This is a genomic window from Microbacterium sp. HSID17254, assembly GCF_003989315.1.
In the GTDB taxonomy this organism is placed as follows: domain Bacteria; phylum Actinomycetota; class Actinomycetes; order Actinomycetales; family Microbacteriaceae; genus Microbacterium.
In genome coordinates this window covers 1-162,265 of the sequence record NZ_RBLT01000007.1, presented here as the reverse complement: position 1 = coordinate 162,265, position 162,265 = coordinate 1, and the positions used below count along the sequence as shown (strand labels likewise).

Annotated in this window: 206 protein-coding genes, 6 tRNA genes and 1 pseudogene; 141 read left to right on the top strand and 72 right to left on the bottom strand. The window is 69.8% G+C overall.

Going from position 1 to position 162,265, the window contains the following annotated elements:
- The 8 genes from D8M34_RS06200 to D8M34_RS06165 form a co-directional block, all read left to right on the top strand.
- Nucleotides 1–364, top strand: a 364-nt coding sequence (locus tag D8M34_RS06200; protein ID WP_238695606.1) for an Rv3654c family TadE-like protein, incomplete at its 5' end; no start/stop codon positions are given.
- A 39-nt stretch (nt 365–403) separates the two neighbouring features.
- On the top strand, nt 404–3,310 hold the full coding sequence (gene topA, locus D8M34_RS06195; RefSeq protein WP_126893464.1) for a type I DNA topoisomerase: 2,907 nt from the start codon (nt 404–406) through the stop codon (nt 3,308–3,310).
- Nucleotides 3,307–3,936, top strand: a complete 630-nt coding sequence (tmk, locus tag D8M34_RS06190; protein ID WP_025104276.1) for a dTMP kinase — start codon at nt 3,307–3,309, stop codon at nt 3,934–3,936. Before topA ends, tmk begins: the two co-directional genes overlap by 4 nt.
- An 87-nt stretch (nt 3,937–4,023) precedes the next feature.
- Nucleotides 4,024–5,181 (top strand): DNA polymerase III subunit delta', encoded by a 1,158-nt coding sequence (locus D8M34_RS06185; RefSeq protein ID WP_126893463.1) that lies wholly within the window; start codon nt 4,024–4,026, stop codon nt 5,179–5,181.
- The gene (locus D8M34_RS06180) at nt 5,178–6,731 is read left to right on the top strand and encodes an alpha/beta hydrolase (protein ID WP_126893462.1); all 1,554 of its coding nucleotides are present in this window, start codon (nt 5,178–5,180) and stop codon (nt 6,729–6,731) included. Before D8M34_RS06185 ends, D8M34_RS06180 begins: the two co-directional genes overlap by 4 nt.
- A 69-nt stretch (nt 6,732–6,800) precedes the next feature.
- A tRNA-Thr gene (locus D8M34_RS06175) sits at nt 6,801–6,876 on the top strand.
- Between the two features lie 126 nt (nt 6,877–7,002).
- Nucleotides 7,003–8,277 (top strand): tyrosine-type recombinase/integrase, encoded by a 1,275-nt coding sequence (locus D8M34_RS06170; protein WP_126893461.1) that lies wholly within the window; start codon nt 7,003–7,005, stop codon nt 8,275–8,277.
- Nucleotides 8,278–8,286: 9 nt separating this feature from the next.
- Nucleotides 8,287–8,721, top strand: coding sequence for a DUF2510 domain-containing protein (locus D8M34_RS06165; protein WP_126893460.1), 435 nt, complete (start codon nt 8,287–8,289; stop codon nt 8,719–8,721).
- A gap of 15 nt (nt 8,722–8,736) precedes the next feature.
- Here D8M34_RS06165 and D8M34_RS06160 read toward each other — a convergent pair whose 3' ends face one another.
- Together D8M34_RS06160 and D8M34_RS06155 are read right to left on the bottom strand one after the other, a co-directional pair.
- Nucleotides 8,737–9,180, bottom strand: coding sequence for an ImmA/IrrE family metallo-endopeptidase (locus D8M34_RS06160; protein WP_126893459.1), 444 nt, complete (start codon nt 9,178–9,180; stop codon nt 8,737–8,739).
- On the bottom strand, nt 9,177–9,608 hold the full coding sequence (locus D8M34_RS06155) for a helix-turn-helix domain-containing protein (RefSeq protein WP_126893458.1): 432 nt from the start codon (nt 9,606–9,608) through the stop codon (nt 9,177–9,179). The genes D8M34_RS06160 and D8M34_RS06155 overlap by 4 nt, the downstream gene beginning before the upstream one ends.
- Nucleotides 9,609–9,776: 168 nt before the next feature.
- Between D8M34_RS06155 and D8M34_RS06150 the strand changes: the two genes are divergently transcribed.
- The 32 genes from D8M34_RS06150 (at nt 9,777) to D8M34_RS06025 (ending at nt 24,762) form a co-directional block, all read left to right on the top strand.
- Entirely contained in the window at nt 9,777–10,034 is a 258-nt protein-coding gene (locus D8M34_RS06150) for a helix-turn-helix domain-containing protein (RefSeq protein WP_126893457.1), read from the top strand.
- Nucleotides 10,035–10,042: 8 nt separating this feature from the next.
- Entirely contained in the window at nt 10,043–10,246 is a 204-nt protein-coding gene (locus tag D8M34_RS06145) for a DNA-binding protein (protein ID WP_126893456.1), read from the top strand.
- Nucleotides 10,246–10,404 carry a hypothetical protein gene (locus tag D8M34_RS18805; RefSeq protein ID WP_153244987.1) on the top strand — a complete coding sequence of 53 codons (159 nt, stop codon included), beginning with the start codon at nt 10,246–10,248 and terminating at the stop codon, nt 10,402–10,404. The genes D8M34_RS06145 and D8M34_RS18805 overlap by 1 nt, the downstream gene beginning before the upstream one ends.
- A 508-nt stretch (nt 10,405–10,912) precedes the next feature.
- Nucleotides 10,913–11,071, top strand: coding sequence for a hypothetical protein (locus D8M34_RS18800; RefSeq protein WP_153244986.1), 159 nt, complete (start codon nt 10,913–10,915; stop codon nt 11,069–11,071).
- A gap of 4 nt (nt 11,072–11,075) precedes the next feature.
- On the top strand, nt 11,076–11,600 hold the full coding sequence (locus D8M34_RS06140; RefSeq protein WP_126893455.1) for a hypothetical protein: 525 nt from the start codon (nt 11,076–11,078) through the stop codon (nt 11,598–11,600).
- A gap of 384 nt (nt 11,601–11,984) precedes the next feature.
- A complete protein-coding gene (locus tag D8M34_RS06135) occupies nt 11,985–12,344 on the top strand; it encodes a hypothetical protein (protein WP_126893454.1) in 360 nt (119 codons plus the stop codon).
- Nucleotides 12,341–12,565, top strand: a complete 225-nt coding sequence (locus tag D8M34_RS06130) for a hypothetical protein (RefSeq protein ID WP_126893453.1) — start codon at nt 12,341–12,343, stop codon at nt 12,563–12,565. Before D8M34_RS06135 ends, D8M34_RS06130 begins: the two co-directional genes overlap by 4 nt.
- Nucleotides 12,562–12,780, top strand: a complete 219-nt coding sequence (locus D8M34_RS06125) for a hypothetical protein (RefSeq protein WP_126893452.1) — start codon at nt 12,562–12,564, stop codon at nt 12,778–12,780. The genes D8M34_RS06130 and D8M34_RS06125 overlap by 4 nt, the downstream gene beginning before the upstream one ends.
- The gene (locus D8M34_RS06120) at nt 12,777–12,959 is read left to right on the top strand and encodes a hypothetical protein (protein ID WP_126893451.1); all 183 of its coding nucleotides are present in this window, start codon (nt 12,777–12,779) and stop codon (nt 12,957–12,959) included. Before D8M34_RS06125 ends, D8M34_RS06120 begins: the two co-directional genes overlap by 4 nt.
- Nucleotides 12,956–13,180 carry a hypothetical protein gene (locus tag D8M34_RS18950; RefSeq protein WP_161973039.1) on the top strand — a complete coding sequence of 75 codons (225 nt, stop codon included), beginning with the start codon at nt 12,956–12,958 and terminating at the stop codon, nt 13,178–13,180. The genes D8M34_RS06120 and D8M34_RS18950 overlap by 4 nt, the downstream gene beginning before the upstream one ends.
- The gene (locus D8M34_RS19740) at nt 13,177–13,308 is read left to right on the top strand and encodes a hypothetical protein (protein WP_274543249.1); all 132 of its coding nucleotides are present in this window, start codon (nt 13,177–13,179) and stop codon (nt 13,306–13,308) included. The genes D8M34_RS18950 and D8M34_RS19740 overlap by 4 nt, the downstream gene beginning before the upstream one ends.
- On the top strand, nt 13,305–14,204 hold the full coding sequence (locus D8M34_RS06115; protein WP_161973038.1) for a PD-(D/E)XK nuclease-like domain-containing protein: 900 nt from the start codon (nt 13,305–13,307) through the stop codon (nt 14,202–14,204). The genes D8M34_RS19740 and D8M34_RS06115 overlap by 4 nt, the downstream gene beginning before the upstream one ends.
- Nucleotides 14,201–14,833 carry a helix-turn-helix domain-containing protein gene (locus D8M34_RS06110; RefSeq protein ID WP_126893449.1) on the top strand — a complete coding sequence of 211 codons (633 nt, stop codon included), beginning with the start codon at nt 14,201–14,203 and terminating at the stop codon, nt 14,831–14,833. Before D8M34_RS06115 ends, D8M34_RS06110 begins: the two co-directional genes overlap by 4 nt.
- Nucleotides 14,830–14,988, top strand: a complete 159-nt coding sequence (locus tag D8M34_RS18795) for a hypothetical protein (RefSeq protein ID WP_153244985.1) — start codon at nt 14,830–14,832, stop codon at nt 14,986–14,988. Before D8M34_RS06110 ends, D8M34_RS18795 begins: the two co-directional genes overlap by 4 nt.
- A complete protein-coding gene (locus D8M34_RS06105; protein WP_126893448.1) occupies nt 14,985–15,359 on the top strand; it encodes a hypothetical protein in 375 nt (124 codons plus the stop codon). Before D8M34_RS18795 ends, D8M34_RS06105 begins: the two co-directional genes overlap by 4 nt.
- A gap of 34 nt (nt 15,360–15,393) precedes the next feature.
- The gene (locus D8M34_RS06100) at nt 15,394–16,047 is read left to right on the top strand and encodes a hypothetical protein (RefSeq protein ID WP_126893447.1); all 654 of its coding nucleotides are present in this window, start codon (nt 15,394–15,396) and stop codon (nt 16,045–16,047) included.
- Nucleotides 16,047–16,580, top strand: coding sequence for a hypothetical protein (locus D8M34_RS19190; protein ID WP_126893446.1), 534 nt, complete (start codon nt 16,047–16,049; stop codon nt 16,578–16,580). Before D8M34_RS06100 ends, D8M34_RS19190 begins: the two co-directional genes overlap by 1 nt.
- Nucleotides 16,580–16,786 (top strand): hypothetical protein, encoded by a 207-nt coding sequence (locus tag D8M34_RS06090; RefSeq protein WP_126893445.1) that lies wholly within the window; start codon nt 16,580–16,582, stop codon nt 16,784–16,786. The genes D8M34_RS19190 and D8M34_RS06090 overlap by 1 nt, the downstream gene beginning before the upstream one ends.
- 13 nt (nt 16,787–16,799) lie before the next feature.
- Nucleotides 16,800–17,027 carry a hypothetical protein gene (locus D8M34_RS06085; protein WP_126893444.1) on the top strand — a complete coding sequence of 76 codons (228 nt, stop codon included), beginning with the start codon at nt 16,800–16,802 and terminating at the stop codon, nt 17,025–17,027.
- Nucleotides 17,028–17,046: 19 nt separating this feature from the next.
- Complete coding sequence (locus D8M34_RS06080) at nt 17,047–17,406, top strand: hypothetical protein (protein WP_126893443.1); 360 nt, start codon at nt 17,047–17,049, stop codon at nt 17,404–17,406.
- Nucleotides 17,403–18,095 carry a hypothetical protein gene (locus D8M34_RS06075; RefSeq protein WP_126893442.1) on the top strand — a complete coding sequence of 231 codons (693 nt, stop codon included), beginning with the start codon at nt 17,403–17,405 and terminating at the stop codon, nt 18,093–18,095. Before D8M34_RS06080 ends, D8M34_RS06075 begins: the two co-directional genes overlap by 4 nt.
- A 30-nt stretch (nt 18,096–18,125) precedes the next feature.
- Complete coding sequence (locus D8M34_RS18790; protein ID WP_153244984.1) at nt 18,126–18,299, top strand: hypothetical protein; 174 nt, start codon at nt 18,126–18,128, stop codon at nt 18,297–18,299.
- Nucleotides 18,296–18,811, top strand: coding sequence for a hypothetical protein (locus D8M34_RS06070; RefSeq protein ID WP_126893441.1), 516 nt, complete (start codon nt 18,296–18,298; stop codon nt 18,809–18,811). Before D8M34_RS18790 ends, D8M34_RS06070 begins: the two co-directional genes overlap by 4 nt.
- Nucleotides 18,812–18,818: 7 nt before the next feature.
- Entirely contained in the window at nt 18,819–20,702 is a 1,884-nt protein-coding gene (locus D8M34_RS06065; RefSeq protein WP_238695605.1) for a DNA cytosine methyltransferase, read from the top strand.
- Nucleotides 20,699–21,313 (top strand): hypothetical protein, encoded by a 615-nt coding sequence (locus tag D8M34_RS06060; RefSeq protein ID WP_126893440.1) that lies wholly within the window; start codon nt 20,699–20,701, stop codon nt 21,311–21,313. Before D8M34_RS06065 ends, D8M34_RS06060 begins: the two co-directional genes overlap by 4 nt.
- Entirely contained in the window at nt 21,310–21,843 is a 534-nt protein-coding gene (locus tag D8M34_RS06055; RefSeq protein WP_126893439.1) for a hypothetical protein, read from the top strand. Before D8M34_RS06060 ends, D8M34_RS06055 begins: the two co-directional genes overlap by 4 nt.
- On the top strand, nt 21,840–22,700 hold the full coding sequence (locus D8M34_RS06050; protein WP_126893438.1) for a hypothetical protein: 861 nt from the start codon (nt 21,840–21,842) through the stop codon (nt 22,698–22,700). The genes D8M34_RS06055 and D8M34_RS06050 overlap by 4 nt, the downstream gene beginning before the upstream one ends.
- Nucleotides 22,697–23,020 carry a hypothetical protein gene (locus tag D8M34_RS06045; protein ID WP_126893437.1) on the top strand — a complete coding sequence of 108 codons (324 nt, stop codon included), beginning with the start codon at nt 22,697–22,699 and terminating at the stop codon, nt 23,018–23,020. The genes D8M34_RS06050 and D8M34_RS06045 overlap by 4 nt, the downstream gene beginning before the upstream one ends.
- Complete coding sequence (locus tag D8M34_RS06040; protein WP_126893436.1) at nt 23,017–23,220, top strand: hypothetical protein; 204 nt, start codon at nt 23,017–23,019, stop codon at nt 23,218–23,220. Before D8M34_RS06045 ends, D8M34_RS06040 begins: the two co-directional genes overlap by 4 nt.
- Nucleotides 23,213–23,995, top strand: coding sequence for a hypothetical protein (locus D8M34_RS06035; protein ID WP_126893435.1), 783 nt, complete (start codon nt 23,213–23,215; stop codon nt 23,993–23,995). Before D8M34_RS06040 ends, D8M34_RS06035 begins: the two co-directional genes overlap by 8 nt.
- Nucleotides 23,988–24,494, top strand: a complete 507-nt coding sequence (locus D8M34_RS06030; protein WP_126893434.1) for a hypothetical protein — start codon at nt 23,988–23,990, stop codon at nt 24,492–24,494. Before D8M34_RS06035 ends, D8M34_RS06030 begins: the two co-directional genes overlap by 8 nt.
- Nucleotides 24,487–24,762 (top strand): DUF4326 domain-containing protein, encoded by a 276-nt coding sequence (locus tag D8M34_RS06025; RefSeq protein WP_126893433.1) that lies wholly within the window; start codon nt 24,487–24,489, stop codon nt 24,760–24,762. The genes D8M34_RS06030 and D8M34_RS06025 overlap by 8 nt, the downstream gene beginning before the upstream one ends.
- On the opposite strand, the gene D8M34_RS06020 is transcribed toward D8M34_RS06025, so the two are convergent.
- Nucleotides 24,759–25,637 carry a hypothetical protein gene (locus D8M34_RS06020; protein ID WP_126893432.1) on the bottom strand — a complete coding sequence of 293 codons (879 nt, stop codon included), beginning with the start codon at nt 25,635–25,637 and terminating at the stop codon, nt 24,759–24,761. The genes D8M34_RS06025 and D8M34_RS06020 overlap by 4 nt on opposite strands.
- Nucleotides 25,638–25,669: 32 nt before the next feature.
- Here D8M34_RS06020 and D8M34_RS18785 point away from each other — a divergent pair, with 32 nt between their 5' ends.
- The 6 genes from D8M34_RS18785 (at nt 25,670) to D8M34_RS05995 (ending at nt 27,739) form a co-directional block, all read left to right on the top strand.
- Nucleotides 25,670–25,816: a hypothetical protein gene (locus tag D8M34_RS18785; protein ID WP_153244983.1), complete on the top strand. Its 147-nt coding sequence runs from the start codon at nt 25,670–25,672 to the stop codon at nt 25,814–25,816.
- A complete protein-coding gene (locus tag D8M34_RS06015; RefSeq protein ID WP_126893431.1) occupies nt 25,813–26,217 on the top strand; it encodes a hypothetical protein in 405 nt (134 codons plus the stop codon). Before D8M34_RS18785 ends, D8M34_RS06015 begins: the two co-directional genes overlap by 4 nt.
- Nucleotides 26,214–26,588, top strand: coding sequence for a hypothetical protein (locus tag D8M34_RS06010; RefSeq protein WP_126893430.1), 375 nt, complete (start codon nt 26,214–26,216; stop codon nt 26,586–26,588). Before D8M34_RS06015 ends, D8M34_RS06010 begins: the two co-directional genes overlap by 4 nt.
- A gap of 311 nt (nt 26,589–26,899) precedes the next feature.
- Nucleotides 26,900–27,088 carry a hypothetical protein gene (locus D8M34_RS06005; RefSeq protein ID WP_126893429.1) on the top strand — a complete coding sequence of 63 codons (189 nt, stop codon included), beginning with the start codon at nt 26,900–26,902 and terminating at the stop codon, nt 27,086–27,088.
- Entirely contained in the window at nt 27,085–27,432 is a 348-nt protein-coding gene (locus tag D8M34_RS06000; protein ID WP_126893428.1) for a hypothetical protein, read from the top strand. The genes D8M34_RS06005 and D8M34_RS06000 overlap by 4 nt, the downstream gene beginning before the upstream one ends.
- The gene (locus D8M34_RS05995) at nt 27,416–27,739 is read left to right on the top strand and encodes a hypothetical protein (protein WP_126893427.1); all 324 of its coding nucleotides are present in this window, start codon (nt 27,416–27,418) and stop codon (nt 27,737–27,739) included. The genes D8M34_RS06000 and D8M34_RS05995 overlap by 17 nt, the downstream gene beginning before the upstream one ends.
- A gap of 54 nt (nt 27,740–27,793) precedes the next feature.
- On the opposite strand, the gene D8M34_RS18780 is transcribed toward D8M34_RS05995, so the two are convergent.
- Nucleotides 27,794–27,940 (bottom strand): hypothetical protein, encoded by a 147-nt coding sequence (locus tag D8M34_RS18780; protein WP_153244982.1) that lies wholly within the window; start codon nt 27,938–27,940, stop codon nt 27,794–27,796.
- 10 nt (nt 27,941–27,950) lie between these two features.
- On the bottom strand, nt 27,951–28,412 hold the full coding sequence (locus tag D8M34_RS05990; protein ID WP_126893426.1) for a hypothetical protein: 462 nt from the start codon (nt 28,410–28,412) through the stop codon (nt 27,951–27,953).
- A gap of 37 nt (nt 28,413–28,449) precedes the next feature.
- Between D8M34_RS05990 and D8M34_RS05985 the strand changes: the two genes are divergently transcribed.
- The 6 genes from D8M34_RS05985 to D8M34_RS18765 all read left to right on the top strand — a co-directional run bounded on the left by D8M34_RS05985 (nt 28,450) and on the right by D8M34_RS18765 (nt 29,795).
- Nucleotides 28,450–28,668: a DUF3039 domain-containing protein gene (locus D8M34_RS05985; RefSeq protein WP_126893425.1), complete on the top strand. Its 219-nt coding sequence runs from the start codon at nt 28,450–28,452 to the stop codon at nt 28,666–28,668.
- Nucleotides 28,665–28,922, top strand: a complete 258-nt coding sequence (locus D8M34_RS05980; RefSeq protein WP_126893424.1) for a hypothetical protein — start codon at nt 28,665–28,667, stop codon at nt 28,920–28,922. The genes D8M34_RS05985 and D8M34_RS05980 overlap by 4 nt, the downstream gene beginning before the upstream one ends.
- A 215-nt stretch (nt 28,923–29,137) precedes the next feature.
- Nucleotides 29,138–29,210 (top strand) — tRNA-Asn (locus tag D8M34_RS05975).
- A gap of 119 nt (nt 29,211–29,329) precedes the next feature.
- Complete coding sequence (locus tag D8M34_RS18775; RefSeq protein ID WP_153244981.1) at nt 29,330–29,506, top strand: hypothetical protein; 177 nt, start codon at nt 29,330–29,332, stop codon at nt 29,504–29,506.
- Nucleotides 29,503–29,658, top strand: coding sequence for a hypothetical protein (locus D8M34_RS18770; protein WP_153244980.1), 156 nt, complete (start codon nt 29,503–29,505; stop codon nt 29,656–29,658). The genes D8M34_RS18775 and D8M34_RS18770 overlap by 4 nt, the downstream gene beginning before the upstream one ends.
- On the top strand, nt 29,655–29,795 hold the full coding sequence (locus tag D8M34_RS18765) for a hypothetical protein (protein WP_153244979.1): 141 nt from the start codon (nt 29,655–29,657) through the stop codon (nt 29,793–29,795). The genes D8M34_RS18770 and D8M34_RS18765 overlap by 4 nt, the downstream gene beginning before the upstream one ends.
- A gap of 321 nt (nt 29,796–30,116) precedes the next feature.
- On the opposite strand, the gene D8M34_RS05965 is transcribed toward D8M34_RS18765, so the two are convergent.
- The 7 genes from D8M34_RS05965 to D8M34_RS05935 all read right to left on the bottom strand — a co-directional run bounded on the left by D8M34_RS05965 (nt 30,117) and on the right by D8M34_RS05935 (nt 33,180).
- Nucleotides 30,117–30,323 (bottom strand): helix-turn-helix transcriptional regulator, encoded by a 207-nt coding sequence (locus D8M34_RS05965; RefSeq protein WP_126893422.1) that lies wholly within the window; start codon nt 30,321–30,323, stop codon nt 30,117–30,119.
- 115 nt (nt 30,324–30,438) lie between these two features.
- Nucleotides 30,439–30,663: a hypothetical protein gene (locus D8M34_RS05960; RefSeq protein WP_126893421.1), complete on the bottom strand. Its 225-nt coding sequence runs from the start codon at nt 30,661–30,663 to the stop codon at nt 30,439–30,441.
- Between the two features lie 266 nt (nt 30,664–30,929).
- Nucleotides 30,930–31,505 carry a hypothetical protein gene (locus D8M34_RS05955; RefSeq protein WP_126893420.1) on the bottom strand — a complete coding sequence of 192 codons (576 nt, stop codon included), beginning with the start codon at nt 31,503–31,505 and terminating at the stop codon, nt 30,930–30,932.
- Nucleotides 31,506–31,568: 63 nt separating this feature from the next.
- A complete protein-coding gene (locus tag D8M34_RS05950; RefSeq protein WP_126893419.1) occupies nt 31,569–31,835 on the bottom strand; it encodes a hypothetical protein in 267 nt (88 codons plus the stop codon).
- 98 nt (nt 31,836–31,933) lie between these two features.
- Entirely contained in the window at nt 31,934–32,386 is a 453-nt protein-coding gene (locus tag D8M34_RS05945) for a hypothetical protein (RefSeq protein WP_126893418.1), read from the bottom strand.
- Between the two features lie 2 nt (nt 32,387–32,388).
- Nucleotides 32,389–32,718 carry a hypothetical protein gene (locus tag D8M34_RS05940; protein WP_126893417.1) on the bottom strand — a complete coding sequence of 110 codons (330 nt, stop codon included), beginning with the start codon at nt 32,716–32,718 and terminating at the stop codon, nt 32,389–32,391.
- Between the two features lie 93 nt (nt 32,719–32,811).
- On the bottom strand, nt 32,812–33,180 hold the full coding sequence (locus tag D8M34_RS05935) for a hypothetical protein (protein WP_126893416.1): 369 nt from the start codon (nt 33,178–33,180) through the stop codon (nt 32,812–32,814).
- 444 nt (nt 33,181–33,624) lie between these two features.
- Between D8M34_RS05935 and D8M34_RS05930 the strand changes: the two genes are divergently transcribed.
- Both D8M34_RS05930 and D8M34_RS05925 read left to right on the top strand, forming a co-directional pair.
- Nucleotides 33,625–34,224, top strand: a complete 600-nt coding sequence (locus D8M34_RS05930; protein WP_126893415.1) for a hypothetical protein — start codon at nt 33,625–33,627, stop codon at nt 34,222–34,224.
- Between the two features lie 83 nt (nt 34,225–34,307).
- Complete coding sequence (locus D8M34_RS05925) at nt 34,308–34,901, top strand: hypothetical protein (protein WP_126893414.1); 594 nt, start codon at nt 34,308–34,310, stop codon at nt 34,899–34,901.
- Nucleotides 34,902–34,903: 2 nt separating this feature from the next.
- Here D8M34_RS05925 and D8M34_RS05920 read toward each other — a convergent pair whose 3' ends face one another.
- Nucleotides 34,904–35,356, bottom strand: a complete 453-nt coding sequence (locus D8M34_RS05920; RefSeq protein ID WP_126893413.1) for a hypothetical protein — start codon at nt 35,354–35,356, stop codon at nt 34,904–34,906.
- A gap of 84 nt (nt 35,357–35,440) precedes the next feature.
- Here D8M34_RS05920 and D8M34_RS05915 point away from each other — a divergent pair, with 84 nt between their 5' ends.
- From D8M34_RS05915 to D8M34_RS05805, 23 genes are all read left to right on the top strand, one after another.
- On the top strand, nt 35,441–35,938 hold the full coding sequence (locus D8M34_RS05915; RefSeq protein WP_126893412.1) for a phage terminase small subunit: 498 nt from the start codon (nt 35,441–35,443) through the stop codon (nt 35,936–35,938).
- Nucleotides 35,939–35,941: 3 nt separating this feature from the next.
- Nucleotides 35,942–37,696 (top strand): terminase large subunit domain-containing protein, encoded by a 1,755-nt coding sequence (locus D8M34_RS05910; RefSeq protein WP_126893411.1) that lies wholly within the window; start codon nt 35,942–35,944, stop codon nt 37,694–37,696.
- A 22-nt stretch (nt 37,697–37,718) separates the two neighbouring features.
- Nucleotides 37,719–39,149: a hypothetical protein gene (locus tag D8M34_RS05905; protein ID WP_126893410.1), complete on the top strand. Its 1,431-nt coding sequence runs from the start codon at nt 37,719–37,721 to the stop codon at nt 39,147–39,149.
- The gene (locus D8M34_RS05900; protein ID WP_126893409.1) at nt 39,139–40,224 is read left to right on the top strand and encodes a hypothetical protein; all 1,086 of its coding nucleotides are present in this window, start codon (nt 39,139–39,141) and stop codon (nt 40,222–40,224) included. The genes D8M34_RS05905 and D8M34_RS05900 overlap by 11 nt, the downstream gene beginning before the upstream one ends.
- A 61-nt stretch (nt 40,225–40,285) precedes the next feature.
- Nucleotides 40,286–41,050 (top strand): hypothetical protein, encoded by a 765-nt coding sequence (locus D8M34_RS05895; RefSeq protein WP_126893408.1) that lies wholly within the window; start codon nt 40,286–40,288, stop codon nt 41,048–41,050.
- Nucleotides 41,051–41,060: 10 nt separating this feature from the next.
- On the top strand, nt 41,061–41,501 hold the full coding sequence (locus D8M34_RS05890; protein ID WP_126893407.1) for a head decoration protein: 441 nt from the start codon (nt 41,061–41,063) through the stop codon (nt 41,499–41,501).
- Nucleotides 41,502–41,504: 3 nt separating this feature from the next.
- Nucleotides 41,505–42,500: a major capsid protein gene (locus tag D8M34_RS05885; protein ID WP_126893406.1), complete on the top strand. Its 996-nt coding sequence runs from the start codon at nt 41,505–41,507 to the stop codon at nt 42,498–42,500.
- A 68-nt stretch (nt 42,501–42,568) separates the two neighbouring features.
- Nucleotides 42,569–43,042 (top strand): hypothetical protein, encoded by a 474-nt coding sequence (locus tag D8M34_RS05880; protein ID WP_126893405.1) that lies wholly within the window; start codon nt 42,569–42,571, stop codon nt 43,040–43,042.
- 4 nt (nt 43,043–43,046) lie between these two features.
- Complete coding sequence (locus tag D8M34_RS05875) at nt 43,047–43,451, top strand: hypothetical protein (protein WP_126893404.1); 405 nt, start codon at nt 43,047–43,049, stop codon at nt 43,449–43,451.
- 53 nt (nt 43,452–43,504) lie between these two features.
- On the top strand, nt 43,505–43,798 hold the full coding sequence (locus tag D8M34_RS05870) for a hypothetical protein (protein ID WP_126893403.1): 294 nt from the start codon (nt 43,505–43,507) through the stop codon (nt 43,796–43,798).
- 9 nt (nt 43,799–43,807) lie between these two features.
- Nucleotides 43,808–44,146, top strand: coding sequence for a DUF5403 family protein (locus tag D8M34_RS05865; RefSeq protein WP_126893402.1), 339 nt, complete (start codon nt 43,808–43,810; stop codon nt 44,144–44,146).
- Entirely contained in the window at nt 44,146–44,562 is a 417-nt protein-coding gene (locus D8M34_RS05860; RefSeq protein WP_126893401.1) for a hypothetical protein, read from the top strand. Before D8M34_RS05865 ends, D8M34_RS05860 begins: the two co-directional genes overlap by 1 nt.
- 52 nt (nt 44,563–44,614) lie before the next feature.
- Complete coding sequence (locus D8M34_RS05855) at nt 44,615–45,208, top strand: phage tail tube protein (protein ID WP_126893400.1); 594 nt, start codon at nt 44,615–44,617, stop codon at nt 45,206–45,208.
- A 91-nt stretch (nt 45,209–45,299) separates the two neighbouring features.
- Nucleotides 45,300–45,752: a hypothetical protein gene (locus tag D8M34_RS05850; RefSeq protein ID WP_126893399.1), complete on the top strand. Its 453-nt coding sequence runs from the start codon at nt 45,300–45,302 to the stop codon at nt 45,750–45,752.
- A 74-nt stretch (nt 45,753–45,826) separates the two neighbouring features.
- On the top strand, nt 45,827–46,132 hold the full coding sequence (locus tag D8M34_RS05845) for a hypothetical protein (protein WP_126893398.1): 306 nt from the start codon (nt 45,827–45,829) through the stop codon (nt 46,130–46,132).
- An 11-nt stretch (nt 46,133–46,143) separates the two neighbouring features.
- Complete coding sequence (locus D8M34_RS05840; protein ID WP_126893397.1) at nt 46,144–49,839, top strand: hypothetical protein; 3,696 nt, start codon at nt 46,144–46,146, stop codon at nt 49,837–49,839.
- Nucleotides 49,840–49,844: 5 nt separating this feature from the next.
- A complete protein-coding gene (locus tag D8M34_RS05835; RefSeq protein WP_126893396.1) occupies nt 49,845–50,624 on the top strand; it encodes a hypothetical protein in 780 nt (259 codons plus the stop codon).
- A 13-nt stretch (nt 50,625–50,637) separates the two neighbouring features.
- A complete protein-coding gene (locus D8M34_RS05830; protein ID WP_126893395.1) occupies nt 50,638–53,304 on the top strand; it encodes a hypothetical protein in 2,667 nt (888 codons plus the stop codon).
- A gap of 87 nt (nt 53,305–53,391) precedes the next feature.
- Complete coding sequence (locus tag D8M34_RS05825; RefSeq protein WP_126893394.1) at nt 53,392–55,347, top strand: DUF859 family phage minor structural protein; 1,956 nt, start codon at nt 53,392–53,394, stop codon at nt 55,345–55,347.
- 15 nt (nt 55,348–55,362) lie between these two features.
- Complete coding sequence (locus tag D8M34_RS05820) at nt 55,363–55,671, top strand: hypothetical protein (RefSeq protein ID WP_126893393.1); 309 nt, start codon at nt 55,363–55,365, stop codon at nt 55,669–55,671.
- 21 nt (nt 55,672–55,692) lie between these two features.
- Complete coding sequence (locus tag D8M34_RS05815) at nt 55,693–56,508, top strand: hypothetical protein (protein ID WP_126893392.1); 816 nt, start codon at nt 55,693–55,695, stop codon at nt 56,506–56,508.
- Nucleotides 56,508–57,011 carry a hypothetical protein gene (locus D8M34_RS05810; protein WP_126893391.1) on the top strand — a complete coding sequence of 168 codons (504 nt, stop codon included), beginning with the start codon at nt 56,508–56,510 and terminating at the stop codon, nt 57,009–57,011. Before D8M34_RS05815 ends, D8M34_RS05810 begins: the two co-directional genes overlap by 1 nt.
- On the top strand, nt 57,008–57,394 hold the full coding sequence (locus tag D8M34_RS05805) for a hypothetical protein (protein ID WP_126893390.1): 387 nt from the start codon (nt 57,008–57,010) through the stop codon (nt 57,392–57,394). The genes D8M34_RS05810 and D8M34_RS05805 overlap by 4 nt, the downstream gene beginning before the upstream one ends.
- A gap of 57 nt (nt 57,395–57,451) precedes the next feature.
- Here the strand turns inward: D8M34_RS05805 and D8M34_RS05800 are convergent, their stop codons facing one another.
- From D8M34_RS05800 to D8M34_RS05785, 4 genes are all read right to left on the bottom strand, one after another.
- Nucleotides 57,452–58,144, bottom strand: coding sequence for a hypothetical protein (locus tag D8M34_RS05800; RefSeq protein WP_126893389.1), 693 nt, complete (start codon nt 58,142–58,144; stop codon nt 57,452–57,454).
- Nucleotides 58,145–58,329: 185 nt separating this feature from the next.
- Nucleotides 58,330–58,542 carry a hypothetical protein gene (locus D8M34_RS05795; RefSeq protein ID WP_126893388.1) on the bottom strand — a complete coding sequence of 71 codons (213 nt, stop codon included), beginning with the start codon at nt 58,540–58,542 and terminating at the stop codon, nt 58,330–58,332.
- Nucleotides 58,543–58,578: 36 nt separating this feature from the next.
- Nucleotides 58,579–58,854, bottom strand: coding sequence for a hypothetical protein (locus D8M34_RS05790; protein ID WP_126893387.1), 276 nt, complete (start codon nt 58,852–58,854; stop codon nt 58,579–58,581).
- A gap of 327 nt (nt 58,855–59,181) precedes the next feature.
- Entirely contained in the window at nt 59,182–59,523 is a 342-nt protein-coding gene (locus D8M34_RS05785) for a DUF7882 family protein (RefSeq protein WP_126893386.1), read from the bottom strand.
- A 152-nt stretch (nt 59,524–59,675) separates the two neighbouring features.
- Here D8M34_RS05785 and D8M34_RS05780 point away from each other — a divergent pair, with 152 nt between their 5' ends.
- Nucleotides 59,676–60,017, top strand: a complete 342-nt coding sequence (locus D8M34_RS05780) for a DUF7882 family protein (RefSeq protein WP_126893385.1) — start codon at nt 59,676–59,678, stop codon at nt 60,015–60,017.
- A gap of 17 nt (nt 60,018–60,034) precedes the next feature.
- On the opposite strand, the gene D8M34_RS05775 is transcribed toward D8M34_RS05780, so the two are convergent.
- Both D8M34_RS05775 and D8M34_RS05770 read right to left on the bottom strand, forming a co-directional pair.
- The gene (locus tag D8M34_RS05775) at nt 60,035–60,460 is read right to left on the bottom strand and encodes a hypothetical protein (protein WP_126893384.1); all 426 of its coding nucleotides are present in this window, start codon (nt 60,458–60,460) and stop codon (nt 60,035–60,037) included.
- Nucleotides 60,461–60,495: 35 nt separating this feature from the next.
- On the bottom strand, nt 60,496–61,077 hold the full coding sequence (locus D8M34_RS05770) for a hypothetical protein (RefSeq protein WP_126893383.1): 582 nt from the start codon (nt 61,075–61,077) through the stop codon (nt 60,496–60,498).
- A 19-nt stretch (nt 61,078–61,096) separates the two neighbouring features.
- Here D8M34_RS05770 and D8M34_RS19840 point away from each other — a divergent pair, with 19 nt between their 5' ends.
- From D8M34_RS19840 to D8M34_RS05755, 4 genes are all read left to right on the top strand, one after another.
- A complete protein-coding gene (locus D8M34_RS19840) occupies nt 61,097–61,378 on the top strand; it encodes a DUF3263 domain-containing protein (RefSeq protein ID WP_126893382.1) in 282 nt (93 codons plus the stop codon).
- Nucleotides 61,379–61,394: 16 nt separating this feature from the next.
- Nucleotides 61,395–61,468: transfer RNA gene (locus tag D8M34_RS18760), tRNA-Thr, on the top strand.
- Nucleotides 61,469–61,549: 81 nt separating this feature from the next.
- Nucleotides 61,550–62,131: an isochorismatase family protein gene (locus tag D8M34_RS05760; RefSeq protein WP_126893381.1), complete on the top strand. Its 582-nt coding sequence runs from the start codon at nt 61,550–61,552 to the stop codon at nt 62,129–62,131.
- A complete protein-coding gene (locus D8M34_RS05755) occupies nt 62,128–62,661 on the top strand; it encodes a DUF1697 domain-containing protein (protein ID WP_085606239.1) in 534 nt (177 codons plus the stop codon). The genes D8M34_RS05760 and D8M34_RS05755 overlap by 4 nt, the downstream gene beginning before the upstream one ends.
- Here D8M34_RS05755 and D8M34_RS05750 read toward each other — a convergent pair.
- Nucleotides 62,642–62,860, bottom strand: a complete 219-nt coding sequence (locus D8M34_RS05750; protein ID WP_025104281.1) for a hypothetical protein — start codon at nt 62,858–62,860, stop codon at nt 62,642–62,644. The genes D8M34_RS05755 and D8M34_RS05750 overlap by 20 nt on opposite strands.
- Nucleotides 62,861–62,885: 25 nt before the next feature.
- Between D8M34_RS05750 and D8M34_RS05745 the strand changes: the two genes are divergently transcribed.
- The gene (locus tag D8M34_RS05745) at nt 62,886–63,404 is read left to right on the top strand and encodes a CGNR zinc finger domain-containing protein (protein WP_085606238.1); all 519 of its coding nucleotides are present in this window, start codon (nt 62,886–62,888) and stop codon (nt 63,402–63,404) included.
- 3 nt (nt 63,405–63,407) lie between these two features.
- On the opposite strand, the gene D8M34_RS05740 is transcribed toward D8M34_RS05745, so the two are convergent.
- Nucleotides 63,408–63,953 (bottom strand): type 1 glutamine amidotransferase domain-containing protein, encoded by a 546-nt coding sequence (locus D8M34_RS05740; RefSeq protein ID WP_025104283.1) that lies wholly within the window; start codon nt 63,951–63,953, stop codon nt 63,408–63,410.
- 158 nt (nt 63,954–64,111) lie between these two features.
- Between D8M34_RS05740 and D8M34_RS05735 the strand changes: the two genes are divergently transcribed.
- Nucleotides 64,112–64,576 carry a hypothetical protein gene (locus D8M34_RS05735; RefSeq protein WP_126893380.1) on the top strand — a complete coding sequence of 155 codons (465 nt, stop codon included), beginning with the start codon at nt 64,112–64,114 and terminating at the stop codon, nt 64,574–64,576.
- Between the two features lie 8 nt (nt 64,577–64,584).
- Here D8M34_RS05735 and D8M34_RS05730 read toward each other — a convergent pair.
- Both D8M34_RS05730 and D8M34_RS05725 read right to left on the bottom strand, forming a co-directional pair.
- Nucleotides 64,585–64,657: transfer RNA gene (locus D8M34_RS05730), tRNA-Lys, on the bottom strand.
- Nucleotides 64,658–64,792: 135 nt separating this feature from the next.
- Nucleotides 64,793–65,452, bottom strand: a complete 660-nt coding sequence (locus D8M34_RS05725) for a fasciclin domain-containing protein (protein WP_025104285.1) — start codon at nt 65,450–65,452, stop codon at nt 64,793–64,795.
- 167 nt (nt 65,453–65,619) lie between these two features.
- On the opposite strand from D8M34_RS05725, the gene D8M34_RS05720 reads away from it, so the two are divergent.
- The 5 genes from D8M34_RS05720 to D8M34_RS05700 all read left to right on the top strand — a co-directional run bounded on the left by D8M34_RS05720 (nt 65,620) and on the right by D8M34_RS05700 (nt 70,457).
- A complete protein-coding gene (locus D8M34_RS05720; RefSeq protein WP_126893379.1) occupies nt 65,620–67,332 on the top strand; it encodes a cytochrome c biogenesis protein DipZ in 1,713 nt (570 codons plus the stop codon).
- 31 nt (nt 67,333–67,363) lie between these two features.
- Nucleotides 67,364–67,966, top strand: a complete 603-nt coding sequence (gene sigK / locus D8M34_RS05715; protein WP_172400107.1) for an ECF RNA polymerase sigma factor SigK — start codon at nt 67,364–67,366, stop codon at nt 67,964–67,966.
- Nucleotides 67,963–68,742 (top strand): anti-sigma factor, encoded by a 780-nt coding sequence (locus tag D8M34_RS05710; RefSeq protein WP_126893378.1) that lies wholly within the window; start codon nt 67,963–67,965, stop codon nt 68,740–68,742. Before sigK ends, D8M34_RS05710 begins: the two co-directional genes overlap by 4 nt.
- A gap of 29 nt (nt 68,743–68,771) precedes the next feature.
- Nucleotides 68,772–69,401 carry a hypothetical protein gene (locus tag D8M34_RS05705; RefSeq protein WP_060923078.1) on the top strand — a complete coding sequence of 210 codons (630 nt, stop codon included), beginning with the start codon at nt 68,772–68,774 and terminating at the stop codon, nt 69,399–69,401.
- A gap of 171 nt (nt 69,402–69,572) precedes the next feature.
- Nucleotides 69,573–70,457, top strand: a complete 885-nt coding sequence (locus D8M34_RS05700; protein WP_126893377.1) for an aminodeoxychorismate lyase — start codon at nt 69,573–69,575, stop codon at nt 70,455–70,457.
- 79 nt (nt 70,458–70,536) lie between these two features.
- On the opposite strand, the gene pstB is transcribed toward D8M34_RS05700, so the two are convergent.
- The 7 genes from pstB to D8M34_RS05665 form a co-directional block, all read right to left on the bottom strand.
- The gene (gene pstB / locus D8M34_RS05695; protein WP_062636281.1) at nt 70,537–71,316 is read right to left on the bottom strand and encodes a phosphate ABC transporter ATP-binding protein PstB; all 780 of its coding nucleotides are present in this window, start codon (nt 71,314–71,316) and stop codon (nt 70,537–70,539) included.
- Between the two features lie 29 nt (nt 71,317–71,345).
- A complete protein-coding gene (gene pstA / locus D8M34_RS05690; protein ID WP_126893376.1) occupies nt 71,346–72,443 on the bottom strand; it encodes a phosphate ABC transporter permease PstA in 1,098 nt (365 codons plus the stop codon).
- A 1-nt stretch (nt 72,444) separates the two neighbouring features.
- Nucleotides 72,445–73,428 (bottom strand): phosphate ABC transporter permease subunit PstC, encoded by a 984-nt coding sequence (gene pstC, locus D8M34_RS05685; RefSeq protein WP_060923075.1) that lies wholly within the window; start codon nt 73,426–73,428, stop codon nt 72,445–72,447.
- A 106-nt stretch (nt 73,429–73,534) separates the two neighbouring features.
- Nucleotides 73,535–74,638: a phosphate ABC transporter substrate-binding protein PstS gene (locus tag D8M34_RS05680; RefSeq protein WP_085606224.1), complete on the bottom strand. Its 1,104-nt coding sequence runs from the start codon at nt 74,636–74,638 to the stop codon at nt 73,535–73,537.
- 225 nt (nt 74,639–74,863) lie between these two features.
- Nucleotides 74,864–75,850, bottom strand: coding sequence for an NUDIX hydrolase (locus D8M34_RS05675; protein ID WP_126893375.1), 987 nt, complete (start codon nt 75,848–75,850; stop codon nt 74,864–74,866).
- On the bottom strand, nt 75,847–78,015 hold the full coding sequence (locus D8M34_RS05670; RefSeq protein WP_126893374.1) for an RNA degradosome polyphosphate kinase: 2,169 nt from the start codon (nt 78,013–78,015) through the stop codon (nt 75,847–75,849). Before D8M34_RS05670 ends, D8M34_RS05675 begins: the two co-directional genes overlap by 4 nt.
- Before the next feature lie 45 nt (nt 78,016–78,060).
- Nucleotides 78,061–78,744, bottom strand: a complete 684-nt coding sequence (locus tag D8M34_RS05665) for a winged helix-turn-helix transcriptional regulator (protein WP_025104297.1) — start codon at nt 78,742–78,744, stop codon at nt 78,061–78,063.
- Nucleotides 78,745–78,817: 73 nt separating this feature from the next.
- Here D8M34_RS05665 and D8M34_RS05660 point away from each other — a divergent pair, with 73 nt between their 5' ends.
- From D8M34_RS05660 to ygfZ, 3 genes are all read left to right on the top strand, one after another.
- Nucleotides 78,818–79,108: a hypothetical protein gene (locus tag D8M34_RS05660; RefSeq protein WP_062636289.1), complete on the top strand. Its 291-nt coding sequence runs from the start codon at nt 78,818–78,820 to the stop codon at nt 79,106–79,108.
- Between the two features lie 147 nt (nt 79,109–79,255).
- Nucleotides 79,256–79,858 carry an FABP family protein gene (locus D8M34_RS05655; protein WP_025104300.1) on the top strand — a complete coding sequence of 201 codons (603 nt, stop codon included), beginning with the start codon at nt 79,256–79,258 and terminating at the stop codon, nt 79,856–79,858.
- A 12-nt stretch (nt 79,859–79,870) separates the two neighbouring features.
- A complete protein-coding gene (ygfZ, locus tag D8M34_RS05650; protein WP_126893373.1) occupies nt 79,871–80,986 on the top strand; it encodes a CAF17-like 4Fe-4S cluster assembly/insertion protein YgfZ in 1,116 nt (371 codons plus the stop codon).
- Nucleotides 80,987–81,001: 15 nt separating this feature from the next.
- On the opposite strand, the gene D8M34_RS05645 is transcribed toward ygfZ, so the two are convergent.
- A complete protein-coding gene (locus D8M34_RS05645; protein ID WP_126893372.1) occupies nt 81,002–81,823 on the bottom strand; it encodes a class I SAM-dependent methyltransferase in 822 nt (273 codons plus the stop codon).
- Nucleotides 81,824–81,882: 59 nt separating this feature from the next.
- Between D8M34_RS05645 and D8M34_RS05640 the strand changes: the two genes are divergently transcribed.
- Nucleotides 81,883–82,632: a phosphoglyceromutase gene (locus D8M34_RS05640; protein ID WP_126893371.1), complete on the top strand. Its 750-nt coding sequence runs from the start codon at nt 81,883–81,885 to the stop codon at nt 82,630–82,632.
- Between the two features lie 79 nt (nt 82,633–82,711).
- Here D8M34_RS05640 and phoU read toward each other — a convergent pair whose 3' ends face one another.
- Complete coding sequence (gene phoU / locus D8M34_RS05635; protein WP_025104304.1) at nt 82,712–83,410, bottom strand: phosphate signaling complex protein PhoU; 699 nt, start codon at nt 83,408–83,410, stop codon at nt 82,712–82,714.
- A gap of 214 nt (nt 83,411–83,624) precedes the next feature.
- On the opposite strand from phoU, the gene D8M34_RS05630 reads away from it, so the two are divergent.
- Together D8M34_RS05630 and D8M34_RS05625 are read left to right on the top strand one after the other, a co-directional pair.
- Nucleotides 83,625–84,848: a sensor histidine kinase gene (locus D8M34_RS05630; protein WP_025104305.1), complete on the top strand. Its 1,224-nt coding sequence runs from the start codon at nt 83,625–83,627 to the stop codon at nt 84,846–84,848.
- Nucleotides 84,845–85,528, top strand: coding sequence for a response regulator transcription factor (locus D8M34_RS05625; RefSeq protein WP_025104306.1), 684 nt, complete (start codon nt 84,845–84,847; stop codon nt 85,526–85,528). The genes D8M34_RS05630 and D8M34_RS05625 overlap by 4 nt, the downstream gene beginning before the upstream one ends.
- A 58-nt stretch (nt 85,529–85,586) precedes the next feature.
- On the opposite strand, the gene D8M34_RS05620 is transcribed toward D8M34_RS05625, so the two are convergent.
- The gene (locus tag D8M34_RS05620) at nt 85,587–86,057 is read right to left on the bottom strand and encodes a hypothetical protein (protein WP_025104307.1); all 471 of its coding nucleotides are present in this window, start codon (nt 86,055–86,057) and stop codon (nt 85,587–85,589) included.
- 134 nt (nt 86,058–86,191) lie between these two features.
- Between D8M34_RS05620 and D8M34_RS05615 the strand changes: the two genes are divergently transcribed.
- The 5 genes from D8M34_RS05615 (at nt 86,192) to D8M34_RS05595 (ending at nt 91,060) form a co-directional block, all read left to right on the top strand.
- Nucleotides 86,192–86,674 (top strand): CarD family transcriptional regulator, encoded by a 483-nt coding sequence (locus D8M34_RS05615; RefSeq protein WP_025104308.1) that lies wholly within the window; start codon nt 86,192–86,194, stop codon nt 86,672–86,674.
- A gap of 68 nt (nt 86,675–86,742) precedes the next feature.
- Nucleotides 86,743–87,990 carry a 2-C-methyl-D-erythritol 4-phosphate cytidylyltransferase gene (gene ispD / locus D8M34_RS05610; protein ID WP_126893370.1) on the top strand — a complete coding sequence of 416 codons (1,248 nt, stop codon included), beginning with the start codon at nt 86,743–86,745 and terminating at the stop codon, nt 87,988–87,990.
- Between the two features lie 9 nt (nt 87,991–87,999).
- Nucleotides 88,000–89,406, top strand: coding sequence for a cysteine--tRNA ligase (cysS, locus tag D8M34_RS05605; protein ID WP_126893369.1), 1,407 nt, complete (start codon nt 88,000–88,002; stop codon nt 89,404–89,406).
- Entirely contained in the window at nt 89,399–90,403 is a 1,005-nt protein-coding gene (rlmB, locus tag D8M34_RS05600) for a 23S rRNA (guanosine(2251)-2'-O)-methyltransferase RlmB (protein WP_025104311.1), read from the top strand. The genes cysS and rlmB overlap by 8 nt, the downstream gene beginning before the upstream one ends.
- Nucleotides 90,404–90,418: 15 nt before the next feature.
- Nucleotides 90,419–91,060 carry an NAD(P)-dependent oxidoreductase gene (locus tag D8M34_RS05595; protein ID WP_060921926.1) on the top strand — a complete coding sequence of 214 codons (642 nt, stop codon included), beginning with the start codon at nt 90,419–90,421 and terminating at the stop codon, nt 91,058–91,060.
- Between the two features lie 36 nt (nt 91,061–91,096).
- On the opposite strand, the gene D8M34_RS05590 is transcribed toward D8M34_RS05595, so the two are convergent.
- Nucleotides 91,097–92,398: a DUF4032 domain-containing protein gene (locus D8M34_RS05590; protein WP_025104313.1), complete on the bottom strand. Its 1,302-nt coding sequence runs from the start codon at nt 92,396–92,398 to the stop codon at nt 91,097–91,099.
- A gap of 77 nt (nt 92,399–92,475) precedes the next feature.
- Nucleotides 92,476–93,579 carry an ABC transporter ATP-binding protein gene (locus D8M34_RS05585; RefSeq protein ID WP_025104314.1) on the bottom strand — a complete coding sequence of 368 codons (1,104 nt, stop codon included), beginning with the start codon at nt 93,577–93,579 and terminating at the stop codon, nt 92,476–92,478.
- A gap of 228 nt (nt 93,580–93,807) precedes the next feature.
- Between D8M34_RS05585 and D8M34_RS05580 the strand changes: the two genes are divergently transcribed.
- The 3 genes from D8M34_RS05580 (at nt 93,808) to D8M34_RS05570 (ending at nt 96,018) form a co-directional block, all read left to right on the top strand.
- Nucleotides 93,808–94,758, top strand: coding sequence for a DsbA family protein (locus D8M34_RS05580; RefSeq protein WP_025104315.1), 951 nt, complete (start codon nt 93,808–93,810; stop codon nt 94,756–94,758).
- A 42-nt stretch (nt 94,759–94,800) separates the two neighbouring features.
- A tRNA-Thr gene (locus D8M34_RS05575) sits at nt 94,801–94,873 on the top strand.
- A 191-nt stretch (nt 94,874–95,064) separates the two neighbouring features.
- Nucleotides 95,065–96,018 carry an aldo/keto reductase gene (locus tag D8M34_RS05570; protein ID WP_025105516.1) on the top strand — a complete coding sequence of 318 codons (954 nt, stop codon included), beginning with the start codon at nt 95,065–95,067 and terminating at the stop codon, nt 96,016–96,018.
- Between the two features lie 7 nt (nt 96,019–96,025).
- Here D8M34_RS05570 and D8M34_RS05565 read toward each other — a convergent pair whose 3' ends face one another.
- Genes D8M34_RS05565 through D8M34_RS05550 form a run of 4 tightly spaced genes read right to left on the bottom strand, consistent with a single transcriptional unit; the run spans nt 96,026 to nt 99,670 of the window.
- Entirely contained in the window at nt 96,026–96,694 is a 669-nt protein-coding gene (locus D8M34_RS05565) for a response regulator (protein ID WP_126893368.1), read from the bottom strand.
- Nucleotides 96,691–97,929: a sensor histidine kinase gene (locus D8M34_RS05560; protein ID WP_238695604.1), complete on the bottom strand. Its 1,239-nt coding sequence runs from the start codon at nt 97,927–97,929 to the stop codon at nt 96,691–96,693. Before D8M34_RS05560 ends, D8M34_RS05565 begins: the two co-directional genes overlap by 4 nt.
- An 8-nt stretch (nt 97,930–97,937) precedes the next feature.
- On the bottom strand, nt 97,938–98,762 hold the full coding sequence (locus D8M34_RS05555) for an ABC transporter permease (protein WP_025105519.1): 825 nt from the start codon (nt 98,760–98,762) through the stop codon (nt 97,938–97,940).
- Nucleotides 98,759–99,670, bottom strand: coding sequence for an ABC transporter ATP-binding protein (locus tag D8M34_RS05550; RefSeq protein ID WP_025105520.1), 912 nt, complete (start codon nt 99,668–99,670; stop codon nt 98,759–98,761). The genes D8M34_RS05555 and D8M34_RS05550 overlap by 4 nt, the downstream gene beginning before the upstream one ends.
- Before the next feature lie 164 nt (nt 99,671–99,834).
- On the opposite strand from D8M34_RS05550, the gene D8M34_RS05545 reads away from it, so the two are divergent.
- Entirely contained in the window at nt 99,835–100,749 is a 915-nt protein-coding gene (locus D8M34_RS05545; RefSeq protein ID WP_036293476.1) for a DMT family transporter, read from the top strand.
- 74 nt (nt 100,750–100,823) lie between these two features.
- Here the strand turns inward: D8M34_RS05545 and D8M34_RS05540 are convergent.
- Together D8M34_RS05540 and msrB are read right to left on the bottom strand one after the other, a co-directional pair.
- Nucleotides 100,824–101,426, bottom strand: a pseudogene (locus D8M34_RS05540) (nitroreductase family protein); the annotation flags it as partial.
- Nucleotides 101,423–101,827 (bottom strand): peptide-methionine (R)-S-oxide reductase MsrB, encoded by a 405-nt coding sequence (gene msrB / locus D8M34_RS05535; protein WP_025105523.1) that lies wholly within the window; start codon nt 101,825–101,827, stop codon nt 101,423–101,425. The pseudogene D8M34_RS05540 and the gene msrB, both read right to left, overlap by 4 nt.
- A gap of 71 nt (nt 101,828–101,898) precedes the next feature.
- Here msrB and D8M34_RS05530 point away from each other — a divergent pair, with 71 nt between their 5' ends.
- From D8M34_RS05530 to groL, 4 genes are all read left to right on the top strand, one after another.
- A complete protein-coding gene (locus tag D8M34_RS05530) occupies nt 101,899–102,891 on the top strand; it encodes a DUF2332 domain-containing protein (RefSeq protein WP_126893366.1) in 993 nt (330 codons plus the stop codon).
- A gap of 9 nt (nt 102,892–102,900) precedes the next feature.
- The gene (locus D8M34_RS05525) at nt 102,901–103,161 is read left to right on the top strand and encodes a DUF3263 domain-containing protein (RefSeq protein WP_085606204.1); all 261 of its coding nucleotides are present in this window, start codon (nt 102,901–102,903) and stop codon (nt 103,159–103,161) included.
- Between the two features lie 71 nt (nt 103,162–103,232).
- The gene (locus D8M34_RS05520) at nt 103,233–103,799 is read left to right on the top strand and encodes a LytR C-terminal domain-containing protein (RefSeq protein WP_238695603.1); all 567 of its coding nucleotides are present in this window, start codon (nt 103,233–103,235) and stop codon (nt 103,797–103,799) included.
- Between the two features lie 124 nt (nt 103,800–103,923).
- Nucleotides 103,924–105,543 carry a chaperonin GroEL gene (groL, locus tag D8M34_RS05515; RefSeq protein WP_025105526.1) on the top strand — a complete coding sequence of 540 codons (1,620 nt, stop codon included), beginning with the start codon at nt 103,924–103,926 and terminating at the stop codon, nt 105,541–105,543.
- A gap of 72 nt (nt 105,544–105,615) precedes the next feature.
- On the opposite strand, the gene D8M34_RS05510 is transcribed toward groL, so the two are convergent.
- The 3 genes from D8M34_RS05510 to D8M34_RS05500 form a co-directional block, all read right to left on the bottom strand.
- On the bottom strand, nt 105,616–105,903 hold the full coding sequence (locus tag D8M34_RS05510) for a WXG100 family type VII secretion target (protein ID WP_085606201.1): 288 nt from the start codon (nt 105,901–105,903) through the stop codon (nt 105,616–105,618).
- A 127-nt stretch (nt 105,904–106,030) separates the two neighbouring features.
- Nucleotides 106,031–107,722, bottom strand: a complete 1,692-nt coding sequence (locus tag D8M34_RS05505) for a sensor histidine kinase (RefSeq protein ID WP_085606199.1) — start codon at nt 107,720–107,722, stop codon at nt 106,031–106,033.
- Between the two features lie 61 nt (nt 107,723–107,783).
- Nucleotides 107,784–108,476, bottom strand: a complete 693-nt coding sequence (locus D8M34_RS05500) for a response regulator transcription factor (RefSeq protein ID WP_025105529.1) — start codon at nt 108,474–108,476, stop codon at nt 107,784–107,786.
- A gap of 119 nt (nt 108,477–108,595) precedes the next feature.
- Between D8M34_RS05500 and D8M34_RS05495 the strand changes: the two genes are divergently transcribed.
- Nucleotides 108,596–109,603: a CPBP family intramembrane glutamic endopeptidase gene (locus tag D8M34_RS05495; protein WP_161973036.1), complete on the top strand. Its 1,008-nt coding sequence runs from the start codon at nt 108,596–108,598 to the stop codon at nt 109,601–109,603.
- 15 nt (nt 109,604–109,618) lie between these two features.
- Here D8M34_RS05495 and D8M34_RS05490 read toward each other — a convergent pair whose 3' ends face one another.
- Genes D8M34_RS05490 through D8M34_RS05480 form a run of 3 tightly spaced genes read right to left on the bottom strand, consistent with a single transcriptional unit; the run spans nt 109,619 to nt 113,285 of the window.
- The gene (locus D8M34_RS05490; protein ID WP_025105530.1) at nt 109,619–111,259 is read right to left on the bottom strand and encodes a DNA repair helicase XPB; all 1,641 of its coding nucleotides are present in this window, start codon (nt 111,257–111,259) and stop codon (nt 109,619–109,621) included.
- A 36-nt stretch (nt 111,260–111,295) separates the two neighbouring features.
- Entirely contained in the window at nt 111,296–112,999 is a 1,704-nt protein-coding gene (locus D8M34_RS05485) for a helicase-associated domain-containing protein (RefSeq protein WP_126893364.1), read from the bottom strand.
- Nucleotides 113,000–113,009: 10 nt separating this feature from the next.
- Nucleotides 113,010–113,285: a multidrug ABC transporter ATPase gene (locus tag D8M34_RS05480; RefSeq protein ID WP_126893363.1), complete on the bottom strand. Its 276-nt coding sequence runs from the start codon at nt 113,283–113,285 to the stop codon at nt 113,010–113,012.
- Nucleotides 113,286–113,401: 116 nt separating this feature from the next.
- Here D8M34_RS05480 and D8M34_RS05475 point away from each other — a divergent pair, with 116 nt between their 5' ends.
- Together D8M34_RS05475 and D8M34_RS05470 are read left to right on the top strand one after the other, a co-directional pair.
- Complete coding sequence (locus D8M34_RS05475; protein WP_025105533.1) at nt 113,402–113,782, top strand: cold-shock protein; 381 nt, start codon at nt 113,402–113,404, stop codon at nt 113,780–113,782.
- Nucleotides 113,766–114,389: a DUF3027 domain-containing protein gene (locus D8M34_RS05470; RefSeq protein WP_025105534.1), complete on the top strand. Its 624-nt coding sequence runs from the start codon at nt 113,766–113,768 to the stop codon at nt 114,387–114,389. The genes D8M34_RS05475 and D8M34_RS05470 overlap by 17 nt, the downstream gene beginning before the upstream one ends.
- Nucleotides 114,390–114,398: 9 nt before the next feature.
- On the opposite strand, the gene serC is transcribed toward D8M34_RS05470, so the two are convergent.
- Nucleotides 114,399–115,511, bottom strand: coding sequence for a phosphoserine transaminase (serC, locus tag D8M34_RS05465; RefSeq protein WP_126893362.1), 1,113 nt, complete (start codon nt 115,509–115,511; stop codon nt 114,399–114,401).
- Between the two features lie 101 nt (nt 115,512–115,612).
- Between serC and D8M34_RS05460 the strand changes: the two genes are divergently transcribed.
- From D8M34_RS05460 to D8M34_RS05445, 4 genes are all read left to right on the top strand, one after another.
- Nucleotides 115,613–116,314, top strand: coding sequence for a metal-dependent transcriptional regulator (locus D8M34_RS05460; RefSeq protein ID WP_025105536.1), 702 nt, complete (start codon nt 115,613–115,615; stop codon nt 116,312–116,314).
- A gap of 236 nt (nt 116,315–116,550) precedes the next feature.
- Nucleotides 116,551–117,378, top strand: a complete 828-nt coding sequence (locus D8M34_RS05455; protein WP_025105537.1) for a M23 family metallopeptidase — start codon at nt 116,551–116,553, stop codon at nt 117,376–117,378.
- 307 nt (nt 117,379–117,685) lie between these two features.
- Nucleotides 117,686–118,183: an HNH endonuclease gene (locus D8M34_RS05450; RefSeq protein WP_025105538.1), complete on the top strand. Its 498-nt coding sequence runs from the start codon at nt 117,686–117,688 to the stop codon at nt 118,181–118,183.
- Between the two features lie 48 nt (nt 118,184–118,231).
- Nucleotides 118,232–118,305: transfer RNA gene (locus tag D8M34_RS05445), tRNA-Arg, on the top strand.
- An 18-nt stretch (nt 118,306–118,323) separates the two neighbouring features.
- Here the strand turns inward: D8M34_RS05445 and D8M34_RS05440 are convergent.
- The 8 genes from D8M34_RS05440 to idi are packed head-to-tail and all read right to left on the bottom strand — an operon-like array spanning nt 118,324 to nt 126,228.
- Nucleotides 118,324–120,510: an MMPL family transporter gene (locus tag D8M34_RS05440; RefSeq protein WP_126893361.1), complete on the bottom strand. Its 2,187-nt coding sequence runs from the start codon at nt 120,508–120,510 to the stop codon at nt 118,324–118,326.
- Between the two features lie 44 nt (nt 120,511–120,554).
- The gene (locus tag D8M34_RS05435; protein ID WP_126893360.1) at nt 120,555–121,448 is read right to left on the bottom strand and encodes a prenyltransferase; all 894 of its coding nucleotides are present in this window, start codon (nt 121,446–121,448) and stop codon (nt 120,555–120,557) included.
- Complete coding sequence (locus D8M34_RS05430; protein WP_126893359.1) at nt 121,445–121,783, bottom strand: lycopene cyclase domain-containing protein; 339 nt, start codon at nt 121,781–121,783, stop codon at nt 121,445–121,447. Before D8M34_RS05430 ends, D8M34_RS05435 begins: the two co-directional genes overlap by 4 nt.
- Nucleotides 121,780–122,127, bottom strand: coding sequence for a lycopene cyclase domain-containing protein (locus D8M34_RS05425; RefSeq protein ID WP_202976250.1), 348 nt, complete (start codon nt 122,125–122,127; stop codon nt 121,780–121,782). The genes D8M34_RS05430 and D8M34_RS05425 overlap by 4 nt, the downstream gene beginning before the upstream one ends.
- Nucleotides 122,127–123,719 carry a phytoene desaturase family protein gene (crtI, locus tag D8M34_RS05420; RefSeq protein WP_126893358.1) on the bottom strand — a complete coding sequence of 531 codons (1,593 nt, stop codon included), beginning with the start codon at nt 123,717–123,719 and terminating at the stop codon, nt 122,127–122,129. Before crtI ends, D8M34_RS05425 begins: the two co-directional genes overlap by 1 nt.
- The gene (locus D8M34_RS05415; RefSeq protein ID WP_126893357.1) at nt 123,716–124,624 is read right to left on the bottom strand and encodes a phytoene/squalene synthase family protein; all 909 of its coding nucleotides are present in this window, start codon (nt 124,622–124,624) and stop codon (nt 123,716–123,718) included. Before D8M34_RS05415 ends, crtI begins: the two co-directional genes overlap by 4 nt.
- Entirely contained in the window at nt 124,621–125,703 is a 1,083-nt protein-coding gene (locus tag D8M34_RS05410) for a polyprenyl synthetase family protein (protein WP_126893356.1), read from the bottom strand. Before D8M34_RS05410 ends, D8M34_RS05415 begins: the two co-directional genes overlap by 4 nt.
- Nucleotides 125,704–125,706: 3 nt before the next feature.
- Nucleotides 125,707–126,228: an isopentenyl-diphosphate Delta-isomerase gene (gene idi, locus D8M34_RS05405; RefSeq protein ID WP_025105546.1), complete on the bottom strand. Its 522-nt coding sequence runs from the start codon at nt 126,226–126,228 to the stop codon at nt 125,707–125,709.
- Between the two features lie 75 nt (nt 126,229–126,303).
- Between idi and D8M34_RS05400 the strand changes: the two genes are divergently transcribed.
- The gene (locus D8M34_RS05400; RefSeq protein WP_025105547.1) at nt 126,304–126,936 is read left to right on the top strand and encodes a MarR family winged helix-turn-helix transcriptional regulator; all 633 of its coding nucleotides are present in this window, start codon (nt 126,304–126,306) and stop codon (nt 126,934–126,936) included.
- Between the two features lie 17 nt (nt 126,937–126,953).
- Here D8M34_RS05400 and D8M34_RS05395 read toward each other — a convergent pair whose 3' ends face one another.
- Both D8M34_RS05395 and D8M34_RS05390 read right to left on the bottom strand, forming a co-directional pair.
- Nucleotides 126,954–127,316 carry a histone-like nucleoid-structuring protein Lsr2 gene (locus D8M34_RS05395; protein WP_025105548.1) on the bottom strand — a complete coding sequence of 121 codons (363 nt, stop codon included), beginning with the start codon at nt 127,314–127,316 and terminating at the stop codon, nt 126,954–126,956.
- Between the two features lie 90 nt (nt 127,317–127,406).
- On the bottom strand, nt 127,407–128,264 hold the full coding sequence (locus tag D8M34_RS05390) for a LuxR C-terminal-related transcriptional regulator (RefSeq protein WP_025105549.1): 858 nt from the start codon (nt 128,262–128,264) through the stop codon (nt 127,407–127,409).
- 109 nt (nt 128,265–128,373) lie between these two features.
- Here D8M34_RS05390 and D8M34_RS05385 point away from each other — a divergent pair, with 109 nt between their 5' ends.
- Nucleotides 128,374–128,721: a DUF485 domain-containing protein gene (locus D8M34_RS05385; protein WP_126893355.1), complete on the top strand. Its 348-nt coding sequence runs from the start codon at nt 128,374–128,376 to the stop codon at nt 128,719–128,721.
- Complete coding sequence (locus tag D8M34_RS05380) at nt 128,718–130,355, top strand: solute symporter family protein (protein WP_126893354.1); 1,638 nt, start codon at nt 128,718–128,720, stop codon at nt 130,353–130,355. Before D8M34_RS05385 ends, D8M34_RS05380 begins: the two co-directional genes overlap by 4 nt.
- A gap of 63 nt (nt 130,356–130,418) precedes the next feature.
- On the opposite strand, the gene D8M34_RS05375 is transcribed toward D8M34_RS05380, so the two are convergent.
- Nucleotides 130,419–130,931: a methylated-DNA--[protein]-cysteine S-methyltransferase gene (locus D8M34_RS05375; protein WP_025105552.1), complete on the bottom strand. Its 513-nt coding sequence runs from the start codon at nt 130,929–130,931 to the stop codon at nt 130,419–130,421.
- A gap of 227 nt (nt 130,932–131,158) precedes the next feature.
- Here D8M34_RS05375 and D8M34_RS05370 point away from each other — a divergent pair, with 227 nt between their 5' ends.
- Nucleotides 131,159–134,839 carry an AAA family ATPase gene (locus D8M34_RS05370; protein WP_238695602.1) on the top strand — a complete coding sequence of 1,227 codons (3,681 nt, stop codon included), beginning with the start codon at nt 131,159–131,161 and terminating at the stop codon, nt 134,837–134,839.
- Nucleotides 134,832–135,029 (top strand): hypothetical protein, encoded by a 198-nt coding sequence (locus tag D8M34_RS05365; protein WP_025105554.1) that lies wholly within the window; start codon nt 134,832–134,834, stop codon nt 135,027–135,029. Before D8M34_RS05370 ends, D8M34_RS05365 begins: the two co-directional genes overlap by 8 nt.
- Before the next feature lie 71 nt (nt 135,030–135,100).
- On the opposite strand, the gene mscL is transcribed toward D8M34_RS05365, so the two are convergent.
- The 3 genes from mscL to D8M34_RS05350 are packed head-to-tail and all read right to left on the bottom strand — an operon-like array spanning nt 135,101 to nt 136,441.
- Nucleotides 135,101–135,532: a large conductance mechanosensitive channel protein MscL gene (gene mscL, locus D8M34_RS05360; RefSeq protein WP_025105555.1), complete on the bottom strand. Its 432-nt coding sequence runs from the start codon at nt 135,530–135,532 to the stop codon at nt 135,101–135,103.
- A gap of 24 nt (nt 135,533–135,556) precedes the next feature.
- The gene (locus D8M34_RS05355; RefSeq protein ID WP_025105556.1) at nt 135,557–135,829 is read right to left on the bottom strand and encodes an FmdB family zinc ribbon protein; all 273 of its coding nucleotides are present in this window, start codon (nt 135,827–135,829) and stop codon (nt 135,557–135,559) included.
- A 15-nt stretch (nt 135,830–135,844) separates the two neighbouring features.
- Nucleotides 135,845–136,441, bottom strand: coding sequence for a 5-formyltetrahydrofolate cyclo-ligase (locus D8M34_RS05350; RefSeq protein WP_025105557.1), 597 nt, complete (start codon nt 136,439–136,441; stop codon nt 135,845–135,847).
- Nucleotides 136,442–136,481: 40 nt separating this feature from the next.
- Between D8M34_RS05350 and galU the strand changes: the two genes are divergently transcribed.
- From galU to D8M34_RS05330, 4 genes are all read left to right on the top strand, one after another.
- Complete coding sequence (gene galU / locus D8M34_RS05345; protein ID WP_060921777.1) at nt 136,482–137,369, top strand: UTP--glucose-1-phosphate uridylyltransferase GalU; 888 nt, start codon at nt 136,482–136,484, stop codon at nt 137,367–137,369.
- 45 nt (nt 137,370–137,414) lie between these two features.
- Entirely contained in the window at nt 137,415–138,026 is a 612-nt protein-coding gene (locus D8M34_RS05340) for a GNAT family N-acetyltransferase (RefSeq protein ID WP_060921801.1), read from the top strand.
- Between the two features lie 82 nt (nt 138,027–138,108).
- Nucleotides 138,109–138,972: a hypothetical protein gene (locus D8M34_RS05335; protein WP_126893353.1), complete on the top strand. Its 864-nt coding sequence runs from the start codon at nt 138,109–138,111 to the stop codon at nt 138,970–138,972.
- Between the two features lie 149 nt (nt 138,973–139,121).
- Nucleotides 139,122–139,433 carry a DUF7882 family protein gene (locus D8M34_RS05330; protein WP_025105561.1) on the top strand — a complete coding sequence of 104 codons (312 nt, stop codon included), beginning with the start codon at nt 139,122–139,124 and terminating at the stop codon, nt 139,431–139,433.
- A gap of 9 nt (nt 139,434–139,442) precedes the next feature.
- Here D8M34_RS05330 and D8M34_RS05325 read toward each other — a convergent pair whose 3' ends face one another.
- A complete protein-coding gene (locus D8M34_RS05325) occupies nt 139,443–140,054 on the bottom strand; it encodes a flavodoxin family protein (protein ID WP_126893352.1) in 612 nt (203 codons plus the stop codon).
- An 88-nt stretch (nt 140,055–140,142) separates the two neighbouring features.
- Here D8M34_RS05325 and D8M34_RS05320 point away from each other — a divergent pair, with 88 nt between their 5' ends.
- Nucleotides 140,143–140,349, top strand: a complete 207-nt coding sequence (locus D8M34_RS05320) for a hypothetical protein (protein WP_025105563.1) — start codon at nt 140,143–140,145, stop codon at nt 140,347–140,349.
- Nucleotides 140,350–140,373: 24 nt separating this feature from the next.
- On the opposite strand, the gene D8M34_RS05315 is transcribed toward D8M34_RS05320, so the two are convergent.
- From D8M34_RS05315 to D8M34_RS05305, 3 genes are read right to left on the bottom strand one after another with little or no spacing between them, the layout of a single operon-like run.
- Nucleotides 140,374–140,976, bottom strand: a complete 603-nt coding sequence (locus D8M34_RS05315) for a GNAT family N-acetyltransferase (RefSeq protein WP_126893351.1) — start codon at nt 140,974–140,976, stop codon at nt 140,374–140,376.
- 38 nt (nt 140,977–141,014) lie between these two features.
- Nucleotides 141,015–141,407 carry an ImmA/IrrE family metallo-endopeptidase gene (locus D8M34_RS05310; RefSeq protein WP_126893350.1) on the bottom strand — a complete coding sequence of 131 codons (393 nt, stop codon included), beginning with the start codon at nt 141,405–141,407 and terminating at the stop codon, nt 141,015–141,017.
- Nucleotides 141,408–141,431: 24 nt separating this feature from the next.
- The gene (locus D8M34_RS05305) at nt 141,432–141,803 is read right to left on the bottom strand and encodes a helix-turn-helix domain-containing protein (RefSeq protein ID WP_231729480.1); all 372 of its coding nucleotides are present in this window, start codon (nt 141,801–141,803) and stop codon (nt 141,432–141,434) included.
- Between the two features lie 94 nt (nt 141,804–141,897).
- Here D8M34_RS05305 and D8M34_RS05300 point away from each other — a divergent pair, with 94 nt between their 5' ends.
- The 6 genes from D8M34_RS05300 to D8M34_RS05275 are packed head-to-tail and all read left to right on the top strand — an operon-like array spanning nt 141,898 to nt 145,873.
- Nucleotides 141,898–142,116, top strand: a complete 219-nt coding sequence (locus D8M34_RS05300; protein WP_238695601.1) for a helix-turn-helix domain-containing protein — start codon at nt 141,898–141,900, stop codon at nt 142,114–142,116.
- Nucleotides 142,117–142,170: 54 nt separating this feature from the next.
- Nucleotides 142,171–143,100 carry an aldo/keto reductase gene (locus tag D8M34_RS05295; protein WP_085606164.1) on the top strand — a complete coding sequence of 310 codons (930 nt, stop codon included), beginning with the start codon at nt 142,171–142,173 and terminating at the stop codon, nt 143,098–143,100.
- Between the two features lie 39 nt (nt 143,101–143,139).
- Nucleotides 143,140–143,526 (top strand): PLDc N-terminal domain-containing protein, encoded by a 387-nt coding sequence (locus D8M34_RS05290; protein ID WP_025105568.1) that lies wholly within the window; start codon nt 143,140–143,142, stop codon nt 143,524–143,526.
- 33 nt (nt 143,527–143,559) lie between these two features.
- Nucleotides 143,560–144,504, top strand: coding sequence for a DUF1214 domain-containing protein (locus D8M34_RS05285; protein ID WP_126893349.1), 945 nt, complete (start codon nt 143,560–143,562; stop codon nt 144,502–144,504).
- Nucleotides 144,505–144,537: 33 nt separating this feature from the next.
- Nucleotides 144,538–145,080 (top strand): VOC family protein, encoded by a 543-nt coding sequence (locus D8M34_RS05280; protein ID WP_126893348.1) that lies wholly within the window; start codon nt 144,538–144,540, stop codon nt 145,078–145,080.
- Nucleotides 145,070–145,873: a MerR family transcriptional regulator gene (locus D8M34_RS05275; RefSeq protein WP_126893347.1), complete on the top strand. Its 804-nt coding sequence runs from the start codon at nt 145,070–145,072 to the stop codon at nt 145,871–145,873. Before D8M34_RS05280 ends, D8M34_RS05275 begins: the two co-directional genes overlap by 11 nt.
- A 19-nt stretch (nt 145,874–145,892) precedes the next feature.
- Here D8M34_RS05275 and D8M34_RS05270 read toward each other — a convergent pair whose 3' ends face one another.
- From D8M34_RS05270 to D8M34_RS05260, 3 genes are read right to left on the bottom strand one after another with little or no spacing between them, the layout of a single operon-like run.
- A complete protein-coding gene (locus D8M34_RS05270; RefSeq protein ID WP_126893346.1) occupies nt 145,893–146,879 on the bottom strand; it encodes an epimerase in 987 nt (328 codons plus the stop codon).
- Nucleotides 146,876–147,508, bottom strand: a complete 633-nt coding sequence (locus D8M34_RS05265; RefSeq protein WP_126893345.1) for a DUF4166 domain-containing protein — start codon at nt 147,506–147,508, stop codon at nt 146,876–146,878. The genes D8M34_RS05270 and D8M34_RS05265 overlap by 4 nt, the downstream gene beginning before the upstream one ends.
- Nucleotides 147,509–147,517: 9 nt before the next feature.
- On the bottom strand, nt 147,518–148,159 hold the full coding sequence (locus D8M34_RS05260) for a TetR/AcrR family transcriptional regulator (protein ID WP_126893344.1): 642 nt from the start codon (nt 148,157–148,159) through the stop codon (nt 147,518–147,520).
- A gap of 106 nt (nt 148,160–148,265) precedes the next feature.
- On the opposite strand from D8M34_RS05260, the gene D8M34_RS05255 reads away from it, so the two are divergent.
- The gene (locus D8M34_RS05255; protein ID WP_126893343.1) at nt 148,266–149,072 is read left to right on the top strand and encodes a sugar phosphate isomerase/epimerase family protein; all 807 of its coding nucleotides are present in this window, start codon (nt 148,266–148,268) and stop codon (nt 149,070–149,072) included.
- A complete protein-coding gene (locus D8M34_RS05250; protein ID WP_126893342.1) occupies nt 149,072–150,208 on the top strand; it encodes a Gfo/Idh/MocA family protein in 1,137 nt (378 codons plus the stop codon). The genes D8M34_RS05255 and D8M34_RS05250 overlap by 1 nt, the downstream gene beginning before the upstream one ends.
- Here D8M34_RS05250 and D8M34_RS05245 read toward each other — a convergent pair.
- Nucleotides 150,160–151,377, bottom strand: a complete 1,218-nt coding sequence (locus D8M34_RS05245; protein WP_238695600.1) for an ROK family transcriptional regulator — start codon at nt 151,375–151,377, stop codon at nt 150,160–150,162. The genes D8M34_RS05250 and D8M34_RS05245 overlap by 49 nt on opposite strands.
- Before the next feature lie 115 nt (nt 151,378–151,492).
- Here D8M34_RS05245 and D8M34_RS05240 point away from each other — a divergent pair, with 115 nt between their 5' ends.
- The 7 genes from D8M34_RS05240 to D8M34_RS05210 all read left to right on the top strand — a co-directional run bounded on the left by D8M34_RS05240 (nt 151,493) and on the right by D8M34_RS05210 (nt 159,490).
- Entirely contained in the window at nt 151,493–152,602 is a 1,110-nt protein-coding gene (locus D8M34_RS05240) for a Gfo/Idh/MocA family protein (RefSeq protein ID WP_025105578.1), read from the top strand.
- Nucleotides 152,599–154,119, top strand: coding sequence for a sugar ABC transporter ATP-binding protein (locus D8M34_RS05235; protein ID WP_126893341.1), 1,521 nt, complete (start codon nt 152,599–152,601; stop codon nt 154,117–154,119). Before D8M34_RS05240 ends, D8M34_RS05235 begins: the two co-directional genes overlap by 4 nt.
- Nucleotides 154,116–155,252, top strand: coding sequence for an ABC transporter permease (locus D8M34_RS05230; RefSeq protein ID WP_126893340.1), 1,137 nt, complete (start codon nt 154,116–154,118; stop codon nt 155,250–155,252). The genes D8M34_RS05235 and D8M34_RS05230 overlap by 4 nt, the downstream gene beginning before the upstream one ends.
- Entirely contained in the window at nt 155,249–156,298 is a 1,050-nt protein-coding gene (locus D8M34_RS05225; protein WP_025105581.1) for an ABC transporter permease, read from the top strand. Before D8M34_RS05230 ends, D8M34_RS05225 begins: the two co-directional genes overlap by 4 nt.
- A 2-nt stretch (nt 156,299–156,300) precedes the next feature.
- Nucleotides 156,301–157,509, top strand: coding sequence for a substrate-binding domain-containing protein (locus D8M34_RS05220; RefSeq protein ID WP_126893339.1), 1,209 nt, complete (start codon nt 156,301–156,303; stop codon nt 157,507–157,509).
- 78 nt (nt 157,510–157,587) lie between these two features.
- The gene (locus D8M34_RS05215; RefSeq protein ID WP_126893338.1) at nt 157,588–158,439 is read left to right on the top strand and encodes a sugar phosphate isomerase/epimerase family protein; all 852 of its coding nucleotides are present in this window, start codon (nt 157,588–157,590) and stop codon (nt 158,437–158,439) included.
- A 43-nt stretch (nt 158,440–158,482) separates the two neighbouring features.
- On the top strand, nt 158,483–159,490 hold the full coding sequence (locus D8M34_RS05210; RefSeq protein WP_126893337.1) for a sugar phosphate isomerase/epimerase family protein: 1,008 nt from the start codon (nt 158,483–158,485) through the stop codon (nt 159,488–159,490).
- Between the two features lie 25 nt (nt 159,491–159,515).
- On the opposite strand, the gene D8M34_RS05205 is transcribed toward D8M34_RS05210, so the two are convergent.
- Both D8M34_RS05205 and D8M34_RS05200 read right to left on the bottom strand, forming a co-directional pair.
- Nucleotides 159,516–160,496 (bottom strand): NYN domain-containing protein, encoded by a 981-nt coding sequence (locus tag D8M34_RS05205; RefSeq protein WP_126893336.1) that lies wholly within the window; start codon nt 160,494–160,496, stop codon nt 159,516–159,518.
- A complete protein-coding gene (locus D8M34_RS05200; protein ID WP_126893335.1) occupies nt 160,489–161,484 on the bottom strand; it encodes a Gfo/Idh/MocA family protein in 996 nt (331 codons plus the stop codon). Before D8M34_RS05200 ends, D8M34_RS05205 begins: the two co-directional genes overlap by 8 nt.
- Before the next feature lie 103 nt (nt 161,485–161,587).
- Here D8M34_RS05200 and D8M34_RS05195 point away from each other — a divergent pair.
- Nucleotides 161,588–162,265 (top strand): LLM class flavin-dependent oxidoreductase (locus D8M34_RS05195; protein WP_126893334.1); only part of this gene is annotated, 678 nt, incomplete at its 3' end.

Genomic DNA, 162,265 nt, shown 5'->3' with positions numbered 1-162,265 from the left:
GGGGTCGGCGCTCGCGGCCGCGCTCCTCGTGGTGAGCGCCACGCTGTCCGTCGGTCTCGCGGCGGTGGGCGGTGCGGCGGTCACGGCACAGCGTGCGGCGGGCGCGGCCGACGCCGCCGCGCTCGCCGCCGCCGATGCCGCGAGCGGCGCGGTGCCGACGGCGGACGAGCCCTGTGCGTTGGCCGCCAGGGTCGCCGCGGCGAGCGGGGCGGCCCTGACGAGCTGTTCGCTGGAAGGGTATGTGGCGACCGTGTCGGTGGAGGCGGCGTACGCTGGACTCGCTGCCGTCTCCCGCGCTCGTGCCGGGCCACCCGAGGAACCATGGCGGCGGCTCTACCCCTCGCCCGCTGTGAACGACCCCTGATAGCGGTGTGTATGGTGTGCTTCGAAGAAAGGACGCCCCTTGGCTGAAGGCAAGAAGCTCGTCATCGTCGAGTCCCCGACGAAGATGCGGTCTATTCAGGGATACCTCGGCGACGGTTACGAGGTGCTCAGCTCCGTCGGCCACATCCGCGATCTCGCCGACAAGAAGGACATCCCGGCCGAGGACAAGAAGGCGTACGGCAAGTACTCCATCGACATCGACAACGGCTTCGACCCCTACTACGTGGTGTCGGACCGCAAGACCAAGACGGTCGCCGAGCTCAAGCGCGCGCTCAAGCACGCCGACGAGGTCCTGCTCGCCACTGATGAGGACCGCGAGGGCGAGGCCATCGCCTGGCACCTGCTGGAGACGCTCAAGCCCAAGGTGCCGGTCAAGCGCATGGTCTTCCACGAGATCACCAAGGACGCGATCCAGGCCGCTGTCGGCAACACCCGTGAACTCGACCACGCCCTCGTCGATGCGCAGGAGACCCGCCGCATCCTCGACCGCCTCTACGGGTGGGACGTCTCGCCCGTGCTCTGGTACAAGGTCAAGACCGGGATCTCGGCCGGCCGCGTGCAGTCCGCCGCGACCCGCCTGATCGTCGACCGCGAGCGCGAGCGCATGGCCTTCGTCTCCGCGGAGTACTGGGACGTCGACGCCGATGCGGCCGCGACCGGCACGTCGTTCCGCATCCGCCTGGTGCGCGTGGACGGCGGCCAGCTCGCCCGCGGCTCCGACTTCGACGACACCGGGAAGCTCAAGAAGGCGGTCGTGGTCCTCGACGAGGCGAAGGCGGCGACCCTTGCGCGCGCCGTCGACGCCGCCGGGGCGGGAACCGTCACCAAGGTCGAGGCCAAGCCGGGAACCCGCAGCCCCTACGCGCCCTTCACGACCTCCACCATGCAGCAGGAGGCGGGCCGCAAGCTCTCGATGAGCGCGAAGCAGGCGATGAGCGTCGCCCAGCGCCTCTACGAGAAGGGGTACATCACCTATATGCGTACCGACTCCACGGCGCTGAGCACCCAGGCGGTGCAGGCGGCCCGGAGTCAGGCCGTGGCTCTCTACGGCGACAACGCGGTGCCGCTCAAGCCGCGCGTCTACAAGTCGAAGAGCAAGAACGCCCAGGAGGCGCACGAGGCGATCCGCCCGTCGGGGGAGAACTTCCGCACGCCGTCCTCGCTGTCCGGCGAGCTCGACCGCGAGGAGCAGCGGCTGTACGACCTGATCTGGAAGCGCACCGTCGCGAGCCAGATGTCGGACGCCAAGTACGAGACGACGACCGTCACCATCGCGGTCGAGGCGGACGGCCAGACGGCGGAGTTCACCGCCTCCGGCACGGTCTACACGTTCAAGGGTTTCCTCGAGGCGTACGAGGAGGGTCGCGACGAGAAGCGCAGCGACGCCGACGCCGCGGAGAACCAGTCCCTGCCCGCCGTCTCCGTCGGCGACGAGCTGGCCGTGTCCGCCGCGGAGGCGAAGGGTCACCGCACCACGCCGAAGCCGCGCTACACCGAGGCCTCGCTGGTGAAGGTGCTCGAGGAGAAGGGCATCGGCCGACCCTCGACCTTCGCCACGATCCCGGAGACCATCCTCGATCGCGGGTACGCGGTCAAGCGCGGCCAGGCCCTCGTGCCGACGTGGCTCGCGTTCAGCGTGGTGCGTCTGCTCGAGGAGCACTTCGCCGAGCTCGTCGACTACGACTTCACCGCGGCGCTCGAGGACGACCTCGACACCATCGCCCGCGGCGAGCAGAACCGTGTCGAGTGGCTGAAGTCGTTCTACTTCGGCTCCGACTCGCACGTGGGTCTGCGCCAGGTCGTCGACAACCTCGGCGAGATCGACGCCCGCGCGCTGAACTCGACGCGGATCACCGACACCGCGACGCTGCGCTTCGGCAAGTACGGCCCCTACCTCGAGGTGACGGACCCGAAGGATCCGGAGGCCAAGCCGCGCATCGTCAACGTCCCCGAAGATCTCGCGCCCGACGAGCTCACGGCGGAGAAGGCCCAGGAGCTCATCGACGCGCCGGTCGCCGGCGACCGTGTCCTCGGGGTGAACCCGGAGAACGGCAAGGTCGTCGTCGTCAAGGACGGACGCTTCGGCCCCTACGTGCAGGAGAACGATCCGGTCTCCGACGACGCCGTCGTCGATGAGGCCACCGGCGAGGTCGTCGACCTTCGACAGGCTCAGGCACCCAGCGCGAAGGGGAAGCGCGGTGCGAAGAAGGAAGCGGCGCCCAAGCCCCGCACCGCCTCGCTGTTCCGCTCGATGTCGGTCGACACGATCGACCTCGACACCGCGCTGCAGCTGCTGAGCCTGCCGCGCGTGGTCGGCGTCGACCCGGAGTCGGGCGACGAGATCACCGCGCAGAACGGCCGCTTCGGTCCGTACCTGAAGAAGGGTGCCGACTCCCGGTCGCTGGAGAGCGAGTCGCAGATCTTCGACGTCACGCTGGAACAGGCGCTGGAGATCTACCAGCAGCCCAAGTACGGCGCCCGCCGGGCGTCGAGCGCGCTGGCGGAGTTCGACGCCGACCCGGTGAGCGGCAAGCCCATCCGCGTGCGCGACGGCCGCTTCGGCCCGTACGTCACCGACGGTGAGACGAACGTCACCATCCCGCGCGGACAGACCCCGGACGACATCACGTTCGAGATCGCCGTGCAGATGCTCGCGGACAAGCGCGCCAAGGGTCCGGCACCCAAGCGGGGCGCGGCGAAGAAGGCTCCGGCGAAGAAGGCTCCGGCCAAGAAGGCTCCGGCCAAGAAGGCTCCGGCCAAGAAGGCGCCGGCGAAGAAGACGTCGGCGAAGGCCTCCACGGCGAAGAAGTCCACGGCGGCGAAGACGTCGACCACGTCGGCAGCCCGCTCGGCGGCGGCCAAGAAGGCGGCGGCGACCCGGGCCGCGAACGCGGCGGCGAAGGCGGCAGAGAAGGCGGACTCGTGACCGCAGGCCCCGGCCTCTGGATCACGCTGGAGGGCGGGGACGGCTCCGGGAAGACGACCCAGTCGAACCTCCTCGCCACCTGGCTCGAGCAGAGCGGTCGGACGGTCGTGCGCACCCGGGAGCCGGGCGGCTCCGAGGTCGGGCAGCTCATCCGCGACATCGTGCTCCACCACCGCGGTGACATCGCGCCGCGCGCGGAGGCGCTGCTCTACGCCGCCGACCGCGCGCACCACGTCGCGACGGTGGTGCGCCCCGCGCTCGCTCGCGGCGAGATCGTGCTGCAGGACCGCTATCTCGACTCCTCGGTGGCGTACCAGGGCGCCGGACGCGTCCTCGACGCCACGGAGATCCGCGACCTCTCACTGTGGGCCGCGGAGGGTGCTCTTCCGGATCTCACCGTGCTCCTCGATCTCGATCCGGCCACGGCGCGCACGCGCCTCGATTCGGCCGACAAGCCGTTCGATCGGCTGGAGGCCGAGAAGGAGGCCTTCCACGCCCGTGTGCGCGACGCCTACCTCGAACTGGCCCGTGCGGAGCCCGCCCGGTTCCTCGTGATCGACGCCGCGGCGTCGCCCGAGCGCATCGCCGATCGGATCCGCGCCCGCGTCTCGGCGCTCTTCGACTGATCCTCCACAGAGACGGCTTCGTCCGACGGGACGCACGGTCCGTCAGCGGGTGGTGGGAGCGTCGGCGGTCCCGATTAGGCTGAGTGCATGCCCTCGACCCTCGCCCCGCCGTTTCCCTGGGCCGATGTCTGGGGGCAGGAGGCCGCCGTCGAGACGTTGCGCGCCGCCTCGGCCGATCCGGCCGCGCTCTCGCACGCCTGGTTGATCACGGGCCCTCCGGGATCCGGACGCTCGACGCTCGCCTATGCCTTCGCCGCAGCGCTCATCGCCGAGGGGCCGGACGACGAGGCCACGATGCGCCAGGTCCTCGCCGGCACCCACCCCGATGTGACGGCGCTGCGCACCGACAAGGTGATCATCACCATCGCCGAAGCACGGGCCCTCGTCGAGCGCTCCTACTTCGCCCCGTCCGCCGGTCGCTACCGGGTCATCGTCGTCGAAGACGCCGACCGGATGGTGGAGCGCACCTCGAACGTGCTGCTCAAGGCGCTGGAGGAGCCGCCGGAGCAGACCGTCTGGATCCTCTGCGCGCCGAGTGAGGCCGACCTCCTCCCGACCATCCGGTCACGCGTGCGGTCGCTCCGACTCCGCGAACCCGACGTGGCGGACGTGTCCCGCCTCATCAGCCTCCGCACGGGGGTGGACGAGGCCGTCGCCGAGCAGGCCGCCCGACACGCGCAGCGTCACATCGGCATGGCCCAGCGACTCGCCACCGACGGCGCCGCCCGGCGACGCCGCGACGAGACGCTCCGCGCCGTGATGGGCGTGCGTGGGGTCAACGACGCGGTCGAGGTCGCCGGGCGCATCATCCAGGCGGCGACGGAAGACGCCAAGGCGCTCACGGCCGAGCGGGATGCGGCGGAACGCGCCGCGCTCCTGCGCACCGTCGGTGTCGCCGAGGGACAGGCCGTGCCTCCGGCGCTGCGGGCCCAGGTGTCCGCGCTGGAGGACGAACAGAAGAAGCGGGCGACGCGGAGTCTGCGGGACGGTATTGACCGCGTCCTCACGGATCTGCAGTCGCTCTTCCGCGATGTCGTGATGCTGCAGTACGGCCGCGGTGACGATCTCATCAATCGCGAGCTGCACGCCGAGCTGGCCGCCCTCGCCGCCGCCTGGAGCGTCGAGCGTACGCTCGTCGTGCTCGACCACCTGGCTGAGACCCGAGAGGCGCTGGAGCGCAACGTCGCCCCGCTGCTCGCACTCGAGAGTTTGCTCGTGACCGTCACGAGCGGGAGGAAACCGTGAAGACTCGATCCCTGCCCCGCCTCCGTCGCTCCGCGGCGCTCATCGCCGGTCTGGCCGCCGCCTCGGTCGTGCTCTCCGGGTGCCTCTACGCCATGATCCCGGAGCAGTCCTCGAAGCCGGCCGTGGAGAAGACCCCGGATACCGAGGGTGTCGCGGAAGATCTGCTTCCCTTCTACTCCCAGGGGCTGGACTGGACCGAGTGCGGTCCGGGCTTCGACTGCACGACCGTCACCGCGCCGCTCGACTGGGAAGACCCCGGAGCGGGAGAGATCGAGCTCGCCGTCGTGCGGCATCGGGCCGAGGGCGAGGCGATCGGCTCGCTGCTCACGAACCCCGGTGGCCCCGGTTCCAGCGGCGTCGACCTCATCCAGGGAAGCCTCGACTACGCGGTGGGTCCGGCGCTCATCGAGAACTACGACGTCATCGGCTTCGACCCACGCGGGGTCGGCGCCTCCACCGCCGTCACCTGCTATGACACGAAGGAGATGGACGAGTACCTCTACGGCATCCCTTCGGCGCCGCGGGGCACCCCGGAGTGGGAGACCGAGCTGCTCGATTCCGCCCGCGGCTTCGGAGAGGCGTGCGACGCCAACAGCGGGGGCATCCTCCCGTACATCACCACGGTCAACGCCGCCCGCGACATGGACCTCCTCCGCGCCGTCCTCGGCGACAAGGAGCTCAACTACCTCGGGTACTCGTACGGCACGTTCCTCGGCGCGACCTACGCCAAGCTCTACCCGGAGAAGGCCGGGCGGCTCGTGCTCGACGGGGCGATCGATCCCTCCGTCCCCGGTCTCGAGGTCGGTGCCACGCAGGCGCTCGGCTTCGAGTCGGCCCTGCGGGCCTACATGCAGAACTGCCTCGACTCCGGCTCGTGCCCCTTCAGCGGGACGGTCGACGAGGCGATGGCCGATCTCGGCGCCCTGCTCGCGAGCGCGGATCGCACGCCGTTGAAGAACGGTGACGGCCGGCTCATGGGCGCCGACGCCCTGATGACGGCGATCATCGCGGCGCTGTACTCGGAGGACAGCTGGGAGATCCTCACCCAGGCCCTGGACGAGGCGCTGCAGGGTGACCCGTCGACGGCCTTCCGCCTCGCCGACTTCTACAACGGCCGGGAGAACGGCACCTACATCGACAACTCGACCGAGGCCTTCCGCGCGTACAACTGCATGGACTACCCGGTCGAGGACGACCCTGCGGCCGAGGCGGCCACGGAGAAGAAGATCGCGGACGGGGCGCCGACCATCGCGCCGTACTGGTCGGGACCGGACCCGTGCGAGGTGTGGCCGTATCCGCCCACCGGCACCCGCGAGAAGATCACCGCGGAAGGCGCGGGTCCCATCGTCGTCGTCGGCACGACCAACGATCCCGCGACCCCGTACGAGTGGTCGGAGTCGCTCGCCGACCAGCTCTCCGAGGGCGTCCTCATCACCCGCGTGGGTGAGGGCCACACCGGCTACAACAAGGGCAACGTCTGCGTCGACGAGGCGGTGGAGGCGTTCCTCCTCGAAGACGTGGTGCCGGAAGACGGCCTGCGCTGCGAGTGAGAGAGCCTCGATTCGCGAGCGAGCGCGAGACAGGGTAATATCGGTGATCGCGCCGCTCACGCGTCGCACGCCGCTTTAGCTCAGTCGGCAGAGCATTTCACTCGTAATGAAAAGGTCGTCAGTTCGATTCTGACAAGCGGCTCCATCAAACCCCCGGAATCCCCCGTGATTCCGGGGGTTTCGTCGTTTATGTCGGTAGCACCTGCAAACGTAGCGATTGCGAGTGCATGTGTGCACCTATGTGTGCACTGCTCCGATGAGAGGAACGACGATGCCCAAGAAGCGCAGCCACGGCGACGGCGGACTGTTCTACGTGAAGAGCCGCGGGCTCTGGCGAGGCGTGATCGACGACGGCTTCCACCCTGATGGCAGGCGGCGCCAGCGGACGGTAACCGGGAAGACGAGAATGATCGCACGCGACAAGCTCGTCGCGTTGAGGAAGGAGATCGACGCCCACGGCGCGCCGCTCGACAAGGCCGTAACCGTCGAAGCGTGGGCCGAGCACTGGCTCCGCACCGTGTGCGAGCCTTCGATGAAGCCGGCCGCTCTCGCCGGCTACGAGTCCGCAGTCCGGAAGTGGATTCTCCCCGTGCTCCGGAAGAAGCGAGTCTCAGCGCTCAAGCCCTCCGACGTGCGCACGGTCACCCAGTCGGTCACTGCCGCAGGCCGCGCCGTCTCGTCCGCGCAGAAGGTGCACGCTGTGCTGTCGTCCATGCTCGAAGCTGCACGCATGGACGGCGTGTGTGCGAAGAACGTCGCACAGGACGTGACCCCTCCCGGCCGAGGTGAAGGCGGCCGTGGCGCGCTCGACACGGACGTCGCGCTCCGAGTCCTGCAGGCCGCACTCAACCGCCCAGACGGGTCGCGCTGGTGGTTCGCCATCCTCACCGGCATGCGCCAGGGGGAGCGGCTGGGGGCGACCCTCGACAGCGCCGACCTCGCCCGCCACGAGTTCACCGTGCAGTGGTCCCTCACCGAGGTGCGCTTCCGGCACGGATGCAACGACACCTGCGGGAAGACCCGAGCGGGGGCCTGCCTGCAACGCCGACTCATCGTCGCGCCAGGCATGACGCACCGACAGCTCGACGGACGCCTGTGTCTCGTCCGGCCGAAGTCCGGCAACGCGCGTACCTTCCCCCTTATCCCGGCCCTCGAGGACGTGCTCACGACCTACCTCGCCGGCGATACCCGGCCGAACCCGCACGGCCTCATCTGGCGCAACGACGACGGCTCCCCGATCACGCCTGAGCAAGACCAGGCTGAGTGGCGATCCCTCCTCCTCGAAGCAGGGGTCATCACCCCGGAACAGGCGCTCCCGCCGCGGGACCGACCGGCTGGCACTCCGGAGACTCCCACGACCCACTTCGCGCGCCACACGACGGCAACCGTGCTCATGGAGCTCGGCGTCGACGCGAAGGTCATCGGCGAGATCGTCGGCCACATGGACGTGCGCACCACGCGCGGGTACCAGCACGTCTCATCTGCTGAGGCGCGCCGCGCGCTCGAAGCGCTTGGTGCCCACTTCGCCGGCGCGCTGGCCAGATAGGATCACGCCATGGGAAGACGACAGCGAGTCCTCACCGGCTGCGCCGACTGCTCGAAGTGCACCACCAGCCGCGTCGGAGTGGGCGTGCGTAATACGGGCCGCGTCGGCGCGGCCGTCGCGACGGCCGGCGTCTCCGAGGTGGCGATGGCCTTCTCCGGCACCTGCAACACGTGCGGCCACCAGATGTCGCTCCACGACCGTCCAGGTTCCCAGAGCCTCGCAGGCAGGCTCATCGGCGCCGCGGTGGCGCCGCACGATGGCAGCGACGGGCGCCCCTTCCCGCCATCCTTCTACGAAGGCCACCAAGCTCAGGCGGCGCCGGCGCCGACTCAGCCGGCGCCGATCGCAGGCTCTGGCCCGGATGCCGGATGGTACTCGGACCCGGACGGCACGCCGAACCTGCGCTGGTGGAACGGCCAGACGTGGACGGACCACCGGAAGTAGCTGCAGCGCAGCGTCTCAGACGAGCACCTTCGCAGCCCACTGACCTTCGCCCATGTGGGGGTCCACGTAGACGGTGTCGCCGATGCGAGCGAGCACCCGCTGGAACGCGGTGATGATCTTCGTCGTGACGCCGAGGTCGTACGCCATGGCGCCCGTGTGCCCATCCCACCGTTCTTCCGCGGCGCGGTAGCGCTCGGGCGTGATGAGGATCAGCGCGGCCCACTCGTCGGCTCGGCGCTCCTGCTTGGCGTTCACGGGGCCAAACTTCGATGGCACGTCGCCCCACACGGCGTGTGCAAGCTCGTGTGCGAGAGCGCACGTCTCCTTGCGAAGCGTCATGCCGACGCGAAGCCTGATCCGCTTCAAGTCGTGGCGGTACTCGCCGTCACGGGTCACCAGCTCGGCGTACTCGATCGTGACCCCGAGAGCATCAGCGATGTCCTCGAGCTTCCCCCTCATTCGTACCCCTCGTCCGTCTCGTCATCATCGGTCCGTTCCGATGCGACCGCTAGAAGGTCATCCTGCCCGGCCCCTCGGACGTTGATCGGAATAGGCAGGTCGCCGGTGAGATCCTCGCTCGCCGTGGCGTTCTCGATTCGGACCACGATCTCTCGCGCCAACTCCAGGTCGGAGAACGCTGACAGGGCCACGCGCGCCCCAAGACGGTCAGCCTCCTCCTCGGTGATGTACCCGGCCGCGACGAATGCATCTGCCAGGTCGAGATCAAACGCTCGACAGATCGTCACAACGGTCTCTACCGCGAGGGTGGTGGCCCCGGTGAGCTGCCTGTTCAGCGTGGACGGCTCTAGGCCAGCCCTCAACGCGATGGCGCGCACGCTGCGTGCGCCAGTGGCGCGCTGAAAGTAGTCGCTGAGGTTGTCTGCCATGCCCTCAGTTTGATGCACTTTTGCATCACGCGCAAGCCCCTGACGCGCGGAATGATGCGAACACGCTTCACAACTTCGACACGCTGAGGCGGATCTGTCTTGATTCCTCGATTTTCTGTGGCAGAGTTGCCTCATCACAAGGCAGAGTTGCTACACGAAGGGAGCGAGATGTCAGTCTCCATCCGACTCAAGCCGGGTCTCGTTGACCGGCTCCGTGAAACCCGAAACCTCAACTCCGAAGAGGCCGTCGCGCGGCTTGTCGGCTCCGACCGCACCACGCTCCGGCGAATCATCCGCGGCGCACAGCCGTCTGGGGCGTTCATCGCGAGCTTCTGCGACGCGTTCGGTCTCGGGCTCGGGGAAGCGTTCGAGATCGTCCGCGACATCCCGGTGTCCCAGGCGCCGGTGACGGGGGCGGCCGCGTGAGTGCCGGCGTGGTCCAGAGGATCGAGTTTCCGCCCGCGCTCTTCACCCGCGAGCTCTCGGCCTACTACCTCTCGAAGTCGCTCCGCGAGATCGACGACCTCCGCGCGAAGGGGGAGCTGATCCCGGTGGGAGACGGGAAGAGGGTGATGTTCACCAAGGGCGAGCTCGACCGGTACGTCGACGGCCTTCCGGAGCGAGAGCGGGAGAAGTGATGCACGACTCGCTGCCGTTGTGGTTCTGGCTCCCCACCGCGATCTTCCTCTGGACCGCCCTCCTCATCGCCTGCTGCCGGTCCCGCATCCGTGACCCGCACCGAGACCTCTCGCGTCTCGACCGTCTCGACGGCATCACCGACCGCCCGCGTCGCTAAACCGGGCCGCCGCGTTCCCTGCCGCATGCGACAGGGCCGGTACTCAGTGCGCTCTCCGCGAGGGGTTCCGCACGCGTTCCATCTCAATTCCACAGCGACCAATCCCGCACAGGGATACGAGGGGCCAGTCGAAGCCACGATGCTGCGACCCCTCATGCACCCGCGTCGGCGGGCCGTGGCAGGCCCGAGACGACACGGAGGACGACTGTGCGGGGGAGACAGCGCGCCGAAGGTCAAGCCGAGAAGGCGCGCTCGAACGGGGATGGCGCTATGTCGCGCCGTGGCCCCGTAGCGAACGTGACGCACACCAGTGCTGAACAACCGCGGGTGACTCATCGAAGGGAAGCCCACTGATTTTCGACCGGCGACGAGATATCGCCGGCGCCCGAACCAGGCAGTACACCGTGGGCCAGTCCACGGCGGGCACGCGGGACGACTCGCAACCGAAGGAACAGCGAGCCCGGGCGAGGTGAAACCGCCCGGGCTCGCTCAGCCGAAAGGAGCGCTCATGCGCACATGGAAGGTCAGCAAGACCCGCAGCGGAAAGCCGAAGGTGAGGCTGTACGAGAACGGGCGCGTGCTGCTCGAACGCCCCGTCGGCTCCGTCGTCCGGGGCAACGAGCTCGGGCGCGCGTGGTGCGTCAGCGACGGGGACGCCGATGCGTAGCGACATGCTGCGGCAGCCCGCGAAGTGCCTCGACCGCGAGTTCCGGGCGCTCGGCGCGACGCGCATCGCGAAGAACTCGGACGGTGTCAGCTACCGCTTCCCCGACGGCGGCACATTCGTCGTGCGGCCCGGCCTCACGCCGGGGAAGGGCATGAAGATGCTCGAGGCCGTGCAGCGTCGCTACGGCATGCCGCGGGAGCGCTCGAAGTCCAATCCCCTCCGGAGCGCTGTCTCGCGTGAGGGGCACCCGGAGATCAACGCGGAGCGTCTGGTGATGTCGCACCACGCCACCGGCCGGCTGCACCTGATGAGGCAGCAGGCACGCCTCGACCCGATCGAGGTGAGCGACGCGCTCCGCTTCCCCGAACGCATCCTCTTCTCACCCATCCACGAATCGTGGCTCTGGGTCAGAGGCCGCGTCATCATCGCGGCCGCCGCGACCGAGGACGGCATGACGCTCGTCCGCACGATCCTGTGGGCCACCGAAGACCTGTGGGAGCAGAACCCCCGACCCAAGGAGACACCGTGACCTTCTGCTCGTACTGCCTCCGACTCGGAAAATGCGGACCGCAGCGACGCTGCACCAGCCCGCGACACCCCGACAACATCACGCGTACCCGTCGAGAGGCGCGCGCCCGACGCCGCACGGCCATGGCGCAGGACATCGCCGCCCGCCACTTCCCATTCGACGGGTCGGACCCCGCCACCGTCATCGAATGCAGGCGCCGCACCACCGCCGCGATCCTCGAAGCCCTGGACCGAGCATGAGCGATCGCTGGAACCCACGCGTCCGCGACGCGTGCCCCACCTGCCGAGGGTGGGGCTTCCACTCCATCTCGAAAGACCCGGACGAAGAGGCCGACTGCCTCGACTGCGGCGGGACAGGAACCCGCCGCGAGGAAGGAACAGGACGATGAAGACCAACGCCCTCGCGCACACCGGAGACCCCGACGTCTCCCACATCGCGGCGATCAGCCTCTCCGGCACCAACACCGAGAAGGTCATGCACGCGATCGTCGACCTGCTCGAAGAGCTCGGCCCGCAGACGCCCGCCGAACTCGAGCACGTCTACCTGCACCGCCGCATGGTGAACGACTGGCCCATGATCGCGTTCTACAGCGTCCACAAGCGGGTGTCGCAGATGAAGAAGCACATCGGCGTGATCCGCGGCACCGGCGTCCGCTTGGGCGGCGCGGAACGCGTCGACCTCGCGACCGAACCGCTCAAGGCGCACGCCCGGGTCACCGCCCACATGCAGGGCGACGACTCGTGAGCCGCGCGCGCAGCGGGTGGGTAGGCGAACACAGCCGACCGCAGCCGGCCGTCGGCGACCGGCTGCGGTCAGTGCTCCACGACAGCAGCGGCACGACCTTCCAGCGTGCCGAGCGCATCACCCGAATCGACCACAACGACGGCGCGACGACCTACACCCTCGCCTGCGCCGCCACCATCATCGCGCCCGAGGGCGCCCGCATCTTCTGGGAAGACCAATGACCCCTCTCGACCTCATGATCTGGGCGCTCGCCGCGCTCGTCGCCGTCGCCTGCTTCGTCCTCGTCGTCATGCTGCTCAACGCATTGGTGCGTAGCGTCTTTCGGAAGCGACCTCCGCAGAAGAGCGGACACGCGATCGTCCTCGATGGCTCGCGTTCGACTGACTCCGTCGTGAACGCCCATGAGATCCCGAGTCGCCGCGGAGAGCAGCGGTGACCGGCGACGCCATGGAGTTCCCTCCGCCCGTCCCTGCTCCGCGGACCGGCAGCATGCCCCTGCCCATGCGCCGGCCGCGGATGACGAAGGCGAACCTGATCGCCAACCTCGCCGCGGACGCCGTCTGCCTCATCATCGCCGCCGGCGGTGCCTACTACGTGATGGCGGGGATGCCGTGAAGACCGACCTCACCAAGCTCACCACCGCCGAGCTGCGCGCCGTGCGCGACGACCGCTCCGTCGTCACCGACGAGGTCTACCGGATCATCGATCAGCCGCTCAACGGATTCGAGCTGCGGATCAAGGTCTACGCCTTCCTGTCCGGGATCACCGCGGACGCATTCACGGAGACCCTCAACCGGCTCCCATCCACCACCACCACCGAGGAGACGAGCCCGTGATCGAGTACCGCGACAACGAAGCGGGGGAGTGGAAGGCGAGCCGGTTCCCCTGGCTCCCCGACGACATCGACTGGCTCAACTCCCTCGTGGGGTGGCCCATGTACCGACAGAACGGAGAAGAGGCTTGAGTGGCTCGAACTACGCAGGTCTCGTCCACGGTCTCGACGAGACGGTCTATCACGCGCTCCCCGGGCTCAGCTCCACGGGCGCGAAGAAACTGCTCCGGTCGCCGGCGCACTTCCAGCACTACATCAGCCAGCCGCACGAGCCCAAACCCGAGTTCGACCTCGGGTCTGCGGTGCACTCGCGGGTGCTCGGCGTAGGCGCGCAGATCGCGATCTACCCCGACGGCGCCGGCGAGGAAACGTTCGAGTTCGAGGGTGAAGAGCTCACCACCGTCCTGTCGAAGGTCGGCGCGCTCGGCACGAAGGCGGCCAAGGCGTTCGAGGCCGACGCGCGTGCCAAGGGCCTGATCCCCGTGAAGCGGGAGAAGGGTGCCCAGGTGCAGCGGATGGCGGAATCGGTCCTCGCCGATCCAACAGTGCGGAAGCTGCTCGAGACCGGCGACCCCGAGGTCTCCATGTTCGCGGACGACCCGGAGACCGGGTTGCCGATGCGCGGCCGGCTCGACTGGCTCGGACGCCGCATCGCGGACCTCAAGACGACGTCCGGCGACGCGTCGGAGGAGGTCTTCGAGAAGGACGCGTTTCGGCTCGGCTATGACGTCCAGTTCGGGCACTACGAGTGGCTCTACAACCTCATCACCGGCGACACGCTCCCGTACCTGTTCATCGTGGTCGAGACCGCGGCGCCGTACCTCACGGGCGTCTTCCGGCTCGGCGACGACGAGATCCTCATGGCCCGCCGGCGGGCCATGGAAGCACGCATCCGGTACGCGCGGGGCATCGAGACGGGGGAGTGGCCGGGGTACAAGACCCGCGGCGGCGGTCCGATCGGCATCCTCCGGGCGCCGGTGTGGAACGTGAACCAGTACATCGACGAGTTCGAAGGATCGACAGCATGACCACCACCGCCGACGACATCGACATGCCCGAGGACACCCGCCGGTCGCGACTGCAGCGGCCGCCGAAGTCGGAGAACGTCGACGACTTCACCAGCGCGGCACAGCGCATCGAGGCGTTCTGGGAGAAGCACCCGAACGGCAGCATCCTCCCCGAGGTGGAATCGCGGGAGCTGCGCACCGCAGAGGGCGTCCCGTACATGGTTCACACCGTCCGCGCCTACGTGCGGAAGGACGCCTCGTCGGAGCAGCCCGACGCCGTCGCACACGCCACCCGCGGGGAGAACGACCCCGACGAGGTCACCCGCCAGTTCGCGCAGGAGGTCGCCGAGACATCGGCGATCTCGCGTGCGATCAGGAACCTCGGCATCCTCGCGACGCCCCAGGTGCCGGCGGCGCCCGCGCGGCCGCGTGTCGGCCTCCCGCAGAGCGACGTGGAGATCGGGTCCGCGGTGACCGCGGCGCGCGAGCGCGCAGAGCTCTCCCAGGCGGGCCTCGCCGCCGCGATGTCGGAGCGCGGCGTCAACTGGGCGCAGAGCACCGTCTACTCGATCGAGAAGGGGAAGCGGCCGCTGCGGTACAACGAGGGCCAGCACCTCGCCGAGCTGATCCGGTTCGGAGGAGACGCGTGAACCCGTTCGTGCGGCGCGGCCCCGACGGGTACTGGTACGTGGACGCCTCCCGGGACCACGCGGCGACCTACCGAGGCACCGCGTGGGCCGGCTACGACACCTGGCGGGAGGCATGGGACGCCGCGCTCGTCGCGCGCCTCCACGCGCCGACGTGAGCAGCGCATTCACACCGAGGGTCCGCTGGATCATCATCGGCCGCGACAGCGACGAGCACGGCACCCCGCGGTGCCAGTGGTGCGGCGGCCCAGTTCGCATCGCGCCCGGCGAGTACAGCATCCAGCACGTCCGCGCTCGCGGCATGGGCGGCTCCCGGCTCGCCGACACCGGCCAGCCGCAGAACGGCACCCTCGTGCACGGCACCGGCACCACCGGGTGCCACGGCTACATCGAGTCCCACCCGGTCGAAGCGGCCGAGCGCGGCTTCCGCATCCGACAGACGCAGAACCCCGCAACGACCCCGATGACCCTCTGGGACGGGCGCCGCGTCATCAGAAACCCGGACGGCACCCTCACGCCGGCCGCATGACCACCCGGGGATGCCCGGAGAAGGGCATCCCCACATGGTCGACATCAAACGCACCCTGCAGGCGAAGGAGTTGCGCGAGGCCGTGTTTAGCGATCCGGATCTCCCGGAACCGCTGAGGCTGTTCGCGCTCGCCGGCATCCACCTCTGGGAGACGGCTCCTGACCGGCAGGCCGTGAAGGAGTTCCGTCGAGAGAGTTGGCACTACCGGGCGCTTCGGCTCATGGGGCGCACGGGCACGGTCGAGGAGCTCACCCCGGGGCTGCGTCGATTGCTGTACGACGACATCCCGAAGTACCGCCCCGACATGAAGGTCCAGGCGAAGTGCCTCGGCACGATGCTCCGCCCGGCGGGTGCGCCGTGTGCCCGCGAACCACGGATGCGGACGATGCTCGTGAACCCGATGACCGGCGAACGCACTCCGGTCGGCGCGTGCAAGGACCAGCGCCACCAGGCGCAGGCGAACGCGATCCTCCGCGCCGCGAGACAGGCGTGGGAAGACAACGGGTCACCTGAGCCGAAGCCGAACAGCGGCGGGCGCCTCCGCCGACACTTCGTCGGGAACATCGACGAGCTCTACGCATGGGCAGACCGCTACTACACCCGTGGGACCACCGTCCCCGAACCACCACCGCAGAACCTCGCGGGGATCGCCAGCCTCGCTGACCGCCGCAACAGGAAGGACTCGTGATGCGAATCCTCACCGTTCGCCAGCCGTGGGCATGGGCGATCGTCCACGGCGGCAAGGACGTCGAGAACCGCCCCCGGAACATAACCGGCGGCTACCGCGGCCCCGTCGCCATCCACGCCGGCCTGACGTACGACAAGGGGTCTCACGAGCGCTCCCGGACGCTCAGAGAAGCGCAGGACCGAGCGGCGGCCTCCGCCGGAGCCGAAGTCTTCCCCGGCGGCTACCTCTGGGACTTCGACGAGCCGGACCCTCGCAAGCAGTGGAGCCTCCCGGGGGCGATCATCGGCGTCGTCGACCTCGTCGGCGTGCACCATTGGGCGAATTGCCTCAACCCGGTGCGCCCGGAGGACGAATCGACCTGGACCGGATGCTCATCGTGGGCCGAACCGTTGAATGCGTACCACCTCGTCCTCGCGAACCCCAGGCCGCTCGTCGAGCCGATCCCGTACACGGGGGCCCTCGGCCTTCGCGACCTCGCGGTGCGCGATCCCAAGGTCGTGCTCGAGATCACCCGACAGATCGGACCGCACTGATGTCGTTCACCGCTCAGTACAACGGTGTCTGCGCTGCCGACTGCGGCTACCGCATCCACGAGGGTGACGAGATCGAGCGCGACGAGGACGGCAGGTTCCGTCACGTCGGCTGCGTCCCGAAGCCCGACCCCACCACCCTCGGACCGAAAGAGGTCGTCTGCGGCATCTGCTGGCTGGTGAAGCCGTGCCGGTGCGACGACGACTGAGAGAGGAGCCGTGATGGCTCGCGGCTACGTCAAGCCGATGCCCACGCGCGGCGAAATGCGGTGGCGCGCACACGTCGTCTCCCAGGGCATCACCGTCTGGGCGGACAACGGGTGGGCATCGCTGTCGGAGGCGATGCAGGTCACCGCGTCCATCGTCAGCGCGTTCGAGACGACGGATCGGCTCGGGCAGCTCCACCGCCCCTGGTCGGTCATCGTCGACGAGGCGGCCGCCGACCTATGAACACAGGAAGGGAGCCGTGATGGCTCAGAAACCCCGCACCCCGGTGCAGTTCCCACGGATGAAGGTCCGCGGGCGTCGTAACAAGGCGAAGAGCGTGGCGCGCCACCAGTACCGCACGGTGTTGCCTCACACCAGGATGATGCAGGTCTCATCGAACGAGGCGCGGTTCGACGTGATCGTAGCGTGGGAGCCCGGGTGCTACCGCGTCGAGATCACTCGCACTGCCGACGGGTGGGGCCGCGAGGTCGCTCCTCAGCGCGTCCAGGTGTTCCCGGCGCCGGAACCTCGACCGGAGTCGACCTACAAGGTGCAGCTCAAGATCGAGAACAAGATGAGCGACGAGCTCTGGGCGCTGCTGACCGGAGAGCGGGCGTCGTGAGGATTCGCAGCATCAAGCCCGAGTTCTGGCGTTCCGACGACATCGCCGCCCTGCCCATCACCGCCCGCCTGCTGTTCATCGGCCTCTGGTCCTACGTCGACGACAACGGCGTCGGCTCGGACAAGATCTCGTCGATCGCGGCGGACCTGTTCGCCGCGGACCTCGAAGCAGACCCTACGGAGACCTTCCGGAGAGTGTCCGAAGACTCTGCCTGCCTCGAATCCCGCGGTCTCATCATCCGGTACCGGGCTGACGGCAAGCCGTTGCTCTACGTGAGGAACTGGACGCGGCACCAACTGGTGAAGAACCCGTCGAAGGGACGCGAATATCCGCTCCCACCTGCCGAATTGCTCGAACCCTTCGCGCTCCTCCCCAGTGTCTACGTAGAGCCTACGGAGACTCGGGGGACAGGAGCAGGGGAGCAGGGGAACAGGGGAACAGGGGAGAGGGAGGGCGCTGGCGCGCCACTCTCCCCCTTCTGCTCGAAGCATCCCGAGGGCACCGACGATCCGTGCCGGGCCTGCGGGACCGCGCGGAAACGGTTCGAGAAGGCGGAGGCCGACGCGAAGACGAAGCCCACTCAGCTCCCGGCGAAGTACGGCTCCCACCAGGAGGAGTGCGCCGGAGAGCATCGGTGGCTGCCCGGCGGCACGTGCATGCACTGCACCGCCCGGAAAGCCACCGCCTAGCCGCCCCACTCGCCCCAATCGGGAGACACCATGCATGCCGACCTCGCGTTCGCCGAGTTCCTCGACTACTGCTGCGGCCGGTACGCGCGCTCCCTGCCGTACCGGCGCCGCCTCGAGCTCGAGCGGCCGCTGCCACCCCCACATCCGAACACCGAGCACCTCCTCCAGCGGAGGCGCGACACCACCACGAGGAGGAGCGCGTGAGCGCCGACATCCTGTCCGACCCCACCCACCCGCACGGCACGTCTGAGGGCTACCGGCTCGGATGCCGCGGGAGCCACTGCCCGGCCCCGATCACCTGCCGCGACTTCCACGTCCGCTACCAGGGCGACTACGCCTTCCGCAGACAGGTCGACGCCGGCGTCAGCGCGGCCGACATCATCGCCGCCGACCAGGAGCGCGCGGCGCAGCTCGCGGAAGCCGAACGGAAGGCGCGCCGAGCTCGCGGCGGACCCCGCGCCGGCGCCAGCATCGGCGACCGCCGCGCGGCCGCCAACCGCGCCCGCGCGGGCGAGAACGCGATCATCCCGCGCGACACCCTCCGCGCCCTGCTCAACGAGGGCCTCACCGACAGGCAGATCGCCGATCGCCTCGGCCTGGAGCGCCGCCAGGTCGCCGGTACCCGGAACGCCGCAGGCCTCCCACGAAACCCCGACCAGAACCGGCGCCCCGTCCGCACCGAAGCCCCCGCCACCGCGGGGGCTTCGTCGTCCTAGGAGAACGATGACACCGTCAGCAACCACGCTCGACGCAGCGAACGATCTCGCCCTCACCAAGGCCTTCGTCGCCGGGCACCAGACCTCGAAGCACAAGGGGTACGTCCAGCCGTCGATGCCCTGGAACGGGCTCACCGTCACGGACCTGTTCTGCGGCGCGGGCGGCTCGTCCTCCGGGCTCGTCGAGGCCGGATACAAAGTGGTCCACGCGGCGAACCACTGGGAGCTCGCAATCGCGTCGCACCAGGTCAACCACCCGGAGACGGACCACTCGCAGGCCGACATCAGCCAGGTCGACCCGCGCTACTTCCCGACGACGGACATCCTGTGGGCGTCGCCCGAGTGCACGAATCACTCGATCGCGAAGGGCGTGAAGCGCCAGCGCGCGATTAACGAGGCGCTCTTCGAGCTCGGCGGCACCCGTCCCCTCGTTGACGAGGCCGCGAACCGGTCCCGCGCGACGATGTGGGACGTGCCCCGGTTCGCCGAGCACCACCGCTACAAGGCCATCATCATCGAGAACGTCGTCGACGCGGCGAAGTGGGTCATGTTCCCCGCCTGGCTGCAGGCGATGGAGCTGCTCGGCTACCGGCACCAGATCGTGTGGCTGAACTCGATGCACGCGCAGGTCGGCGGCCTCCCGGCGCCGCAGTCCCGCGACCGCATGTACGTCGTGTTCTGGCGATCCGATCTCGCGTCGAAGAAGCGCCCGGCGCCCGCGCTCGGGAAGTGGACGCGCCCCGAGGCCGTCTGCCTCGAGCACGGCCTCATCCGCGCGGTGCAGGTCTTCAAGAAGAAGGAGCCGTGGGGCCGGTACCGGTCGCAGTACCTCTACCGGTGCCCCGAGTGCTACGCGGTCGTGGAGCCCGGATGGCTGCCGGCGGCGTCGATCATCGACTGGTCGATCCCGGCGCCGCGCATCGGCGACCGGGAGAAGCCGCTCGCCGAGAAGACCAGGGAACGCATCCGCCGTGGCATCGAGCGGTACTGGTCCCCGCTGGTCGTGAAGGCCGCGGGGAACACCTACGACTCGGTCTCCGGGAAGCCAGGGAACTACCTGCGCGTCTCCGAGCTCGACGACCCGATGCCCACCCAGTCGACGTCAGCGGAGCACGGGGTGGCGTTCCCGCCGTTCCTCGCGCAGTTCCGCGAGCGGACCCGCACGCAGACTCTCGATGGCACCCTGCCGACGGTCGTCGCCGACGGCGCGAACCACGCGCTCATCGTCAACAACCTCTCGGGTGCCGACGACTCGCGGTCGCGACCGATCTCGGAGGCGCTGCCTTCGCTCGTCGCCGGAGGGAACCACGCATCGCTGCTCGTGCCAGTCGAGGGGCGAGAGGGGAAGAGCGCGGCATCTGCCGCTGACCCGCTGCGCACCCAGTCGACGCGCAACGAGACTGGGCTGCTCGTGCCGCTGCGGAACCACGGCGTCGCGAAGCCGACGACCCACCCGATCGACACGGTCAGCGCCGAAGGGAATCATCACGCACTCGTGATGACGAACAACCACGGCAACCGCGCGCGGCCGGTGGGCGAGCCTCTCCCGACGGCGACCACCGCGACGACGCACGCGCTGCTCATGCGGAACAACCTCGGCGGCGCGGAGATGTCCACGCCGGTCTCCGAGGTGATGCGCACGCTCACCACGGGCGGACACCAGTCGGTGCTCGAACCGTCGGAGCCGATCAGTCTCGACGTCGATGACGCCGGGTTCCGCATGCTCGAACCGCACGAGATCCAGGCTGGCATGGGCTTCGCTCGTGACTACCACCTGCTCGGGTCGAAGCGGGACAAGGTTAAGCAGGCGGGGAACGCGGTCACGCCGCCGTCGGCCCGCGACCTAGGGCACGCCGTCGCCGAGTTCATCAACGGGGCGATCGCAGCATGAAGCTCGCGATCGCCGACCCGCCCTACCCGCCGCTCTTCTCGGAGCGGCGGGACGTGCCCGGTGGCCCGCTGCGGGTGACGTCGCGGTCTCGGTCGCGACGCTGGTACGGGGACGGCCCGAGAGCCGCCACCGACTCTCCCATCGCCGACTTCCACCCGGACGCCGGCGTGTGGGACGACATCACCGAGCACCGCCGGTTGATCGAGCGCCTCGTCGAGGAGTTCGACGGGTTCGCGATCGCGACGACCCACGACGGCCTGGACGCCTACCGGCCACTGCCCATCGGCGCACACACGGCCGTCTGGCACCGGCCGACGGCGCTTCCCGGGGGCGGACGGATCATCAACCGGTGGGAGCCGGTGATCGTGTTCGTCCCCGAGGAGCGCCGCGGCCGTGAAGGTCTCCGCGTCAGCGACGTCCTCACGGCGAACGCCCCGCGCGCCGGCTTCGTCGGCGCCAAGCCGCCGGAGTGGACCCGGTGGGTGCTCGACATGCTCGGCTACGACCCAGCTACCGACGAGCTGCACGACCTCTTCCCTGGCTCGGGAGCCGTCGCGGCGGCCGCCGATGGCATGCTCCCGATCCCTGCTCTCGAAAGGACATCAGGATGACCGGTTTCATCGGCATCGACTGGTCGCTCACCGCATGCGGTGTCGCGGCCTACAACGACGGGGAGTGGGATCGGTGCACGATCGCCACGAAGCCTGACGACGGGACGATCGAGGGCTACCTCGACCGTGTCCACGGCATCGCCGCCAAGGTCGACTCATGGGCGGACCCCGCCGACGGGGACATCTGGGCGATCGAAGGTCCATCCCTCGGCGCGAAGGGATCAGCGCTGGACCGCATGTTCGGCGGCTGGTGGCTCACCGTGAACGACCTCACCGAGCACCACGAAGCGCCGTGGGTGTTCGCTCCGTCGAGCTTGAAGAAGCTCGCCACGGGGAAGGGCAACGCGTCGAAGGACGAGGTGCTCCTCGCGACCGAAAGACGCGTGCCTGATGCCGCCGTCACGAACAACAACGAGGCCGACGCCGTCTGGGCGGCGATCGGCGCATCCATCCTCGCAGGGCAGCCGATCATCGAGCTCCCCGCGGCCCACACGAAGGGTCTCACTCGGACCCTGAAAGGAAAGCTGTGAGTGCCATCGTGAAGCGCAGCGCGCGCGAGATGATCGAGCTGCTCGAAGCGCACTACTCCCCGCCGCCGTCGAAGCCCCCGGGCGGTCGCCTCATCACCGAGATCCAGGCACCGCACAGCCTGCGACGTGCAGATGCGCTCTACCTGCCGATCACGACCGGCGACCGAGGAACCATCATCGGTCACGAGATCAAGGTCAGCCGAAGCGACGTCATCGCGGAGGTCCGTGATCCGCATAAGGCCGACGCTTGGATGCGGTACTGCGACCGGTGGTGGCTCGTCGTCTCCGACGCATCGCTGATCGACGGCCTCGACATCCCGGAGAAGTGGGGTGTGATGGCCTCGCCGACACGCGGGCGGTTCATGACCATCGTGACGAAGGCGCCAACCCTCGCCCCGGACCGGTCGATTCTCGTCGACGCGTGGGGGACCATCTTCGCGAAGACCGGCTTTGCCGACATCGCCGCCACTGCGGAGGCGAAGCGCTACAAGGCCCAAGCGGAACAGTTCTCGGAAGCGAGTCGAGAACAGAACCGGGAGATAGCGCGGCTGACGGCTGCGCTCGGCGACGACACCGGCAAGAGCCACTACCGATCGAATCGCCTGACGGTCGCGAACATCCTCGCCGAGCTCGACCGGCTGGGCGAATACGGGGATGACGCCCCGCACGCCTTCCGGGGGCTCACGTGGACACTCGACGCCGAGGAGGTGGCGAGGGGCATCCTCGCGGCTGCGGCCGTTGCCGACGAGCGCCGACCAGTCACGGACGACATCGTGGCCGCGATCGAACGCGCCAACAACGTCGCCGAGCGCCTGACCCAGGTTCTCGACGAGATCCAACCGAAGGGAACGCCATGAGCACCGAGTATGCCGGCATCACCATCATCATCGACTACGGACCCAAGCGCACCGTCGTCAACATCCCTCGTGCGGAGGCCGTGGACCTGCGCGTGATCGAGGATATGCCGCAGCTCCTCGCGGCGGACCCGTGCTGCGAGCTTCCTCTGTCGATCAAGCCGCCTCTCATCCGCCACACGTGGCGGCCCATCGGCGAGTACACGCTACGCGAGGAGGAGAACCCCTGGCATCAGCCCGCGCCGCAGCTCTCAGAGCGCGAGCGGGCGGAGGCCGAGCGGTTCGGCATCCACGACGAGGACGACCGCGGGGGCGTCTGGTGACGGTCCGGCGCGAAGAGCGCCTCACCGTCTCGTCGCGGGACGATGATGCCCTGTCGATCGTCCAGGCGATCTCGGAGATCCCTGCGGGGGCACGTCTCGTCGACGTCGAACTCGACGCGGAACACCACAACGTGATGGGGCACCGGTACGGCACCCGCCCGGTCACGTTCACCTTCAAGCGAGAGGTCACCGATGCCTGACGAGCACGACATCTGCATCACCAACCACGAGCTCATGAGGGCGATCCACCGAGCGGATCGCCCTTTCCCTTGCCGCCGGCGGGGCATGACGCCCGCAGGGGAGCGCATCCCCGAGGCGCACTTCGCCGAGTGCGAGAACCAGGCGTGCCGGGGCTGCATCCCGCGCTCCGCGCAGCACGGCTACCTCTGCGGTGTCTGCTACCGGCGCGTCGTCGACGCGCTCGGCCGACTCGCCTGGCTGATCGCCCACCTCCGGTCGATCGAGAAGCCCGCGCAGGCGATCGGGGAGCGCGTCGACACCTCGATGGAGAAGTCGATCCTCATGCCGGACCCGTGGATCGCCGCCGACGAGCTCATGGTCGCTCTCGGCGCCAGGGTGATCCCGTCGACGGCGACCATCGACGAGGCCATCCGCCTCGCACACGACGCCGTCGCGATCGACGTCGACGCATGGGCGAACACCCTCGAAGGGGCGACGTCCGCCGTGATCCTCCTCAAGCGGATGGGCGTCGCGCTGCGCCGCTGGCCCGACTCGGAGGCTCAGTTCCGAGCCATCCCTTACCTGCAGTGCCCGAACTGCTCCCACCCGCACCTGTGGCGCGCGGCGCCGGAGCGCGTCGGCGACGAACTCCGTGTCGTCTGCGGCACCCCGGACTGCGGGTACGAGGTCGCGTGGGAGACGTGGGTGACGCAGTACGCGCCCGCGTTCGCCGCGATCGAAGCCGACATGAAGCGCCGCGAGAAGGCGGCCAAGAAGGAGAAGCAGGATGCCTGACCCCACCGTGACGCTGCGCGAGCAGCACCAGGAGCACCTCAGTATCGAATCGACGCAGGCGTGGGCAGCGGGCGACCCGGACGCTACGCCCGGCGACTGCTGGCGTGCATGCCTCGCTTCCCTGCTCGAAGTTCCGATCGCCGTCGTGCCCCACTTCGTCGCCCTTTACCCGGACACCGAGGACGAGCTGACGGCGACCCACGGTCCTCCGTGGTGGCGCGAGTCGGTTGCATGGGTGGGGGAGGTGCGGCCCGGGTGGGCGATCGGCGCTTGGGATGTCCCGTCCCCGTGGAAACCGGTCTACCTCCCCGGCGCGGAAGCACCCGACCGGGTGATCCTGACCGGCCGCTCGCCACGCGGCGACTGGCTCCACTCCGTGCTCGTGTGGGACGCCAACGGGACGCTCGCCCACGACCCTTTCCCGGGCGGGGAGGGCGTGAACCCGCCGTACTCGGACCGGATCGCTCTGGTGCCGATCCAGGGAGTCGGTCATGCCTGAGCGGGTGCAGCTCTCCCGCCGGCGCGGGTACCGGAAGCCGGACAACACCGTTGTCGTCGCCCGACCCTCGAAGTGGGGCAACCCCTTCCGCGTCGTCAACGGCGACCGCGCCCGCGCCGTCGAGCTCTTCGAGCGATCCGCGATCGGGTTCGGGACGTTCCAGCCCGACCTCATCCGCGCCGAGCTCGCCGGGAAGAACCTCGCGTGCTGGTGCCCCCTCGACCAGCCGTGCCACGCCGATGTGCTTCTTGAAGTAGCGAACCGCTAGACCGGGCCGCGCTCGACGTTCGCCACCAACTCGACCGCTTGTGCGTCGGCCCAGACCTTCGAGGCCTCGATTCGATCTTGAGCAGATCGCTGCGCACGCCATCGCCGAATTCGGCCGGAGGCCTGGGCTCGCGCGTTCGCCAACAGGGCGGCGCTCTCCTCATCTTGGAGGTAAGCCATGGTGTGGATGAACGCTTCGCGATAAGCCAGCAACAGTCGACGGGCCCTCGCGTATTGGAACATCAAGACCTCCAGATCGCCATCCTTCTCGACCTTCGAGCGGTAGCCGCGGGAGATGATGTCGGAGTCGTGCCACTTCCATTGCCACGACGACAGCCGATCTGGCTCGGTCTCGGCGTACTCAGCGATGTTGATGTTCACCCAGATCGCGAGAATTCCGGTTGAACCGGAGGCTTGATCGTGATCGCGGATGCGCTGATCGAGCGCATCCGCGAGCGTTTCGAGCTCCTCGAGCGTGGCGGACAAACGCTGCACCCAGTGATATCCGGGAACATGCTCAGCGGGTGCACCCGCAGGTACTTCCTTGACCGCTTCGAGGATGGGGGCGAGGAGCGCCTGATCGACATGCAGACGGCGCATCCGGTCGCCTAGAAAGCGAATGCCGAGGCGGAGAGGTACGCGAGCGCGCTCGACGACCTTCGCCTGTGCGTCGGATACCTCCCGCGCGCGCGAACGCGTCGCCATTCGCTTTTCAGCTCGCATGACGAAGACGCCGACGCCGGCGCCGGTGGCGATGCCTACGAGCAGATCGGGGCCGAATGTCTCCATGTTCCACCAGCCGCCGAGCCAACCGAAGGCACCATCCCACCATGTGCTCCAAGGGTCAGCGACGGCCGCGACACGACTCACACGCATGACAGAACTCAACCACAGAACGGACAACGACCATGAACCACACCGAAGAACAGATCGAAGCGCTCAACCGTGCGTTCGGATCGCGCACAGGAGGCGCGCCGCGCTTCACCGCGGAAGACGAGGGCGATGACTATCTGTTCGGTCGTCCCACCGTCACCGAGCAGGGAGAGAACCGATGAGCGACAACCCGCGCCGGAAGCGCACGATGCGTGGCACTGTCGCCGCGCGTGACCTGCTCATCCAGAGCGTGGCGAACCTGCTCGGTGTCGCGAGCTCCGACATGGTCGACGAGTGGAACGACGAGACGCTGGAAGGCGTCTTCGACGAACCTCGCGGGGCGGCGACCGTTCGGAACACACCCGCCGCCGGGCGCTTCGCGGAGAAGCTGGTCGATCGACTCCTCTTCGAGGACGACGTGCTGCTCGACTACGTCGGCACCGAAGAGAACGACGACGCACCCTGGAACGATCCCGTCATCGACGCCCACGGCATCCCCGACCGGATGCTCACCCCGCGCGAGATACGCGACGCCGAGCGCGCCGCCACCCCGGGAGAGAACCGAGAGGAACAGAACCGATGAGCGAGTACACACCGACGACTGAGGAAGTCATCGAGCACTGGTCAGCCACGCGCGGATCGGCGATAGACCCGGATGCGGCAGAGCGGAAGGCGGAGCGTGAGCGCATGTTCCGTCGCTGGCTGGCTGCTCATGATGCCGAGGTGCGGGCTGGTGTCGTAGCGGAGGAACCGGAATGGGACTACGGCGTCGGCTGGCGATGGAACGGCACCGTCTACGCGTTCAGCACCGGAACTCGAGATGCGGCCGAGGAGTACATCGGACGCCACCCCGACGACCCAGACTTCGGCCCGCACTTCCTCGTCCGCCGCGAGCCCGAGCGTTCGGCTGGCCTGTGGGTGCCGGTGAAGCAGGAAGGAGGGAGCCGTGGCTGAGCCGAGCGATGACCAGCGTGCCTCGTGGCGGTGCCGCCGATGCGGATCGAGCCGTTCGATCGGCTACGGCATGTGGCCGGGCAGCGGACCGGTGAAGGCCCAGTGCGTCCCGTGCGGAGCGGTTTCCGACTGGCCCGCGGCGAAGCGGGAAGGAGCCGGTGGTGGCTGACGTGAGGCCGTGCGGCCGCGCGCACGTCCACGGGAGCCACTCGTGGGAGGAAACGGAACCCCGCCAGGTGTACCACCACTGCCGGGGCGTCCGCGAGGTCTCATCCGACGACCTGTGGAACCCCCGGCATGACGTGAGCGGTATGTCCTGGCCCGTGAAGTGCACATGCTGCGGCCACGTGCACGACGGCGGACAGGTCACCGTCGTGCAGCGGTACGCGGACTGCTCCACCTGGCAATGCCCGAACTGCCAGTCCCTCATCGACGACCGCCCCGTCGCATGGGGCGGATCGGCGATCCCACTCGACAAGGAAGGACGAGAGGAACGATGACCACCTACTGGCACGGCGGCCGCTACCCCGCAGACGGCATCCTCACCCCGCAAGCAGAGATGCGGTCCGGCCGCGCCGGCGACGGCCACGTCTACATCACCACCGACCGCGACCTCGCCGCGACCTACGCCGCCACCCTCCCGGGCTCGTGGCTCATGCAAGTCGAACCGATCGGCCCCGTCGAGCACGACCCCGAGTCGATGCTCGACTACTCATTCCGATGCGCCTCGGCGACGGTGCTGCGTCGCTACACGCTCTCGAACACCGAGCGCGCGCAACGACTGCGCGCGATGCGTCGGCTCGGGTACCGGGAGGGGGAGCCACGCCATGCCGATACGCCCTGAGGAGCGAGCTCGCTACCCCGACGACTGGGACGACATCTCGGCGCGGATCAAGCACCGCGCCGGGTGGCGGTGCGAGTGCGAGGGGGAGTGCGGCCGCGGCACGCACGAAGGCCGGTGCCCGAACCTGCACCACCTGCCGGCATACGGCACCGGCTCCCGGGTCATCCTCACGACCGCGCACCTCAACCACACGCCCGAGGACTGCAGCCCCGAGAGCCTCAAAGACACGTGCCAGGGGTGCCACCTGCACTACGACCGCGAACACCACGCCGATACACGTCGGCGCCGCGCGCAGTCCGTTGTATGAGCCGGGAGGGTGCGGGGCATCGCCCGTTCGGCTCGACCCCCACCCCCCCACAGCTCAGTCGTCCTCGGATTCGCTGAGGTAGATAACCTCATCCTTCTCGAGCGGACCGCCCGTGCCAAGGATGGTCTGCCCTTCGAGAGTGCGCTCAAAGGCCGATTCATCGACCGAATCATCGAGCCATTCGTCGTCCTGCTTTCCCATGTTCACCTCCTCACATTCCAGTCGAAACAGCTGCATACGCGATCAGCAGACTGCTGCCAAGGAGGATCAGGCCGATGCGAACCATGCGCAGTCGGAAGATCACCTGCTTCTCCTGCTGATCAATGAGCACGGTGTACAGACGAGTGATGTAGAGGGTCGCGTCGATTTCATTCCTCTTGAGGATTTCGTCGCGGGTGTACTTCGGTCTTAACTCCTGGATGCCGCTGGGGAAGAGCGCTGCGATACCGAAGCCCACCGCGCTGATGCACACGAGCATCGAGAGCAGAAACAAGGGAGCCGGATTACTGACCAACAGCCCCGTGACGATGGATGCGGCAGCAATCAACATGCCCGCGCGAGTCTCCGCAGACGCAAGCCGACGCGACTGTCCGTCGAGTCGCCTCGAGAGCTCGCCCAAAGCGAGCTCAATCTGATGCTGCTTGTCGTCGAAAGACGGCTTGCGCTTTCCCATATCCGAACCATACTGCCCACCCAGAGAAAGGCTCATCTTGAGCACCGACACGCTCGAACAGCAGGACACCACCACCGACACCGGCGACCATGACCTGTTCGCTCACTACGCCCTCAAGAAGGACATCGAACGGTCGATGTTCGAGGGCGTCGAGATCACCGCGCTCTGCGGCAAGAAGTGGCGGCCGTCCCGCGACTTCACCAAGTTCCCCGTCTGCGGGACGTGCAAGACCATCCTGGAAGGAATCCCCGAGTGACCACCCGAGCCGACTACATTCGCTCCGACGAGCTCGCCGACGCCGCCGTCCGAGTCAGCGACCTCCCGAAGCTGTTCGGCGTCAGCCGTTCGACGATCGACGGATGGATCGCGAAGGACAGCATCCACACGTTCGAGCACCCCGTCTCGGAGGCGACAGGGCGGCCCCCGCTCGCCGTGCGCTTCGGCGACCTGCCCATCGACAAGCCGGGCACGACACGGTGGCACGCGAAGGTAAACCGGAAGAACCCCTGATAGAGTCTCTATGGTTGGACTCGTCCATACCCCACACCCTCGGAGCACCGCTTCCGGGGGTTTCGTGCTTTCAGAGCACGTCCCCCTCCCACAGTGTCGGTTGACCCCCAGTCCCGGCGAACGTGGTCGAGGGCGCCGCCAGGAGCGCGGCACACCGCGCCGTCAGGGCGGATAACAGAACACGCCCGAGCCGGCATCGCCGCGGCGGGCTCCCTTCCGGGATAGCTCAGTTGGCAGAGCTGCGCACTGTTAATGCGCCTGTCGCAGGTTCGAGCCCTGCTCCCGGAGCTGTGGAGGTGCGGGTCTTTCGACAACTTCGGGTGCGCGGTATTCAGCCCGCCAAGGCACCCCGAGCCGGTCCCGCACCTCCCACGACGTAACTTCCCTTCGAACCCTGGCGGTGCAACATGCGCGTCATCCTCGGCATCGCCTGCGGCCTCACCGCCAGCATCCTCGCCTACGTCCTGTGGCGCCCGACGCTCGCGTGGACGCTCACCCGCATCCCACCCGCCACACACCCCGACTGCCACCCCCGCTACCGGACCTGGCACCTCGGCATCGAAACCCTCGAGGAGCCCCGTTGAGCACCGCAGCTCGCAAGGCGCGCAAGCGCGCTGGCGCCGCCTACGTGAAGGCACGCAAGAAGCCCACTCGGCGCTTCGACGAGGCCCGCGGCCTCGGCCTCATCACAGGCCCCGAGATCATGGTCCGCATCCTCGCCCGGAGGTCGAAGTGACGATCGCAACACCGCCGCCGCCGATCGAGTACACCTGCCGCGAATGCGGGACGCCGTGGAACTCTTTGTCGGCCGCCGGCGAGTGCGAGATCATGGACATCGCCGAAGCGCGGCAGGCGCGGCGCGAGAAGGGCTGACCCGACGTGGCCTGGTCGACCAGCAACCGGAAGTCGCAACTTCCTGACGACTGGCCTCAGATCTGCAAGTTCATCCTGAAACGCGATCGCAACCGATGCCAGCACATCCGATTCGACACGGAACGGAAGTGCCTGCAATACGCAAATCAGGTCGATCACAGGGACCAGTCGCGGTCGTGGGATCACTCCCCGTCGAACCTGCAATCTCTGTGCGAGTACCACCACCGCGTGAAGAGCTCGTCGGAGGGTGGCACGGCCGCCTCAGCGCGCCGGCAGGCTGCAAAGAAGCGCCGGCACCCGGGACTGCTCCCGTAGCTGCAACTACCCCCGGTCGAGGTCCGTTCGAGCGCCGCGGCCGGGACGGTTCGCCCACCACGCGTCGATCGTCTCCTCCGACCATCCGCCGATCGGTCCGATCCGAACGTCCGGCTCCGGCATCTTGCCCTGCGCCGCATAGTGGCGGATCGTGCCTGCGGCCAGCCCGAAGCGCGCTGCAACTTCGGCGGGGCCAAGATAGTGCACGGTCATGCCTGCAATTGTCCCATGGGCTGTAGAATCGGCCATGGTTCCTTCCCTTCGGTTGGATTCCGCGCCCCGGCTCTGTTTCACCCTCCATCGGAGGTCGAGCCGGGGCATCTTCATGTCACCAGTCCTGCAATTCGCCCGGATCGGTCACGTCGAACATCGGTACTTCCCACGGCATCGACTCCGGCGGCGCCGGCCGCGGCCACCGCACACCGTCGAGCGGCTGCAACTTGCGGTCGTACACCGGAGACGGCTCCGGCGGGGTGAGCAGCGGATTCTCCCGTGAGTCTCCGGCTGCGCGGGTGAGTGCTGCAACTTCCGGCACCGCACTACGTCGCCTCATGGCGCACTTCCCTTCGAGATCCTGAGTGGTATCGCGCGGGAGCGTCCCCACAACGCTCCCGCGCGCTCCGCCGCAACGGTCGCCGCTCCCGACGCATCGCCCGCCCGTCGGCGAGACGAAACACGACGCTGAACTCCCCAGTCAGCCATTCGCTCATCGGTGCAACTTCCTATCGCGTCCCCTGCGGAGACTGAGGAGCAACTTGCTCCCGTGCGCGTTCCGGCCGTGACGCCGGGTGCCGCCTTCGCGGACGCGCGAACCTGCAACTAGAACACCTCGCCCCACGCCGGGTCCGGTGCAACTTCGACGATCGCGGGAACCTCGTCCTCCCACTCCTCGAAGGGCGCAACGTCCGGCGTCGTCGCATTCGCGATGATCGTGTGCACCTGCTGCCGGGAGAGCCCCACCGCCCGCGCAATGGCTACCTTCGTCGCCCCCTTCGACGCCGCGTCGAGAATGAGCGCGTCACGCTCCAACGTCAGCCGTCGCAGCATGTCGAGCTGGTCGAGAGCCCGATCCGCCGAGTCCTCCCACGCGACCTGCTCCCGCTCCTCCGCGGCGCGCTCCCGCCACTGCGAGAACGTCACCCGCTCGGTGCCCCAGTGCTCAATCCACCACTGCCGGAACTCAGACGTGACGATCCCGCGGACCATGTGCGCCGCGCCGTAAAACGCCGCCTGCTCCGTCGTGAACCCTCGCGCCGCCGCCTTCGCAAGGTACGCGTTCGCGCGGGGCGTGTTCTGAAACAGATACGTGACGCCGCCCGCATGATCGTAGAACCGTGCAAGTTCGCCCGCCACATACTCCGCCCATGCCGCGAAGTCGTCCCGGTAGATGCTCATGGTGTTCCCTTCGGTGCCCGGGTGTTTCACTTCCCGGGATCGTGCAAATAGGTGCCGTGCCTGTCAGCCGGCGGGCGTCAGCGCGTATCCGCGGCCGCCGATCCAAACGGCGTCTTCGCCGCCGACCTCGCCGGCGCTGAAATCGTCGCTCATGACGTAGTCGGCCGCGTTCGGGTGCCCATCCCACTCCGGCCGCGGGATGAGCCGCGAACGGCGTTCCACGGTCGCGGACGGGTCGCGTTCGATGTCGCCGGCGTACTCCGTGAGTACGTCGCCGTCCAGCGCCGCAGAGTAGGGCGTGAATCCGTCTTCCCAGTCGAAATAGCGCATTGCCTGTTCCCTTCGTCGTCCCCACTGTCTCACCGGTGGGGGTTGTCCCGTGCCGCGGTCGTGAGCCGCCGACGCCTACGCGTGGCACGGGGGAGCGGTCAGCCCGCGCGGACGATCGTCCCGCGCGAGGTGAACACGTGCCCGCAGACGATGTCCAGCGCGTCCATGCACGTCTTCGCGACCTCGTCGCGCGCCTTCTCGGCGTCGCTTATCGTCGCGTGCGGGCCGCCCATCGCGCGAGGGTTGAGGCCGCGCGCGTACACGTAGAACGCGGACACGTTCCCGCGGCCGTCGCGCCCCGGGTAGCGCGCAGCGATGTCGGCGAGCTCTGCGGGTGAACACTTCACCGGAGCCCCGGCAAATCGCCAGTGCTCGCCGTCTTCGTGGGCGTCGATGTACTCGGCTCCATCTGCGAGCATCTGCGCGTGCCCGGCGTGCGCGTCTTCCGCGCTGCGGAACGCGATCCGCTCTCGCGCCCCGTCCCGGATGACGTCCAGCACGGGCCGCGCCGGGTCACGGTAGTCGAAGTCGCGGGCAATCTGCACGCCCATGGTCAGCGCTCCCCGCGGATAGCGGCGATCGCCGCGGCCGGATAGGTGTACTCGACGCCGAGCGCGTCGAGTGTCGCCCGCGTCGTCTCCTGCATCACGTTCAGAGTGTGGAACGCCTCGCGCGCCGTCGCGCCGATGCTCCCGAATGCCTTCGTTCCCGGGTAGCTCTCACGGTTCGATCCGCCCGCCGGGATGATGTGCAACGTGTGCGTGCTCATCCCGCGCTCTACGGCGAGACGGTCGCCGTCCTGCAAAATTCCCGCCGCCTGAGCGTAAGCGGTGAGCATCGCGGCCTGCGTCGCAAGGTCCGCCTTCGTGATTCGGTTCGACATGGTGTTCCCTTCGGTAAGCCCGGTGTTTCACTTCCGGGTGCGTCCGTGTCTCGGTCGTGAACCGTCGCCGCCTACGCGGGGACACGGGAAGCCTCAGTGCTGGACGTCTGCGCCCGTCGCGCCCTCGACCCAGCACACGCCGCGGCCGTCCAGAGCCTCCCAGCACTGCAACACGGGCAAGAGCTCTCGCGCTTCCTGCAACGTGGCGAAGTACACCGCCACGCCGACCGGTAGCGGCGGCTCCACACAGTCCGCGTCCGTGTCGTCCTCGCACTCCGGCGGCTCCTGCGTGCCCCCGACCACGGGAGCGACAACGGGAGCATCCGGGGCAACGGTCACCGGGGCAACGGGAGCCGACGACTCGACCGCGCCCGGCTCCGCGCCGACCGTGCCGGCGTCATCCGTGCCGAGCTGCTGCGCCGGCGTCTCCTCACCCGCGACGACCGTAGCCGGCTCATCCACGGGGAGAGTGCCCGCGTCCGTCGCTGCGATGCATGCCATGAGTGCGACACCCGCGGCGAGGCCGCCGAGTCCCGCAAGTCCAACCTTCTGCGTAACGCGCATGGTGCGTCTGTCCCTTCGGTGTGTGGTGCCGGTGTTTCACTTCCGACACCACTGACTATACACACACCCGTTTGTGTGGTCTACCCCCCGTCCACACACCCGCACAGCCACGCCCCACCCGCGCACACGCCCCGACGCACGCCCACTGTCCAGCCAGCCGACACCGGCCCGCCGCACACGACACCGCGCATGTGTCAAGCCACCTGACACCCCCGGGCCACCACCCCCCGCCCCCGGCCCCGGCCCGCCCGCAAGCGTTCTGCCTCTCGCGGTGCGCGCGGGTCTGGGGGGTCATGATGCCGCCCAGACCACGCGACCGACGCGTGCCGATACTGTGGCTCCATGCAGATCGCCCTCGACGTCTTCACCGTTCTCCTGGCGGCCGCCGCGCTGATCGTCTCGATCCGGGCGATGAAGGTCGCGAAGAACGCCCCTCTCGAGGAACGAACCCGCTCGAACCGAGACGAGATCAGAGAGGCGTTGCTGGCGACAAACGATCCGTTCTTCGCCGCCCTCTATGCACTCGATCGCGGTAGACCCGTGGGAGACATCCCAGACGTAATCCCAGTAGCGCGCGACGTCCTGGACCGCATCGGCCCGAGGTTGCCCGAAGAGGTGGACCTCGTCCTGCTTCGCATCCGGTTCGACCAGGTGGTCTCACGATGGAACAGCGTGACCGGAAACGTCGCTGCGGTTCAGCGGATGGTCGAGGACGTGAGCTATTGGGATGAGCAGCTTGCGGAGCTCGACCCGAATGCCACCGAGAGCATCCGGACGGAAGTGAAGACCCGACTCGCCGAGGCTCGCAGGGAAGAGCAGAGTCTCAGGGACGAGGGAACCGCGCTGCGAATGAGCCTTCGCGAAGCGCTGACGGAGACGCGCGACGCGAGCACGAAGTACATCAGCTCGGTCGACGAGAAGGATAAGAAGAGCTCGAAGTAGGCCAAACCCAAGTCCTCATCGCTGCCCTGTACCGCTTCGAGCTCATCCGCTGAGGATGTGCCGCTTGTCGCTACGATTCGAGCATGCAGATCCAGTTCGACCCGTTCTCGTTCGCCGTTGCGGTGATCGCGGTTCTCGTTTCTCTCCGGGCGTACGTCCTCTCGAAGCGGGCGCCCCACGTTGAGCGGGTACGTCAGAACAGGGACGTCGTCCGCAGCGCGCTGCGCGACCTCGCCGACGTGTTCCGTGACCTGCGGCATGAGCTCGATGAGGGCCGCGAGGTCGGCGAGGTGCCGTCTGAGATCGACGCCGCCTACTCCGTACTCGAGGAGTACGGGCCGCGTCTGCCCGAACGGAGTCACGTCTGGCAGATTCAGAGTTCGATCCGAGAGCTCCAATCGGCATGGCGCTCAGCGATCAGCAGCGCGGAGCGAGTCCGGGGGATGGACCAGGAGGTCACGCTCTGGGAGACGGAGATCGCGAGCTCTAACTATCCCGAGAAGACGCGGGCCCTGATGAGACGCAACCTTAGCGAGGCGCGTCGTCGGCAGGCCGAGATGCGGAGAGTGCTCGACACGTCGCTGACGAACCTGCGCGCGGCTGTCGACCCCGCCGAGGTTGCCAGCGGCGACTATGTGAGCAGGATCGACGCGGAAGAGCGAGGCGCGGCGAAGTAACTTCACACGGCCGGTGCGCTGCCAGGAGAGGTGCGAGGCAAGTTCTCAGGGTGAACAAGCTCACCGAACTGGTGGATCTGCCAGAGATCGGCTTCCGGCCGCCAAACGAAGGTGAACACCATAGCCTCTACGTCCGCCATCGTGTTCGTGGTGTAGCCCTCGCCGACTCCCGACAGGATCTTCACGTAGACCACATCGTCAGCACCGAGGGCGGTGTTGGCGAGGCTTCCGATGGCAGGGCCTTCGATCGATCGCATGGTCTCTCTGGTCGCAGAGAAATCGCCCCACGCGTCTTTGGATTCAGGGGTCACCATTCGGTCAAGGATCGACCGGTCGAGGCTCTCATCGCGCACGCCATGGAAGAAGACCCGAGCCAGATTGACCGGGTGATTCGGCGGTAGCGCCGCCATCTGGTATCGCGCGTCGTCATCGTCCGTCCAGGTGTCATCGGTCATGCGCCGATCGTACCTCTGGCTACTCATCACCACCGTCCGGTGGCCGTTTCGGTCGCCGGCTTCCGATTCGGGAGAGGCATCACCATGGCTGGCAATGGACCGGCGCCGAAGGAAAAGCGCTCGCGAGGGCGCGACAACCCCGCGCGCGAGATCATCAAGTCCGACGGACGTCTGGGAGGCTTCCCCCTGCCGGAGGATGTGCTGCCCCTGATCCCGGAGAAGGACCGCGACCCCGACTACTACGAGGGCGAGGCGCAGCGCGAGGAGTGGCACCCGCAGACGGTGCGCTGGTGGGACAACTGGCGGTCGTCGCCGCAGGCCGCCAAGATGCTGACCGCTCCCGACTGGGACTACCTCCTCGACACCGCGCTGCTGCACCACCAGATGTGGATGAGCGGCGGGAAGAACTCGGAGCGCGCCGCGGAGATCAGGCTGCGCGTCGCCGCGTTCGGAGCGACGATCGCTGACCGCTTGCGCCTGCGCCTCGAGGTGGAGGTGCCGGAGGAGTACCCGGTGGGCAACGCCGAGAACTCGAACGTGACCAGCATCGACGAGCGGCGCCAGCGACTCGGAGGCATGTAGATCATGCCTCGGCGTCTGCTGCACTCGCCGGGGCACGACAGGAAGCGATCCCTCGGGTGGATCGCAACGTGGTGGATCGAGACGTTCGTCGTCCACGGCCGCGGCGGCGCGCAGGGCATGCCGATCCAGTACGGCGACGAGTACACCGGCTTCATCGTCGACTGCTACGCGCACGACGCCGCCGGCAAGCGCTTCTACAACTCGGCCTTCTTCTCCCGCCCGAAGGGCACGGACAAGTCGGGCCTCGCCGCCGCGCTCGTCCTCTTCGAGGCCTTCGGGCCGGCGAGGTTCGCAGGGTGGGCCAAGGGTGGAGAGACGTACGAGTTCCTCGGCCGCACGTACACCTACGTCGCCGGCGAGCCGATGGGCAAGCCGGTCAAGACCCCCGTCGTCAAGATCATGGCGACGGAAGAGGGCCAGACCGGCAACGTCTTCGACAGCGTCTACTACAACCTGACCGACGAGAATGCGCCCCTCTACGCGTTGAAAGCCGTCTACGGAGTCGACGCGGGCAAGACGCGCGTCCTCATCCCGCACAACGGTGGCCAGATCACGCCGTCCACCGCCGGTGCCGCGTCGAAGGACGGCGGGCTCGAGACCTTCGCGGTCTTCGACGAGACCCACCTCTACGAAACGCCCACGCTGCGCGCGATGTACGACACCGTCGTCCGCAACCTGTCCAAGCGTCGCAAGGAAGGCACGTGGTTCATCGAGACCACGACCATGTACGAGCCCGGCGCCGAATCGGTCGCCGAGGACACCTACTTCCTCGCCGATCAGATCGAGGAAAAGAAGGCGCGCAGGCCGCGTCTCCTCTTCGATCACCGGTGGGCTGACGTCGAGTCCCTGGACAAGATCAAGGTGCCGGACCCGACTAAGCGCGGCGGCCAGCGGCTCGAGACGGAGGAGGAGTACCTCTCCCGACTCACAGCCGCGTTTTACGAGGCGTTCGGCGACGCGATCGCGTGGAACGACCCCGAGGGCATGCTGGACGACCTGTTCGACCCGCGGCGGTCCGAGGAAGACACCATCCGGTACTTCTTCAACGCGGTCGTCGCCGGGAAGCACTCGTGGCTCAAGCTCGTCGAGTGGTCGCGGATCAGCCTGCAGGCGCGGCTCGCCGAGGCGAAGGAAGCCGGCACCAAGCTCGGGTTCCGGCCGCCGGCGCGGGGCGACAAGATCGCTCTCGGGTTCGACGGCTCGCTCAACTCGGACGCGACCGTGCTCATCGCATGCCGCATCGACGACGGCTACGTCTTCCCGATCGGCATCTGGGAAGCGCCCGACTCGAAGGAAGCGAAGCACTGGACGGTCGACCATCAAGAGGTCGAAGCCGTGCTGGACGAGACCTTCAAGAAGTTCAAGGTCGTCGCGTTCCTCGCCGACCCGCCTCACTGGCGCGACTACGTCGACCGATGGGAGACGAAGTACGGTCCCGACCTGCTCGTCAAGGCGTCCGAGGCGAAGCCGATCACGTTCGAGACGAACCAGCACACCGTGATGGCGAAGGTCGTCGAGCGCACCGAGACCGCGATCAAGTCCGGGGAGCTCTTCCACGGCAACCACAAGGTGCTGACCCGGCACGTCCTCAACGCCTCCCGGTGGAAGCGCTCAGCGGGTGACGTCATCGGCAAGGACCGCAAGGGCTCGATGAAGAAGATGGACGCCGCCGTCGGCATGTGCCTCGCGGTGGAAGGCCGCGCGCGGTACAAGAAGCAGTTCAAGAAGCGGACGGGCACGGCTCGCCGAGTCCGGTAACCCCGGGGAAACGAGGTGGAGAGTGCTCACCGAAGCGAACATCCCGGACACCGACGACTGGTGGCTCCTGCGCCTGGCGAACCGCCTCGGCACGGGCCTCCCGCGGATGGAGAAGCTGCGCTCGTACCGTGACGGCGACGCCCTGCTTCCCGCCGACTCGTGGGACGCCGCGACGAGCGAGCAGTACCTCCGCTTCATGCGGCGATCGCGACTCCACGTCGCGGAGACGCTGCGAGACGCGCGCACCGACCGACAGGAGGTGATCGCGTTCCGCACGTCCGCCGCCGGCGACGAGAACGGCGACCTGGTCGCTCAGGCGATCTGGGACCGCTCGCGCATGGCGATGCAGTCGGTGCCGCTGTTCAACGACCTCGGCGACTACGGCCGCGCGTACATCATCACCGCGCCGGACTCGAGCGGGAAGGCGCTCTGGCAGATCGAGAACGAGTGGACGACGATCAGCGAGCAAGACCCGCGGTTCCCGTGGGTCACGCGAGCTGCGATCACCGTCGGCTACAACTCGATCCTGCGGACCGAGGAAGTGACGCTCTTCCGGCCCGGCTACTACCGAGTCGCGTACCGGTCGACGAACGTGCCGACGCTCCCTGCCGATGGCACGACGTGGACTGTCACGTCCGACTGGTCGTGGGTCTCCGAGCCGATCCGGACAGGAGCGATCGACGAGTGCATCGTCACGCAGCTCGCGACCCCCGACGGCGCCGGCATCTACGAGAAGCACCTCGACACGCTCGACCGCATCAACGAGATCACGCTGAACGCCCTCACCCTCATCGTCATGCAGTCCTTCCGGCAGCGCGCCGTGATGGCTGACCTCGACGAGGTCTACCCGGAGGATCACCCCAAGGCGGGGCAGGAGATCGACTACGACGAGGTGTTCCGCACTGGCCCCGCGGCCCTGTGGACCCTCCCGTCCTCCGCGAAGATGTGGGAGTCCGCAGCGACCGACGTGCGACCGATCTACGAGGCGCGCAAGGACGAGCTGAAAGACCTCTGCACGATCACCCGCACGCCGATGAGTCTGTTCGACTCGTCGAACGCGAACCAGTCGGCGCTCGGCTCGCAGATCAGCCACCAGCCGCTCGTAAACGCGGTGAACCGCATGAACCGGGTCGCGGGTGTCTCGCTGGCTCAGGCCATGTCCCAGTCGCTCCGCATCGAGGGGCAGGACACCCGGTCCGAGTTCACGAAGATCGAGGTCGAGTGGGCGAAGGTCAACCCGGCCACCCTCGCCGAGAAGGCGGAAGCCGCGCCGAAGTTCAAGGGCGGCGGCGCCACGCAGGCGTTCATCGACGCCGAGGTGTTCGAGATGACGCCGCAGCAACGGCGGCAGGCCGAGACCGACCGGGCCGACGAGGCGTTCAACGCGGCCCTCGCGATCGCGCCGGCGACCCGCCAGGCGGTGAGCACGACAGGAGCGAACGATGGCGAATGAGGATCTCAAGTACGAGCACCTCGTCGCCACCTACGCCGCGCAGCAGGAGTCGATCGTCGAGGCGCTGCTGAGGGCTCTCCTGCAGATCTGGCTCCCGTTCGTGTGGTGGGGTCGGCCCGACATGGTGAACGCCGCAGCCGCAGCGTCCGCCGTCCAGGTCGACGCCGCCACACGGCGAGCCCGGCGTACCGCCCGCGCGTTCATGCTCCGCCAGCTCGAGCTCGTCGACGCGCTCCCGGACGAGCTCCCGCCGATCGAGGACACCTACGAGCGCGGCGGGACGTCCATCGTCGAGGTCTACAAGCGACCCGCCCGGCAACTCGAGCACCGCATCCGCGAGCGCTTCCGCAACCCCACCACGGAGACCATCGACTGGCCCGACCGGGTGCCCGACGAGGTCTGGAAGACGTTCGAGGATCGACTGACCTCGATCGTCAACGACGACATCGCTGCGGTCACCCGCGACGAGGCGCAGAAGGTGATGGCGGCCTCTCCGAAGGTCATCGGCTACCGCCGCGTGATCCACCCGGAGTTCTCCAAGACGGGAACCTGCGGGCTCTGCATCGTCGCGGCCTCGCGCTTCTACTCGAAGTCCGAACTCATGCCGCTCCACGACCTGTGCAAGTGCACGATCTCGCCCCTGACGAAGGACCGCGACCTCGGGCTGCGCCTCAACGAAGCTGACCTCGCGCGGATCTACGCGGCCGCCGGCTCCAACTACGCCGACGACCTCAAGCGCATCACCGTCCAGGTGCGAGAGCACGGCGAGCTCGGGCCGATCCTCACACGCAAGGGCGACGCATTCCGCAGCCTCGCGAAGGTCAACCGCGACTCGAAGCGGAAGCAGTTCACCCCCTACGCGCGCATGACCGCGGACGACCAGCGAAGCATGTGGGAGTCGCAGCTCGCGACCTCCGAAAGCGGCCTCCGAATCCTCCTCGACGCGCGCGACAACGGCACCAACCTCGTCGACATCACCGGCAAGGGCGAGACCCCCATCCCGGTGAAGGACATCGACAAGGCGATCGCCTGGTACCGCTCGCTCATCGCACGGGCAGAGTCCAACCTCGCCTGACACAGACCCCCCACCTCGATCCGGGGCGGGTTCCACCTTCCGATCCGGAGGACTCATCACCATGCTCACCCACCAGCCCATCCGTATCCTCGGCCCGCAGTTCGCGCCCGCATGGCACCGTCCGTGGTTCCGCTACATCGACCCCGTTCCGGGCGCCGAAGCGGGCACGCAGACGCCGCCGGCGCCGGGGGCTCCCGCGCCGAAGGAGGAGAACCTCGGGTTTCCCAAGGACACCCCCCTCGACCAGATGAAGCCCGAAGAGCGCGAGGCGTACTGGAAGAACCAGTCCAAGGTGCAGCAGCGCATCGCCGAGGCGGAAAAGCGACGGGCGAGCGCATACGAGCAGTTCGGCACGGTCGAAGAACTGCAGAACGCGGCCAATGCCGCCGAGCAGGCCCGCCAGGCCGCGCTCAGCGACGCTGACCGCGAGCTCGAGCAGGCGAAGACCTCGGCCAAGGCCGAAGGATTCGCCGAGGGCACGAGCAAGGTGCTCGGGTCCGCCGTGAAGGGATGGCTCATCGCGCTCACCAAGGGCGCGAACGAGACCGTCGAAGCCGCAACCTCCCGCGTGGAGGGTGCGATCGAGTTCGCCGATCTGACGAAGTTCATCGGCGACAACGGAGAACTGGACGCCGCCAAGGTCCAGACGTTCTCGCAGTCCCTCGGTTCGGCGGACAGCAACGGCACCCAGTCGGAAGCGGCGTGGGGACAGCGGTTCCACAGCGACCACGCTGGCCGCATCCCCCCTGCACCCGGAGCGACCGGTTCGGTCGCGTCGATGGAGCAGGCCGCCTACGACGCCATGAAGCCCAAGACCACCGCCTAAGGAGGCACTGATGTCTGATTTCCAGATCAAGTCTCGTGCGACCGGCGCGAAGCAGGACACCCGCTGGCGCGCGTCGGCGCACGGTGAAGACGCTGCGCGCCCCGGTCAGCTCGACGTGTCCGCGTTCACCGCTGGGACGCACTACAACATCCCCGGCCAGGACAAGAACGTGATCCCCTCGGGGGTCGCGGTCGCCCTGCTCGCCAACGGCCTGTACGGGCCGTACAGCGCGACGGCCGGCGCCGACGACAGCGACCCGCGTCGCACGCTCGCCGGCTACGTCAACGACAACGAGGGCGTGTCCCTCGGCGACGACCCCGCGACGGCCAAGCCGACGTTCGCCCGCCTCGTGCACGGCATCGTCAAGCCCTCGCTCCTGCCCATCGCTGCTCAGCGCACGACCGTGAAGACGGCCAAGTCGAGCGGCTCGTTCACCTACGTGGAGGACTGACCCATGGCGTTCAGCAAGAACCACCGCACCCCCGCGCAGCTCACCGCGTTCGCCCGCGCTGCGTTCCGCCTTCACGTCGAGTCCTTCGAGACCGCCGCGATGCTCCCGCTCGAGGCCTCGCCGACGCTGACCTACTCGGTCAACATCGGTCAGTCCGTGCTCCCGGCCGCGGCCTCGTACCGCAGCTTCAGCACCGAGTCCGAGGTCGGCACGCTCGAGGGCGGCCAGACCGCCGACGGCAAGCTGCCCCCGATCTCGATCCGGACGCCCGTCGATGAGCACCAGCAGCTCGTGCTGATGAACATGGACGACGCGATCGGTGAAGCGTTCGAGAAGCGCGCGCGCCGCAACGCGCAGGCCGTCGGCTCGCGCTTCGTGCTCGGCCAGGTCGAGGCGCTCGTCTCCGGCAAGGTGACGATCCAGGAGCGCGGGCTCAGCGTCGTCGTGGACTTCGGCCGCAAGGCCGCGCAGACCGGCACCGCGCCGACCCTGTGGAATGCCGCCGGCGCCGACCCGATCTCCGACCTGGACGGCATGCGTGCGGTCATGGGCAAGGGCATCTCATCCATCGTCATGCCGCGCGCGATCCTCGCCCTGCTGCAGACCAACGAGGAGATCATCAAGCTCGTCGTCCAGCGCGGGGACAACCTCCCCACCCGCGTCAGCGAGACGGACGTCCGCTCGCTGCTCCGCGAGTGGGGCTACGGCGAGGTCCGCGTCAACGAGCAGACGATCGTGAACCGTGCCGGTGTCGAGCAGCCGCTCTTCCCGACCGACCGCATCTCGATGCTGTCGGGCTCGCAGTTCGGATCGACGCTCACCGGCATCACCGCCGAGTCGCTGGCGCAGGACAACGGCATTTCGCGGGCCGAGGCCGCCGGCGTGTTCTCCGGCGCGACCCACACGCACGACCCCGAGGGGTACAACGTGCTCGTCTCCGCGATCGGCCTGCCGATCCTGCAGGCGCCCGACAACACCGCGTCCCTCAAGGTCGCGTAACCCCACCCGGTCACTGCGGGGCGGTCCCTTCCGGGGGCCGCCCCGCACCCGTAAGGAGAAGGTCTGCCATGAGCAACACGAAGCGAATCCTCAACGGTCACGTCGCCCGCGTCATCGGCGGCGTGCTCGTCACCGCCGGCCCCGGCGATCCGGCGCCCGACTGGGTGACGAACCCGGCACTCATCGACGAGCCGAGCGCGGAGCCGGTTGGCACTGACGCCGTCCAGGCCCCGACGCCCGCCCCGTCAGCGCCGAAGGCCGCCCCGTCGGCCCAGAACACGGACGACCTGTCCGGCCTCGGCATCAAGGAGCTGCGCGATCTCGCCGAAGCGACGGGCGTCGCGAAGAGCGGCAGCAAGGCGGAGATCGCCGACCGCATCCGCGCGAAGCGGTCAGAAGCGAAGCCCGACGGCGTCGTCGGCGACGACGAGACGTCGGACCGCGATGCGCTCGTCGCCAAGGCGACGGCCCTCGGTGTCGAAGACGCCGAGAACCTGACCGACGACGAGCTCAACGCCGCGATCGAGTCGCTGGAGGAGTGACCACATGACGACGCTCCCCGAAGTCTCGCCCGACGAGATCCCCAAGCACTCCACGGTGGACGTCTCCGACCTCGGCAAGGAGTACCTCGAGGGCAAGCTCGGCGAGGTCGTCGACTCGATCAAGAGTCGATGGGGGAGCGTCGTCGCCTCACGCCTGGAATCCGGTGTCCTCACCACGCGCCTCTACAACGCTGTCGTCATCCGAGTCGCCGCCCGCGTCTTCGGCAACGAAGAGGGGTACAAGGAGGAGCACGAGGGCCAGTACGGCTTCCAGCGCGAGTCACTCGCGGCATCCGGATACATCTGGTTCAGCGACATCGACGAGCGTGACCTCACGGGTCGCGTCGCGCCGAAGCGCGGCGGCCGTGCCGGAACCGCGACGCTGAGCAGACAGAAGGGGTGGCCCTGATGTCGCTCCTTGGCCGCCGAGCTCCTCACACCGTCCAGGTCCAGAAGCGAAAGATGGTCCGCAACGAGCGCGGCCAGCGCGAGTACGTGCCGGACGGAGCACCGATCACAGTCCGCTGCATGGTCGAACCTGTGCGCGACTGGTCGTCGTCGGAGGAGGTCGAGACGCTCGGCCTGCAGGTGGTCGACCTCGCCATCGTCCGCTCCCGACTGTGGCCCGGCGACATCAACTCCTACGTCCTCTTCAACGGCGCCGAGTACGAGACGGTCGGCGCACCTCAGAGCCATTCCGTCTCGAAGCGCACGGGACACCACCGAGTCACGATCAAGTGGCTCCGCGACCTGTAGGAGGCTCGGATGTCGTACGTCGACCCTCGCGCCGGCTCCATGGCCGCGCAGATCGCAGGCCAGAGTCGCGAGATGGACCTCGTCGCCCAGCGCGGTCTCCGCGCCGTGCGCTCAGTCGCCGCGGCGCACCGCCTCACCGGCGAGTACCTCAGCAAGACGTTCGTGGCGACCGTCCCCTCGCTGCAGCCCTCGAAAGTCGGCCCCATCGACGACCGCCTCATCGTCGCCGACGACAAGGCGGCCGTGTCCATCGAGTACGGCCACCTCGTGCGCTTCAAGAACGCCCGGCGCGTGAAGTTCGTGCCGGGCCAGCACATCATGAGCAAGGCGCTCCGGGCGGTGGGCTGATGGGACTCCTCCTCGACAACGACGGCCTGTTCCAGACGCTCGTGCGGCAGATCGCGCCCGCCCACTCCGATGTGGCCGCCGACCTCGACGTCGGCACTTTCGCCGCGCTGCCCCTCGTCACGCACTACTCGCTCGCATCGCAAGACGGGAACGGGCGCGACCTCTGGACGGTGACGCTCACCCTCAGCGTCTTCGACGACCCCCACACCGCCTTCGCTGTTGCCGACACGCTCTACACCGGCGTGCACGGCTGGGATGAGCTGCCCACGGCCGGAGTCGTCGCGGGGGTCGGAGCCGTCGAGTCCATCCTCAACGAGATCTCTGCATTCTCGCGGGTCGGCGGAGAAGCGCAGATGGAAGCCAAGTCCGCGATCCAGCTCACCGGCTCGTGGCAGCTCGCCGTCCGCAAGTTCTAGTCCTTCTGCGCCCCTCGGGGCGGGTCTGCAACCCCAACACCCAGGAGGAACCGTGTCTGTCGACGCAACCACACTCGTAATCCCCGGGCACGGAACTGTCTTCCACGCCCCCGTCAACACCGTCCCGCCGGCGTCCCCGCTCGAGGCGTTCAACCTGCAGGACGACGGTCCGTCGCCGTGGAAGAACCTCGGCCACACGTCGAAGCAGAACACCATCGCCTTCACCAAGGAGGGCGGTGAGAAGGAGTCGATCGACACCTTCCTCGCCGACGCCGTGCGCACCACGACCAGCTCGGTCACGTGGGGCGTCACCGTCGCGGCGCTGCAGTTCGACGCGGCGACCCTCGACCTCGCCTTCAACGGCGACTTCGACCCGGTGACCGGCGGCTACACCGTTGCCACGCCGAAGCCGCTCTCGACCGCCCTGTTCCTGTACTTCCAGGACTCCACGGGGTCGGTCGGTTTCTGGATTCCGAACACGGAGGTGTCGCTCGGTGACGCCCCGTCGGTCGACACGGCGCAGTTCCTCGAGCTGCCGCTGTCCGTCTCGATCCTGTCGGCGGCCAACTCCGCGATCCCCGCGGTCGAGGGTCGCGCCGGCGTCTTCCAGATCTTCAAGACCGGGCTCGCGGCTCCCACGCCGTAACCCCCTACCCGTCCCCCTGGGTGCAGTGCCGCAGACCCGCCCAGGGGGACGTCTTCCTCACCAGGTCTGCACCGCACGAAAGAGGTCTGCAATGACGACTCCCACGAAGCCTCAGGATCGGAAGACTCCGGTCCGCAGCAAGACCCCGAAGCCCTCCGAGGTGATCGAGGCCGAGCAGGACGCCGAGGAGCTCCGCCGTGAGCTGCTCGGCGACATGCCGCCCCTCCGCGAGCCGCACCGGTTCCGCCTCGGCCACCGCAACGCGTTCACGAACCTCACGCTCGACGCCGCGAAGTCCGGTGCCTTCGATGGCAACGGCGACGGTGAGGGCATGCTCGAGTTCGACATGACGAAGCCCGAGGACATCGAGCGGTACCAGAAGTTCGCCGACTTCGTCGCCTCGATCGACGAGTGGGCCGAGACCATCGCCGAGGACAAGGACGCCTACGCCGCCTGGTCCGAGGGGAAGACCGAAGAGCACTTCGTCGCCCTCTACATGCACTACCGGGACGAACTGGGGAAATCGCGCAGCTCCGAGAGCTGATCGACGAACTCGACACTCAAGGAGCGCTGCGCGCAGACCTGGCCCAGTTCTACCACGGGCTCAACATCGACGACGTGTGGGCGGGCAAGGTCTCTGCCCACCACGTCGTGATCCTCGCCGAGCACCTGGTGCTCAATCCGCACTCTCGCGTCTACGCCCTCCGGGGCGGCTCGCCTGAGCTGCAGGGGTGGGACGCCGCGACTGTTGTCGCCGTCCGCACCCACAACCTCATCGCCTCGCTGATTCAGGGGCTCGCCGGGCAGAAAGACCCAGCGATGTTCATCGACTGGCCTGGCGCCGAGGAACACGAGACGACCATGCAGCCGCGGACCATCGCGGAGCTGCTGAGCGGGACGCTCGACAACTTCATCAAAGAGTAGGGGTGACACGGATGGCAGGTATCAACCCGGGGCGTAACGCAGGTCGCCTGTCCATCCGTGTCATCCCGAACACCAACGAGTTCCGCCGCGACCTCAAGCGTCGCCTCGATCTGATCGAGAAGAGCACGTCGATGACGGTTCGCGTGACGCGTGCGCGTCTCGACGGCCGGCGCATCAAGGAGGACATCCGGCGGCAGCTCGATACCCTTGGCGACCTCGACGGCGGCGTCCGATTCAAGGCGACACCCGACGTGCAGGACATCAAGGACGTCGTCGCGCCGGTGCGGCTCACGATGGACCGCCTGACGGTCACCCGCCTGCGCCGTGAGATCGACAGCACCCTCCGCGATATCGAAGTCAAGATGACCCCGTCCGTGGAGGACCGCCGGCTCCGCCAGCAGCTCGACGGGCTGAGCGCAGAGTTCCACGAGCTCTCCGGCCGTCTCGCCCGGGACATCCTCTCGCCCGAGGACGCCGAGAAGCTGCGCCTCCGTCTCAACGACATCAAGGACCACATCGACCACGTCGCGCGCGACCGCGAGACGCGCATCGAGGCCAACCCCTTCACCGCATGGGCCTCCGCGCGGCTCGCGTGGCTCACACGCCCCCGGACCGTCGAGATCTTCGCGACCGTCTCCAAGGCGTCCGTCGTCTCCGCGCTGACAACGCTCTCTGCGCTGTCCGGCGCCCGCCTGTCCTGGAAGTGGATCGACGACCTCGCCACGTCGATGAAGAACCTCGACAAGAACCTCCCGTCGATCATCGGATGGACGACGAGCATCACATCGCTCGTCGGCGCCATCTTCGCCGCCACCAGTGGGCTCGTCGGCATCGGCCAGGGGCTCTTCTCGATCCTCCCCGCGTTCCTGGTCGTTCCGGGTCTCATCCTCAACGCCGTCGGCTCGCTGACGGCGCTCATCGTCGCGCTCCGAAACACGGGCACCGAACTCGCGGAGCTCAAGGACGACATGTCCGAGCTCGGTGGCATCATCAACGACGCATTCTGGGGGCAGGCTCGACAGCCAATCCTCGACCTGGTCAACGGCCTCATGCCGCAGCTCCGGACCTCGTTCCACGAGCTCTCCACCGGCATCGGCCAGTTCACCAGCGAGCTCGCCAAGGCCTTCGGCAAGGAGCTCGGCGACGGCGGCCTCGAGCGGATCTTCTCCGGCATCGCGGAGGGCTGGCGAATCCTCTCCACCGGCGCACCGGCGTTCGCCGGCGCGATGACGTCACTGTCCCAGGTCGCGGCGAAGTACACGCCTCGACTCGCTCAGTGGTTCGTCCGCCAGGCCAACACCTTCGACCACTGGCTTGAAGCGGTCTCCACAGACGGCCGCCTCGACGGCTGGATGGAGAACGCGATCCGGTCGATGTACGACCTGTGGGACGCGACGACTGGCATCGCGGGCGTGTTCGAAGGGCTCTGGCGTGCCGCTGACTCCGCCGGCTCCAAGGGGCTCGCTGGATTCGCAGACATGATGCAGCAGTGGGAGCGCATCGTGAACGGTGCCGACTTCCAGCGCGGCCTCACCGCGGTGTTCCGCGGCGCCAGCGTCGCGATGAGCGCGTTCGGAGACGGTGTCACCGCGATCGGTCGTCTGATCCTCGGGCTCGACCGCTCCATCGAGAAGTTCATCGGCTCAGCTGGCACCTTCCTCGGCGGGCTCATCGAGGGCGCAGCGAACGCGCTGAATCAGCCGGCCGTCGACAAGGGGCTGCTCGATCTGTCCGACGGACTCGTGCGTGCCCTCGAGGGAGTCCGTCCGCACCTGCCCGCGATCGCGGCGACCTTCGGGAGCTTCCTCGGCTTGCTGGGCGACCTCGCCGGCACGCTTCTGCCGACGGCAGCCGGCGTTCTCGCGGAGCTCATGCCCGCGGTCGACCGACTGATCTCCCAGATCCGGGATTCCGGCATCCTCGATTCGCTCGGGGAGGCCGTTACCCAGATCGCGGCACAGCTCGGCCCCGCCCTGGACGAGTTCGTCAAGGCGGCCGGGCCGGTGCTGATCGACGCGCTGGTGTCCCTCGCGGACGCGCTCGTCGACATCCTCCCGGTGCTCACGTCGCTCATCGAGGCTCTTGGGGAGTGGATCGCCGCTCTCGGCGAGTGGTCTCGCGCCAACGGCGACTTCTTCGACGGCGTCCGCGAGTTCATGGGATGGGACATGGACTCGTCCTCGGCGCTGCAGCAGCTCAATAAGCTCGGTCAGTTCAAGGCGAAGGACGACGGCAACCCCTTCACGGTCGAGGTCTCCTTCGACTTCGACCGCTACTGGAACGACAGTCGAATGACCGTCTCCGAGAAGGCGCGCGGAATGGCGAAGGTCTTCATGGACGAGTACGAGCGCGTACTCGCCGCCGAGGGCCAGGGCGCTGCAGACGCGCTCGTCGAGGAAATGCGCAACATCGAAGGCATCCCGCCCGAGGTGATCGCCAAGATCAACGAGCAGCTCCAGCAGGGATTCGCTCTGCCAGACCTCAGCGCCACGGAGGTCTCGAAGCTCGAGTCGGTGGTCGAGAAGGTCAAGCAGGCCTTCAAGGAAGGCGGCGCCGAGGGCGCGACGGAGATGTGGAACGAGCTCCTTGGCAGCTACTCGGCCTACCCCCTGAACGACAACGTGCGTGCATGGGCGGAGTCCGAGTTCAAGGACTTCGGCTTCGAGCTCCCGGACCCCAAGTTCAGCCCGCGAGCGGCTGACGTCGCATCCGCCGAGGCGAAGCGCATCGCCGACCGAATCCGCACGTCGTTCACCGACGGCAAGGGCAGCAAGGCATGGCTGAGCGAGTTCTGGTCCGTTGACCTGGCCACGCGCCGACAGATCATGACCGAGCTCGGCGATCTCGCCGACGAGGCCACCGAAGCTCTGAACATCAATCGCAACGGCCGAGGCGGGGGCGGCGGAGGCGCAGGCGGCGCGAGCTTCTCTCGACAGCTCGCCCAGGGTATCCAGCTCGGCTTGCCCGAGCTGGATCGTTCCATGAGGTCCATCCAGGACAGTGTGCAGCGAGGGATGACGGGCTCCGAGACGTGGCTCGCTCCCCGAGGAACCGCCATGATGGGCGGTTTCAAGGCGGGGATCGACGGCTTCACGCCGATCATCTCCGCGAGCATGGCCGGGCTGGGCGGTGTGCTTACCGGCGCGATGGCGTCGGCCGGGTCGTGGCTGGTCCCGACGGGCGCGGCGACGATGAACGGAATGCGCGTCGGCGCGGACTCCGCCCGTGGAGGCGTGGTCGGCGCGTTCACTGGCCTGCGAGGCTCGATCGCCGGCGTCCTGGCGGGCGCCGGCGGGTGGTTCTACGGCGTCGGTGCGGCGCTGATGTACGGCATCGCCCGGGGCATCGGCGACAACTCAGGCGTCGTCTCTCGCGCGGCGTCCGGCGCTGTCAACAGGGCAGTCGCAGCGTCGCGAGCCGCTGGAGACATCCACTCGCCGTCCCGCCGAACCAACCGTGAGATCGGCCTGCCTCTCGTGCAGGGCATCGCGGTCGGTATCAAGTCGGGCGCTGCAGGCGTGCGCAAGTCGATGGAGAACGCCATCGACTTCACCGGAGTCACGGGCACTGGGCCGTCGGTCAACACCGACGGTCGAAGCGCCGCGGCCGCGGGCGGCGTCAACCTGCACATCCACAACCCTGTCGTTCGAGACCTCAAGTCCGAGGCATGGGAGGCAGCGCAACTCGTAGGGGCGGTGAACGTATGATCCGGGTGAACGGGATTCCGCTGGACAACCCGGACCTCGGCTGGGTCTTCCGGCCACGGTCCATGCCCTACTCAGCGCTCGAGGCGTCCAGTGACGAGCTCAGGGTGGCGGGACGAGACGGCTACGTCGCAACTCCCGTCACCCTGAGTGCGCCGTTGATGCCGCTGGTCGTCAACACGCCGCCCTCCGGGTGGGAAGCTCTGCTTGCGCTGTTCACGGCCCGCCAGCTCGTGCTCACTCGCGACGACGAGCCCGACGTGCAGGTGAGCGCGCGCTTGAAGGGTGCGGGCCCGGATCACGTGTTCGCACGCAACGAGTGGATCGATGCGACGTTCATCGTCGAGCTGACCGAGGTCTATTGGCGCGGCAAGACCGTGACCACGGAGTCAGCGCCCCTGGACGCCGCGTCGATCACGCTGGAGGTGTTCGCTGGTCTCTCTGGCTCCGTGGGGGACGCGCTTGTGCGTGTTCAAGGCCCGGCAACGGGAGTGCGGGTCACCGATGCATCTGGCGCGTGGGTCGCGATGCCCGACACGACCGCAGGTCAGTGGGTGCGGTTCGACTCTCGGACGGGGCGGTGCTTCCGCACTACTGCCGACGCGTGGTCCGGAGGGACGGACGTATCGGGTCTCGTCGACTTCGGCGGCCCTCGAGGGAACTTCGAGGTCACCCCGGTTCTCGCTCCAGGGAATCCGGCCTCGCGGACCGGACGGCTCACCGTCACCTCGGCGACCCGCGCGGGGGCAGTAATCGCGGTGCGTGGCAGGTCAGCGCGCACCATCTAGGCCAGGGGGCATCATGTTCGACATCCGCGTTCGCGAGTACACGCCTGCAGGCGTCAAGGGCCGCGTGATTCCCACCATCGACATCGATGAGACCGACGCCGAGTCGGCGACCGCGACGATGACGTTCACGACGTCGTCGCGAGTCGCCGACCGGCTCGAAGCCCCGTTCGTTGTTGGGCTCGAGTACACCACGGGGTCTTCGTGGAGCCGTCCGCGAAACGATCTCTTCATCGTGCTGGAGGACGCCGAGAACGCGGCCGATCAGACCGACGTCATGCAGTTCAAGGCCCAGTCCTACGTCGGCTGGCTGCTGTCGCAGGCCGTGCTCTGGTGGACACGCGCGTCGAAGGACAACCGCACGCGTCCTTTCGACATGACCCCGGGCCAGACGATGCGTACCCTGATCGCTGAGGCGCAGGGGACGACCTCGGGTGTCGATCGTGGCTGGGCGCCGACCCTGACCTACGACTTCACGAACACCGCCGACTCGCTCGGGCAGGCATGGCAGGCCGCCGACCGGATCAAGATGACCCTGGACCTCTGGAAGCCGTACTCGACTTTCGTTCAGATGTGGGTGGAGCAGGGGCACTTCGAGTGGTGGGCGGAGGGCATGCGGCTGCGCATCGCTCGCGTCGGCTCCGGCGCCAACCGCACCGATTCCTTGGTGCTCGGCGGCCCCGCTTTCTCCTCGGCCCCCGCCAAGACCGACTTCAAGGGCACGTTCTCCACCATTGTGCTCATCCCCGACAAGATGAATGCCACCCACGCTTACAACAGCGGTGCGGATAAGCGGTTCGGCGCGCTCGAGACTTCGATGTCCTTGTCGGGGGTGGGGGATCGCGCTACAGCGCTCCGCCAGGCGCAGCCGGTGATGCAGGAGAACCGTGCGAAGAAGCTCGAGCTCTCCTACGACTGGACCCCCGACTCGGGCGGCCCGACGCCGTGGCGGGACTTCACCATCGGCGACACAGTCACCGCCCGCCGGAAGAACGGCAAGCAGCCGTTGCGCGTGATCGGCATCCAGGTGTCGAAGAGCGGTGGCTCGGTCACGGTGCGCGCAATCGTCGGGTCGAAACTCGTCGGCCTGTCCGCGAAGCTCGCGAAGCGTGTCGGTGCGATCGCTCAAGGAACCATCATCGGCGGCTCCGGGGCCTCGTTCCCCTCGTCTCCTGGCCCCGCACCGCTGCAGCCCGCAGCGCCGGGTGCCGTGCGAGTGGAGTCCAACCTGGGTACATGGGGCGACGACGGCCGGGCCGTCTCGACCGTGCGCATCGCGTGGGACGAAGTCGCCACCGACGTCGAAGGAAACCCGCTCGACGTCGATCGATACCAGGTGTGGTCGCGGCGAGGGAACGAGGCGCCGGTATCGACCGGAGCATCGACGTCCGGACTGAGCGTCACCTTCGACACCTGGACGCCGGGGGAGCCCCGCTACGTCAGCGTGCGCGCGCGCTCCGTCACGGGCCGGTGGTCGGACCTGTCCGCCGAGATCGCCGTCGTCCCGGCAGTCCCCGAATCCGTCGTCCCGCGCCCCGTCACGGAGCTCAAGGTGCTCTCGAACACGGGGGCATTCCAGGCTGACGGCACGGCCGCAGCGACCGTATCTGTCGAGTGGGAACCGGTGCAGTTCTCGGTGGACGACCAGCTCGTCACGATCGCCGAGTACGAGCTGCGGGTCGGTCTGACTGCCGTTCGGGTGGTCGGCACCTCAGCGTCGTTCACGATCGCGACGAAGGAGACGGTCAGCGTCGCCGTACGCGCGCTGTCCAATCTCGGCATCTGGGGTGATCCGTCAGAGCCGGTCGACGTGACGGGCGCCGAACCCCCGGCCACCATCGCCGCCCCCACGCCGCCGGTGCTCCTCACCGGGGTCGGTCAAGTCGCGGCGCGGTGGGCGGGCGACCTCGTCACGGGGGTGCCCCCCGCAGGGTTCGGCTTCGTCTACATGGAGACCGCTGCATCCGAAGACGGCCCCTGGTCGCCGTTCGGCACCCCTCTCACGGGGGCGGGCGGCGCGAACATCAAGGGCATCATCGGCGAGACGGTCTGGGTGCGGCTGCGCAGCAGCGACACCCTCGGGCGCTCAGGCGGCGTCTCCGACCCTCGCTCGATCGTCGTCGAAGGTGTGACTGGCCCGGACATCGAAGCGAACGCAGTCACGGCCAACCACATCGAGGCCGGTTCGATCGGCGTCAACCACGTCACGCCATCCTTCGGCAACGACCTGAACCTCTCGGCAAACGAGAGCGTCACCATCGTGGTCGGCCGACAGGACGCGCAAGCAGAGCTGATTGCCGACCTCGGCGAAGGCGTCGAGCTCGCGCAGAACACGGCCGCGGGCGCAGCGAACGCCGCCGGCGACGCCCAGGCCACGGCGGACGGTGCAGCAGAGATCGCAGCCGACGCCGCCGCAACGGCCTCGGACGTCGGCCAGCGGCTCGACCAGCACCAGACCTACTACCGATTCGGCACCGATGGCCTCGCCATCGGTGACCCGAAGTCGACCGCTGAGGTCCGGTTGAAGCCCGACCGGATCGAGATGACGCAGAACAGCGTCGTGGTCTCGTACTGGGAGGGCGGTGTCTTCGTCGCCGAAGAGGCACGGCTGAACTCCGCCCAGATCGGCAATCACCAGTTCATGGCCTACGGGCCGGGCAGGACCATCGTCCGTCCGCTCTAGGCCGTCACGGGCGGGTCGCGACTCCGCGGCCCGCCCGACGTCTTTCACCCGCCTCGAGCGGGTCATTCGCGGTTCGGAGGTGTACCGGTGACCGATCAGATCTCCGTCTTCAAGTCGACCCCCAACACGAGCTTCTTCGTCGAGGGTGACCTCGTATCGCAGAACATCGCCGGCAACTACTCGGTGATCCGCTGCTACCTCAAGGCGATCAACGGCCCCGGCGCAACGAGCGGTTCCCAGTACAACGGCCCTGGCTACCATGAAGGGCACGTCGACGGAGTCACGCGCTTCGCCCGGCAGGAGGGCAACCCCTTCCTTCCTGGCGGAGTGCCCAACGGTGCACTGCGCTGGCGAAACGGCCCCTGGGACGTTCGCGTCGACCACGACGCCGATGGCACCCGCGCCCCGATCCGGTTCGCGCAGGTGCTCAGCTACGGCAGTGTCCAGGAGACGGTCTTCTCCGCTCCCATGGAGCTCCCCAGGATCGCTCGCGCATCCACGGCGACCTTCAACGGCGGGGCGAGCTTCGACGCCGGCACCTCTGTTGGCATCGCGACCAACCGGGCGTCCAGCGGCTTCACCCACGACATCGACTGGACCTTCGGCAGCCTGAGCGGCACCGTAGCGAAGGGCGTCGGCGCAAGCACGACATGGACGCCCCCGCTGTCGCTCCTCGCACAGATCCCCAACGCGGCGTCCGGCACCGGATCGATCCGCGTGATCACCAAGAGCGGGTCGACCGTCATCGGGACCACGGTGACCAAGTTCACCCTTCGCGCTCCGGCGTCCGTCGTCCCCACCGTCACCGCCATCAGCGTCGCCGACAACAACCCCGACGTCGCCTCGATCGTCGGGGCACTCGTTCAGGGCCTCTCCCGGGCGAAGTTCACCGTCACCGGCGCGGGGGTCTACGGCTCGACGATCAAGTCCAGCCAGGTCACCTACCAGGGCGGCGTCGTCCCTGCCAGCTCAGACGTTCTCACGACCGTCCCCGGCGCGCTCCCGGTCACCGCTCGCGTCACAGACTCGCGCGGTCGATCGGGGAGCTCCCCAGGCACGCTCAACGTTCTCCCATACGCCCCGCCGGCGGCCACGGCATATCAGGCGCGGCGCTGCGACGCCACGGGTGCTGTGCTCGACGACGGAGCCTACCTGCGGGTGGATCTCACAGCGGCGGTCTCGAGTCTCATCAACGGCTCCGAGCGCAACGCCCTCACCATCCGCGCGTTCACGCGCCCCCATGGCTCGGGCGCGTGGACCAACCGCAACGTCATCACTCCCGCTGGGCTCAGCTACCGCTCCTGGTTCCTCGTTTCCGGCGGTGGGGTGTTCCTCCCCACCGCCAGCTACGACGTGCGAGTCCAGGTGCAAGACCGGTTCGGTGCATACCTCGCCGACACCGTCGTCTCCACCGCGGCGGTTGCGCTCGACCTGAACGGCACGAAGGTCGGAGTCGGGAAGGTCCACGAGCGCGGTGCACTCGACGTCGCAGGGGACGCGTACGTCTCAGGGGAGGTACGGCACCGCGGGGAGTACCCGGTCGAGCCTGTCGGGATCGTCACCGCGTACGCCGGGGGCACCGCTCCGGCGGGCTGGCTGCTGTGCGATGGCTCCGCGGTCTCCCGCACCGTGTACGCGGCACTGTTCAGCGCCATCGGGACGGCATACGGCGTGGGCAACGGGTCGTCGACCTTCAACCTGCCCGACCTGCGCGGCCGGGTTCCAGTGGGCAACGACTCGGGGCAGACCGAGTTCAGCACGCTCGGCAAGACGGGCGGAGCCAAGACCCACTCGCTGACCAGTGCGGAGAACGGCCCGCATACCCACACGCAGGCAGCCCACTCGCACCAGGCATCCGGAAACGAACCGTTCGTCGCGCCCGGTACGGGCACGGGCGCCAACGTCACCACGGGCGGCGGCGGCTACGTCCTCAAGTCCACGACCACGTCCGTGGCGCCGTCGATCAACTCGTCGGGCTCCGGCTCGCCACACAACAACCTGCAGCCGTACCTCGTGCTCAACCACATCATCAAGGCGCTCTGAGAGGGGACCATGCCCATGTCCGCGACCACAACCCAGCACATCAACGCCCGAAACGACCCGGACCTCCTCGACCGATTCATCGCGGCCGCCGAACAGGCGCACGTCGATGACGCTTCCCGATGGGTGCAGGCCAACATGGGCCGTCTCGTCACCATCGACGTCGCCGGAGGGCAAACGATCGCGGACGTTCACGCGTTCGCGCACGCCACCCGAGAGGCGCACATCGCCGCGACGCCGCCGCGTCCCGGGGCGGACCTCGCCGCCGTGACCGACATCCAGCTCGGCGCGGCGATCGAGGCCGTGCTTCCCGGACCGCACTCGTGAGCGCGTTCCGCGGAAAGGGAGGTGACTGACTTGGGAATCAGCTTCGCCGGCGGCGCGTACAACCGCGCCTCGGGCACGCGCTCCGCGTTCGACGGGCTCTCCAACGACCTCGAACGTGAGGGGCACCCGCCGATGGTGTCGATCTCGGGCGATCGGGAGCCGGAGGACCAGGAGCGGATCTGGTACGAGCGGATGACGCTCAGCCCGGGCAACCGCAAGGTCTACGGGTACCGCTACTGGCAGGGCCAGAAGTGGTATCAGATCCACCCCGACACCGTCGCCCCGCCCCGCACGAGCAACCACGAGGCCCGACGGTCGAACGACTTGAAGTGGCCCTACAACTCCGACACCCCGGCCGCGCGCCGAGCGAAGGAGCTGGGGAAGCGACACAACATCACCCGCGAGGGCGAGAACTTCCGCGAGCTCTGGCACTGGACGCACTGGGGACCGCTCGGCCACATCGAGGCGCTGGCATCCGCCGGCGGCTCCGCACCCACCACCGCAATCCCGCACGAGGAGGACGAGGACATGCGCATCATCGTCGTGAACAACAACTACTACGCCATCGCGAAGCAGTTCCTGTCGCACCTGAACGACAAGACTCAGGTCGCCGAGGCCGAGGCCCTCTACGGCCCGGCCCGCCAGCTCGGCAACGGCAACGCGGCGAGCAAGGCCGGGAAGGCCCTCATCGCGAACCTCGACCTCCACGGCATCCCCCGAGACGTCCTCGACGGCGTGGGCCGGGTGAAGAACCCCGAGTCTGGGAAGTTCGAGGCGAACGGCACGTGGTCGCGCGAGCGGGAGCTCCTCGCGCGGCCGACCACGGCCAAGAGCTGATGCCGGCAACGGACCCGGCAACCGGAGCGCACCAGACCCAGCACTCAAGCAAGATCGGCTGGGGGTGGTGGCTCGCGGCGACAGTTGGCGCGGCCGTGGCGGTCGCCGTCGTCGTTGTCGCTCTGGTCGCGTCGCTCCGTTCCGGCCGCGAGATCGATCCGAACCAGGTGATGCTCGCGCTCATCGCGCTGCTGTCGAGCCTGGGCGTCGTCATCATCCCGAAGCTCAACGCGGTCGGGAAGAACACCTCTCAGACCGCGGAGCACGTCGTGAACTCCCACTCCTCGACGATCCTGCGAGACGACATCGACGAGATCAAGCGGATCGTCAAGGCCACCGACTCGCGGTTGGCCGGGCTGGAGCAGACCCAGAACTTCCAAGCGCGCGACATCCTCGGCATCCGCGAGGAGATCGGCCAGATCCGCAAGAGCGAACGCGACCAGTGGGACGCGATCGAAACGACCGCCGGCAAGCGCCGGCAGAACCCAGGAGGCACTTCATGAGCAAGATCTGGTTCCCGCTGCAGCGAGCGATCCGCACCGCGGTGCAGGTCTTCATCGCCGCGGCGGCTGTCCTCGCGACGACCGTCGTCGTCGCCCCGCAGATCATCGACGCGGTCGCCGACGTCGTGCCGGGTCCGGTGATCGCCTGGGCGACGGCCGCGGTCGCGACGCTCGCCGCGATCAGCGCGGCCATCGCCCGCGTGATGGCTATCCCCGCCGTCGACGAATGGCTCCGCCACATCGGCGCCGGCTCAGCCCCCGCGAAGTTCGTCGTCGCGCAGATCGACGGCAACGCGACCGGACTCACCCGGCGCCAGTGGCGCGCCATGCAGGACGGCGCCGACACCGGCACCGACGACGTGGCCGAACCCTCCCGCGAGTGACCCCGTAAGACGAGATCCCCACCTAGCCGCCTGGCTGGGTGGGGGTCTTTCGGCTTTTCAACGCTTCCGCTTCTTCTTTCGGTTGGCGTTGGACTTCTTGTTCTTCGTCGCTTGTGACGGCTTCGGCTTGGCAGGGGTGGGACTCTGTTGCACGACCTGCTGAACGACAGTCGGGCGTCGAACGGCGTGGAGAATCTGGGCTCCGCCGGTCGCTACCGAGAAGATCCCGGAGATCAGCGCAGCGGTGTCAAGGCCCTGCAGCGCAAACACGACAGCGATACCTGCCGCGATCCAAGGCAGGAAGGTTACGCCTACCGTCGCGACTTTGAGCGCCCAGGCTTCCGCCCGGATCGGAATCAGCTCGGCGTCAATGCGCGCTTGCTGAGCTGACTGGATCGTTTCGATGATTCCCCGCGCAAAGTCGGGGTCAGTTTCGTAGTAGGCCTTGAGTTCGTCGGGCGGGAGCCATGGGCTCTGCCGCAGAGTGAACTCCGCGCTTACCTGCTGAACTGAAGCCGCTCCACCGGGACCTCGGTGGAGAGAGTCTCCGTCACCATCTCCATCGCTTCCTGAGTGAAGTCGATGGACGCGGCCCGGCGGCTCATCTCCTGCAGTCGGGTCGAGCTTGGCGCTACGCCCATCGATGCGCCCCGTCGCACGCCTCTCCAGATTGCGTCGGTCGTGTTGCTCATTTTCGGATGCCTCTGTTCCTTCGTCGGCGTCCTCGACACCATTGGAGTTGCTCGTCATCGAGGACGTCTCTTCGATTCTCTTCGGCTTACCTTTACAGCGCCTGAGTGTCCGCGCTTATTCCGGATCGTAGGGCATCCCGCAAGTCACCGCCACTAGGCGAACGGAAAGGCTCCGTCTTCGGACAGTTCGAGACCGGTGATGTACACAGCGGCCGACTGGCCGTGACTGCGGCCAGACGGTGTTCAGCGCTTCTCGAGTTCCTGAATGCGGAGGTCGAGCCGAGCGATGATCCGGGCCTGCGCTTCGGTCACAGCGAGCAGGGTATCGACAATGTCGCTCATGTTTGCGTTCTCCGGGGCGTCGTGCCATTGGATGGCGAGCGCCTGCACTTGGTCGGAGGTCGCGAGGAGCCAGTCGTTCGCGGATGCCGGGAGCCGCGGGTCGTCGAGTTCCATGGTCGGTAGCGCTTGGGGTCGGACTCTGGGGCTTTATTACAGGTCCCATTCGGGATCGTAAGCCTGGAATGGTTCGATCGCGTCTGAGGGTGCGTATGTCGGCTCTCGCTGGATGACGACACGGGTGACGGCGTTGATGAGCACGCTTGCGATGCCGTTGGTGGTGGCGAGTGTGAGAAAGCCGGGCTGCGTGCGGGCGATGTTCTGAATGCGGGACATGACGTCGGTCAGATCGGCGGTGGAAGGCAAGTAGAAGTCGTGGCCGTCGATCGCGACGCGGGTGCGCAGGGAGTCTTGGTTCCGCGAGTCCATGATCCAACCCTACGCCGGAGGGCGCCCATCCAAGTATCACTCCCGAGGAGCACCCCTGGAACCACGTAAGAGGACAGCCCCCATGGATACCCATGGGGGCTGCGCAGTCTCCGGTCGTCTTCCGAAGAAGACCCCGGTCTCTTGCCTCCCCCGAGGTGCAAGACCGGGTGAGGTCATCCGTGGGCGGTTGAGCGCGCCCCCGCGCTCACGGCCCCAGCACGTTCGCCTCCCGGCGACCTCTGCAAGCTCGGGGGGACGAGCTCACAATCAGAAAACCTACTTGCGTGGATTAACCCACTCCTGGGCGTTTGCCTAGAGCCAAGGCCGCTAGCCGACTTCTGCGGCTCCGGTAGACGGGTCGAGCTGCTTCTTGGAGGGCGGCTCCGGGACGAGGTACAAGCCAGTGGGGGAATTCGCAGTGAACGCGAGCGCGTCGACCCATGCCCTGCTCACTGCGGGCTGTCGTGCCTGACTGTACTTGAAGATGAGGTTGCTGCCCGGGTGAATCCAGACCGTGGTGCGGCCACCACCGACGCTGGCATCCTGCTTCCAAGTGAACCCGAACGGTTCGCCACGGCGGAGCTTGGTGGTGATGACGAGCTGGAGATGAGCGAGGGCGCGATCGTCGATTTCGATCTTCTGATCACCTTCGTAGATGAAGCGGCCCACGGTCCCCGATCCTCAGTTGAACGCTTGGGAGCTGACCTCTTGGCCGCTCTTCGTGACTCCAAGAATGCCACAGTCTGACGCGCTTCTGAGCCGCCGGGCCGTGAATAATCACCCGGTGTGGAAAAACTACCCAGGTGGGGTATCTTCATCGGATGGGAACTATCCAGTACGGTGGCGGCAGCGAGATCCATATCGAGGACCGTGCTCTCGCGCACCTCAAGGTCGCGATCTCGACGAAGCTGCGTCGCAACGAGAGCTTCACGCTCTCCTGGCGACACCCCGACGGCGACAGCCCCGGACGGTCCACGATCTGGCTGCACCCGTCGATCCCGCTGCGCTTCATCTTCGAGGGCGTTGAGACGCCAGACCTCAATGCCAAGTGGCTGCAGGAGCTGATGATCGAAGCGAGCTCGTCCGGCGGCATCTCGCTCACCGACGAGGTCACCGACGGTCCAATGGAACTAGTGTCTGGCGCCGCGGGCGCCACAACCTAATCTGCGGCTTTCTAGGCCTAGGCCCCCGTCGAGCATCCGTGCTCCGTGGGGGCCTTTCGCACGCCGACCGCAGCTCGGGCAAAAGGCGAGCCGAGCGCGGCCGGCTCCGTGGTGATGTAGAGCGGTAGGGCGGCGGCCTGGCCGTGACCGAGGATGGCGGGCGTGCTCGGGTCCGGGAGAGAGCGGCGGTGCTGGCCGAGCGCGATCCACGGTTCGAGGCCCGGGAGTGTGCGCAGCGCCGTGCAGAGGACGGCAACGTGCTCGTCCTCGAAGTAGCCGACCCAGGTGCCGACGGCTTCGGTGAGCACGTCGTCGCGGTCGCCGGCGGTCGCGCGCAGCTCCGCGATCACCGGCCCGGGGTCCGTGGTGTACCGGTTGCGGGAGCAGATCGCGTCGAGAGCGATGCTGAGCTTCGTGTCGGGGGAGAGGCCGCGCTGGAGCATGATGAGAACTCATTTCTCCGGCCGAGGCCGCCAGTCTACGTGGAGGGAGCCTGCTCGGGGCCACCTTGCTGCGGGGACCGCCCGGAAGGCCAGGAGGTGAACCGCTCGAGTCGTTTCAGCTCGCCAGCATCCGGCCTCTCGCCGCGGGCGTAGGCCGCACTGATATCGCAGCCGAGCTGCAGGAGGATCGGAGCGAGGAACGTGGAGTGCCCTCCTGCGAGGCCTCCCTCCACCGAGAGGCTCTGCGCGTAAGCGCGCGTGATGCTCATCAGATGTTCACGCGCCGCCGCGTCGGGGACAAGGCTGATCGCGACCTTGAGCTCGCCACCTGCTGGCCCGTGGAACCGCTCCTCGAGCTGGGCGTCGATGATGCTCATCTGTCGCGAGACGTCTGAGTCCGACCGATCGCGCCGGAACTTGGCCGTCTCGTCGATCTCCCGGCGAAAGAGCTTCGTCACGACCAATGCGGCGTCGCGGAGGCGGGACTCGAGTTCTGACGCACGCGCCACCTGGCGCGCGCGCTCGGCCTGCTTCGCTGCGGCTCTCTGTGTGACCACCACCCCGCCTAGAGTGCCGACGACGGCGATCGCGGGTGAGGCGAGGGAGAGCCAGTCCATGCTCCGACCATAGCGACCGGTGTCCGTGGTTGCGGAGAGGATTCTCGTCGTGACTCCATCCGACCTGCTCGCCTTCGAGGCCCGATTCCCCGTCCAGACGCCGGCCAAGACCCATGCGATCGATCGAGAGTTAGGTCTAGGCCCGGCGCGGTACTACCAGCTCCTCATCCGTGCCGCCTCGTCCCGCGATGGAGTCTCGGCCGACCCCATCACGGCGCGGCACGTACGAGAGAGGCCCGTGCAGGCGACGCGACGCCATGTGTGCACTCCTGTGTGTCAATCCCACGCGCACGCGCGGTAGACTGGCGTCAATTCAAGGGTTTGTGGGCGCCAGAGCGGACGTACCGTTTCACTCGTAATGAAAAGGTCGTCAGTTCGATTCTGACAAGCGGCTCAGGAAAACCCCCGGAACCCTCGTGGTCCCGGGGGTTTCCCCGTCTCCGGGCCCGGCCGCGGGGCGTACGCTCGGAGCATGAGCAGAGCGCTTCTCATCGTCGACGTGCAGAACGACTTCACCGAGGGCGGTGCCCTCGCGGTTGCGGGCGGTGACGCGGTGGCCGCCGCCGTCTCCGCCTACCTCGCGTCCCACGCCGACGACTACGAGGTCGTCGTGGCCTCCCGGGACTGGCACGATCCCGACGGCGACAACGGCGGCCACTTCTCCACGATCCCGGACTACACCGACTCCTGGCCCGTGCACTGCGTCGCCGGCACGGCCGGAGCCGACTACGACCCGCTGCTCGTGACCGACGGCGTCACCCATCACATGCGCAAGGGACAGGGCCGTCCGGCCTACTCGATGTTCGAGGGGGTGACCGACGACGGGGCGACGGTCGCCGCGGTGCTGAGCGCGGCCGGCGTCGTGACGGCCGACGTCGTCGGCATCGCCACGGACCACTGCGTCCGTGCCTCCGCACTCGATGCGATCGCCCACGGCGTCCACGTCCGCGTCCTCACCGACCTGGTCGCCGGAGTCGCGCCCGAATCCAGTGCCGCGGCCCTCGCCGAGCTCGCGCACGCCGGTGCCGAGCTCCTCGAGAGCTCGGAGGCGTGAGCCGCAGCGTCCTCCTCCTCCGCGCGGTCAACGTGAGCGGACGCAACCGCGTGCCGATGGCGCGGTTGCGGGAGGTGCTCGCCGCCGCGACCGACCTGGAGGACGTCTCCACCTACATCGCGAGCGGCAACATCCTCTGCGCGACGCCGCGGGAACCCGCGGCGGCCTGCGCGTCGATCCGTGCGCTCATCGCGGCGGAGTTCGGCGTCGACACTCCGGTGATCCACCGCACGCACACCGAGCTCGCCGAGTCCGAAGCGGCCCAGCCCTTCCCGGAGGGGGAGCTGAAGCTCGTGCACGCGATGTTCCTCGAGGGCGCTCCCGCCGCGGGCGCCCTCGAGGCGCTGCACGAGCGCCTCGTCCCGGGGGAGCGTCTCGCCCTGGTCGGACACGATCTGTGGATCGACTACGCCCCCGGCGGGGTGCACACGACGAAGCTCACGAAGGCCGTCCTGGACCGGGCGCTCGGCGTTCCCGGTACGGCGCGCAACCTCCGCAGCGTGCGGAAGCTCATCGCGCTGACGGCGTGACCACGGCCCGGCTCAGCGCGGTCGGCGGCATCGGGGTATGCGTGGCGAGGTCGACCCGGCGGGAGTCGCAGCCCGCGCACCGGACGTAGACGACGACGCCCTCGCTGGTGGGGTGACGCGACTCCACGAGCCAGGCGTGCTCGTGGATGTCGTCGGCGGAGGCGAGCCGGGGGATCGGGAGGGTGTCGGAGGAGGTCATGGGACCAGCGTGATGTAATGGTCTTATGCATCTCAACCCTTACGGTGAGTACGCGGTGCTCCTCGCCGCCTCCCTCGCGAACGACTGGCCGGCCGATCGCGCGGGCATCGAGGAGCGGTCGCTCGCGCTCGGGATGACGCAGACGTTTCCGCCGGCCCCCGACGACCACGCGCAGGTGCGCGCCGTGATCGACGACTGGCTGGCCATCGTGGATGAGGAGGACCCCGATGCGCGGGCCGCCCTGCTCAACGATCAGCTCGCCACCGCGGGTGCCTATCCGCGGCTCACCAATCACGATGACGAGGGCTGGCACCTGCACTACCGGGACGACGTGCGCTCGCTGCCCTTCGTGCTGCGCGCGATCATCAACCTCGGCACGGCGCTGCACCTCGTGACCCGGGGGATGAACCGACTCGGGCGCTGTGACGCGCCGCCGTGCACCAACGTCGTCGCGGACGTGACGCGCAACGGCCGCCAGCGGTTCTGCTCCGTGAGGTGCGCGAACCGGGCGGCCGTGCGGCGCCATCGGGCGCGGGTCAGCTGAGGGTCAGGCGGTCTGCCCTGCGTGCTTGCCCTCGCCGATCTCCTCGACGAGCTTGGCGTTGAATGCCGGGAGGTCATCGGGGGTGCGGCTCGACACGAGACCCTCGTCGACCACGACCTCCTCGTCCACCCAGCTCGCGCCGGCGTTGCGGAGGTCGGTCTTCAGGCTCGGGTAGCTCGTGATGGTCCGACCGTCGACGACACCGGCCTCGATGAGGATCCAGGCGCCGTGGCAGATCACGCCCACGGGCTTGTGCTGCTCGAAGAACGCGCGGGCCAGGTCGATGGAGGCTTGATCCATGCGGAGGTGGTCGGCGTTCACCACGCCGCCCGGCAGCACGAGCGCGTCGAACTGGTCGGCGCTGGCGTCCGCGGCCTTCAGGTCGACGGCCTGTTCGTGACCGTTCTTGCCGGTGATCGCCGCTCCGTCCGGGGCGATGAGCGTGGCGCTCGCGCCTTCCGTCGTCACCGCCTCCCAGGGGCTCGTGAGCTCGCTGTCCTCGAAGCCGTCCGTCGCCAGGAATGCCACGCGGTTTCCGGTGAGAGTCATGGTCCGTCCTTTCGGTGGGAAGTCGCCCTGTTCCGGGGACTCCTCGACCCTCTCCCAGCGCATCAGACCTCGCCAGGGGGTGGCCAGCCGTCGGCGAGGGTGATACAGCACAGCCGCGTCGGCGCGGGGCGGCGCGGTCGACTCGATACGATCCAGACATGCGCCTCCGTCCTGCTCTCCTCCTCCTGCCGGTGCTGGTCGTGCTCGCGGGCTGCACACCCGCTCCGGAACCGGCGCCGACCGCGACGTCCAGCGCCTCGGCGACGCCGTCGTCCTCGCCCGCCCCGACCACGGCCCCGACGCCCACGGAAACGTCTTCGCCCCCGGCCGCCGGCACCTTCGCGAAGGGGCAGCTCGTGTCGCTCTGCACCGAGAAGATCCGCTCGATCTCGCCGGATGCGACGTTCTTCGCCGACATGGCGACCACGGAGTGGCTGGAGGAGTCGGCGGTGTGGTTCGTGGCCGTCCCGGAGACGATCGACGGTCAGGACAACGTCGCCGTCTGCGGCATCGGGGGAAGCCCGGAGGCGCCGGACTTCGTGATGCACGGCGAGACGCTGCCGGACGGCGTCGCGGGGATCCGCGACGACCTGCTCGCCGGGAACGTCGGCGGCGACGACTGAGGATGCGGTGGGCCCCGTGGGGCTCGAACCCACGACCCGCGGATTAAAAGTCCGATGCTCTGCCAACTGAGCTAGAGGCCCGTGCTCCCAGTCTAGGGGGCGCACGACGAGGGGCCGTCGGCGCCACAGCCGCCGACGGCCCCTTCACCTGCCCCGTGTCCCTCCTGACAACAGGGGAGGCCGTGTGCCGGTCGGGTCGCCGGCACCGTCCCTGGCTTACTCAGCCGGGGGCATCAGGACCGTGTCGATGAGGTACACGGTCGCGTTCGCGGTCTGCACGCCGCCGCAGATGACGTTGGCGTCGTTGACCATCCACTCGTCACCGCTGCCGGTCACCTCGAGGTCGGCGCCCTGGACGGTGGTGTGCATGCCCTCGATGTCGGACGGCTCGATCTGGCCGGGGACCACGTGGTACGTGAGGATCGAGGTCAGCAGGTCGCTGTCGGTCTTCAGCGTCTCGATGGTCGCGGGGTCGATCTTCGCGAAGGCGTCGTCGACCGGCGCGAACACGGTGAACTCGTCGCCGTTGAGCGTGTCGACGAGGTTCACGTCGGGGTTCAGCTCACCGCTCACCGCCGACACGAGCGTCGTCAGCATGGGGTTGTTCGAGGCGGCGACCGCCACCGGGTCCTGGGACATGCCCTGGATGGAACCGGCGCCGTCCGGGACCTCTTCCGCGTACGCCGCGCAGCCCGGGCCGACGAGGTTCGCCGCGGGGTCCATCTCCATCGGCGTCGACTCCGACGTCTCCGGCGTCGTCGGCTCCGACGACTCCTCCGTGCTCGTTCCGCTGCCCATGGAACATGCCGAGAGCAGGAATGCGCTCGCCAGACCCAGGGTGACTGCTGCGGTGACCTTCTTCTTGGTGCTGAACATGTCGAGCTCCTTCGAAACTCCGGCCACGGCCTCTCCGTGGCGTCGAGGGCTGTTCGGAAGCCTCTGCGGATCGGATGGGAGGAATTTCGAGATTCTCCGAAATCGGATCCGATCCAATCCGCTGCGGGGGGTCGGCGCGAACAGCACCCGACAGAGACGAGGACCTCATGGACCTGATCATCATCGGCCTGCTCGGCGGGCTCATCACCGGCATCTCGCCGTGCATCCTGCCCGTGCTCCCGGTGATCTTCCTCACCGGCGGTGCCCAGTCGGCGTCCTACGAGGGGGAGGCGGTGCCGGCGAAGCGCAGCCGCCCCTACTTCGTCATCGCCGGCCTCGTGCTGAGCTTCACGCTCGTGACGCTCGCCGGGTCGCTCCTGCTGGGCCTGCTGAACCTGCCGCAGGACATCATCCGCTGGGTCGGCATCGCCGTGCTGGTCGTCATCGGGGTGGGGCTCATCGTGCCGCGGTTCCAGCACATCCTGGAGCGGCCGTTCCAGCGCTTCGGACAGCGCGAGGTGAAGAACCGCGGCAACGGCTTCGGCGTCGGCCTCGCTCTCGGGGCCGTGTTCGTCCCCTGCGCGGGCCCGGTCCTCGCGGCCATCATCGTCGCCGGCTCCACGGGGCAGATCGGCGTGGGCACCGTGCTCCTCACCGTCTCCTTCGCGATCGGCGTCGCGGTGCCGCTGCTGGTCTTCGCACTCGCGGGTCGCAGCGTCATCGAGCGCATCCGGGCCTTCCGGACGAAGGAGCGCGCGCTGCGGATCGCCGCCGGCGTGGCGATGATCGCCCTCGCCGTGGGACTCGTCTTCAACGTGCCGCAGGCGCTGCAGCGTCTGCTCCCGGACTACACCGCGCCGCTGCAGGAGCAGATCGCCGACTCCGAGCAGGTGCAGGACGCCCTCGACCTCGGCGGCCTGGTGAACGAGGAGAACAAGGACCTCGACAAGTGCACGAACGGCGCGACCGAGCTGGAGTCCTGCGGGACGGCGCCCTCCATCAAGGGGATCCAGCAGTGGCTCAACACCCCGGACGGGGAGGCGATCGACCTGAAAGACCTGCGCGGACAGGTGGTCCTCATCGACTTCTGGGCGTACTCCTGCATCAACTGCCAGCGCTCCATCCCGCACGTCGTGGCCTGGGACGAGGCCTACCGGGACGCGGGGCTGCAGGTGATCGGCATCCACTCGCCCGAGTATGCGTTCGAGAAGGATCCGGGGAACGTCGCGGCGGGCGCGCGCGACTTCGGCATCGAGTACCCGGTCGCTCTCGACAACACCCTCTCCACCTGGACCAACTACCGCAACCGGTACTGGCCCGCGCACTACCTCATCGACGCGGAGGGGACCGTCCGCCACATCTCCTTCGGCGAGGGCAACTACGCCGCCACCGAGGCGATGATCCGGGAGCTGCTGCAGGACGCCGACCCCGACGTCGAGCTGCCCGCCGCCACGGACGTGAAGGACGAGACCCCTGAGGTGGGAGCCACGACCCGGGAGACCTTCCTCGGCTCCTCCAAGGACGTCAACTACGGCGGCGGCGACGAGTACCGCCGCGGCGACGGCAGCTTCCGCTTCCCCGATGACCAGCCCGACGACAGCTTCGCCCTGGACGGCGACTGGACCGTGGACACGCAGTACGTCACGCCGACCGCTGAGGACGCGCGGATCCGGCTGCAGTATCGCGCGGCCGAGGTGCGCATGGTCGTCGCGGGGTCGGGCGAGGTGGTGGTCACCGACGCCGACGGGAACGCGCAGACGATCCGGATCGACGGGACGCCACGCTCCTACGGCCTGCTCGAGCAGGATGACATCGAGAAGGGCACGTTCACGCTCGAGGTCCCCACCGGCGTCGAGGTGTATTCGTTCACATTCGGGTGACGTCTGCACGGGAAGAGGGAGGAGATACGGCATGCTTATGGAGATGGTCATCGATGGGATGGACGTCCCCGAGGACGGGACGGCGCCGCAGGATGCTGTCGCCGACCTCCTCGTCCGCGTCGCCTCCGGTGATCAGGCTGCCTTCGCTGCGCTGTACGACTCCCTCTCCTCCCGTGTGTTCGGCCTCATCCTGCGCGTCCTCGTGAACCGCGCGCAGAGCGAGGAAGTGCTGCAGGAGGTGTTCCTCGAGATCTGGCAATCCGCTTCCCGGTTCGCTCCGAACAAGGGACAGGGACGAACCTGGGTGATGACCATCGCGCATCGCCGGGCCGTGGATCGGGTGCGGGCTTCGCAGTCGAGTGCGGACCGGGACGTACGCGCGGGCTTCAAGGACCTCGGCGTCGCGCACGACAGCGTGGCGGAACGGGTGGAGCTGGGGATCGAGGGAGAGCGGGTCGTCGCGGCGCTGGCGGGGCTTCCGGAGGCGCAGCGGGAGGCGCTCGTCCTCGCCTACTACGGCGGTTACAGTCAGAACGAGATCGCGGCGCTCGTGGGAGCACCGCTGGGCACGATCAAGACACGGATGAGAGACGGGCTGACCCGGCTCCGCACGGCGATGGGGGTGACGGCATGAACGAGAAGGACTTCGCGGAACTCGCGGCAGGTGCCGCGCTCCACGCGCTCTCGGCGGACGACGAGCGCCGGTACCGCCGTGCCCTCGCCGAGCACCCGGAGTGGGCGGCGCAGGACGACACCGACGCCCAGACGGCCGCTCTCCTCGCCGACGGCGTGGCCCCGGTCGCTCCGCCCGCCGGCATCCGTGCGGCTCTGCTCGCGCAGATCGCCCAGACTCCGCAGGGCGGCGCCGCGGAATCCTCGTCCGACTCGGGCGAGCCCGACGGACCCGCGGACGAGAGCCCTGCCTCCGGTGCCGCCGCTCCCGCTCCGGCTCGCCGCTGGACCCGGCTCGCTTTCGCGCTCGCCGCATGCCTCGCGCTCCTCGTGGGCGTCGGGATCGGTGCGGTCGCTCTGAACGACCAGCTGAACCGCCCGGCGAGTGTCGTCGCGCTGCAGGAGATCGAATCCGCGGGCGACGCGCAGACGGCGACGGTCGAGCTCGACGACGGCGCGACGGCGACGGCGCACTGGTCGGGCTCGGTCGGCAAGGCCGTGCTCGTCACGGACGGACTGCCCGAGGTAGCGGACGGCAAGACCTATGAGCTGTGGTTCGTGCGCGGGGAGGATCCCATCGCCGCGGGTGTGTTCGACGTCGACGACGGAGAGGCCACCGCGCTCCTCGAGGGCGAGATGCAGGCGGGCGACGCCATCGCGGTGACGGTCGAGCAGGAGGGCGGATCGCCGTCCGGGCTCCCCACGACCGACCCGGTGATCGTCATCCCGACGGCCTGAGCGTCGGAGGCGGGGCGTACCCTGGAGGGATGCCCGAGCAGCACCACCGCCCCGTGCGTCGTCCGACGAGCGCGTTCGACAACATCGTCGGCGCCCATGATCCCGCCGAGGAGACGCGTGTCGCACACGCCACCGCCTCCGCGCTGCTGACCCGCGTCCGCGAGGACGAGAGCGGGGCGAGCGTCGAGCGGCTGATCGCCTTCACGAGCGAGCACGGCATCGACGAGATCGCGGAGCTGTGGTCGAAGGCGCCGTCGCGCACCCTCCCCGGGTCGCTGTGGCGGCTGTACGTGCTCCAGCTCGCGATCCACGGCGATCCGCGCACCGCGGCCCTTCTCTATGACCGGGGACGGGTCGAGCTGCCGTCGGCCGACGCCGTGGTCGCCGGGGCGCCCGTGCCGGCGAGCCCGGACGAGCTCGTCGCGCTCATCGACACGATCCTGCGCGGCGCCTTCCGCGGCGACTTCGCCGTGGCGCTGGAGCGGGCGGCGGCGTTCTGCCGCGTCCAGGCCTCGGGGGCGACGCACACCGCCGACGACTACGAGCCCACGGAGCCCGCCCGGGCGAGCGAGCTCACCACGCGGGCGCTGCGGCTGAGCAGCTATGCCCAGGACCTCGCGGCGTCGGCGGCCCTGTGGCGCACCGGCGCCCTGGCCTGAGTCCGAGCGGGCGGGACGGCGTCCGGACAGAGAAAGACCGGGCCGCAAGAACGCCTCTCGGCGGAAGGCCGCTCGCAGCGGCGAAAATTGGAGCCCGGGGTTATGCGGCCCGGCCACTCCAGTGTAACGCGAGGACGCGGTGGGTATTCCCGGCGGCCTAGGCTCGGTGACATGACCCGTCGCTTCGCCCTCATGATCGATCCCGTCGCCGCCGACGAGCAGCGTGCCGACTACGCCGACACGTTCACGCAGGTGGACGCCGCGGCCCCCGCCCTCAGTGTCGGCGAGCTGAGCACGCAACGGGGCGACGGCGTGTTCGAGTCCATCGGCGTGATCGACGGACATGCGCAGGAGGTCGTCCCGCATCTGGAACGCCTTGCGCACTCGGCGCGACTCTGCGACCTCCCGGTGCCGAACCAGGAGCAGTGGCGGCAGGCGATCCAGCAGGCCGCCGCACAGCTCGACGCGGGGGAGTCGGTCATCAAGCTGATCCTCAGTCGCGGCGTCGAGCACGGGCCGACGCCGACCGCCTGGGTCACGGCGGCTCCGGCGGCGGACTTCGCGGCGGTACGGCGGAACGGCGTCAAAGTCGTCACCCTCGACCGCGGATACGACCTCGGCGCGGCAGAACGGGCGCCCTGGCTGCTGCTCGGAGCGAAGACGCTGTCCTACGCCGTGAACATGGCGGCCCTGCGCGAGGCCAAGCGCCGCGGAGCCGACGACGCGATCTTCCTGTCGAGCGACGGCTTCGTGCTGGAGGCTCCGACGGCCTCCCTCATCCTGCGCTTCGGCGACCGCTTCACGACCCCGGCCCCGAACGGCGGGATCCTGCATGGCACCACGCAGCTCAGCGTCTACGACCACCTTCTCGCGCGGGGCTTCGAGGTCGGGTACGACCGCATTCCCGCCGCCGATCTGACGCGGGCCGACGCCGCATGGCTCGTGTCGAGCGTGCGTCTCGCGACCGCCATCACCGCGATCGACGGCACGCCGGTCGCCGTGGACGCCGCCCTCACGGACGACCTCAACGCCTACCTCCTCTCCCCGCGCGACTGAGTCCTCCGGCGGGACGGACGGAGACGAGAACGGGCCCGGACGCGAGGCGTCCGGGCCCGAAGACCGAAGAGAGTGCGGGTCAGCCGAAACGGCCGGAGACGTAGTCCTCTGTGGCCTGCACCGACGGGGTCGTGAAGATGTTCGTCGTGTCGTCGTACTCGATGAGCTTTCCGGGCTTGCCGGTGCCGGCGATGTTGAAGAACGCGGTCTTGTCGGAGACCCGGCTCGCCTGCTGCATGTTGTGCGTCACGATGACGATCGTGAACTCGTTCTTGAGCTCGCCGATCAGCTCCTCGATCGCGTAGGTCGAGATGGGGTCGAGGGCGGAGCACGGCTCGTCCATCAACAGCACCTCCGGGGAGACGGCGATCGCGCGGGCGATGCAGAGACGCTGCTGCTGGCCGCCCGAGAGCCCGGAGCCAGGACGGTCGAGGCGGTCCTTGACCTCGTTCCACAGGTTCGCGCCGGTGAGCGACTTCTCCACGAGGTCGTCCTGCTCGCTCTTCGACATGCGCTTGTTGTTGAGCTTCACGCCGGCGAGCACGTTCTCCTTGATCGACATCGTGGGGAACGGGTTCGGCCGCTGGAACACCATGCCGACCTGGCGACGCACGAGCACCGGGTCCACGCCGGCGCCGTAGAGGTCCTTGCCGTCGAGCAGCACCTCGCCCTCGACGCGGGCTCCGGGGATCACCTCGTGCATGCGGTTGAGGGTGCGGAGGAAGGTGGACTTGCCGCAGCCCGACGGGCCGATGAAGGCCGTGACACTGCGCGGCTGGATGTCGAGGGAGACGCCTTCGACCGCGAGGAAGTTGCCGTAGTAGACGTTGAGGTCGTTGACTTCGATGCTCTTGGACACGTGAATTCCTATTCTGAGTGGTCGGGCGCTCAGCGGCCGTTGACCTTCGGGGCGAACAGCCTCGCGATCAGGCGGGCGAGCAGGTTCAGCACCATGACGATGAGGATGAGGGTGAGGGCGGCGGCCCAGGCGCGCGCGACGGCGGCGTCCGGGCTCGTGCCCTGGTTCATGTACTGGTTGTAGGCGAACACCGGGAGGGTCATCATCTGACCGTCGAAGATGTTCGTGTTGAGGCTCTGCGTGAAGCCGGCGGTGAGCAGCAGCGGGGCGGTCTCGCCGATCACGCGGGAGATGGCGAGCATGACCGAGGTCATGATGCCGGCGATCGAGGTGGGCAGGACGACCTTGAGGATCGTGAGCCACTTCGGCACGCCCAGGGCGTAGGAGGCCTCGCGCAGCTCGTTCGGGACGATCCGGAGCAGCTCCTCGCTGCCGCGCACCACGACAGGCGTCATCAGCACGGCGAGGGCGAGAGCGCCCATGAAGCCCATCGAGATCCCGGGACGGATCAGGAGGGCGAACACCGCGTAGATGAACAGACCGGCGACGATCGAGGGGATGCCCGTCATCACGTCGACGAAGAACGTGATGGCCTTGGCGATCTTGCCGCGGCCGTACTCGACCAGGTAGATCGAGGTCATCAGACCGACCGGGACCGAGATGATCGTGGCCGTCAGCGTGATGAGGACCGTGCCCCAGATGGCGTGCACGATACCGCCGCCTTCACCGACGACGTTGCGCATCGAGTAGGTGAAGAACTCGGCGTCGAAGCGCTCGAGGCCGTTCGCCACCACGGTCCACAGCAGGGAGATCAGCGGCAGCAGGGCGATGAGGAAGGCCGTGGCGACGAGGGCCGTCATCAGGCGGTCGACGGCCTTGCGACGGCTCTCCGCGATGGAGGAGATCACCGTGATGATCACCATGTAGAGCAGGATGCCGACGACGACGGTGCCCGCGATGTTGAAGTCGGCGAGCGGGGTGTCCGAGCCGGCAGCGGCGACACCGAAGACGGCGGCGGACACGACGAACGAGACGCCGAGGAGGGCCCACGGAGCCCACTTCGGCAGGCGGCCGGAGGTGAGGGCGGTGGTGCTCGCGGCGGGCGGAGCGCTGGTGAGGGCGGTCATGTCAGTTCGCTCCCGAGAACTCGGCGCGGCGGGCGACGATCCAGCGCGCCAGCGCGTTGACCGCGAAGGTCACGACGAAGAGGATGAGGCCGGTCGCGATCAGCGTGTTCACACCGGTGCCGTGCGCCTCCGGGAAGGCGAGGGCGATGTTCGCGGGGATCGGCGTGGGGTTCGTGGCGGTGAGCACGAGGAAGCTGACGACCGCCGAGGGGGAGAGCACCATCGTCACGGCCATCGTCTCGCCGAGCGCGCGGCCGAGGGCCAGCATCGCCGCCGACACCATGCCGCCGCGGGCGAAGGGGAGGACGGCCATGCGGACCATCTCCCAGCGCGTGGAGCCGAGGGCGAGGGCCGCCTCCTCGTGGAGCTTGGGGGTCTGCAGGAAGACCTCGCGGCAGATGGCGGTCATGATCGGGATGCACATCACGGCGAGGACGAGGGCGGCGGTGAGGATGGTCTTGCCCGTCGCGGAGACCTGCCCGCCGAAGAACGGCACCCACGAGGCGTTCTCGTTGAGCCACACGTAGATCGGCTGGAGCATGGGGGCGAGCACGAGGCCGCCCCAGAGGCCGAACACCACGGAGGGCACGGCGGCGAGCAGGTCGATGATGTAGCCGAGGAACGACGCGAGCCGCCGGTGGGCGTAGTGCGAGATGAAGAGCGCGATGCCGATGGCGATCGGGGCGGCGATCAGCAGGGCGATGAACGAGGCCCAGAGGGTGCCGAAGACGAGCGGCCAGACGTACACCCAGAACGACTCGCCCCGGAGGATGTGGTTGTCGGTGGTGTCGAGCTGGAAGGCCGGCAGGCTCTGGATGATGAGGAAGGCGGCGACGAGCGCCAGCACGATCAGGATGATGATGCCGGCGGCCAGCGCGGTGCCGGAGAAGACCCGGTCGCCGAGGCGCTGCTTGGCCTTGATCGGTGTGGGCGGCGCCGGTGTCGGTGCCGGTGCCGTTGTCGGCTCCTGCGCGGTCGTGCTCATGATCTCCCTGTTTCGGGCCGGGTGGAGATGGATCGGGTGCTGACCTGGCGGAGCCCCCGCGCCCGCTCGGGGACGCGGGGGCACCGTCGTCAGTGGATCGGCAGGATCAGCCGACCTGGATGAGGTCGATCGCGGCCTGGACCTGCTCGCGCAGGCCGTCCGAGATCGGGGCGCTGCCGGCGTTCTCGGCGGCGGCGTCCTGGCCCTCGGCGCTCGCGATGTACGTGAAGTACTCCTTCACGAGCTCCGCGACGTTGCTGTCCTCGTACTGCTCGCAGCCGATGAGGTAGCTGACCAGGGCGATCGGGTAGGCGCCGTCCGCGGCGGCGGCCGGGTCGACGTCGAAGACGAGGTCGCCCTCGCCGCGTCCCTCGGCGAGCGGCGAGCCCTCGACGAGCTTCGCGGCGGCCTCGGCCGAGTAGGAGACGAAGTCCTCGCCGACGCCCACGGCGACCTGGCCGAGGCCGTCCGCCTGCGAGGCGTCGAGGAAGCCGATCGCGCCGTTGCCGGCGGTGAGGGCCTGCTTCACACCCGAGGTGCCCTGAGCGGCCTCGCCACCCTGGATCGGCCACTCGTCGGAGACCTCGTAGGTCCAGACGTCGGGGGCCGTCGCGCTGAGGTACTTGGCGAAGGTCTCCTGCGTGCCCGAGGGGTCGGAGCGGTGCACCGGCGAGATCGCCAGGTCGGGGAGCTCGACGCCGTCGTTCAGGGCGGCGATGGCCTCGTCGTTCCAGTTGGTGATCGTGCCGGCGAAGATGCCCGCGATCGTGGCGGCGTCGAGGTTCAGCGTGTCGATGCCCTCGAGGTTGAACGCGACGGCGACGGGGGAGATGTAGAGGGGGACCTCGACGATGTCGTCGGTGGTGCAGGCGCCGAAGCCGCCGGCGGCGAGCTCCTCGTCGTTGAACGCGCGGTCCGAGCCGATGAAGTTGCTGCCGCCCTCGAGGAAGTTCTCGCGGCCGGTGCCGGAGCCGGTGGGCTCGTAGTTGACCGTCACGTCGGGGTTGGCGGTCTGGAAGGCGGCGACCCAGGCCTCCTGGGCTGCGGTCTGCGAGGACGCGCCGGTCGCGTCGATCGTGCCGGAGAGCGTGGACTCCGAGGGCTCTTCGCTGGAGCCGCCGGCTCCGCCTTCGTTCGCGGCACAGCCGGCGAGGGCGAGAGCGGCGACGGCGCCGATGGCGCCGATTCGTGCGATTCGGGAGATCTTCACTGTGGATCCTTCGATCTTGGAGGGGTGGGGCCCGGTGCAGGGCACACAGTGACGCTAGGGGCGACGGTTAACGAGACTCTCCCGCGCAGGTGAACGGCAGGTGAACGACCGGCGACTCTCTGGAGCCGATCCCCGTCACCGCGCGGCCCCCTCCGTTTCGAATCGCCCGATCTGCGCCATCCCCGGCCGAGATGCAGCGAAGTGCGCGATTCGAACGAGGGAGGGTCAGACCTTGGGGGCGTGGGTCTCGATCGAGATGATGCCGGAGCCGGGATTGGTCGCCGAGACGTGCACCACGGAGAACGCGCCGGTCTCCAGATCGGCGGCGCTGCCGACGTACGAGCCGTGCACGGTGCCGGTCGCGAGGGCGATCTCCGAGAGGAGCGCAGGCAGCACCGGGCCGTGGCTGCAGAGCACGGCGGGCTTGCCGGCGCGGATGCGGCGGCCGACGACGGAGCGGAGATCGGCGACGCCGTCCTCCCAGGCGTCCTGGCTGATCTTCTCGGTGAGGACCGGCTTGCGGTCCAGGGCCTTGGCGAGCGGCGTGACCGTCTGCACGCAGCGCACCGCGTCGCTGGTGACGATCTTGCGCACGCCGAAAGCGCGGAGCGGTCCGACGATGGCCTTGGCCTGGCGCTTCCCGCGGTCGGTGAGCGGCCGGGCCGCGTCCGCCTTGTCCCACTCCGAACGGGGAAGGGCCTTCGCGTGCCGGAGGGCGATCACCGGGAAGGTCCGCAGCACGCCGTCGTCGACGAGGGCCGCGAACGCTTCGAGGATCTCGAGGTCGACGGGGTAGCTCAGCGCGGCACGGGCCTTCTTCACGCTGACCCACTCGAGGGCGGCGATCTCGCGGTTGGGTACGAAGGTCGACGCGCGGATCGCGGCGTCCGTCGCCTCGGCAGCCCAGTAGTGCACCACCTTCTGCTTGCGGGACGCGAGGTGGTAGCGGCTGATCCCGACCGGCACGCCGAGGGCCACGCGGATGCCGGTCTCCTCGTGCACCTCGCGGACGGCGGTCTCCGCGAGCATCTCGCCCGGGTCGACCTTGCCCTTCGGCAGGGTGACGTCGCGGTACTTCGTGCGGTGGATGAGCAGGATCCGCAGCTTGCCGTCGACGAGGCGCCACACGACGGCGCCGGCCGCGTACACGGCCTTGTCCGCCCACTTCGCGTCGGCCGCGGATGGCGGGAGCTGGACCTGCCGCGCCGTCATCGAACCGCCCGCGCCCGACGACGTCGCTGGATCATCCCCATGGTCTTATCCTGCAGGTCGGTGAGCGGCTTGCCGTCGGAATCCACGGCGTGGCGCTCCCACACGCCGTCGCGGCCGAGGTGCCACGACGATGTCCGATCGTCCATCGCCAGGTCGAAGAAGGCGGTGAGCTCCTTGAGGTGCGCGGGGTCGGTGACCCGCACCAGGGCCTCGACGCGCCGGTCGAGGTTGCGGTGCATCATGTCGGCGCTGCCGATGTACACCTGCGGGTCGCCGTCGTTCTCGAACGTGAAGATGCGCGAGTGCTCGAGGTAGCGGCCGAGGATGCTGCGGACGGTGATGTTGTCGCTGATCCCGTCGAGGTCGGGCCGCAGGCTGCAGATTCCGCGCACCCACACGTCGACCTTCACCCCTGCGGCGCTGGCGCGGTAGAGGGCGTCGATGATCTCCTCGTCGACCATCGAGTTGACCTTGATGCGGATGTGCGCGGGCTTGCCCGACTCGGCGATCCGGCGCTCGGCGTCGATCAGCCGCACGAGGCCCTTGCGGAGGTGGAGCGGGGCGACGAGCAGACGCTTGAACTTCTTCTCGATCGCGTAGCCGCTGAGCTCGTTGAACAGCCGGGTGAGGTCCTTGCCGACCTGGGCATCGGCGGTGAACAGACCGAAGTCCTCGTAGATGCGGCTCGTCTTCGGGTTGTAGTTGCCGGTGCCGACGTGCGAGTAGTGCTGGAGTCTGCCCTCCTCCTCGCGGATCACGAGGGCGAGCTTGCAGTGGGTCTTGAGCCCGACGAGGCCGTACACCACGTGCACGCCGGCCTTCTCGAGCTTGCGCGCCCACACGATGTTGTTGGCCTCGTCGAAGCGGGCCTTCACCTCGACGAGCGCGAGCACCTGCTTGCCGGCCTCGGCGGCGTCGATGAGGGCCTGCACGACGGGGCTGTCGCCGGACGTCCGGTACAGCGTCTGCTTGATGGCGAGCACGTGCGGGTCGCGGGCGGCCTGCTCCAGGAACGCCTGGACACTCGTGGTGAAGGACTCGTACGGGTGGTGCACGAGCACGTCGGACTTCCGGATCGCCTTGAAGATGTCCGCACGGGTGTTGGAGCCCGTCGGCTGGAAGGCCACCGCGGTGGTGGGGAGGTGCGGCGGGTACCGCAGATCGGGGCGATCGATGCGCGACAGATCGAAGAGGCCGCGCAGATCGAGCGGCCCGGGGAGGCGGTAGACCTCCTGGTCGGTGATGTCGAGCTCGCGCACGAGGAGGTCCATCGTGACCTCGTCCATGTCGTCGGTGATCTCGAGCCGGATCGGCGGCCCGAACCGGCGGCGCAGCAGCTCGGCCTCCAGCGCCTGGATGAGGTTCTCGCTCTCGTCCTCCTCGATCTCCACGTCCTCGTTGCGGGTGAGGCGGAACGCGTGGTGGTCGAGCACCTCCATGCCGGGGAACAGGTCGCCGAGGTGGTTGGCGATGAGCTCCTCGAGGCGGAGGAAGCGCTTGATCTCGCCGGTGGACGGCACCTCGACGAAGCGCGGCAGCATGGGCGGCACCTTGAGGCGGGCGAACTCCTGGCGGCCGGTCCGCGCGTTGCGGATGCGGATGGCGAGGTTCAGGGAGAGCCCGGAGATGTAGGGGAACGGGTGCGCCGGGTCGACCGCCAGCGGCATCAGCACCGGGAAGACCTGTGCGCCGAAGTAGTCGGACAGCGCGCTCCGCTCGTCGTCGGTGAGATCCGACCACTCCGTGATCTCGATGCCGGAGTCGGCGAGGGCGGGGCGGACGAGCTTCGTCCAGGCGTCCGCGTGGCGGAGCTGGAGGGCGTGCGCCTCGCGCGAGATGTCGGCGAGGGCGTCGACGGGGGAGCGTCCGATGTTGGTGGGCACGGCGAGACCGGTCATGATGCGCCGCTTGAGACCGGCCACGCGCACCATGAAGAACTCGTCGAGGTTGCTGGCGAAGATGGCCAGGAAGTTCGCCCGCTCCAGCTCCGGCAGCGACGGGTCCTCCGCGAGTTCGAGCACCCGCTGGTTGAACGCGAGCCAGCTCAGCTCGCGGTCCAGGTAGCGATGGTCGGGGAGCTGCGAGTCCGGCGCCTCGACGGCGTCGTCGAAGTCGTCGTCTTCGGCGTCACCGAGTCCGGCGTCGGCGAGTGCGGGATCGATCATGGGGTACATCTAAGCACCGGCAGGTGTCGGGCGTGTGAACGGCGGTCAGCGCGAGCCGACCAGGCTGTCGTCCTCGTAGACGTTGAAGCGGTACCCGACGTTGCGCACGGTGCCGATGATCTGCTCCTGATCGCCGAGCTTGGCGCGGAGCCGTCGCACGTGCACGTCGACGGTCCTGGTGCCGCCGAAGTAGTCGTACCCCCACACCTCGCTGAGCAGCTGCTCGCGGGTGAACACCCGGGACGGGTGGGTGGCGAGGAAGTGCAGGAGCTGGAACTCCTTGTAGGTGAGGTCCAGCGGCCGCCCGTGGAGCTTGGCCGAGTAGGACTGCTCGTCGATCGTGACGCCGGAGGCCTGCACGCGCGCCGGTTCGGCGACCTCGTCCCGTCGTGCGAGCGCCAGACGCACGCGTGCGTCGATCTCCGCGGGACCGGCCGTCGCCAGCAGGACGTCGTCGATGCCCCACTCGCCCGACAGCGCGCTCATGCCGCCCTCGGTCACCACGAGCAGGAGCGGTGCGTCCTGTCCGGTGGCCCGCAGCAGTCGGCACAGCGACTTCGCCCCGACGAGGTCGTGGCGGCCGTCGACGATCACGATGTCGTACTCCGGGGCATTGATCAGCTGCGCCGGCTCCGCCGGGATCTGCCGCGTGCGATGGCTCAGCAGCTCGAGGGCGGGCAGCACCTGCTCCGAGAGCGGAGCATTGGTCAGAACCAGCACCAGGGCCACGCGCACTCCTCACCGGCGGGGGATCGACGCCGTGCCGCCATGATAGCGGCCACCGATGCGCAAGAATGGAGACATGTCAGAACCGGCACTCGCGCCCCGCAACGCCTTCACCGGCGTCATCGCGGTCTGGGCGACCGCGTTCGTCGGCAGCATCGTCATCGGGATCTTCGCTCCGGAGGAGTGGCGCATCCCCTGGATGCTGGTCGGCTTCGGGGCGGTGGTGCTGCTGTCCTTCGCCGTGCAGCTCTGGTACGGGCGCACGCAGGGCTTCATCTTCCGCGTCGCGAGCAGCGTGACCGGTGCGCTGCTGCTGATGGGGATCATCTCGGTCGGCTTCGGCCTGGCCGCCCTCATCCCCTCCTGACCCGGATCGCCGGGGGTAAGGTGGAGGTCATGGACATCATGGCGCTCGAAATCTTCTTCATCGGCCTGCTCGGCCTGGCGAGCCTCGCGATCGTTTTCGTGTCGGCCGTGGTGCTGCGCAACCTCTTCCGCGGCCAGCGCTGACGACATGATCGAACTCCCCACCGACCTTCCCGCCGACCTCGCCCCGCTGGCGTGGCTCATCGGCGTGTGGGAGGGTTCCGGGGTGATCGACTACCCGGTCGGCGAGGAGCGTCTGCAGGGCGAGTTCACGCATCGCGTCAGCTTCAGCCACGACGGGGGACCGTTCCTCAACTACGCGGCCACGGCGACCTTCGTCGGTGACGAGGGTGCGCCCGCCGTCCCGCTGACCGCCGAGTCCGGTTTCTGGCGTCTGGCGCGTCCGGCCGCGGCGACCGACGCGGGACCGGCGCTGCTGCCGCCGACGGCGACCCCCGTCACCCGCACGGTCGACGACGTGGAGGCGCTGCGGTCGGACAACGGCGCGTTCCCGCTCGAGGTGTCGCTGGCGCGCTCGGACGGCATGCTCGAGTACTACCTCGGCGAGATCAACGGACCGCGGGTCGACCTCGCGTCGGACGCGATCGTGCGCGGCGCCGGTGCCAAGGACTACGGCTCCGCCTCGCGGATGTACGGACTCGTCGACGGGCACCTGCTGTGGGCGTGGGACATCGCCGCCCTCGGCACACCTCTGCGGGCGCACGCCTCGGCGCGTCTCGCCCGCGTCTGAACGGAGCACACGGTGAGCACCAGCGTCTTCGACGGCGTCCCCGGCGCGACAGCGGGGGAGCGCGGGATCGCCCACTTCGGTGATCCGTTCCGGGAGCAGCGCCGCCTCGCGGCCGGAACGGCGATCGCGCCCCTCGACGACCGGACGGTCATCGAGGTGTCCGGTCCCGAACGCCTCCCCTGGCTCGACTCCATCACGTCGCAGGCGGTGGGTCGCCTGCGCGCGGGGGAGAGCACCGAGCTCCTCGTCCTCGATCCGCAGGGACGGGTGGAGCACGCGGCCGGCGTCCTCGACGACGGCACCTCGACCTGGCTCCTGGCGGATGCCGGCGATGCCGAGGGGCTCGCGACGTGGCTGACGCGGATGAAGTTCCGCACCCAGGCCACGGTCGAGCTGCGCCCCGACCTCGCGCTGCTCGGCTTCGTCGACGGCGGACCCGCGGCCGAGCGCGTGCGCGGCCTCGACGACGCGCGGATCTGGGTCGACCCGTGGCAGCAGGTCGCCGTCGGCGGCCATCAGTACGCCGACGTGGCCGCGCACCCCGGGGCCGACCTCGCCTGGCGGGTCGGCATCGTGCCCGGGACGGCGGCGCGGGCGCTCGCCGCGGAGCTCGATCGGGAGGATGCCGCCGGACTCCTCGCCGCCGAAGCGCTGCGCATCGCCGCCTGGCGCCCGCGGTGGGCGGCCGAGGTGGACGAGCGATCGCTGCCGCACGAGTCGGACTGGCTCCGCAGCGCCGTGCACCTGAACAAGGGCTGCTACCGCGGGCAGGAGACCGTCGCGAAGGTGCACAACCTCGGTCATCCGCCGCGGCGGCTCGCCCTGCTCCAGCTCGACGGCAGCGACGCCGTGCTTCCGGAACCCGGAGCCCCCGTGTTCGCGGGCGATGACGAGGTCGGGCACATCACCTCCTCCGCGCGGCATCATGAGGACGGGCCGATCGCCCTCGCCCTCCTGTCCCGTCGCGCCCCGATCGGCGATCTCGTCGTCCGGGCCGAGGGGATCGACATCGCCGCGTCCCAGCAGATCATCGTCCCGGCCGACGCCGGCGCCACCGCGGACATCCCGCGCCTGACGCGGCTGTCCCGCCGACCCACGGCGCCCGATCCCCGCGACGCCGGGGTCTGAGACACCGGACCCTGGTCAGGCCGGTGCCACGGCGTCCCACGGCAGGGTGAGCTCGCCCAGCCGCCACCGGCTCCGTCCGCCCTGCACAGGCCAGCCCTGATCGCGCAGCGCGGTCACCGCGGCGAGGAAGCGCTGCGTGGCCCCGAAGGTCGAGAGGGGAGCGGCGCGCTCCCACTCCCGGTCCAGGTCGACGAGCAGGGTGTGGATGCGCTCGCCGGGGACGTTGCGGTGGATGAGGGCCTTGGGCAGCCGCTCCGCCACGATGCTGGGGGCCTCGAGCCCGCGCAGGCGGAGGGAGACGGTGAAACGGAGCGGCATGCCGCCGGGATCGACGTCGACCCAGCTCGCCACGCGCCCGATCTCGTCGCAGGTGCCCTCCACCAGGAGCCCGTCCGGCGCGAGGCGGTGCGCCATCGTCCGCCAGGCGGCGGCGACCTCGGCCTCGTCATACTGCCGCAGGACGTTCATCGTCCGGATGACGGCGGGGCGCCGACCGCCGGGGAGTGGTACCTCGAACCCGCCGCGGGCGAAGGAGACGTGGAGGTCGGCGGGGAAGGGCGTGCGGCCGGCCCGGACCTCGGCGAGCTGCTGCTCCGCGGTGGCCACCCGGTCCGGGTCGAGCTCGAGACCGCGCACCTCCGCGTCCGGCCGCACGCGTCGCAGTCGGGCGGCCAGCTCGAACGCGGTCACCCCGCTCGCCCCGAAACCGAGGTCGACGACGAGGGGGTCGGCCGCGCGTCGGAAGGCGGGGGAGGCGGCGATCCACCGGTCGTTCCGACGCAGCCGGTTCGTCCCTGTCGTGCCGCGGGTCGGCCGACCGAGGGGAGATGACGCCATGCGTCCATCCTCCCTCCTCCGCCGCTGTGCCCGCTCCGCGCCCCGGATAAACTGGCGACATGACTGCGAAGCGCACCCTGATCCTGCTCCGCCACGGCCAGAGCGAGTGGAACGAACTGAACCTCTTCACCGGCTGGGTGGATGTCCGCCTGACCGCGCAGGGCAAGAACGAGGCCCGTCGCGGCGGTGAGCTGCTCGCCGAGTCCGGCATCCTGCCCGACGTGCTGCACACGTCCCTGCTGAGCCGGGCGATCCAGACCGCCGACATCGCGCTGGATGCCGCCGACCGGCTGTGGATCCCGGTGAAGCGCTCCTGGCGGCTCAATGAGCGCCACTACGGGGCGCTTCAGGGCAAGGACAAGGCGCAGACGCTCGAGGAGTTCGGTCCGGAGCAGTTCCAGCTGTGGCGCCGCTCGTTCGACGTGCCGCCGCCCCCGCTGGACGACGCGAGCGAGTTCAGCCAGGTGGGCGACGCCCGCTACGAGGGCATCGACGGCGAGGTGCCGCGCACGGAGTCGCTCAAGCTCGTCATCGACCGCCTCCTGCCGTACTGGGACGCGGAGATCGTCCCCGATCTGGAAGCCGGCAAGACCGTCCTCGTGACCGCGCACGGCAACTCGCTGCGCGGCCTCGTCAAGCACCTCGAGGGCATCAGCGACGACGACATCGCCGGACTGAACATCCCTACCGGCATTCCGCTGGTGTACGAGCTCGACGAGAACAACGCGCCGACCGGTCCCAGCCGGTACCTCGACCCGGAGGCCGCCGCCGCCGGTGCCGCGGCCGTGGCCGCCCAGGGCAAGAAGTAACCGAGACCCCGGTTTCACGTCGAGACCCCCTGCCGCAGGCGACTGCAGCAAGGGGTCTCGGCGATGAAGCGGGGTCTCGTCAGGCGTGGCCGAGCTGCTCCTGCTGCTCCACCGCGAGGGCGATGTCCTCCTCTTCGACGTGCCAGTCGCCCGTCGCGAGGTAGACGACCTTCTTGGCGACGGCGACCGCGTGGTCCGCGAAGCGCTCGTGGTAGCGGCTGGCGAGCGTCGCATCGACCGTGGCGACGGCCTCGCCCTTCCAGTTGTCGCTCAGCACCTTCTCGAAGACGCTGGCGTGCAGTTCGTCCACGTCGTCATCGGCGTTGCGGATCGCGTCGGCGAACTTCAGATCCTGGGTGCGGAGGAGCTCCGTGAGCGTGCGGGAGATCTCCACGTCCAGCTCGCCCATCTTCACGAACGTGCCCTTCAGGCCCTTCGGGATCGCGCGCTCCGGGAAGCGCAGGCGGGCGAGCTGGGCGATGTGCTCGGACATGTCGCCCATCCGCTCCAGGGACGCGCTGACGCGGAGCGCCGTGACGACGATCCGGAGGTCGCGCGCGACCGGCTGCTGTCGGGCGAGGATCTCGATGGCCTGCTCGTCCAGCGCGACGGCGAGCTCGTCGATCTTCGCGTCGTCGGCGATGACCTCCTCGGCCAGCGCGACGTCGCTCGTGGCGAACGCGCGGGTCGCCTTGTCGATGGAGACCGTGACGAGCTCGGCGATCTCGACGAGGCGGGACTGCAGGTCCTCGAGGGACTGGTGGAAGACTTCGCGCATGGTGGGCGCAACCTTTCGTTCGGATCCCGGCTGACGGTCCAGCGCGGGGCGGCGGGGCGTCCGCGGGGAGAGCACTGCGCGCGCGCAGGCCTGAAGCGATTGTCTGCTCCGAAGGTTAACGAACGGTGCCCAGCGAGTGAATAGTACGTCTCCGCTCCCCGGGATGGCGCGGAAACCCGCCGGATCGACGGTGAACGCGCTCTACGCTGGAGTCATGACCCTGCCGCAGCTCGCGCTGTCCTCCCTCGCCATCGGGTTGGCGATCGGGGTGGGCCTCTCGCTCCTCGTCGTCTGGGCGTATCGGGCGCGGGCGCGGGCGGAGGAGGAGACGTCGATGGCGATCCCGCCCGGGATCACCGACGTGCTGCGCAGCATGGACGACGCCGCGTGCGTGGTCGACGTCTCCGGCCTCGTGCTCGCCACGTCGAAAGCCGCCGCACGGTTCGGGATCGAGGTCGGATCGACGCTCGAGAACCCGGAGCTCCGGCAGCTCGTGCGGGGCGTCCGCTCGACGGGGGAGACGGCGACCGAGTCGCTGCGCATCACCCGCGGCGGCCTCAGCCTCGACCCCCGCCTCGTGTCGGCCAGGGCGAGCGCCATCGGCACGCGCCTCGTGCTCCTCATCATCCGCGACGTGACCGAGCAGGAGCGCCTCGACCAGATGCGCCGTGACTTCGTGGCCAACACGAGCCACGAGCTCAAGACGCCCGTCGGGGCCGTGAGCCTGCTCGCCGAGGCCATCGAGTCCGCCGCCGACGACCCTGCCCAGGTGCGGGCGTTCGCGTCGCGGATCTCGGCGGAGGCCGGCCGTCTCGGTCAGCTCACCGGACGCATCATGAGTCTGTCCCGGCTGCAGGCGGAGGACGGGCTGACCGAGGTCGCCCCTGTCTCGATCGACGAGGTCATCGCCTCCTCGATCGAAGCCCACGTCGTGCAGGCCGACTCCGCGGGTGTGGAGCTCGCCCGCGGTGGAGACCGCGGCGTGTGGGTCCGCGGCGACGCGCAGATCCTCATCGAGGCCGTCGGCAACCTCATCGCCAACGCCATCGTCTACTCGCCCCGCGGCTCCCGGGTGGGCGTCGGGGTGAAGGCCGACGACGACGTCGTGGAGATCGCCGTCTCCGACCAGGGCATCGGGATCGCCGAGGCCGACCGCGAGCGCATCTTCGAGCGGTTCTACCGGGCGGACGAGGCCCGCTCCCGGCGCACCGGCGGCACCGGCCTCGGGCTGTCCATCGTCAAGCACGCCACCCAGCGGCACGGAGGTGAGGTGCGGCTGTGGTCGCGCCCGGGCCGCGGGTCCACGTTCACCATCCGCCTGCCCCGGATCGACGCCCCCGCGAACACCGGGCAGGGCAAGAAGAGCAAGAAGAAGCGCGCGCGCAAGGCCGTCCCCGCCACCGGGGCGACGCGCGTCCGAAACGGAGAGACCGCATGACCCGCATCCTTCTCGTCGAAGACGAACCCGACCTCGCCGACCCGCTCGCCTACCTGCTGCGCCGCGAGGGCTACGAGGTGGAGATCGCCGAGGACGGCCCTGGTGCGCTGACGGCGTTCCGGGAGCGCGGTGCCGACATCGTGCTGCTCGACCTCATGCTGCCCGGCATGCCGGGGACCGAGGTGTGCCGGCAGATCCGGTCCACGTCGGCCGTGCCCATCATCATGCTGACGGCGAAGGACTCCGAGGTCGACATCGTCGTGGGGCTCGAGCTCGGCGCGGACGATTACATCACCAAGCCATACTCGTCGCGGGAGCTGCTCGCCCGGATGCGGGCGGTGCTGCGGCGGGTGGTGCAGGCGGAGGCCGAGCTCGACGAGCGGGTGCTCGAGGGCGGGCGCGTCTCGCTCGACATCGATCGGCACACGGTGGCGGTGGCCGGCGAGCAGATCAACATGCCCCTGAAGGAGTTCGAGCTGCTGGAGGTGCTGATGCGCAACTCCGGCCGGGTGCTCACGCGCGGCCAGCTCATCGACCGGGTGTGGGGGAGCGACTACTTCGGTGACACCAAGACGCTCGACGTGCACATCAAGCGCATCCGCTCGCGGATCGAGGAGAACCCCAGCGAACCGGTGATGCTCGTGACCGTCCGCGGCCTGGGGTATCGCTTCGAGGGGTGACCGCACACAAGAGAGGCCGGCACCCGTGGGTGCCGGCCTCTCGCGTCTGTCTGCGGACTCAGTCCTGCGGAGCGAGGTCCGAGTAGTACGGCAGGGTGCCGTCGAGGACGGGCACCTGCGTGGTCACACCCGCGGAGTCGCCGGACTGGAAGTGCATCGCGACGGTGGCGCCGGGCATGGTGTCGAGGCCGACGATCTCCACCGGCTCCTGGTCGGCGCCGAGGCTGACCGATCCGCCGGCGGGCACGGTGATCATGAACGGCTCGCCGCCCTCGAGGGAGACCGTCAGGGTGGCGCGGTCCTGCGTCGGGTTGACGACCGCGCCCACGAAGTTCCCGGCCGTGCCGTCTTCGTTCGCGATGATGAGGGCGTTCCGGACGGCGATGGGGCCGTCCTCGTCCGACACGTTCACGCCGTCGGAGGCCGCGTACTCGATCTTCGTCGACTGCGGCGTGATGAACGTGCACCCGGTCGCGCCGAGCAGAACGAGGGCGCTGATGGCGGCAGACGCGACAAGGCGCGATTTCACGGGTCCTCCTGAGGTCCGACGGGATATCCCTCCCCATTCTATGGGTAAGTCGAGGAGCCGCTGGGAACAGGAAGCGCGAACCTTAGCGCATATCCCCTGTGGTATCCTTGAGGTTGCCGAAAGGACATGTTTTTATGCTTTTTGAGGTTGGCGAGACCGTCGTCTATCCGCACCATGGCGCTGCGACCATCATCGAGGTCAAGGAACGCGTCATCAAGGGCGAGACGAAGAAATACCTGAAGCTCAACGTCACGCAGGGCGATCTCATCATCGAGGTCCCGGCCGAGAACGTCGACCTCGTCGGCGTCCGCGACGTGATCGGCAAGGAGGGCCTCGACCACGTGTTCGAGGTGCTGCGCGCGCCGTTCACCGAGGAGCCCACCAACTGGTCGCGCCGGTACAAGGCGAACCTGGAGAAGCTCGCGTCCGGCGATGTCATCAAGGTGAGCGAGGTCGTACGCGACCTCTGGCGCCGCGACCAGGACCGCGGCCTGTCCGCGGGTGAGAAGCGGATGCTGGCCAAGGCCCGGCAGATCCTCATCTCGGAGCTGGCCCTGGCCGAGAAGATCGACGAGGACAAGGCGGGCGCACTGCTCGACGAGGTCCTCGCGTCCTGAGACGTCCTTCACGGAAGGCGGGTGCTGCGGCACCCGCCTTCCGTCGTCTCCGCCGGTAACGTGAAGCTGTGAGCATCCTCCCCGTCCCGCATACCGCGATCATCGTCGTCGCCGCCGGCTCCGGCACCCGTCTCGAGGCCGGAGCGCCCAAGGCGTTCGTCGGCATCGACGGCCGCACCATCCTGCGGCACGCCCTCGACGGCGTCTTCGCGGCGGCGCCCTTGCAGGTCGTGGTCGTCGCGCCCGCAGGCTACGAAGGCGACGCGGAGACGGAGCTGCGGGAGGCCGCCGGCGATCGTGCCGACCTGGGCCGCGTGGTCACCGGAGGGGCGACGCGGCAGGAGTCGGTCGCCGCGGGGCTCGCCGCCCTGTGGGGGGACGTCACGACGGTGCTCGTGCACGACGCGGCGCGCGCCCTCACGCCGCCCGGCGTCATCGACGCGGTGGCGGCGGCCGTGGTCGCCGATGCCGGTGCGGTGCCGAGCCTGCCTGTCGTAGACACGCTCAAGCGCGTCGCGGACGGTCTCGTCGTCGGTGCCGTGGATCGTGCGGAGCTCGCCGCAGCGCACACTCCGCAGGGCTTCCCTCGCGCGCTGCTGGAAGCGGCGTACGCGGAGGCGACCGCCCGGGGCGCCGAGTACACCGACGACGCCGCGCTCTTCGCCGCGGCCGGGAACACCGTGCGCCTGGTGCCGGGCTCCGAGCGTTCGTTCAAGATCACCACCCCCGCCGACCTGGAGCGCGCCCGCCTCCTCGTCGCGACGTCGTCGGGATCGCCCTCCTCGGCGGCGCGGCCGTCGACTCCCGTCGGGGGCGCACCCCGCGTGGGCATCGGCACGGACGTGCACGCCTTCGGTGGCGACGGGCCGCTGTGGCTGGCCGGGCTGGAATGGCCGGGGGAGCCCGCGCTCTCCGGGCATTCGGACGGGGACGCGGTCGGCCACGCGATCGTCGACGCGCTGCTCGGCGCCGCCGGGCTCGGCGACATCGGTGAGCACTTCGGCACCGCTCACCCGGAGTACGCGGGGGCGCACGCCGATGTCTTCCTCTCCCGCACCGCGGAGCTCCTGTCGGCGGCGGGATTCATGATCGGCAACGTGTCGGTGCAGTTCCAGGGCAACCGCCCGCGCTTCAGCGGACGACGCGGAGAGGCCGAGGCTGCTCTGTCGGCGGCGCTCGGGGGCGCTCCGGTGGCCGTGACGGCCACGACGACCGACGGCCTCGGCTTCCCCGGACGGGGCGAGGGGATCGCGGTCACGGCCGTCGCAATCGTCATCCCGCGACCGGAGCAGGGTCTCTCAGCGCCCGCCGAGTAGGCTTGAGCGGTGACTCTCCGCCTCTACGACACCCGCGCACAGCTGCTGCGCGACTTCGTGCCTCTCGATCCCGAGAACATCACGATGTACGTGTGCGGACCCACCGTGCAGTCCGGCCCGCACATCGGCCACGTCCGCGCGGCCCTGAGCTTCGATCTCCTGCGCCGCTGGCTGACGCACCGCCACGGCCGCGTGACGTTCGTGCGCAACGTCACCGACATCGACGACAAGGTGCTCGCCAACGCCACGGACGCCGAGCCGTGGTGGGCGCTCGCCTATCGGATGGAGCAGGAGTTCGCCGCCGCCTACGCCGGCATCGGCATCCTGCCGCCCACGTACGAGCCGCGGGCGACGGCCTCCGTCCCGCAGATGCAGGAGCTCATCGCGCTGCTCATCGACCGGGGCCACGCGTACCCCGCTCCCGACGGGTCGGGCGACGTGTACTTCGATGTGCGCTCCTGGTCGTCCTACGGCGATCTCACCCATCAGTCGGTGGACGCGATGGAGGCGGCGCAAGACGCCGACCCGCGGGGCAAGCGCAACCCCCAGGACTTCGCCCTGTGGAAGGGCGCCAAGCCCGACGAGCCCGCCGATGCGACCTGGGCGTCGCCGTGGGGGCCGGGGCGTCCGGGCTGGCACATCGAGTGCTCGGCCATGGCGAAGCGGTACCTCGGTGCGGAGTTCGACATCCACGGCGGCGGCCTCGACCTGCGGTTCCCTCATCACGAGAACGAGCTCGCGCAGTCGACGGCCGCGGGTGACGGCTTCGCCCGCTACTGGGTGCACAACGGCCTCGTGACCGTCGACGGCCAGAAGATGTCGAAGTCCCTCGGCAACTTCACCCTCGCGCGGGACGTGCTCGCGGAGCGGGACCCGCTGGTCGTGCGCTACGCCCTCGCCGCCGCGCACTACCGGTCGAGCCTCGACCTCTCGGAATCGTCCTGGGCGGAGGCGGACGCCGCGCTCGGTCGCATCCGCTCCTTCCTCGACCGCGCAATCCGCGCGGCCGGCGAGGAGATCGGTGCCAAGGACGCACGGAGCCTGCCCGACGCCTTCGTCGAGGCGATGGACGACGACCTCGGCGTGCCGCAGGCGCTGGCCGTCGTGCACGAGAGCGTTCGAGCAGGGAACTCGGCGCTGGACGCGGGCGACACCGGCACGGCCCTGGACGCGGCGCGGGCGGTGCTCGCCATGACCGGGATCCTCGGTCTGGACCCGCGCACGGAATCCGGCGCCGCCGGGGGCGCGCAGGCAGCAGCGCTGGACGCGCTGGTGCAGGAGATGATCGCGCAGCGCGCCACCGCGCGCGCGGAGAAGGACTGGGCGGCGGCGGATCGCATCCGTGACGCGATCGCCGCCGCAGGAATCACGCTGGAGGACACTCCGGCCGGAACTCATTGGAGTATCGATGGCTAAGCCAGGGCGCCCCGGCGCGAGCAAGGGAAACAAGAAGGGCCCGACCAAGGGCACCGGCGGTCTCGGGCGCAAGGCGCTCGAGGGGCGCGGGCCCACGCCGAAGGCGGAGGACCGCGCGTGGCACCCCGCGGGTAAGCGCAAGGCCGCGGCCGAGCGCTACGCGGCTGCGGGCGGCAAGGGCAAGCCCGGTGGGCGCCCCGCGTCCGGCGGCAACCCGAACCGCAGCGCCCGGTCGAAGGACAACACCACCGACACCGAGACGGTCACCGGCCGCAACTCCGTGCTCGAGGCGCTGCGCGCGAAGATCCCGGCGACGGCGATGTACATCGCGCAGCGCGTCGAGATGGACGACCGCGTCAAGGAGATGCTGTCGATCGCGACCCACCGCGACATCCCGGTGCTCGAGGTCACCCGCCAGGAGCTCGACCGCATGGCCGGCTTCGACGGCGTGCACCAGGGCGTCGCCCTCAAGGTGCCGCCGTACGAGTACGCGCACCCGCAGGACCTCCTGGAGCAGGTCATCGACCGCGGCGAGACGCCGCTGTTCGTCGCCCTCGACGGCATCACGGACCCGCGCAACCTCGGTGCGATCATCCGCTCGACGGCGGCGTTCGGCGGCCACGGCATCATCCTGCCGCAGCGCCGTTCCGCCGGTGTGAACTCCGCGGCGTGGAAGACGAGTGCGGGCGCGGCGGCGCGCATCCCGGTCGCCCTGGCGTCGAACCTCACCACGCAGCTCAAGGAGTTCAAGAAGCAGGGCGTGTTCGTGCTCGGACTCGACGGTGACGGCGACGTCTCGCTGCCCGCGCTGGAGCTGGCGGACCGTCCCGTCGTCATCGTCGTGGGCTCGGAGGGCAAGGGCCTGTCCCGCCTCGTGACCGAGACCTGCGACCAGATCGTCTCCATCCCCATCTCCGCGGCGACCGAGTCGCTGAACGCCGGCATCGCGGCCTCGGTCGCGCTGTACCAGGTCGCGACCGTCCGCGCCGCGGACTGACCGAGAGGAACACGCATGGCCCGCATCATCGTCCTGGGAGGAACCGGCTACGCCGGGCGCCACATCGTCGCGGAGGCGGTGAGCCGCGATCACGCGGTCGTCGCCATCTCGCGCTCGACCCCCGCGGATCCGGTCGCGGGTGCGGCGTACGTGCAGGGGTCCGCGCTCGACCCCGCGACGCTGACCGAGGCGTTCGCGGGTGCCGATGCCGTGGTCTCCGCGCTCTCGCCGCGCGGTGACATGGAGGACCGTGTCCTCGAGGCGCTGACGAACGTGGTCGCGCTGCTCGACGGCACCGAGACCCGGCTCGGGGTCGTGGGCGGCGCGGGCGGCAGCCTCGTCGCGCCCGGTGGCCCCCGACTGTTCGATCAGGGGTTCCCCGAGGAGTACAAGCACGAGGCGCAGGTCGGCATCGACTCGCTCGCGCTCCTGGAGCGCACCGCGGAGAGCCTGGACTGGTTCTTCGTGCACCCTGCCGAGGTCTTCGGGCCGTGGGCCGAGGGGGAGCGCACCGGACACTACCGGGACGGCGGTGACGTCCTCGTCCGCGACGAGGACGGGAAGTCGTACATCTCCGGGGCGGACTTCGCCGTCGCGATCGTCGACGAGATCGAGCAGGGCAACCACCACCGCGAGCGGTTCACGGTCGGCTACTGACGCCGCCCGGCGCGGCGCCGACCGGCGGGCACGGTCTCAGACGAGGTCGCGCCAGTCCACCTCGTCGTCGTCGCCGAGCGCGAGCGTGCCGGTGACGACGGGGAGGCCCATCGTCTCGGTCGGCGGCCCCATGATGGTGGCCTCGTCGCGCCGGTGGCGGAGCACATCGTTGATGTAGCTCGTCAGCACCTCCGCGAGGGCGACCGAGCGTCCCTGCGCCTGCGACAGGTACCAACGGTGCTCGAGCACCTGGTGGAACACCTCGGCCGGCTCCAGCTTGGCGCGCAGGTCGTAGGGGATCGCGCGGACGACGGGCTCGAAGACGCGCGTGAGCCACTCGTGCGCGTACATCTCCTCGTCCGCCCACTGCTTGGTGGAGCGGGCACGGAACTCGTCGAGGTCGTTGAGGAGCCGCCGGGCCTGGTTCTCCTCGACGTCGAGACCGGTGAGGCGGATGAGTCGGCGCTGGTGGTGCCCGGCATCGACGACCTTGGGCTGGATCTCCACGACCGTGCCGTCGGCGGTCGTCGACATCGACATCTCGTCGATGTCGAAGCCGAGGGCGTTGAGCCGCTCGACACGTTCCGTGATGCGCCACGTCTCGGCGGCGGAGAAGGACTCCTGCGCGGTGAGCTCGGCCCAGAGGGAGCGGTAGGACGACACGATGCCGTCCGCGATGGCGACGGCGTCGACCCCATGCTCCAGGCGGCCGCCCGCGGCGAGGTCCATGATCTCCCCGGCGATGTTCGTGCGCGCGAGGTCCAGGTCGTAGGCGCGCTGACCGTCGGTGAGGCCCTCTTCGTGCAGCTCGCCGGTCTCCGCGTCGACGAGGTACGCCGCGAACGCCCCGGCATCCCGGCGGAACAGCGTGTTCGAGAGCGAGACGTCTCCCCAGTAGAAGCCCACGTTGTGCAGACGCACGAGCAGCAGGGCGAGCGCGTCGACGAGGCGCGTGGCCGTGTCCGGGCGGAGCACCCGGGTGAAGAGGGCCCGGTACGGCATCGAGAAGCGCAGATGCGAGGTGACCAGCGCCGCGGGGAGCGGCGCCCCCGACGAGTCGGTGCGCCCCGCGATCACCGCGACGCGCTCCACGCACGGCACGTCGAGTCGCGACAGGTTGCCGAGCATCTCGTACTCCCGGCGCGCCATCTCGGTCGTCGTCTCCTTCACCGCCACCACGCGCCCGGAGAGATCCGCGAAGCGCACGAGGTGGCGGGAGAGGCCCTTGGGCAGCGAGACGATGTGCTCGGAGGGCCACTTCTCCAGAGGTGTCGACCAGGGCAGAGCGAGCAGACCGGGGTCGACCGTCTTGGCGGTGATCCGGAGGGATTCCTGCATGGGGGCTCCTGAGGGTGCCGGGGAAACGACGCGGCGCGGGCGACCGAAGTCAGCCCGCGCCGCGGTGGAGTGTCCGATCAGGCCGAGACGACCGGCTTGTCGTTCAGGCGGTCGCCCGACTCGAGGTCGAACGCGTGCACGTGACCCGGGTTCGCGGCAAGGGTGACGGTCTCCCCGGCGTTCGGGTGGTTGCGGCCGTCGACGCGGGCGACGAGGTCGGTGCGCTTGCCGTTGATCTCCGTGTGGCCGTAGAGGTAGCCGTCGGCGCCGAGCTCCTCGACGAGGTCGACGACGACCGAGAGGCCGCGACCGTCGGCCGGGCCGACCGTGATGTCCTCGGGGCGGACGCCGACCGTGACCTGCGAGCCCGACGCGCGGCCGACCGTGTCGCGGTCCAGCGGCACGACCTCGGTGCCGAACTGCACGCCGCCGTCGGCGAGGTCGGCGCTGAACAGGTTCATCGCGGGGGAGCCGATGAAGCCGGCCACGAACACGTTGTTCGGCTTCTCGTACAGGTCGCGCGGGGAGCCGACCTGCTGGAGCAGACCGTCCTTGAGCACGGCGATGCGGTCACCCATCGTGAGCGCCTCGGTCTGGTCGTGCGTGACGTAGACCGTGGTGACGCCGAGACGACGCTGCAGCGACGCGATCTGCGTGCGGGTCTGGACGCGGAGCTTGGCGTCGAGGTTCGACAGCGGCTCGTCCATGAGGAAGACCTGGGGCTGACGCACGATGGCGCGACCCATGGCGACACGCTGACGCTGACCACCGGAGAGGGCCTTCGGCTTGCGGGTGAGGTACTGCTCCAGGTCGAGGAGCTTCGCGGCCTCGAGGACGCGCGCGGCGCGCTCCTCCTTGCCGACGCCGGCGATCTTGAGCGCGAAGCCCATGTTCTCCGCGACGGTCATGTGCGGGTACAGCGCGTAGTTCTGGAACACCATCGCGATGTCGCGGTCCTTCGGCGGCACGTCGGTGACGTCGCGGTCACCGATGAGGATGCGGCCGGAGTTGACCTCTTCGAGGCCGGCGAGCATGCGGAGGGAGGTGGACTTACCGCAACCGGAGGGACCGACCAGGACGAGGAACTCGCCGTCTCCCACCTCGAGGTTGAGCTTGTCGACAGCCGGACGGGTGCCGCCGGGGTACAGGCGGGTGGCCTCGTCGAAAGTCACAGATGCCATCGTGTTTCTCCTTCACCGGCAGGTACGTGCCGGACGATCCGTAGTGAATGAAGCGGCGGAGCGACCCGCCGTGACCCTCCATCGGGTCGGGATCAGTATGGCACGAACGGCCGCACCTGGGTATTTCTCAGCCTCACTGGTTAGCATCGAACCCGGCCGTGCGCAGCGGCGATCACCGCCCGACGGTGGTCGGGGCCAACCCGGACCCCCTGAGACTCAAGAGGAACGATGTCGAGCGACGAAACGCCGAACGTCCCCGCCCCTCGCACTTCGCGCGAGGCCGTGCGGGAGAAGGCACAGAAGGTGCACGCCCAGCAGTCGCGGGCGCGTCTCATGCGACGGATCATCATCGGTGCGGTCGCGATCATCGCGGTCGGTGCGATCGGGACCGCCGTGACGCTCGCCGTGACCTCGCAGACGTCCAAGCCGCAGCTCAGCCCCAGCGGCATGGAGGCGGACGGCGTCGTGGTGACGGACATCGCCTCCGCCGCGATCGCCGGCACCGCGTCCCCCACACCGGACCCCGAGCCCAGTGAGGCCGGCGCCAGCGAGACGCCGTCGCCCGAGCCGTCCGCGGCCGGCGCCGTCGAGGTGCACGTCTACGTCGACTACCTCTCGCCCGACGCGGGCAAGTTCGAGCGCGCCAACGCCCGTCTGCTCGCGCAGTGGATCGAGGACGGCGCCGCGACCGTCAGCTACCACCCGGTCGCTCTGCTCACCGCCAGCTCCAACGGCACGAAGTACTCGCTGCGTTCCGCCGCAGCTGCCGCCTGCGTGGCGACGCACTCGCCGGACCAGTTCTACGCGTTCAACCACGACCTCCTCGACGACCAGCCCGACGTGGGCAGCGACGGGATGTCCGACGAGGAGCTCGCCAATCTCGCGGGCGCCGTCGGCGTGGACAACGCCAAGACCGTGCGCTCCTGCATCCAGGACGGCGACTACGTCAGCTGGGCGAAGGAGGCGACGACCCGCGCGCTCGAGGGGCCGCTCCCCGGCTCCGACGACCTCGTGCTCACCGCCGCCCCGATGATCGTCGTGAACGGCGAGGCGTACGTCGGCGCGCTGGACGACCCGCAGGAGCTGTCGACGTTCGTCATGTCCGTCGCCAGCGAGGCCTACTACGAGTCGACGTCTCCGACGCCCACCCCGACCGCCACCTCGGCGCCGGCGAAGTAGTCCGTCGCGCGTCCCGGCCATCGCTAAGCTGTGATGGCATCCGCCGACTTGGCGCAATTGGTAGCGCACCGTACTTGTAATACGGGGGTTACGGGTTCGAGTCCCGTAGTCGGCTCTCTGACGGACCCCTCCGCGTGATCGCGGCGCCTCTGCGTGCCGCGTTGTCGCGCGCCCGCATATCGCGTATCACTTCGGAGGGTGTTATGTTACTGGGGTGCAGGTGGTCGGCACCCCGCCCCGGCCACCTGCGCATCTTTTCGCCTCACCGCGGGAATGTTCGCGCTGCTCGTCGCGGTTGTCTCGGACATGACCCGCATCGGCTCCAGTGACCTCGACGTCTTCCCTCTCGCCCTCGGCGGCAACGTGTTCGGCTGGACGGCCGACCGCGACGCCTCCTTCGCCGTCCTCGACGCCTTCGTCGACGGGGGTGGCGATTTCATCGATACGGCGGACTCCTACAGTGCGTGGGTGCCCGGCAACGAGGGTGGCGAGAGCGAGACGATCATCGGGGCGTGGCTCGCGGCGCGGAAGCCCCAGGGCGTCGTCGTCGCGACCAAGGTCAGCCAGCACCCCGCCTTCCGCGGTCTCTCGGCGGGGAACGTGCGCCGCGCGGCGGAGGCGTCGCTCGCTCGCCTCGGCGTCGACGAGATCGACCTCTACTACGCCCACTTCGATGACGAGTCCGTGCCGCTGGAGGAGACGGTCGAGGCGTTCGGCGCCCTCGTCACGGACGGGCTCGTGCGGCACGTGGCGGTGTCCAACTACACCGCCGACCGCATCCGGCAGTGGATCGACATCGCGGACCGCCTCGGCGTCGCGCGACCGGTCGCCGTCCAGCCGCACTACAACCTCGTGCACCGCAATGACGTCGAGGACACCATCATCCCCGTCGCCGAGGAGTTCGGGCTGAGCCTCGTGCCGTACTACGCGCTGGCGAGCGGCTTCCTCACCGGCAAGTACCGCTCGACGGACGCCGGGGGAGAGGGGTCTCCGCGGGCCGCCGGCGCCGCGAAGTACGCCACCGAGGCGGGACTTCGGATCATCGACGCGCTCGACGAGATCGGCGGAGCGCACGGCGCCTCGGTCGCCGCGACAGCCCTGGCCTGGCTGCGTGCGCAGCCGACCGTGGTCGCGCCCATCGCGAGTGCCCGGACGGTGGATCAGGTGCCGGATCTGCTCGCCGGAGCGCGGCTGGAGCTGTCGACCGACGAGGTCGAGCGCCTGAACCGCGTGTCGGCCTGGACGCCGCCGCAGGGCTGACCCGCTCTCACCGACCGACGAGGCCGAGCCGGTGCGCGAGGATCACGGCATGGATCCGGTCCCGCGCCCCGAGCTTCGACAGGATCCGCCCGACGTGCGTCTTCACCGTGGACTCGCCGACGTAGAGCGACGCCGCGATCTCGGCGTTCGTGAGCCCCTGGCCGATCGCGATGAACACCTCGCGCTCGCGTTCGGTCAGGGAGCGGTACCCGGCGTCGTCGACCTCGTCGATAGCGCTGGCTCCGAGCTGCGAGCCGACGTGCTCCAACAGCACGCGGGTCACCCGCGGCGCCAGCGCGGCGTCTCCGCGATGGACGGCACGGACGGCGGAGAGCATCTCCTGGCGCTGGGCGTCTTTCAGGAGGAACCCGCTGGCACCGGCCCGGATCGCGCCGAAGGCGTACTCGTCCAGATCGAAGGTCGTGAGGACGAGCACCTTCGTCTCGGGATGCGCGCCGACGATGGCGGTCGTCGCCGCGATCCCGTCGAGCTCCGGCATCCGGATGTCCATGAGCACGAGGTCGGGGGCGAGTGCGGCGCTCTGCGCGATCGCCGCCCTCCCGTCGACGGCCTCCCCGATGACGACGATGTCGGGTTCCGCCTCGAGGACCATGCGGAACCCCAGGCGGATCAGCTCCTGGTCGTCGACCAGGAGCACGCGGATGGGTGATGTCATCTGTTCTCGTCCTCTGTCGGCAGCACGGCGCGAAGGATCCATCGGCCCGCACCGTCCGGCCGCGACTCCAGTGTGCCGTGGACGTGGGCGGCGCGTTCCTGGAGACCCCGGAGACCGAAGCCTCCCTCGCCCGGAGAGCCCGCGACGCCGTCGTTGACGATCTCGACGACCACGGACGCGGGCGTGTACTCGAGTCGCACGGATGCGGCGGTCGCGGTCGGCGCGTGCCGCATCGCGTTCGTCAGCCCCTCCTGTACGATCCGGCCGAGCGCGTGGGCGACGTCGGACGAGACGTCCGCGTGGCCGGTGGTGGCGAGGGTCACCGGATACCCGGTCCGCTGCGCGGCCGCGACGGTCTCCTGCGGGGATGCGGGCGAGACCGGCGCGAGGAGGAGCGGGGCGTCGTCGTCCCGAAGCACCCCGAGCATCGCCCGCATCTGGGTGAGCGCGCTGCGGGCGGTGTCCGCCGCAGAGGTGGCCGCCGCGCGCGCCTGTTCGCGGTCCGGGGTGGCGGCCGCTCCCTCGGACAGCGCCACGACCACGGTCAGGGAGTGCGACACGATGTCGTGCATCTCGCGTGCGATCCGCGCCCGCTCCGCCGCAGCGGCGAGCTGCGCCTGCTGGTCGCGCTCCACGAGGAGCTGCCGGGAGCGGTCGATGACGGCGTCCAGGTAGCGCTTCCGGTTGCCGACGTTCGCGCCGATCAGGGTGCCGATCAGGCCGAGCACGACCGTGCCGAGCAGGGCGTTGACCGCCTCTTGGAGTGTGAAGATGCCGGACCAGAGGAGGAGCCCGGCTCCCGAGGCGCTGGCGGCGACGCCGATGCCGAAAGCTGTCCACGCGGCACGGGTGGAACGGTAGACGGCGAGGGAGTAGCCGGCGAACAGCAGCAGCGGGCTGCTCCCCGGCAGCGCGGTGAACAGGAGGAAGACCTCGAGCAGGATCGCCGCGATCGCCGGGAGCCACGGCTTCCGTCGGCGCCAGAGCAGGGTGGCGGAGGCGGCGACCACGCAGAGCGGCAGCAGGGCGGCGAGCACGAGCCCGACGTGGCCGCGGTCGGCATCGTCGACGCGCGCGGCGGGTGTGATCGTGAGGACGATACAGAGCAGGGTGAGCAGGACGTCGGCGAGGACGGGATGGCGCGCCCAGAAACGCCGGAACAGGCCGGGAGGACGAGGGAGCCGCAGCCCCTCGTCCTCCCGGACCGTGTCCGTTCCGCGTCGCTTCGCCGGCACCCGGTCTCCTACGCGTCGCGCGTGCGAAGGACGGCCCACGCGGCCAGCAGACCGCCGACCACCCAGCAGCCGAGGGTGAGGAAGGCGACCGGCGCATCCAGCGTCGCCGTGTCACCGGGCAGGATCGCGCTCTGCGCGGCGGCGACGGGGAGGTAAGCGGAGGCGTCGATCACCCAGGCCCAGGCCTCTCCCGCCATCGCGAAGAAGCTCGCGACGATCGGCAGGACGAACAGCAGACCGACCGTCGCCGCGATCGCTCCGGCACCCGAGCGCAGGATGAAGCCGAAGGCCACGCCGATCAGCGCGAAGACGGCCATGGCGAGGGAGGCGACCACGATCGGCAGGACGGAGGCCGCGGGGTCCGACCAGTCGATGCGCTGCTCCCGTCCTGCGACCACGGCGGACACGGCGGCCGCCGCGGCGCCGAAGATGACCAGCGACGACAGGAACAGGAAGCCCGCGAGCACGAGGGCCTTCGCCAGCAGCACGGACCCGCGGATCGGGTCGGCGGTCAGCGTCGAGCGGATCATGCCCGTGGAGTACTCGCCGGTGACCGAGATCGCCCCGATGATGCCGGCGAGCAGCATCGTGAACTGGATCGGCATGACGACGGCCTGGATCGGGTCGAACCCGGGGGCATCGATCGCCTGGGCGATGAGGACGGCGATGCCGATCGTCAGCACGGCGGCGATCGCGATGGACCACCACGTCGACCGGAGGGTGATGAGCTTAATCGCCTCGCCGCGCACGGCGCGTGCGAAGGTGAGGCGCCGACCCGAGTCGACGGCAGGGGGCGCGACGGCCGGGGTCGTCACGGCGGGGGCGGCGGTCATGAGAGCTCCTTCGTGCGGTACTCGACGGCGTCGCCGGTGAGGGCGAGGTAGGCCTCTTCGAGGGATCCGGTGGTCGGGGTGAGTTCGTGCAGCGGGATCCCGCGCTCCGCGGCGAGGTCGCCGATGCGGGCTGCCGGGAGCCCCGCGATGTCGAGCAGATCGGGAGCGGCGCTGACGATCTCCACGTCCGGACCGCCCACCGCGGCCACGAGGTCGGTCGGGCGGGGTGTCCGCACGCGCACGCGGTTCGTCGTCCAGGAGCGCACCAGCTCGGCCAGCGGAGCGTCGGCGAGGACCTTGCCCCGTCCCATCACGATGACGTGGTCCGCGGTCTGCGCCATCTCGCTCATGAGGTGACTGGACAGCAGGACCGTCCGGCCCTCGGAGGCGGCATGCCGGACGAACTGGCGCACCCAGCGGACGCCCTCCGGGTCGAGGCCGTTGACCGGCTCGTCGAGGATGAGGGTGTGCGGGTCGCCGAGCAGTGCGGAGGCGATCCCGAGGCGCTGCCCCATGCCGAGGGAGAACTTCCCGGCGCGCTTGCGGGCGACCGCGCCGATGCCGGCGAGCTCGATGACCTCGTCGACGCGCGACGTCGGGATGCCGTGCGTGGCGGCCATGGCCCGGAGGTGGTCGCGTGCGGTCCGTCCGGTGTGCACGGCCTTGGCATCGAGGAGCACGCCGACCTCGGTGAGGGGCGCCCGGAGCTTGCGATACTCCTGGCCGGCGACGGTCGCCCGGCCGGCCGACGGACGGTCCAGCCCGACGATCATGCGCATGGTCGTCGACTTCCCTGCGCCGTTCGGTCCGAGGAAGCCGGTGACGGTCCCCGGCTGCACGGTGAAGGACACGCCGTCGACGGCGGTCTTGTCCCCGAATCTCTTGGTGAGGCCTTCTGCGGTGATCATGGTCCCCACGCTACGGACCGTCGGGGCGCGGCGCGTCCTCCCGGAGGACGATTCCCCGGTGCGGTGCGATCGTCCTCCGGGAGGACGGCGCCGTGGAGGACAGGTGCCCGCGGAGGCTCCGATAGTGTCGAGAGGTGACTCCCGCCCGCCGCCTCCCCGCCCCTCTGGCGCTCGGGGGAGCCGTCGCGATCGGGGTCATGACCGCGATCCAGGCGCGCATCAACGGGGTCCTGGGCGTGCGCGTCGACAACGGCATCGTCGCCGGCTTCCTGTCCTTCGCGGTGGGGCTCGTGGCCCTCGCCGTCGTCATCTCCTTCCTGCCTTCGGCGCGCGGTGGTGCCGCGCGCCTCGGCCGCGGCATCCGCGACCGGAGCATCCCGTTCTGGATGCTCCTCGGCGGAGCCTGCGGCGCTCTCACCGTCTCCACCCAGGGGCTGACGGCGGGCATCCTCGGCGTCTCCCTCTTCACGGTGGGTGTCGTGGCAGGGCAGACCCTGCACGGCCTCGTCCTCGACCGCATCGGCTTCGGGCCGGCGGGCGTCGTGGCCGTGACCCCCGGCCGGGTGATGGGCGGCGTGCTCGCGCTCGCCGCGGTGGGGATCTCCCTCTCGGGTGATGTGCTGGCGACCGCCCCGCTGTGGATGCTGGTGCTGCCCTTCGCCGCCGGTGTCGGCATCGCCTGGCAGGCCGCGACGAACGGTCGGCTGGCCCAGCGCGTGCAGTCGCCGATCGCCGCCACCCTGATGAGCTTCATCGCGGGAACCCTGGTCCTGGCGGTCGCCGCCGGCACCAGCGTCGCCGTGCGGGGGTGGCCGGCCGCGCTGCCGACCGAGCCCTGGCTCTACCTCGGCGGCTTCCTCGGTGCGGGCTACATCCTGCTCGGCGCCTTCATCGTCGCGCACACGGGCGTGCTGCTCATGGGGCTGGGATCGGTGCTCGGGCAGCTCGTGACGTCCGTCGTGATCGACCTGCTCTGGCCGGCGCAGGCGGGACCGGCGCTGTGGCAGGTGATCGCGATGGTCATCGTGGCGGTGGGCTCGGTGCTGGTCGCGGTGCCCTGGCGTCGACGCCGGCTCTAGGAGCGGCTCTTCTTCGCGGCCTTCGCGGCCTTATTCGCCTTCTTCTTCGCCTTCTTGCGGGCCTTCTTCTCGGCCTTCTCGGCCTTCTTCCTCTCGGCCTCCTGCGCCGCCGCCTCGGCTGCCGCGCGCTCCTCCGGAGAGAGCTTCGGCGGCCGGGTGAGAAGCGCGCGGGCGTCGACCGTCTTGCGCCTGCCGGGACTCTTGCCCTCGGGCTTCGCGCCGACGTAGAGCCAGCCGAGGAGCTCCTCGTCGGGGCCCAGCCCGTGCATTCGCGCCACGGGCTCTGAGCGCGTGTAGTGTCCGGTGCGCCAGATGACGCCCCACCCCGCCTCATCGAGCAGCAGGCTCAGCACATGCGCGACGCCGGAGGCCACCGCCTCCTGCTCCCAGCGCGGCACTTTCTCGCTCGGACGGTAGCTCGCGACCACCGCGATGAGGAGCGGAGCCCGCAGCGGCTTCGTCGACGGCTCCGCGTCTCCCTGAGCCTCGGCGATCGCGGCACCGAGCGCCTCGCGGTCCGCGCCGCGCAGCTCGATCAGACGCCAGGGGCGCAGCGAGGAATGGTCGGCGACGCGGCCGGCGGCGCCGACGAGCGTCACCAGCTCCTCGCGCCCCGGGGCGGTGTCGCCGACCTTCGACCAGGACTGCCGTGCGCGGACGGCGTCGAGGGCGCTCACGACTCGTCGGGCGTGAAGTTCAGCGCGATCGAGTTCATGCAGTAGCGGTCACCGGTGGGGGTGCCGAAGCCGTCCGGGAAGACGTGGCCGAGGTGCGAACCGCAGGTCGCGCAGCGGACCTCCGTGCGCACCATGCCGAGACTGTCGTCCTCGAGCAGCTCGACCGCATCCGGCCGGACCGACTCGTAGAAGCTCGGCCAGCCGCAGCCCGAGTCGAACTTGGTGCCGCTCTTGAAGAGCTCCGCACCGCAGGCGCCGCAGGTGTAGAGGCCGGCGCGCTCCTCATCGAGCAGCTCACCCGTCCAGGCGCGCTCGGTCGCCGCCTGGCGCAGCACGGCGTACTGCTCTTCGCCGAGCTCGTCGCGCCACTCGTCTTCGGTCTTGTTCACGCTGTAGGGCATCGTGTCCTCCTGAGTCCTCTCCATTCTCTCTCGTGCGGAGCGCCGGTGGCGCTTCGCGTCAGAATGGACGCATGACCGACGCCGTGCAGGAGCGCTATGCCCGATTCGCGGCGACGGAGGCTCCTGGGCGCAGCGCGCTGTACGCGGAGTGGGCGGCCGGGGTCGCCGCCGACCCGGAGATCAGGGAGCTTCTGCGACGGATCCCGCCGACCCGACGCCAGCCGCCCCTCGTCTTCGCCGTGTCCCGCCTGCTCGGCGCCGGTCACGGACCGTACCGGGAGTGGCGTGAGTTCGTCCTCGCGCAGGCTGACCGGCTCGTCGCCGAGTGCACCCGGCGCGCCTTGCAGACCAACGAACCTCTGCGGACCGCCGCTCTGCTGCCCGTGCTCTCCGAGATCGACGGGCCGATCGCACTGCTGGAGATCGGCGCCGCGGCGGGCCTGTGCCTCTACCCCGATCGCTACTCGTTCCGCTTCACCGACGGAGAAGGACGCGTCCGCCGCGCCCTCGATCCGCTCGACGGCCCCTCGACGGTGCTGCTGGAGAGCACCGTGTCCGGAGACCTGCCGCCGCTGCGCCTGCCCGAGGTCGTGTGGCGCGCGGGTATCGACCTCGCCCCGCTGGACGCGGCGGCCGCCGACGACCGGCGCTGGCTCCGCGCACTCGTGTGGCCGGGGGAGGAGGGGAGGGAGCAGCGCATCACCGCCGCGCTCGACATCGTCGCCGCCGACCCTCCGCTCCTCGTCGCCGGCGACGCGGCCGCCCACCTGGACCATCTGGCGGCGTCGGCTCCGGCGGACGCCACTCTGGTCATCACGACCCCGGGGGTGCTGGTGCACATCCCGCGGGCGGAGCGGTCGGAGCTCATCGCGACGATCGCGGGACTGCCGGCGCACTGGGTCACGATCGACCCTCCCGGCCTCCTCGACGTGTGGGAGCTACCGGTCGCCGCCGAGACCTGGCCGGGCTTCGTCGTCGCGCACGACGGCCGCGTGCGCGCCGCCGCGGATCCGCTCGGCGCGTGGTGGGAGTGGCGCGCCGGGGATCGCCGTCCGACGACCTAATCTGAGGGCATGTCCGCAGACCACCTCACGGAGCGCGATCGCGCGATCCTCGCCCTGGAGGCCGCCTGGCCCCGCCACGGCGGCATGAAGGAGGAGGTCATCCGCAGCAGGCTCGGCATGAGCGCGGCGCGGTACTACCAGCTGCTCGGGCGGCTGATCGACTCCGAGGCCGCGCTCGAGTTCGACCCGATGCTCGTGCGGCGGCTGCGTCGGCTCCGCGACGCCCGCGGCGCCAGACGGGCCGCGCGGATCCCCGGCTTCACCGGCTGAGCGGACGCCGACCGCATGGATCGGGCCCGTCGCGGACCGGTTTGCCAGGGACGTGCCGCTAGCATCGAGGGGTGTCCAAGCCCCCCCGTGACCGTTTCGACGAGGTCCCCCGTTCCACCGGACGCGTAGGAGCGCACCGCGCCGAAGCCCCGGGCATGAACGGCTGGGTCGTGCTGCTGTGGTCGTTCGTCGCCGCCCTCGTGCTCATCATCGCCGGCATCTTCGGCGCCCTGGCCGTCATGGGGCGGATCGAGCTGTTCCCCGATGCCGCGCCGTCCGCGGTCGCCACGCCGGAGGAGACCGGGGTGATCGACCCGACCTACTCGGTGCTGATCCTCAACGCGACCCCGGACAACGGCCTCGACGACCAGATGCGCGACACCCTCATCAACGCCGGCTGGGCGGCGGACACGGTGCTCGCCAGCGACAGCGAGAGCGACGACTTCGCCACGACGACCGTCTACTACGTCAGCGCCGAGGACGAGGAGGCGGCCATGGGCCTCGCCGGCGTCGTCGGCGGTGCCGAAGTGCAGCAGAGCGATTACTACGCGGGTCAGACCGAGGACGGCCAGAAGCAGCTCACGATCGTGATCGGCGTCGACCGGGCCGCGTCGGTGCCCGAGACTCCCGCGCCCTGACGCCCGTCTCCCTCTCGGATCGCACGGCTTGCACTCGATGGTGTCGAGTGCCAGAATGGCGTTAGCACTCTCTCACTCTGAGTGCTAAACCCACCGTCTACGTCCAGGAGGGACGACAAAACTCATGGCAAAGATCATCGCCTTCGATGAGGAGGCCCGCCGCGGCCTCGAGCGTGGCCTCAACATCCTCGCCGACGCGGTCAAGGTGACCCTCGGCCCGCGTGGTCGCAACGTCGTGCTCGAGAAGAAGTGGGGCGCCCCCACGATCACGAACGACGGTGTCTCCATCGCCAAGGAGATCGAGCTGGACGACCCGTACGAGAAGATCGGCGCGGAGCTCGTCAAGGAGGTCGCCAAGAAGACCGACGACGTCGCCGGTGACGGCACGACGACCGCCACGGTCCTCGCCCAGGCCCTGGTCCGCGAAGGCCTGCGCAACGTCGCGGCCGGTGCCGACCCCATCTCCCTCAAGCGCGGCATCGAGAAGGCCGTCGCCGCGATCACCGAGGAGCTGCTGAGCACGGCGAAGGAGATCGACTCCAAGGAGCAGATCGCCGCGACCGCCTCCATCTCCGCCGCCGACCCCGCGATCGGCGAGCTCATCGCCGAGGCCATCGACAAGGTCGGCAAGGAGGGCGTCGTCACCGTCGAGGAGTCGCAGACCTTCGGCACCGAGCTCGAGCTCACCGAGGGCATGCGCTTCGACAAGGGCTACCTGAACCCGTACTTCGTCACGGACCCGGAGCGCCAGGAAGCCGTCTTCGAGGACCCGTACATCCTCATCGCGAACCAGAAGGTCTCCAACATCAAGGACCTCCTGCCGATCGTCGACAAGGTGATCCAGGACGGCAAGGAGCTCGTCATCATCGCCGAGGACGTCGAGGGCGAGGCTCTCGCGACGCTCGTGCTGAACAAGCTCAAGGGCATCTTCAAGTCGGTCGCCGTCAAGGCTCCCGGCTTCGGCGACCGTCGCAAGGCGCAGCTGCAGGACATCGCGATCCTCACGGGCGGCCAGGTCATCACCGAAGAGGTGGGCCTGAAGCTCGAGAACGCCACGCTCGACCTGCTCGGCCGTGCGCGTAAGGTCATCGTCACCAAGGACGAGACCACGATCGTCGAGGGTGCCGGTGAGGCCGACCAGATCGAGGGTCGCGTCACGCAGATCCGTCGCGAGATCGAGAACACCGACAGCGACTACGACCGCGAGAAGCTGCAGGAGCGCCTGGCGAAGCTCGCCGGTGGCGTGGCCGTCATCAAGGCCGGTGCGGCGACCGAGGTCGAGCTCAAGGAGCGCAAGCACCGCATCGAGGACGCCGTCCGCAACGCGAAGGCAGCCGTCGAGGAGGGCATCGTCCCCGGTGGTGGCGTCGCGCTCATCCAGTCCGGCACGAAGGCGCTCGACGCTCTCTCGCTCGAGGGCGACGAGGCGACCGGTGCGAACATCGTGCGCGTCGCGATCGAGGCTCCGCTGAAGCAGATCGCGTTGAACGCCGGTCTCGAGCCGGGCGTCGTCGCCAACAAGGTCTCCGAGCTCCCCGCGGGCCAGGGCCTGAACGCCGCCAGCGGCGAGTACGGCGACATGTTCGCACAGGGCATCATCGACCCGGCGAAGGTCACGCGTTCCGCGCTGCAGAACGCCGCGTCGATCGCCGGCCTGTTCCTCACGACCGAGGCCGTCGTCGCCGACAAGCCCGAGAAGGCTGCTGCTCCCGCGGGTGACCCCACGGGCGGCATGGACTTCTGATCCTCTGAGAGGTTCAGAGACCCCGTCTCACGCAGAAAGCCCCCGGCTCCGGCCGGGGGCTTTCTGCGTCCCTCAGCGGAAGAGGCTCGCCGAGTACTGATCCGCTTCGGCGTACTGGGTGGCCACGGCGCCGAGCGATGTGCCGATACCGTCCAGGACGAGCTCGACGTGCTGCTGGGCGCCCTGCCACTCCTCGGCGCAGCTCTGGAAGGCGGCCGAGGCGGTGCCGACCCACGCGGTCTGCAGGTGCCGGAGCTGAGACATGAGCGTGGCGGATTCAGCGCGCAGGCGCTCGATGGTGGCGCGGGTCGCGGCTTCTGCCGCGTGGACGGCGTCGGTGTCGACGGTGAAGACGGTCATGGGATCTCCCTTCGAGGAAGCTCCGACGGTACGGGGGGCTGCAGCGCCGTCGAAGAGGCGAGCCCGCATCCGGTGCGGAAGCCGGGAGAAGGTGCGCTCCGCGAGAGGTCTGTGCAGGAGCGAGTGCCTACGGGAGGTCGTCGAGCCGCTCCAGCGGCTGCGTGTCCTCGAGGAGATGCTCCGGGGTCGAGCGCGCGGGGGCGAGCGGGAGCGTGACGGTGAAGGTGGCGCCGCCTCCCGGGCTCTCCGACACCGCGATGTCGCCGTTGAGCGCCTTGAGGATGGAGGCGACGATCGCCAGTCCCAGGCCGGAGCCGCCGGTCTCCCGCGCGCGGGAGGTGTCGGCTCGCCAGAACCGCTCGAAGATCTGCTCCCGGATCTGCGGCGGGACACCCTCGCCGTGGTCGACGATCGAGATGCTCGCGGTGCCCGCCGTGCGGTCGGAATCCACGACGATCTCGATCGGGCTGTCCTCGGGGGAGAAGCGGCGGGCGTTGCCCAGGAGGTTCGTGACGACCTGACGGACCTTGTTCTCCTCGCCGAGCACGATCGGCGGTGTCCGCACCGGGATGTCGGCCACCTCGGTGAAGTCGATGGCCGGCGGCTGCTCCTGCGGCCGCGCGCGGCGACGAAGGCGCGACAGGGTGGCGCGGGGGCGCGGCTTCGGCGCGGGCTCCGGGGCGATGGGCACCACCGGCGTGCGGATGGGTGTGGTCGGGACGTTCTCGAGCGTGCGGTCGATCACGGAGATCGTGCGGCCCGGAGCTGCGGCCCGCACGTCGAGGGCGGCATCGCGCGCGATGGGGCGGAGGTCGAGCGGGACGATCTGCGGCTCGCGCTCCTCGTCGAGTCGGGCGAGCGCGAGGAGGTCCTCCACGAGGACGCCCATGCGGATCGCCTCCTTCTCGATGCGCTCCATCGCCCTGGCGGTGTCCTCCTCGCCCTTGATCGCGCCCATGCGATACAGCTCGGCATAGCCGCGGACGCTGACGAGCGGAGTGCGCAGCTCGTGGCTGGCGTCGCCGATGAAGCGTCGCATGTGCTGGACGGTGCGATCGCGCTGGGCCAGGGAGCGATCCACCCGGTCGAGCATCGTGTTGATGGCCGCGTTCAGGCGTCCGACCTCGGTGGTCGGCTCCAGGTCGGTGAGCCGCTGCCGGAAGTCGCCGGCGGCGATCGACATGGCGGTCTGCTCGACCTGCCCGAGCCGGCGGAACGTCAGCGTCACGAGGCCGCGGGTGAGCAGAGCCGCGACGAGGATCGTGATGAGGGCGATGGTGATGTAGATCCCGAAGTACTGGCTGATGATGCGGTCGGCCTCGGCGAGGGGGAGCGCCACCATCTGGATGCTCAGCGGGTCGCCCTCCTGCTGCACGACGGCCGCGGCGGCGTGGTAGACCCGGCCGTCCGTGTCCTCGAGGGCGAGCACCTGATCCTCGTTCGCCTGGGCGTCCGACAGGGAGTACTCCGCGGGGAAGACCGGGGCACGACCGGAGGCGCTGGGGGCCGTCGCACGCAGGGCGCCCTCCGCATCGTAGATCGCGAAGGAGAAGTCGCGGGGCTTCTCGTCCCGCGGGGTGTACGTGGTGACGCCGTCGATGGTCGTGGTGTCGAAGTACCGGTCGACGAGGTCGCTGGTCACCAGTGCCGGAAGCTGCGCGTTGATGTTCTCGACCAGGGCGTTCCGCAGCAGCGGCACCGTCCCGATCCCGGCGACGAGGAGACCGAGGGCGAGCACGGCGACCGTGACGCCGGTGACCTTGGCGCGGAGGCTGATGCGCCGCCACCAGGCGGTGACCGCATCCGGCTTGTGCGCCATGCGGTCCTCCCTCGTGCGGCGGCGATGCCGTCCGGGGACGGCGGGTGCGGGCTCGACGGTCTCAGACCGTCTTGCCCACCTTGAGCATGTACCCGAAGCCGCGCTTCGTCTGGATCAGCGACTCCTCCGTGTGCGGATCGATCTTGCGACGCAGGTACGAGATGTAGCTCTCGACGATGCCGGCGTCGCCGTTGAAGTCGTACTCCCAGACGTGGTCGAGGATCTGCGCCTTCGACAGCACCCGGTTCGGGTTCAGCATGAGGTAGCGGAGGAGCTTGAACTCGGTCGGGCTCAGGTCGATCGGCTCCTTGCCGACGTGCACGTCGTGCGTGTCCTGGTCCATGGAGAGCTCGCCGGCGCGGATGATCGACTCCTCGTCGGCCTGCATCGTGCGGCGGAGGATGGCCTGGGCCCTGGCGACGATCTCGTCCAGGCTGAACGGCTTGGTGACGTAGTCGTCGCCGCCGGCGTTCAGGCCCTCGATCTTGTCCTCCGTGCCGTCCTTGGCCGTGAGGAAGAGGATGGGGGCGGTGAATCCGGCGCCGCGGAGGCGCTTGGTCACGCTGAACCCGTTCATGTCGGGGAGCATGACGTCGAGGATGATGAGGTCCGGCTCCTCCTCGAGGACGGCGGAGATCGTGGCGGCGCCGTTGGCCACCGTCTTCACCTGGAACCCGGCGAAGCTGAGACCCGTGGAGAGCAGGTCGCGGATGTTGGGCTCGTCGTCGACGACCAGGATGCGCGCAGCAGTCATGACCCCATTATGGTGACTTCGGCCATGCGCGGGCTGATTATCCTGCGGAACGGCGTGGATGCGGTCGATCCGTCGGCGGGTGGATGTGCCGCACAGGCGGCCCGGGGGAGGATCGAGGCATGAGTTCGATCGAGGACGCCACCGCCGCCCCCGTCACCCCGTCCGCGCCGTCCCCGGAGGTGTCCGAGCGCGGGCTCGAGTACCACCGTCTGGCGCTCCTCCGCCCGCGCCCCCGGTGGTGGAAGCCGCTGCTCACCGGCCTCCTCGGCATCGCGTTCTACCTCGCGATCCTCGTGCTCGTCGTCGTGCCGCTCGTGGTCGTGTCGGCCCTGGTGCCCGGGTGGGGCGCCGAGCTGCAGATGCTGTTCCGGACCACCGCGTACTTCCAGCTGGACCGTCCGTGGCTCCTCGTGGCGCTCGTGCTCCCGCTCATCCTCATGATCCCCGCCCTGCTCCTCGCCTCGCGGGTCGTTCAAGGGCGAGGCGTCGGGCTCCTGTCGTCGGTCACCGGGCGGCTGCGGATGGACTGGCTCGGTCGGACCTTCGGGCTGGCGTCCGCGGTGTTCGTCGTCTACTTCGCCGTGGTGCTCGGCTGGTCGGCGGCCCTCGGCGATGCGGTGACACCGGACTTCTCCCACCCCGGGCTCCTGCTCATGGTGGTGCTCCTGCTCGTGCTGATCCCGTTCCAGGCCGCCGCGGAGGAGTACGTCTTCCGCGGCTATCTCATGCAGCTCGTCGGGACCTGGCTCCGGCACCCCGCCTTCGCGATCCTGCTGCCGGTGCCGCTGTTCGTGCTGGGGCACGGCTACGACGTGTGGGGTGCGGCGAGCGTCGGCCTCTTCGCCGTCGTCGCCGCCTGGCTCACGTGGCGGACGGGCGGGCTGGAGGCGGCGATCGCGCTGCACATCGTGAACAACCTGATGATCTTCCTGCTCGGCTCCGTCGCCGTGGTCGATGCGAACGCCACCTCGGGGTCGCCGGTGGATCTCCTCGGCTCGGCCGCGGCGATGCTCGTCTTCGCCGTCGTCGCAGACCGCTGGGCGCGCCGGAGAGGGATCACCCGGACCGCGTCGCCCGCCGCCGTCGCCCGCGGGACGCATCTCCTCCCGGGGAGGATGCACGGCTGAGCGCCGCGATCCTGTTCAGGCGGCGATCGCCTCGGCGTCCATGATCGTGTAGCTGTACCCCTGCTCCGCGAGGAACCGCTGCCGGTTCTGCGCGTAGTCCTGGTCGATTGTGTCGCGGGCCACGAGCGTGTAGAAGCTCGCCGTGTGGCCGGACTGCTTGGGGCGGAGGAGTCGCCCGAGCCGCTGGGCCTCCTCCTGCCGGGAGCCGAACGAGCCGGACACCTGGATGGCGACCGACGCCTCGGGGAGGTCGATGGAGAAGTTCGCGACCTTCGACACCACGAGCAGCGAGATGTCGCCCTCCCGGAACGCCCGGTACAGCTCCTCGCGCTCCTCGACCGGGGTGGATCCGGTGATCTGCGGGGCGTCGAGCGCCTGCGAGAGCGCGTCGAGCTGGTCGAGGTACTGACCGATGACCAGGATCTGCTCGCCCTGGTGGGCCGCGATCAGCTCGCGCACCGCATCGATCTTCGCCGGTGCGGAGGCCGCGAGCCGGTAGCGCTCGTCGTCGGTCGCCGCCGCGTACTCCAGGCGGTCCGCCGGGGGGAGGTCGACCCGCACCTCGAAGCAGGCGGCGGGGGAGATGAACCCCTGCGCCTCGATCTGCTTCCAGGGGGCATCGAAGCGCTTGGGGCCGATGAGACTGAACACGTCGCCCTCGCGGCCGTCCTCGCGGACCAGGGTCGCGGTGAGGCCGATCCGGCGCCGCGCCTGCAGGTCGGCGGTGAGCTTGAACACCGGGGCGGGCAGCAGGTGCACCTCGTCGTACACGATGAGGCCCCAGTCCAGGGCGTCGAGGAGCGCGAGGTGCGCGTACTCGCCCTTCCGCTTCGCCGTGAGGATCTGGTACGTCGCGATCGTGACGGGCTTGACCTCCTTGGCCTGCCCGGAGTACTCGCCGATCTCCTCGGGCGTGAGGCTGGTGCGCTTGAGCAGCTCGTCCCGCCACTGCCGTGCGGACACGGTGTTCGTCACGAGGATGAGCGTCGTGGTCTTCGTGGCGGCCATGGCCCCCGCGCCGACGATGGTCTTTCCCGCCCCGCAGGGGAGGACCACCACGCCGGAGCCGTCCTTGGAGAAGGCATCGACCGCGTCCTGCTGGTACGGGCGGATGGTCCATCCGTCCTCGGCCAGCTCGATCTCGTGGGGTGTGCCGGGGGTGTAACCGGCCAGGTCTTCGGCCGGCCAGCCGATCTTCAGCAGCTCCTGCTTGATCTGGCCGCGGGCCCATGCGTCGACGACGAAGGTCTCCGGCGTGGGGTGCCCGATGAGCAGCGGCTGGATGCGCTTGTTGTTCGCGACCTGGGCCAGCACAGCGGGGTCGGTCGAACGCAGGATGAGCACGCCCTCGTCGTCGCGCTCGATGACCAGGCGCCCGTACCGGTTGACCGTCTCGCGCAGGTCGACCGCGACGGAGGGCGGCACGGGGAAGCGCGACCAGCGGTCGAGCGTCTCCAGCATGTCGTCGGCGGTGTGCCCGGCCGCGCGGGCGTTCCACAGACCCAGGCGCGTGATGCGGTAGGTGTGGATGTGCTCGGGGGCGCGCTCCAGCTCGGCGAAGATCGCGAGCTCGTGACGGGCGCTCTCGGCGTCGGCGTGGGCGACCTCGAGGAGCACGGTGCGGTCGCTCTGGACGATCAGGGGGCCATCAGACATAGCTGACCAGTCTACCGGCCCCTGGCCGCACGGGGCCTAGGTCGGGACGACGGTCGCGGCGCGGATGCTCGACACCGGCAGGGTGCGCTCGACATCGGCCGCCCTGTCCCTGCCGCGCAGCCGACCACCGCCGATCCCGGTGGCTTCGAGGAGGAGATCCCTGGTGGATCCGTCCGGCATGCCGACCGTCACCCGCAGCACGGCCTTCGCGCGCACCGCCGCCTCCAGCTCCCTGTCCAGCCACGCGGCGTCCGCGTCGGGGCCCTGGTGCTCGCGCAGCCGGGCGATCAGCGGTCCGTAGTCGGGGGCGGGAGCGTGGTCGGGAACGGCGGCCGGATGGCGCGTGCGCACCGCGACGGTCCCGTCGCGATCGACGAGGGTCGCCGGATACCGGGCATCCGTCAGCGCCCAGTACACCGTGTCCTGCCCGACCTTGGTGGTCAGCGAGCCGACGTGCGCGGTGAGTCCGAGAGGGCGGAGCGACTGGTCGACCGCCATGGCCTCGAGGAGGTGCGCGTCCGTGCTCTCCACCCGGGTGCGCCCCGTCTCGTCGTCCACGGAGACCCGCACGAGTCCGTGGCGCTGGCCGGTCTGCGCGACGAGGTAGCCGAGGGGCTGGGGGATGCCCGTGAGCGAGAGACCGCCGAGGAACTCCAGGATCGAGGCCTCGTCCTCTCCCGCGGCGAAGGCGTGCGCCACCGACTCCGCGGTGAACCGGTACGACGAGGCCTGGGAGGCCGACTCCCGGCGGGCCATGGTGCGCAGGCGCACGTCCAGCGCGGGCTGCAGAGGACCGGGGGCGATCGCGGTGAGGTCGTTCTGGAGGAAGATCCGGTCCACCTCTGCGGGCAGGAGCGCGGCGAGGGCGGAGGGGTCAGCCGCCGCGCCGCGCCGCAGGGCCTCGGACCAGGCGGGTTCGGAGCCGTCCTCCGCGACCAGACCGAGGAGCCGGGCGCCTTCGAGCTGCCGCGCCGCGTCTTCCGGCCAGGCCGGGTCCCAGGGGTGGGCGCGGTGCCACTGCGTGAGCGGGAGCCACCCTCCCGGCTCCGTGCGCACACCGCGGGGCAGCGCGTCGCGGAAGGCCGTGGCCAGCACGCTCCAGCGTGCGATCGCGGGAGAGCGCAACCACTCCTCCGCGGCGGCCGTCGTGCGCAGCAGTCGATCGCTCGGCGTCGCGAGCCCGGCGCGGACGGCGAGGGTCACCAGAGGATCGACGCTCTCGACGGGGAGGCCGGCGTCGGCGAGCTGGCGTTTCTGCCCCGCGCTCACGGCGCCGCCCATGAGCAGCGCGAAGGGCTGATCCCTGGCGAGGAGGAGGATGTCGGCCACCGCGCCGACGGTGGTGAAGGCGCGTTCGGCGGCGTGTGCGGCCACGGACTCCGTGGAGGCCGGCGCCGCCGTCTCGTCCGGCACCGCGGGGCGGGTCTTCCCGGCGACCGCTTCCGCCACCGGCGGGTGCGGGGTGCCGTCGGGGCGGAGGAGGGCGAGGGCGATCAGGCGCTCCCGCTCGGCGCCGACGACGCTCCCGGAGGCGGCATCGAGAAGCGCCGTGGCCTCGGCGGCGGTCAGAGCGGGCAGCACTCGGGCGATCGAGGACGGCTCCAGCAGCGCCTCCGCGGCGTCGAAGAAGTCCTGCCATCCGGCATCCGGACGGACGCCCCGTGCGCTCAGCAGCGCCGTCAGCTCGTCATCGCTCGCCGCAGCCAGGTGATCGGCCAGCGGGCGTGCGTGCGTGCTCATCGGTGCGGCCTCACCGACGCGACTCTGCGCGGCCCTTCCGCACGAAGCTCATCACCAGCAGCACGATGATCATGACGAATGCGAGCGGCAGACCCCAGTAGGGGATCGCGGCTATCACGGGCCACAGTCCTTCGCCGAAGGCCGCCCGGTCCATGCCCAGCGCCGTGCCGATGATGATGACGAAGAAGCAGATCACCGCCGCCGCGGCGATGCCGAGCGCGGTGAACGCCAGGATGCGGTCGATCCGACCGATGGGGACCTCCGGTCCACGGCTCTGCGTACTCATCCGCCCCAGCCTACTCGCACGCCGGGAAGCCGCTCCGATCCGCCCGTGACCGGTAGGCTGGGGGCACGCGCACGAGCGCGTCCCGTTCTGCATTTCGATCCCAGCGAGGTTCTCCCATGCCCACCGGCAAGGTCAGGTTCTACGACGAAGACAAGGGTTTCGGCTTCATCGCCAGCGATGACGGCCAGGACGTCTTCCTGCACGCCTCCGCGATGCCCGCCGGCACCGCGGTGAAGGCGGGTGCGCGCGTGGAGTTCGGCGTGGCCGACGGCAAGCGCGGCCTCCAGGCGCTGTCGGTGCGCGTGCTCGAAGCGCCGCCCAGCCTGGCGAAGGCCAAGCGCAAGCCCGCCGACGACATGGCCATCATCATCGAGGATCTCGTGAAGCTCCTCGACGGCATCGGCGGCGATCTGCGCCGCGGCCGCTACCCCTCCTCCAGCCACGGTCGCAAGATCGCGGCCGTCCTGCGCAAGGTCGCCGATGACCTCGAAGCCTGACGCCGACGCGCGTCTCGTCGAGGCGCACGACCTCGCGCTCTCCGCTCTGCGCGAGATCACACCTGCCGCCACGATCGGCCCGGCTGCCGGGTTCATCCCGGAGGACGACGGATCCGTCTCCCTCCGCTTCGAGAACCGGCTCCCCGGCTACCCCGGCTGGTACTGGACCGTGACGGTCGCCCGCGTGGACGACGAGGAGCCCACCGTCCTCGAGGTCGAGCTGCTCCCCGGCGACGGCGCGCTGCTCGCTCCGGAATGGGTGCCGTGGGCGGAGCGCCTGGCCGAGTACCGCGCGCACCAGGCCGAGCTGGCCGAGGCGGCGGCCGGCGGCGGAGACGACGAGGCCGACACGGACGACGAGAACGCCGACGGCGAGCTCGACGACGACGGCATCGACGATGACGAGCTCGACGAGGACGGCTCCGACATCCTCCACGCCGGCGACCTCGACGGGGTGGACATCGATGAGCTCGACGACTCCGAGGACGACGCGTCCGACGAGGACGACGAGCCCGAGGACGACGAAGCCGAGGACGACGAGGCAGACGGCTCTGAGGACGACGACGCCGACGCCCGCGATGCGGACGCCGGCGACGAAGAGGAGTGAGCCGGGCGATCAGCCGCCGAGGTTCTCCTGCACGAAGTCGATGGCACGGATGAGCTGACGCACGTCGTCCGGCTCGATCGAGACGAAGGTCGCCACCCGCAGCTGGTTGCGGCCGAGCTTGCGGTACGGCTCGGTGTCGACGATGCCGTTCGCGCGCAGCGCCTTCGCGATCGCCGCGGCGTCGACGCTGTCGTCGAAGTCGATGGTCGCGACGACGGGCGAGCGGTGCGCCGGATCGCTGACGAAGGGCGTCGCCACGGCCGAGGCCTCGGCCCAGTCGTACAGCACCGAGGAGGACTCGGCCGTACGTGCCGCAGCCCAGCCGAGCCCGCCGTTGTCGAGGATCCAGCGCAGCTGGTCGTCCAGGAGCAGCAGCGTCGTGAGGGCGGGGGTGTTGAGCGTCTGGTTGAGCCGGGAGTTGTCCACCGCCTGCTTCAGGCTCAGGAACTCCGGGATGTACCGCCCGGAGGCGGCGATCCGCTCGATGCGGTCGATCGCGGCGGGGGAGACCGCGGCGAACCAGAGACCGCCGTCGGAGCCGAGGTTCTTCTGCGGGGCGAAGTAGTAGACGTCGGCCTGCGCGATGTCGAGGTCGATGCCGCCCGCGGCGCTCGTCGCGTCGATCACCGTGAGCGCCCCTTCCGCGTGGACGCGCTCGATCGGCGCGGCCACGCCGGTGGAGGTCTCGTTGTGCGGCCAGGCGTACACGTCCACACCCTCGACGAGCTCGGCGGCGCTGCGCGACCCGGGCTCGGCGGAGCGGACGTCGGGAGCCTCCAGCCAGGGAGCGGCGGCGGCCTTGGCGAACTTGCCTCCGAACTCGCCGAACACGAGGTTCTGGCTGCGGCGCTCGATGAGGCCGAAGGCGGCGGCGTCCCAGAACGCGGTCGACCCGCCGTTGCCCAGGATGATCTCGTAGCCCTCCGGCAGACGGAAGAGCGCGGCGAGCTGCTCGCGGACGCTGCCGACGAGGTTCTTCACGGGCGCCTGACGATGCGAGGTCCCCAGGATCGAGGCACCCGTCGTGACGAGCGACTCGAGCTGCGCACCGCGCACCTTCGAGGGGCCGCAGCCGAAGCGGCCGTCAGTGGGCAGGAGGTCACGGGGAATCTCGATCGCCATGGCTAGATTCTAGGGGGATCGCGCCGCCGTTCCTCCTGCCTGCGCCCCGTCCGATGTCGCCGGAGGAATGTAGGCTTGCCTAAGAACTTTCGGAGGGCCACATGACGGATCTGATCGACACCACGGAGATGTATCTCCGCACCATCCTCGAGCTCGAGGAGGAGAACATCGTGCCGCTGCGGGCGCGCATCTCGGAGCGCCTCGGCCACTCCGGTCCCACCGTCTCGCAGACCGTCGGACGAATGGAGCGCGACGGCCTCGTCGTGGTGTCCGAAGACCGCACGCTCGAGCTCACCGACGCCGGACGCCGCAAGGCCGTCGACGTCATGCGCAAGCACCGCCTCGCCGAGCGCCTGCTGTCCGACGTGATCGGGCTGGACTGGGCGTTCGTCCACGAGGAGGCCTGTCGCTGGGAGCACGTGATGAGCGAGCAAGTCGAGCGCCGTCTCGTCGAGCTCCTCGGTCACCCCACCGAGTCGCCGTACGGCAACCCGATCCCGGGACTCGACCAGCTCGGCGACCTTCCCGCCCGCACTTTCGACGAGGGCGTCATCGGCCTCGTGCAGCGGCTGAACGCCGCGGGCGAGCCGGTCGAGGGGACGGTTCGCCGTCTCGCCGAGCCGGCCCAGGTCGACCCCGAGCTCCTGGAGCAGCTGCGTGACGCGGGCGTCGTCCCGGGCGCGCGCGGAGACTTCCGCTTCAACGAGGGCTATGTGCTCATCCAGATGGACGGCAAGGAGGAGGGTCTGGAGCTCCCGGTCGAGCTCGCCTCGCACATCTTCCTCGTCGGCGAGCCCGCCTGATCGGCTCACCGAGGATTGTCAGTTTCCCAGGGTGACATGATCGTTATCTTCCGGTAACCTCGGTCAGGTCCTCAGCGAAGAAGCCCGCTGGGGGCGAACCGCGAAGATCCGCCTTCCGGCTCGTCGTCTTCCCGAGAGGGATGCGCTCGAACCCGAGCAGTGCATCCCTGCCCTGGGGCAGAGAGTGTCGACGAGCCAGCGCCACCCGAGGTGCGAGGGCTCAGGAGGACCACGTTTTGGCCGCAGACATCGAACCGACCGCGAAGACATCTGAAGACCGAGTACCCGCCCGGCGCTCCGGCGCCCGGGTCGGCGTTCGGAAGATCGCAGCCCCTCTCCGGTCGGTGGCGATCTTCGGTGCCGTCGGCGCCCTCGTCGCCGCCGTCGCGCTCCCCGCCTACGCGGCGTCGAAGCCGACGGATGCCACCGCGCAGACCGTCCAGCAGCTCGCCGCCGTCGACGCGCAGTCGCTGGTCGTCGCCTCGGAGGCCACGGCCGCCCCGCTCGTGCGCGGTGCCTTCAGCGCCACCACCCCCGAGGAGATCGAGAAGAAGAAGGCCGAAGAGGCCGCAGCCGCCGCCGCCCGCGCCGCAGCCGCCGCCGCGTCCGCCTCCACGCCCTCCTCCGGCACGTTCAACACCGCGGGGTACGCGCTCGTGGCTCCGGGCTCGGGCGAGGTCCGCTATCCGCTGCCCCTCGGCTCCTGGAATGTCAGCCGCACCGTGGGCGGCGGTCACAACGGCGCCGACATGCTCGCTCCGGCCGGCACCCCGATCTACGCCGCCGCTTCGGGCGTCGTGCGCGCCTCCGCCGAGAGCATCGGCGGCTACGGCGTCGCGGTCATGCTCGACAGCGTCGTGGGCGGTCAGCGCGTGCAGACCACGTACGGGCACATGCTGTACGGGTCGCGCCAGGTGCAGGCCGGCCAGACGGTCGCGGCCGGTCAGCTGATCGGCTACGTGGGCAGCACCGGACGCTCGACCGCGAACCACCTCCACTTCGAGGTCTGGATCAACGGCGGCCTCGTCGAGCCGATGTCCTGGCTCTCCGTCAACGCCGGCTGAGCGGGACACGTTCTCGGTCATTCACCTCCCGTTTCGCCGCGGTCCCCGCAGGATGAGTTAGCCTGAACCCGTCGTCATACAGGCGGGAGAGGCTGATGGAGCGTACACCGAGCATCCGAACCATGGACGCTCTCGGTCGTCACGTCCTTCGGCATTGCCCGCAGGAATGCCGCGGTCCTGCCGCGCGCGAAAGGCGCCGTCTCTAGACGGCGCCTTTTCTCGTCCCTGCGAACACTCTTCCTCCTGCACGACGTCGTGTGAGTCGAGAGTGCCGGGAAGCCGTCCCGGCGGATCGAGAGGATGACGAATGCGCACACTGGTCCTGAATGCCGGATACGAGCCGCTGGCGATCGTGTCCTTCAAGAGAGCCCTCGTCCTGGTCATGAACGACAAGGCGACGGTGATCGAACGCGTCGAGGACGACCCCGTCTGGGGCACCCACGGCGTCTACGACCGCCCGGCGGTGATCATCCTCTCCCGCTACGTGCGCGTCCCCACGAGCCGGCGCGTCCCGGTGACCCGCCGCGGCGTGCTGCGACGCGATGGTCATCGCTGCGGATACTGCGGCAAGGCGGCCGCGACGATCGACCACGTCCTGCCGCGTTCGCGCGGCGGCGCGGACTCCTGGGAGAACCTCGTCGCGTGCTGCCTGCGCTGCAACAACCTCAAGAGCAACCGCACCCCGCAGGAGATGCGGTGGCAGCTGCGGTTCACGCCGCGCCCCCCGCACGGCACCGCATGGACGGTGCGCGGGGTGGAGCGCAGCGATCCTCGCTGGGAGCCCTACCTCGCCCTCGCCGCCTGACGGACGGCGCGAGGACGCGCAGCCCTGGTCCCGTAGACTGGGCTGCGCGCCCTCGTAGCTCAGCAGGATAGAGCAGCCCTCTCCTAAAGGGCAGGTCGCAGGTTCGAATCCTGTCGAGGGCACTCCCGCTTCCGCACGCGTCAGGGCCGGCCGCGCCGCCACAGCTTCGACGGCCACCAGATGGCCTTGCCGATGTCGTACGCGAGCGCCGGGACGAGCAGCGAGCGCACCACGAAGGTGTCAAGCAGCACTCCGAACGCGACGATGAACGCGAGCTGCACGAGGAAGAGGATCGGGATCACCGACAGCGCCGCGAAGGTCGCCGCCAGCACCAGGCCGGCGGAGGTGATGACGCCGCCGGTGATGGAGAGCCCGCGGAGGATGCCCTCCCTCGTCCCGTGCTGCTTCGACTCCTCCCGCACCCGCGTCATGAGGAAGATGTTGTAGTCGATGCCCAGGGCGACGAGGAACACGAAGCCGTAGAGCGGGACGGCGGGATCGGCGCCGGGGAAGTCGAAGACGCCGTTGAACACGAGCGCCGAGACGCCCATGGCGGTGCCGAAGGACAGCACCGTCGTCAGGATCAGCAGCACCGGCGCGAGGATCGAGCGCAGCAGCAGCATGAGGATGATCATGATCACGACGAGAATCACCGGGATGATGAGGTTGCGGTCGTGGATGGACGCGTCGTTCGTGTCGATCGAGGTGGCCGTCACCCCGCCCACCACGGCTCCGAGGCCGTCGAGCTCTCCGCGCAGCTCGCGCACGGTGGAGGCTGCGGCGGCGGAGTCGGCGGCGTCCGTCAGCGTCCCCTGCAGGAGCACCTGACCGTCGACCGTCGTGGGCTCCGGAGCCGGGGTCCCCGGAGGGCCGACGGCCGTGATCCCGTCCGCCGTCACCGGAGCGGACCCGCTCGGGGAATCGGCTGCGGTGACGGTCACCCCGTCGATCCCATCGTTCGCGAGGAGCACGTCGGCGGCGTCCTGCAGGCGGTCCTCGTCCACGATCACGGAGACCGGGCTTCCCGAGCCGCCGGGGAAGTGCTCGCCGAGCGCGACCTGGCCGTCGCGCGCCTCCGAGGCCCCGAGGACGAGGTCGGACTGCGGCACCCCCTGAGCGTCCAGCTGGGTGACCCCTGCCGCGCCGGCGAGGAGGACGAGCGTGGTCGCGATCCAGATCACGCGGGGACGCTTCTTGATAAGGCCGGACAGTCGCGCCCACAGCCCGGTGGTGCGCATGCCGTGCTCTTCGGCCACGACCTCGGGCTCGAAGCGGGGACGCCGCGGCCAGAAGACCGCGCGCCCGAACAGCAGCAGCAGCGAGGGCAGGAGCGTGAGCGCGGACAGCATCGCGAACACGATGCCGATCGCCGCGACCGGGCCGAGGGTGCTGTTCGACTTCAGGTCGCTGAGCAGCAGGCACAGGAGTCCCGCGATCACGGTGCCCCCGGACGCGACGATCGGCTCGACCGACCCCTTCCACGCGGCGAGGAGCGCGACGCCCTTGTCCTGCGCGACCCGCAGCTCCTCCCGGAACCGCGCGACGAACAGCAGCGCGTAGTCGGTGGCGGCGCCGATCACGAGGATGAAGAGGATGCCCTGGGTCTGCCCGCTGAGCAGCAGGATCTCCCACTTCGCCAGCCACCACACGACGAGGAGCGCGACGCACAGGGCGAACAGGCTCGTGGAGAGCACGACGAGCGGCAGCAGGAACGAGCGGTAGACGAGGACGAGGATCACGAGCACGGCGAGCAGGGCGACGCCGAGGAGGAGGCCGTCGATGCCGGCGAAGCCCGCGGCGAGGTCGGCCGTGAAGCCCGCAGGACCGGTGATGTAGACCGTGATGCCGTCCGGCACCGCGGCGCGCAGCTCGTCGCCGAGAGCGGTGGTGGCATCGCTGAGCTCGGCATCGCCGTCGATCGGGATGAAGGCCTGCACGGCTCGGCCGTCCTCGGACGGAAGCGCCGGGGAGACGTCGTCCGCGACGCCCTCCACGTCGGGCGCGTCGGCCACCGCGTCGGAGATCGCCTCGAGCTCGGACGGCGTCAGCTCCTCCTCCGAGGTGAACACCGCGATCGCCGGGATGGCGTCGCTGTCGGTGAACTCGCCGAGGAGCTGCTGCACGGTCGTGGCGTCCGCGGACTCCGGGAGGTAGGTGGTCTGGTCGTTCGACGACACCTCGTCGACCTTCCCGAACAGCGGACCGCCGAAGGACGCGCCCGCCAGCCACACCAGGATGAGGGCGACGGGCAGGAACACCCGCAGCCAGGAGTGGCGTCGGGTGCGCGCGCGGGTCGGCGGCGTCGGTGCGGGGGCGGGGCGGGACATCGGGGGTCCTTTCGGGAGCGGTGGCGGGGGGAGGCGGCGCGGGGTCAGGAGACCCAGGCGAGGATGAGGATCATCGTGGCGAGGAAGCCGGCGATGTAGTTCAGCGCGATGAACCGGCGCCAGGCGCGGTTCGTGCCGGCCGAGGTCTCGTCGGTGACGTTCCACCACGGCGCGGCGTTGACGATGTAGGGAAGCGCAAGCACGGCGGCGAGCGGTCCGGGCCAGGGGGTCAGCAGCATCGCGGTGCCGGCGATCGTCCAGAGCACGAGGGAGAGCCGGACGGTGGCCCTGGCGCCGATGACGGTCGCGATGGACGAGATGCCGCCCTCGCGATCGGGTCCGATGTCCTGCACGGCGCCGAAGGCATGGGCCGCCATGCCCCAAAGGAAGAAGGCGACGAGGACGAGGACGGTGGTCGTGGTGACGGGGGCTCCGGCGAGGGAGAGGCCCACGAGGGCGGGGCTGACGAAGTGGGTGCTCGAGGTCACGGAGTCCAGGAAGGGACGCTCCTTGAAGCGCAGCACCGGTGCCGAGTAGGCGAGGACCGCGAAGACGGTGACGGCGAGCCACAGCCAGGATGCCGGAGTGCCGACCGCGAACAGGTAGACGAGGAAGGGCACGTTCGTGACCGCCGCCGCCCACAGCGTCGCACGGTGGATCCGCGGGGACAGCAGGGCGCCCTCGATCCCGCCCTTGCGGGGGTTGGCCAGATCGGAGGCGTAGTCGAAGACGTCGTTGATGCCGTACATGGCGAGGTTGTACGGGATGAGGAAGTACAGCGTGCCGATCACGAACGTCGCGTCGATCTCCCTGGTGCTCAACAGGTAGGCGGCGGCGAAGGGGAAGGCGGTGTTGATCCAGCTGATCGGTCGGGAGGAGAGGACGATCTGGGCGATGTCGCGGCCAAGGCCGCCGGTGCGAGACGTCTGATCGGTCATGCCTGCTCCTCCGTCCGGGCGGCGGCGCGTGTACGGGAGCGGCGCCCGCGGAGGGCGGTCCACAGCGCGGGGAGCAGCAGCACGCCGGCGAGCGGGTAGGCGAAGTCCTCGATCGGGGCGAGCCCGATGTGCAGGCCGGCGAGCGGGCCGGGCGCGTAGTGGAAGAGTCCGGTGGCGATCATGACGGTGTCGAACACGGCGGTCAGCACGAGAAGGGCGAGGGCGGTCAGCGCGAGGGCGCCGAGGTGCGGGGTACGGCGCGCGGCGACGCCGAGCGCGACCGCGGCGAGGACGGCGACCGCGAGGAACACGGCGGACAGCTGCAGGTAGGTCATCGCGCCGCTCCTTCCGCCTCGGAAGTGCCGCAGCGGCGCTCCAGGACGCGCACGGCGCCGCCGTAGAGCACCATCGTGCACACGACGAGGAAGACGAGGAAGATCGGCTCTTCGAGAGGGAGTTCGGGGGCCAGGACGATGCCTGTGGCGATCGCCGCCTCTCCGCGGAAGAAGATCCCCGCCGCGATACCGGCCACATCCCAGACGAGGAAGAAGGCGAGGCCGACGGCGGTGACGACGGTCGCCGCCACGGCATCGCGCCAGAAGAACAGGCGGAACCGCCAGTCCAGCAGCAGCATGCAGCCGAGGGAGACGAGCAGGGCGGCCAGGTAGATCGCGCCCATCATGCCCGCTCCACGCTCGTCGGGCGTGGGGCCGGCTCCGGCAGCGGACCGGGGGAGTGGTCGCCTCGGATGCGCTTGAGCACGATCTCGGCGCTGATGAGGCACATCGGCACGCCCACACCGGGGGCGGTGGTCGCTCCGGCGTAGTACAGCCCCTGCACGCGCCGGGACGCGTTCTGCGCGCGGAACATCGCGCTCTGCGTCAGGATGTGCGCGGGCCCGAGCATCCCGCCCCGCCAGGAGTGGTAGTCGTCGCGGAAGTCGGCCGGCCCCACGGTCTCCCGGACGACGATCCGCTCCCGCAGGTCGGGGATCCCCGCCCACGTCTCGATCATGTCGATCGCGGCGTCCGCAGCCTTCTCGACAGCCGCGGAGCCGGCGCGGTCGCTTCCCCCGTGCCCGAGATCGACGTCGGCCGGCACCGGCACCAGTACGAAGAGGTTCTCGTACCCGTCCGGCGCGACCCCGGCGTCGGTGGCGCTGGGACGGCAGACGTAGGTGGACGCCGGGCTGGGGACGGCAGGGGTGCGACCGAAGATCGCGTCGAAGTTCGCATCCCAGTCGTCGGTGAAGAAGAGCGAGTGATGGGGGAGCTCGGGCAGGGCACCGCGGACGCCGAGCATCACGAGCACGCCGCCGGGCCCGCTCGTGCGCCGCGCCCACCAGGACTCCGGATAGGACTGCAACGTCGGGGGCAGCAGCGCCGTCTCCGTGTGGTGCAGATCGGCGCCGGAGACCACGATGTCCGCGTCCTCCACGTGCTGGTGGCCGTCGCGGTCCGTCCAGCCGACCCCGGTCGCATGGGTCGCGCCGTCGGCATCCTGGGTGCGGATCCCGGTGACCTCCGCGCCGGTGACGATCCGGGCACCGGCATCCTGGGCCAGCGCCGCCAACCGTTCGACGACGCGCCAGAAGCCGCCCTGCGGATACAGCACGCCCTGGTCGAGGTCGAGCGCGCTCATCAGGTGGTACATCGCCGGGGCCGTCCGGGGATCGGTGCCGAGGAAGACCGCGGGGTAGCCCAGGATCTGGCGCAGCACCGGGTTCCGGAAGCGGCGGGCGGCGAAGGCCTGGAGGCGCGTGCCGAGCAGCGAGAAGAGCCGAGGGAGCGCGCGCACCACCTCGGGCGCGGCCAGCGTCCTGGTCCGGGTGAACGGGTTGTAGAGGAAGTACCTCCTCGCCATCGCCCCGGCATCGTGGGCGGAGGCGAGGTAGGTGTCGAGCGCGGCGGCGGAGCCGGGTTCCATCGACTCGAACAGCGCCGAGACGGCGTCCCGTCCGGCGGGCACCGTCACCGGAGCGTCGCCGGACTCGGGGGAGCGGAAGACGCGGTACCCCGGGTCGAGCAGGGTCAGGTCGAGCTGCTCCTCGGTGCTCGTGCCCATCATCGCGAAGTAGTGGTCGAACACCTCGGGCATCAGGTACCACGAGGGGCCGGAGTCGAATCGGAAGCCGTCGCGCTCGATGGTGCCCGCCCGTCCGCCGACGCGGTCGTTCTTCTCCAGGACCACGACGTCATGGCCGTCGCGTGCGAGCAGCCCGGCCGTGGCCAGGCCGGCCACGCCCGCGCCGATGATGACGATGCGGCTCATCGGTCCCGCTCCAGGCTCGTGACGATGACGGCCCGCGCGGCGAGCAGCGCCTTGATCGGATCCGGCACGCGGACCCGCCGGCGGTACAGCTCCGCGGCCGGCGTCCGCGCGACCTTCCGGGTCAGGGCGGCGAAGAGGGCGAGGGCGCTGCGCACCGCGGCACGGGCGTCCTTCGGGAGCAGCGGGATCGCAGCTCTCGCGTCGGCGAGCTGACGGTGGACGGTGTCGACCCAGGAGTCGCGGTCGGCATCGGTGAGACGAGCTGAGCCGCCGAGGTAGCCGCGCTGCAGGCGGTCGGTGTCGTCGGCCAGATCGCGGAGGAAGTTCACGTTCTGGAACGCGGCTCCCAGCCGCCGAGCCCCGCGCTCGAGGATCTCGAGCTCGGCCGGCGTCCGCGTGGCGTCGCGGAGGAAGACTCGGAGGCACATGAGCCCCACGACCTCCGCCGACCCGTAGACGTACGCGGCGTGCGCGTCGGCGTCGTAGGCCGTGAAGCCGGAGTCGCCCGCGATGTCGGCGCGCATCGAGTCGAAGAACGGCCGGGTGAGGTCCTCGCCGATCCCGCACTCGCGCGCCGTCCGCGCGAACGCGTGCAGGATGAGGTCGCTGCTGTAGCCGGTCCGCATCGACCGATGGGTCTCCGCGATGTACGAGTCCAGGGCGGCCGCCTGGGCGCCCGCGTCGAGTCCGGCCTCGGCGGCGACGCCGTCGACGATCTCGTCCGCGATGCGCACCATCGCGTAGATGTTCCGGACGTGCTGACGATGACGTCGCCCGAGGAGGCGGGTGGCCAGGCCGAACGATGTCGAATAGGTGCGGATCACATCGGAGGTCGCGATCTCGGCGGTGCGGCTGAAGCGGCGCAGCGCCGCGTCGTCGCGATGCTCGGCGGGGGTCGCGGTCATCGGCTGCGGCCCTCGATCCGGTCGGCGAGCGCGAGGACGACGCGTCCTGCATCGGCCGAGAGCGTGCCCGCCTCCTCCGCTTCCGCGAGCACCGTCGAGACGGCGGCGAGCTGCTCCTCCACGAGACCGCGGACGAAGCCCTCCGCACCGCATTCGCGGAGGCGGTCGCGCATCTCCGCCGCGTCCTCGACGCTCAGGTCGGTGGCCCCGAACCGCAGCTCGATGCTGGGCCAGTGGCTGGTCATCCGCGCGTAGGCGATGATCGCGGTCTCCTTGCCCTCGCGGAGGTCCGAATAGGGGTCCTTGCCGTGCGTCTCCGGATCCCCGAACACGCACAGCAGGTCGTCCTGCAGCTGGTAGGCGAGGCCGAGGTGGCCGCCGATCTCGGTCAGCTGCTCCTCGGCTGCCGTCGACGCCCCCGACAGGATGGCCGCCGCGCGGAGGGGGAGGACGAACGAATAGGCGGCCGTCTTCGACGCGCTCGTGGCGAGGATGGTGCGGAGGTCGGCCGCGATGATGCCGTCGCTGAGGGCCACGTCCGAGTGCTCGCCGGCGACGGTCTCGAACACCGTCGTCTCGAGGAGGGCGAGGAGCCGCTCCCGTCGCGCGGCGGGGATGTCGGCGCGGGCGAACCCGAGCACGGCACTGGACAGGAGGAGGTCTCCGAGGAGGATGGCGCTCGACCGGCCCCAATGCAGCGCCGCCTCGCCACCGGCATCGGGGCGACGGGAGACGAGGGAGCCGATGAGGTTGGGGCGGCGGCGGCGCGTGAGGTCGCCGTCGATCACGTCGTCGTGCAGGAGGAACGCGAAGTGCAGGAGCTCGACATGAGCGGCCACGTCGATCGCCCGGGCGGTGTCCTCCGCCGTGAGGGGAGCCGTGGTGAGCGCGGACAGGAGGTCCATGAGCATCCGCGGACGCAGGAGCTTCCCGCCGAGAGCGTGCTCGGCCGCGGTGTGCCACAGCGCGGCGAACTCCGCCCCGTAGTGCTCGGCGGCGACCGCGCGCTCGGCGAAGCGTCGTCGCAGCACCGCCTCGATGCGGGTGCCGAGGTCTTCCTCTGTCACTGTGACGGCCATGGCTCAGACCTCTCCGTGTCGTCGGAGGAGCGGGAGCTGCTCCGCGAGCCAGGGGCTGAAGGCGAAGGGGGTGCGGATGACCGCGGCGAGCAGGTCGTCCACGTCGACCCATTCCCACTCCGCCACCTCGTCGGGATTCGCGGCGGGCTGCCCGTCGATCACGGCGACGTGCACCGGGCAGATCTCGTTCTCCACGATGCCGCTCGCGTCCACGGCGCGGTAGCGGTAGTCGGGGAGGGCGAGGCGGATCTCGGTCACCTGGATGCCCAGTTCGTCGGAGCCGCGCCGGCGCACCGCGTCGGTCATGTCCTCGCCGGGCTGCGGGTGCCCGCAGAAGCTGTTGGTCCAGACGCCGGGCCACGTGCGCTTGCCGAGGGCGCGACGGGTGACGAGCAGGCGTCCCTCCCGATCCTGCACGTAGCAGGAGAAGGCGAGGTGGAGGGGCGTGTCGGTCGTGTGGACTTCGCTCTTGGGCAGGATGCCGACGGCAGTCCCGTCTTCGGCGAGGAGTGTGACGTTGTCCATGGCGCCCTCTCGTCGTTTAGCTAACCTGGCGAAATATCAACTTAGCATGAAGCTGTTGGTGTGTAACATGATCGCATGCACTCCGAGCCCCGCACCACCCCGGTCGCCGAGGCGCCGGCGACCGCGGGGCCGGACGACCTGACCCATGGCGCGATCTACGACGTCGAGGCCAGCGATCCGCGCAGCACGCTCATCGACCGCTCCGGCGTCGCGCCGGAGGATCTGCGGCAGATCGCTCGCGTCATGGAGGCGCTCGGCGGATTGCGCGACGCCGAGCAGCGGCTGTCGCAGGCGTCGCGCCGGTACATGCAGCTGAACGAGACCGACATGCGGGCGCTGCACTATCTGATCGTGTGCGCGAATCGGTCGCTGGTGGCGACCCCCAGCGGGATCGCCCATCACCTCGGGGTCTCGACCGCAGCGACGACGAAGCTGCTCGACCGGCTCGAGAAGGGCGGGCACATCCGGCGCTCGCCGCATCCCACAGACCGACGGGCCCTCGCGATCACGATCACTCCGGAGACCAGGCACGCCGCGATGGAGACGGTCGGGCGGCAGCAGGCCAAGCGCTTCTACGCGGCCGCGCGGTTGTCGGCGGCGGAGCGCGATGTGGTGATCCGGTTCCTCCAGGACATGACGGAGGAGATCACCCTGCGTGACGAGCCGTGGGCCGCGCAGGGCGCACACGAAGATCCCGCCCGACCGTGAGGTGGGGCGGGACCGGATCAATGAGCGGCGCGGTACGCGTCCAGGATGGGGGCCGGAACTCGTCCCCGCTCCGAGAGCGTGTACCCGTTCTCCTTCGCCCAGGCGCGGATCGCCGCGACCTCGGGGTTGCGTGAGGGCCGCTTCCGCGACGAGGAGGAGGACGAGGAGCGCCCTCCGCCGGTGGACGCACCGGATCCCGCCCGACGCCCTGCCGTGATGTACGGCTCGAGGGCCTGGCGCAATTCCTCGGCGTGCGCGGAATTCAGATCGATCTCGTAGGAGGTGCCGTTCAGCGAGAAATGCACGGTCTCGCCCTCTCCGACCTCCAGGACGGTGCCGTCGATATCGTCGACCAGCTGGTGCACAATTCGTCTCGCCATGACGGCGACTTTATCGCGGCGGCGGGAATGCGCACAACAAAAGCCGCTCCTTCATGGCGCCGTATGACGCGGTCGCGGAGAATGCCCGATTCAGGGAAGCAGACCCGCGCGACGTGCTTTGGTCACGGCGGCATGCCGCGTCGACGCGTCCAATTTCGACATCGCGGTGCCGAGATAGGCCTTGACGGTGCCTTCCCGCAGACCGAGATGCGCGGCGATCTCCGCATTCGTCGATCCGAGGGCGGCGCACGCGAGCACGTCGGTCTCGCGCGGGGAGAGGTGGATGACCGGAACGGGGCCGGTCGTCGTCGGGAGGTCGTCGCCGGCGAGGGTCAGCAGTCGGCGCTCGACCTGCGCCAGCCGCGCGCGGATGCCGGCGTCGTCGACGGTGGCGGCGATGCTGCGCAGCTCCGCGAAGCTCTCCCGCAACTCCTCGCGCTGGGCCGGCGCGACGGCGGCGGGCGACGGGGACGCGGCCCGCAGACGGCGCTGCACCTCGTCACGGATGCGCAGCTCATCGGCGACGGATTGGGCGACCTGCATCGCCGGTGCCGTCGTCACGCCGCCGATCCTCTCCTCGGCCCAGGCGCCCGCATAGAGCACGCCGCGCGGGCGGCCCTGGACGACGATCGGCAGGGCGAGCAGCGTCCGCAGACCTTCGCCGAGCACGAAGACGTCGTAGTCGTGGGTGATCTGGCGGGAGGAGCCGTAGTCGCTCGTCATCCGCGGGCGCAGCTCCATCATGGCGCGGCCGCCGAGACCGCGCTCGGGGCGCACGCGGAGCCCGTCGAGAGCACGCGTGCGGGCCCCGACGATGCTCGTGACACTCACGACGCCCTCTTCGATCAGCCCGCCGAACGCGACGGGGAAGCGCGTGCGCCGCGCGAGCTCGCGCACCGCGTTGGCGACGAGCTCCGCCTCGGATTCGACGGTGATCGGAGAGCTCACGAATACCTACTTTCGGGGGTGACGGCACCGTTCCCCGTTTCGTAGCGTCGACCCTACCACTCGGGCGGCGACAGCCGCGCGTGCAGCGGACATGTGGCAAGGAGGCCCCATGAGCGAACAGGTTCCGACCCCTCAGAACGGTGCGATCGATTATGTCGCCGTCGAGCAATCCCCTCGATTCCTGCGGTTGAAACGGACGCAGCGGTCCTTCATCTTCCCCCTCGCCGCGTTCTTCCTCGTGTGGTATTTCGTCTACGTGCTGCTGGCGGCATTCGCCCGCGATTTCATGGCGCAGCGCGTCTGGGGGGATATCACCATCGGGCTGCTCTTCGGGCTCGGTCAGTTCGTGACGACATTCGCCATCACGATGGCGTATGTCGCATTCGCGAATAGGAAGCTCGACCCCCTGGCGTCCGAGATCCGTGAAGAACTCGAGAAGGCGCAGGCGGACGCATGACCATCATCCGCACGGCCACCGAGGATGTCGCCCTCGACATCAACCCGGTGTTCAACATCTCGATCTTCCTCGCCTTCGTCGCGGTGACGTTGTTCATCGTGATCCGCGCCAGTCGGAACAACAAGACGGCCGCCGACTACTACGCGGCCGGTCGTTCCTTCACCGGGCCCCAGAACGGATTCGCGATCGCCGGCGACTACCTCTCCGCCGCGTCGTTCCTCGGCATCTGCGGCGCCATCGCGATCAACGGGTACGACGGATTCCTCTACTCCATCGGATTCCTCGTCGCCTGGCTGGTCGCGCTGCTGCTCGTGGCGGAGCTCATGCGCAACACCGGCAAGTTCACGATGGCGGACGTGCTCTCGTTCCGCTTGAAGCAGCGTCCGGTGCGGATGGCGGCGGCGATCACCACGCTCGCGGTCTGCTTCTTCTACCTCCTCGCGCAGATGGCGGGGGCGGGCGGTCTCGTGTCCCTGCTGCTGGGGATCGACGGGCGCATCGGGCAGTCGGTCGTCATCGCCGTCGTCGGCATCCTCATGATCGTCTACGTGCTCATCGGCGGCATGAAGGGCACCACCTGGGTGCAGATCGTCAAGGCGGTGCTCCTCATCGGCGGTGCCCTGGCGATGACAATCTGGGTCCTCGCGATCAACGGCTTCAGCCTGAACACCCTCCTGGAGGCGGCGGTGGCCAACTCCGACAAGGGCGAGGCGGTGCTGGCGCCCGGTCTGCAGTACGGCGCCAATCCGTGGGACTTCCTGTCGCTGGGCATGGCCCTCGTGCTCGGCACCGCGGGTCTCCCACACGTGCTCATGCGCTTCTACACCGTGCCGACGGCCAAGGAGGCACGGCGGTCGGTGGTCTGGGCGATCTGGCTGATCGGCGGGTTCTACCTGCTGACCCTCGTGCTCGGGTACGGCGCGGGCGCCCTCGTCGGCGCCGACGTGATCGCCGCGGCACCCGGCGGGGTGAACTCGGCCGCCCCGCTGCTGGCGTTGAAGCTCGGCGGGCCCGTGCTCCTCGGGTTCATCTCCGCGGTGGCGTTCGCCACGATCCTCGCGGTCGTCGCCGGACTCACCATCACCGCGGCGGCGTCGTTCGCCCACGACATCTACGCGAACGTCATCCAGAAGGGGCGGAAGGACGCGTCGGAGAAGCCGGTCGAGCCCGATCCCAACGGCGAGGTCCGCGTGGCCCGTCGCACCGTGATCGTCATCGGCATCCTCGCGATCGTCGGCGGCATCGGGGCACAGGGGCAGAACATCGCCTTCCTCGTGGCGCTCGCTTTCGCGGTGGCGGCGTCGGCCAACCTGCCGACGATCCTCTACTCGCTGTTCTGGCGCCGGTTCACGACGCGGGGCGCGGTGTGGAGCATGTACGGCGGGCTCGGTTCGGCGATCATCCTCATCATCCTGTCGCCCGTGTTCTCCGGTACGCCGACGTCGATGATCCCCGGGATCGACATCGCCGTCTGGCCGTTGAACAACCCGGGCATCGTGTCCATACCGCTCGGGTTCGCGCTCGGCTGGCTCGGAACCGTCACCAGCACGCGGCGCGAGTCTCCCGAGCTGGCGGCCGAGATGGAGGTGCGCTCGCTCACCGGCTTCGGCGCGGAGAAGGCCGTCGACCACTGACGCGACCTCCTCGGGTGCGGGCCCGGCGGCCTACTCGCCGGGCCCGCACCCCAGGAGCGGGGTTCATCGCGACTCGAGGTCCAGCAGGAAGCGCTTCCGCTCCGGATGGCCGCCGTAGTGCCCCGCGGAGCCGTCGGATCGCACGACCCGGTGCACGGGCACGATGATCGAGAACGGCGTGAGACGGCACGCCGTCCCGACGGTGCGCGCCGCCCCCGGGTGGCCGGCCAGCACCGCGACCTCCCCGTAGCTCAGGGTCTGGCCCCAGGGGATGTCGCACACGGTGTGCAGCGCCGCCCGGTGGAAACCCTCCACGAGACGCCAGTCGAGACGCAGATGCTCGTCGAAGCGCACGGGGTCGCCGTCGAAGTACGCGTCCAGAAGCGGCACGAGCTCGTCGGCCGCGCCCGGGTCGGGCTCCGGGACGGCACCGAGCTGCCGCGAGACGCTTTCGAGCAGCCACGGCACCTGCGGGTCTGCGGACTCGGAGAGGTCGAAGCGCACGATGCCCTCGTCGGAGAAGACCGCGAGGGCGTCGCCGAAGGGCGTCGGAGCGAAGTCATAGCGGAAAGTCATGTCCCCATCCTGGCCGCCGAATCCGGGCGCAGAACGGCGCGAGACGGAGCGGTTCCGCGTTCGGTGGAGAACGGCAGCGTGCGGACACGAGGGGAGGAGTAGTCGGCAGAGCGCGGTGCCGGGCTGTTTTTCACCGGAAACCCGCCGTGGATACCGATCTCCGACGGTGTCGCGCCTAGGGTGTGAGTGTGTGGCGACGGGAAAGCAGGTCTGCGAACAGCACAGCGGTGGACAACGCTGTGTCCCTCGGTGACCTGCACGACTCGTCCACCGGAGTCGGGATCGCGCACGCCGCCGAGGCCGAGCGCACGCGCCTGCGGGCCGAAGCCGCCGATCTGGGCGGCCCTTCGCCGCTGAGCAGCTTCCGCGACGGGCCGGAATCCGGCATCGACATCTCCAAGGCGCACCCGGGCAGTCTCCCGCAGTTCATCACCGGCAAGTCGACGCTCCTCTCCAACCTCTTCCGCGACGAGGTGGGCCTGCGTACCGCGCGGCTGGCCGCCGAGCGCATCACGGCCAAGAACACCGAGCTGCGCACGGTCCGCGGCATCGAAGCCGTGCACCTGGCCGTCGGCGTCGCGCGGTGGCGCATCGGCGGGGCGACCTTCGCCGCCCCTGTCCTGTTGCGACCCCTCGCGATCCGCCGCCATCACACCGACTTCGAGCTCAAGCTGCAGGGGGCGTTCGAGGTGAATCCGGAGCTCGTCCGGGTCGCCCGCGAGCACTTCGGGCTGTCGCTCGACGCCTCAGCCCTCGCGGCGCTCGCCTACGACGGCGGCATCTTCAAGCCGCAGCCGGTGATCGACAGCCTGCGCGGTCTGACCCGATCGATCGAGACGTTCTCCGTCGAGCCTCGACTCGTCGTCTCCACCTTCGCCGATGTCGCTGGCGCCATGGCCCAGGACGGCGGCAGCCTCGACCACCCGGTCCTCAACGCCCTCGGCGGCCACGTCGGCGATCGCGAGCAGGTCACGGCACCGCGCGCCGTCCCGCACCACGTCGGTCCGGACGACCGCGCGCCCGCCTCGGACACGCTCCTCCTCGACGCGGATGCCGAGCAGGAGGCGGTGCTGGCCCGCATCACCGCCGGTCACTCCCTCACGGTGGCGACGCTGCCGGGCACCGGCGGTACGCAGACCGTCATCAACGCGCTGGGCGAGCTCGTCCGCGCCGGCAAGAAGGTGCTCGTCGTCTCGGCCCGCCGGTCGACGCTCGACGGCGTGCGCCACCGCCTCGCCGGCATCGGCCTCGACAGCCTCGCGGTGTCCCCGGCGAGCCTGCGCCGCGACCTCGTCCGTGCGATCGGCAGGAACGAGAAGGCGACCGCGCCCAAGGTGAGCGAGGTCGACGACGCGCTCGTGCGGCTGCGCACGGTGCTCCGCGACTATCGCGACGCTCTGACCGTTCCGATCCCCGGCCTCGACGCCTCCGTCCTGGACGCGACCAGGCACCTCACCCGTCTCGCGTCCCTGCCGGTCCCGCCGTCGACCACCGCCCGACTGAGCGTGGACGCCCTGCGCCGGCTCGCGAAGGATCGCACCGAGGCGGCCGCCGCACTGGCTCAGGCCGCACGGCTCGGCGAGTTCCGCGTCGGACCGAACGATTCACCCTGGTACGGCGTCACCTTCGGCAGCACCGAGGCCGCCCGCGCCGCCCACGAGCTCGCCGGGCGCCTCCATGCCGTCAGCGTGCCCGCCCTGCTGGAGCGCGGCTACGAGCTCATCGCGCAGACGCACATGCGGCCGTTCTCGACGATCGACGAGCTCGGCGACTACCTCGAGCTGCTGCAGGGCATCCGCGACACCCTCGACCGGTTCAGCCCGACGGTGTTCGAGCGTCCGCTCGGGGAGCTCATCCAGGCGCACGGCTCCCGCCGGGACGCACCCGGGATGTCCGGAGCGAACCGTCGCCGCCTCCGCCGCCTCGCCAAGGAGTACGTCCGCCCCGGCGTGCACGTGACGGAGATGCACGAGGCGCTGCTGCGCATCCAGACCCAGCGCACCCAGTGGCAGCGCTACGTCGACGCGGGCGTCGCGCCGGAGATCCCGCTCGGCCTCGCCGACGTGTTCGCCTCCTGGCAGCGGGTGGAGGCCGAGCTGGCCGAGCTGGACGCGGCACTCGGCCGCCGCGAACCGCTGTCCTCGCTGCCGGTCGCGCGACTCGTGCGCATGCTCGCGGGTCTCGCCGCGAAGTCCGACGTCTTCGAGAACCTCGTCGAGCGCGCGCAGCTGCGTGACAAGCTCGCCCTCCTCGGCCTGGAGCCGTTGCTGACCGAGCTCTCGGTTCGCCATGTCTCCGAAGCGCGGGTGGGGGACGAGCTCGAGTTCGCCTGGTGGCAGTCCCTCCTCGAGCGCGCGCTGCAGGACAACCGCGCGCTGCTCGGAGCGAACACCGCGGTGGTCGACCGCCTCGAGCGCGACTTCCGGCTGGTCGACGAGGCGCACGCGGCGATGGCGGGACCGCTGCTCGCCTGGCAGCTCGCGAACCAGTGGCGCATCGCCATCGTCGACGAGCCCGAGCAGTCGCAGAACCTGCGCCGGGCCCTCACGCAGTCCGCGACGACGGCGGCCGAGGTCGTCAGCGCAGCGCCGACCCTCGTCGACGTCCTGGCTCCGGTCTGGATCTCGTCGCCCTACCTCGTCCCGGAGATCCCGGACGCGGTGGAGTTCGACACCGTGCTCCTCGTCGACGCCGCGGCCATCAACCTCGCCGAGGCGGCGCCGGCGATCCGCCGTGCCCGGCAGGTCTTCGCCTTCGGAGACCCGGTCACGCAGCGGCCCTCTCCCTTCCGCATCGCGGTCGACCCCGCGGAGGACTGGGAGGAGGAGGTCCCGTTCGACGAGGTCTCCGTCTTCGAGCGGCTGTCCGAGCTGTTCCCCGTGATGACGCTGACCCGGAGCTACCGTGCCGGCGGCGAGGATCTCGCTGAGCTCATCAACGACGCGTTCTACGGCGGCGAGATCGTCTCCCTTCCGTGGGCGGGGTCGTACCTCGGCCGGGGCAGCCTCACCGTCGACTACGTCGAAGGGGGCACCGGGACGCCCGATCCCGTGTCCGGCGCCGTCGAGAGCCCGGACGCCGAGGTCGCCCGCGTCGTCACGCTCGTCGTCGAGCACGCCGTGCACCGCCCGACGGAGTCGCTCATGGTGGTCACCGCCAGCACCCGTCACGCGGAGCGCGTGCGGGCCGCCGTGACCGCCGCCTTCGCCGGCCGCTCCGACGTCGCCGACTTCGTCGCCCGCGACACCGCGGAGCCGTTCGCCGTGCTCACGCTCGAGGAGTCCGTCGCCGAGAGCCGCGACCGCGTCATCTTCTCGCTCGGCTTCGGACTCACCAAGCACGGCCGCGTCCTCAGCGACTTCGGCGACCTGTCGACGCCGGACGGCGAGCGGCTGCTGACCGTCGGGATGACCCGGGCGCGGCGCTCCATGGTGATCGTCTCGTCCATCCGCCCCTCGGCCTTCGACGACGGGCGTCTCGAGCACGGCGCAGCCACGCTCATGTCGATCCTCGGCGGTCTCGCGGCGCGCGCCCGCGATGCGCGCCTGGAGGATCTGGCCGACCCGCTCACGCTCGCACTGGCCAGGGAGCTCCGGCGTCTCGGCGCTTCCGTCGACGTCGACTACCGGGGGCTCCTGCCGCTCGTGGCGCAGCACAACGGCAAGGCCGTCGTGATCGAGTCCGATCCGGAGTCCCGGGGGGAGTCGCTGCGCGAGACGCTCCGGCTGCGCCCGCATGTGCTCCGCCGCCTCGGCTGGCACTACGTCCGCGTGCACGCGTTCGACCTCTACAGCGACCCGCGCACGGTGGCGTCCCGGATTGCGACGGTGCTCGGCATCTCGGAGTCGGCCCCGCGCGCGGAGAACGACACGCAGCCCCTCGACCTCGGCGACCACCGGAATGACTGACGGCCGTGACGAGCCGCGTCAGCGGGTCGTCCGGGTGCCGGGCTCCCGGCGGGCGCGTCTGACGCCCGTCGAGGGCAGCGACCCGGCGCCGGAGGTCCCGGGGGGTGAGACGCCGCGCCGGTCCGCCCCCGGCGATCGGAAGGGTCCCAACGACGACCAGCTCCTCCGCGACGTGCCTCCGCACTACTGAGGCGGCCGCACCCGGAACGAGAAAGACCCACGGCCCTCCGAGGAGAGCCGTGGGTCGTGAGCGCGGTGCGGTCAGACGCCGCGCGGACCCTGCTGGGTCTTGAGCAGATCGCGGATCTCGACGAGCAGCTCCGCCTCGGTCGCGGCGGCCGGCTCCTCCTCCGGCTCCTCGGCGGGCGTGCCCTTGCGTGCCTCGACGTGCGCCTTGAAGGTGTTCATCGGCAGCACGAAGACGAAGTAGACGACCGCGGCGACCGCGAGGAAGCTGATGATCGCCGAGATGAGGTCGCCGATCGGGAACGTGACGGTCTCGCCGTAGATGTTCGGAACCTGGATGCCGAACTGCCCCGCGGCGTCCGCCTTGAGGAAGAGCGCGATGAGCGGGTTGATGATGCTGTTCACGACCGCTGTGACGATCGCCGTGAAGGCGGTGCCGATGACGACCGCGACGGCCAGATCGATGACGTTCCCGCGGAGCAGGAAGTCCTTGAAACCTTTGAGCATGGAAACCCCCAAGTCGACTGGGCCTCAGTTCGAGGCGGGAGTCGACGCAGCGGCCGGTTTGGCGCTCGTCGTCGAATCCGACTTCGATGATGCCGAAGCATCCTTCGAACCCCCGGATTTGGCGCGCGAGTCCGTGCGATAGAAGCCGGAGCCGTTGAAGGTCACGCCGATCGAGCCGTACTGCTTGCGCAGCGCGCCGCCGCACTCGGGGCAGACCGTGAGCGCGTCGTCGGAGAAGCTCTGGACGGCGTCGAACTGGTGCCCGCACGCGGTGCAGGCATAGGCGTAGGTGGGCATGGCGGTCCTTGCGGGTCAGCGTCGCCGAGGCGACAGATGCAGCGTCTGCGACGGGGTCACGATGCCGTCGACCGGCTGATCGTGCACCTCGCGCGGCAGTTCGTCGAGTACCTCGGAATCATAGATCACCGCGTACACCGGAGGGCACTTCTCCATGGAGCCTATGGTCTTGTCGAAGTAGCCGCGGCCCCAGCCCATGCGCATCCCCGAGCGGTCGACGGCGGCGGCGGGGACGATCATCAGATCGACGTCGTTCACCGCGATCGGCCCGAGCACCTCGCCGGTGGGCTCGGGCAGCCCGTACAGGCCTTCCGCGATCTCGTCGGTGTCGTCGGCGACCGCCCAGTCCAGCAGTCCGTCGGAGCGGGTGACCGGGAGGAGCACCCGGATCCCGCGGCGGACCGCGCGGGTGACGAACTCCCTGGTGCCCGGCTCCGTGGTGGTGGAGAGGAAGCAGGAGACGGAGCGGGCGCCGAGCTCGTCGACGAGGGCGTCCAGCCGTTCGCCGATCGCCGTGGCAGCGGCTTCGCGCTGGGGATCGGACAGCAGCTGACGCCGCTCGCGCAGCTCCGCGCGGAGGGCTCGCTTGGCGTGCTCGACGTCGTTAGCCATGGTCCGAGTCTAGGGCGGCCCCCACCGGTAGGCTGTGGGAATGGCTCACGAGAAGATCAAGGCTGTCATTCCCGCTGCCGGGCTGGGGACACGATTCCTGCCCGCGACGAAGGCGATGCCGAAGGAGATGCTCCCCGTCGTCGACAAGCCGGCGATCCAGTACGTCGTCGAGGAGGCGGCGAACGCCGGGATCGAGGACATCCTCGTGATCATCGGACGCAACAAGAACGCGATCTCCAACCACTTCGACTCCGTGCCGGAGCTCGAGGTGAAGCTCATGGAGAAGGGCGACACCGGTCGCCTGGAGCGCGTGATGAAGTCGAGCGACCTCGCCGACATCCACTTCGTCCGTCAGGGCGAGCCCAAGGGTCTCGGCCACGCCGTGCTCCGCGCTCGGACGCACGTCGGCGACAGCTCGTTCGCGGTGCTGCTCGGCGACGACCTCATCGATGAGCGCGACCCGCTGCTCACGGAGATGATCGCGGAGCACGAGCGCACCGGCGCCGCCGTCATCGCCCTCATGGAGGTCGACCCGGACAGCATCCACATGTACGGGGCCGCCGCCGTCGAGCCGATCGAGGGGTCGGACGCCGTTCGTGTCACGGGCCTCGTCGAGAAGCCCGCGAAGGAGGACGCCCCGTCCAACCTCGCGATCATCGGACGCTACGTGCTCCCCGCGTCGGTCTTCGAGATCCTCGAGCGGACCGAGCCCGGCAAGGGCGGGGAGATCCAGCTCACCGATGCCCTGCAGGAGCTCGCGACGGCGGACGGCGGACCGGGCGTGGTCGGCGTGGTCTTCGGAGGCCGCCGCTACGACACCGGCGACCGCGTGGACTACATCAAGGCGATCGTGCAGCTCGCGGCCGACCGCGACGACCTGGGTTCGGAGCTGCGCCCCTGGCTCAAGGACTTCGCGGAGCGCCTCTAGGCGCCTCGCGGTCGTCGGAGGTGCGGCGTGGAGCTGTCGACGGGGATGCGGCACGGACCGGTCGAGCTGCGTCTGATCCGGACGAAGGACGCGCGGCCTCTGCAGCAGGAGCTGCTCGCGAACCGCGCGTGGCTGCAGCCGTGGGAGGCGACGATCCCGCACGGGGCGGTGTCCTTCGACATGCGGGTCAGCATCCGCCGGCTGCTCCAGCAGTACCGGGATGGCGGCGGCTACCCGTTCGTCATGGAGTACGACGGTGAGGTCGCCGGGCAGCTGAACGTCTGGGGCGTCGCTCGGGGCTCGCTGTGCTCGGCGACGATCGGCTACTGGGTGAGCGAGCGCTTCGCGGGGCGGGGGATCACCCCGACCGCGGTCGCGCTCGCGACCGACGCTTGCTTCACGGAGTACGGGCTGCATCGGATGGAGATCTGCATCCGGCCCGAGAACGCCGCGAGCCTTCGCGTGGTCCAGAAGCTCGGCTTCCGGTACGAGGGGCTGCGCCGGCGGTACATCCACATCGACGGGGACTGGCGCGACCACTACGCCTTCGCCCTCACGCAGGAGGAGGTTCCGCAGGGCGTGCTCGCCCGGTGGATCCACGGACAGGTGCCGCCGCACGCGGCGACGATCCCCCCGGCGGACCGCATCAGCCTCTGACATCGCCCGTTGCGGAAGGACACGCCGCGACACGCGCCCCGACTGCACGGCGCGGCCGGTCCGCCGCCGTTACCGTTGTCCTATGGACGGGCCGGTGCTGAGCGGGGGAGTGATCGTGCTCGTCGCCGTGCTCCTGTGGATGCTGTACCTGCTGCCCTCCTGGCGCGGGCGCTTCCAGTACAACGCGGCCGAGCGGAACGCCGTGCGGCTCAATCAGGCGCTGCGGATCCTCGCCGAGACGAGCGAGACGCCCAGCGAGGTGCACATGGAGCTCAACGCCCGTACCGTCGTCGCGCAGCAGAAGCTCGCGAAGCGGCTGCAGGCCCAGCGGGAAGCCGCGGAGCTCGAGGCCCTCCGCCAGGAACTCGCCGCCACGCGGGCCGATCCCGTGATCCGTCGCGCCCGTGCACGCCGACGCGTGCGGCTGACGGCGACCGGCGCGCTCCTCCTCGGCCTCGCCGCCGTCGGGCTCGGCATCTGGCAGCTCCTGGCCACCGGGGGAGCGGTGCTCCTCTGGAGCGGCGGGGTGGCAGCCCTCATCGCCACCATCGTCCTGCAGCGGATGGCCGCGGTCGCTGTGCGCGCTGCCCGTCGTCCGCAGCCCGCTGCCGTCGAGACCGTCGCGGAGAGGGTCGCTCCGGCCCTGCATGACCAGGGCCCCGCCACCTGGACTCCGCGTCCGCTCCCGGAGCCGATGGTGTCGGTCACGGGATCGCGCGCCCAGGCGGCTCGCGCCGAGATCGATGCGCAGGAGGAGCGCCGCAAGGCTGCTCGGGTCGCCGCGCTCCGCGCCCGCGCCGAGGAGATGGCGCCGGCAGCGCCCGTCAGCCTCCCGGCGGCGCCGGCGGCAGCGGCGGAATCCCCGTACGCCCGCATGGGCTTCGTCGACGACGCGGAGATCGAGGCGCACGTGCGCCAGCTCCTCCAGCGTCGCGCCGCCGGATGACCGTCGCGGTGAGCGCGGGTCTCCTTCGCTGACGCCTCCGTGCCGCTCCCGGCGAGCGGTTCCGGCCGTCTCGGCCGCACGGGCACACCGGAGACGCGCGCGAGTGTCGCTCCTCGCGTCCCGCCCGCTCGGGGCCGTAGAGTCGGGGGATGGGAACCATGCAGTACGGCTCCGGCAGCGAGATCCAGATCGAGGACCGCGCCCTGGCCCATCTGAAGGTCGCGATCGCGACCAAACTCCGCCGGAACGAGAGCTTCACGCTCTCCTGGAAGCACCCCGACGGCGACGTGCCGGGACGTTCGACGATCTGGCTGCATCCGTCGATCCCGCTGCGCTTCACCTTCTCGGAGCCGGAGACGCCGGAGTTGAACGTCAAGTGGATCCAGGCCCTCATGGTCGAGGCGAGCTCGTCGGGAGGCATCAGCCTCGTGGACGAGGTCGTCGACGGTCCCGCCGACTGAACGCCTCCGCTACTCGGCGGGGTGCGCCTGCGCGGTGAGCTGCCGGGCGAGGTGCGCGGCGTTGCGGGTCGCGGTCGCGATCGCGGAGCTCACGGCCTCCGGAGTCTCATCGAGGTCCTTGTAGTCCACGGTCTGCATGGCCTCGCCGTTCCAGTACACCGACGTCTGGGCCGGGATCGTGTAGCCGATGTCGTTCAGCGCCTGGAAGAGGATCGCGGAGATGTGGTGGGCGCCGTCCTCGTTCCCGAGGACGCCGGCGATCGCGACCTTGTCGAAGAGGATCGGGCGGCCCCGCTCGTCCGTCTCGCTGAGCTCGGCGTCGAGGCGCTCCAGCACGCGCTGGGCGACGCTCGAGTGCTGTCCCATCCACGTCGGCGTGACGAAGACGAGGATGTCGGCATCGAGGATGCGCTGACGCAGGGCCGGCCACTGGTCGCCGTCGCCCATGTCCTTCTCGACGCCGGGGCGGATGTCGAGGTCGACGGCACGGACGAGGTCACCCGTGACCCCGTGCTCGGCGAGGGCATCGAGCAGCTGACGCGCGAGCAGATCGGAGCTCGACGACGCGGGGGAGGGCTTGAGGGTGCAGGAGATCGCGAGGGCGGTGAGGGAGGTGTCCATGCTCCGACTCCATCAGAGATGCGGGCGGCGGCACAGGGCCTTTCCGGGTCCGGGCTATCCTGGTAGAGCACCGACGACAGGAGATCCCGTGATCCTCAGCTTTCTCTTCTTCATGATCATGTTCCTCGGAGGCTTCTGGCTGCTGGGGATCGCCCACGAGATGCCGGACACGCTCGCCGCGCTCACCTTCGTCGGCGGCATCCTGCTCGTCTCGCTGGCTCTCGGGTTCGCGATGCGCCAGCGCGGTTCGGCCACGCGTCGCTCCAAGAACTGGACCGGCAGCCCGACCGAGTGACCGCCGCGGGGCGGCGCCCCGCGCTCACCGTCGCCGGGCGAGCCTCGCTTCGAGGTTCGCCCGCACAGCAGGCCACTCCGGCTCGATGATGGAGTACTCCACGCTGTCGCGGAGTGCGCCGTTGCGGTAGCGGCTCATGGCCCGCATCACACCGTCCTGCTTCGCGCCCAGTCGTTCGATCGCGGCGCGGGACTGGAAGTTCACCCACTGGGTCGTCAGCCCGACCCGGAAGACCCCCAGCGTCTCGAAGGCGTGGCGGAGGAGCAGCAGCTTCGACTCCGCGTTGGTGCCCGTGCCATGAGCGGACGGCCGGTTCCAGGTGTATCCGATGTGCAGTCGGGGGACGTCGGCGACGATGTCGTAGAACGACGTCAGTCCCAGCACGCGTCCGGCGGCGTCGAAGGCCGTGAAGGGCACCATCTCGCCGGTGGCGACGAGGTTCAGGCGCCGGTCGACCTCGGCCGCGACGCCGTCGGGCGCCGGAACCGAGGTGTACCAGGCGGTCTTCCACAGGTCGCCTTCGGAGACCGCTTCGACGAGGCCGTCGACGTGCGACCGGTCGAGAGGGCGGAGCTCGACGAGCTCGCCGGTGAGAGTGACGGGGGCGGGGGCGACGTGGAAGGCCATGGTGTCATTCAACCAGCGTCGGCCGCTGTGCCCGGCCCTCAGGCGGGGATTGCTAGGTGCTCGCGGCGCAGCACCTGCTGGAACGCGAGGACGATCTCGATCGTGACGTCGAGCTCGAAGGCCAGGCTGGCCAGATGTGTGCCGCGGAGCTGCTCCGCCGCTGCGTACGCCGCCGGCGTGATCAGGCGTCGCGCGGCCCACTCATCGGCCTGCCGCTCCTGTCGAGCCCGAAGGGCTGCCTGCCACGTGGGCTGATGACCGAGGTGAGCGTGACCGAGCTCATGGGCGAGCACGCTGCGGGCGGTGCGCCTGCTCATCCCCGGGGCGAGCCGGATCGTGCGTGTGACGGGCTGGAAGCCCCCGGGGGTGAGACCTGCGCGTTCGATCACGCGGAGACCGAATTCGTCGGCCAGACGGAGAAGCTGCTGCATGGGCCTCCGTCCGGTCGGTGTCGTCTACTCGTAGAGGTCGTCGGTGTCCGTCTCGCGGGTGGATCCGGATTCGAAGGCGACCTCGCGGGCATTATCGCGTGGGGTGGCGACATCGGTGCGGCGCCGGAGGGGAGTGACGATCGCCGACATGCCGTCGGCGGCCAGACGCTCCTCGGCGCGGGCCACGAGGACGTGCGGCTCGACGCCGAGCGTGGCGCACACCGCGTAGACCACCGGCACGGGAATGGCGCGCTTGCCCGTGACGTAGTTGTCGAGGGCGCTCCGGGCGATGCCCACATCGCGTGCCATGGCGGCGATGCTGCTGCGTGCCGCCGCGATCTCCGCCCGCATCTGACGGCCGACCGCCTCGTTGAACTGCTCGGCTGGTGTCTTCATCCGGCTCACCTTAGCAGCGCACCGAGAGCAGGATGCCGTCATATTGGTAGCTGAGGGCCCTCTCGGTGTCCGTGCGTGGCGGTACCGTAGGCGCATGGGGACAGAATTGCGTCATCTGATGGCATCGGCCGTGGAGGCCGCTCGCTTGCACGCCGGAGTGTCGTTCATCGAGCTCTCGGAGCAGACAGGGATCGCGCCGGCCGCGCTGGCCGACCTCCTCGAGGAGCGCGCGGACTTCACGATGGAGGATGTGGCGGGGATCGCGGCGGTGCTCGAGGTCCCCGTCACCCGGCTGCTGCCCTGCGCGCCCTGAGACGATGCCCGCCCGCGCCTCGGATGGGGCGAGGCGATGAAGTAGCGTGGGCGCATGAAGACCGTACCCTTCGGATCGACGACCGCTCCGGCCCTGATCGCCGGGATGATGCGCATCGACAGCCTCGACGACGAGCAGATCCGCGGCCTGTATGCGACCGCACGGGATGCCGGGATCGACTTCTTCGACCACGCGGACATCTACGGCGGGGAGATGCACCACTGCGAAGCGCGATTCGCGGACGCTCTCCGGCTCAGCACCACGGAGCGGGACGAGATCGTGCTGCAGACCAAGTGCGGCATCGTGCCGGCGCAGGGCATGTTCGACTTCTCCTACGACCACATCGTCGGGCAGGTCGAGGGCTCGCTCGCGGCCCTCCGCACCGACCGCATCGACGTCCTCCTGCTGCACCGGCCGGACGCCCTCGTCGAGCCGGATGAGGTGGCTCGCGCCTTCGATCACCTCGAGTCCTCGGGCAAGGTGCGCGCGTTCGGGGTGTCGAACCACACCCCGTCGCAGATCGAGCTGCTGAAGACCGCGGTGCGGCAGCCCCTGGTCGCGAACCAGCTCCAGCTGTCCCTCACGCATGCGCCGATCATCGCGCAGCCGGTGGCGGCGAACATGGCGGGCCATGACCAGAGCATCGCGCGCGACGGCGGCGGCATCGTGGACTACTGCCGGATCCACGGCATCACCGTGCAGGCCTGGTCTCCGTACCAGAGCGGCTTCGGCGGCGGCGTCTTCCTCGGGCACCCGGACTACCCCGAGCTCAACGCCGTGATCGAGCGCCTGGCGGGAGTCCATGGAGTGACACCGACCGCGATCGCCACCGCCTGGATCACCCGGCACCCCGCCGGGATGCAGGTCGTGCTCGGCACCACGACGCCGCACCGCGTGCAGGAGGCAGCGGCCGGAGTGGACGTCGTGCTCACCCGCCCGGAGTGGTACGAGCTCTTCCGTGCCGCCGGACACCTGCTGCCGTGAACCCTCGGCTCCGGTCCGTGCGTCGTCTACCCTGAACCCATGCCGTTCCTGTTCTCGCTCCTGGTCATCGCGCTAATGATCGGTGCGCTGATCGACATCATCACGCGCGACGACTCGCAGGTGAAGCACCTGCCGAAGATGGTCTGGATCATCATCGTGATCCTGCTGCCGTTGATCGGCAGCGCGCTGTGGTTCGCGCTCGGGCGGGAGTACGGGGAGGGTGGCGTTCCGCTCCCGCGGATGCGGCGCGCCGAGCGCCCCGCGGCCCCGACGACGACGGTCGCACGCCCCGCGCCGCCGGTCGACGTCCGGTCCACCGAGCAGCAGATCGCGGACCTCGACCGGGAGATCGAGGAGTGGCGGCTGCGCGAGGAGATCGAGAAGCGGCGTCGGGAACGGGGAGACGACGCTCTTCCGTCGTCCTAGCCGCCGAGCGGTGCGGCCTGCCAGGATGCCGTCATGAGCATCCTCGTGAACGTCGACAACTTCGCCCTCGCCGAGACCCACCGCATGATGCGCGACCTCCAGAAGGAGGCCGGGGGCGTGGACCGGTTCCTGCACAACCGGGCTCCGGCCGCGATCGACCGGCAGACCGTGATCCGGCTGAACCGCGACACGCTGTACAGCTTCGCGGTCCTCGACATCAGCGAGGGCGCGACGTTCAGCATCCCGGAGCACGGCGACCGTTACCTCTCGGCGATGGTCGTCAACGAGCACCACTATGTGGATGCGATCTTCCACGAGGCGGGCGAGCACACGCTGACGGAGGCGCAGTTCGGGACGCCGTACGTCGTGCTGGCCGTGCGCATCCTCGTGGACCCCGCGGACCCGGCGGATGTGGCGGAGGTGGGGGCGCTGCAGGACCGCATCGCGCTGCACAGCGGATCGGCCACGTCCTTCGCGATGCCGGACTACGACACCGTCAGCCTCGATGAGACCCGCCAGGCGCTGCTCGCGTTGGCCCGGAACCTGCGGGGTTTCGACCGCATGTTCGGCAGCGAGGACGAGGTCGACCCGGTGCGGCACCTCATCGGCACGGCGGCGGGCTGGGGAGGGCTTCCCTCATCCGAGGCGAGCTACATCGGCGTCGATCCGCGTCTGCCGGTGGGCCGCTACGAGCTCACGGTCGACGAGGTCCCCGTCGACGGCTTCTGGTCGATCTCGGTGTACAACGCCGACGGCTTCTTCGAGCCGAACGATCGCGAGGCCTACACGATCAACGACATCACCGGCGTCCGCAACGACGACGGCACGATCACCGTCCGCTTCGGCGACCATCCGGAGGGCGTGCCGAACGTGCTCCCGATCACGGAGGGCTGGAACTACCTCGTCCGCCTCTACCGCCCCCGCCCCGAGGTGCTCGACGGCAGCTGGACGTTCCCGACGCTCCGGGAATCGGCTTGACCCTGACGCCGCGTGAGGCCCGATCGTGGAGCCATGACTGATCACTACAACGCTTTCGAGATGAGCCCGGTGCCGGCGCCGGGCCCCGACGCGGTCGCACCGGAGCTGTTCCGGGGCATCTACGGGATGCCCGCCTTCGTCACCATCCCTACGACGGACCTCGCCGCCTCGGTCGAGTTCTGGACGCGGGGCCTGGGCTTCTTCGAGCTCTTCGGGGTGCCGGGGCGGATCGTCCACCTCCGGCGGTGGGCCTTCCAGGATGTGCTGCTCGTGCCGGGCGAGACCGCACAGGAGACAGCACCCGGCCTGCGGGTCAGCTTCGCGTGCGTGCTCGGCCAGATCGAGCCGCTCGTGGCGGCCTGTCGTGCGTGGGGTCCCGGCACGGTCGGGGATCCGATCGACACGCCCTGGAACACCCGGGATGTGGAGATCGTGACCCCCGAGAACGTGCGCGTCGTCTTCACGGCGGCGAAGCCCTACGAGCCGGGGAGCGTCGAGGCGGCCACCCTCGCGGAGATGGGCATCCGTCCGCCCGCGGACACGGCGGAGGTCGGAGGAGGAGTGGATGCCGGATGACAGCGGCGCCGCGGACCTGACCGTCGGTCGGGCCGCGGCGCTCGCCGGGGTGACGGTGCGGACGCTGCATCACTGGGACGACATCGGTCTAGCCCGTCCGTCCGCGCGTTCGGCGGCCGGATACCGGGTGTACACGGACGTCGATCAGGAGCGCCTGCGGCGCATCGTCGTCTATCGCGAACTCGGTCTCGGCCTCGAGGCGATCCGCCGGCTGCTGGACGATCCGGCCACGGACATCCTCACCGCGCTGCGCGCGCAGCAGGAGCAGCTCGCGGCCCGGATCGCACGCCTGACGGATCTGCAGGCTGAACTGGAGCGGATGGTGACCGCCCACGAGCGCGGCCTGATGCTGAGCGCGGGCGAGCAGCGCGCGGTGTTCGGGCCCGATTGGGACCCGTCCTGGCCGCTCGATGCGCGCCGCCGCTGGGGTGACACGGTGCAGTGGCAGCAGTACGCGGAGCGATCCGCGGCGCGCGATGCGGGGGAATGGCAGGCGGTCGCGGACGCGATGCGGGAACTCGAGTCCGCCCTCGCGACGGCCATGGATGCCGGTGTGGCTCCCGGGACGGCGGACGCCGATGCGCTCGTCGAGCGACACCGTGCGGTGTTCTCGGCCTACTTCCCGTTGAGCAGGGAGATGCAGGTCGTGCTCGGTCGGCTGTTCGTCTCCGACCCCGGCTATGCGGCGCACTACGACGGCATCCGCGCGGGGCTGGCGGAGTGGTTCCGCCGCAGCATCGAGGCCGAGGCCCGGCGTCATGGCATCGATCCGGAGTCAGCGGTCTGGCGGTGACCCCTCTGCGCCCGCCGGGTCAGGCCGCGTGCGTCCGGGGATCCGCGTCCGTGACGGCGAACGAGGCACGGACGGCCTCCTCGAGGTCCGGGTAGCGGAAGGTGAAGCCGGCGGCGGTGAGCTTCTCGGGGAGGACCCAGCGGCTCTTGAGCACGAGCTCGGTCTCGGTGCGGATGCCGATGGCGCCGAGCTCGAGCATCCAGCGCGGCATCGGCGGGCCGACCTTCGCCCCCAGCACGCGGCGCACGGTGGCCATGAAGGCGGCGTTGTCGACGGGGTGCGGCGAGGCGGCGTTGACCGGCCCGTCCAGAGCGGGGGTCTCTTCGAGGAACTCGATGATGCGCGCCACATCCTCGATGTGGATCCAGCTGAAGCGCTGCCGTCCGCGACGGGCGCCGGGGAGATGTGCGGTACCGGCGGCGCGGCGCGCGGGACCGACCGGCCAGAACCCGTCGTACTGGGGGCCGCCGAGGCCCAGCCGTGCGAGGGTGCGGAGCGGTTCCAGCACACCGCCGTCGCCGAGGACGATGGCGGTGCGGAGGGCCACACGGCGGGTGCCGGGGAGCGCGTCGGCGAAGAGGGCGCGCTCCCACGCCTTGGCGACCTCGACCGAGAAGCCCGTGCCGATCTCGCCGGAGGACTCCGTCATCGGCCGGTCCTCGGCGTGCCGGTAGATCGTGGCCGTCGAGGAGTTGATCCACAGCGGCGGCGGGGTGGCCGCGCGGGAGATGGCGCGGCTCAGGGCCGCGGTCGTGTCCAGGCGGGAGCGGAAGATCTCGGCACGGTTGCGCGGCGTGTAGCGGCAGTTCACGCTCGTGCCTGCGAGGCCGATCACGAGCGAGGCCCCGTCGACGGCGGCGTCGATGCCGTCCTGATCGCTCCAGGTGAGGTCGCTTCCCGAGCGGGAGATCGTGACGACCTCGCGCCCGGCATCCCGGAGTCGCGCCGTGAGGAATCGCCCCATGAACCCTGTGGCCCCGCCGATGACCGCCCGGTCCGTGCTCATGCGCTGTCGTCCTTCCGATCGGGTTCGAGGGCGTAGTCGAAGTCGCCCCGGTACTCGTAGAGGCGACCGAGGAGCGGGGCGTCGACCGTCAGGCGCACCCGCTGACGACCGGCCTCGTCGTCCCAGCGCTCGACGAGCCGGACCACGGGAGCCACGATCCGCGGGATGCGGAGCCGGAAGCGCCCGAGACGGATGCCCACCGCGCGACTGGTCAGGTGCAGGGCGCTCGCGCGGGGCTCCACGGCGAAGCAGGCGACGACAAGCCCGGGCTCGCCGAGCTCGTCGACGATGCGGCCGTGCCGCGTCGGTGCCACGGCGTCGCGCATCACCCATGGCCCGCTCGCGAACAGGAAGGTGCGCTCGGCGATCGCACGGGAGGCGATGGTGCGGTTCTCGATGCGGAACGGCACGTCGCGTTCCCAACGTGCGGCGATCACCCCGCGCCGTTCGAGGCGGCGGAGGAGCGGCCAGAGCACGCGGCGCGGCGTGCCGACGCGCTGGAACGTGCCTTCGCCGACGCCGACCATCCCGTCCGGGACCGCCTGGAAGTAAATCCGGAGTCGGGGGTGAAGCTCGGCGAGGCGCTCGCCGAGGGCCCTCGCGTACGGGGACTGCGGCACGGGCGTCACGGTTCGAGCCTAGTCCGCGGAAGTGCCGTCCCGGCCCGCGCCGTCCGCCGGGCGGAGCAGACGGTCGAGGAGGGCGAGGGCCTCGTGCTGCGGAGCCGTGTCGTCCAGCAGCCACTGCGTCTGCAGGCCGTCCGAGGCCGCGACGACGAGGGCGGCGACCGCGAGGGGATCGACGTCGGCCCGGATGCGCCCGTCCGTCTGCTGCTCGCGGACCGTCTCGGCGATGTCGGCCCGCAGGCGGGCGAAGCGCTCGGTCGCGAAGGCGCGGGCGGCGGGATGGCCCTCCTCGAGCGCGCTGGCGACGAGCGTGGAGTACAGCTGCACCAGACCGGGGACCTCGCGGTTGGCTCTGGCCGACCGGATCATCCCCTCGACGGGGTTCGCGGGTTCCGGCTCGGTCTTGCGTCCCGGGGCGTTGCTCTCGACGTAGACCGCGACGAGCAGCTCCTCCAGCGACCCGAAGTAGTGGGTGAGGGCGGCATGCGTCACCCCCACCTCCTTCGCGATCGCCCGCAGACTCGTGCGGTCGGCGCCGCGGGCCGCGAACACCTCGATCGCGCGGTCCAGGATCTCCTGGCGGCGGGCGATGCCCTTGGCGTACGTCCCACGGGGACGCGGGCGTCCGGAGTCGTCGGAGGGGGCGGCGGGCATGTCCCGAGTCTATCGACAAGAAACTTCCACCTGGAGGTATTCGGTGCTAGCGTGCGTGCAGGGCGCCCAACGCCCGCCTGTCACCGACGACCGAGGAGCACGACCGATGACGATCCAGAACTCTCTGCAGCTGTTCACGATCCGCGAGCAGCTGGAGGCCGACCTCGAGGGCACGCTCGCCGCGGTGGCGGCGCGCGGGTTCACCGCGGTCGAGCCCTACGACTTCGTGCGCCGGGCGGACGCCATGGCCGCCGCCGTGTCGGCCGCGGGACTGACCGCCCCGTCCGGGCATGCGTTCCTCGCGACCCCGACCTTCGTGCGCCCGGACGGCTCCGGCACCACGGCTCCCGTCCCTCCGCCCGCGGAGGTCTTCGCGGCCGCGAAGACGCTCGGCATGGACACGGTGATCGATCCCTACACCGAGCCGGCGCGCTGGGAATCGGTCGACCAGATCGTCGAGACCGCCCGGCTGCTCAACGAGGCGGCGGAGATCGGCGCGGAGGCCGGTGTCCGAGTCGGCTACCACAACCACGCGCATGAGCTGGAGGCGGTGTTCGACGGGGTGACCGGGCTGGAGATCCTCGCGGGGCACCTCGACGAGCGCGTCGTGCTGGAGGTCGACCTGTACTGGGTCGCCCGGGGCGGCGTCGACCCGGTGGCCCTCGTGGAGCGTCTCGGCGAGCGCGTGATCGCGGTGCACGCGAAGGACGGCACCCTCGACCCCGCGCTGCTGGACGCGTACCCGCCGGCCGATCAGGTGCCCGCGGGCGACGGGGCCGTGCCGCTCCGGGAGGCCATCGCCGCCGCGCCCGCGCTCGAACTCGCCATCGTGGAGTTCGACCACTACGACGGTGACCTGTTCGACGCCATCGAGCGCAGCCGGGTCTTCCTCGACGCCGAGGCCGCGCGCTGATGGTGCGCGGGGGTGGCGTCGTCGGCGTCGGCCTCATCGGCGCCGGAAACATCAGCGATCAATACCTGCAGAACCTCACGCGCTTCCCGGACGTGGTGGTGCGGGCGATCGGCGACCTCGTCGAGGAGCGGGCGCGCGCGCAGGCCGCGGCGTACGGGGTGCCGCGGGCCGGGGGTGTGGAGGTCGTGCTCGACGATCCCGACATCGACATCGTCGTGAACCTCACGATCCCGGCCGCGCACGTCGCCGTCTCGGAGGCGATCGTCGCCGCCGGGAAGCACGTGTGGACCGAGAAGCCGCTCGGCGTGGACCGCGAGGAGGCGCGACGCCTGCTGGAGACGGCCGCGTCGGCCGGGCTCCGTGTCGGCGTCGCGCCCGACACCGTCCTCGGCCCGGGCGTGCAGACCGCGAAGCGCGCGATCGCCCGCGGCGACATCGGCCGTCCGCTGTTCGGTCAGACGACCTTCCAGTGGCAGGGACCGGAGATCTTCCACCCGAACCCCGCGTTCCTCTATGCGAAGGGGGCGGGGCCGCTCCTCGACATGGGGCCGTACTACGTCTCGACCCTGGTCCACGTCTTCGGGCCGGTGGCCGCCGTGGCCGCCCTCGGGCTGCAGGGGTCGCCGACCCGCCGCGTGCAGGTCGGCGACCGCGCCGGGGAGGAGTTCCCGGTCGAGATCCCGTCCACGCTCAGCGTCCTGATGGACTTCGAAGGCGGCGGTCAGGCGCAGAGCCTCTACAGCACGGACTCGCCGCTGGTGCGGCAGGGCATCGTGGAGATCACGGGAACCGAGGGCACCCTCGTCATCCCCGACCCGAACACGTTCGGCGGGCCGATCACGATCACCCGGCCGCTGTCCCGGCACTTCGTGCCACCGGAGCCGGTGGTGCAGGAGGTCGTCGATGTCGCGCCGGAGGGGGTGCTCGCGGGGCGCGGGCTCGGGCTGCTCGACATGGTGCGCGCGATCGCGGAGGACCGACCGCACGTCGCCACCGGCGACTTCGGGTACCACGTGCTCGACACGCTCCTCTCGATCGAGGAGGCCGCAGCGCGGCGCACGTTCGTGGAGGTCGCGAGCACGCTGGATCAGGTGGGCGCGCTGCCCGCCGACTTCGATCCCTTCGCGGCGACGTAGCGGTCCACGTTCGCGGGGGAGAGCACCTCGCGGGCGACCATGATCGCCGCCCCCAGCACCGCGGCGCGGTCGCCCGCCTGCGACTGCACGATCGCGAGGTGCTGGGTGGCGAGCGGGATCGAGCGGCGGTAGACGACCTCGCGGACGCCGGCGAGCAGGTGCTCTCCCGCGCGGGCGATGCTGCCCCCGAGCACGATGATCGACGGGTTGAGCAGGTTCACGACCGTCGCGAGCACTTCGCCGACATCGCGACCCGCCTGGCGGGTGGCCTCGATGGCCGCCGCATTGCCGGCGCGGACGAGGTCGACGACGTCGGAGGCGTTGTGCACGTCGTGGCCTTCGGCGCGCAGCGCGACGGCGAGGGCCGAGCCGCTCGCGAGGGCCTCGAGATCCCGTTCGTCGCCCGGCTCCCGCCCCGTGCCGGCGCTCATCGGCACCTGGACGTGGCCCATATCGCCCGCCGATCCCTGGGCACCGCGCTGGAGCTGACCACCGGCGATGATGCCGGCGCCGATGCCGGTCGAGACCTTCACGAACACGAGGTCGTCCACCCGCGGCCAGCTCGTGGCCTGCTCGCCGAGCGCGAGGATGTTCACATCGTTGTCGACGAGGACCGGGACGTCGAACGTACGCTGCACATAGCCGGGTACGTCGAAGCGGTCCCAGCCCGGCATGATCGGCGGGTTGGTCGGGCGCCCCGTGGAGTGCTCGACGGGGCCGGGGACGCCGATGCCGACGCCCACGAGGGGAAGGCCCTCGGCGGTCGCGGCGAGCAGGGCCGTCCCCTCCGCGAGGATCGCGTCGAGGAGGGCCTCCGGTCCGTCGCCGATGTCGATCGCGCGGGTGCGCGCGTCGAGGATCACGCCGGCGAGGTCGGCCACGGCGACGGTCGCGTGCGTGGCTCCGAGGTCGACGGCGAGGACGAGTCCGGCGCGGGGGTTGAACGCCACGCGGGCGGGAGGACGACCGCCGGTCGACACCGCTTCACCGGCGGGGCGGAGCAGGTCGGCGGCCAGCAGCGCGTCGACCCGGGAGGCGACGGTGGAGCGGGCGAGGCCGGTGAGGGCGGCGAGCTCCGCCTTGGTGCGCGCGTGTCCGTCGCGGAGGATCTGGAAGATCTCGCCGGCCCCGGGGGAGGGCGTCGCGAGCGGCCTCAGCACGTCAACCATGGCGTCAGTAAAGCACAGCACTTCTCGCAGTCGGCTGTGCGACTTCAGATTAGTTACAAACAACTTTTGACGAAGGACTAGCAAAAGTCCTGACCGCTGTGTCAGACTCGCCGCCATGACAACGGATGTCACTGACACCGGTCTCGGGACGATCCGAACCGGGATCCTCGGCGGGGGCTTCATGGCCCGCGTGCACCGCACGGCCGCCCGAGACGCGGGTGGCGCGCTGCGCGCCGTCGCCACCCGGTCCGCCCAAGGCGCGAGGGATGCCGCGCAGCTGCTCGGCGCCGCACGCGCCGAGCACGACGCGGAGGCGCTGCTCGACGCCGACGACATCGACGTCGTCCACATCTGCACCCCGAACGCCACGCATGCCGACCTCGCCCTGCGCGCGCTGCGGGCGGGCAAGCATGTCGTGTGCGAGAAGCCCCTCGCCACGACCGCCGCCGACGCCGCCGCGCTCGCCGCGGAAGCCGCCGAGAGCGGGCTCGTCGCGGCCGTCCCCTTCGTGTACCGCTACCACCCCATGGTGCGGGAGGCCAGGGCGCGCATCGCCCGCGGCGAGGCCGGGGAGCTGCTCACGCTGGACTGCTCGTACCTGCAGGACTGGATGCTGCGGCCCACCGACGACGACTGGCGGGTGCGCTCCTCGTCCGGCGGGGCCTCCCGCGCGTTCGCCGACATCGGCTCGCATCTGTGCGACCTCCTCGAGTTCGTCACGGGTGACCGGATCCGCGCCCTGAGCGCCCGTACCCGCCGGGTCTTCGCCGAGCGGGCCGGGCAGGCCGTCGACACGGAGGACATCGTCGCCGTGCTCGTCGAGACCTCGGCGGGGGCGCTCGGCACGCTGCTCATCTCGCAGATGGCGGCGGGCCGCAAGAACGCCCTCACCCTGGAGCTGCACGGGACGCGGCAGAGTCTGCGGTTCGAGCAGGAACGGCCGGAGGAGCTCTGGGTCGGCATGCGCGAGGAGTCGCGGCTGCTGCTGCGCGACCCCGCCACGGCCGACCCGGAGTCCGCCCGGCTGCAGCGTGTCCCGGCCGGGCATGCCATGGGGTATCAGGATGCCTTCAACGGTTTCGTCGCCGACGTCTACGCCGCGATCGCGGGCGACGTCCCCGATGGACTGCCGACGTTCGCCGACGGCCACCGCGCGGCCGTGCTGACCGAGGCCGTGCTCGATTCCGCCGCCCACGAGGGCCGCTGGACGGAGGTGCCGGCATGACCGCGACGACGACGCAGCCGGTGCTGCGGGTGGCCGGGATCCGCAAGGCGTTCTTCGGCGTCGAGGTGCTGAAGGGCATCGACTTCGACGTGCGGCCCGGGGAGGTGCACGGCCTCGTCGGCGAGAACGGCGCGGGCAAGTCCACCCTCATGAAGATCATCGCGGGTGTGCAGCCGGCCGACGAGGGGACGATCACGTACCGCGGCGCGGAAGTGCGCCACGCGCACCCGAGGCAGGCGATGGATGCCGGCATCGTCACGGTGTTCCAGGAGTTCACCCTGCTCCCGGAGCGCACGGTCGCGCAGAACGTCTATCTCGGCCGGGAGCCGCGGCGCGCGGGGCTCATCGACGTCCGGGCCATGAACGTGCGCACCGGGGAGCTGCTGAGCGATCTCGGCGTCTCCTTCATCGATCCGCAGTCCCGGGTGGGCTCGCTGACGGTGGCCGAGCAGCAGATCGTCGAGATCGTGAAGGCGCTGTCGTTCGACGCGCAGGTGATCTCGATGGACGAGCCGACCGCCGCCCTCAGCGACCGCGAGGTGGAGCTGCTGTACGCGATCATCCGCCGGCTCACGTCCCGAGGGGTCGCCGTCATCTACGTGTCGCACCGGCTGAAGGAGATCTTCGACCTCTGCGACCGGATCACGATCCTCAAGGACGGCGCCCTCGTCTCCACGGACGAGACAGCGGCGCTGACCACCGACGAGCTCGTGCGCCGGATGGTGGGGCGGTCGATCCAGTCGTACTTCCCCGACCCGGTGGCCGGCACGGCGGTCGGCGCGCCTCGACTCGAGCTCGACGGCTGCGGGAACGCCTACGTGGACGGGGTGTCGCTGACGCTCCGTGCGGGGGAGATCGTCGGGGTGGCCGGGCTCCAGGGGTCGGGGCGCACCGAGCTGGTGGAGGGCGTGTTCGGCATCCAGGCCTTCACCCGCGGCGCCGTGCGGATCGACGGGAAGCCGGTGCGGATCGGCGGACCGCGCGCGGCCGTGCGCGCCGGGCTCGCCCTCGTCTCCGAGGACCGCAAGGCGCAGGGGCTCGCGCTCGGGCAGTCGATCCTCGACAACGCCCTGCTCGTGGTGCGGAACGTGTTCGCGGGACGCACCGCGGCGTCGCGCCGGGAGGTGCCGGGGGTGCTCCGCACGCTGGAGGTGTCGTCGCGCGGCCTCGACCAGGAGGTGCGCTTCCTGTCCGGCGGCAACCAGCAGAAGGTGGTGCTGGCGAAGTGGCTGCTCACCCAGCCGCAGATCGTGCTCTTCGACGAGCCGACGCGGGGGATCGACGTGGGCGCCAAGTACGCCGTCTACCAGCTCATGCGCGAGCTGGCGGCACAGGGGAAGGCCGTGCTCATGGTCTCGAGCGAGCTGCCGGAGGTCATCGGCATGAGCGACCGCATCCTCGTCATGCATGACGGCGAACTCGTCGCCGAGCTGCCGGCCGGTGCGGCCGAGCACGAGATCCTCGCGGCGGCCACCGGCGCCGACCGCGGTCCTTCGACGAACGGGGGTGCGCGATGAGCCGCCGCACCGGAGCCCGTCTCCGCATCGACTCGACCGTCATCGTGCTCGGCATCCTGCTGCTCGCGCTCGTGGTCGGCGCGATCCTCGTCGCCACGGTCGGTCGCAACTTCCTCAGCCCGGGGAACATCCGCGACATCCTGACCGGGATGAGCGTGCTCGGCCTCGTGGCCATCGGGCAGACGCTCGTGGTGCTCGGGGCCTCGCTCGACCTGTCGGTCACCTATGTCATCAGCCTGTCGAGCCTGCTCGCGGCGACGATGATGGCCGGGAACGCGGGGAACATCCCGCTCGCCGTGATCGTGACGCTCCTCGTGTGCGCGGGGGTCGGGCTCGTGAACGGGCTCATCGTGACCGTGCTCAAGGTCAACGGCTTCATCGCGACGCTCGGCGTCGGGCTGATCCTCCAGGGCATCCTCAACACGAACTTCGAAGGCTCGGCGGGCGAGGTCCCGTGGGCGTTCCAGCTCATCGGCGCGACCGGCGTCGGACCGATCCCGGTGTCCACGCTCATCATGATCGCGCTCGCCGTGCTGGTCTGGGTGCTGCTGAACCGCACCCGTACCGGCGCCCATCTCTACGCCGTCGGCGGCGACCCCGAGATCGCGCGGCTCAGCGGCGTGCGCACCCGCCTCCCGCTGATCTGGGCGCACGTGCTGTGCTCCGTGTTCGCGGGCCTCGCCGGACTCCTGCTCGCCAGCCGTCTCGGCGTCGGCAGCCCGACGGTCGGTCAGCAGGGTGGCTACGCGCTGCTCTCCATCGCCGCGGTCGTGCTCGGCGGCACCCTGCTCCTCGGCGGACGCGGCTCGATCTGGGGCACCATCGGCGGCGTCGCCATCCTCGCCGTCGTCGACAACGTCATGAGCGTGCTGCAGGTGAATCCCTTCCTCAAGGACGTGGTGCGCGGCATCGTCATCGTCGCCGCGGTCGCCGTCTACAGCCGGCGGGCCATCGTGCGGCGTCGTCCCCGCTTCGGCGCCGGCGGCACGCGCACCGGGGGAGACGACGCCGCGAAGGCGGCCGAAGCCGACATGGCGGTCGCGGCCGCCGAGCTCGCGGATCCGACCACCGAGGTCGCCGCCGTCGACAGCGCCGGGGATACCGCCTCCGTGCGGGAAGGAGGACGCTCATGAACGCGCTGCGCACGCTCGTCAGCCCCCGCGGGGCGGTCTTCCTGCTGCTCGTGATCCTGCTCGTCGCGGTCGCCGTGCTCAACCCGAGCTTCGCCGAGCCCGGGCAGTTCATGCGGTACCTGCAGCGCGTCGCCCCCATCGCGATCGTCGCGATCGGGCAGTACTTCGTGATCATCGCGGGGGAGTTCGACCTCTCCCAGGGATCGCTCATCACGGCGCAGGTCATCATCGCCGGCAACCTCGTCGGCCAGGACGACGCCCGCACCCTCCCTGTCCTGCTGCTCATGATCGTGTTCGGCGTGGTCGTCGGGCTCGTGAACGGCGTCCTCACGACGCTGCTCAAGGTGCCGTCGTTCATCGTGACGCTGGGCATGATGCTCGCCCTGCTCGGCGGCGTGATGTGGTGGACGGGCGGCGCGGCCACGGGGAACCCGGCCGACAGCTTCCGGGAGATCGGTCGCGGCGGGATCCGCGACCTCCCCGTGCTGGAGTTCCTGCCCTGGGCCGTCCTCCTGCTCGCCGCCTGGCTCGCCCTCGGCATCGTCATCACCAAGCGCCCGCTGGGCAAGACCCTCATCGCGATCGGCGACAACGCCCGCGCGGTGGACTACGCCGGTGCCCGCCGGGCCTGGGTCACGACCCGTGCGTTCGTGCTGTCCTCCCTCTCGGCCACCCTCTCCGCCGTCCTGCTCGTCGGGTACGCGGGGGTGCACCCGTCCGTCGGCCGCGGCTACGAGTTCACCGCGATCACCGCGGTGGTGCTCGGCGGCGTCGTGCTCGGCGGAGGACGAGGGTGGATCGTCGGCGCCGTGGCCGGAGCCTTCGCGCTGGAAGCGCTGTTCCTGCTCCTGAACATCGCGGGCGTGCCCTCCACGCTCCGCGACGCCGTGCAGGGCGTCATCATCATCGCGGCCGTCGCCTATGCGGGGGTCGCCTTCCGAGCCCGCCGCCGGCGCGGTCCCCAGCCGACGGACGTCCCTACCGCGGGGACCGAGAACGCCGAGAACCGCACCACCGCATCAAGCCCTACAACCAGAGGAGATTAGCAATGCGACGATCGATGCAGATCGCCACCGCAGGGGTGGCCCTCTTCGGCCTCATCGCGCTCGCCGGGTGCACGACCGACCCGTCCGTGGCGCCGGCGGAGTCGGAGAACCCCGAGGAGTCGGCCGAGACCACCGAGTGGTTCGACCAGGAGCTCTTCGACAAGCAGGACGAGGAGCGCGGCGTCGACCCCCAGGGCCCCGCCGACCAGCCCTACCTGCAGCACATCAACGCCGAGATGGTCGACACGTCGGAGTTCGCCAGCACCGGCGCCAAGAAGGCCTGCTTCGCGAACGCCTCGATCTCGAACCCGTGGCGGCAGACGGGCTGGATCACGATGAACGAGCAGCTGAAGGTGCTGCAGGACTCGGGCGCGATCAGCGAGATGGAGACCCGCGACGCGCAGGACTCCGACGACACCCAGATCGCCGACATCGACTACTTCATCTCCGAGGGGAACTGCGACGTCTTCCTCATCTCGCCGAACAGCACGGCGGCGATGACCCCCGCGGTCGAGCGGGCGTGCGAGACGGGCAAGCCGGTGGTCGTGTTCGACCGCGGCGTGAACACCGACTGCCCTGTCACGTTCATCCACCCGATCGGCGGCTTCGCCTGGGGCATCGACACCGCGGAGTTCCTCATCGACAACCTGGAAGAGGGCGACAAGGTCGTGGCTCTCCGGATCCTCCCCGGCGTCGACGTGCTGGAGCACCGCTGGGCCGGAGCCGAGAAGCTGTTCGAGGAGGCCGGGATCGAGGCCGTCGACCACTTCACCGGTGCCGACCCCGCCGAGATCAAGAGCATCATCAGCGACGAGCTCGCCAAGGGCGACGTGCAGGGGATCTGGATGGACGCGGGTGACGGCGCCGTCGCCGCCATCGAGGCCTTCGAGGACGCCGGAGCCGACTACCCGGTGATGACGGGCGAGGACGAGATGAGCTTCCTGCGCAAGTGGAAGGACACGGGTCTCACCGGCCTCGCTCCGGTGTACTCGAACTTCCAGTGGCGCACCCCGCTGCTCGCGGCGCAGATGATCTTCGCGGGTGAGGAGGTGCCGAAGGAGTGGGTGCTCCCGCAGAAGCCGATCACCGAGGCCGAGCTGGACGACTACCTCGCGGCGAACGAGGGGATGCCCGACGGCCACTACGCCAAGTTCGGCGGCGAGGACCTCCCCGGCTACCCGACGGTCTGGCAGGAGCGTCAGATCCCGTAACCCCGTGTGCTCCCGCCCTTCCGCTCGGCCCGCGCCGAGTGGGAGGGTGGGAGCACCCGTACGATCACAAGGACAACGATGCCCCGCACGATCGCCGTCAACACCTGGGTCTGGACGTCTCCGCTGACGGACGACACCCTGGAGCCGCTCGCCCGCACGGCGGCGCGGATGGGCTACGACGCCCTGGAGCTGCCGCTGGAGAGCGTCGGCGACTGGGATCCGCTCCGGGCCCGCACCGTGCTGGACGGCCTCGGCATGGGCGCGGTCGTGGTCGGCGCGATGGGTCCTGGTCGCTCGCTGCTCGCGCGCGCCGGAGACGTCGCCGCGACGCAGGACTACCTCCGTGCGTGCCTGGACGCCGCGGCCGTGCTCGGGGCCTCGATCGTCGCCGGACCCTTCTACGCGCCGACCGGCGTCACCTGGCGCATGGACGAGGCGGAACGGGCGGAGGTCGTCGGCGAGCTCCGGGATAACCTCGCTCCGCTCGCCAGGGAGGCCGCGGCGATCGGCGTGACGCTGGCCGTCGAGCCGCTCAACCGCTACGAGACCAGCGTGCTGAACACCGTGGCGCAGAGTCTGGATGCGCTGGCGCCGCTGCTCGGTGCCGGGCTGGGGCTGGCCCTCGACACCTACCACCTCAACATCGAGGAGAAGCGGCCGGCCGACGCGGTCCGCGCGGCCGGCGCCGCCATCGCGCACGTGCAGGTGTGCGGCAGCGACCGCGGTGCCGTGGGCGACGACCACACCGACTGGCCGGAGATGCTCCGCGCGCTCGACGACGCCGGCTACCGCGGCGCCCTGGGACTGGAGAGCTTCACGGGGGAGAACGCGACGATCGCCGTCGCCGCCTCCGTGTGGAGACCGCTCGCCGCCAGTCAGGACGACCTCGCCGCCCGCAGCATCGCCCACCTGCGCGCCCTCGGTGCCTGAACCCCGCCCGCCGCACGAAGCCCCGCGATACGAAGGAGTATCCATGAGCAGTCACCCGGTCACCCTGTTCACCGGCCAGTGGGCCGACCTCCCGTTCGAGGAGGTGGCCCGCCTCGCCGCGGAGTGGGGCTACGACGGGCTGGAGATCGCCGCGTCCGGCGACCACCTGGACCTCCGTCGGGCGGACGAGGACGACGCCTACGTCGCCTCCCGGCGCGAGATCCTCGACCGGCACGGGCTGCAGGTGTTCGCGATCTCCAACCACCTGGCCGGGCAGGCGGTGTGCGACGACCCCATCGACTTCCGCCACGAGGGCATCCTGCGCCCGTACGTCTGGGGCGACGGCGAGGCCGAGGGTGTCCGGCAGCGGGCGGCGGAGGACATGAAGCGGGCGGCCCGGGTGGCCAGGAAGCTCGGCGTCGACACCGTCGTCGGCTTCACCGGGTCGTCGATCTGGCCCTATGTCGCGATGTTCCCGCCGGTGCCGGAGGCGGTGATCGCCCAGGGCTTCCAGGACTTCGCGGACCGCTGGAATCCGATCCTCGACGTGTTCGACGGGGAGGGCGTGCGCTTCGCCCACGAGGTGCATCCGGGGGAGATCGCGTACGACTACTGGTCGAGCGTCCGCACCCTGGACGCGATCGACCACCGCGATGCGTTCGGCTTCAACTGGGACCCCTCGCACATGATGTGGCAGAACATCGACCCCGTCGGCTTCATCGTCGACTTCGCCGACCGGATCTACCACGTCGACTGCAAGGACACCCGTCTGCGGCCGCGGAACGGCCGTGCCGGGGTGCTCGGCTCGCACCTTCCGTGGGGCGACCCCCGGCGCGGCTGGGACTTCGTCTCCACCGGCCACGGCGACGTGCCGTGGGAGGACGCCTTCCGTGCGCTCGACGCGATCGGCTATGACGGCCCGATCTCGATCGAGTGGGAGGACGCCGGCATGGACCGCCTGCACGGCGCGCCCGAGGCGCTCGGATTCGTGCGCTCCCTGCTGTGGCCGCCGCCCGCGGCCGCCTTCGACGCCGCGTTCCGCCACCAGTGACGGGCCCGGTGTCCCCGGGCCGTGCTCAGGGCTCCCGCAGGCGGACCAGGCGCTCGTGCCCGGTCTCCTCGAGCTCGGCGATGTCGTCGCGCGACTTGAGGAAGTCGGAGAACGACCGGTAGCCGAGGGCCTTCTCGCTGAAGGACGGGTCCATGCGGCGCATGTGCGTCTTGACCGCGGAGCTGTGCAGCCATTCGTCGGCGTCCGCCTTGTCGTGGCCGAGACGCAGCGCGCGCTCCAGGAGCCGTGTGGCCTCGCCCTGGTCGTCGATCTTCTCCTCGACCTTGGGCTCCTCGGCGGCGGTCTTCGTCTTGGCCTTCGCGCGCGACTTCGACGCGGTCTTGGGCTTCGGGGCGCCCGTGTCCGCGGTGGCCGGCGCGGACGGCTCCGCCGGAACCTCGACCGCGGGGGCGACGGCGGGCTGTGCCGCCTTCGTCGGACGCGCCACGCCGGGGAGCGAGTCGTAGGACTCGAACTCGTCGCAGGCCGCAGCGAGGGACTTCGCCGTGGACCCGGCGACGCCCACGCCGATCACGTACCGGCCGAGGCGCTTGCAGCGCTGGGCGAGCGGCACATAGTCGCTGTCGCCCGCCACGATGACGACGTGGGTCAGGTCCGGCAGGCGGAACATGTCCTCGACCGCGTCGACCGCCAGCCGGATGTCCGCGCCGTTCTTCGCGTACGCCGCGGCCGGGAAGAGCTGCACGAGATCCACCGCGCGCGCCACGAGCTGCGAGCGGTACTCGGCGTTGACCGGCGACGACCAGTCCGCATACGCCCTCGTCAGCACGAGCGTGCCGAAGGACGCCGCGTAGTCGATGATGGCGCCGACCTCGATCATCGCCCGGTTCAGCCGCTCGGCGACCTCGGGGTCGTTCGGGTGCTCCGTGATGCGCTGGCGATCCTTGCCGTAGGAGTTGCGGCCGTGGACGCGGTCGTACCAGGAGATGACGATGTTGTCGAAGTCCAGGTACACCGCCACGCGGGCGTCGGTCGTCTCAGCCACGGTCGTCCTCCTCACCGGGGTACCGGACGCCGATCTGCGCGCGGATCTCGTCGAGGGCCCCCATGATGGCGACGCTCTCCGCGATGGGGAGGATGTCGCCCTCGAGGAGACCGTCGCGGACCAGACGCTCGGCCGCGAGCGCCTGGTACTGCATGCCGCGGCCCTCGACCTCCGAGACGTACTCCTCCTGCACGGTGCCGTCAGGCCGCACGACGCGGAAGGAGGTGGGGGTGTACCAGACCCGATCGATGTCGATGCGGGCCTCGGTGCCGACGATGCTCGCGGCGTTGGGGCCGGCACCGCGCGAGGAGGAGAGGCTCGTGGAGACCGCCCCGCTTTCGTGGATCATGACGGTGGCGACCTCGGAATCGGCTCCGGTCTCGACCAGACGCCCCACGGCGCGGATGGTGGTCGGTGCCCCGAGGATGTCCCAGATGAAGGAGATCGGGTAGATGCCGAGGTCGAGCAGCGCGCCGCCGCCGAGCTCGAGCGCATTCAGACGGTGGGCGGGGTCGGTGGGCAGCTGCTGCGTGTGGTCGGCGCTCACGGCGCGGATCTCACCCAGGGCGCCGTCGGCGAGGAGCTCGCGGATGCGGACCATGTGCGGCAGGTAGCGCGTCCACATCGCCTCCATCACGAGCAGCCCGCGCTCGGCGCCGAGCCGCTGGAGGTCTTCGGCCTGGGCACGGTTGAGGGTGAACGCCTTCTCCACGAGCACATGCTTGCCGTGCTCCAGGGCGAGCCGGGCGTTCTCGTGGTGCATCGGGTGCGGTGTGGAGACGTAGATGATGTCGACGTCGGGATCGGAGACCAGCGCCTCGTACGACGGATGCGCGTGCGCGATGTCGAAGCGTGCGGCGAAGGCGTCGGCCGACTCCTGCGAACGAGAGCCCACCGCGACGAGGTCGAGGCCGGCCGTGCGCAGATCGGATGCGAAGGCGCCGGCGATGCCGCCGGTCGCGAGGATTCCCCAACGAAGTCCAGTCATCCTCTCAGCGTAGAGGGTGGCGCATGTGACCGTCTGTGACATCCGGTGACCTCCGGCTTCCGCCCCGTGGCCCGGGTGGCGGCCGCGGTCCTACCGTGTCGGCATGACGGAACCCCTCGTGATCGGCGCCATGGTGCGCACCCTCGGCGCCTACCCCTCCGGGTGGCGGTACCCCGGAGCCCACCGCGACCCCGCGGGAGACGCCGACATCCTCCGCCGTATCGCGCGGGAGGGGGAGGACGCGGGCCTGGACTACCTCTTCTTCGGCGACTGGCTCGCGACCGGACCCGACCTGGAGTTCCGCGATCCCTACCTGCTGGCCCGCATCGACCCGCTGAGCGCGGTGCTGTTCCTCGCCGGGGTGACCTCCCGGATCGGACTCATCGCGACGGTCAACACCACCTATGCCGACCCGTACGCCACGGCGCGGGCCCTGGCCTCCCTCGACGTCCTCACCGACGGCCGGGCGGGGATCAACCTCGTCACCGGCGCCGAGCCGCGCGCCGCAGGGAACCACGGTCGCGAGGCCCACGCCGACACCGAGACGCGCTACGACCGGGCGGAGGAGTTCGTCGTCGCCCTGCGCCGGCTCTGGGACTCCTGGGCCGAGGACGCCTGGGTCGCGGATGCCGAGCGCGGCGTGCTCATCGACCCCCGGGGGCTGCGCGCCGCCGACGTCCAGGGCGCACACGTGCGGGTCGCCGGCCCGCTCAACGTCACCCGCCCGCCGCAGGGGCGCATCCCGATCGTGCACGCGGGGACCTCGCCGCGGTCGCGGAGG

What these genes read in the sequence shown, in the direction of transcription:
- D8M34_RS05830 (WP_126893395.1), top strand. Translation starts at nt 50,638, where the DNA reads ATGTTCGACATCCGCGTTCGCGAGTACACGCCTGCAGGCGTCAAGGGC.
- D8M34_RS05565 (WP_126893368.1), bottom strand. Translation starts at nt 96,694, where the DNA reads ATGACATCACCCATCCGCGTGCTCCTGGTCGACGACCAGGAGCTGATC.
- D8M34_RS05795 (WP_126893388.1), bottom strand. Translation starts at nt 58,542, where the DNA reads ATGGAACTCGACGACCCGCGGCTCCCGGCATCCGCGAACGACTGGCTC.
- D8M34_RS05435 (WP_126893360.1), bottom strand. Translation starts at nt 121,448, where the DNA reads ATGACCGATCAGACGTCTCGCACCGGCGGCCTTGGCCGCGACATCGCC.
- D8M34_RS05770 (WP_126893383.1), bottom strand. Translation starts at nt 61,077, where the DNA reads ATGGACTGGCTCTCCCTCGCCTCACCCGCGATCGCCGTCGTCGGCACT.
- D8M34_RS05200 (WP_126893335.1), bottom strand. Translation starts at nt 161,484, where the DNA reads ATGACTGGACTTCGTTGGGGAATCCTCGCGACCGGCGGCATCGCCGGC.
- D8M34_RS05955 (WP_126893420.1), bottom strand. Translation starts at nt 31,505, where the DNA reads ATGAGCATCTACCGGGACGACTTCGCGGCATGGGCGGAGTATGTGGCG.
- D8M34_RS05615 (WP_025104308.1), top strand. Translation starts at nt 86,192, where the DNA reads ATGCTTTTTGAGGTTGGCGAGACCGTCGTCTATCCGCACCATGGCGCT.
- D8M34_RS05915 (WP_126893412.1), top strand. Translation starts at nt 35,441, where the DNA reads ATGGCTGGCAATGGACCGGCGCCGAAGGAAAAGCGCTCGCGAGGGCGC.
- D8M34_RS05485 (WP_126893364.1), bottom strand. Translation starts at nt 112,999, where the DNA reads ATGAGCACGCACGCACGCCCGCTGGCCGATCACCTGGCTGCGGCGAGC.
- D8M34_RS05325 (WP_126893352.1), bottom strand. Translation starts at nt 140,054, where the DNA reads ATGGACACCTCCCTCACCGCCCTCGCGATCTCCTGCACCCTCAAGCCC.
- D8M34_RS05315 (WP_126893351.1), bottom strand. Translation starts at nt 140,976, where the DNA reads ATGGCCTTCCACGTCGCCCCCGCCCCCGTCACTCTCACCGGCGAGCTC.
- D8M34_RS05385 (WP_126893355.1), top strand. Translation starts at nt 128,374, where the DNA reads ATGAGCGAACAGGTTCCGACCCCTCAGAACGGTGCGATCGATTATGTC.
- D8M34_RS05580 (WP_025104315.1), top strand. Translation starts at nt 93,808, where the DNA reads ATGTCGAGCGACGAAACGCCGAACGTCCCCGCCCCTCGCACTTCGCGC.
- D8M34_RS05270 (WP_126893346.1), bottom strand. Translation starts at nt 146,879, where the DNA reads ATGAGCACGGACCGGGCGGTCATCGGCGGGGCCACAGGGTTCATGGGG.
- D8M34_RS05775 (WP_126893384.1), bottom strand. Translation starts at nt 60,460, where the DNA reads ATGCTCCAGCGCGGCCTCTCCCCCGACACGAAGCTCAGCATCGCTCTC.
- D8M34_RS05725 (WP_025104285.1), bottom strand. Translation starts at nt 65,452, where the DNA reads ATGTTCAGCACCAAGAAGAAGGTCACCGCAGCAGTCACCCTGGGTCTG.
- D8M34_RS05925 (WP_126893414.1), top strand. Translation starts at nt 34,308, where the DNA reads ATGCAGATCCAGTTCGACCCGTTCTCGTTCGCCGTTGCGGTGATCGCG.
- D8M34_RS18800 (WP_153244986.1), top strand. Translation starts at nt 10,913, where the DNA reads ATGCGCACATGGAAGGTCAGCAAGACCCGCAGCGGAAAGCCGAAGGTG.
- D8M34_RS05480 (WP_126893363.1), bottom strand. Translation starts at nt 113,285, where the DNA reads ATGAGTACGCAGAGCCGTGGACCGGAGGTCCCCATCGGTCGGATCGAC.
- D8M34_RS05675 (WP_126893375.1), bottom strand. Translation starts at nt 75,850, where the DNA reads ATGACGGCGCGGCAGGTCCAGCTCCCGCCATCCGCGGCCGACGCGAAG.
- D8M34_RS06150 (WP_126893457.1), top strand. Translation starts at nt 9,777, where the DNA reads ATGTCAGTCTCCATCCGACTCAAGCCGGGTCTCGTTGACCGGCTCCGT.
- pstC (WP_060923075.1), bottom strand. Translation starts at nt 73,428, where the DNA reads ATGAGCACGACCGCGCAGGAGCCGACAACGGCACCGGCACCGACACCG.
- D8M34_RS05530 (WP_126893366.1), top strand. Translation starts at nt 101,899, where the DNA reads ATGACCGACGCCGTGCAGGAGCGCTATGCCCGATTCGCGGCGACGGAG.
- D8M34_RS05735 (WP_126893380.1), top strand. Translation starts at nt 64,112, where the DNA reads ATGCGCCTCCGTCCTGCTCTCCTCCTCCTGCCGGTGCTGGTCGTGCTC.
- D8M34_RS06060 (WP_126893440.1), top strand. Translation starts at nt 20,699, where the DNA reads ATGAAGCTCGCGATCGCCGACCCGCCCTACCCGCCGCTCTTCTCGGAG.
- D8M34_RS06025 (WP_126893433.1), top strand. Translation starts at nt 24,487, where the DNA reads ATGCCTGAGCGGGTGCAGCTCTCCCGCCGGCGCGGGTACCGGAAGCCG.
- D8M34_RS18790 (WP_153244984.1), top strand. Translation starts at nt 18,126, where the DNA reads ATGCATGCCGACCTCGCGTTCGCCGAGTTCCTCGACTACTGCTGCGGC.
- D8M34_RS06015 (WP_126893431.1), top strand. Translation starts at nt 25,813, where the DNA reads ATGAGCGACAACCCGCGCCGGAAGCGCACGATGCGTGGCACTGTCGCC.
- D8M34_RS05410 (WP_126893356.1), bottom strand. Translation starts at nt 125,703, where the DNA reads ATGGCCGTCACAGTGACAGAGGAAGACCTCGGCACCCGCATCGAGGCG.
- D8M34_RS05960 (WP_126893421.1), bottom strand. Translation starts at nt 30,663, where the DNA reads ATGAGGCGACGTAGTGCGGTGCCGGAAGTTGCAGCACTCACCCGCGCA.
- D8M34_RS06140 (WP_126893455.1), top strand. Translation starts at nt 11,076, where the DNA reads ATGCTGCGGCAGCCCGCGAAGTGCCTCGACCGCGAGTTCCGGGCGCTC.
- D8M34_RS05400 (WP_025105547.1), top strand. Translation starts at nt 126,304, where the DNA reads ATGCACTCCGAGCCCCGCACCACCCCGGTCGCCGAGGCGCCGGCGACC.
- D8M34_RS06160 (WP_126893459.1), bottom strand. Translation starts at nt 9,180, where the DNA reads ATGAGGGGGAAGCTCGAGGACATCGCTGATGCTCTCGGGGTCACGATC.
- D8M34_RS05780 (WP_126893385.1), top strand. Translation starts at nt 59,676, where the DNA reads ATGGGAACTATCCAGTACGGTGGCGGCAGCGAGATCCATATCGAGGAC.
- D8M34_RS05335 (WP_126893353.1), top strand. Translation starts at nt 138,109, where the DNA reads ATGGACGGGCCGGTGCTGAGCGGGGGAGTGATCGTGCTCGTCGCCGTG.
- D8M34_RS05630 (WP_025104305.1), top strand. Translation starts at nt 83,625, where the DNA reads ATGACCCTGCCGCAGCTCGCGCTGTCCTCCCTCGCCATCGGGTTGGCG.
- D8M34_RS06045 (WP_126893437.1), top strand. Translation starts at nt 22,697, where the DNA reads ATGAGCACCGAGTATGCCGGCATCACCATCATCATCGACTACGGACCC.
- D8M34_RS06085 (WP_126893444.1), top strand. Translation starts at nt 16,800, where the DNA reads ATGGCTCGCGGCTACGTCAAGCCGATGCCCACGCGCGGCGAAATGCGG.
- D8M34_RS05865 (WP_126893402.1), top strand. Translation starts at nt 43,808, where the DNA reads ATGTCGTACGTCGACCCTCGCGCCGGCTCCATGGCCGCGCAGATCGCA.
- D8M34_RS05875 (WP_126893404.1), top strand. Translation starts at nt 43,047, where the DNA reads ATGACGACGCTCCCCGAAGTCTCGCCCGACGAGATCCCCAAGCACTCC.
- D8M34_RS06165 (WP_126893460.1), top strand. Translation starts at nt 8,287, where the DNA reads ATGGGAAGACGACAGCGAGTCCTCACCGGCTGCGCCGACTGCTCGAAG.
- D8M34_RS05700 (WP_126893377.1), top strand. Translation starts at nt 69,573, where the DNA reads ATGACCCGTCGCTTCGCCCTCATGATCGATCCCGTCGCCGCCGACGAG.
- D8M34_RS06155 (WP_126893458.1), bottom strand. Translation starts at nt 9,608, where the DNA reads ATGGCAGACAACCTCAGCGACTACTTTCAGCGCGCCACTGGCGCACGC.
- D8M34_RS18805 (WP_153244987.1), top strand. Translation starts at nt 10,246, where the DNA reads ATGCACGACTCGCTGCCGTTGTGGTTCTGGCTCCCCACCGCGATCTTC.
- D8M34_RS05225 (WP_025105581.1), top strand. Translation starts at nt 155,249, where the DNA reads ATGAACGCGCTGCGCACGCTCGTCAGCCCCCGCGGGGCGGTCTTCCTG.
- D8M34_RS05430 (WP_126893359.1), bottom strand. Translation starts at nt 121,783, where the DNA reads ATGACCTACCTGCAGCTGTCCGCCGTGTTCCTCGCGGTCGCCGTCCTC.
- D8M34_RS05425 (WP_202976250.1), bottom strand. Translation starts at nt 122,127, where the DNA reads ATGGGCGCGATCTACCTGGCCGCCCTGCTCGTCTCCCTCGGCTGCATG.
- D8M34_RS06000 (WP_126893428.1), top strand. Translation starts at nt 27,085, where the DNA reads ATGACCACCTACTGGCACGGCGGCCGCTACCCCGCAGACGGCATCCTC.
- D8M34_RS18775 (WP_153244981.1), top strand. Translation starts at nt 29,330, where the DNA reads ATGCGCGTCATCCTCGGCATCGCCTGCGGCCTCACCGCCAGCATCCTC.
- D8M34_RS05495 (WP_161973036.1), top strand. Translation starts at nt 108,596, where the DNA reads ATGAGTTCGATCGAGGACGCCACCGCCGCCCCCGTCACCCCGTCCGCG.
- D8M34_RS05640 (WP_126893371.1), top strand. Translation starts at nt 81,883, where the DNA reads ATGACTGCGAAGCGCACCCTGATCCTGCTCCGCCACGGCCAGAGCGAG.
- D8M34_RS06010 (WP_126893430.1), top strand. Translation starts at nt 26,214, where the DNA reads ATGAGCGAGTACACACCGACGACTGAGGAAGTCATCGAGCACTGGTCA.
- D8M34_RS05290 (WP_025105568.1), top strand. Translation starts at nt 143,140, where the DNA reads ATGCCGTTCCTGTTCTCGCTCCTGGTCATCGCGCTAATGATCGGTGCG.
- D8M34_RS05965 (WP_126893422.1), bottom strand. Translation starts at nt 30,323, where the DNA reads ATGACCGTGCACTATCTTGGCCCCGCCGAAGTTGCAGCGCGCTTCGGG.
- D8M34_RS05625 (WP_025104306.1), top strand. Translation starts at nt 84,845, where the DNA reads ATGACCCGCATCCTTCTCGTCGAAGACGAACCCGACCTCGCCGACCCG.
- D8M34_RS05295 (WP_085606164.1), top strand. Translation starts at nt 142,171, where the DNA reads ATGAAGACCGTACCCTTCGGATCGACGACCGCTCCGGCCCTGATCGCC.
- D8M34_RS05810 (WP_126893391.1), top strand. Translation starts at nt 56,508, where the DNA reads ATGCCGGCAACGGACCCGGCAACCGGAGCGCACCAGACCCAGCACTCA.
- D8M34_RS05790 (WP_126893387.1), bottom strand. Translation starts at nt 58,854, where the DNA reads ATGGACTCGCGGAACCAAGACTCCCTGCGCACCCGCGTCGCGATCGAC.
- D8M34_RS05230 (WP_126893340.1), top strand. Translation starts at nt 154,116, where the DNA reads ATGAGCCGCCGCACCGGAGCCCGTCTCCGCATCGACTCGACCGTCATC.
- D8M34_RS05740 (WP_025104283.1), bottom strand. Translation starts at nt 63,953, where the DNA reads ATGACTCTCACCGGAAACCGCGTGGCATTCCTGGCGACGGACGGCTTC.
- D8M34_RS05475 (WP_025105533.1), top strand. Translation starts at nt 113,402, where the DNA reads ATGCCCACCGGCAAGGTCAGGTTCTACGACGAAGACAAGGGTTTCGGC.
- sigK (WP_172400107.1), top strand. Translation starts at nt 67,364, where the DNA reads ATGCTTATGGAGATGGTCATCGATGGGATGGACGTCCCCGAGGACGGG.
- D8M34_RS05275 (WP_126893347.1), top strand. Translation starts at nt 145,070, where the DNA reads ATGCCGGATGACAGCGGCGCCGCGGACCTGACCGTCGGTCGGGCCGCG.
- D8M34_RS06110 (WP_126893449.1), top strand. Translation starts at nt 14,201, where the DNA reads ATGACCACCACCGCCGACGACATCGACATGCCCGAGGACACCCGCCGG.
- msrB (WP_025105523.1), bottom strand. Translation starts at nt 101,827, where the DNA reads ATGCCCTACAGCGTGAACAAGACCGAAGACGAGTGGCGCGACGAGCTC.
- D8M34_RS06020 (WP_126893432.1), bottom strand. Translation starts at nt 25,637, where the DNA reads ATGCGTGTGAGTCGTGTCGCGGCCGTCGCTGACCCTTGGAGCACATGG.
- D8M34_RS05260 (WP_126893344.1), bottom strand. Translation starts at nt 148,159, where the DNA reads ATGCCCGCCGCCCCCTCCGACGACTCCGGACGCCCGCGTCCCCGTGGG.
- D8M34_RS05820 (WP_126893393.1), top strand. Translation starts at nt 55,363, where the DNA reads ATGTCCGCGACCACAACCCAGCACATCAACGCCCGAAACGACCCGGAC.
- D8M34_RS05510 (WP_085606201.1), bottom strand. Translation starts at nt 105,903, where the DNA reads ATGACCGTCTTCACCGTCGACACCGACGCCGTCCACGCGGCAGAAGCC.
- D8M34_RS05890 (WP_126893407.1), top strand. Translation starts at nt 41,061, where the DNA reads ATGTCTGATTTCCAGATCAAGTCTCGTGCGACCGGCGCGAAGCAGGAC.
- D8M34_RS18785 (WP_153244983.1), top strand. Translation starts at nt 25,670, where the DNA reads ATGAACCACACCGAAGAACAGATCGAAGCGCTCAACCGTGCGTTCGGA.
- D8M34_RS05395 (WP_025105548.1), bottom strand. Translation starts at nt 127,316, where the DNA reads ATGGCGAGACGAATTGTGCACCAGCTGGTCGACGATATCGACGGCACC.
- D8M34_RS06005 (WP_126893429.1), top strand. Translation starts at nt 26,900, where the DNA reads ATGTCCTGGCCCGTGAAGTGCACATGCTGCGGCCACGTGCACGACGGC.
- D8M34_RS05300 (WP_238695601.1), top strand. Translation starts at nt 141,898, where the DNA reads ATGGGGACAGAATTGCGTCATCTGATGGCATCGGCCGTGGAGGCCGCT.
- D8M34_RS05590 (WP_025104313.1), bottom strand. Translation starts at nt 92,398, where the DNA reads ATGCAGGAATCCCTCCGGATCACCGCCAAGACGGTCGACCCCGGTCTG.
- D8M34_RS06065 (WP_238695605.1), top strand. Translation starts at nt 18,819, where the DNA reads ATGACACCGTCAGCAACCACGCTCGACGCAGCGAACGATCTCGCCCTC.
- D8M34_RS05460 (WP_025105536.1), top strand. Translation starts at nt 115,613, where the DNA reads ATGACGGATCTGATCGACACCACGGAGATGTATCTCCGCACCATCCTC.
- D8M34_RS05470 (WP_025105534.1), top strand. Translation starts at nt 113,766, where the DNA reads ATGACCTCGAAGCCTGACGCCGACGCGCGTCTCGTCGAGGCGCACGAC.
- D8M34_RS05895 (WP_126893408.1), top strand. Translation starts at nt 40,286, where the DNA reads ATGCTCACCCACCAGCCCATCCGTATCCTCGGCCCGCAGTTCGCGCCC.
- serC (WP_126893362.1), bottom strand. Translation starts at nt 115,511, where the DNA reads ATGGCGATCGAGATTCCCCGTGACCTCCTGCCCACTGACGGCCGCTTC.
- D8M34_RS05365 (WP_025105554.1), top strand. Translation starts at nt 134,832, where the DNA reads ATGACTGACGGCCGTGACGAGCCGCGTCAGCGGGTCGTCCGGGTGCCG.
- D8M34_RS05800 (WP_126893389.1), bottom strand. Translation starts at nt 58,144, where the DNA reads ATGACGAGCAACTCCAATGGTGTCGAGGACGCCGACGAAGGAACAGAG.
- mscL (WP_025105555.1), bottom strand. Translation starts at nt 135,532, where the DNA reads ATGCTCAAAGGTTTCAAGGACTTCCTGCTCCGCGGGAACGTCATCGAT.
- D8M34_RS06090 (WP_126893445.1), top strand. Translation starts at nt 16,580, where the DNA reads ATGTCGTTCACCGCTCAGTACAACGGTGTCTGCGCTGCCGACTGCGGC.
- D8M34_RS05885 (WP_126893406.1), top strand. Translation starts at nt 41,505, where the DNA reads ATGGCGTTCAGCAAGAACCACCGCACCCCCGCGCAGCTCACCGCGTTC.
- pstA (WP_126893376.1), bottom strand. Translation starts at nt 72,443, where the DNA reads ATGACCGCCCTCACCAGCGCTCCGCCCGCCGCGAGCACCACCGCCCTC.
- D8M34_RS06185 (WP_126893463.1), top strand. Translation starts at nt 4,024, where the DNA reads ATGCCCTCGACCCTCGCCCCGCCGTTTCCCTGGGCCGATGTCTGGGGG.
- D8M34_RS05525 (WP_085606204.1), top strand. Translation starts at nt 102,901, where the DNA reads ATGTCCGCAGACCACCTCACGGAGCGCGATCGCGCGATCCTCGCCCTG.
- D8M34_RS05850 (WP_126893399.1), top strand. Translation starts at nt 45,300, where the DNA reads ATGACGACTCCCACGAAGCCTCAGGATCGGAAGACTCCGGTCCGCAGC.
- D8M34_RS05860 (WP_126893401.1), top strand. Translation starts at nt 44,146, where the DNA reads ATGGGACTCCTCCTCGACAACGACGGCCTGTTCCAGACGCTCGTGCGG.
- D8M34_RS05595 (WP_060921926.1), top strand. Translation starts at nt 90,419, where the DNA reads ATGGCCCGCATCATCGTCCTGGGAGGAACCGGCTACGCCGGGCGCCAC.
- D8M34_RS05215 (WP_126893338.1), top strand. Translation starts at nt 157,588, where the DNA reads ATGCCCCGCACGATCGCCGTCAACACCTGGGTCTGGACGTCTCCGCTG.
- D8M34_RS05340 (WP_060921801.1), top strand. Translation starts at nt 137,415, where the DNA reads ATGCGGCACGGACCGGTCGAGCTGCGTCTGATCCGGACGAAGGACGCG.
- D8M34_RS05950 (WP_126893419.1), bottom strand. Translation starts at nt 31,835, where the DNA reads ATGCGCTATTTCGACTGGGAAGACGGATTCACGCCCTACTCTGCGGCG.
- D8M34_RS05380 (WP_126893354.1), top strand. Translation starts at nt 128,718, where the DNA reads ATGACCATCATCCGCACGGCCACCGAGGATGTCGCCCTCGACATCAAC.
- D8M34_RS06125 (WP_126893452.1), top strand. Translation starts at nt 12,562, where the DNA reads ATGACCCCTCTCGACCTCATGATCTGGGCGCTCGCCGCGCTCGTCGCC.
- D8M34_RS06170 (WP_126893461.1), top strand. Translation starts at nt 7,003, where the DNA reads ATGCCCAAGAAGCGCAGCCACGGCGACGGCGGACTGTTCTACGTGAAG.
- D8M34_RS05945 (WP_126893418.1), bottom strand. Translation starts at nt 32,386, where the DNA reads ATGGGCGTGCAGATTGCCCGCGACTTCGACTACCGTGACCCGGCGCGG.
- D8M34_RS05550 (WP_025105520.1), bottom strand. Translation starts at nt 99,670, where the DNA reads ATGATCACCGCAGAAGGCCTCACCAAGAGATTCGGGGACAAGACCGCC.
- D8M34_RS05585 (WP_025104314.1), bottom strand. Translation starts at nt 93,579, where the DNA reads ATGGCATCTGTGACTTTCGACGAGGCCACCCGCCTGTACCCCGGCGGC.
- D8M34_RS05250 (WP_126893342.1), top strand. Translation starts at nt 149,072, where the DNA reads ATGGTGCGCGGGGGTGGCGTCGTCGGCGTCGGCCTCATCGGCGCCGGA.
- D8M34_RS05350 (WP_025105557.1), bottom strand. Translation starts at nt 136,441, where the DNA reads ATGGCTAACGACGTCGAGCACGCCAAGCGAGCCCTCCGCGCGGAGCTG.
- D8M34_RS05745 (WP_085606238.1), top strand. Translation starts at nt 62,886, where the DNA reads ATGCATCTCAACCCTTACGGTGAGTACGCGGTGCTCCTCGCCGCCTCC.
- D8M34_RS05760 (WP_126893381.1), top strand. Translation starts at nt 61,550, where the DNA reads ATGAGCAGAGCGCTTCTCATCGTCGACGTGCAGAACGACTTCACCGAG.
- D8M34_RS05440 (WP_126893361.1), bottom strand. Translation starts at nt 120,510, where the DNA reads ATGTCCCGCCCCGCCCCCGCACCGACGCCGCCGACCCGCGCGCGCACC.
- D8M34_RS05235 (WP_126893341.1), top strand. Translation starts at nt 152,599, where the DNA reads ATGACCGCGACGACGACGCAGCCGGTGCTGCGGGTGGCCGGGATCCGC.
- D8M34_RS06135 (WP_126893454.1), top strand. Translation starts at nt 11,985, where the DNA reads ATGAAGACCAACGCCCTCGCGCACACCGGAGACCCCGACGTCTCCCAC.
- D8M34_RS05255 (WP_126893343.1), top strand. Translation starts at nt 148,266, where the DNA reads ATGACGATCCAGAACTCTCTGCAGCTGTTCACGATCCGCGAGCAGCTG.
- D8M34_RS05210 (WP_126893337.1), top strand. Translation starts at nt 158,483, where the DNA reads ATGAGCAGTCACCCGGTCACCCTGTTCACCGGCCAGTGGGCCGACCTC.
- D8M34_RS05920 (WP_126893413.1), bottom strand. Translation starts at nt 35,356, where the DNA reads ATGACCGATGACACCTGGACGGACGATGACGACGCGCGATACCAGATG.
- D8M34_RS05240 (WP_025105578.1), top strand. Translation starts at nt 151,493, where the DNA reads ATGACAACGGATGTCACTGACACCGGTCTCGGGACGATCCGAACCGGG.
- groL (WP_025105526.1), top strand. Translation starts at nt 103,924, where the DNA reads ATGGCAAAGATCATCGCCTTCGATGAGGAGGCCCGCCGCGGCCTCGAG.
- D8M34_RS05375 (WP_025105552.1), bottom strand. Translation starts at nt 130,931, where the DNA reads ATGACTTTCCGCTATGACTTCGCTCCGACGCCCTTCGGCGACGCCCTC.
- galU (WP_060921777.1), top strand. Translation starts at nt 136,482, where the DNA reads ATGGCTCACGAGAAGATCAAGGCTGTCATTCCCGCTGCCGGGCTGGGG.
- D8M34_RS05660 (WP_062636289.1), top strand. Translation starts at nt 78,818, where the DNA reads ATGTCAGAACCGGCACTCGCGCCCCGCAACGCCTTCACCGGCGTCATC.
- D8M34_RS05710 (WP_126893378.1), top strand. Translation starts at nt 67,963, where the DNA reads ATGAACGAGAAGGACTTCGCGGAACTCGCGGCAGGTGCCGCGCTCCAC.
- phoU (WP_025104304.1), bottom strand. Translation starts at nt 83,410, where the DNA reads ATGCGCGAAGTCTTCCACCAGTCCCTCGAGGACCTGCAGTCCCGCCTC.
- D8M34_RS05750 (WP_025104281.1), bottom strand. Translation starts at nt 62,860, where the DNA reads ATGACCTCCTCCGACACCCTCCCGATCCCCCGGCTCGCCTCCGCCGAC.
- crtI (WP_126893358.1), bottom strand. Translation starts at nt 123,719, where the DNA reads ATGAGCCGCATCGTCATCATCGGCGCGGGCGTGGCCGGCCTGGCCACG.
- D8M34_RS05245 (WP_238695600.1), bottom strand. Translation starts at nt 151,377, where the DNA reads ATGGTTGACGTGCTGAGGCCGCTCGCGACGCCCTCCCCCGGGGCCGGC.
- D8M34_RS05330 (WP_025105561.1), top strand. Translation starts at nt 139,122, where the DNA reads ATGGGAACCATGCAGTACGGCTCCGGCAGCGAGATCCAGATCGAGGAC.
- D8M34_RS05305 (WP_231729480.1), bottom strand. Translation starts at nt 141,803, where the DNA reads ATGAAGACACCAGCCGAGCAGTTCAACGAGGCGGTCGGCCGTCAGATG.
- D8M34_RS05415 (WP_126893357.1), bottom strand. Translation starts at nt 124,624, where the DNA reads ATGACCGCGACCCCCGCCGAGCATCGCGACGACGCGGCGCTGCGCCGC.
- D8M34_RS05280 (WP_126893348.1), top strand. Translation starts at nt 144,538, where the DNA reads ATGACTGATCACTACAACGCTTTCGAGATGAGCCCGGTGCCGGCGCCG.
- D8M34_RS05990 (WP_126893426.1), bottom strand. Translation starts at nt 28,412, where the DNA reads ATGGGAAAGCGCAAGCCGTCTTTCGACGACAAGCAGCATCAGATTGAG.
- D8M34_RS06080 (WP_126893443.1), top strand. Translation starts at nt 17,047, where the DNA reads ATGGCTCAGAAACCCCGCACCCCGGTGCAGTTCCCACGGATGAAGGTC.
- D8M34_RS06100 (WP_126893447.1), top strand. Translation starts at nt 15,394, where the DNA reads ATGGTCGACATCAAACGCACCCTGCAGGCGAAGGAGTTGCGCGAGGCC.
- D8M34_RS05645 (WP_126893372.1), bottom strand. Translation starts at nt 81,823, where the DNA reads ATGGCGTCATCTCCCCTCGGTCGGCCGACCCGCGGCACGACAGGGACG.
- D8M34_RS05310 (WP_126893350.1), bottom strand. Translation starts at nt 141,407, where the DNA reads ATGCAGCAGCTTCTCCGTCTGGCCGACGAATTCGGTCTCCGCGTGATC.
- D8M34_RS05655 (WP_025104300.1), top strand. Translation starts at nt 79,256, where the DNA reads ATGATCGAACTCCCCACCGACCTTCCCGCCGACCTCGCCCCGCTGGCG.
- D8M34_RS05570 (WP_025105516.1), top strand. Translation starts at nt 95,065, where the DNA reads ATGACCCGCATCGGCTCCAGTGACCTCGACGTCTTCCCTCTCGCCCTC.
- D8M34_RS05285 (WP_126893349.1), top strand. Translation starts at nt 143,560, where the DNA reads ATGAGCATCCTCGTGAACGTCGACAACTTCGCCCTCGCCGAGACCCAC.
- D8M34_RS06055 (WP_126893439.1), top strand. Translation starts at nt 21,310, where the DNA reads ATGACCGGTTTCATCGGCATCGACTGGTCGCTCACCGCATGCGGTGTC.
- D8M34_RS05555 (WP_025105519.1), bottom strand. Translation starts at nt 98,762, where the DNA reads ATGACCGCCGCCCCCGCCGTGACGACCCCGGCCGTCGCGCCCCCTGCC.
- D8M34_RS05910 (WP_126893411.1), top strand. Translation starts at nt 35,942, where the DNA reads ATGCCTCGGCGTCTGCTGCACTCGCCGGGGCACGACAGGAAGCGATCC.
- D8M34_RS05880 (WP_126893405.1), top strand. Translation starts at nt 42,569, where the DNA reads ATGAGCAACACGAAGCGAATCCTCAACGGTCACGTCGCCCGCGTCATC.
- D8M34_RS05355 (WP_025105556.1), bottom strand. Translation starts at nt 135,829, where the DNA reads ATGCCCACCTACGCCTATGCCTGCACCGCGTGCGGGCACCAGTTCGAC.
- D8M34_RS05720 (WP_126893379.1), top strand. Translation starts at nt 65,620, where the DNA reads ATGGACCTGATCATCATCGGCCTGCTCGGCGGGCTCATCACCGGCATC.
- D8M34_RS05840 (WP_126893397.1), top strand. Translation starts at nt 46,144, where the DNA reads ATGGCAGGTATCAACCCGGGGCGTAACGCAGGTCGCCTGTCCATCCGT.
- D8M34_RS05500 (WP_025105529.1), bottom strand. Translation starts at nt 108,476, where the DNA reads ATGACTGCTGCGCGCATCCTGGTCGTCGACGACGAGCCCAACATCCGC.
- D8M34_RS06035 (WP_126893435.1), top strand. Translation starts at nt 23,213, where the DNA reads ATGCCTGACGAGCACGACATCTGCATCACCAACCACGAGCTCATGAGG.
- D8M34_RS05705 (WP_060923078.1), top strand. Translation starts at nt 68,772, where the DNA reads ATGCCCGAGCAGCACCACCGCCCCGTGCGTCGTCCGACGAGCGCGTTC.
- D8M34_RS05220 (WP_126893339.1), top strand. Translation starts at nt 156,301, where the DNA reads ATGCGACGATCGATGCAGATCGCCACCGCAGGGGTGGCCCTCTTCGGC.
- D8M34_RS05995 (WP_126893427.1), top strand. Translation starts at nt 27,416, where the DNA reads ATGCCGATACGCCCTGAGGAGCGAGCTCGCTACCCCGACGACTGGGAC.
- rlmB (WP_025104311.1), top strand. Translation starts at nt 89,399, where the DNA reads ATGGCTAAGCCAGGGCGCCCCGGCGCGAGCAAGGGAAACAAGAAGGGC.
- D8M34_RS18780 (WP_153244982.1), bottom strand. Translation starts at nt 27,940, where the DNA reads ATGGGAAAGCAGGACGACGAATGGCTCGATGATTCGGTCGATGAATCG.
- D8M34_RS06030 (WP_126893434.1), top strand. Translation starts at nt 23,988, where the DNA reads ATGCCTGACCCCACCGTGACGCTGCGCGAGCAGCACCAGGAGCACCTC.
- D8M34_RS05450 (WP_025105538.1), top strand. Translation starts at nt 117,686, where the DNA reads ATGCGCACACTGGTCCTGAATGCCGGATACGAGCCGCTGGCGATCGTG.
- D8M34_RS05940 (WP_126893417.1), bottom strand. Translation starts at nt 32,718, where the DNA reads ATGTCGAACCGAATCACGAAGGCGGACCTTGCGACGCAGGCCGCGATG.
- D8M34_RS05870 (WP_126893403.1), top strand. Translation starts at nt 43,505, where the DNA reads ATGGTCCGCAACGAGCGCGGCCAGCGCGAGTACGTGCCGGACGGAGCA.
- D8M34_RS05505 (WP_085606199.1), bottom strand. Translation starts at nt 107,722, where the DNA reads ATGGCGCACAAGCCGGATGCGGTCACCGCCTGGTGGCGGCGCATCAGC.
- D8M34_RS05805 (WP_126893390.1), top strand. Translation starts at nt 57,008, where the DNA reads ATGAGCAAGATCTGGTTCCCGCTGCAGCGAGCGATCCGCACCGCGGTG.
- D8M34_RS05670 (WP_126893374.1), bottom strand. Translation starts at nt 78,015, where the DNA reads ATGATCGATCCCGCACTCGCCGACGCCGGACTCGGTGACGCCGAAGAC.
- idi (WP_025105546.1), bottom strand. Translation starts at nt 126,228, where the DNA reads ATGGACAACGTCACACTCCTCGCCGAAGACGGGACTGCCGTCGGCATC.
- D8M34_RS19190 (WP_126893446.1), top strand. Translation starts at nt 16,047, where the DNA reads ATGCGAATCCTCACCGTTCGCCAGCCGTGGGCATGGGCGATCGTCCAC.
- D8M34_RS05930 (WP_126893415.1), top strand. Translation starts at nt 33,625, where the DNA reads ATGCAGATCGCCCTCGACGTCTTCACCGTTCTCCTGGCGGCCGCCGCG.
- D8M34_RS05490 (WP_025105530.1), bottom strand. Translation starts at nt 111,259, where the DNA reads ATGTCTGATGGCCCCCTGATCGTCCAGAGCGACCGCACCGTGCTCCTC.
- D8M34_RS05900 (WP_126893409.1), top strand. Translation starts at nt 39,139, where the DNA reads ATGGCGAATGAGGATCTCAAGTACGAGCACCTCGTCGCCACCTACGCC.